This window comes from Klebsiella scottii (assembly GCF_036561945.1).
GTDB classification, from domain to species: domain Bacteria; phylum Pseudomonadota; class Gammaproteobacteria; order Enterobacterales; family Enterobacteriaceae; genus Klebsiella; species Klebsiella scottii.
This window is the reverse complement of sequence record NZ_JARXNI010000020.1, coordinates 3,082,553-3,310,867: the sequence shown is the minus strand read 5'-3', so window position 1 is coordinate 3,310,867 and position 228,315 is coordinate 3,082,553. Positions and strand designations below refer to the sequence as shown.

Genomic DNA, 228,315 nt, shown 5'->3' with positions numbered 1-228,315 from the left:
ATGTTTATGGCGACGGACCCGGTGTCCGCGTCGTTTACCGATAAAGGGAAATGGGGCTACGGCCTGCTGATCGGCGTGATGTGCGTGCTGATTCGGGTGGTCAACCCGGCCTATCCGGAAGGGATGATGCTGGCGATCCTTTTCGCCAACCTCTTTGCGCCGCTGTTCGATTACCTGGTGGTGCAGGCCAATATTAAGCGGAGGAAGTCGCGTGGCTGAGAATAAAGGTAACGATAGCATCGGCAAAACGCTGCTGGTGGTGCTGGTGCTTTGCCTGGTCTGCTCCATTATCGTCGCCGGGTCCGCCGTGGGTCTGAAGTCACGGCAGCAGGAGCAGCGCGAGCTGGATAAACAGCGCAATATCCTCGCCGTGTCCGGGCTGGTGACGCCGAAGATGAGCGCCGAGGAGGTGGAGAGCGTTTTTGCCGCCCGTATCTCCCCGCGGCTGGTGGATTTAGCCAGCGGCGAGCTGCTGGATAAAGACCCGGGCAAATTCAATCAGGCGCAGGCGCTGAAAGATCCTGCGCAAAGCATCTCACTGGACGTCAGCCAGGACCCTGCGGGCATCAAGCATCGGAGCAATATTGTCGAAATTTACCTGGTGCGCGATGAGCAGCAGCAGATTCAGGAAGTGATCCTGCCGATTTACGGCAACGGTCTGTGGTCGATGATGTACGCCTTCGTGGCGCTGGGTACCGATGGTCGTACGATAAAGGGCCTGACGTATTACGATCATGGCGAAACGCCGGGGCTGGGCGGCGAGGTGGAAAACCCCAACTGGCGTCAGCAGTTTATCGGCAAGCAGGTGCTTGACGATAGCGGCCATCCGGCGCTGAAGGTGGTGAAAGGCGGGGCGCACCCGGGGGATATCCACGCCGTTGACGGCCTGTCCGGGGCGACGCTGACCGCGAATGGCGTGCAGCATAGCTTTGATTTCTGGATGGGCGAGCTGGGCTTCGGCCCGTTTCTGAAAAGAGTGCGTGACGGAGAGCTGAATAATGGCTGAAGCAGGCGATACGAAAGAGATGAAGCGCGTGCTGGTGGGGCCGCTGCTGGCCAATAACCCCATTACGCTGCAGGTGCTGGGGGTCTGTTCGGCGCTGGCGGTGACCACCAAACTGGAAACCGCGCTGGTGATGACCATCGCGGTAACGCTGGTGACGGCCTTCTCCAGCATGTTTATCTCGATGATCCGCCACCATATTCCCAACAGCGTGCGCATTATCGTGCAGATGACGATCGTCGCCTCGCTGGTGATTGTGGTGGACCAGCTGCTGCGCGCCTTTGCCTATGAGACCTCCCGGCAGCTGTCGGTATTTGTCGGGCTGATCATCACCAACTGCATCGTGATGGGGCGAGCGGAAGCGTACGCCATGAAGTCGCCGCCGCTGGCCAGCTTTATGGACGGTATCGGCAACGGACTGGGCTATGGCGCCATTCTGATCGTGGTCGGCTTCCTGCGCGAGCTTATCGGCAGCGGCAAGCTGTTCGGCGTCACCGTGCTGGAGACGGTGCAGAACGGCGGCTGGTATCAGCCGAACGGCCTGTTCCTGCTGGCGCCGAGCGCCTTCTTTATTATCGGTTTGCTGATTTGGGCGCTGCGCAGCTGGAAGCCGGAACAGCAGGAAAAGGAGTAAACGATGACGGCTCACTATATCAGCCTGTTTGTCCGCGCCGTATTCGTAGAGAACATGGCGCTGGCCTTCTTCCTCGGGATGTGTACCTTCCTGGCGGTGTCGAAAAAGGTTTCCACCGCCTTTGGTCTCGGCCTGACGGTCACCATCGTGCTTGGGCTGGCGGTACCGATCAATAACCTGATCTATAACCTGGTTCTGCGTGACGGGGCGCTGGCGGAGGGCGTCGATTTAAGTTTTCTCAACTTTATTACCTTTATCGGCGTGATCGCCGCGCTGGTGCAGATCCTTGAGATGATCCTCGATAAGTATTTCCCGGCGTTATACCACGCGCTGGGGATCTTCCTGCCGCTGATTGCCGTGCACTGTGCGATTTTTGGCGGCGTCTCCTTCATGGTGCAGCGTGACTACAACTTCCCGGAATCCATTGTTTATGGCTTCGGTTCCGGTATCGGCTGGACGCTGGCGATTGTCGCCCTGGCGGGCATTCGGGAAAGAATGAAATATGCCAACGTGCCCGCCGGCCTGCGCGGGTTAGGGATCACCTTTATTACCACGGGTCTGATGGCGCTGGGCTTTATGTCATTCTCCGGTGTGCAGCTATAAGGGCGGAAAGTATGGAAATTATTCTTGGCGTCGTTATGTTTACGCTGATCGTGCTGGTGCTGTCAGGATTGATTCTGGCGGCGCGTTCGAAGCTGGTCAACGCCGGTGATGTGGTTATTGAAATCAATAACGAAGCGGATAAACAGATCCGCACATCGGCGGGCGATAAGCTGCTGAATACGCTGTCCAGCAACGGAATCTTTGTCTCCTCCGCCTGCGGCGGCGGCGGTTCCTGCGGCCAGTGTCGGGTGACGGTGAAAGAGGGCGGCGGCGATATCCTGCCGACCGAGCTTTCCCATATCACCAAACGTGAGGCGAAAGAGGGCTGCCGGCTGGCCTGTCAGGTCGCGGTGAAGCAAAACATGAAGATCGAGCTGCCGGAAGAGATCTTCGGGGTCAAAAAATGGCAATGCGAAGTAATCTCCAATGATAACAAAGCGACGTTTATCAAAGAGCTGAAGCTGCGCGTGCCGGACGGCGAAGTTGTGCCGTTCCGCGCCGGGGGATATATCCAGATCGAGTGTCCGTCGCACAAGGTGGCGTATGCTGACTTCGACGTGCCGGACGAGTACCGCGCCGACTGGGATAAGTTTAACCTGTTCCGCTACGTCTCCGAGGTAAAAGAGCCGACCCTGCGCGCATACTCGATGGCTAACTACCCGGACGAGAAGGGCATTATCATGCTCAACGTGCGTATTGCCACGCCGCCGCCGAAGGTGCCGGACGCTCCGCCGGGCATTATGTCTTCCTATATCTGGTCGCTGAAAGCCGGTGATGAGGTGACGATTTCCGGGCCGTTCGGCGAATTTTTTGCCAAAGATACCGATGCAGAAATGGTCTTTATCGGCGGCGGGGCCGGCATGGCGCCGATGCGTTCGCATATTTTCGACCAGCTCAAGCGGCTGCACAGCGGGCGTAAAATCAGCTTCTGGTATGGCGCGCGCTCACTGCGCGAAATGTTCTACGACGATGAATTTGAACAGCTGGCGCGGGAAAATCCTAACTTTACCTTCCATGTGGCGCTGTCCGATCCGCTGCCGGAAGATAGCTGGAATGGTCACACCGGCTTCATCCACAACGTGCTATATGAGAACTACCTGCGCGATCATCCGGCACCGGAGGAGTGCGAGTTTTATATGTGCGGGCCGCCGGTGATGAATGCGGCAGTCATTAAGATGCTGAAAGATCTCGGCGTTGAGGATGAAAACATCATGCTGGATGACTTTGGAGGTTGATCGATGTGGACCCTGTTTCTCGCGACCTTTGTGATTTTCGCCCTGGTTATTCTGGGGATGTCGGTGGGTTATCTGGTGAAGCGCAAAAGCCTGCAGGGGAGCTGCGGCGGGATCGCCTCGCTGGGTCTGGAAAAGGTCTGCGACTGTCCGGAACCGTGCGATGCGCGGAAAAAACGCCTGGCGCGCGCAGCGCAGCGGCAGCAGGACCGGATCCTGTAATCACTTCTGACTAGCCTGATAAACGCCCCGGCCGCACTCAGCGACGCCGGGGTTCAGCGACGGCGCATTTTGGCTCCCCTTTCTTCTCATTGAACAGAATTATGCTGTATACTTGTCCAGTGGTCAGTGAGGGCTAGCTATGCGCAAAATCATCCATGTTGATATGGACTGCTTCTTTGCCGCGGTCGAAATGCGCGATAACCCGGCGTTGCGGGATATTCCCATCGCGATCGGCGGCAGCCGGGTACAGCGGGGCGTCATCAGTACCGCCAACTATCCGGCGCGTAAGTTTGGCGTGCGCAGCGCAATGCCAACGGCGATGGCGCTTAAGCTTTGCCCGCATCTGACGCTGCTTCCGGGTCGCTTTGACGCCTATAAAGAGGCGTCGGCCCATATCCGGGAAATTTTCTCGCGCTACACCTCGCTGATCGAACCTCTCTCGCTCGATGAGGCGTTTCTTGACGTCAGCGACAGCGTCCACTGCCAGGGCTCGGCGACGCTGATGGCGGAGGAGATCCGCCAGACCATTCAGCGTGAGCTGCAGCTGACCGCCTCCGCCGGCATCGCTCCGGTGAAATTTCTCGCCAAAATCGCCTCCGATCTGAATAAACCCAACGGCCAGTTTGTGATTGCGCCGCATCAGGTCGCAGAATTCGTCAGAACCCTGCCGCTGGCGAAAATACCCGGCGTGGGGAAAGTCTCCGCGGCAAAGCTGGAAAATATGGGGCTGCGCACCTGCGAAGATGTGCAGAAAAGCGATCTGGCGATGCTGCTCAAGCGCTTTGGCAAATTTGGCCGGATCCTGTGGGAGAGAAGCCAGGGCATCGACGAGCGGGAAATCAACAATACGCGGCAGCGTAAATCGGTTGGCGTCGAGCGTACGCTGGTGGAGGATATTCACCAGTGGGGCGACTGTGAGGCGATTATTGAAAGCCTCTACCAGGAGCTGGAGCGGCGGCTGATCAAGGTTAAACCGGATCTGCTGATTGCCCGCCAGGGAGTAAAGCTCAAGTTTAATGATTTTCAGCTGACCACGCAGGAGCACGTCTGGCCGCGCCTGAATAAAGATGATTTGCTCGCCACGGCCTACAAAGCCTGGCATGAGCGGCGCGGCGGCCGCGGGGTGCGGCTGGTGGGGCTGCACGTTACGTTACTCGACCCTCAGCTGGAGCGGCAGCTGGTTCTGGGATTATAGCTATGCTGCAGATAAGACATTACCAGGATGACGATTTTTCCGCGCTGTGCGCCATCTTCATGCGCGCGATTCAGGAGAGCGCCAGCGGCGACTATTCGGCGCCGCAAATTGCCGCCTGGGCGCAGGTCGATGAGGCCCGCTGGCGGCAAAAAATGCGCGACTCCCGGGTGCTGGTGGCGGCGATCGAGCGGCAGCCGGTCGGCTTTATTAGCGCCATCGGCAGCTATATCGATCTCCTGTTTGTCGCTCCCGAACGCTCCCGTCAGGGGATTGCCGGCGCGTTGCTCGCTGAGCTGTTCAGGCAAATTCCGCAAGGGACGCTGACGGTTGCGGCCAGCATCACGGCGAAACCGTGCTTTGCGCGTCATGGCTTCAGGGTGGTGGAAGAACAGCTGGTGGAAGTCCGCGGCGAGAGGTTTATCAATTATCGCATGGAGAAGGTGAGGGAGCCCGAATAGGGCGCAACGCGCCTTACCCGAGCTCTTTTCGCGGCGGAACTTACTTCGCCGGAATCGCTTTCAGCAGTTCAGTCAGCAGCGTCCAGTACTGGCCAACGCTTTCGATATGAACCTGCTCATCCGGGGAGTGCGGCCCGGTAATGGTCGGCCCAATGGAAACCATATCCATATCCGGGTACGGCTTTTTGAACAGGCCGCATTCCAGACCGGCGTGAATAATCTGGATATTCGGCGTTTTATTAAACAGACGCTGGTAGGTTTCGCGGACCAGATGCATCACCGGTGAGTTTGCATCCGGCTGCCAGCCCGGGTAAGCGCCCTTGGCTTCGGTTTTAGCTCCCGCCAGTTTGCCTAACGAATCCAGCATGCTGACGACGTAATCTTTGCCGCTGTCGATCAGGGAACGGATCAGGCAGTGGATTTCGACGTTATCATCGGTCATGGTCACCACGCCGACGTTGAGGGAGGTTTCGACCACGCCCTTCGCTACGTCGGAGTTACGGATCACGCCGTTTGGCATGGCGTTCAGCAGACGAACAAAGCCGTCGCGAGACTGCGCCGTCAGCGCGGGTTTATCCGTCGCAGCGGACTCCAGCAGCAGGACCAGATTCTTCTCTTTGGCCGCCAGCTCGTTTTGGAGAATTTCCTGATAGGTATTCACCAGCGCCGCCAGGGCATCGCTCTTATCGGCGGCTACCGCAACGGTGGCGAAGGCTTCACGCGGAATGGCGTTGCGCAGGGTGCCGCCGTTGAAATCAACCAGGCGCAGATCCAGCTCAGCGACGTGACCGGCGAGGAAGCGGGCCAGCAGCTTGTTGGCATTCCCCAGACCGACGTGGATTTCACCGCCGGAGTGGCCGCCTTTCAGCCCTTTTAGCGTCAGCTTAAAGCTGTGGAAACCGGCCGGGATCGCTTCGCGCGCCAGCGGCAGGTTGGAGGTGAAGTCGATCCCCCCGGCGCAACCCATGTAGATTTCGCCTTCTTCTTCCGAGTCGGTGTTAATCAGGATATCTGCCTGCAGCCAGTTGGCCTGCAGGCCAAACGCGCCGTCCATGCCGGCTTCTTCGGTCATGGTCAGCAGCACTTCCAGCCGACCGTGTTCGACGGAGTCATCAGCCAGCACCGCCAGAGCGGAAGCCATACCGATACCGTTATCCGCGCCCAGGGTGGTACCGCGGGCCTTGACCCACTCGCCGTCGATGTACGGCTGAATCGGATCTTTAGTAAAGTCGTGAACGGTATCGTTGTTTTTCTGCGGCACCATATCGAGGTGCGCCTGCAGCACGACCGGTTTACGGTTTTCCATCCCGGCGGTAGCGGCTTTACGAATCAGAATGTTGCCAACCTGGTCGCGTTCTGCGTGTAAGCCTTTTTCTTTTGCCCAGCCCATGATGTGTTCAGCGAGTTGTTCTTCGTGATAGGAAGGGTGGGGAATGGAGCAGATTTTGGCAAAAATATCCCACAGCGGCTGCGGGGATAATTGAGACAGTTCAGACACGATGAGTCTCCTTACGATCGCCTGCAAAATTCTTTTGCAGGTCGAGGGTTAGCAATAGAATACACGTCAAGCGAGGGCTTGCGCGGTGGGGTTGAGAATACCACTTTCCACGCTAACGGGTAGTGGAAACAACGCAAAAAGCGTCGCCAGGGCCGCTTAATACTGGTTTTTAGCGCTTCAGATCTCTATAATCTCGCGCAACCATTTTCCCCCTCGAACATCATTTAAGCCGTATAACACAGGCTGGGACACTTCACATGAGCGAAAAATACGTCGTCACCTGGGACATGTTGCAGATTCACGCCCGCAAACTGGCAAGTCGCCTGATGCCTTCTGAACAATGGAAAGGCATTATTGCCGTTAGCCGCGGTGGTCTGGTACCGGGCGCGCTGCTGGCGCGTGAGCTGGGTATTCGTCATGTTGATACCGTTTGCATTTCCAGCTATGACCACGATAACCAGCGTGAGCTGACCGTCCTTAAGCGTGCTGAAGGTGATGGTGAAGGGTTCATCGTGATTGATGACCTGGTTGATACCGGCGGCACCGCGGTCGCCATCCGCGAAATGTATCCAAAAGCACACTTCGTCACTATTTTCGCTAAACCAGCCGGTCGTCCGCTGGTTGATGACTACGTGGTTGATATTCCGCAGGAAACCTGGATTGAACAGCCGTGGGATATGGGCGTGGTCTTCGTACCGCCTATCTCAGGCCGTTAATTTTCAAGGCGAGTGCTATTTACCACGCCCGGTTTTGCCGGGCGTGGTTTTTTTTGCCTGTTAGCAGGTTACAATAGCCTTAGTGGCGACACGATGGAGACTGCACATGTCACAGGCTAACCTTAGCGAAACGCTGTTTAAACCTCGATTCAAACATCCAGAAACGTCTACGCTGGTGCGTCGGTTCGCGTCCGGCTCGCAGCAGCCGATCCACTCTGCGCTCGATGGGAGCAACGTCGATCGCTGGTATCGCCTGATCAATCGCCTGATGTGGATCCGGCGCGGCGTGACGCCGCAGGAGATCCTTGACGTGCAGGCGCGCATCGTCATGAGCGATGCGGAACGCACCAATCCGGAGCTGTACGACACCGTCGTGGGGTATCGCGGCGGCAACTGGATTTTCGAATGGTCTAAACAGGCCATGATTTGGCAGCAAATGGCGGGTCAGGAAACGGACCTCGAACTCAGCGGCCGCCACTGGCTGCACGCGTCCAACCTCTACAGCATTGCCGCCTATCCGCATATTAAAGGCGATGAGCTTGCCGATCAGGCACAGGCGCTGGCCAACCGGGCCTATGAAGAGGCCGCGCAGCGTCTGCCCGGCGGGCTACGTGAGATCGAGTTCCCGGTTCCCGGCGGCGCGCCGGTCAGTGGTTTTTTACATCTGCCAAAAGGGGAAGGCCCGTTCCCGGTGGTCATGATGTGCGGCGGCCTGGACTCGCTGCAGACCGATTACTACAGCCTGTATGAAGACTATTTTGCCCCGCAGGGGATTGCGATGCTGACCCTCGATCTGCCTTCCATCGGCTTTTCATCGAAATGGAAGCTAACCCAGGACTCCAGCCTGCTGCACCAGCACGCGCTGCGGCATCTGCAGCACGTCCCGTGGGTCGATCATACCCGGGTTGCGGCGTTCGGCTTCCGCTTTGGTGCCAATATTGCCGTCCGGCTCGGCTATCTGGAGTCGCAGCGCCTGAAGGCCGTTGCCTGTCTGGGGCCGGTGGTGCACAACCTGCTGGTTGACCCTTTGCACCAGGGGCGAGTGCCTGAAATGTATCTTGATGTCCTGGCGTCGCGTCTGGGAATGCACGATGCCTCTGACGAAGCATTGCGCATTGAGCTGAACCGCTACTCGTTAAAAACGCAGGGACTTCTGGGCCGCCGCTGTCCGACGCCGATGTTCTCAGGCTACTGGAAAAACGATCCTTTCAGTCCGGAAGAGGAGTCGCGTTTAATTACCTCGTCATCTGCCGATGGCAAGCTGCTTGAGATCCCAACGAAGCCGATTTATCGCAATTTTGATCACGCATTGCGACAGATTAGCCGGTGGATCAACCAGAGATTTAGTTAATTTATTGCTAAATTTTATTGATTTGGTAAAACAGTTGCATCACTAAAGGAGATCGCAATGACGTTACCGAGTGGACACCTGAAGAGTAAGCTGATTAAGAAATTCACGGCTCTTGGCCCCTATATCCGCGAAGAGCAGTGTGAAGACAACCGCTTCTTTTTCGATTGCCTGGCAGTTTGCGTCAACGTTAAACCGGCGCCGGAAAAACGAGAGTTTTGGGGATGGTGGATGGAGATGGAAGCACAGGCATCGCGCTTTACTTACAGCTATCATTTTGGTTTGTTCGATAAAGAAGGGGTATGGCAGTCGGTGGTCATTGACGATCCTGAAGTTAGCGAACGGCTTGAAAAAACGCTACGTGATTTCCACAACAGGGCCAACGCGCTGCTGGCGACGTTCAGCCTGAAGCTTGAACCGGCTGATGACTTTAGCGAGCCCGTCAGGCTGAGAGCCTGACGCCTCGTCCGTAGTCCGCACCGAGCGAAAATGTCCATGCCCTACGGCATGGATTTTTTTGCGTAGAAAATCTTTTACTAATTGTAAATTCTGCTGGCCCGTTTCATCACCCTGTTTTAATAACCCGGATTAAAGTGGATAGATATTTTTTGCGGCTGGAAAATAGCCGCCTACGAATTCGTTTATTAAACGGCGGTCAATATTCTGGTCCGGCTGCGGGTTTATTTTAGGATGCGTATCGGCCGTTTTTTTAACCTGTAGCGACATCCTGGGCGGGCAACCAGCTCCTGCCAGGTGAATGCGCAGGCGGCTTCTTTACTCATTATTCCCGATGCGATGTGACCCGTTAAGGGTAGCTTTACCAAAAAAATAAATAGATATCCTGCTGTTATGAAAGAGTAAAATTCTTTTAAGCTTGCCCGCAGAGGCGTGATTGTCTCGCCAGCGCTGATGCTCATCTCGCCATAAATACCCGCTGAACTTTATTCCCACGTAAGCGAAATACTTCTTTCTTATTATTTTCTGTTAGCGCCGTACCCCTTGATAGGAATCAGCACGACGGGGCGCCTGTGTTAATAAAGCACCATTGAAAATATAACTGATACGATCTGATGACTGATACTACCCGTGGATTAAAAGAGTACCAGGGCGCCGCCGGAGGGTGGGGAGCCGTTAAAGCCTGTACTGCGCACGTACTGGGACAAAAAACGCCGGTACGCGACACTATCGCGTTGTTTAAAATGAATCAGGCTAAAGGGTTTGATTGCCCCGGCTGCGCGTGGCCCGATCCGGACCATCGCTCTGCGATGGAGCTATGTGAAAACGGCGTCAAGGCCGTTTCATGGGAAACCACCGCGAAAAAAACCTCGCCGGAATTCTTCGCTCGCCACACGCTAAGCCAGCTTTGGCGGCAAAGTGACTTTGAGCTGGAGAACCACGGCCGGCTCACTCATCCGATGAAATACGATATTATCAGCGATACCTATCAGCCCATCGCGTGGGAGCAGGCGTTTGCCGAAATTGGCGACATCATGCGCGGGTTCTCCCCCGATGAGATGGAGTTTTACACCTCCGGGCGCACCTCAAATGAAGCGGCGTTTCTCTATCAGCTGTATGCGCGCGAATACGGCAGCAACAACTTCCCCGACTGTTCGAATATGTGCCACAGCCCGACCGGCACCGGGCTGGGATCTTCTATCGGCATCGGCAAGGGCACCGTTGAGCTAAGCGATTTTGCCGCCGCGGACCTGGTGATTTGCGTCGGGCATAACCCGGGCACCAACCACCCGCGGATGCTGACGACCCTGCGCGAAGTTGCCAGGCGTGGAGCGAAGATCATCTCGGTGAATCCACTACGCGAGCGCGGCCTGGAGCGGTTTAGCTTTCCCCAATCGCCGACGGATATGCTTATGGGCGGGCACACGGATCTCTCCAGCGATTACTTCCAGATCCGCGTTGGGGGCGATGCGTGGTTTTTCCGCGGCGCCATGAAAACGCTGCTGGAGATGGATGCGCAGCGTCGGGTCCAGCAGCAGGAGCCGGTCATTGATAGCGAATTTATCGCCTCGCAAACGTCGGGATATCAGGCGTTGGTTGACGACCTGAACGGCCTCGACTGGGCGGACATTGAGCGTGGGGCGGGGGTAGAGCGCAGCGCTATCGAATATTTCGCCGATATTTATAGCCGCCACCGGCGGGTTATCGTGAGCTATGGCCTGGGAATTACCCAGCATCGTAACGGCACGCAGAACGTCCAGCAGCTGATTAATCTGCTGCTGATGCGCGGGAACATGGGGCGTGAAGGCGCCGGTATTTGTCCGCTACGCGGCCATTCTAACGTCCAGGGCGACAGGACGGTGGGGATAAACGAAGCGCCGGACGAAGCGTTTAACCTGCGGCTGGAAAACTATTTCGGCATTACGGTCCCGCGGGCGCACGGACGATCCTCCATCGACAGCATTAAGGCTATCGAAAACCGGGTTTCCCGCGGGCTTATCTGCATGGGCGGCAACCTCGCCGTGGCGATGCCCGACCCGCTGCGGACATTCCCGGCGATGCGTCGGCTGGATCTCCAGGTCCACGTTGCGACCAAACTCAACCGTTCCCACCTGCTGGCGGGTAAAAACACCTATCTGTTCCCGACCTTAGGACGCAGCGAGCGCGATGTGCAACGCGCGGGCGTGCAGTCCGTTACCGTAGAGGACTCGATGAGCATGGTGCACGCTTCAACCGGCTCGCTGAAGCCGGCCTCGCCGTGGCTGCTGTCCGAACCCGCCATTGTGGCGGGGCTGGCGCGCGCCACGTTACCGCGCAGCCCGGTCGCCTGGGAGAAGCTGGTGGCGGACTATCGACTGATTCGCGAGGCGATTGAAGCCGTGATACCGGAGTTCCATCAATTCAACGAACGCATCGCTGCCCCCGGCGGGTTCCGTCTCGATAACCCGGCCTCGCGCGGCGAATACCGTACGGCGTCGGGCAAGGCGACCTTCCACGTCTGCGATACCGAGGCGCTTGATAGCGCGGCTATGCCGTCAGATTGCCTGGTGCTCACCACGATTCGCAGCCACGACCAGTACAATACGACGATTTACGGTATGGACGACCGCTACCGCGGCGTTACCGGACGCCGCGACGTCATTTTCCTGAGCCGTCAGGAAGCGCAAAAGCGCCAGCTGGCGCAGGGCGATGTGGTCAATATTGTGGCGTTGGATGATGAGGGCAATGCCTGCGAAGAGAAGGTGATGCGCAACCAGACGGTTTATATTGTGCCGATGGCCGCATCGTCTATTGCCGCCTATCTGCCGGAGGCCAACATTTTACTGTCGCTGGACTCGGTTGATAAACAGAGCCTGACGCCGGCCTATAAGAGCGCCCCGGTGCGGATCTACAGGTCCTGACCGCGCCGGAGATAGCGGGGGATAGCGCGCTGCCGTCTTCGCGACTTAGCAGAGTAAAAGCAAGGGCACCGTGTCGGATCGCCCGCTTTCAAAACGGCGACGAGCCGATCTTTTCAGGAGGCTTTCTGCTGCAGTTTTCCCGCCATCGCCCGCTGAATCACCGGAATTGGCGTCAGCAGATGCTGGCGCATCAGTTCACCGGCAAGCGGGGCGTCACGCGCCAGAATAGCCTCGGTTAGCCTCCGATGCTGGCGCCGTTTATCTTCCAGCATGGCAACCGACAGCACCGTCGTGCGCAGCCAGATAAACCGGTAGCGCGCGGCGAGGTCGAAAAGACGTTCGCGCATTTGCAGCAGATATTGTGAACCGCAGCCGGCAACAATGGCGGAATGGAACGCCTGATGGCGCCTGTCCCACTCATCCAGCAGCTTCTCGCTGGCGTCGCTGGACTCCAGCTTATTGAGCAGATGCGCCCGGGCGAGCAGCTCCGCTTCCCACTCGTCGTCGCCGCGCTCAATGGCGAGACGCACCAGCATCGCCTCCATATTGGCCCGGGCGTCGAAGATATCGAGCAGCTCCTGCTCTGACATCGAGGCAACCCGATAGCCTTTTTGATTAATCACGGTAACCAGGCGCTCGGCAACCAGCCGGGAGAGCGCTTCGCGCAGCGGCCCGACGCCAAGCGCATAGCGCGAGGTCAACAGGCTCATACGCAGCTTTTCATCCGGCTGATAGCGGCCGCGAATGATGTCGTTTTTAAGCCAGCGGTATCCGTCTATGGCCGTCGGCTGGGAGGTGGCGGTCATGGGCTTACTCCTGAACGGCTATCCCGGCCTTCCCGCGCCGGGATACGCGTATTAAGGGGGTATTTACGGCATCGCCGCCGGCGCGGCCCTACAGACCAATGCACATATATTTGATTTCTAAGTAATCATCTATTCCATACTTCGACCCTTCGCGGCCGAGCCCGGAGGCTTTGACGCCGCCAAAAGGCGCCACTTCATTGGAGATAAGGCCGGTGTTGATCCCGACGATACCGTACTCCAGCGCCTCGCCGACGCGGAAGACGCGGCTCATGTCGCGGGCATAGAAATAGGCCGCCAGGCCGAATTCGGTATCGTTGGCCTGACGGATAACGTCCTCCTCATCTTTAAAGCGGAACAGCGGGGCCAGCGGGCCAAAGGTCTCCTCTTTGGCAACCTTCGCGCTGTCGGGAACGTCCAGCAGGATCGTCGGCTGGAAGAAGTTACCGCCAAGCTCGTGCACCTTGCCGCCGGTCACGATCCGCGCACCTTTGGCGACGGCATCGGCAATATGCTCCTGCACTTTGGCGACCGCCTTGTCATCAATCAGCGGCCCGGTGGTGACGCCGCTTTGCAGGCCATCGCCGAGCTGCAGCTTTTCCACCGCCTGCTGTAGCTTCGCGGCAAAGCGTTCGTAAACGCCCTCCTGCACGTACAGGCGATTGGCGCAAACGCAGGTCTGCCCGGCGTTACGGAACTTGGAGGCCAAGGCGCCCTCAACCGCTTTATCGAGATCGGCATCGTCAAATACGATAAACGGCGCGTTGCCGCCCAGCTCGAGGGAGACTTTCTTAATATCTTGCGCACACTGCGCCATCAGCTGGCGGCCGATTTCCGTCGAGCCGGTAAACGACAGCTTGCGTACCAGCGGGTTGCTGGTCAGCGCATTGCCTACCGCTCCGGCGGAGCCGGTCACCACGCTGAATACGCCGTCAGGAATGCCGGCCCGCTGGGCCAGCTCGGCCAGCGCCAGGGCGGAGAAGGGGGTCTGGCTGGCGGGTTTGAGCACCATGGTACAGCCTGCGGCCAGCGCCGGGCCGGCCTTACGGGTGATCATGGCGGCAGGGAAGTTCCACGGCGTGATGGCCGCGGTGACGCCAATTGGCTGCTTGATAACGGTCAGGCGCTTATCCGCCTGATGGCCGGGAATGGTATCGCCGTAGACTCGCTTACCCTCTTCAGCAAACCATTCGATAAACGAGGCGGCGTAGCTGATTTCGCCCCTGGCTTCCGCCAGCGGTTTCCCCTGCTCCAGCGTCATCAGGCGGGCGAGGTCGTCCTGGTTCGCCATGATCAGATCGAACCAGCGGCGCAGGATCGTGGCCCGCTCTTTAGCCGTTAAGGCCCTCCAGGCAGTGAGCGCCCGGTTGGCGGCATCAATGGCCTCGTGGGTCTCATCGGCGCCCATTTTCGGCACGCTGCCCAGCCGCTGGTCGTTAGCTGGGTTGGTGACCGTAATCACCTCGCCGCTGAGGGCATCGCGCCACTGGCCGTCGATAAATGCCTGCTGGCGGAACAAAGTTGGGTCGTTGAGTTGCATGATGGTTTCCTGTTTCAAAACGTTTAACGAGTGTATGCGGCAAGCAGAGAGTCCGCGCTACGGGCGGCGCGCAGGCTGCGGCCGGGATTATGCTGGCTGGCCAGCAGCGTCTGTACTTTGCCGACGATATGCGCCCCGATGGGGATAGCCGATGTGGCCGCCGGGGAGGGCGCATTGCAGGTATGAATGGAGCGCGCCGTGGTGACGAACAGAAAATCGTCGATCAGCCTGCCGTGCGGAGAAACCGCCTGTGCACGAACGCCCGCAGGCCACGGCTGGAGATCCTGCAGAACGAGGCTCGGGCAGTACTTTTGCACCAGCCGCAGGTAGCCGTCTTTGCACAGGGAGTTTTTCATTTCGCGTAATCCCGAGCGCAGGTTGCCCTGCAGCACGCGACGAATACCGGGCGAGCCGAGGATTTCCAGCGTATCGGAGAGTGAAAAATCGCGTTTGCGATAGCCTTCACGCTTCAAGGCGAGTACCGCATTCGGGCCCACGGTCACGCTGCCGTCGATCATGCGCGTGAGGTGGACCCCGAGGAACGGCATGGCCGGGTCGGGGATCGGATAGATCAGATGTTTCACTATCTGGTTATGCCGAGGCGCCAGGCGGAAATACTCCCCACGAAACGGGCAGATAATAAAACCGGGATCGACGCCGAGCATTTTGACCACCCTGTCGGCCATCAGCCCGCTGCAGCTCACTAATGTGGCGGCTTCAAACACCTGTCCCTGTTTAGTGTAGACGACCACGCCGGCGGCGTGCTCTTTCAGGGCGCTAACCTCGGCGGCGTAGACGATTTCGCCGCCGCCGGCGACGAAGGTTTTCGCCATCGCCTCGGTGACCTCGCGATAGCTGACAATTCCGCTGGAGGGGACAAAGATGCCGCCGATGCCGGTAATATTCGGCTCCCGCTCCCCCAGCGCCTCCGCGCTGAGCCATTCGCGATCCAGCCCGTTGGCCGCGGTGCGATCCCACAGCGCCCGCATCCGCGACATCTCCAGCGGCGAGGTGGCGACCAGCATTTTTCCGCAGCGGTCATAGCGGATACCGTGCCGATCGCAAAAAGCTTTGGTCGCCCGATTTCCGGCAAGGCAGAACTGCGCTTTGAGGCTCCCGGGAGTGTAGTAGACCCCGGCATGAATCACGCCGCTATTGTGGCCGCTCTGATGACAGGCCGGGCCGGACTCTTTTTCCAGCAGCGCAATTCTGGCGTCCGGGTAGACCTCCAGCAGCTGCATGGCGGTCGACATGCCGATAATGCCGCCGCCAATAATCACAAAATCATACATCCGCTCGGTTCCTTCCCCTGATAGCGCTTATTGATGGGGCCGCTCGTGGCGGGCGGCATCGCTGATATAGCCGCGTTGACGCATCAGCTCCCGGCGCAGATCCGGATGCGCGATAAAGCGGTCGCGGCCGTGCAGCCAGAACAGATTGTTAATTAACAGCAGTTTGCCGACCGGCGCAGAGATCGTCGAGGGTCTTCGCGATTTTAAAGCGCAGGAAGGATTTATACTCCAGCGCCTGTACCGGCCACTGCGCGGTCTGCTGCATAAACCGTTGGGCGATCTGCGCGGAAAAGGTGAGACCCTGCAGCCGCGGCGACCGGGAGGAGGGGGCGATGGTGAACCCGCTGTCGCCGCGGGCGCTCTCATCGGCATTGGGTTTTACGGCAGTGAAAGTATTCATCAGAATCGATCCTCGCGGTGGGCTCAGGCACAGCGATGTTGATTTCGTCGCCATAAATTAAAAATATCGACATTTTTATAAAGTGCGCAATAATTGCGCTGATTGTTTATTTTTTTGTGATCTGAGGCGATAAAACAGAGCCGCTTGTTGTATATGGCTATCGGGCGTAAAGGGGAGGATTGTCGGGGAATGACTGACAAAAATAGGGGTTGGTCTTTGAATATAAATTCAGTTATTGTGAATTTATAATTATTTTTGGTGGAAAGGAAAGCGTCATGGAATGCCCGGTTGAGAAGCAGTTTAAGGCCTACAACGCCCACGATATTGATGAATTTATTGCCTGCTTTTCCGAAGATTTCAAAGCGTATCGCATGCCTGCGGAAACCCCCTCCCTGATCGGCATTCCGGCGTTAAGAGAGTTTTACGTCAACCAGCGTTTTAATATCGCAGAACTGCGCGCGGAGCTTATTTTCCGTACCGTTCTCGGGAATAAGGTTTTCGACCATGAGCTGATTTACGGGCTCTCCGCAGAGCCGATTGAGAGCATGGCGGTTTTTGAGGTTGAGAATCAGCTTATTAAGACCGCATGGTTTTTCTTTGCCGCCTGAGGCCCATCGCCAGCGCGGCGGGGGCTAACGCTCTGCCGCTTCCTCCCTCTCTGCGCTAAACAGTGACTAAACAGCGACGCCCCGGTTTTTATTGTGTAACGCCCGCCCGCAAATTAGCGATGTCCGCCACAAAATTCACATCTCATCCGCCATGAGCCCGTTAAGTACCTTGCTTTTAGATAAGGCGCCGGATAGTTTCTGTAACGTTACACTAAAACGTTACAGTAGAAGCGTGAAGCTACTTTTTTGTTTAACTCCCCCGCCGATTCAGCAAGGCCTGAGAGGGTGACATCTATCTCAACGGGACGTGAAAGGATAACGATGATGAAAATGAAACCGTTTTGTTCAGTAAGTCGTATTTTTGCTTTTGCATGTTTGGGCGCGGCCCTGTTAGCCGGCAGCACCGTGACCTCTTTGGCCCACGCGGCGCTTAACTTTCGAGTCTACTCTTCGCTGCCGGGGGACGACTCCTCCGCCCACTACATTTGGTACAGCCGTTTTCAGGAAAACCTCAACAACAACCCGAAGCTGAAGGGACAGATCAAGCTCAACTATTTCGCCAACGGCATGCTGGGTAAAGAGGCCGACGCCACCCAGCAGGTACGTATTGGCGCAATTAATATGATGATCTCCGGGACATCTATCTGGGCAACGCTGGTGCCTGAAATTGGCGTTCTGGATCTCGGCTATTTATTTAAAGATTACGCTCAGGTCGGTAAAACCCTCGACGGAAAAGCGGGTGAAAAGCTGGCGGCTTTAATGCTGGATAAGGCTAACGTGATGGTGCTGGGCTACGGCTATAACCTCGGCGCGCGTAATATTTATACCAAGAAGGTTATTGAAAAACCTGAAGATTTAAAGAATCTGAAAATTCGCGTTTTACCGGTGCCTAACTTCATCGCCACCCTCAACCATATGGGGGCGGTGGCCATTCCTATGCCGGGCGGGGAGGTCTATTCGAGCCTGCAGATGGGGGTGATTGACGGCGTAGAGCATGACGCCCCGACGATCTACTCGAGTAAATATTATGAAATCGTCAAAAATGGCACCCTGACCCGCCATAGCTACAACCCGCTGATGATCGCCATGAATAAGAAAAGCTTCGAGCAAATCCCGGCGGAGCTGCGCGGCGAAGTGCTGGCTGCGGCAAAGGAGGCGACCGATTACGAACGCCAGCAGGCCGCTAAAAAAGAGCAGGAGGCCATTAAGAACCTGCAGGCGAAAGGCGTGACGTTCCGCGAAACCGATCGCCACTATTTCTATCAGCAGGTGCAGCCAGTTTGGCAGGCGTTCCTTGACCAGTATCCGGATATGAAACCTATCGTTGACGAGATCGCCGCCGCGGCGTCGGACAACCAGTAGCTGTGGGAACCGCCGGCTTGGCCGCCCTCGCGGGTGAACGGCGGTGATATCCATGACCTTACACAGAGAGTTCAAGATGGCTGATATCTCGATTAAAGCAAAGGATGGGTGCGTCGCGCTGGCGCTACTCGGCAGGTTGAGTCGATTTTTGACGACCCTGACCTCCTGGGCCGGGGCATTGGTGCTGTTTATCAACGTGCTGGTGGTTTTCGCATCCGTTATCTGGCGCTATGCGCTGCATTCCCCCATTCACTGGGCGGAAGAGGTGGCGCGCGCGCTGATGATTGCGCTGGTCTTTTTTGGCGTTGCGACATCGACGGCAAGAGGGGGACATATTGGCGTCGATTTGTTCCTGCGCTTTCTTCCGCCGCACGTCCGGCCGTACGTGGTGCACGCCAGCCGCTGGGTCCTGTTTCTGGTTTCCGTCGGGCTGGTGATTTCCAGCTATGACCTGGTCCAGGCCGCGCGGGTGCAGACTACCGAAACCGGTTTACCGCAGATTATCTACGTTATTCCGGTGCTGATTGGGTCGGTGGTGATGATGGTCGCCGCCCTGGAGCTTGCCTTACGCGAACGCGCCAGGGTCGTGCTGCTCAGCGGCGTCGGGATCCTCGCTCTTGCCGCGCTTGGCTACGTGAAGCTTTCGCTGATGGCCGATCCGGCCAGCGCGGCGGCGGGGCTGATGCTTATCTGCTTCGTCCTCGGTATTCTCGCCGGCGTGCCGATTGCCTTCACCCTCGGCATGTCGGCGATGGTGTTCTTTATCTGCGATCCGTCGCTGCCGTTTGTCTTCTTCTCTCAGCAGGTTGCGGCCGGGGTCGATCACTTCGTCCTGCTGGCGATCCCCTTCTTTTTGCTCGCCGGAGCGGCAATGGAGATCAACGGCATGTCCACGCGCCTCGTTGAGCTCATCGTGCGGGGAATGGGGCGCTTTCGCGGGGGGTTAAACATGACCACCGTCCTGTCGATGGCTTTCTTCTCGGGCATCTCAGGCTCCAAGCTGGCGGACGTCGCCGCGGTTGGCGGCGTGCTGATGCCGGCGGTACGGCGGGCGAAGCAGGATGGAGAGGAAGCGGCTGGCGTTTTCGCCGCCTCGGCGGTAATGGCCGAAACCATCCCACCGTGCGTAAACCTGATCGTGATGGGCTTCGTGGCCAATATCTCGATCGGGGCGCTGTTTATTGCCGGCCTGGTGCCTGCGGCCTGTCTGCTGGTGCTGCTGATGATTGCCGCCAACCGCTTTGGCGGCAAAATTAACGTCAGCGAGGCCTACCCCGTTCTGCGCCCGCGCACCCAGCTTTATCTGGGCGCCGCCGTCGGTCTGGTGATGATCTTTATGATCGGCCGTGGCGTGATGATGGGGATCGCCACGTCGACCGAGATCTCCGCCTTTGCGGTGATCTACGCCATCGTGGTCGGGCGGCTGGCTTTTCGCGAGCTGACGTTTAAAGCCACGGTGAAGATGTTTATTGATATCGCTGCGATGTCCGGAGTGCTGCTGTTTATCGTCGCCTGCGCCACCAGCCTCTCCTATGCGCTGACCATTCAGATGATCCCGCAGCAAATCGCCGGGCTGCTGGTCGGTATTGGCGTTGAGCAGGGGGCCTGGCTATTCCTGCTGCTCACCATCGTGATTTTGATTATATTCGGCGCAGTGCTGGAAGGCGCGCCGGCCCTTATTATCTTTGCCCCGATTCTGGTTCCGATTGCCGTTCAGCTTGGATTTAATCCATTACATTTCGGCATCATCATGATTCTGGCAATGGGCTTTGGGTTATTTTCACCTCCCATTGGGCTGGGCTTATATACCACCTGCGCCATTTGCGGCGTGGAGATGAAGCACGTTATCCGGCCAATGGCGAAATATCTGGCGGTGGTCCTGGTCGGCATTATTATCGTGGCGATGGTGCCACCGTTAACCACCTGGCTGCCGGGCCTGGCGGGTTACTAAGCGTTGCGTTAATCGTAGTACAAGGCGGTGGCATGATGGCTATGCCGCCGGAATCACTGCCCAGAAGCTGAAATTTACTGTGCCAGGGGGTAGGGACGTCCACGTTCCGAAATTGGCCCTGGCGATAAATATTATTCTCTGGTGGCGTTGAGTCTGAATAACAGGAGTCTGAAATGGGATCGTTAACGGGAAAAAAAGTATTTATTACCGGTGCTGAACAAGGTATTGGAAAAGAGACCGCAAGAAAATTAATTGAGGCGGGATGCGATATTTATATTCACTATTTCAGCGGCGAAGACGGGCCCAAAGAGCTGATGGCTATTGCCGAACAAAAAGGACGCAAAGCGGCCTGCGGCCATGCCGATTTAACGGATGAAGCGGAAGCGGCCCGCTGCGTGGCGGCGGCGGCAGAGTTTTTAGGCGGTATCGATATTTTGATCAATAACGTCGGCGGCATCATCGGCCGTAAGTGGCTCGGCGAGATCGACGCCCGCTTCTGGCGGACCGTGATTGACGTCAATATGACCACCATGCTCAACGTGACCCAGCAGGCGCTGCCGTGGCTGAAATCCGCCCCGGACGGCGCCAGCATCGTGAATCTGGCCTCGCTGGCCGGGCGCTCCGGCGGCCACTCGGGGTCGCTGGTTTACTCCACCACAAAAGGCGCCGTGCTGACGTGGACGCGATCGCTTGCCGCGGAGCTCGGGGAGTTTGGCATTCGGGTCAATGCGGTCGCCCCAGGCCTGATTCTGGGAACGCGTTTCCATAATCAGCACACCACCCAGGCTTCTGCCGATCGCACGATCCAGGAAATCCCTCTGGGACGAGCGGGCACCCCGGAAGATGTCTCCAGAACCATTTGTTTCCTTGCCTCTGAGTACGATGGCTTTATTTCAGGGGCGACAATTGATATTAACGGCGGTATTTACCGGGCGTAACGGAGAGCCGGGCGGTTAACGCCGCCCGTATTTAAGAGAGCATATTGATGATTAAGTCCGATATTATCCATCCTGATTTACTCCAGGCGCTGGCGCTGTGCGGGCATAAGGCCAATATTCTTATTGCCGATGCTAATTATTCTATTTTGACCAACACCGCAGCGCAGGCGCGGATTGTGTACCTGAACTTTTCTCCCGGCTTAATTGGCAGCGTGACGATCCTGCAAAAAATTCTTGGCTATCTTAATGTTGAAAAAGCAACGCTGATGACCAGCCCGCCTGAGTTTGATAATACTATTGCGCGTGAATATCGTCGCATTCTGACAGAAGCGACTGAGCTTGAATATATTGAGCGAAACGCCTTTTACGCCCAGGCAAAATCGTCGGATACGCTGTTAGCCATCGCTTCTGGCGAAACCCGACGTTTTGCCAATATTCTGCTTACCGTCGGGCCGACGCTGGTATGAAAAAAGAGAAGCGCCTTGGGGGCTTATCTTTTTATTGCAACGGAACGCGCCAGCCTCAGGAAGCGGGCGCCTCGCGTACCGATTGCCGGCAGACCAGCGCGGGAGGGAACAGAAACTCTGCCGGCGAAAGCGACGGGTTTTCTATCCGCTCAATTAACCGCTCGACCATCACTTCGGCCATCTCTGCCAGCGGCGGCATGATGGAGGTCAGCCCGGGATAAACCAGCCCGGAGAGCGGGATATTATCAATGCCAATAATCGAGATCTCCCCCGGGACGCTGATCCCGGCCTCGTGCAGGCCGGCCATCAGCCCAATGCCCAGGGCATCGTTAATGGCGACAACTCCGTCAGGACGCTGCGACTGCTGGCAGATCTTTTTCGCCAGCGAGCGACCCAGCTCGGTCATTTCCGTGTCGCCGTAGGCCGCCATCGTTTTCTCTTCGACAATCATTCCGTCGTAAAAAAGACCGTGGCGGCGCACCGCGCTAAGAAAACCTTCAATTTTGTGCGCCCGGCTGGAGGTCATGCCGGCGACGGTGGTGAAGATCAGGCGCCGACATCCGCGGGCAATAAGATGCTCCGCGGCCATACGGCCTGCTTCGATGTTATCCATCGAGACGCTGTCGAGGGCCAGGCCGCCGGATTCAACGCCGGTGGGCATGCGGCTGTCGTAGTTCACCATCATCATGCCCTGCGCGGCGGCCTGGGCAAAATGCGGTTTTTCAATGTCGCAGGCGGCAACGATAATCCCGCGCACGCCGTGGGCAAACATATCGGCAATAAAGGCTTCTTCTTCTTCAATCTGCCGATAGGTGTTGCCGATCAGCACCCGATAAAAGCGCTTTTTCGCGGCCAGATCCACTTCGCGGACCAGCGAGGCAAAGCTGGGGTTAACGATCGAGGGCACCAGCAGCCCAATCATTTTTGCCTGTCCCGTTTTTAGCTGCTGGGCGACCCGATTCGGCAGGTAATTCAGCGCCTGCATGCTGTGCTGGATACGCGCCAGGGTTTCAACGCGCATCTGATCGGTGCGCCCGTTAAGCACGTTGGATACGGTACTCACCGAAACGCCGGCGTGTTTTGCGACATCACGAATATTTGCCATACATCTCCTTTGCAGCAATTTGTGAATGGCAGAGTCTTCGTCGCATTCAGCATCGCTTTTTTGATGGGATTCATAAACTACAACGGTTTAGTGTAACGTTACAGTTAGCGCTGTCAATGGCCTAATGCGGCTGGCAAACCGGCGCTTTAGCCGGCTTTTTTGCTGCGCGAATCCCGCCGGGACGGGCGGGCGCTCTGCGTCGACAAAGGGTTATTTAGCGATACCGAGCTGTAGCTGACCGGGCGTGTGGCCAAACCGCTCGCGAAATACCTCGATAAAGGCGCTGACGTTGGCGTAACCGCTGCGCGCGGCGACCTCGGCGATCGGCTCCCCTGCCAGCACCCACTGGAGCGAAGTGACCACCTTAGCCTGCTGTCGCCACTGGCAAAAGCTCAGGCCGGTTTGTTCGCGGAACAGGCGGCTGAGAGAGCGAACGCTGATCCCCCAGCGCTGGGCCAGCTGCGCCTGGGTCTGCAGGTTATCCGGATGGGCCAGTAGCTGGTCGGCAACGTTACGCGCGCGGCGATCGGTCGGCAAAAGCAGCTGGAGCGGAAGTTCGGCCGCGTGGGCGATTTCAGCCGCCAGCAGCGACAGCAGGCTGGACGAGTAATCAGTGGGAAAGCCCGGCCGGGGGCCGGCGCACAGGCGCTCCAGCAGGGCCTGAACAAAGCTATCGCTACCATAGATCCCGGGCGTTTGCGGGAGTCTCGCGCAGGTCGATAAATGAAGATAGAGGCTTGTCCCGCTGAGCTTGCCCGGCACCTGGGCCCTGTGGCGCAGGCCGGCGGGAAACCATCCCACCGAGCCCGGCGTGACCGTCCACTGCGCCTGGCCGGTCTCAACCACCATGATGCCGGCTTTAAGCCAGTAGATCTGACCGCTGTTATGTTCATGCCACTCTGTGACATGGCCGCGCTGATAATCAAAGGTTTCGATGCGCATCATCATGGCTGATTGGCCGTATATAATGTCCAGATACGGCTATCGTACCACGACCGCGAACCTCTAACCTTAATTCAACCTGTCGCCGCGCTTCGCATAGATTAATTAAGGAATAAGATGAACAAACAAAGTCAGATCGTTATGGACGCCCTGCGGGAAATCATTCCGAACCCGCTGCACGAGGAGGACAAAATTGCCCTCTATTTCTCTCCTGACTATCAGCAGCAGGTGGATGGAAAGAGCCTCGACTATCGAGGATTCGTCGGGCATATGGCCTTACTTAAGGCGCTGACTACAGGCATGACCCTTTCGGTTTTGGCCATAGCCGGCGATGAGAATACGGTGTTCACTCATCACCATGTCAAAGTGGATAAAAAGAGCGGCCAGCAGAGCGAAATTGCCGTGATGGCGCGCTTTACCCTGGCGTCCGGGCGCATCGTGCGCTGCGATGAACTTACTCGCCTTCTCGTTGGGGAGCCGGAGGATCGCGATTTAGGCAGCCGCGGGTAGATCGTCATCAGCGCTCAGGAAGTCTGTACCGCAAGTAAAGATCGCTCTTATCCATTCCTGGCCCCACGGCAGGCAGAATAGCGATCTTTTACCGATAACAGAGATCACACTTTTCCGGCTCGTTAAATCACCAGGGTTTAACAGCCTCTCAAAGCTATTTCCGATGGCTTAAAAAAGTACTCATGAACGGTACTATCCTGAACAGCGCAAAATTGAAGCGGGAAAACGGGTTGCCGATCGTTGCGATTAACCTTTTTCCTTTACGGTCTTTAACATCGACAGATCCTTTGAGGTCTGCACATCGCCATCGTCCAGAGGTATAGTGGCCTCCTGTTTCAGCTTATAAATGTTACCTCTGGCTAATGAACCTCAATCGCTTTTGTTACATTCTTCTCGGCTTAGCGGCTCTGGGCTGCTTATTTCTTCCCCATGCTTTGGCTATGTGGTTCTTACTGGTTAACGCGCTGACGCTGGCGATTTATGGCGTCGATAAAATGGCGGCCCGCAAAGCCTGGCGCAGAGTCCCCGAGTTGACGTTGCTCGTTTTTGGGCTGGTGGGGGGATGGCCTGGGGCGATTATGGGCCAGCAGCTCTTTCGGCATAAGACGCAAAAGCAGCCCTTCAGGCGCTATTTCTTTATCAGCGTGATGTTGAATGTCGTGGTAACGGCGGCGGTATATCGCTACTTGCTTTACTGAGGCCCGCGAAGTATTCATGAATACCGCTCATAGTGGCTATCCTCCTGCCCGCGATTATCTGCGGGCACAAACCGGTTAACATGCGTCTATCTCATTATCTCCAGATGGATCACCATGCTTAATCCACAGGCACGAACGCAGTCAGCGACGGCTAAAAAAACCACTCTTGCATTTGTACTTATTCTCAGCGCATTAATGGCTGTCACCTCCCTATCAACCGATATCTATCTCCCCGCAATGCCGGTCATGGCGCAAGATTTACAGGGCGATGCAGCGCTGACCATCACCGGTTTTCTTATTGGTTTTTGCATTGCTCAGCTGATTTGGGGGCCGATTAGCGATCGCTTCGGGCGGCGTCTGCCGCTGTTCATCGGTATGGCGTTGTTTGTTATCGGTTCTGTGGGCTGTGCGTTATCAGCGGATATCGTGCAAATCGTCTTCTGGCGCGTTTTTCAGGCTTTAGGCGCCTGCACCGGCCCGATGCTGGCGCGGGCGATGATCCGCGACCTCTTTAGCCGCACCCGGGCAGCGCAGATGCTTTCGACCCTGATGATCATCATGGCCATCGCGCCGATTGCCGGCCCCCTGATTGGCGGGCAAATGATTAAAGTGACGTCGTGGCACGCCATTTTCTGGCTTCTGGCGGTTATCGGAACATTGATGCTGGTTTCGTTATTCTGGCTACCGGAAACATTAGCTGAAAACAGACGTTCGCAGGCGTCGGTATCCAGCGCCTTTCGTAACTATTACGCATTACTGACTAATGGCAAGTACATGCGTTGTACGCTGTGCCTGACGTTCTACTACGTCGCCGCCTATGCCTTTATCACCGGCTCCCCGTTCGTATACATCACGTACTTCGGCGTTGACCCGCAGCATTACGGGTGGCTATTTGCCGTGAACATTGTCGGACTGATGGCGGTGAGCCTGGTCAACCGCCGCCTGGTTCACCGCTATCCGCTGGAAGCGTTACTTAAGATTGCCGTATTCGTCGCTACCCTTGCCGCAATAGTCCTGGCGGTCGCAAGCGGGCTGGGAGTCGGGGGGATTAGCGCGATCGCAGGAGCCGTATTCGTCTTCTTCTCCATGAACGGCATCATTGCTGCAACGTCTACGGCGTGCGCGCTGGACGCCGTACCGAGCGTTGCCGGTTCCGCATCGGCGCTGATGGGGGCGCTGCAGTACGGTAGCGGCATCATCTCTTCGCTGCTGCTGGCGCTGTTCAGCGACGGCACGCCGTGGACCATGGGCTGGATTATTGCGGCGTTTACGGCCGCCAGCGCCTTAATGGCGCTGACCATTCAGATAAAAAAATAACCTTCACCTGACGTCTCCCGTTCGGGTTTATGAATGTCATTCATAGCGCCTATTTAATGGGCGTAATTATCTTTCCCCGTGACTTCGCTAATCTGGGGGTCGTCAGGCGAATAAATATGAGTAACGGCCGGCCCGTCAGGCCGGCCGGGATAGTGACGGCGGCGAATTAAATATTCTTATCGAAGAAGACGTCCAGCTTCCGCACAGCCTGGTCAACGTATTTGGGAACCCAATACGTTTCGATATGGGTCGCGCCGTCGATCAGGAAGAGCTCTTTGTCCTTCGTGCCGGTGGCTTTAGCGAATGTATCTTCGGTCATATACAGCGTATCCGCTTTTGTACCGGCAATCATTAGCAGTGGTTTATTGATGAGATTGATATGGTCCGTCACGTCAAAGTTCATCAAGTCCAGCAGGCTGCTGGTGGTGTATTTAAACGTTGAGTTCGGGTGGGCGTGGGTTTTCCAATAGTACTCGTAGCCCTGCCGATATAAGGCAAAAGGTAATTTAGCGATCTGCTCATCGGTCAGATTTGCATCGCCGGAGTAAAGAATTTCGCCTCCGGCGGCTTCCTGAGCGCGCGCGTCAGAAGCCTGCTGAAGCCGCTGCTGGATAGTATCCCGCTGCGAATCCTGTAACCCATTGCGGCGTACAAGCCCTGAGTTAAACATGCTGATTGTAGCAATCGATTTGAATCGCTTATCCGTTTCTGCTGCAACAAGTGAATACCCGCCGCCTCCGCAGATGCCAAGCAGACCGAGGCGGGAAGTATCCACCCCCGGGTACTGGCTGATGTAGTCAGCCATCCCGTGAACATCCTCAATGCGGTTAGCGGGTTTATCCACGCTGCGAGGCATCCCCCCGCTGCCTCCCTGCCAGGCGGCATCGGCGGTAATCGTAATGTAGCCGTGCTCTGCCAGACGCTGAGCGTACAGCCCGGCAACCTGCTCTTTTACGCCGCCGTTAGGGTGGGCAACCACAACCGCAGGGTACTTTTTCGCGGGATCGTAGTTGGCCGGCGTATAGACGTTCGCGGCAATCTGGATGCCGTGCAGATCGTATTTCACCGGGTGGATGTTGACCTTGCCTTTGACGTTTTCGGTGATGGCGCCGTCATAGACGAGAGTAAACGGATTCTTTTTGTAATCAGCCGCATGGGCCGAGGTGATTCCGGCCATTGCCGTAAACAGCATGGCGCTTAACAGCGTGAATTTCATGGTATCTCCCAACGAGTAACGGCCTGTCCATGCAGGTCCGCAAGATCAAAATTGCGGATTCAGAGTAGGGAGCGAGGACTGTCAGCATCGTGACAGGCCAATAACATTTTTGTCAGGAAGCCGCGGTTTGGCAGGCGCCAGTTTCTGACAGGGCTGTCAGGCAACCGTCAGCTTTATGTTGGCAATCAGGCGGCACAATGACCGCAGATTACACGAGGCTGATGTTCAATTAGCGCAGAAAAGGAGCGAACCATGAAAAGCCAAAACAATCCGGCGCTGCCCGGGCGACGTAAGCTTTTAGCGGCCGGAGCCGGCATCGCCGCGGCGTCACTGCTTCCCCACGCCCTGGCAGCAGGGAAATCCTCTTCGTCGGATTCATCCGGACAAGGCAGCCAGCGCTCCGCTACGCCGGGCAGACGCAGGCTCGGGGAGCTGGAAGTCTCCGCCGTGGGGTTGGGCGTTCAGAACATGAGCCGTAAATACGACACCTCTACCCCGTGGCGTCCCGAGATGGTGAATATTATTCGCCGGGCATTTGATGAGGGCGTGACGTTTTTTGACGCAGCCGAAGCCTACGGTCCCTTCGAAGTGGAGAAGATCCTCGGGGAAGGGGTAGCTCCTTTCAGGGATAAAATCGTTATCGCCACGAAGTTTGGCTGGAACATCGATCAGCAGACCGGCAAGCGCCTGCCGGGCCTCAACAGCCGGCCGGAGCATATCAGAGCGGTTGTCGAAAATATGCTCAAACGCCTGCGGACCGATCGCATCGACTTGCTGTATCAGCACCGGGTCGATCCTCAGGTTCCGATCGAAGATGTCGCCGGCGTGATTAAGGATTTAATGGATCAGGGAAAGGTCCTGCACTGGGGACTGTCGGAAATGGGCATCAATACGTTAAGGCGGGCCCATGCGGCCGTACCCGTCACCGCCGTACAAAGCGAATATTCGATGCTCTGGCGGGGACCGGAAAAGCACGTGCTTCCGGTATGCGAAGAGCTGGGAATTGGGTTTGTGCCGTGGAGCCCGTTAGGCGTGCAGTTTTTAACCGGCTGGATTGATGAGAATACCCGGTTTGCCGCCGGTGATTTCCGCGCGACGGAAACGCGCTTCTCGCCCGATAACCTCGCGCACAACTTACAGCTGGTTGAGTTACTGAAAGCCTGGGCGATAAGAAAAAATGCCGCGCCAGGTCAGATAGCGCTGGCATGGCTGCTGGCTCGCAAACCCTGGATTGTCCCGATCCCCGGCACCACAAACCAAGACCATATGCGGCAAAACACGGCTGCCGCAGAAGTCTCGCTGACGCCCGCCGAGATGGCCGAGCTCAGCCGTTCGCTGGATGCGATCGCTATCCAGGGCCAACGGCTGCCGGATGCCGTGCAGGTTTATTCCGATGTTGAAGCGCCGTTGAAAGGTTAAGAGGAAGTCTCGTTATGCGTCTGCTGTTAGTCGAAGATGAAGAAAAAACGTCAACCTATCTCAGCCGTGCGCTGGGTGAGTCCGGATTTACGGTGGATGTTTCTGCCGATGGCGCTGAAGGGCTTCACTACGCGCTGGAATTCGACTACGACGCGATAATCCTCGACGTGATGCTGCCGGGAATGGATGGCTACCGGGTGCTTGAGGGCGTGCGGGCCAGTAAACAAACCCCCGTGCTGATGCTATCCGCGCGGGGATCGGTTGACGAGCGCGTCAAAGGGCTTCGCCTCGGCGCTGATGACTACCTCCCCAAACCGTTCTCACTCATTGAGCTGGTGGCGCGTATTCAGGCGCTGGTGCGGCGCCGGTCAACGGATGGAGTTGATATCACCCAGCTGCAAATTCACGATCTGCATCTCGACCTGCTGGCTCGCCGGGTGTTTCGCGCCGGTTCGCGGCTGGAGCTGACCGCCAAAGAGTTCTCTCTGCTGAGCCTTCTCGCCCGTCATCAGGGAGAAATCCTGTCGAAGATGATGATTGCTGAGCAGGTATGGGACATGAACTTTGACAGCGACGCCAACGTGGTTGAGGTCGCCATTAAACGCCTGCGGGCCAAAGTGGATGCCCCGTTCGCCGTTAAATTACTTCATACCGTACGCGGTATGGGATACGTCCTCGAAGTCAGGCCTGAATAAATGAAGAGGATAAGCATGGCCAGACGCTCCATCTCAGTCCATCTGGCGCTGATGTTCGCGCTATCCGCACTGCTGATCGTCTCGGTTATCGGCATTCTGCTGCGAAGCTCGTTGCACGACTCGCTGCAAAAGCAGATGCACAACGAGCTGTTATTCCGTGAGTCATTAATGAGCCCGTGGATCGCCGCGCGTACCTCGGCCGACGGCTGGTCAACGCTGGCCAATAAATTCACCGTGCTGGCCAATTCAGAAGGCGAGCGCGTTCGCTACTGGATAGTGAGCAATAATCCACGATTCAGCGTGGGGGGAACGCCGCCGGTTGGGGTTGAGTGGTCCGCGTTGCGGGAGGGCTTTAATAAAGCGCCCGGCGCATCGGAAGGCGCATGCTCGCTGTTCCTGTTAGTAAAAACTATCCCCGCAAACGGCGAAAGACCTGCGCTACGCTACGTGGTTGCCATCGACTCCACGCCGTACATGGGCACTCTCGATGCGTTCACCCATACGCTGCTGGTTATTGCCGCATTGGGGGTATTTATCGTCGCTTTGCTGGGCTATATGGTCTCAAGGATTGGTATGCGGCCGGTGGGGGCGCTCGGTAAACAGGCGCAGCATCTCGCGCCGGGGGATTACGGCCAGCGCCTGGATACCAACGCATTGCCCGGAGAGCTACGGCAGCTAGCCTCATCCTTTAACGGAGTGCTGGAGCGTCAGGAGGTCGCCTGGCGACAGCTTGAAAGTTTTAACGCCGACGTTGCCCATGAACTCCGTACGCCGCTGACCAATCTGATTGGCCAGACGCAACTGGGGCTCTCACGTCGACGTTCGCATGATGAGCTGGAAGAGTTGCTGGGGTCAAATCTCGAAGAGCTTGAGCGAATGACGTCGATCGTTAACGACATGCTGTTTCTGTCCCATGCGCACGCGGGCGAACATGCCTCCCAGCTTGCGCCGGTCTCCCTGCGTGAGGAGACGCTAAAAACAGCGGAGTATGTCGAACCCTCCTTTGCTGAGAAACAGCTTTCCCTTGACGTTGAAGGCGATGTCACCGCGCATATTGACCGGCGGTTGTTCCACCGTTCACTGGCCAATTTGCTGGAAAACAGCGCAAGGCATTCGCCCGCTAAAAGTACGGTTACCGTCAGGTTGAGCGCAAAGAATAATCAAGCCTGCGTTGAGGTTTCGAACCCAGGCGATCCCATTGCGGCGGCGCATTTGCGTCGGCTTTTTGAACGTTTTTATCGCGTCGACTCATCTCGTGCGCGGAGTGATACGCATCATGGGCTGGGGTTATCGATCGTCCGTGCCGTGGCGATTATGCATCGGGGGGACGTCTTTGCGCGCAGCGAAGGGGGGATCAACACGTTTGGACTGACTTTGGCAATGCAGCCGGATAAAAAAACCGGCAGCGCCTTCGCCGGGGCGGGGGAGGCAAAAAGGCTGGCGGGCCAGGCTGACGCAATTGTCAGGCGTTCGTCAGCCTGACGACATCGCCCCCTCGTTAGAATCATCGCAGGCCATCCCCTTCCAACGATAAGGACGCTTTGTATGACTCAACGTTTACGCTACCTCGGGCTACTGCTGCCGCTCATTGCTTTTACATCCTCGGCCGCGGAGCAAAATGCCGCCGTCCATATTGCCGCCGCCGGTAGCCAGAACGCGGTATCCGGGCCGGCGGAAAATTTTAGCGGCCGCGTCCGGGTTGATCCGCTCTTCAGGCCGGATAGCGACATCAACGTTTCCGCAGCTTATGTCACGTTTGAGCCCGGAGCGCGATCCGCCTGGCATACGCACCCTGCGGGTCAGAGGCTCATTGTGACCTACGGCGTAGGGCTTACGCAGCAGGAAGGCCAGCCGGTACAGGTCATTCGCCCTGGCGATGTCGTCTCTTGCCCGCCGGGCGTCAGGCACTGGCATGGCGCAGCGCCGGGCAGCGCCATGACGCATCTGGCGATAACCGGGATTGTGGATGGCAAAAGCGTGAACTGGATGGAGAAAGTGACGGATGAACAATACCACGCCCGTTAAGGCATTAACGGCAGCGGCACTGCTGACCTGGGGTTTTAGCCTCACGGCAAATGCCGCGCCGGTGACAAAAGGAGCCACAGAAATGAATCAAGAACAAACCGTTTCAGACTCGTTGTCTGCCCGACAGCAGGCTATCCCTTTGATTGCGGCATCAATGGCCAGCAGTCAGATGGATAAGCTTAATGCTGCGCTTAATCAGGGTCTGGACGCCGGACTCACGATAAACGAAGCCAAAGAGATTCTCGTCCAGCTCTATGCCTATACGGGTTTCCCCCGCAGCCTGAATGCGCTTAATGAGCTGATGAAAGTGGTTGAAGCGCGCAAGCAGCGCGGCATCGCAGACGTTGAGGGTAAAGAACCGGGCAAACCGGTTCCCGTCGGGGAGGAACTTCTCCACACCGGCACCGCAAATCAGACCAAAATCTCCGGGGCTCCGGTTCAGGGGCCGCTTTTTGATTTTGCGCCGGTCATTAATCAGTTCCTGCAAACGCACCTGTTCGGTGACATTTTTGCCCGCGATAATCTCGACTGGCAAAGCCGCGAGCTGGCAACGGTGGGCGCATTAGCGGCTACGCCCGGGGTTGAAGCGCAGCTGTTATCGCATACGCGGGCAAGCATGCGGGTCGGCCTGACGGCAGGACAGCTGCGCCAGCTGGCGCAGGTACTGCGCGAGCATGGTGAAAACGATGCCGCCATGCGGGCCGAACGCGCGCTGCAGCAGGCGCTGACGAGCAGTTAGAGGAACCGGTATGGAACACGATCCCACCCGCAGAGCGTTAATTACGGCGCTGGCCGGGCTTACGCTGGCTAGCGTCACGCTGGCGCCGGCGGCGTCCGCAGCCGCCAACGTTCGGGGCAGCAGCCGTATTCTGGTGGCGTACTTTTCACGTAGCGGGAATACGCGGGTGATTGCCGGCGTCATTCATCGCAGCCTGAAAGCCGATCTGTTTGCAATCGAACCGGCTGCGCCTTATCCGGAGGACTATTTCCAGACCGTTGAACAGGCAAAAAACGAGCGTGCCCGGGGAACAAAGCCGGCATTAAAAAATAGCGTCGCGGATATCGGGCGCTATGAGACTGTTTATTTAGGCTTCCCCATCTGGGGAACCAGCGTGCCTCCCGTGGTGCAAACCTTTCTGAGTACCCACAACCTTGCGGGTAAATTACTCATCCCCTTCATTACCCACGGCGGCTACGGCAAAGGTGACAGCGAGGATATCCTCGCTGTCCTTGCTCCGGCCGCTCGTCGGGAAAAACCGCTGGTCATTGAATGCGATCAGGAACGCAGAACCACGGAGACGGTAGCCGGTTGGCTAGAGGCGATACGCGGCTGATTTATTGATGCGGGAATGACGTTGCGGACACGCTGACCATCTGCACGACGCACCTTCCTTATATAGGGGGAAAGGAAATACCCACTTCCCGTTATCAGACCTCAATAAGATGCAGGTTGCTGATTTGGTGGGTAATTTATTGAAAGAAAAATAGCTGCCATAGTACGAGATAATATTGAGCCTCCATTATTGAGGGCTCAGAACATCGGCTTTATAAAGGCTAATGTGGCCTCATCGTGGCGAAGGGATGTTGAACGTGACTGTCTGCTTTGAGCTGTGAGTTCAACGGGTCGATGCTATCTTTAACACTTTGTTAGCGTTGATAAGGGATCGACTGGTATGGATAAGAAATTGTCTGGTGGGTGTTTATGTGGGTTTATCAGATTCACAGCGGTGAACCCTTCTTCCTCTCATTCCTGCTCCTGCGATATATGCCAGAAGCATTCTGGCTGCCAGACCGCAGTATGGCTTGAATTCCACTCGGATGATGTTGAATGGACTGGCGAAGGGGGAGTGCCTTCCCTGTTCCGCTCATCCACGGCTTCATCCAGGGCATTTTGCGCCCGGTGTGGCACCTCTGTCGGCGCTATCGATGACGCTCCGGTGATTGCTTTGCTTAGCGGTATTTTTGACCACAACGAGCGCGCCTTGTTTTCGCCACAATTTCACTCATTTCAAGATATGAAACCTGAATGGTGGAGAAAAATCATGCCTGATACCGCTGTCTAAATAATGAAGCAGTGCCATGTTCAAAGTGACTGCAACGCGATGTCGCTTCAATTATAAGGTTAGTGTTAGTTTTGGCCCTTAGCTGTGTGCAATGAGCGAGGAACGGAATTTGTGACCTTATGAATTAGATTGAACCTGAATCAACATCTTTATTTTCTCTCACCTTGTATCGCTGGGTATTTATTGGCTGCTGTTGTAATCCAGTCACGGAACCGGCGACTTATCTTCTGCAATATAGCGGACTCTTCGTACACCAGGTAGTACGCAATCGGCGAATCAACCGGCATTTTCAGCGGGTTAATCAGCAAGCCACTTGCAAGTTCTTCCTGAACAAGAGCACTGCGAACAAGCGCAATACCTTTACCTGCGATTGCGGCCTCAATCACGCCGTTGGAATCGACGAAAACAGGACCAGTGTCAGTATTCACATTGGCAATACTCAGTGCACGAAACCAGACGGACCAGTCCAGCCGGTGTTCATCATGCAACAGCGTGTACTCTGCAATATCGATCGGTGATGAGAGTTCGTGTTCCGGTGCAATTAATCGGGGGCTACAGATCGGGAGAAGTTTATCGTTCACCAGGCACTCAGACTCCATTCCAGGGTAGCTACCAGCGCCGTGCCGGATAGCGAAATCAATCCCTTCAGACAGTAAATCAACCTGTCTGTTGGTTGTACTGATTTGTACTTCCACACCCGGGTTGGCTTTTTCAAATGCAGGCAGCCGTGGCAGCAGCCATTGAATGGCAAAACCACTTGTGCAACTAATCGTTACTTTGTTTGCCTTTCCATCATTCGTTAAGCGTTGTGTTGCTTCTGCTATCTGGCTGAAAGCGGGCCGTATCGCCCTCAGATAGATGCGCCCCTCAGTTGTCAGTTCGAGACGACGAGGACTGCGTATGAACAATCGAGTGTTCGTCACGTTTTCCAGTTTTGCAATCTGCTGGCTGACAGCGCTGGACGTTACGCATAATTCTTCAGCAGCGGCCTTCATACTCATAAGTCTGGCCGCAGACTCAAAACACATAAGCGCATGTAAAGGTGGGATTTTCATCAGATATTGTGCTTTATAAGTTAGAAAATCTTAAGTATAAACAAAAATCTTGTTTGTCGACATGTCTGGCATGATTCACAGTTTCGTTGTTACTTCCCCTTCAAAGAAAAAGGAACTGTTATGCGTGTTGCTGACTATCTCCGGTTACTCCTGCTTGCCGCTATTTGGGGGGCGAGCTTTCTCTTTATGCGTATAGCTGTGCCGCAATTCGGTGCCATTAACACCGCTTTTTTGCGGGTGTTTTTTGGCTTTGCAGGCCTCGCGGTTATTTTGTTTATGCTTAAATCCTCTTTTGATTTTAAAGGTAAATTCAAGTCCTCAGTGATACTTGGCGTGATTAACTCCGGGTTGCCCTTTCTGATGTATTGCCTTGCGGCCAAATGGCTACCTGCCGGGTATTCAGCCATTTTGAATGCAACAACGCCTTTGATGGGGGCACTCGTTGGATTTTCATGTTTTGCGGAAAAACTGACACTCCGAAAATGGGCTGGCATGCTCCTGGGACTTGTCGGCATCATTGTGATCACCACAATTGGTGAAGCATCGTCTGCGGATAAGCAAATTGCCGGTGTTATTGCCTGTCTCATCGCTACCGGTTGTTATGGGGTCGCCAGTTTTCTGACACGAAGCTGGATTTCCAACAAAGGCGGACTCGATCCTAAAATTGTCGCCTTCGGTAGCCAGATGGGGGCATCTATTTTTCTGATGCCTTTTTTTCTCTGGAGCACCAGCATTGGCCCTACTGTTGACTGGCTACAGCAAGAGGCATGGGTAAGCGTAATTGCAGTGGGAGTGATCTGTACTGCGTTTGCTTACATATTGTATTTCCGTCTGATTGCCGATGTCGGGCCGTTACGTTCATTAACAGTGACATTCTTAATTCCTCCGTTTGGCATGCTGTGGGGATATATTGTGCTGGGCGAAATCGTTAACAATGGCTTCATTATAGGGGCGGCAATTATAGGTGTTGCTGTCTGGATGGTTGTGAGCCCGGAAAAAAAACTAATTAGTGGTGAAGTATAATGAATAAAAACAACGGGCTTTCATAACCAGGAAGCCCAGAGGAGTTTAATTAAAAGCTAATTAACGCAGAAACTTATATTTATCAGTGATTCTTTTTTACTTGATTATAAAAATAAACGTCCGCTCCTGGCACAAAACGGACAGGTCCTAAGCGTACGACTTCTGTTATGGACGAGAAGCGGAGCGCAACCCTTTCCTTGCCCAACAAATCCCATTTATGCAATTGAGTGCCATTCTCATCTATTATTATCCGCAAATCACAGGATCCATGGCTGCCGCAACAAGGGAGGTCGTCAGTGCTACTGGCTATCAGGTACGTCTTTGCTTCATGTCCACTTCGTATTACCGCGCTTATCGCCGTTGTATTGCTTCAGGGGCTGATACCGGCCCTCAACGTCTTTATGACCGGCCAGATAATCAATACGCTGCATGCAGCGCAAACCACCGACGGCGAGCTGATGCTGAACGTCGCAGTTTGGTGTGTCTCACTCCTTGGCATGCAGCTTATGCAGCCCCTGGTCAATCTTGTTCAGGGGGATGTCACGGAGATTTCGACCAATCACTTCAGCGCGAAGATCATGCGCCGCATGAACGACTCCTTTTCCCTGAGCCTGTTTGATAACAAGGCGCGTTACGAGCAGCTGGAATATTTGAAAAAAGAAGCAGCCTATCGTCCGCTTAATTTCATCATCTGTATCATTTACGTCATCCGGGCAACCATCATGGCCGGCAGTTTGCTGTTGGTTCTGCTCAACTATTCAGGAGCAGGAGCGGCCATTTGCGCGCTCTCCGCCATACCGATGATCGTTATTAATATGCGTATTCAGCAGAGATATGTGCGGGACTTATTCCTCACCTCTAAAGATGCGATTGCGATGCGCTACGTATATGGCGTCAGCATGGACAAGAGTTTTTTGCAGGAGATCCGGCTGTACGGCCTTGGAAAATATCTGCTGAATAAATTTAGCGTATCTGCCCGCAATACCTACTCACGCATGCACAAACAGCGCATCCGCGCGCTCATCGCGCCCGTGCCAGCGATGGTGCTGAGCCTGGGGATGCTGTTCGCCGGAGTAACGCTGTTTTTAAGCAACTTACGCACCAGCGATATTGCCGTGGGCGCGCTGGTGATGGTGTTCCAGTCTATTGTGATGATGAAATCGCACCTCGACGAGATAGCCAACTATGGTTCTAATCTCGTCAGCATGAGCAGTTTTTTCACTCACTATCATTCGTTTATGACGGATAAGATCGAACCGGTGAAAAACGGCCATCTTACCTTGCCCGCCGAAACGCCTTTTGCGCTCAGCATTCAAAATCTCCGGTTTCAGTATGAGGGGCGTAATCATCCCGCCCTGAATGGGGTTAACCTTGAAATCGCCCCCGGCGAAAAGGTCGCTATTCTCGGCGATAACGGCAGCGGAAAAACAACGCTGGTAAAAATGATTCTGCGCATGTACACCTTCAGTGAAGGGGCGGTGTCGGTGTCAGGCGTACCGCTCGACAGGCTGGATATTGAAAGCTATCGGAATCAGATCGCCACCGTGTTTCAGGATTACGGAAAATACGAGTTCACGGTGGGCGAAAACATTGCCCTGAATAATTACGACGCTGAAGCCCCGTCACCCGCGGTGGATGAATTGCTAAAACAGGTAGGGTTCCCGTATGACCAGCACACCCGACTGGGCAAGCAGTTCGGCGGCGATGAGCTCTCCACGGGACAGTGGCAACGGCTGGCGATTGCGCGAGCGCTATACCGAAAGGCCAGTTTATTTATTTTTGATGAGTTCTCTTCGTCGCTCGATCCCGAAACCGAGCATCGGCTATTTAATGACATTCTCGCCCTTAACACGACGGTCCTCGCCGTGACGCACAGGCTCGGTAACATCAAAGAGTTCGACCGGATTATCGTGATGTCTGCGGGAAAGGTCATCGAAAATGGAGACTTCGCTACGCTGATGGGCCGCCGGGGGAAATTTTACGACATGTGGCGTGCGCAGTTTAAATCGGTGATGGCTCAGGCGGTTTAATACTACGAGAATAGTACGCGGGTATTTTGCGCGTTACTCCTTAGATGTCGCTCCGCCAAAGTTAATATTATTGCACCCAGGCGTATGGCGGACCCCGGTCTGCTATAAGCGAACGTAGGCTTTAAAAGAGTATTGGACACTTTGAAAATGAATCGCTTTTTTGCCGGGACACTTATCCCAGGGCAACGGTTATTTTTCGGAAAAAAGGTCAGTTATGGATCAGGAAATTCCCAATCGAGTCGATTAAACCGGGAGCTAAGGGGAGTGCCGGTTCCGCGTATGAAGTGATATTTGCCTTGAGATCGTCCGAAGTCACCTCTTTCATAACGTGGTTCATATTGGGCAGTATAACCAGGGACGCTTGAGGATTTGCGGCTTTAAGCTGTCTTGCATCCGTTTCTCCCACCTGGAGATCGCGTTGCCCTTGTAGCACTAGCACGGGTTTGGTAATGGTCGAAATGAGCTGACTCGGATTATATGAAAACACATTGATCAAAAATCCCTGAACCGCAGGATTAAAGAGATTTTGCAGTGCTGGATGTATATTCGTTGTATCGACCCGCCGCCGATGCTCCAGAGCATCAATTATCGGCAATGCCTCCTTTAATAACAGCGCGTTTGCCGGATTAGCTTTAAGTTGTCCCCTCAACACCTCGCCCATCGGCCTCCCGGGCGTTGCGATAAGAACCACTCCGCACACATCCTGTTCCTGAGCCGAGGCTAGTGCGACAACACCTCCTTCGCTGTGTCCCAGAACCCAAATACAGGGAGTTTGCATTTCACGTCTAAGCACTTTTACCCAGGATCGAACGTCGTCAACATAGTCAGCAATCGTCACCGCATTGGCATCCTCTACGGCCATTGCGCTAGCGAACATTCCACGTTTGTCGATACGAAGCGTTGCAAAGCCTTTTGCAGCCAGGCCTTCAGCAAGAAGTCGATATGATGATGCACTCACTCCAGGCGGGTTGTTTCCATCCCGATCGGTAGGCCCGGAGCCAGGGACGATAAGAACAACTGCGGTTGGTGTTGAATTTGGGGTGAGTAACGTGCCTTTCAAAGGACCTTTTGGCCCGGGAGCCTCGAGGAAAGTTTCGGAAAAGGTCACAGGCACCGACGCCAGACTCACAAACGGGCATGCGCTCAAAAGGGCAATGGAGGCTGTAATATTCACCGATTATGTTCCTGTAAAACTAAGCGTAGCTGTCAATTTATATTATAAATATGACCTGCTCTCCATTGATTAATTCATCAGTGATGTTAGTCAGGTCCGCTTCTGACGCAAAACAGCCCGTCAGACGCCAACAGCATTGATGAACACATCTAATAAACCCTAGCTAATTACCCCATCTAATAGAATAAATTGCTTTGCGTTATGCTTTTTCCGGACAACAGCTGAAGGATAACGTCATGCAAACTGTAAAACTGAACAACGGTATTGAAATGCCCCTGCTGGGCTTTGGTGTGTTTCAGATGTCTGATGCCGCCGAATGCGAGAGAGCCGTTATCGATGCCATCGATACGGGATATCGTCTGATCGATACCGCCGCCTCCTACCAGAATGAAAGCCAGGTCGGGAATGCGCTGCAGCAGACGGGTATCGCACGTAACGAACTCTTTGTGACCACCAAACTGTGGCTACAGGATACCAGCTACGAAGGGGCGAAGGCGCAGTTCGAACGTTCATTGAACCGACTGCAGCTGGACTATGTTGACCTGTACCTGATTCACCAGCCCTACGGCGACGTCCACGGTGCCTGGCGCGCGATGGAAGAACTGCAGCAGGCTGGCAAAATTCGCGCGATTGGCGTCAGCAACTTCCATCCTGACAGACTTGCCGATCTTATCGCTTTCAACAGCGTCGTCCCTGCGGTGAACCAGATTGAAGTTAACCCCTTTAACCAGCAATTGCACGCTGTGCCGTGGATGCAGAGCCGTGGCATTCAGCCGGAAGCCTGGGCTCCGTTTGCAGAAGGCAAAAATGGTCTGTTTCAGCACCCCGTGTTAACGGCGATCGGTAAGAAGTACGGCAAGAGCGTCGGTCAGGTTGTTCTGCGCTGGATCTTCCAGCGAGGCACCGTTTCGCTGGCGAAATCGGTGCGAAAAGAACGCATGGAAGAGAACATCAACGTTCTCGATTTTGAACTCAGTTCTGCAGACATGCTGCAGATTGCCGCCCTTGATACCGCAACCAGCGCATTCTTCTCGCATCGCGATCCGGCAATGGTTGAGTGGCTGACCGGCCGCAAACTTGACGTTTAAGCCACGACAACAGAGGTACTTATTAAATGCAAAAACGTTATCTGGGTAAGTCCGGACTGGAAGTATCGGCCCTCGGACTCGGTTGCATGGGGCTTAGCCACGGCTACGGCCCGGCGACAGATACCCGTCAGGCTATCGAACTCATTCGTGCTGCGGTTGAACGCGGCGTCACCTTCTTCGATACCGCCGAAGTGTATGGCCCGTATCTAAATGAAGAGGTTGTCGGCGAAGCCTTAAAACCGTTTCGCGATCGCGTGGTCATCGCCACCAAATTTGGCTTTACCTTCGGGGATGACAACAGGCAGCAGATTTTAAACAGCCGGCCGGAGCATATCCGCGAAGCCGTTGAAGGATCATTACGCCGCCTCAAAACCGAGGTTATCGATCTGCTGTATCAGCATCGCGTCGATCCGGATGTTCCCATTGAAGATGTTGCGGGAACGGTAAAAGATCTGATTGCAGAAGGAAAGGTCAAACACTTCGGCCTCTCCGAAGCGGGGGCGCAGACCATCCGACGTGCGCATAGCGTACAACCGGTCACTGCCCTGCAAAGCGAATATTCCATGTGGTGGCGCGAGCCTGAACGGGAGATCCTGCCGCTGCTGGAGGAACTGGGCATCGGGTTCGTGCCGTTCAGTCCGCTAGGTAAAGGATTCCTCACCGGATCGATCAAGGCCGGGACCTCGTTTGGTAAGGACGATTATCGCAGTACGGTACCGCGTTTTGCCGCGCATGCGATTGAAGCCAATGAAAAGCTGGTCGCTTTACTGGGTGAACTGGCAGGCGAAAAAGGTGTGACGTCTGCGCAAATTGCGCTGGCATGGCTGCTGGCACAAAAACCGTGGATTGCCCCCATCCCCGGTACGACCAAACTGCACCGTCTGGAGGAAAACCTGAGCGCCGCCGAGATTATCCTTTCTCAGGATGATTTACGCCAGGTCACCCAGGCGCTTGAGACGATAAAAATCGTCGGCGAGCGTTACTCGCCTGAGCATCAGGCCCGCGTAGGCCGCTAAGACCCTGGCTGGTTCGCCGCGAGCTGCGGACCAGCTATTCCGCGTAGCGAAGGGCATCGATCATTAACGCAAAGGCGGGCGGGTGCTGCTTGCGGCTAGGGTAATAAAGATAGTATCCGGGGAAAGAAGGGCACCACTCCTGCAGAATCTGGATGAGCTCCCCTGACCGGATATAACCCTGGACCATATCTTCCGGAATGCAGGCGATGCCAAAACCCGATAGAACGGCATCTATTCTTTCCGCCAGCAGGTTAAACGTCACTTGTCCTTCAACTCTGACGCGTAGCGGTTTCCCGTCCTTCTCGAACTCCCAGTGATAAAGGCCGCCGGCGGTGGGCAAACGCATATTAATACAGCGATGGTTTTGTAGCTGGTGCGGCGTTTCAGGCGCGGGGTTAGCGGCGAAATATGCCGGAGCACCGACCACCGCCATACGCATATCCGCGCCTATCTTGACGGCGATCATGTCCTTATCCACGCTTTCGCCCAGGCGGATCCCGGCGTCAAAACGCCCCTCAACAATATCGACAAAACCATTATCAACGACCAGTTCGACATTGATTTCCGGATATTCCCTGAGAAAGGGTTTTAGCTTCGGCCATACGAGACTTCGCGCGGCGTGCTCCCCGGCAGATAAACGGATATTACCCGAGGCAGTGCCGTTCAGTTGAACAAGCGACTCCAGCTCCTGCTCAAGATCGGCAATACGAGGTTCAAGGCAGGCAATAATTCTCTCACCAGCTTCCGTGGGGGCAACGCTGCGGGTGGTTCGGGTCAAAAGACGGATGTTTAATCGTTCTTCCAACGCTTTCATCGCGTGGCTGAGCGCTGACTGGGAAACGCCGAGCTTACCCGCAGCTTTGGTAAAGCTTCGCTCTCTTGCCACCACAAGGAAGATTTGGAGTTCGTTGAAGTTTTCTTTGAGCATTGGCGATTCCCTTATTGAGGCATTCCCCCCCAAAAGCACTCATGAAGGGCGTTCATAGACACAATCATTTTAGCCCTGTTACTGACAATAATGATAATTGATATTCTCTTTGTATTAAAAAATATATCTGAATTATCAAAAGGTTTACTATGAAAATACTCGTTGCCGGCGCGACAGGAAGCATAGGGCTTCACGTCATGAACAGCGTAATTGAAATGGGCCATCAGCCCGTGGCCCTTGTCAGAAACCGGCGCAAAGTGAAATTGCTTCCTCGCGGAACCGATGTTTTTTACGGGGACGTTTCGCTGCCTGAAACGCTGGCTGATGTGGCGAAAGATATTGATGCCGTTATTTTTACGCTCGGTTCGGATGGGCAGGGGCGTATCGGTGCCAGAGCGATCGATTATGGCGGCGTGCGTAATATCCTGAGAATGTTCATAGAGAGGCCTGTCCGCATTGCCTTAATGACAACGATTGGCGTCACTGAGCGGCTCAGCACCTGGAATCAACGCACCGAGGTTCATGACTGGAAGAGGCGCGCCGAGCGTCTGGTCAGGGCAAGCGGTCATCCCTACACCATCGTCAGACCGGGCTGGTTTGATTACAACAACGATGATGAGCAGAGGATCGTTATGCTCCAGGGCGATCGACGCCATGCCGGAACGCCGGAGGATGGCGTGATCTCCAGAGAACAAATCGCCCGGGTGCTGGTTAATGCCCTGACCTGCGATGCGGCAAAAAATAAAACCCTTGAGCTGGTGGCTGAGCAAGGGGAAGAGCAGCAGGATCTCATGCCGCTGTTTGCTGACCTGCAGGCTGATAATCCCCAAAGAAATGAGGGCATTTTAGATCTGGACAATATGCCTCTCAATGAAGAACCACAATGCGTTATTAACGAGCTAAATCTGTTTTCAAAACACGCTAAATCAATTTAATTACTCTGACAATTTTGTCATATCACGGTCAGTCTTATGACAGCTAAGATCTGTATATTTATTTTGGCGGCCAGAGGGGACTTCTCATAGCGGAAGCTCTGGAATATACATTTTTTGACAGAGGTACACAGCATGAAAACGCTACTTATTACTACATTGTTCATGGGCTTCCTTTCAGTGAATGCCGCATCTGCGGCACAGGAAATTAACCATGCCGATGGCAAGGAGAGAATTGGCGTAGTCTCGGCCAGCAACGCCTATACGCTTGATGATTTATCGAATGAGCTTTCTCGCAAGGCTGATGAGCAAGGGGCAACCTCGTTCAAGATTCTGTCAACAACAGGAAATAATCGACTGCACGGCGTAGCAGAAATCTACAAATAAATCATAAGTATCCTGAGAGGGATGGTGTCATAAACCTTTCATAATGAGCGTCAATTTATGTTCAGAACAGAAGACATCATCGATGAGATAACTCAATGGATTGATTCAAATTTACATCAACCGCTGAGGATCGAGGATGTTGCCGCCAGGGCTGGCTACTCTAAATGGCATCTTCAGCGGATATTCTTTCAGGTTAAACGCATTAGCCTTGGTAAATATATTCGCGATCGGCGACTGTCCCTCGCGGCAAAAGATCTTGTCGAAACCGACGAATCGATAATGGAAATTGCTTTTAAGTATGGATTTGATTCTCAGCAGACCTTTACAAGAGTATTTTCAAATAATTATAGGTTACCACCGCTCAGGTATCGAAAATTTAATGGAGTAATTGATTAATTTATTATCTCATGCACTATATTCTACCTCGCTCTGTGTTAATTAAGCCGTTACGCAAGCATAATAACCAATGCGTTGGTTTTAGATAAAGTCACCCAGTGTTTATTGGGAAATATCTATTTGAGCCTGTTACGTCCTTTTGCATATCCGGAAGGGGATTCAGTGCGTTCACTGACCTGCGATAAAGACAGATGCCCGCGCTGTTATATGCGTAGATGATCTTGGTTGACGAACTCAGCGCGGATTGCCGCGTCCTGACGGTAGCGATGATGGCTCCTGGCCCTAAACTTCCTACCGGCATTAGCCTTCTTTATGAGCGGAGTTAAGGCGCTGGCCGGGGCTTCCCTCCATGCCATCTTCTGGCGCGGAGCGGTAAAACAACATCCAGCCGCCGACAGGGGCTGGATGCCAGTAGCATACAATCGTAGCCGATTAGTTATCGCACTTACCCGGTACCGCTAACTTAACTTCCGGTTTGGAAACGACGCGCATACCTTCGCTTTCAGGAACCTGTTCCAGCCCGGCGCCGCCGACGAAAACGCCCATTTTAATGTACTGGCGGACAAAGTAGTTCTTGCCTGGGGTGACATTGAGCGTCAGGTTATTTGGCGAGAACTCAGATTCTGTCCCCAGCGTATGCGGCTGGCTGGCCGATATTTGCTGATAGAAAAAGACTCTGTCGGCGGTTTCGCCGAGACAGCGGCCATCAAGATAAACGTCTTTTTTTAACGCTTTTCCGACAAAGCTGTCCCTGTACACGTAGAGACCAGCCTTACCATTTTCCGGAGCAGGGAATGATTTAGCCGTCGTATTTTCAGCATTGCTGGCTAAAGGGACCGAGGCACAGCCGCCAAGAAGGGCTGAAGAAAGAATGACAGCGGCAAAGATTAGTTTATTCATTGAATTCTCAGAGGGTTAAAAAAAGTGGGGTAAGAGTAATCCTATTTTTTGAATGTGTCACCCCTGAAACATGGTGTAACAAAGTGTGAGAATAAGATGAAAATTCGGATCGAAAAGTGATAGATATCGGGGGAATGATCGGGGACGCAATGAGGAGTGACCGCGGTTTATCGCAGCGCAGGGCGATAAAACTGACGTCTTCGTTTTTAATAGTGATTCAGCTAAGGTAGGAACCTAAGGGTTCAACGCGGGGCTAAAAGAAGGTAACGATGCTGATTTACGATGTATTTGGCCGACATATAGGGGTTAAGCGTGAAGGTGAGCGCTGGCTGATATTTCGTGCTGACCTGACGGAGCGAAAATTTTCCCGATTGCATGAAGTCATTATCCCCGACGATCTTACAGAAACCGAGATTCCGGGCTGGCTGGGTGATATTTTTCACGAGGCAGCAACGGAAAAGCATCCCGACGTGAGGCGGATTGAATAATAAAGGCGGGGTCAGTCCAGTAACCGACGTTCGCTGTTCGCTCAAAGCGGTCTATCAGCTTCGTTTTATTTAAAAACAGCTTTACCGTATGATATTTTCCGTTTTCCAGGCGATCCCCTACTTCAGACGATAACCTAGATAGCAAGAGGTTCGTCCGTTGCCAGTTTTGACCCTCATATTTTCTTATCCCACCACCTGAAGTTCCTATGAAATATCGCCCACCAGCTCTGCTATAACTGCATCACCGCTGATTGCGCAATCGGGTACATCATTTCCTATTTCTGCGGAACCCGAAACTTATGGATATTGCCAGCATTGAAAAATTGATCGCCCTGGTTGAAGCCTCCGATATTGGCGAACTGGAAATTGCCGAAGGGGCAAGCTCCGTGCGTATCAGCCGCGCCATCTCCAGCCCCACGGCGGTTGGGCCGTCCGCCGTATCCGTGGCCGTCGTTCAGCCGCAGCCGGATATTCCGATTCAGGCCACGGAGGCGCAGGTTATCGCGCCTGGCCCAGCGACGGAACACATCACGGTGTCCCCGATGGTGGGAACCTTTTATCTCTCACCGGGACCCGGTTCGGCGCCATTCGTGGCTGTGGGTCAGCAGGTTAACATTGGCGATACCCTGTGCATCGTCGAAGCGATGAAGATGATGAATCAGATCTCGGCAGAGAACAGCGGGATCGTTAAAACGATTCTGGCTACTGATGGTCAACCGGTTGAGTTCGACCAGCCGCTGATAGTGATTGAATAGGGGATCTCATGCTGGACAAAATCGTGATTGCCAATCGCGGCGAAATCGCGCTGCGTATTCTGCGCGCCTGTCGGGAGCTTAACATTCGCTCGGTTGCCGTCCACTCTACCGCCGACCGTGAGTTAAAACACGTGCTGCTGGCCGATGAAAGCGTCTGTATTGGTCCGCCGTCATCCGCCAAAAGCTATCTCAATATTCCGGCGGTAATTTCGGCTGCTGAAGTGACGGGTGCGGCGGCCATTCATCCCGGTTATGGTTTTCTGGCAGAAAATGCAGATTTTGCCGAACAGGTGGAGCGCTCAGGGTTCGTGTTTATCGGCCCGAAAGCGGAAACCATCCGTCTGATGGGAGACAAGGTCTCTGCTATTCAGGCGATGAAGCAAGCCGGGGTGCCGTGCGTGCCGGGATCCGACGGCCCGCTGGACGATAACCAGGAGAAGAATCGCCGGCTGGCAGCAGGGATCGGTTACCCGATCATCGTCAAAGCCTCCGGCGGCGGTGGTGGGCGCGGGATGCGGGTTGTCCGTGAAGAGAAAGAGCTGGCGCAGGCCATCGACATGACGCGCGCCGAGGCAAAAGCGGCGTTCAACAATGGTATGGTCTACATGGAAAAGTATCTGGAGAACCCGCGCCATATTGAAATCCAGATTCTGGCCGATGGACAAGGGCAGGCGATTTATCTTGCCGAGCGCGATTGCTCAATGCAGCGTCGTCACCAGAAGGTGGTGGAGGAGGCCCCTGCGCCGGGGATCACCGAGGAGATCCGCCAGGCTATCGGCGAGCGCTGTGCCAAAGCCTGTCTGGACATCGGCTATCGCGGCGCCGGTACCTTTGAATTTCTCTATGAGCAGGGTGAGTTTTATTTTATCGAAATGAATACCCGCATTCAGGTGGAGCATCCGGTGACGGAAATGATCACCGGCATTGACCTGATTAAAGAGCAGTTGAGGATTGCCGCCGGATTGCCGCTCTCCATCAGCCAGCAGCAGGTGAGCGTACGCGGTCATGCGATTGAATGCCGTATTAACGCCGAAGACCCGCACACCTTCATGCCTAGCCCCGGCAAAATTACCCGTTTTCATGCGCCAGGTGGCTTCGGCGTACGCTGGGAATCTCATATCTACGCAGGCTACTGCGTCCCGCCGTACTACGACTCGATGATTGGCAAACTGATCGTCATCGGCGATAGCCGGAATGACGCCATTGCGCGGATGGAACATGCCCTGAGCGAACTGGCGATCGACGGCATCAAAACCAACGTTGAACTACAGCGGCGGATCATGGCGGATGACCATTTTCGCGCCGGCGGCAGCAACATCCATTATCTGGAAAAGAAACTGGAGCTCAGTCGCTGAACTTCGCCGCAAAGCCGCCTCCGGGCGGCTTTCTTCATCTATCGCTATCACTACTGGAAAACCGGAGGTAAGTTGTGTCTGCACTCTCTTATGTGACGGGTGAGAGCCATTGCGCCTGGGCTATCTATCTCTCCCAGGTGGAACGTGTTCTGCCGCTGCCCGGCGATCTCAATCGCTGGGCGGATACCCTGCGCCACCCGGAAAGGGCGCTGATTGTCGATGTTCCTCTGGAAATGGATGACGGGACGATTCGCCATTTTGAAGGCTATCGCGTTCAGCATAATCTCTCCCGCGGACCTGGCAAGGGGGGCGTGCGCTATCACCCCGACGTCAGCCTGCAGGAGGTGATGGCGCTGGCGGCGTGGATGACCGTGAAATGCGCGGCGCTCAATCTGCCGTTCGGCGGGGCGAAAGGCGGTGTGCGCGTCAACCCGACGACGCTATCCGACAGAGAGCTGGAGCGTTTGACCCGCCGCTACACTTGTGAAATCAGCAGGGTGATCGGCCCACGGCAGGATATTCCGGCGCCGGATGTCGGCACTAACGCCCAGGTCATGACCTGGATGATGGATACCTGGTCACGCAACGCCGGAACAGCCGCGGCCGGCGTGGTGACGGGGAAACCGATCCACCTCGGCGGATCGCTGGGGCGGGTGCAGGCTACCGGGCGCGGAGTGTTTATCACCGGCTGTTACATCGCGGAAAAAATGGGACTCTCCGTGGCGCAAAGCCGGGTTGCGGTGCAGGGGTTTGGCAATGTGGGTAGCGTCAGCGCCGGGTTGTTTCATGCCGCCGGCGCGCGGGTGGTGGCTGTACAGGATCATCGTGCGACGCTGTATCAGCATAACGGGCTCGATATCCCGGCGCTGCAGGCGTGGCAGCAGGCTCACGGCACGATAGCCGGTTTCCCCGGCGCCGATAGCGTGGCGGACGAGGCTTTCTGGCGTCTCGAGTACGAGATATTGATTCCGGCAGCGTTGGAGGGGCAGATTAGCGCGGAACTCGCCGTCGGGCTGCGCTGTCGCCTTATTCTGGAGGGAGCCAACGGTCCGACGCTGCCGGAGGCCGACGATGTGCTGGCTGAGCGGGGGATCATGCTGGTTCCAGACGTTATTGCCAACGCCGGCGGGGTGACGGTCAGCTATTTCGAGTGGGTGCAGGATTTCTCCAGCCTTTTCTGGAGCGAAGAGGAGATCGACGCGAGGCTGGATACCATTATGCGCCACGCTATCGAAAGCGTCTGGCTGAAAGCGCAGGCGCTGGCAATTCCCCTGCGTACCGCCGCCTGGGCCTTGGCCTGCGAACGGATCCTACAGGCAAGTAAAGACCGCGGGCTGTATTCCTGAGGCGGGGCGATGAAAAGCCCTGCGCTACCGGCGCGGGGCCACAGGTAGAGTCAGAAAGCGTCAGGAAGAGGCGCGCGCGATATGCGCCCGCCGCTGCCGCTGGTCGCACCACAGGGTGAATATCCCCGCCAGCGCTACGATCCCCGCGCCGATCAGCGTTGATGAACCGGGCAGGCTGTTTAAGAACAGATAACCGATTACCATCGACCAGACCAGCGTGGTGTAGTCAAACGGCGCCAGTAGCGAAGCGTCGGTAAATCGCAGGCTCAGCGTGACCAGAATCTGTGCCATGCCGCCGAAGAAGCCGCAGCCCACCAGCAACAGCAGCTGACCCGGCGTGGGCCGTGCCCAGCCGAACAGGCTGGTTGCCAGACCAATCAGGGTGGTCATCAGCGAGAAGTAAAAGACGATGGCGCCAGGTTTTTCAATGCCGTTGAGAAAACGGATCTGAATGTTGGAGGTGGCGGTGCAAAGAGCGGCCAGCAGGGCGAACGCGACGCCGAGAGCCATCCCGGACTGCAGGTGGCCGCCGGCGAACAGAGAACCGCTGGCGGTTAAACTGGCGGAGAGCATAAACAGGATGCCGGAAAAACCGACAATAACCCCCAGCCAGCGGGAAAAACGTACCCGCTCTTTCAGCAGCAGGGCCGCCATGATGACGGTGAAGAGCGGGGCAGCGTAGCTCAGGGCGGTGGCGTCGGCGAGAGAAATCGATACCAGCGCCAGATAGTTGAAGTACATCCCACCGGTACCGGAAAAGCCGCGAATCAGATGGCCGAAAATATTTTTGGTCTTGATACTGGCCAGCACGTTGCCCTGAGCTTTTAACCAGATGAGCAGGGGAAACATGGCGATAAAGGAGCGAAAGAAAATCACCTCGCCGGTGGGAATCGCCCCCTGCAATCCTTTGACGCAGGCCAGCATTAACGTAGCGCACAGCGCGGAGAGTATTTTTAGATAAATCCCAAGTCGGGCATTCATGTGACTACCTTTGGTTAACGGTCGCGGAGGGACGCGGCGTGGGTGTCGCGCATGGCGTTACAGTAGAGGGCGCGAGGGGCAGGCAGATAAGATAATTTTGTTCTGTCAGGATAATTTTTGCTTATCTCTGCGCGCCGGTGCCGTCATATAAATCACCTATCTCCCGACAGCGTTTCCCTCTTACCCATCACGTAAACAATGTCGATATAGTCGCGATAAGTGGTTAGCTATACCGGCGAAACGGGGAACCTCTTACCGGGTGTCGGTACTCTTTTATCCAGACCGAGGAAAACAATAATGAAACTGAAGCGAAATGCGGGTTTAGCGCTGGTTCTGACACTGGTAGCGGTGTCCGGCGCCGCGCGCGCCGACATGCTGGCGGATATTCATGCACGCGGTGAGCTGAAGTGCGCGGTCTATTCCGATGTGCCGCCGTTTTCGGCCCCGGATCCAAAAACCCGCCAGCTGGTCGGGATGGACGTTGAACTCTGTCATTCGCTGGCGAAACAGATGGGGGTCAAGGCGCAGCTGGTTCCTACCTCCGTGGAAGCGCGTATTGCCATCATCGCCACGGGGCGAGCCGACGTGCTGATCGCCAACCTTGCCTATACCAAAACGCGTGGCCGCCAGATTCAGTTCAGTGACCCTTACTACGTCGCGAAAGAGATGCTGCTGGTAAAAGAGGCGAATGCCGATAAAACCCTCGCCGATTTTAAAGGCAAGCGTATCAGCGCCACCAAGGGCACCACCTCTGAACAATCCATCGTGCTGAAGGGGGGCAAACCGGTTACCTTCCAGGATGCCGCGTCGGCCTTCCTTGCCCTTGAACAGAATAAAGTGCTGGGTTTCGTCACCAACACCATGACTGGTATCAAAATGATCGGCCAGGCAAAAAAGGACGGCATTAATCTGGCGATGATTAAAGAGCCGATGGCGCTTGAGCCAATCGGCGTAGGGATGAAGCAGGGTGAACCGCAACTGCTGGCCAGCGTCAATGAAAGCCTGAAGGTTATGGATGACGACGGGACGATCGACAAGATCTGGAATACCTGGATTGGACCGAACACCGAATACAAAATGGTCCGCGAAGAACGGGTACAACCGTTATCCAGCCTCACGTTCGAACCGCTGGAATAAGTATGACGCCGACATCGAAAACGTTGTTACCCGAGCGCCGCGTTGAAATTCATGCCAGCGCCCCGGCACGGATCTCCATGATGGGCAGCCGGGCCTGGCTTATCGAAGCGCCTGGCGCCTTTGACCTTCCGGCGCAGCGCCGTATCTGGTCTATGGCGCAGAACCTGCAGCGGTGGCCGGAGGTGGAATCCTTGATCCCCGGTGTGACCAATTTACTGGTACTGCTACGCGATACGCCGGAGGAGCCGACGGCGGTGGAGCGCTGGTTGCGCGAGTGCTGGCTGTCCGCGCAGGTGCTCAACGTCGAAGGGCGACAGATTGATATCCCGGTGTGCTACGGCGGGGAACACGCCACCGATCTGGAGGCGGTATGTCGGCATACCGGTTTTTCCGCCCGGGAAGTTATTCGTCGGCATTCGCAGGGGGTCTATACCGTAGTCGCGCTTGGCAGCGCTCCGGGGTTCGGCTATCTGCATGGTCTGGATCCGCGCCTGGCGACGCCGCGTAAAAAGGTGCCTTCGCTGAATATGCTTAAGGGGACGGTCACCATCGGCGGGCCGCAGGCAGGCGTCTCGGTGCTGACCGGGCCGAACGGCTGGAACGCTATCGGCTACGCGGAAATTGAGGTATTCAATCCCCATGCTGCCATTCCTGCGCTGATGGCGCCAGGCGATATCATCCGTTTTCTGCCTGAGAGAGTCGAACTGTGATTGAGATTGAACAAAGCGCCTCGCTAAATACGATCCAGGATTTAGGCCGCCCGGCGTGGCGCCACCTCGGCGTCTCGGTGAGCGGCGTGATGGACCCGCTGGCGCTACGCGCCGGCAACACCCTGCTGGGGAATGAGGAAAACGCGGCGGCCATCGAAGTGCAAATGTTTCCCTTCCGCGTGCGTTTCCTGGCGGACACCTGGATCGCGCTCACCGGCGCCGATTGCCGTGCAAGGCTCGACGGCGAAGAACTACCGGCCTGGTGGGGCTGCACGGTACGTAAAGGACAGGTGCTGGAGTTGCGTTTTCCCCGTCGCGGCGCACGCGGCTACTTATGCGTGGCCGGGGGCATTGATGTCCCTCAGGTTCTGGGCTCGCGCAGTACCGCCCTGCGCGGCGGTTTCGGCGGACTCGAGGGGCGGCAACTACAGCGCGGCGACGTGCTGTCCTGTGGCCCTTGGCAGGGAGCACCACTTCCGGATTCCGGGATTGGCATTGAGCCGCCGGAAGTGGCCTTAAGCGCCTTTTTCCCGCGCAACGCACAGGGCGATGTACAGATCCGTGCTATCCCCGCCGGCGAGTATCCGCTGTTTGCCGCTGATGCACCGCGTTTCTGGAACCAGGCGTGGAAAATTTCGCAGCACAGCAACCGAACCGGCTATCGCCTGGCGGGGGAGCCTATCCTGCCAGCCGAAACGGTTGAAATGCGCTCCTATGGCCTGATACCGGGCATCGTACAGGTTCCGCCGGCCGGCGAACCGATTATCCAGCTAAGCGATGCCAACACCGCGGGAGGTTATCCCAAAATTGCCTGCGTGATTGAAGAGGACCTCTGGCGTCTGGGCCAGCTCCAGGCGGGTCAGTCAATTCAACTGGTACAGACCGATACGTCTACCGCCATCGCAGTGCGGCAGGAAATTGAACGTTGGCTGCAGCGTTTGCGCGTCAGCATAGCGCCGCTGATCAGGGTCGTTGGTTTATAAGGAACTCAGCATGAAAATTGATGTGAACTCTGATATGGGAGAAGGTTTTGGCGTCTATCAGCTATGTGATGATTCAGCGCTAATGGATAAGGTCTCTTCCGCCAACATCGCCTGCGGTTTTCACGCGGGGGATCCGGCGATCATGACGCGGATGGTACGCCTGGCGAAGGTACGCGGCGTGGGGATTGGGGCCCACCCCGGTTTGCCGGACCGCCAGGGCTTCGGGCGCAAAGAGATGGCGTTCTCTGCCGATGAGATCTGCCAGCAGGTGGTATATCAGCTTGGCGCGCTCTCTGCCATTGCCCGCGCCGAGGGTACCCGGGTAGTTCACCTGAGTTTTCACGCGGCAATGGGCAATATGATTAACCGTGACGATGCGCTGGCGCTGCAGGTGATGCAGGCTGTCGCCCGGATCGATTCGCAACTGATTATCTTCTGCCAGCCGGATACTATAATTGAACGGGCGGCGCAGGCTGCCGGATTGCCGACGCTGACGCTGTTTCTCGCTGACCGGGCCTACGACGATCGCGGACAACTTGTCCCGCGCGGTATTGCCGGTTCGCTAATCAAAGAGGAAGCGGCGGTGCGCGCCAGAGTACGTCAGTTTCTCCAGCAGGGAACGGTGACCACTTTTAGCGGCAATACGCTGTCGATACGTGCGCGTTCGATCCTGGTCCATAGCGATACCCCGGGCTCGCTGGCGCTGGCGACGCTGGTTCGTAGTGAGATTGAAGCCTGCGGCGCGACGGTAGCATCCGCCGCGGAGGTGCTGGCGCAGTAAAGCCTTTCCCCGTGACGAGGGGTGCAAATCGCGCCCCTGACCACTACCTGCTCTCCCTTCACGCTATGCGCTCTCGGACCCACAGTCAGTCAAAACCCATTTGCCATCCCGCCAGGTATGAATCTATCCCTGCGCGCCCTCAGGCGCGATAAAAAATGCCTGCCGGTCAGACGCCAGGCAGGCATTTCACTCTGCTTAGCGCGCACAGTCTGCGCGCTACAGCTTAACGGCAACCCGCGCAGAAGGCCGCGAGGCGATCGCAACCGGTTTGCAATCGTTCCATACTGGTGGCGTAAGAAAGGCGGAAGTAGGGGCTCATGCCGTAGGCCGCCCCCTGTACCGTCACCACGTGTTGCTCTTCGATAAGCGCCATAACAAAATCGGCGTCGCTGGCGATAAAACGCCCGCTGGCGCTGGTTTTTCCGATAAACGCCTCAATGTTGACGAACAGATAGAAGGCCCCCTGCGGCTTATGGCATCGCAGACCGGGAATACCGGCAAGACGCTCAAGCACGTAATCGCGGCGCTGGCGATAGATTTCCGCCCGTTCTGCCAGCAGATCCTGCGGGCCATCAAGTGCGGCGACGGACCCCGCCTGTGCCAGGGTCGCCACGCCGCCGCTGTTTTGCGTATTGACGTTGCTCATCGCCTTAATCAGCGTCAATGGGCCACCGCAAAAACCCAGCCGCCAGCCGGTCATTGAATAGGCTTTCGAGACGCCGTTCACTGTCAATACGCGATCATACAGCCGGGGCTCCACCTGTGCCAGGGTCCAGAATTTCACCCCGTCGTACAACAGATGCTCATAAATGTCGTCGGTCATGATCCAGATCTGCGGATGACGCAGCAGCGTCTCACCTAGTGCCAGGAGTTCGGCATGGGTGGCGACCGATCCGGTCGGATTGCTGGGATAATTCAGCAGCAGCCATTTGGTCTTCGGCGTGATCGCTGCTTCGACGTCCTGCGACAGTGGTTTAAAGCCGTACTCTTCATGACAGGGTACTGGCACCGGTGTGCCGCCAGCGAATTTAACGATGTCGGCGTAGCTAATCCAGGATGGCATGGGGATGAGTACCTCATCGCCGGGGTTAATTGTCGCCATCATGGCGTTGAAGATAATCTGTCGGGCGCCGCCGGCGGTCAGGATCTGGCTGATATCGTAGCGTAGCTCATTGTCGCGCAGGAACTTGCGCTGGATGGCCGCACGCAACGCTGGCGTGCCGTCCGTCGGCGGGTAGCGGGTATCCCCGGCGCACGCTGCGGCATAGGCGGCATCGATCACGTGAGGCGGTGTGGGAAAGTCCGGTTCGCCGGTAGACAGACCAACGACGTCGATTCCCTGCGCGGTGAGATCGCGCGCTTTTTGCGTCATGGCGACGGAGGCGGAGACGGTAACATTTTTGAGACGATCGGCGATATCAGGCATGAGGCTGCGGTTCCTGGTTATAAGGTCAGCAAACCCGCACGCGGCGCAGAACGATCCGCCGCGTGCGGCGAGCGGGGGTCAATACACATCAACCAGCATAGAGGGGGGCAAAGGCGGCGAGCTAATAGCGCTTTGTTGTGGGGACATAACGCAATGCGATGACTGACGGGAATCGCCCGCTGACGACCGGCCGGCGAACGGGGCCGCGCGTATGCCCCGATGCCCCCCCACGGTGCAAACGCGGGAGTGCTGAAGAGCGGATTGCCCGAAATGGTGGCGCGATCGGCGGCCTGCGGGGCTTTTAGGTTCTGGCACCGATCTTGCTTGTCATCAGAGATGCGTATTGATGTAGGACAGCTACTATGAATCTTCGCCGCCTGAAATATTTCATCAAAATTGTCGACGTCGGGAGCCTGACGCAGGCCGCTGACATTTTGCATATCGCCCAGCCGGCGCTCAGCCAGCAGCTGGCGACGCTGGAAGGCGAGGTCGATCAGCAGCTATTGATTCGTACCAAGCGCGGGGTTACGCCGACCGATGCCGGGAAAATTCTCTATACCCACGCCCAGGCGATTCTACGCCAGTGCGCGCAGGCGCAGAGCGCCATCGATGGCGCGGGCCGGGCCCTGAGCGGCCAGGTTTCCGTCGGCCTGGCACCCGGCACAGCCGCCCAGCTGCTGGCGATCCCGCTGCTGACCGAAGTGCAGCGCCAGCATCCCGGGATCGTGCTCTATTTCAATGAAAACTATGGCACGACCCTCAGCGAATTAATCATGAGCGGGCGAATGGATATGGCGGTGATTTATGGCGACCGCGATATTCACGGTTTGCGTTTTCTGCCGCTGATGAAAGAGGAGCTTTTTTTCGTCTGCCCGCACACGCTGGGGGAGCCCCGGCGCGAAATCTCCCTGGCGGAGGTCGCCCGCTACGATCTGTTTCTACCGCGCATTTATAACATTATGCGTAAAGCCGCGGACGACGCCTTTACACTGGCCGGACTGAGCTACCGGGTGAAGTGCGAGATTGAATCGCTGACCACGCTTAACGCCGCGCTGGCGGCGGATCTCGGCGGCACCATCATGCCGGAGTCCGCGGCGCGCACCATGCTCCAGCCCGCCAATGCCTGGATGGCGAGAATTGTCGAACCCAATGTACTCACCTCGCTCTCGTTCTGTATGTCCGACCATCTGCCGCTTTCGCAGCCCGCGGAAGCGGTGAAGGGGATTTTGCTCTCCCTGATGGCGCAGCGGACTGAGGACAACCGGCCGCTAACCCTGGTGGGATAATAAGTCCCCCTTATTGCCTCAAAGCGAAACCCTCTTATCAACCCGTCCGATACCCGCGCTAGAGTCACTACTCTGGCGCGCGGCACTGCCGTGCTCTGACCCTTGCGCGATGGAATCATGATGGAAAAAGAACTGATAGCTTTTGAGGACGTGCGCCAGCTGGCGCAGAAGATGCATAACGCCGGACTACGGGAGCTTGAATGGCGCGGCGCGGACTGGTCGGTTCGCCTGCGCTACCCCGGTGGCAAAACGATGGCCGAACCGCCGCCTCTGCCGCCGCCGGCGGCCGAAACCCGTCAGCTATCGGTGTGTTCCCCGATACCGGGACGCCTGCTGCTGAGCCACCCCAGCCATGGGGAGGCGTTCGTCAGCGAGGGGCAGCGCGTTGCGCCGAACGATATCCTCGCGCTGGTGCAGGTCGGGCCGCTCTATTTGCCGGTGCGCAGCCCGGTGGCCGGGACGCTCAAAAACCTTGTGGCACAGGCGGGGAGCCGGCTGGAGTACGGCAGCGAGATCGCGCTGCTGCTGCCCACGGATGCCGCTTCCGCGAAGTTATAAGGACCCCTTATCGGGCCAAACTATTTATGTCTTATCCCCGTTGGACATAACTGCATACAGTCAGAAAAACAACGTCAAAGGCAGATCGGTCTGCCGCAACAGGAGAAGCTCATATGCCATTTTCAGATTATAAAGTGGCCCTGGTGACCGGCGCTTCCGCTGGGATGGGGGAAGCGATTGTCGAACGCCTTTGTCAGGAAGGAATTGAGGTCCATGCGGTCGCGCGTCGCCATGAACAGCTTGCCGCCCTGGCGGACAGAACTGGCTGCATTCCCCACGCCGTCGACGTCGGCGATCTATCGGCGCTGACCGCACTGTGCCAGGATCTGCAGGTCGATATTCTGGTGAACAACGCCGGCGTTTCTCATCCGGGATCGATTCTCGATGCCGAGGCCGACTGGGTCAACACCCAGGTGGATGTCAACCTGCGTGCCGTGCTGCACCTGTGTCGTCTGTTGGTACCGGGAATGGTGGCGCGCGACTGCGGCCACGTCATTAATATTACCTCCATCGCTGCGATTTATAACTTCAATGGCAATTCCATCTACCACGCCACCAAAGCAGGAGTGCACGCGCTGTCGCGTCAGCTGCGCGTCGATTGCTACGGCAAGCGGGTGCGAATTACCGAAATTTGCCCGGGGCGGGTGGCGACGGAGATATTCGGTAACGTATCCGGCGATCATGAAGAGGCCCGCCGTCGCTTTATCGATGGTTTCGAGCTGCCGGAAGCAAAAGATATCGCCGACTGCGTGGCCTTTGCCCTCGCCGCGCCGGTGGCGGTCAATATCGGCAATATTGAGATCACCCCGACGCTGCAGGTACCTGGTGGGTTATCCACGATGCGTCCCGGCGACCGTGAATCCTGAATGACGGTAAACGAGGAGGATATATGGCACTCGACTTCAGTAACGTGATGACTGGCCACTACGGTCAGATGATTATTGATGGCACCGTCGTCACTCTGGAACTGGCGTTGGGTGCATGGCTGCTGGCCATGTTTATTGCGCTGGTGCTGGTGATGATCCGCCTGAGCAACAAGCGCTTCGCGCAGCTTTTGGTCGCGGCGTACGTATCCTACCACCGCAACGTACCAACGCTTATTCAACTGATGATGTGGTATTTCGCGATCCCGACGCTGCTGCCTGAGTCGTTGCAGATGTGGGTTAACGAGATGAATGCGGAGTTTCTGTTTTCGCTTGTCGCGCTGGGATTGTGCCAGGCGGCCTACTTTTCAGAAGACATCCGCAGCGGTCTGCGTGCCATCCCCGAAGGACAGAATGAAGCAGCGAGGGCGCTAGGAATGGGATATTTGCGCGCCATGTGGCTGGTGATTCTGCCACAAGGGATCCGTAATGCGTTGCCATCGGTGATTAACCACACCGTGCTGCTGTTTAAAAATACCAGCCTTGCAATGGTCATTGGCGTTACCGAGTTGACTTACGTAACGCGCGATATTGAAAACCAGACCTTCCGTACCTTCGAAGCTTATATGGTGGCGACGGTAGGCTACCTGGCCTTCTCTTTGTTGCTGATGGGGATGGGAGCGCTGCTGGCCCGTCGCTTTCAGCGCGCGTATGCGAGGTAATATGTATGTTTGATTTTTTCACGATTCTGCGTGATAACGGCCTGTTGTTGCTGATGGGGCAGTATCCTGATGGTCCGCTGGGCGGTGTCCTGTGTACCTTGCTGGTGTCGCTGCTGGCAGTGCTGTTCGCCTTCCCGGTCGGCGTGCTGTTGTGCCTCGCTCGCCTCTCTCCGTGGCGCTGGCTGAGCTGGCCGGTCACCTGCTGGATCTATCTGCTGCGCGGTATCCCTCTGATGATGGTGGTGTTCTGGACCTATTTCTGCGTGCCGCTGCTGATTGGCCACAACATTAGTGGCTTCAGCACGATGCTGTGTACGCTGGTTATCTACGAGAGCACTTATATCGCTGAAATTGTGCGCGGCGGGATCCAGGCGCTGCCTTCAGGGCAATATGAAGCCTCCCGCGCGCTGGGAATGGGGCATGTGCGGGCTCTGCGCCTGGTGATTCTACCGCAGGCGTTGTACAACGCGCTGCCAAGTTTGGTCAGCCAACTGGTGTCGATTATCAAAGATAGCACCCTCGGCTACGTTATTAACGTTCCGGAGCTGACCTATGCGGCCAACCAGGTCAGTAATCAGCTGCTGACAAAACCGTTCCAGGTCTTTGCCATCGTAGCGCTGAGCTACTACATCATTAATTTTAGCCTGACGTGGCTGGCCAATCGCCTGGAGCTGCGTATTGCCAGCAGGAGGCAACGAGCACAGTCCGCTATGGGAAAGCCGGTCACGCCGCTGGTTCTCGACCCGTCACCATCACAAACTCAATAAGGAGCAACCATGCGACCGATGATTCTGTTCAATCAGGTGAATAAATGGTACGGGGAATATCAGGCCCTGACCGACGTCAGCGCCGAAATAAAAAGCGGTGAAGTGGTGGTGGTGTGCGGTCCTTCCGGATCCGGCAAATCGACGCTAATCCGGACGGTCAACCGTCTTGAGCCTATCGAACAGGGACAGATCTTGTTTGACGGCATTGATATTCATGGCTCGAGCACCAGGCTGAACCAGCTGCGTACGCGAATCGGCTTTGTCTTCCAGAGTTTCAATCTGTTTCCGCACGTTTCGGTGCTGGAGAATATCATGATGTCGCCGGTGAAAGTTCTCGGCGAGAAGCGTTCGGAAGCCCGACGTCATGCCGGGGAGCTGCTGGAAAGGGTGGGAATGTCGCACAAGGCCGACGTTTACCCGGCACAGCTTTCCGGCGGCCAGCAGCAGCGGGTGGCTATCGCCCGGGCGCTGGCGATGAAGCCGCCGGTCATGCTGTTTGACGAACCGACATCTGCACTCGATCCGGAAATGGTCGGTGAGGTGCTGAGCGTGATGCGCGGGCTGGCGCAGGAAGGAATGACCATGATGTGCGTTACTCATGAAATGAACTTTGCTCGTGACGTCGCCGATACGATCTGGTTTATGGATCAGGGACAAATACTGGAAAAGGCTGCTCCGGATAAATTCTTCACCGCGCCGCAACATCCGCGCGCGAGACGTTTCCTCAATGATTTACTGCTCCATTAGGAGTGAATTCACTGATCATGGAACTGGTAGGCACTTTTCAGCCTTGTACGCCTGATGAATTTCATCGGGCGTTTTGCATTGTAGTAGCAGTTGTATTGTACATTTCTACTCTACCGGCTTTCTTGCCTGTACCAGAGACCATCGGCAGTTATCCATTTTCGAAGTGCCGCAGCTCCAGATTCTCGACGGTCGTTCCGTTAGATGCTGCTTGCGAGCAGCATCTAACGGAACATACGGTTTTTAACAATCGACTGAATGACATTACTCCGGCTGAGTTCTTAATCTGACATAGTCATTAGAATCCTGATGTCCCCATGACCCGATGGTTTGAGCCTTTATGCAAGAAAAAGTGACATTACTAAATGGGTTGAAAGTGACATCAGAATATTGCAGGTACATTAGCTGTCAAAGCTAAGTTAATAGGTACGGGGGGCAAAGTTCAAATGTCCGCTCTGTGCCAGGAGCGGACATCGCTGAAATAGTGTTATGTTAATCGGCAGCGGTTCGTGATGTGTGTAGCTCGCGCAACGAGGGAATTGGCTGATACCGAATAATAATGGAGAAGATGAATGACAATTGATTTGATTGCAATTTCTGCAATTGGTGTAGCTATCTTGATCGGCGCAATGAGCCCGGGAGTTAGCTTTCTCCTCGTTGCCCGCACTGCCATGTCCAGTTCACGGCGGGCGGCATTATTTGTTGCAGCGGGTATGGGTTTTGGTGCACTTGTCTTTGCTGCCATAGCGTTAGCGGGTCTTCACACACTTCTGACGTTGGTCCCGTCACTTTACACAGCTCTTAAAACTGCCGGTGGTTGTTATCTCCTATGGCTGGCGTTAAAAATGTGTCGTCGTCCTTCAAACCGGTTTAGTGATCATACCGTATTAGAGAACGTCAGCACCTCAAAAGCTTTTCTTACTGGGGTATTCACGCAAATCAGCAATCCTCATACCGCTCTGGTGTTTGCCAGTATCTTTTCCGCAACGCTTAGCAAAGATATTCAGCCTATTATGTATATCATTCTGCCTATAATGGCATTCGTTATTGATTTGATTTGGTATGCAGTCGTGGCATGCCTGTTATCAACTGAAGGTCCACGTCATGCTTACATTAAATACCGTAAATTCTTAGACAGAATAAGCGGAGCAGTTATGGCCTTTCTTGGAATTCGACTGCTGTTAAAGTAAGTCAACGAATACAATTCAGTCCATGGATATACCGCCCTGATATCCGCTCTTCGCTCATGAAGGACGACCATACTCAAATCTCCCATATTGCAGGAGATTTGATCATGAACACGTCACCGTGGAACAAAGGCCGTATCGTCGGCCAAAAAAGACCACTTCAGATATCTCATATCTGGGGATCTGAATCAGGCTTGAACTAGAAGGTAAGACACGCGATTTTGTTCTGTTCAACATGGTTCTGGATAGTAAACTTCGGGCCTGTGATTTGGTGAAGCAGAAGGTTTCTGATGTAGTCTACGGACACTCAGTTTCGGGCAGAGCGACAGTACTGCAGCAAAAAACCGGGAGCAGGTCAGGGTAGCTAATTCTTGGTCAGGGCTACACCTTTGCTGAATCAGTCACCGCAACAATAACCTGATGGATAAGACAATGCTGGATGGGTGGCAGAGGAATCAATATACAGGTATCTAAGCGCGTTTTAATGTAACAGAGCCTAACTATAATTGTTCGATGTTTGGCTTAACGATTTTATTATTTCAGAAGAGAGATTTGATATTAACTCATCGCTGTGTTTGGATAATAACGAAAAACGGGGGAGTTCGAAAATAAGACGCCCTCTTGTTGGCTCGAAATAGTCGGGGACATTTGGTCCTGTCTCTACGCAACACTGGGCGAATCCCCATAAGATATCGAGTATTTCAACCATAAGTAACTCATCGGCACTATCAAGAATTTCTAATATAAAAGGAAGGGCAAGATATCCCGCTGGCGCCATAGAAACATGCTGATGACATAGTCCGCACCAAAGTTTATGACTGGCGGTCTTTGCTACTTCATGATCAGCTGATGATAATTGTAATAATAGTTCAGGAACATCGTTTGCGGGTCCATATGCTGTATAGGATGAATTCCAGTTTACTGCATAAACTCTATCCTTCAGTGATGCATTACTCATCAATGATTTCCTTTATATTAATTAGTATAGTTAATTGGTTTCCCGCATTAAATATAATTTAGCCAACACTAGTTCTGCTTACAATAAATAGTCTTAAGTGTATCACTGCAATTATAACCATTTAGTCGCAAAAACCTTCACTTTATCTGCATTTATTGATGAAGTGAAGTTTATGGCGTGGATACACTCAATATCGTCTGCTCTTTGCTCTCAGCGGACCAACAGCACTCACATCCGCTTCGTACCCGGAGCGGATGTGAGCAGGTATAATTCAACAAGGGTCAGGCCAATATTGAATGCGGTATTAAGTCAGCGAACTCTCAATAACGAAAAAGTTCGCTGCACGCTCGTTTGAATGGATGTCCGAAGGGAACAAGGATATCTACAAATCAAAGACAGGCTTCGGAAACTGCGTAGCTATCCTCGAACATGCGAAAACGGGTAATAAGACCATCTTCAATGTACATATCTAGTACAAACTCGGTTTCAATCAGCTTATCCGTTTTTTTAACGCGTGATGCTTACAATCGCACTGCTTAAAAAATCGCTCACCGTCTTCATGCATAGATCGCGCTCTTCAACGTGCGGCATATGGCTTGAGTCTTCAAAAATGACCCACCGCGCGCCGAGGATATGGTCCATAAAGGGCTGTACCACTTCCGGCGTGGCTTCATCGTAGCGCCCGGAAATCAGCAGCACCGGAATCTGAATTTGCGCGAGGCGGTCGATAATCGTCCACTCTTTCATGCTGCCGATGACGTGGAATTCGGTGGGGCCATTCATAGCGTGATAGACCGTTGGATCGGCATCCATAGCATCAAAGGTGCGCCGGACTTCCGGCGGCCAGGGATCAAGCCGACAGACGTGACGTTGATAAAATACCGCGCTTGCCGCCTTATATTCTGCGCTGTCCAGCGTACCCGCCGCCTCATGTGCCAGCAGCGTCTTCTGGACATCGGCAGGGAGCTGCGCCCGGAGTTCTGCTGCGCCCTGCAGCCACAGCGCCATTGAGGCCGGAGAGTTGGCGATAATCAGCGCTTTTAAGCCCTTTGGCTGGGTCACAGCATGTTCTGCGCCTAGCATGCCGCCCCACGATTGACCCAGTAGGGCGTAATTATCGGCAATGTCGAGATAGCGCAGCAGGTTATCCAGTTCGTTGAGGAACAGTGCCGGTTGCCAGAAGTTGGCAGGCTGCTGCGGTAGATGAGTTGAGCGGCCGTTGCCTAGCTGATCGTAGTGGATCACCGCTCGCCCGCTGAGGGCGATATCACGGAACGCATCGACATAATCGTGCGTACATCCCGGCCCGCCGTGGGCAATAACCAGCGGCGCCAGGCCACTATGGATGTCGCCACAAATACGAAACCAGGTTTGGTATTCCCGAAACGGGGCGTAGCCTTCGCTAATGGTGTACATGAATGATCTTTACCCTGCTAAGTGGACCGGCTTTCAGGGTAAAGGGTCGCAACCAACGCTGAACACTAGCAAAAATGCTAGTTCTTAGCTGTCGAGCAGACGGTAATGCAGAGCGCGTACTACCGCCTGTACGCGATTGCTGGCGCCCAGTTTTCTGGCTGCGGTATTCAGGTGCAACGTCACCGTCGCCACCGAGCGGTGCAGTTTACGGGCGATCTCTTTGGCGGTGAGCCCTTCAGCAGACCACGCCAGACATTCGCGTTCACGATTGCTTAGCTTCACGTGGAGACAGGTCAGCATGGTGCTATCGAATAGCGGAAAGGCTGACTCCTGGAACTGGTGGGCAATGAGCATCAGCTGCGCCAGGGTCGCGCTGATTTCCCGTTCCTGACGCTGGCCGGTATGGATGCCGGTGAGAGTAACGAATCCGCCGTTGGGGAGATGCAGGGGAACCGTTGCTCCACAGGGCATATTGTGTTCACGCATATAGTCGGTGACTGCGGTAGCGTGATCGTCGAGCCTGCCGCGCAGCATGCTTCTGTCCGGCCGTTGATAGGACCAGACGAAGGGCGCGCAGCTCTCCAGCGCACAGTGTTGTACCGGATCAACCTGGTAATATCCTCGCTCGCACCATAGCTGGCGCATATCCTCCGGTACATTGCACGTTTTCAGCAGCGATGGCGTAATCAGCTCCCCCTCCAGCGAACGCGGGACCGGCGTGTAGTCGTAAATAACCGCGTCAAATCCCAGCGTCCGGGTGTGCTGGAAAAGCCCACTGAATGCGTCATCCAGGCTGGTTGCCCGGGTGCTGCCGGGGCGTTCAAACTCCAGTCGCATATAACCCCCTTTACGTTAAACGAGACCTGCGACGGGCACGATTTGTGCAAAACCGTCAATAGCTCGCTCTGAGGCATGCAATTCCGGTGCCGTTCCGGCGCAGCGCAAAACTAGTATTTTTGCTAACTGTTCAGCTTCCGACGTTGTCGTTAGCGTTAAGGCTACGACACACCAGCAGCATCGACGACGAGGAACACACCATGTGGAGCGAAGTAGCGCCCGATCAGTGCCATAACATTGCTGTGGATGGTTATAACGTCGTGGCTTATCAATTTGGTGACGGCGATGAGACCGTCCTCTGCCTCAACGGCGGACCTGGGCTGCCCAGCGACTATTTGCGTGAGGCTCACTCCTGCCTGAAACAGCACGGCTACCGGGTGATTGCCTTTGATCAACTGGGAACCGGGAAATCCGACCGACCGGATGACGCCAGCCTGTGGACCATGGCGCGCTACGTACGTGAAGTGGAAACCGTCCGCCAGGCGCTGGGGCTCGGTAAGGTGCATCTGCTTGGTCATTCGTGGGGCGGATGGCTGGCGATTGAAGTGGCATTGCACCATCCTGGCGCAATTTGCTCGTTGATTCTGGAAAACACCGTCGCCGATATGCCGCATCTGGTGCAGGAACTGAACCGCCTGCGCGGTGCGCTGGGACCCGAAACCGTCGCCATGATGCAGCGCTATGAAGCGCTGGACTGGCTGGATCACCCGGCCTATCAGGCGGCGATTACCCTGCTTAATTATCGCCACGTCTGCCGCCTTGATGTGTGGCCCGAACCTGTTAAGCGATCGCTTGAGGACTGGAATACGGGGCCGTATATCACAATGCAGGGGCCGAACGAATTCCTCTATACCGGTAATTTAAAAGCGTGGAACCGCAGCGCGGAACTGGCTTCGATCCGCGTGCCGTGCCTGATAGTCACCGGGCAGCATGATGAACTTACACCCGCCTGCGCCCTGAAAATGAAGCAGAGACTGGCGAATGCCGAAATAGCAGTTTTTGCCAATAGCAGCCATATGCCGTTTTACGAAGAGCCACAGGCTTACTACCTGGTTCTGCTCGATTTTCTGGCGCGTCAGCGCGATACGGGAGGATGTTGATGCATCGTTACCGCTTTCTGCTTTTTCGCCCGCTACAACTGCTGCCGGTTCTGCTCGGCATCAGCTTGATCACCTTCATGATGGTGCGGGCGATCCCCGGCGATCCGGCGCGCATTCTGCTGGGGGTCCGCAGCACTCCGGCTGCGCTGGCCCGCATCCGCGCGCAGTTTGGTCTCGATGAGCCGCTATGGGTGCAGTACGGCTATTTTCTACGCAACCTGCTGCAAGGAGAACTGGGGAAGTCGATTGTGTATCGCGTGGATACTCTGAAGCTGATTGGTTCGCGTCTTGAACCAACGCTGTGGCTGGTACTGGGCAGCGTCCTGTTGGCCATTGCCTTGACGGTGCCACTAGCGGCGATTGCCGCACGTCAGCGTGGACGTCTCGCCGATCGGCTGATTCGTCTTTTTACCACCGCCGGGCTGGGATTTCCAGCGTTCTGGCTCGGTATCATGCTGATTCTGCTGTTCAGCATCGTGCTCGGCTGGTTCCCGGTTTCCGGCTACGGCAGCGATTTTTTAGACCAGTTACGCCATATGGTTCTGCCGTGTCTGACCGTGGCGCTGGCGCTTTCAGCGGTATTAATTCGTAACCTGCGCGCCAGCCTGCTGATGGAGATGAATAGTGACTATGTCGTGGCGGCACGGGCACGCGGGCAGCGGGAAAGACGCATTTTCTGGCGACATGTGCTGCCCAATTCGCTGGTGCCAACCATCAATCTGCTGGCGGTGAATATCGGCTGGTTAATCGGCAGTACTGTAGTTATCGAAAGCGTGTTTGCCATCCCTGGCCTCGGGCAACTGCTGGTAAAGGCGATTTTTAGCCGCGACTACATGGTGGTTCAGGGCGTGGTCATGGTCTTTGCCCTTGCCACCGTGGCGGTCAGCCTGCTGGCGGACATTCTGACCGTGGCTCTCGACCCGAGGATAAAACTATGAAGGTGACGGCAACGTTTTCCCGTCTGCGTCAGCGGATTATCCCGCGCCAGCAGGCGCTATATGCCGGGCTGGCCATTGTTGGATTGTGGCTGTTGGTGGCCTGCCTGGCACCGTGGATAGCGCCGTTTGATCCGATTGCTCAGGACGTGTCCTCCAGCCTGCTGTCGCCGGGCGGAGCGCACCCGTTCGGTACTGACAACTTTGGTCGCGATGTCTTTTCCCGGGTGCTATGGGGCGCGCGGGTCGATCTGCAAATTTGCATTCTGGGAGTCCTGTTCCCCTTTATGCTCGGTACCACGCTGGGTGCGCTCTCCGGCTATCTTGGCGGCGTCGTGGATGCGCTGGTGATGCGGGTGATTGATATTGTGCTGGCTTTTCCGTTTCTGGTACTGATGCTGGCGATTATTGCCATCCTCGGGCCGGGGCTGAGCAGCTTTTATATTGCGATGGCGATAGTGGGCTGGGTCTCCTACGCCCGGCTGGTGCGCGCTCAGGTACTGACGCTGAAACAGCGAGATTTTATTCTGGCTGCCCGCAGCCTGGGCTATGGACACCTGCGCATTTTGTTCCGCCATCTGCTGCCGAATGCGCTAACCGGCGCGATCGTTTTTTCGATGTCCGACTGCGTACTGGTGCTGCTAAACGGGGCCTCGGTGAGCTATCTCGGGCTCGGCGTGCAGCCTCCAACCGCTGAATGGGGCGTGATGGTTGCCGAAGGGCAGAGCTTTATCACCACCGCGTGGTGGATAACGACCTTTCCGGGGATCGCCATCGTGCTGTTGGCAATGGGATTCAGCCTGCTGGCCGATGGGCTGGGGGATAAGTTAGGGGAGCGCGTATGAGTTTGTTGAAGGTTAATCACCTGACGGTCACGCGTGGTGAAGATATCGCGCTGGTAGATAACGTCTCATTAAGTCTCGAAGCCGGTGAGATGCTCGGGCTGGTCGGCGAGAGCGGGTCGGGAAAAACCGTAACCTGCCGGGCGCTGATGCGCCTGTTGCCGGGGGCCGGGCTGCGGATTACTGGCGGAGAAGTTCTGCTGGGAGGCCGCGATATTTTGTCCCTGAGCGAAGGGCAAATGTCGGCGGTGCGCGGACGGGAAATCGGCATGATTTTCCAGAACCCCTCCAGCCACTTGAATCCGGTGATGACTATAGGGGAACAGATTGCAGAAAGCCGCCGCCTCCATTTTGGCGCTAACCGTCGTCAGGCGCGGGAGGATGCGCTGGCGCTGCTGCGACAAGTGGGGGTCCCGGACCCGCAGAATCGGCTCAATAACTATCCGCATGAATTCTCCGGCGGCATGCGTCAGCGGGCGATGATTGCCGTCGCCCTCGCACCGGAGCCCACGCTGTTGATTGCCGATGAACCGACGACCGCGCTGGACGTGACCGTGCAGATGCAGATTTTGCGCCTGCTGAGCGACCTGCGCGCTGAGCTGGGGCTGGCGGTCATTATGATCACTCACGATCTCGGCGTGGTGGCGCAAACCTGTGACCGGATTGCGGTGATGTACGGCGGCCGACTGTGCGAGGTGGGCGGCAAGCGAGAAGTGCTGGCCGGGCCGTTGCACCCATACACTCGCGGACTTATTGATTGCCAGCCGGTCAGCGAAGGCGGGCAGGGGAGGTTGACGACCATCGACGGCCAGCCGCCGGTTGCCGACCACTTTCCATCGGGCTGCCGTTTTCATCCGCGCTGTCGACGCGCCGATGAGGTCTGCCTGCACCAGCCGTTGCTACGCTACGGGCAGGATAGCCACAGCCACGCGGCAGCCTGCCATCACATATTGCCGACGCTTATCCGGCGGGAGGGATAATGGCTCACCCTAACTGGCCGCTGCTTGAGGCCGATAACCTTTCCGTCACCTTTCCGGTTTCCGGCGGGCTTTGGCAAGCGAAAAAAGTGGTGCAAGCGGTTAACCAGGTCACGGTACAAATTTATCCCGGCGAGACGCTGGGCCTGGTCGGCGAGTCCGGCAGCGGTAAAAGCACCCTTGGACGGGCGCTGTTGCAGCTCGAACGGGTTGCTGCCGGAGAGGTGCGGTTCGAAGGTCAGCGTATTACGCATGGCTTAACCAGTGATATCGCCCGTCTGCGCCAGCAAAGCGCGATGATTTTCCAGGATCCTTTTGCGTCATTAAATCCGCGACAGACCGTGGGAGAAAGTATTGCGGAGGTACTGCGCGTTCATCAGAAGGTACCGCGCGCGCAAGTTGCTCAGCGGGTAGCGGAACTGCTCACCTTGGTTGGCCTGCGTACGCAGCAGGCCGGCGCGAAACCGTCTCAGCTTAGCGGTGGTCAGTGTCAGCGCGCCGGTATTGCCAGAGCGCTGGCCATCGAGCCGCGGCTGATTGTGGCGGATGAGTGTGTCGCGGCGTTGGACGTCTCTATTCAGGGGCAGATCGTGAATTTATTGATGGATCTGCGGGAGAAGATGGGGCTGGCGATTCTGTTTATTGCTCACGACCTGGCGATTGTGCGTCGGCTCTGCGATCGCGTCGCGGTGATGTATCTCGGGCGGATCGTGGAGGAGGGGCCTACGGAAGCGGTCTTTACCCGACCACTGCATCCCTATACTGCCGCGCTGGTATCCGCGATCCCGGAAATTGACCCGGATAAACCGCTGCCAAAAAATTTGCTGGGGGGCGAGCCGCCCAGCCCCGTCGCTGTTCCACCAGGTTGTGCATTTCATCCGCGCTGCCCTTATGCGCAGGTGCAGTGCCGCACCGGCGAACCACCACCAACCCGGCAGATTGCCGACCACGCTTATGCCTGCGTATTGAACCACGAAGGCAATGAGACCGTTTTTCCTTTGACAGGGGGATCTATTGATGAAGCACAGGCATGTTAAATTACTGGCGGCGAGCGTTTTTCTGACGCTCAGCGTGGTGAGCGAAATAGCGCAGGCGGCAGGTGTATTGACCATTGGCCGTCGCGAGGACAGCACCACTTTTGACCCGATAAAATCGGCGCAAAATGCCGACAACTGGGTTTTTTCCAACGTCTTCGATCCGCTGGTACGGGTGGATAAAACCGGGACTAAGCTGGAGCCTGGCGTGGCAGAGAGCTGGACGATTTCCCCGGACGGCAAGGTCTACACCTTTAAAATTCGCGATACCAAATTCTCTGACGGCACACCGCTGACCGCCAACGATGCGGCGTTTAGCCTGTTGCGTATCCGCGATGATCAAGGTTCGCTGTGGCGCGATTCCTACAGCATTATCGCTAAAGCTGAGGCCACGGACCCGCGCACCCTGGTGGTCACGCTGAAATCGCCCTCAGCGCCATTCTTATCGCAGCTGGCACTGCCGAACGCCTCGGTGGTTTCACAGCAGGCTATGAAGGCGGAAGGTGAAGAGGCCTTTGCCGAAAAACCGGTAGGTTCCGGCGCGTTCAGCGTTAAAGAGTGGCTGCGTGGCGAAAAAATCGTGTTGGTTAAGAACCCGAACTTCTGGCAGGCGAAGAACGTCAGCCTGGATGGCGTGGAGTGGTTAACCATTCCGGATGATAATACCCGAATGCTGAAAGTGCAGGCCGGTGAGCTTGACGCCGCGCTGACCGTGCCTTTCTCGCGCATTGCATCGTTACAAAAAGATGCCAATCTGAAGGTTGAACTGGATCCTTCCACTCGGGAAGACCATCTGCTGATCAATCATTCTCATGGCGCGCTGGGCAAGGTGGAAGTGCGTCAGGCGCTGGACTTTGCGATTGATAAAGACGCTATCGTGAAGACTGTGACCTTTGGGTATGGTCAGGTGGCGAACTCCTACATTCCCGCCGGGGCGCTTTACCACTACGCGGACAATCTTCGCAGGCCATACGATCCGCAAAAGGCTAAAGAGATGCTGAAAGCGGCGGGGGCGGTCGATCTGAAGCTGAACTATGTGGTTAACGCCGGGGATGAAGTGGATGAGCAAATCGCAATTTTGCTCCAGCAGCAGCTGGCGAAAGTCGGGGTGACGGTGAATTTACAAAAAGTCGATCCGAGCCAGAGCTGGGATATGCTGGTAGCCGGGGATTACGATATTTCGGTGATGTACTGGACGAACGATATTCTTGACCCTGACCAGAAAACCACCTTTGTGCTTGGTCATGATGCCAATATGAACTATATGACCCGCTATCATAACGAGCAGGTTAAAGCGCTCGTGGCCGCGGCGCGCGTCGAAATGGACAGTGAAAAGCGCGAGCAGATGTATATCGACCTGCAAAAAATGGCCAAAGCCGACGTAAACTGGGTTGATCTGTATTACAGCCCGTATCGCAACGTCAGCCGCAAGAATATCGACGGTTTTTACCAAAATCCGCTGGGGCGCTTCTTCCTGGAAGATACCGTCAAAAACTAATGCCTCTTTGCGCCGGTTGGTCTCGGCCACCGGCGCTTTTTTTGATCTTTTCGGACAACACGCTTCCTCGGGAAACCCTCGACGTGCTTACTCCTACCACGTACAGCAGCTCCTCACGCATTATCAGTAGGCATGGCCTTAGCAGGATGGGGGACAGAACCTATCACACAGCAGCCGGCTGCACCGGGCTTCGGCGGACTGGCTTCTGCGTCCTGTTTTACGCTTGCGGGGCACCTTCTGTACTGCAAAAAAATACTCTCTCCGCAACTAAATACGAGCGGGTCCCATTTATTGACAGCCTTTAAGGGCGAGTATAAGGGGAATATAACTGTGTATATACAGTTAATGAGTGAGGATTATCATAGTGAATCCGCTAAAAGGACACAAAGTGAGAACTTGATTTAACTCCCGCTTACGCTTGTAATCCGAGGGTGGGTTATGCCAGCAACTTTACAATTGTTCGCTCAGAGCAGCCTCTTAGAGACTTGCGTACGGGCAAGTTCGTGCAGCAGACATTGCAACGCGGAGTATTTGTTGAAAATTTGTGTTTATGGATCGCTATGGACATCAGCTTGCCTCGAGTAAGAGGATGGGGATACCGGACAGATATGCCGAAAATATACCCCAACCCCATAGGCTGTTGGGGGTAATCATAATGCCTGGCCGACCTACCTGCGAATAACATAGCGGACTAAAGACATTGTTTCTCAGTGGTTATTTTCGTTACTGAGCCTGTTTGAGCTTTATCCCCGGTAGTACCATACATAGACACCCGATAAACGGCACCAATCGCATCTATATCCGGGCGCAGGCTCGCCGGACACTCTACTGCGGCTTCCGTCCAGTTGCTCCCGGCCTGCACGCGTAGTTCGCGAAATGACAGCTGGTTTTCGACGGCTGCTGCAGCCAGCTGACGGCTGATTTGCAGGGCTGTTTCGATCCCCCGCGGGGTGACAAGATCTACCGGGCTGACGCACGCCTCACGGACCTGGTGAAACAGCCACTGCAGCTCGTCTGGCGTCATCGCCTGAGGGCTAAACACCCCGTCTCCGTTGATTCTCCGGTAGATTTGTTACAACGACTGGTCCGGGTCAGTGGACAGCTGCAGAAACTCATCCTGAGGCAGGCTGCTCTGCAGGCTGTGCTCGACCAGACGCTACGTCAGAGCATTGACCGAGATTTTTTCGCTGCCGGCGCGGTTTTTCAGCAGCTCAATTAATTTTCTGGAAAACCGGAGTGTTAACCGACCGATCATCCGTCTGCCCTCGTCGTCATTTGGTTTCAGACCAAATGTTATCGACGATGTCCCTTCTAACGCCCACGCTTGCGCCAGCGTGGGTACGTCGTGGAGGTTTTATCAACCCGCTTTCACGGCAATCACGTCGATCTCAACTTGCCATTCCGGACGAGCCAAATGTGAAATCATCAGTCCGGTAGAGACCGGGAACACGCCTTTCAACCAGCGGCCCATGATGTTGTATACCGTTTCACGGTGGCGAACATCGGTCAGATAAACGGTAATTTTGCAGATCTCTTGCAGGTTGCTGCCGCTCTCTTCCAGCAGCATGTTGATGTTGTACATTGCCTGCTCGGTTTGCGCCGCAATATCACCAATGCCCACTGATTCACGGGTGTCTAAGTTTTGCCCAATTTGCCCGCGTAGAAAGACCATATTTCCGGCGACAACGGCCTGACACAGATCGTTATCCAGATTTTGTTCCGGATAGGTCTCTTTGGTATTAAACGGACGAATACGCGTGTGTACCATTTTTTTGCTCCAGGGTGTATTAGCGGCCCTCAGGCCAGGAATTGACGAAGTTCTGCCGTTTGCGGCTGAGTAAACAGTGTGTCCGGGCTACCCACTTCGTGGACGCGCCCTTGATGCATAAACACTACCCGGTCGCTGACTTTGCGCGCGAAATTCATTTCGTGCGTGACCATGATGATGGTCATACCTTCCTGCGCCAGCGACTCAATCACCTGCAGCACTTCGCCGACCAGCTCCGGATCCAGCGCGGAGGTTATTTCATCGCACAGCAAGATTTCCGGATTCATCGCCAGCGAGCGGGCAATCGCGACGCGCTGCTGTTGACCGCCGGAGAGGCTATCCGGCCAGGCATCAAATTTATCGGCCAGGCCGACGCGTTCCAGTAACCGTCTGGCTGTGCGCTCGGCTTCACCTTTGGCCATCTTTTTCACCAGCGTCGGGGCCAGCATCACGTTCTTACCCACGGTAAGGTGAGGAAAAAGATTAAAGCTCTGAAAAATCATGCCGACGTTTTGCCGCAGTTCGCGCAGAGCGGCGCCGTTGTCCTGCTGCACCGGCTGCCCGTCCACCCGCAGCTCTCCCGCCTGATAGGCATCCAGGCCATTAATGCAGCGTAATAAGGTGCTTTTCCCCGAGCCGCTTTTGCCGATAATGCACACCACTTCCTGGCGTTTTATCTGCAAATCAATGCCTTTCAGCACCTCGTTTTCGCCAAAACGCTTACGCAGCGCGCGTATATCCACCAGGGAAAAATCGGCTGTCTGGGTCATCAGTTGGTTCTCCGTGACAAACGTTGTTCAAGATGCCGGCTCCATATGGAGAGCGGAAAGCACAGAAAGAAGTAGAACAGGGCCACGCTGCCGTAAATCAGGAAGGGTGAAAACGTGGCGTTCGAGATGATCTGCCCGGCGCGCGTCAGTTCGACAAAACCAATCACCGACGCCAGCGCCGTGTTTTTAATGGCCTGCACTAAAAAGCCGACGGTAGGGGCGATGGCCACACGCAGGGCCTGGGGCAGAATGATGTAGCGCAACTGCTCGCGAAAGTTGAGCGCCAGGCTCTGGGCTGCCTCCCACTGCTGGCGCGGAATGGCTTCCACGCTGCCGCGCCAGATTTCGCTTAAATAGGCGCTGGCGTATAGCGTCAGGCAGAAACTGGCGGTAAATAACGGTGAAGTATTAATACCGGCGATCGCCAGGCCGAAATAGACCAGAAAGAGTTGCAGCAGCAGCGGCGTTCCCTGAAAAAGCTGCACATAGCCGCGGACGAAATAGCCGGCGATACGTGAACCAGAGAGGCGCAGTACCAGCAGTAACCCACCGACGACGCCCCCGCCAATAAAAGCGATAGCGGACAATCCAACCGTCCAGCGCAGCGCCAGCAGCAAGTTGCGATAGATATCCCATAAGGAAAAGTCGCTCATCATGGATCCTCAAGGTCGACGGAAAATAAAGCGCGGGCCTATCCAGTTCAGAATCTGGCGCACGGCGATTGCTAATACCAGATAGGCAGCGGCGGCGATAATGTAGGCTTCGAAATTACGGAAGGTGCGGCTGGCAATCAGGTTGGCGCTGAACGACAGCTCCTCGGTTGAGATCTGGCTGCATACCGCCGAACCCAGCATGATGATAATGACCTGACTGACCAACGCGGGCCAGACTCTACCAAGAGCCGGAGGCAGCACCACGCGGGTAAAAATTTGCCAGCGGTTTAACGCAAGGCTCTGCGCCGCTTCGATTTGGCTGCGCGGCGTGTTCTCAATACCAGCACGGGCGATCTCACTGGCGTACGCGCCAAGGTTGAGGATCAGCGACAGCACGCTGGCCGTCAGCGCCGACATCTGTACGCCCACCGCCGGCAGGCCGAAAAAGATAAAAAACAGCTGGATGATATAGGGCGTATTGCGAACCAGCTCGACATAGCTGGCAATGAGCCACCGCAGCGGGCGTGGGCCGTTGGCGCGGCCCCAGCCGCAGGCAATCCCCAGGGCAATGCCCAGTAACGTGGCCACCAGCGTCATCATGAGGGTGATAGCGATGCCGTTAAGCAACATCGGCCACTGGCTCAATACCGGCGAAAAATCAAAGCTCATGGTCTGGTTTCTCCAGTAGTTGTGACAGCCGCGCCACGGAGGGCAGGGCGATAACCTGGCGCAGTTGGGCCAGAAGGTGACGACTCGTGGCTGCGGGTAGAGCACGCCGGGCGCATGACAGGAATTTGTCATCCAGCGCTTCATCGCTCAAAGGATGGGCGGCATTGCCCAACGCGCGATCGACACGACAGCTGAGCTGCCGCCCCGATTTCAGATTCAGGGTGACGCAGGCACCTTCCGGGGCGGTTTGCAAACTCTGCGGGTGTTGCCACTGCGGGCTGCTTGCGATCGTGACTTTCGCCATCAGGGCATGTAACCCCGCCGGTTCCAGCGACGCCTGCGTCAACTGATTCAGGGTTAACTCGCCATAAAATAGCGTGGCGGCGATGGCATAGGGCAGGCTGAATTGCGCCTGTTGCGGAGTCAGCGGATCGGCGTAAATCAGGTTGGCGATCACGATCTGCGGCACATCGCACTGGATCTGCTTGATTCCATCCACCGCAAGCGTATGCCGTTGCATCAGGGTGACAACCGCATCGACAGCCGCGTGAGCAGACAGGCATACCGGGATGCGTTTAACGTCCAGCCCCGGCCGCAGCAAACGCCAGCCGGGAGCGGTTAACCGCTCCGGCTGCCATTGGGCATCGTTCATCAGCATCGGCAATCCGTAATGATGCTCCAGCGTATTGAGCGGACCAGTGATTCCCGCTTGCGCCATCAGCGCCGCCTGAATGCCTCGTTCGGCGGCCAGTCCGGCCATCACGGCTTTCGCATCGCTGCCAAAGGCGCTTTTACTGCCGCCAGCGGCGGCGAGAGCTAACGCAATAGCATGGGCAACCTGATGAGGAGCCAGGCGTAGCAGGTGAGCGGCGGCAACGGCGGCGCCGACCACACCCAGAACCCCGGTTGTCCACCATCCGCGTTGATACAGCTGCTGGCCCAGCGCTTCGCCGAGCCGGTATTGGCATTCGCTGCCCGAGACAATGGCCGTCAGCAGACTGGCGCCGTCGCGGTCATACTGCTGAGCCACTGCCAGTGCGGCCGGGATGATGACTGCGGAGCCATGGACGAATCCGGCGTAGCAGTTGTCATCAAAATCCAGCGCGTGGGCGGCACAACCGTTGATCCGCGCGGCGTCCAGCGGGCTGACGCGCAGCGTGCCGCCCAGCATGCTGGCCTTACCCTCGCTCATTACCGTCCGTTTCAGACGCTGCACTATCGGCATCGTACTGCCAGCCAACGCCACGCCCAGCGTGTCGATCAGCGCGCGACAGGCGACCCGCCGCACGTCGCCTGGGATCGACGACAGCGTTATGGCCGCCGCCTGCCGGGCCAAAATATGGGTTGCATAATGGTTCATGTTATTCCCCACCAGAGAAAAGACTCCCCGCCCGCAGGGAGCCATAATGCTCAGGATTCAGGCAGATCGCCTGCTGGCGCACCCAGCCACTTCTGCGAAATCTGATTGATGGTGCCGTCGGCTTTCGCGGCACGCAGGATTTCGTTCACTTTGGCAACCAGCGCAGGGTTACCTTTTGGCAGGCCGACGTAGCACGGGGCGTTAGCCAGAATCACTTTTAACTGAATATCCAGACCGGGGTTTTTCTGCTTCAGCGCGCCGGCGACGGTGGTACCGATTGCCACTAATTGCGTTTGGCCGGACATGAACGAGGCGATAGTGCTGTTGTTATCTTCAAAGCGTTTGACGTTAGCTTTCGGTGCCAGGGTCGTTAACTCTTCATCCTGCATCGAGCCGCGGGTTACCGAGACCGTTTTGCCCGCCAGCTCGTCGGCGTTGCTGGCTTTCACCCCGGCCTTGCCAAACACCGCATCAAAGAAAGGCGCATAGGCGATGCTGTAGTCGATCACTTTGGCGCGCTCCGCGGTTTTACCCAGCGAGGAGATGGTCATATCCGCTTTACCGCTTTGCAGATAGGGGACGCGATTTGGGCCTGTGACCGGCACCAGCTGCAGCTTCACGCCCAGTTTATCGGCGATCAGTTTGGCGGTGTCGATATCAATGCCCTGCGGCTGCATATCACTCCCCACAAAGCCATAGGGGGCGTAATCCTGAGGGACCGCAATACGCACCACCTTTTGCTGCATAATGGTATCCAGCAAATCGGTGGCGCTGGCGGAGAGGCTGGAGAATGTGCAAGCGAGTCCCAGAATTGCTGCAAATGCAAACTGTTTTTTCATCTCATTATTTCCCGTTCAGGTTATTGTTACGTAAATGCGCGGTCATGAGGCGGATTAACTATTTTTATTGAAATAACCCGCGCGCACCGCAGTGCCAATTAAATTGACAAAGAACCGACAGGCGGTAATGGCGGTAATTTGGTTAATATCTTTCTTCGGCGTGATTTCAACCAGATCCATGCCCACGACTTTGCCTTTTGCCACCAGACCGTGAATTAATTTACGCATTTGGTGATAGGTTACCCCGCCTAATGCCGGGCCGTTGACCGCAGGCATAATCGTTGGGTCAATACCATCGGCGTCACAGGTAATATAATAATGACCGCCATCAGGAATACGTGCTAACAGGCTGTCGATACCCTCATCATGCAGCTGATGGGCAGGAATCAATTTCGCACCATATTCCAGCGCTGCGTCCACCTCTTCCTGGCGGGCCGAACCGTTTGCGCGCAGGCCAATTTGCCAGATTTCGCCGATATGCTTCATTTCCGAGGCCCGGCGAATGGGGCTGGAGTAACCATCGGTCACGCCGTTGACATCCTGACGCCAGTCCAGATGAGCATCGACATGGATCAGGGTGATGGTTTCATTCAGTTCATCCAGCGCGCGCAGCACCGGAATCGGAATGCCGTGGTCGCCACCAATCACCAGCGGCATGCCTCCCAGTTGCAGAATTTTACGTACCACCGCTTCGGCCGCTTCGTAATGTTGACCAAGGGCACGCGCATCGCCTGCGATATCGCCGCAATCGATCATGCGAATATCCTGATTATCCATCAGCGGGCCGCCAATATCGAAATCGTAACGCTCAATGCTGCGCACCGCGCGATCGGTCGCCTGGCGCACTGCCGTTGGTCCATTGGTTTGATCGTTGGTGACCTCATCAATGGAATAAGGCGAGCCATAAGGAATCCCTAATACGGCGATATCTACGCGATCCAACGTATTTAAATCACGGACTACTTCGGAATAAAGCAGGCTCTTATGACCATGTTTCGGTGCGGTGGTCATTTCGGATTTATATCTCATTTTATCCTCTGGTCTGTCGTGAATAACTAGTTAAGACTCCACCACTCTCCGGTGGCCCATAATTGCTCTTCGGTTCTTTTCACTGCCGAGTGAATATCGGTCCGGGCGTTGGCGGCAAATAATGCCACCAGTAATTCACTAACTAATAAGGCTGGCGTAATGGTGTCGAAAAACGACGCCGTTTTCTTTTGTACCAATATTGATTCCGCGGCCAATCTTGCGACAGGAGAACTGGCATTATCGGTAATTGCGACAACACGGATTTTCCGTTGGGCTAAATAGCGGGCCAGCGTGACGGCCCGTCGGGAATAGGGGGCCAGACTGACCACCAGCAGCACATCTTTGGCATTAATCTCCCCCATCAGCGTCATCATGCCGCTTTCGCCTGCGCCATCAATCAGGCGCACATTATTGGCGAACCAGGCGCTGACATGTTGAAAATGGAAGACGACAGGAAACGATGAGCGAAGTCCCAGACAGTAAATGGTCCGCGCTTCTGCCAGCAGCCTGCTGGCGCGGATCATCGACTCAAGGTTCTCCTGACGGCAAAGTGTTTCGATATGGGCCTGCGTGGTCGCGGCCAGGTCGCGCAGCAGAGAGGCTTCTCCCTGCTTATTCATCGCAACCATCCCCGGCACTCGTGATTCATAGATGCTGCTTTTGGCACGTACGGTGGCGATAAACACTTCACGCAACGCATCGTAGCCGCCGAGTCCGAGGCGTTTTGCCAAACGGGTCATCGTGGAAGGCGGAACGCCGGCAAGACGTGACTGTTCACGCATCGACATCACCGCCACTTCCTGGGCGTGGTCTAACACAAAGCTGGCCGCCTGTCGTTCCTGACGGGGGAGCTGTTCGTACATTGCTTTTAGTCTGGAGATAACTTCAGCCTGTTCCATATGTTATTCCCTTTCGGTTTGACACAATCACAATTGCAACGTATGTGCCAAAGATGATTTTCATTGATTGGAATGAATCAAAATTAAACCCGCGGAAATACACCCTGGTGGCATAGGGAGGGAACGTTGATCCCAGGAATGATTAGTCTGATTCAAAACGGCGTGAAAAAAGTGGCGGCGTTATTTTTTAAGGTCGTTAACGACGTGCTGCTGTACGTTTTTTGCGCACCAGAGTAGGGCGTCGACTGTTTGCTGATGGAGCAAAAAAAGTGTTTATGGGGCAGGGCAGCGCTAATGAGGGCATAATTTAGGGCAATTAAAGCGGGTTCGCGTGAGCTCCCATCAGAAGAATCCGGTCACACTTAATGGTTAGGAATCTCAACCGCATCACGGTTTTTGGGGAGCCATTTCTGCCGATAACCATTCGGCAAGTTGCTTTATGGTTTGGTGGTGGTTACCTTCGGGATTGCTGACGAAATAATGTGCTGCACCGGATAAGGCTGTGTTGAAAGGGGCAACAAGCAACCCGTCTCTCAGTGCATGTTGTGCCATCAACTCACTGACAATAGCCACCCCCTGTCCTGCAATCGCAGCCTGAATTACATGAGCCTCGTCGGTGAACCGTGGCCCGGCGTTAATATCCAGCGCCGCTGGGCCAAATTCATTGCGCCAGCGCTGCCAGTCTGGCACAGGTTGTGGTATCCGGCGACCATCGGTATGAAGCAGCGTGACTTGTAGCATATCCTCTGGCGTCTTCAAGGTGAGCTGTGGGCTGGCGACCAGCACGAAACGATCCCGGTATAGCAGGCGTGGTGCCAACTGCTCATCCGGTTCAGTACCGTAGCGCAGGGCCATGTCAATCTTCCTGCTGCGCAAATCCACAATGCAGTCATCGGCATGTAGTCGTAGTTCTATTGTGGGGAACTCGCGCATCAGCGCCGGTAGTCTCGGTACCAACCAATGAGTGATCATCGCGGTGGTGGCTGTTAGCGTCAGAACTCTTGGACGTTGTACCTCAACAATTTCTTCCACCGCATTTTCTAGCAACCGGAAGGCCTGAATGGAGGCCCGTTGCAGAATCTTCCCGCTAGCGGTGAGTTCCACCTTGCGTGGTGTTCGTTCAAATACACTAACCTCCAGCAGACTTTCCAGCAGTCGGATTTGGTGGCTGATGGCCGTTGGCGAAACGCCAATTTCTTCAGCGGCCAGTTTGAAGCTTTTTAGTCTTGCTACTGCATCAAATACTTGTAGTGAACGTAAAGGCGGAAGTCTTTTTTTCATGATGAGTTTTTTACATCTTTAGCTGAGAATTATGATTTTGATTAACTATATAACATCAAGATATCTTCTTACTTGCAGCATAGAAGATGAAAATTATTCATTGAGTTAATCAGGAGATGACCATGTCTAAAACAGCGGTAAAACAGCTTCGTTTAGTAATCACTACAGAAGATTTTGATAATGCGCTTTCCTTCTATCGCGATAGACTTGGATTGACGCAAATTAGTGCTGTCCCACCTGATGAAGGTAGGGTGGCAATACTTGAGGCGGGTAAAGCTACGTTAGAGTTGGTAGAACCAGCGACAGCTGCTTACATCGATAATATTGAAGTCGGTGAGCGAGTTTCCGGCTGGGTACGGGTAGCGTTTGAGGTGGTAGACATTGCCACAGCAACCGCAACTTTGGTGGAGGGAGGCGCGCGTATGCTCTCAAAACCAAGGGTGACGCCCTTTAATTCTTTGAATAATCGTCTGGAAGCGCCAGCAGGATTACAGTTAACACTGTTTCAACCACTGTGAAAACAAGCCTGCCGGATGGCTGGGAACTATTTGTATTAGCTATTTATTAGCATCCGGAATGTCCGCTTTGTGCTGCGAGTACAACCGATGGATGCAACACACTTATTGAACCGTTCTACGGGTGATTCATAATCTGGCGTTTTTCTCGGCCTTTCGTTGAGCTGTCCGGCAACACTGTTAAGCCTTTGCTGGCTGTGAACCGATAAGTCAGTTCCTGTTGGAAATATTGTCTGAGCAATATGTTCGTATTTTCATTTGAGCCACGTTGCCGGGGAGATTGAGGATCACAGAAATAAACCTGAATGTCTGTCGCTACAGTAAATCGGGTGTGGCTGGTCATTTCAGCCCCCCGATCCCATGTTAATGTTTTTATAAAGCTCAACAGGTAATTCCCGGGCTTGTCTGATGAGCGCAGATATAACCGTTATGGTCTTTGTTGTCCCTGATTTTGGCCAGCATAACAAAGCGGGAATGGCGTTCTACCAGGGTGACGATATACGTAAAGAACGTGATGTTATTTCGTCGGCAATAGTCAAGGGTCCCCGCCTCTTCAGAGGCGCGATAGAGCAGGCTAGAGTGATTCTGTACTGCACTGAGGGCATGACCGGAGGCGTTAAGGATCTCATTGGCGCATTTTATTTGCGCCAGATTGAGCCTCAGCCTGATCGGACAATAATTTTCATAACAACCCTTCGAAATCCAAACTCTCCTGTGAGAAAGACGAGAGAGGGCGTTCCTGCGGTAAAAACTCGATTTTAACCTTAACAATTCTTAACATGTTTAACGGCTTTTTTAAGAAACAGCCTGTTATTAATATATTGATATCAATATGAAAATATTTTTTTAAGGCTGAAGATATAAAAAGCGTATGCATGCCAAAAGACACTTCATATCGAAGCTAAAGTGTTTTTAAACATCTCATCGCGGGGGGCTTCTATCCTGAACAGTGTATGGCAGTTTTGATGCCCTGGTTCAGCGATAAGAACAGTGAGCTTAAGTGCGTTGGCCGCGGGGAAAAAAGTAACCCTGGTGTAACCCCAAAGAGGTTTTTCAGGACAGTGCTTTCTGTAACTTATTGATTTTTATGGTGCCGATAATAGGAGTCGAACCTACGACCTTCGCATTACGAATGCGCTGCTCTACCAACTGAGCTATATCGGCCCTGAAGAGGACGCGTTCACCAGAGTGAATCACGGGGTAAAAGGTTAAAACTAAGTGGGTGATGCGTCAATGGCCTTATGAATCAACCGGCTACTTTTGCATCACCCGTCTGGCTTTAAGCACGAATAGTATCGTCGCCGAAACCAATCCACTTATAGGTCGTCAACGCTTCAAGCCCCATCGGGCCGCGCGCGTGCAGCTTCTGGGTGCTGACCGCCACCTCCGCGCCGAGACCAAACTGGCCGCCGTCGGTGAAGCGGGTGGAGGCATTCACGTACACCGCAGAAGAGTCCACCTCGTTGATAAAACGATTCGCGTGGCTCAGGGTGCGGGTGAGGATGGCATCAGAGTGCTGGGTACCGTGCTGGCGGATATGCGCAATGGCGTCGTCGAGGTCGGCAACGACTTTGACATTCAGATCCAGCGACAGAAACTCGTCGTCGTACTGCTCGGCCTTCACCGGCTCTACGCTCGCCGGGCCGTTCTGCAACACCGGCAGCGACCGCGCGTCAGCGTGCAGCGTCACGCCGCTTTCCGCCATCTGCTTGCTCAGCGCAGGCAGGAAGCGCCCGGCGATGTTCTCGTGCACCAACAGAGTCTCGACGGTGTTACAGGTGCTCGGACGCTGGGTCTTGGCGTTGACGAGGATCTTCAGCGCCGGTTCAATCTCGGCGGACTCATCAACAAAGATATGGCACACGCCAATACCGCCGGTGATGACCGGGATAGTTGACTGCTCCCGACACAGCTTATGCAGGCCCGCGCCGCCGCGAGGGATCAGCATATCGATATACTTATCCATCTTCAGCATCTCGCCGACCAGCGCCCGATCGGGACTCTCAATCGCCTGTACCGCAGCGGCCGGCAGCCCGCACTCTTCCAGCGCCTGCTGGATCACCTTCACCGTCGCGGCGTTGGTGCGCCAGGTTTCTTTCCCGCCGCGCAGGATGGCCGCGTTGCCGGTTTTCAGGCACAGGGAGGCGACGTCTACGGTGACGTTTGGTCGCGCTTCGTAGATCACGCCGATAACGCCCAGCGGGACGCGACGGCGTTCAATACGCAGGCCGCTGTCGAGCAGCCCCCCGTCAATGACCTGTCCAACCGGATCGGCCAGACTGCACACCTGGCGAACGTCGTTGGCTATCCCGTCGAGGCGCGCCGGAGTGAGCGCCAGGCGATCGAGCATGGCTTCGCTCAGGCCGTTGGCGCGAGCTTCTGCCAGATCCTCGGCGTTAGCCCGCAGAATAGTCTCGGTCCCGGCCTGCAGATAGTCGGCAATCTTCTCCAGCACCTGGTTCTTTTCGCGGCTGGAAAGCAGCGCGAGTTTGTAAGAGGCCGCTTTGGCAGCTATGCCCATTTGTTCCAGCATTTTCAGCTCCTTAACGGATTATCATATCGTCACGATGGACGGCGACCGGGCCATACTCATAGCCGAGGATCGCATCAATCTGCTGCGAGTGCTGGCCGGCAATCAGGCGCAGCGCATCGCTGTTGTAACGGCTAACGCCGTGAGCAATATCGCGGCCGTCGCTATTGCGGATGCGGATAACTTCGCCGCGCGAGAAGTTGCCGGTAACGACTTTGATGCCTTTCGGCAGCAGCGAGCTTCCTCGTTCCAGAATCGCCTGCACCGCACCGGCATCGACGGTGAGTTCTCCCGCCGGCGGGGCGCCGAAAATCCAGCGCTTGCGGTTCTCCAGCGGGGATTCCTGCGCGTGAAAACGCGTACCGACCGAGAGGCCCTGCATCACATCGCCAATTACGCCAGGCCTGCTGCCTGCGGCAATGATGGTGTCGATACCCGCACGGCAGGCGACGTCGGCGGCCTGCAGCTTGGTGCCCATCCCGCCGGTACCGAGGCCGGAAACGCTGTCGCCGGCAATCGCGCGCAGGGCGTCATCAATACCGTGCACGTCCGTAATGAGCTCGGCCTGCGGATTATTACGCGGGTCAGCGGTGAACAGGCCCTGCTGATCGGTCAGCAGCAGCAGCTTATCGGCGCCGGCAAGAATAGCGGCCAGCGCCGAAAGATTGTCGTTATCGCCGACTTTAATCTCGGCGGTTGCCACGGCGTCATTTTCATTAATGACCGGCACGATGTTGTTATCCAGCAGGGCGCGCAGGGTATCGCGGGCGTTAAGGAAACGCTCCCGGTCTTCCATATCCGCGCGGGTCAGCAGCATCTGGCCAACATGGATACCGTAAATGGAAAACAGCTGTTCCCACAGCTGGATCAGACGACTCTGTCCTACCGCCGCCAGCAGCTGTTTCGACGCAATAGTCGCGGGAAGTTCCGGGTAGCCGAGGTGCTCACGACCGGCGGCGATGGCCCCGGAGGTCACAATAACAATGCGGTGGCCCATGGCGTGCAGCTGCGCGCACTGGCGCACTAATTCGACGATATGGGCGCGGTTCAGGCGGCGGGATCCGCCCGTTAAAACACTGGTGCCCAGTTTTACCACCAGCGTCTGGCTATCACTCATGATTCTCTGCCGTTCAAAAGGAATATCGATATCGAGGTGATGTTGTAACAGGACTCAGGCCGCTTGCCAACCGCGGCGTTTTTAGCGCGCCGTTTTATTGCGCGGGATCGGGCATTCTGGAGAGGGAAGATGACAATTTTATGATGGAAACATTTAAATACCCTTTTTTATAAAAAGTTCCACATTGTCATAAATTTTTAATACTGGAGCGTTAAAAAACCTCCTGTTTTCACGGGGCCTTCGCCCGGAATTGATTAGCGCGTATAAATAAATCACCAGGACTGAATAATGAAAAAGAGCTCACTGGCATTAATGATGATGGGTCTTATTGCTGCTTCGGCTACCCAGGCAGCCGAAGTTTTTAACAAAAACGGCAATAAGCTGGACGTGTACGGCAAAGTCAGAGCGATGCACTATTTAAGCGATGATGACAGCAAGGACGGCGACCAGACCTACGTTCGTTTCGGCATCAAAGGCGAAACCCAGATTAACGATCAGCTGACCGGCTATGGTCGCTGGGAGTCCGAATTCTCCGGCAACAAAACCGAAAGCGACTCTTCCCAGAAGACTCGTCTGGCGTTCGCTGGCGTAAAACTGAAGGACTTCGGCTCCTTCGACTACGGCCGTAACCTCGGCGCGCTGTACGATGTTGAAGCCTGGACCGATATGTTCCCGGAATTCGGCGGCGATTCTTCCGCTCAGACCGATAACTTCATGACCAAACGCTCCAGCGGCCTGGCAACCTACCGCAATACCGACTTCTTCGGCGTGGTTGATGGTCTGGATTTGACCCTCCAGTATCAGGGTAAAAACGAAGGCCGCGAAGCCAAGAAACAGAACGGCGACGGCTTCGGTACATCTTTAAGCTATGACTTCGGCGGCAGCGATTTCGCCATCAGCGCAGCCTACACCAGCTCTGACCGTACTGACGCCCAGAACCAGCTGGCTCGCGGCGTGGGTAAAAAAGCGGAAGCCTGGGCTACCGGCCTGAAATATGACGCCAACAATATCTACCTGGCGACCATGTATTCTGAAACCCGCAAAATGACCCCGATCAGCGGCGGTTTTGCGACTAAAGCGCAGAACTTTGAAGCGGTGGCACAGTACCAGTTCGACTTCGGCCTGCGTCCGTCCCTGGGCTACGTGCTGTCAAAAGGTAAGGATATCGAAGGCGTGGGTAGCGAAGACCTGGTCAACTATATCGACGTCGGCCTGACCTACTACTTCAACAAAAACATGAACGCCTTCGTTGATTATAAAATCAACCAGCTGAAGAGCGATAATAAACTGGGTCTTAGCGACGACGACATCGTTGCCGTGGGCATGACCTACCAGTTCTGATTATCCTGACGTATACAGTAAAAAAGCCGTTGCGGTTTACGCAGCGGCTTTTTCTTATGGTGAATTAGCGGTTTTTAGCCAGGTGCCGGCGATCGTCGTTCATCGTTATCTGGGCGTTATACTCTTTCGGCAGACGACGCGCCTGATAGAAAGCCGATTTCCAGTACGGATTGTCCAGCGAGGAGCGCATTACGCCCTGGCTGGCCGAGGCGTGGAGAAAATCATGGTTGGTGTCATAGAAGCCGACGTGCATGCCGCCGTTAATGCGAAAGAACACCAGGTCTCCTGGGCGCAGCTGCTGCGGCCTGACCCGCTCGCCCATCCGCAGCAGTTCTTTGGTCGTGACCCTGTCCATCGGCAGGTTGAAGCGGTCCTTCAGCGTGCGCCAGACGAAGCCGGAACAATCAACCCCGCTTTCATCGGTGCCGCCCCACTCATAGGGCGTACCGTGCCAGGTATGCATCTGATCGTGCAGCGCGGCGAGCACCGGGATCAGGTCATCTGAACCGCCGTCGATAGGCGCATATTCATGCTGGGCTGCGGTTTTCGGGTGCTTAGCCGGGGATGAACATCCTGCCAAAATCAAAAAAGGAACAAATAATAAGGCGTGCGCAAGCTTAGGCTTCATATCATTATTTTCATAGTGAGCTATAGAACGGAATTATTTATAGCGTATTCACCATACTGCCAGAATGGGATAGGGTGATATTTACGAAACCTTACGTTAGCTGCGCGCATAACTGGTCGCGCCGGCGGCGCAGAGAATATTGGTGTTAACATTTTTAATCTCATTTATTAATAAATAATTTCACTATTAAACAATATTTCACGGGAAACTATGCGGCGCGCCTATTCCGGCTGATGGCAAGGTGAAAGATCCTCATCATTTCGGCATTGCGCCGCCGGGCCGCCCTCCAGTACTTTTATGGCATAAAAGAGAGAACAGGGCGGGTCTATGCATCTGGATTTTCGCCAACTGCGCAACTTTGTGGCGTTGGTTGAGTACGGTACTTTTAATCGTGCGGCGGAGGCGGTGTGCCTGTCGCAATCTGCCTTCAGCCGCAGCATCCAGGCGCTCGAACAGAGCGTCGGCCATCCTTTATTTGACCGTCAGAGCAGGCTACCGACGCTCACGCTGCACGGGCAAAAGCTGCTGCCGTACGCCCGGCGGTTTCAGGAACTGAACGTTGAGCTCAGCAGCCAGCTGCGGGAGGCGGATGATGCGCAAAACGGCGAGGTCGCGTTTGGCTGCGGCCCGGCGCCCTCCGCGCGCCTGATCCCGGCAGCCGTGGGCGAGTTTCACCGTCTGCTGCCGCAGGCGCGGGTGCGCTTTCAGATCGATAACTGGTTTGCCCTGCATCATGCGCTCACCACTCAGCAGTATCCTTTTGTGGTGGCCGACAGCTGGCAGGCCGAACTGGACCCGCAGCTGCGGGTCCAGCCGCTCAGCCCGCAGCGCTGCTTCTTCGTCTGCCACGCCGACCATCCGCTGGCAAAGCGAGGGCCGGTCTCTATCCAGGAGATGCTGCGCTATCCTTTTGCCGCGCCGTATTTGCCGCCCGGAGTGCGCAAAGTGCTGGCGACCCTCAGCCAGCAGCAGGACTTTACCCCGGCGATTCAGTGCGACCATATCTACGCGCTGCTCTCCACCCTGGCGCATACCGATGCGATAAGCTTCGCCAGCGAAGACGGCTTTGCGCTTTGCCAGCACAGCCACCGGCTGGTCAAGCTGGAGCTAAGCGACCTGCCGGACGAGTGGCGGCTGATGCAGACCCGGTTTGCGATTATCTCCCCGGTTCACGCCGCGCAGCCGCCGCTGGTGGCAAAGCTGATAGAGGTTATCCTGCTCGCCGACCGCCAGCATCAGCTTCAGCTCCTGGCCCGGCAGGAGATAGGCTAACCGCCGTTTGCCGGCTGGCCTTTGCCATCGTACTGCGGCCAGCGGTTTTCCAGGCCCTGCGTTTTTAGCGCCTGTTCGACAAACCGACCGTCCACCCACTGACCGACGTCAAAAGCGCTGCGGATCAGGCGGCCGGATTGGGCCTGCCCGACGCTGCTGCTGAAGCTGTCGGTGAGGAACGGGTCGATGCGCGGGGAGGTGGTGAAGTTAAGATCCTGCGGCTGCAGCTCCTCCAGGAACAGCGCCTGCGGGATCTGGCTCTGCTGCGCCATCTCTGCCGACCAGGCGTCCCGGTTGGCCGGGTCGCTGATTTCAGCGGCGTTCTTCACCAGCACGTCGATAATCTGCTGGGTGGCCTGCGGCCAGGCCGCAATAAAGGTTTGCGTCCCGAGGAAGCCGGCTTGAGTGGTGTTCTGACGGCCGGAATCGCCGCTTTTCACCACCACGTCTATCTTATCTCCGCGCAGCGCCAGCAGCGAGACGCCGCCCCAGACCGCATCGACGCGACCGGCCGCCAGCGCGGCTTTGCCGGCGTTCCAGTCGAGATTAATCACCTGCATGCTGCGTTCGTTAAGACCGACGGTTTGTAAGGCGCGATCGAAGGCCAGCTGATCCGCCGTACCGCGATAGACGGCCACCCGTTTCCCCTTCAGGTCCGCGAGCTTTTTAATTCCCGAGGCGGTGGTTGCCGCGAGGTAAGATTCGGAGCCGCGGCTGCCCAGCAGCAGGCGCGTCGGGAGCCCGTTGGCTTTGCCGATAATCGCCGCCAGGTCGCCGAGGTAGACAAAATCAAGCTGCCGGTTGGCCAGCGCCTCATTCACCGCCGGGCCCGCGCCTTTGAAAAACTGCCACTGCACCTCCACGCCCTGCGGCTTAAACACCTCTTCCAGCTGATGGCGGATAAACGCCATGCCGACGGGCCCTTCGATAAACGGCTTACTGCCCGCGCTTTGATCCGGCACGCCGATGCGGATCGTGCGCAGCTCCTCGCCCTGAGCGCCGGCCAGCAGGCCAACGGTGGCGACCAGCGCCAGCAGGGTGCGGCTAAAAAATGCTTTCATCATAAGTTATTGCTCCTCTGAGTTTTTTTCTCACCCTAAAGAGCCGAAGGGCCGGGTGTTAAATGCTTTTATGCGCAGAGCAAAGCTGAAAAAAAGCTAAGCCAGGGGCCGCGTGCCCGGCAGGCTGAAATGCATTCGCTGCATCGGGATTATTCGTCTAACGCAATGGCGGCAGGGCGCAAGGAACGTTTTTATAGCGCTATAACTTCAGCAAAAGTGGACCGATATGTCGCAGATGATCTTAAAAACAGGCGCACCGGGCAGGCCGCAGTTCAGGCTAAACGGTTGGCCGTGGCTGCTGCCCGCGCTGCTGCTGCTGCTGTGGTACGTCGCCGCCCGCGAACGCTGGATGGCGGAGCAAATCCTGCCCGCGCCGTCGGTCGTTGCCGATACCGCGCTGTCGCTGCTGAGCGGCGATCTGCTGGCGCAGTGGGGATTCAGCCTCCAGCATCTGGCGCTGGGCCTGCTGCTGGGAGCCTTGGCCGGAACGCTGCTCGGGGCGCTATTCGGCCTGGTTCCGTCTGCCGCCCAGCGGATCGAGCCGCTGTTTTACGCCCTGGCGCAAATTCCGACGCTGGGCTGGATCCCGCTGTTTATGGTGATATTCGGCATTGATAACGGCCTCAAGCTGGCGGTTATCGTCAAAACCACCGTGGTGCCGATGACCATCAATACCCAGCAGGCGGTCAGCGGCGTACCGCTGACGCTGAGCGAAGCGGCAAGGGTCATGAACTTCTCCCGCTGGCAGCGGCTGCGCTGGCTGGTGATCCCGGCGAGCCTGCCGGGCTGGTTTACCGGTCTGCGGCTGGCCCTTTCGCAGGCCTGGGTATCGCTGATCGTCGTTGAGCTGCTGGCCTCTTCCGAAGGGATTGGCTACCTGATGGTCTGGGGGCGCCAGCTGTTTCAGCTGGATATCGTCTTCGTCACCATCGCGGCGGTGGGCCTCAGCGGCATGGCGATGGAGTGGGCGGCCAACCGGGCCTGCTCCCGGCTGGTGTTCTGGCCGCAGCCGGCCACCGGGCGCCTGGCCTGGAAACCGCAGGCCAGCTGGCGGGCGTTACAGCTGCCGCTGGTGCTGCTGGCAATGTGGCAGCTGGCCAGCAGCTGGGGCTGGATCGATAGCGTACTTTTCTCGTCGCCGCTGGCGGTGGCCGAGCGCTTTATTCAGGGAGCGGCAAGCGGCGAGCTGGCTGCGGCGATGCTCGCAAGCCTGGGACGGGCGTTTGCCGGCGGCGCGCTGGGTATCGCCGGCGGGCTGCTCTGCGGACTGCTGCTGGCGCTGCGCCCGCGCGCCGGAGCGATCTTTACCCCGACGCTTAACGTCCTGCGCCATATCGCCCTGTTTGCCTGGCTACCGCTGCTGACCGCATGGGTCGGCAACGATAACGGCGGCAAAATCGTGTTCATCGCCCTGGCCTCCTTTTTCCCGATGTTCTTCAGCACCCTACAGGCCGTTCTTCAGCGCAGCCCGCAGCTGGATGAGGTTGCCAGGGTGCTGCGCCTGAGCGGCCTGACGCGCCTGCGCAGGCTGATCCTCCCCGGCGCCGCCGCGGGTATTTTTGCCGGCCTGCGCCTGGCGCTGATTTACGCCTGGCTTGGCAATATCGGCGCGGAGTATTTCATGTCCTCCGGCGTGGGTATCGGCAGCCTGATGATCAATGCCCAGCAACTGCTGGATATGCCGACCATTCTCTGCGGCATGGTGCTGATCGGCATCACCGGCGCTGCGCTGGATAAAGCCGGACGTTTACTGGAAATTCGCGCCACCCGCTGGCGCCAACAGGAGTCGCTATGACCACTTCACCCCTGGTCTCTTTTGACCGCGTCCGTAAATCCTGGCAGCAGGTGACGGCGCTACAGAACTTCAGCCTGGATATCGCCGCCGGCGAGCTGGTGGCGCTGGTAGGCAGCAGCGGCTGCGGTAAATCAACGCTGCTGCGGATGCTGGTCGGCCTGGAATCCGCGACCCAGGGCGAGATTCGTATCCACGGCGAGCCGGTGACCGGCGTCGGCAAAGAGCGCGGCATCGTGTTTCAGGAGCCGCGCCTGTTTCCGTGGCTTAACGTTATCGACAACGTGATGCTCGGCCTGGCGGATGAGCCGCTGAGCCGGACGGAGAAACGCCAGCGGGCGCTGGAAATGCTGGAGCGCGTCCAGCTCACCGAGTTTGCCAGCGCGCTGCCCGCCCAGCTCTCCGGCGGTATGGCGCAGCGGGTGGCGATCGCCCGCGGCCTCGTCGGCCGCCCGCAAATTCTGATGCTGGATGAACCTTTCGGCGCGCTGGATGCCCTGACGCGCCATACCCTGCAGCAGGAGCTGCTGCAGATCCACCAAAGCGCGGGAACTACCACGCTGCTGGTGACGCACGATGTGGAAGAGGCGGTCGCGCTGGCCGACCGGGTGGTGGTGCTGTCGCCGCGCCCGGGACGGATACGCGAAGTGGTGAGCCTTGAGCTCCCCCATCCGCGCCGGCGCGAAGAGGCCTCTTTTACCGCCGCCTGCCGCCAGATCCGCAATCTGATTACTTCTCTGCCTGATACCGTTATTTAAGGAGCAACACCATGGGACATCCTTCCATTTACCCGACCGGCGCCACCGTTTACGATCCCGCGCGTGCCTGGAGCGGCTACACCCTTTTCCAGGCCACCGAGCGCGGCGCGGTGCTGGTGGATATGAACGGTCAGGTGGTACGCGAATGGCCTGAACTGCACGGATTTCCCAATAAAATCCTGCCCGGCGGCGCGATACTCGGCCACAGCGGCGAGCGCGATCCGCGCTACGGCATGCAGGATATGCTCGACCTGATCCAGGTGGACTGGGAGGGTAACGTGACCTGGAAGTTCGATCGCTACGAACGGGTCAGCGATCCCGGCAATGAAACGCGCTGGATGGCGCGCGCGCATCACGATTACCAGCGCGCCGGCAACCCGGTAGGCTACTACGCGCCGGGGCTGGAGCCGCAGGTGGAGGGGGGAAATACGCTGATCCTCGCTCACACTAATCTGGTTAATGCCGACATCTCCGACAAGCTGCTGCTGGATGACACGATTATTGAAGTCGACTGGCAGGGCAACGTGGTCTGGGAGTGGCGCTGCAGCGACCATTTTCACGAGCTTGGCTTCGACGATGCGGCGCGCACCGCGCTGTACAACAACCCCAATATGCGCGCCAGCGGCGGTGGAATGGGCGACTGGATGCATATCAACTCGATGTCGGCGCTGGGGCCGAATAAATGGTATGACGCCGGGGATCGGCGCTTCCATCCCGACAATATTATCTGGGACGCTCGCGAATCCAACATTATCGCCATCATTGATAAGCAGAGCGGTCGCATCGTCTGGCAGCTTGGCCCGGATTACAGTAAGCCGGAGCTCAAGCACATCGGCTGGATTATCGGCCAGCATCACGCCCATATGATCCCCCACGGGCTGCCGGGCGCGGGCAATATTCTCATCTTCGATAACGGCGGCTGGGCCGGATACGGCGCGCCAAACCCGGCGTCGGCGGATGGGGTGAAAAACGCCTGGCGCGATTACTCGCGGATCCTTGAGATCAACCCGCTGACCCTTGATATCGAGTGGCGCTACTCGCCTTATGAAGCGGATCTTCCGCAGCCAACCGACTCGTACCGCTTCTACAGCCCGTATATCAGCAATATGCAGCGTCTGGAAAACGGCAATACCTTGATTAACGAAGGCTCGAACGGGCGCGTTTTTGAAGTGACCCGCGACCATGAGATCGTCTGGGAATATATTTCACCGTTCTGGGGCAAGACGCTGAATAACAATATGGTCTACCGTGCCTACCGCATCCCCTACGCCTGGATACCGCAGCTGGCGCAGCCGCAGGAGACGCCGATCGCGGCGGTGGACGTGCGGACGCTACGCCAGCCCGGCGCGGCGGCCGCGGGCCCGGCGCAGAGCGTGGTGCGGGTCGCGGGAGTGCAGCCGTACAGCAAAAGCGCCGATGCGCTGTGCGTGGCGACCGACAACGATACCCTGCGCCGCAGTCCGAAGCTGTTCCGCGTGGCGGAAAGCGCCTTCACTCCCCTGACCGCGGCGGAGGAGCTGGAAAGCGAGCGGCCAATACTGCTGTTTGTCGGCGCTGAGCGCTGCGTACATTGCCGTAAACTCTGGCAGCTGCTGGCGCAGGAAAAGGTTGCGCAACGGATCGCGACGCTGGACCGGCGCTATCTCGATGCCGATCGGCACCAGGATCTGGCGACGACCCTCGGGGTTCGCGGTCTGCCGACGCTGCTGCTGATCGAACGGGGGCAGCCGACGGCGCGGGCGCCTGCGCAACTGTCGGTTGAAAATCTGCTGGCCTGGCTGAGCAGCGCGCCGGAGTCGTGATCCGTCGTTGAGGGCTGGCTTTATGCCGGCCCGGGTTGATGGGCGGATATTTCGTTTGCTACCTTGAGGCGGTGGCGTGACGGCGGACAGGCTGGGCGGATCATTCTGCTGTCATCTTTCTTAAGCATGCTCTGGCGAGCCTGTTTACTGATTAGGGAAAATTAACGATGTCCAAAACTCTCACGATCTTCGATCTGGATAACACCTTGATTAAGGGTGACAGCAGTACGGTATGGAGCCGTTTTCTGGTGAGGGAAGGATGGACCGGCGACCCGGACTATCTGGCGCGAGAAGCGATGCTGATGGAGGATTACGATCGCGGTGAGATGAATATCGCCGATTACGTGGCGCTGATCCAGGCGCCGCTGATTGGCGTACCGCAGGCGGAAGTCGACGGCCTGGTCGCCCGCTGCGTGCGCGAGGAGATCCTGCCCCGCGTCTACCCGCAGGCGTGGGAGGTTATCCGCACGCTACGGGCGCGCGGCGAACAGATGCTGGTGATCTCGGCGTCGGTCAGCCTGCTGGTGCAGGCCGTGTCCGATGAGCTGGGCATCGACCAGGCGTTAGGCATTGACGTAGAGATGGCTGATGGCGGCTATACCGGCGTGATTGCCGGGACGCCGAGCTATCAGCACGGGAAGGTGATTCGGCTGGCTGAGTGGCGGCAGGCCTACCCGCAATTCGGCGGAGAGGTGACGTTTTATACCGATTCAATTAACGATCTGCCGCTGTGCCTGCACGCCGACCGCGTGCGGCTGGTCAACCCTTGCCCGCAGCTGACGGCGGCGAATGAGGAGCACCGGTGGCCGGTGCTTCACTGGCAGCTTTGATCTCCCCGGGCAGGCGCATCGCGCCGCCTCGGGGATGTTCGTGATATCAGGATTTAAACAGCGGCACTACGCTGCCGCCGATATAGCGCCGACGGAGCCAGGCGGAGAGCATATCCATCGCCATCACCACCACCACCAGCAGGAGGGTGATAAACATCACCACGTCCCAGTTCCACAGGCGCATATTTTCCGCGTAAATCAGGCCGATCCCGCCGGCGCCGACGAAGCCCAGCACCGCTGCGGAGCGGGTGTTGGACTCGATTTGATACAGGCTCAGGGCCAGAAACGTCGGGAAGGATTGGGTGAAAATGCCGAAGCGGTGTTTCTGCAGGCCGTTGGCGCCGACGGCGGTCAATCCCCGCCCCGGTGACCGATCTACCGCCTCGTGGCCTTCGGCATACAGGCGGCCGAGCAGGCCGGTATCCTGCATGATAATCGCCAGCACCCCGGCCAGCGGCCCGAGGCCGACGGCGCGCACGAAAATCAGCCCCCAGATAGCCATATCGATCCCGCGCAGGACGTCAAACAGCCGACGCATCAGCAGGGCGATAATCCCCGGAATAAAGCCGCGCATAATATTGCGCGCCGCGAGGAAAGAGAGCAGCAGGGCGATGACCGTGGCGGTGATCGTCCCGACGAAGACAATCGCCAGGGTAATCGCGATCTGCGTGAAATAGTAGCGGAACGGCCAGTTAAAAAAGTCGTGCCACACGAACATGCGCAGCAGATAGCGGCTGATTTGCTGCAGCCCGGTGGTGAGCTGCTCCCCGCTGATGCCAAACTGCATAAAGAACCAGACGTAATAGAGCACGCTCAGCAGCGCCAGCAGGCCGACGTAGCGTAAATAGCGTCCCTGGGCCTGATATAGCGCCCTATGCTGGCGGCGGCTGGCGGCGATATCCGGTTGGTTTTGCCACTGACTCATTTTTTACCCTCGAGAACCCACTGTCGCAGGCGGCCGGACAGCATATCCAGCAGCGAGACCACGATGATGATCAGCAGCAGCGTGATGCTGACCTGATCGTAACGATCGAGCTTAATGTTGGTCATCAGCTCCTGGCCGATCCCCCCGGCGCCAACCAGCCCAAGAATGGTTGAGGAGCGGAAGTTGATCTCCAGGCGCATAAAGCCGTAGGAGAGAAAAATCGGTTTTACCTGCGGCCACAGGGAGAAGCGAACCCGCTGCAGCGGCGAGGCGCCGCAGGCCATCAGCCCGCGAACCGGCTTGTCCTGAGCGCTTTCCACCGCTTCATAAAACAGCTTGGTCAGGCTGCCGATGGTGTGCAGCATCAGCGCCAGAAAGCCGGGGATCGCGCCAATGCCGAAGGCCATCACGAAAATGACCGCCCACGCCAGCTCCGGCATGGTACGCAAAAAGGCGACTAAAACGCGGATGGCGAAACGCAGCGGCGGCGGTGACCAGGCGTTGTTGGCGGCGAGAAAGGCCAGCAGGGTGGCGATGACTACGGCGACCAGGGTAGAGGCCAGCGCCAGCTGCAGGGTTTCCCAAATCAGCGGCAGCTGGATCGGCAGGCGGTAGCCCCAGTAGGCGAACGACCCTTTGGTATGCGAATCGGCGAACAGATCGCTGACGTGAAGCGTCGGCAGCGTCTCAAACATGTAATCGAGAAAGTTTGGCAGGGAGTGCCAGATGGTGAAGAGATTAAATTCAGCCGCGCTGCCCGCGGCGAAGTAAAGAACCAGTAAGAGCAGCGACCAGCTAAAGGTGTCGCGCTTCTGCCGCGCGCGTACCTGCTGGTAATAGCGTTCAAATTCGGTATTCGAAATATTCATACGTCAACGGGTCTTCAGCATACCGCCGCCTCGCGCTTGATAAGCCGGGAGGCGGCGTGGAGGCGGGATTAACGGGCGCTAACCAGCTCGCGCTTCATATCGATAATCTGCTGGAAATCGGCAACGCTACCCGGGCCGATATGCTGGGTGCCGCCCATCGCTTTGATAAAGCAGGCGTGGTTATCGGTATCCAGCTTTTTGATCGCGGTGATGACCTTGGCTTTAAAATCAGCCGGCAGCGCGTTGCTCACCAGGATCGGGCCGTTGGGGATCAGCGGCGATTGCCAGATGATGCGGATCTGCTTCATCAGATCCGGATGATCCATACGAATCAGGCGGTTGAACGCGCCCACGCTGTAGCCGCTGTTGTAGTCGCCAACCATAGAGGTCCAGGTCACCGCGCCGGCAAACTGGCCGTTCAGCACGCCCAGAATGTCCTGCTCGTGGCCGCCGGAGAAGGTCACGCTGGAGAAGAAGTTGTTATATTTATTATCCGTGGTGCCGCCAAATTTCTGCTTAAAGGTTTGGTTCGGAATCAGGAAGCCGGAGGTTGAATCCGGGTCGGCGAAGCCAAAGGCTTTGCCTTTCAGATCGTCTAAAGATTTATACGGGCTGTCGGCTTTAACGATAACCACCGAGTGGTAGCCGCGGGACTGATCTTTATCATCCACGGCGATGCCGACAATATCGACCGCTTTCGGGTTATTAATATAAACCGAGGCGTAAGAGGAGGGCGACATGCTTAATACCACGTCAACCTTACCGCCCAGCAGGCCCTGAATGACGCCGGAGTAATCGGAAGAGTTACGTAATTTCGTATCGACGTTCAGCTCTTTATCGAGAAAGTCTTTCACACACTGGTTATCACCAATTTGCTGGGTGGCGTTCTGGCCGCCGAGGATCCCCAGATTTAACTCTTTCGGCTGCCCGGCAGCGCTTGCCTGCCATGCCATCATAATGCCCGCGATCGCTGCGGATAAACGAACTGCGCCAGTGATATATTGTTTCATTATTTTGCCCGTGTGAGTGGAAATTAATGCAATTGGCTAATTTCATCCCCGTACAGCCGATGCAGAATATCCTGATTCAGCTGAGAGGGATGGTCGTCAAAAATAATGTTGCCCCGCGCCACGCCGATAACCCGCGTGCAGTATTCTTTAACCAGCTCGACCGAGTGCAGGTTGACCATCACGCTGATGCCCTGCTCGCTAATTTCGCGCAGCACGTTCATGATGCGCTGCGTATTTTTCGGGTCGAGAGAGGCGACCGGCTCATCGGCCAGCAAAATACCGGGGTTCTGCATCAGCGCGCGACAGATAGCCACGCGCTGCATCTGCCCGCCGGAGAGATTTTCCGCCCGCTGCAGCGCATGCGGCAGCATGTTCATCCATTCGAGCAGGGAGATGGCGCGCGCCCGGTCGGCATCGGGGAAGACTTTGAACAGCGACTTCAGCGTCGAGGTCTGGCTCAGGCGGCCGAGCAGCACGTTAGTCAGCACATCAAGGCGCGGCACCAGGCAGAAGTCCTGGAAAATCATCCCGCATTCGCTACGCCAGGCGTTCAGCGCCCGGCCCTTAAGTTTGGCGACATCGTGCGGCGTGCCGACTTCCGGATAGCTGAGGATCTCGCCGCTGGTGGCGCTGTGGGTGCCGTTAAGCACGTGCAGCAGGGTTGATTTGCCCGCGCCGGAGCGGCCGATGACGCCCACCAGCTCGCCGGCGTGGAGATCGAAGCTGATGCCGTCCAGCACGGTTTGCTGCGCGCTGTAGGACTTGCTCAGGCCACGCACGCTTAAGACTTTCCGCTGCCGGTCGGTATCTGGCTGACTAAATTGTGGATAATCGGTATCGGTTACCGCAGCGAGAGAACTATTCATAACAGCGTCCAGGTTCGTCATTAAACTGGGCACTATTAATGGCGTTTTATATGATCGTTATATGACGGTAAGGCGAACAAATAGTGAACGGTGGCGATTTATCGCCGCAGAATTGGCGAAAATAGTGCCCTCCGATGACGAAGGGCAGGGAAGCAACGGGCCGGGAGCGGCCGCGATTTTTATGCCGACTTCAGCCGCTTCCGCCAGCGAAAACGGCGGCTTGCCAGCAGGCTCAGACCGCAGCACAGCAGATAGTAGACCGCGCCGGTGAAGACAAAAATTGCCAGCGGGTAGATCTGGACGCGGTTGTTCACCTGGCCGGCGACGGTGGTGAGCTCCGGGACGTTGACGATAAACGCCAGCGACGTATCCTTCAGCAGGCCGATAAAAATCCCCACCAGCGAAGGCTGAACGTTGCGCAGCGCCTGCGGCAGCAGAATCAGGCGCAGCGCCTGTCCGGCGGAAAAGCCCTGCGTCCGCGCCGCCTCATACTGGCCGTTGGGAAGCGACTGCAGGCCGGCCAGCACCGAGTGCATCACCGAGGCGGCGGTAAACCACGCCAGCGCCAGCGTCACCGTAACGGCGCCCGGCAGATCGCTGCCGGTCATCATAGGCAGCAGATACCATAGCCAAAAAATAACGAAAATCAGCGGAATACCGCGAATGATTTCGGCCCACAAAAACAGCAGCCGACGGACGGTTCCGCCATAGCGCCAGGCGACGGCGGCCAGTAGAACGCCGCCGGGTAGCGCCAGCGCCGCTGCGCCAACGGCCATCATCAGCGTCAGGGCCACGCCGCCGGGAATACCTTCCGCCAGGCGTCCCCACAGCAGGTAGTCGAGATTATCGGCGATAACCGCCAGATTAGCGTTCATGCTGGGCTCTCCTGTGCGGGTTCTTACCCGGGCCGAGGCGCGTCAGCAGCAGCCCCAGCGCCACGCCGAGCGCCAGATACAGCGCCGTACCGACGGCGAAGGCTTCCAGCGCATGGGCGTTATAGCTCTCAATTTGCCGCACCTGATAGGTCAGTTCGGCAAAGCCAATGCCGCTCGCCAGCGAGGAGAGCTTCATCAGGTTCAGATACTGGCCGACAATCGGCTGCCAGGCGTTAGCCAGCCCCTGCGGCAGCAGAATATGGCGCAGCTCTCCCCACGGGGTAAATCCCTGCGAGACGGCCGCTTCCCGCTGGCCGCTACCGACCGCGCGCAGCCCGGAGGCGATCTCTTCGATCAGGAACGCCGAGGTAAATACCCCCAGCCCCCACATCGAGCAGATAAACTCCGGCGTCAGCCACCAGACGTTACCCGGCAGAATCGACCAGGAATGGTCGGCGTTGATAAAATCACGGGCGCCGAGGGGTAGCAGGTTCCAGGCGGCAAAGTACCAGAACAGCAGCTGCACCAGCAGCGGGGTGTTGCGAAACAGCGAAACCCAGCAGGCCACCAGCCAGCGCCCCGGCCTGCCGCCGCCGAGGCGAAGCGCCAGCAGCAGAATAGCCAGCACGGTCGCCAGCGCCATCCCGGCAACGCTGACCCACAGGGTGGTGAGAAAACCGGAGACTATCCACTGCAGCGGCTGCCCGCTGAGTACGCCGTGCCAGTCGAGAATCGGCGTCACTCGAGGCCCTCCTGGTGCAGCGGATTAAGCACCTTTTGCAGAAAACGGCGGGTGCGGGCGTGCTGCGGCCGGGCGAAAAATTCCGCCGGCGGCGCAACTTCGAGGATATCGCCGCCGTCGATAAACACCACCCGGTCGGCAATCTCGCGGGCAAACTGCATCTCGTGGGTGACCACCACCATGGTGATGCCGCTGTGCGCCAGCGTTTTCATCACCTGCAGCACTTCGCCGATCATCTCCGGATCGAGCGCCGAGGTCGGCTCGTCAAACAGAATAATTTGTGGTGAAGAGGCGAGGGCGCGGGCGATGGCTACGCGCTGCTGCTGGCCGCCGGAGAGCTGGGCCGGCATCTGGCGGGCCTTATCCTCCAGACCCACCTGCTGCAGCAGCTCCAGCGCCCGCTGGCGGGCCGCGCTTTTCGTCCAGCCGTGCACGCGCTCCAGCGCCAGGGTGATATTTTCCTGCGCCGTCAGATGGGCGTAGAGATTAAACTGCTGAAACACGAACCCGACGCGGCTGCGCAGCTGGCGCAGCGCGCCGGCGGTGAGCCGACGCGTTGGCCTGCCGTCGATCAGGATCTCGCCGTCGCTCAGGGTTTCGAGCTGGTTGATCAGGCGGATCAGCGTTGATTTCCCCGAACCGGAAGGACCCAGGATCGCCACCACTTCCCCGGGATTTATCTGCAGATCGACGCCGTTTAGCACCCGATGGTCGCCGTAGCTTTTTGCCGCTTTGCGCAGTTCGATACTGGCGTTCTGCAGATGTGAAAAATCCGCGGACGAGGCCGCGGAGCGTGAAAATAAACCCGATAACATATTATTTAGCTTCTATGGTAAACGCGCGCGGCTGTGGGGTTTTGGTCGCCGGGCCGAACCAGACGTCGTAAATTTTCGCAGCCTGGCCGGATTTTTCCAGGTTCACCAGCTCGTCGTTCACCGCTTTCAGCAGCGCCGGTTCGCCTTTCTTCACGCCGACGCCGATCTCTTCTTTGCTCAGCAGGTCGGGGATGATTTTAAAGTTGGCCTTATCCGGCGCTTCCGCCAGCAGGCCGGCGAGAATGGTGCTGTCCTGGGTAATCGCCTGCACGTTGCCGTTACGCAGCGCGGTCAGCGCGAGCGGAATATCGTCATAGGAGAGCACGCGCGACTGCGGGAAGCGCTGGTGCAGCGCCTGTTCGCCGGTGGTGCCTTTTACCGCCCCGATGCGCGCTTTGCTGTAATCGTCGAGCTTATCCGCCGATTTAGCCGGCACGAGGAACTGCTGGCCGGTGACAAAATACGGCGTTGAGAAATCAATAACCTGCGCGCGTTCCGGAGTGATGGTGATATCGGCAACAATCAGATCGGCCTTACCGGATTGCAGCAGCGGAATACGGTTGGCCGGGTTGGTGGCGACCAGCTCCAGCTTCACGCCGAGCGATTTAGCCAGCGCCTGGGCGAAATCAACGTCATAGCCGACGATCTGGTGCGTTTTGGGGTCAACCGAGCCAAACGGCGGGTTGGCGTCGAAGGTGGCGACTTTCACCACGCCGGCGGCTTTGATATCTGCCAGCTGGTCGGCCTGAGCCTGCGCGGCAAGCACCAGAATGCCCAGCGCCAGTGCAATTTTTGTTTTTGTCTTGCGCATTATTATATCCCCTGAGTCCCTGTATATGTTTTGTGGTTATTACGCTCCCACAAATTGGCCGCTGACGGCAAAGAAGAAAAAGTTCTTATCTATAGCGAAAAAGAACTTAGCAAGCTCATGGGTATTGGGCGGGGGCAGCGCCTGCGCGGCGAGTCTGGAGAAGACGCGTAATATGCATCTTCCGGGATTGAAAAGACGGAATTGATATTTCCCGACCGTCGCAAGCTGTGGTTGAAATAGACGCAGGAAAAATGCTTTCCGACGGAGGAAAAAATGAAAGTCGCATTATGGCAACGAGTGACGCGCTGGCTGGCTTCGTTATCTAACGCTGAAGCCGGACAGCAGGATACCCAGCGAATGATGGAGGCAATATTACCGGTCGCCAGCCTGTATGGCATTGATATGGGGAATGTCGAAACACGGTGGTTTCGCCATGATAAAACATACTGAGCGGCGCTGGATGCGCGAAGCCTACTGGAACGAGGTGTGCTTTGTGTAGCACAAGGCTGCTTGAGGTTGCGGCGATCGGAGTCATCTGCCGCAGCCCCGAGCAGCTTTAGTCTGCCCCAATGACCCGGGGTTTCACCCTGCCATGCAGGGCCGGATTATCGCTTTCATCCTTCAGACGTACGCCGGTCAGCCGGCGCAGAAAAGCCTGCTCCAGCAGCCACGCCAGCTTAAAGGCGGCGGCATCATAGCTCAGCCCTTCCGGGCGAATATTCGAAATACAGTTGCGCTCTGACTCCAGCCGCTGACGATGCGGTTGCCAGGTCAGATAAACTCCCAGGCTGTCCGGGGAAGAGAGCCCCGGCCGTTCGCCAATCAGTATCGCCACCGCGCGAGCCTGCAGCGTTTCGCCAATATCATCCCCCAGCGCTACCCGAGACTGATGAGCCAGCACCACCGGCGCGAGGCTAAGCCCCAGCGTTTGCAGATAGGGCAGCAGGGCGCGGATCAGCGGCAGGGCCTGGCGCTGCACCGCGTAAGAGGAGAGTCCGTCGCCAATCACCAGCAGCAGGTCGGCGGGGCGTGCGCCGCTGGCGGCGAGATCCGCGCGACTCTCATCGTTCAGCCGTCGCCCCAGATCGGGGCGGTTAAGATAGATATGACGATCGGCGGCGGCGCTATGCACCGTCAGCGACGAGAGGCCCAGCTGCGCCAGCGGGGATACCAGCCCTTCGCTGTCAAAGGGCTGGTGGATGGCGTCGCGCGCCCGGGCGTGAGCGAGGCCAAAATTCAGCACCTCGCGGGTTGGCAGGCTGGCGCCGCTGCGGCCCAGCGCAATGCGCGCATCGGTAAATTCACGTAGCGGGTTCCAGGCGTCGGGGCGATTCATACCGGTTCTCCTTACGCCATCACGGAAAGCAGAGGATGGCGGGCGTCGGTCAGGCGCAGCGCGCCGTCCGGGTTGGTTATCTGCATTTTCGTCAGCCAGGCGGCGAACTCCGGCGCGTGCCTGAGGCCCAGCAGGCGGCGGGCGTACAGGGCATCGTGGAACGAGGTGCTTTGGTAGTTGAGCATGATATCGTCCGCGCCGGGAACGCCGATTAAAAAGGTCAGCCCGGCGGCGCACAGCAGGGTCAGCAGGGTATCCATATCATCCTGATCCGCCTCGGCGTGGTTGGTATAGCAAACGTCGCAGCCGATTGGCAGTCCCATGATCTTGCCGCAGAAATGATCTTCGAGACCGGCGCGAATAATCTGCTTCCCGTCATAGAGATATTCCGGGCCGATAAAGCCCACCACGGTATTGACCAGCAGCGGATCGAAATGGCGGGCGACGGCGTAGGCGCGGGCTTCGCAGGTTTGCTGATCGACGCCGTGGTGGGCGTTAGCCGAAAGACAGCTCCCCTGGCCGGTTTCAAAATACATGACGTTGCTGCCGAGGGTGCCGCGGTTGAGGCTCAGCGCGGCCTCCCTGGCTTCCTGCAGCAGCGCCAGATTGATACCGAAGCCGCCGTTGGCCGCTTCGGTACCCGCCACCGACTGGAACACCAGGTCCACCGGCGCGCCGCGCTCAATCAGCTGCAGGGTGTTGGTGACGTGGGTCAGAATGCAGGACTGGGTGGGGATCGCAAAGCGCTGAATAATATCGTCGAGCATATGGTTGAGCTGCGCCAGCACCGGCAGGCTGTCGCTGGCCGGGTTGATGCCAATGACCGCATCGCCCGCGCCGTACAGCAGGCCGTCGAGCATGCTGGCGGCAATGCCTTTCAGATCGTCAGTCGGATGGTTGGGCTGCAGACGCACGCTAAGATGCCCCGGCAGGCCAATCGTATTGCGAAAGCGGGTGGTTACCTGGCATTTGCTGGCGGCGAGGATCAGGTCCTGGTTACGCATCAGCTTGCTGACTGCGGCCGCCATCTCCGGGGTTATCGCCCGCGCCACCTGCTGCAGGGTGGCGGTATCGGTGGCGTCGTCAAGCAGCCAGTCGCGAAAGTCGCCCACCGTCAGGTGGCTAATCGCCGTAAAGCGGCGGCTATCGTGCGTGTCGATAATCAGCCGGGTGACTTCGTCCTGCTCATAGGGGATCGGGGGGTTATCGAGGATCTCCTTTAGCGGCACCTCCGCCAGCGCCATTTTCGCCGCCATCCGCTCTTCGGCGCTATCGGCGATAATGCCGGCGAGGGCATCGCCGGATCGTGCCGGAGAGGCCTTCGCCATTAACGTCTTCAGACTATCAAAGCGCCAGACCTGGCCTGATAGCGTTGTTTTATACATGCCGCCTCCTCAGGAGACTATACGAAGCTGCGGGTCCACCGGCGCGCGCTCGCGGGCCGCCGCGGTTTTACGAAACCACAGGTAGCCGCCGAGCATCATAGCCGCAAAAATCAGCGCCAGCAGCGTGTTGTACCAGACCATGGCCACCAGGCAGAGCACCGCCATCGCCAGAGCGAAGGCCGGCGCCCACGGATAGAGCGGCGCGCGGAACGGGCGAATCAGTTTCGGCTCGCTGCGGCGCAGTTTGAACAGCGCCGCCATCGAGGTGATATACATAACAATAGCGCCAAATACCGACATTGTGACGATGCAGGCGGTTAGCGGCATTCCGCTGATGGTGATCAGCGAGTCGGAGAAAATAGCGGCAATCCCCACCACGCCCCCGGCGAGGATCGCCAGATGCGGCGTGCGGGTGCGGCGGTTGAGCGCCGCCAGGCCGGCAGGCAGATAGCCGGCCCGGGCCAGCGAATAGATCTGCCGGGAATAGCCCATGATAATGCCGTGGAACGAGGCCACCAGGCCGAACAGCCCCAGCCATACCAGCATATGCAGCCAGCCGCTGCTGCTGCCAACCACGATTTTCATCGCCTGCGGCAGCGGGTCGTTGATGTTGGCGAGCGCCCGCCAGTCGCCGACGCCGCCGGCAAACACCATAACGCCGATCGCCAGCACGGTAAGGGTCAGGATCCCGCCGCCCAGCGCGCGGGGGATGGTACGCTGCGGATCTTTAGCTTCTTCGGCGGCCATCGACGCGCCTTCAATAGCCAGAAAGAACCAGATAGCAAAAGGAATGGCCGCGAACATTCCCGGCAGCGCCAGCCCGCTGAAGCTCTCAGCCCCGGCCCAGCCGTTAGCGGTAAAGTGGCTCCATGAGAAGCCCGGAGCGACCACGCCCATAAACACCAGCAGTTCGAAAATCGCCAGCAGGGTGACAATCAGCTCAAAGGTGGCGGCAATACCGACGCCGAGAATGTTCAGCGTCATAAAGATAACGTAGGCGCCGCAGGCCACCCATTTCGGGTCCAGCGCCGGAAACTGTACGTTGAGGTAGGCGCCAATCGCCATAGCAATCGCCGGCGGGGCGAAGACGAACTCAATCAGCGTCGCGAAGCCGGCAATAAAGCCGCCGGTGGGGCCAAAAGCGCGATAGGCGTAGGCGAACGGGCCGCCGGCGTGTGGGATCGCGGTCGTCAGCTCGGTGAAACTAAAAATAAAGGCGCAGTACATGGCGGCAACCGCCAGCGCCACGATCAGAAATCCCAGCGTCCCGGCCTGAGACCAGCCGTAGCTCCAGCCAAAATACTCCCCGGAAATAACCAGCCCGACGGCGATCCCCCACAGGCGGAAACTGCCGAGCGTTCTTTTTAGCGTTGTGGTTTGCTCTGTCATTTTTGCTACCTCGCCAGATAAAGTTACCCGGCTCGCCACGCTATTTTATTTGCCAGTTTAGGCCTGGGCAGTGCTCAACAAAATACGCGAGTATTTTGAACGCCCTGTAGGGCGGCCCGCAGGGCGAGCGCAGCGAATAAATCCTCACGTACTACGTGTACGCTCCGGTTTTTGCGCGCTGTCCATGCCCAAACTGCCTGCAACAATGACGCCTGGTGAACCTGGTATTTCAGATATGTGGAGGGTTGCAAAGAGAGTGCCAGGTCAGAGCCCTGATAAACGCGGCGGGTTAGCCGCGGGACGATCCAAAAAAGGGCAGACTGCCTGCGCGAAGATATGCGCCGTGGTGCAGCTGCCCGGAAATGCGGCACTAATCGAGAACGACGGCGCCTGCGTCTTTTTGAATCACCGGGCCTTCTTTCACCTTCAGGCTGAGCCCTTTCGTCTCCAGCTCGGCGTGGCGAATTCGCAGGCCGCGGGTGGCGTCGATGTTGACGTTGCTAAAGTGGAACCCGCTGAGCGGCGCTTCCGGGGTGCCGATAATATAGGCCGCCGCTTTGCTATCGCCGGTGGAGGTTAAATTCTCCACGGTGATATTGCTGAAGTGCGGGGTCCGATATTTGTCGAACGGCTGTTGCGGGTCGCTGTCCGGCGGATAGATCTGCTCGCCGAGGGTAAACCCTCCGGCCTGTAGCTGTTTGTCGACCTCGGCCTGCACGATAGGCGCGGCCTGGTAGTAAGCGGAGAAGACCAGCGGCACCTCGACGTTATGCATTTTGGTGTTGCGGTAAACGATATTTTTCACCTCGCCGCCTTTGCCGCGCGGGCTCTTAATGCGAATGCCGTACATCGAGCCTTCGAAGGTGTTGTTTTCCACCAGCACGTTATTGACGCCGCCGGCGCTTTCGCTGCCGATAGAGATACCGCGCCCCTGCTTCAGCGTATTGTTGGCGATGTAAATATTCTCGACCACCCCTTCGGGGAAGCGCGGATCGGCTTTCTCCGCTTTGATGGCGATATGATCGTCATTGCAGTCGATATAGTTGTTGGTGATGCGGATGTTCTGGCTGTCGATAGGATCGATGGCGTCGGTATTCGGCGCATGCCACGGGGATAAAATTCGCGTGCCGTTAATGTCGATATCATGCGCGTAGCGGGTGACGATGTGGAAGCTGGGAGAATGGGTGAGGGTCACGCCGTCGATCAGCACGTTGTTCGAGCGGGTGATGTAGATCAGCCGTGGCCGGTCGGTGCCGCCTTTCTTGCCGCTGGCGCGAATGTTTTCTCGCCAGCGCTCCCACCATACCGCCCCCTGGCCGTCAATGGTCCCTTCACCAACGATAGCGACGTTTTGCGCATCGGCGATGCTGATAAACGGCAGCCAGCCGTTTTCCGCTGCGGCATATTTCGTTTTTTCATCTCCGCGCCAGGCTGCGATTTCGCTTGCGGCGATCAGCGTCGCGTCTTTCTCCAGCTTGAGCCGAATATTGCTCTTCAAAAACAGCGGGTTGGTCAGATAGTTTCCTCTCGGGACCAGCACCGTACCGCCCCCTGCGGCGGCGCAGTCGTCAATCGCTTTTTGAATGGCGTCGGTATTCAGCGCAATCTGCAGCCGCTGGCCTTCTGCGCCGTAGCGGGTGATGTCGCAGACTTTATCCGCGAACGTCACCTTGCTGGCGGCGAGAGCCGCCTGAAAGGGGATAGCGCCGGCGATAGCGGCGGCAGCCAACAGAGGAAAGGTGCGGGTCGTCATCTGATTATCCTTTTTAGGTGTTGTGTTTTGTAAAAATAGCAACATTGTTTTATTTTTGTGTTTATGCCGATCACGTTTTGCCTTTTGTCGTTTAAATGCCCAGATTCAGCGCTCGTTTTTCGGGCAAACGCCCGTAAAACGGCGTGAAAACCGGCGCTAGTTTTGCAATTTCATCTTCGGCGCGGTATAACTGCACCTCTTTGGATGTTTAGATGTCCATACGTTTAGAAGGTAATATGCAAAGTACACCGCAGCAGGGTGAGCCGCTGAAGCGCACCATGAAAACCCGCCACCTGATCATGCTCTCGCTGGGCGGCGTGATTGGCACCGGCCTGTTCTTTAATACCGGCTATATCATCTCTACCACCGGGGCGGCGGGAACGCTGCTGGCCTATCTGATTGGCGCGCTGGTGGTCTGGCTGGTGATGCAGTGCCTCGGCGAGCTGTCGGTGGCGATGCCGGAGACCGGCGCGTTTCACGTCTACGCCGCCCGCTATCTCGGCCCGGCAACGGGGTACACGGTAGCCTGGCTCTACTGGCTGACGTGGACGGTGGCGCTCGGTTCGAGCTTTACCGCCGCCGGTTTCTGTATGCAGTACTGGTTTCCGCAGGTGCCGGTGTGGGTATGGTGCGTGGTGTTCTGCGCGGTGATTTTTATCCTCAACGTCATCTCTACCCGCTTCTTTGCCGAAGGCGAGTTCTGGTTCTCGCTGGTCAAAGTCATCACCATCATCGCCTTTATTATTCTCGGCGGGGCGGCGATATTCGGCATTATCCCGATGCAGGACGGCTCGCCGGCGCCGGGGCTGCGTAACCTGACCTCTGAAGGCTGGTTCCCGCACGGCGGCCTGCCGATCCTGATGACTATGGTGGCGGTGAACTTCGCCTTCTCCGGTACCGAGCTGATCGGCATCGCGGCGGGTGAAACGCAAAACCCGCATAAGGTCATCCCGATCGCCATTCGAACCACCATCGCCCGGCTGATTATCTTTTTTATCGGCACCGTGTTTGTGCTGGCGGCGCTGATCCCGATGCAGCAGGCGGGGGTGGAGAAAAGCCCGTTTGTGCTGGTCTTTGAAAAGGTTGGTATTCCCTACGCGGCGGATATCTTTAACTTCGTGATCCTGACGGCGATTCTGTCGGCGGCCAACTCCGGCCTCTACGCCTCCGGGCGGATGCTGTGGTCGTTGGCGAACGAACGGACCCTGCCGGCGTGCTTTGCCAAAGTGACCAGGAACGGCGTGCCGCTGACCGCGCTGTCGGTGAGCATGCTCGGCGGCGTGCTGGCGCTGTTTTCCAGCGTTATTGCGCCAGATACGGTATTTGTCGCGCTGTCGGCGATCTCCGGCTTTGCGGTGGTAGCGGTGTGGCTAAGCATCTGCGCCTCGCACTTTATGTTCCGTCGTCGCCATCTCCAGCAGGGGAAAGCCCTGAGCGAGCTGCACTATCGCGCCCCGTGGTATCCGCTGGTGCCGGTGCTGGGGTTCATTTTATGCCTGGTGGCCTGCGTGGGCCTGGCGTTTGACCCCAGTCAGCGAATTGCGCTGTGGTGCGGAATTCCCTTCGTGGCACTGTGCTATGGTGTCTGGTATCTGACTCACGCACGACAACTTAACAGGGAGCAACAGCATGTCGCAGATTAACCCGTTAACCTCTATCCTTGCCCGCGAGCCCTTTGTGCTGCTCGACGGCGCGATGGCGACGGAGCTGGAAGCGCGCGGCTGTAACCTGGCCGATAGCCTGTGGTCAGCGCGGGTACTGCTGGAAAATCCGCAGCTGATTCGCGACGTGCACCTGGACTATTTCCGCGCCGGAGCGCAGGTCGCGATCACCGCCAGCTATCAGGCAACCCCGGCGGGCTTCGCCGCCTGCGGGCTGGACGAGGCGCAGTCGAAAGCGCTGATTGGGAAAAGCGTTGAGCTGGCGCGTAAAGCGCGGGAGGCGTACCTTGCGGAAAACCCGCAGGCCGGCACGCTGCTGGTCGCCGGTTCGGTGGGGCCGTACGGCGCGTATCTTGCCGATGGTTCGGAATATCGCGGCGATTATCAGCGCAGCGCGGAGGATTTTCAGGCCTTCCATCGCCCGCGCGTTGAAGCGCTTCTCGATGCCGGAGCCGATCTGCTGGCCTGCGAAACCCTGCCGTCATTTGCCGAAATTAAGGCGCTGGCGGCGCTGCTGACGGCGTACCCGCGCGCTCGCGCCTGGTTCTCATTTACCCTGCGCGACGCTGAGCATCTCAGCGACGGCACGCCGCTGAGCGAAGTGGTGGCGGCGCTTGCGCACTATCCGCAGGTGGTGGCGCTGGGCATTAACTGTATTGCCCTGGAGAACACCACCGCCGCGTTACGGCACCTGCACGGTTTGACCGCGCTGCCGCTGGTGGTCTATCCCAACTCCGGGGAGCACTACGACGCGGTGAGCAAAACCTGGCACCATCACGGCGAGTCCTGCGTCGCCCTGAGCGAGTATCTGCCGCAGTGGCTGGCGGCGGGGGCAAAACTGATTGGCGGCTGCTGTCGCACCACGCCGAAAGATATTGCCGCGCTGGCGGCCAAACGCTGACCGGTCTCCCGGCCGCGGCGCAGCGCGTCGCCGGCCGGGGATCTCCCCGCTCGCGCTATGCTTACCGGGCCAGCGCTTCTGCTACTCAATCCCCATTTTTAACTATCGTTTGCCAGTTTTTTTCTAATGACGATTGGCTATTAGCCAGAATTTTTAATTACTTCATCAAACGCATCAGGCCGGAAATACTGCACCCATAACAACGAAGGGGAGCAGACACTATGGCACACGCATCGCGCATTACACTTTTCGCCGCCCTGGCTTTCGCCGCTTTTCAGGCGCAGGCGGTCAACGTCACCGTGGCGTATCAAACCTCTGCCGAGCCGGCGAAAGTCGCTCAGGCTGACAATACCTTTGCCAAAGAGAGCGGTGCGACCGTTGACTGGCGCAAGTTCGACAGCGGGGCGAGCATCGTACGCGCGCTGGCTTCCGGCGATGTCCAGATCGGCAACCTCGGCTCCAGCCCGCTGGCGGTAGCCGCCAGTCAGCAGGTGCCGATTGAAGTCTTCCTGCTGGCCTCAAAGCTCGGTAACTCCGAAGCGCTGGTGGTGAAAAAGAGCATTACTAAACCCGAAGATTTGATTGGTAAGCGCATCGCGGTGCCGTTTATCTCCACCACCCACTACAGCCTGCTGTCGGCGCTGAAGCACTGGGGCATTAAGCCGGGCCAGGTACAGATTATCAACCTGCAGCCGCCGGCGATTATTGCTGCCTGGCAGCGCGGGGATATCGACGGCGCCTACGTCTGGGCCCCTGCGGTCAACGCGCTGGAAAAAGAGGGCAAGGTGCTGACCGATTCGTCTCAGGTCGGCGAGTGGGGTGCGCCGACGCTGGACGTCTGGGTGGTGCGTAAAGACTTTGCCGAGAAGCATCCTGAGATTGTGAAAGCCTTTGCGAAGAGCGCTATCGACGCCCAGCAGCCCTACATCGCTAACCCGGATGCATGGCTGAAGCAGCCGGAAAATATCAGCAAGCTGTCGCGCTTAAGCGGCGTGCCGGATGCGGACGTCCCGGGGCTGGTGAAGGGCAATACCTACCTGACCGCGGCGCAGCAGGCGCAGGAGCTGAACGGGCCGGTGAACAAAGCGATTATCGATACGGCTAAGTTCCTCAAAGAGCAGGGCAAAGTACCCGATGCCGGCGCCGATTACAGCCAGTACGTTACCGATCGTTTTGTGAAATAAGGAGGTCACGATGCTGCAAATCTCGCATCTCTTTGCCGACTACGGCGGCAAACCGGCGCTGGCGGATATCAACCTGACGCTGGACAGCGGTGAACTGCTGGTGGTCCTTGGACCGTCGGGCTGCGGTAAAACCACGCTGCTGAACCTGATTGCCGGATTCGTGCCTTATCAGCACGGCAGCATCGTCCTTGAAGGGCAGCGCGTAACGGGACCGGGCGCCGAACGCGGCGTGGTCTTTCAGCATGAAGGATTGCTGCCGTGGCGTAACGTGCAGGATAACGTGGCGCTGGGGCTGCAGCTGGCGGGCGTGGACAAAGCGCTCCGCCGGGAAACGGCGGCGCAGATGCTGAAGAAGGTGGGTCTCGAAGGGGCGGAAAAACGCTTTATCTGGCAGCTTTCCGGCGGCCAGCGCCAGCGGGTGGGGATTGCCAGAGCGCTGGCGGCCAACCCGCAGCTGCTGCTCCTTGATGAGCCGTTCGGCGCGCTGGACGCCTTTACCCGTGAACAGATGCAAACCCTGCTGCTCGGCCTGTGGCACGAGACCGGCAAGCAGGTACTGCTTATCACCCATGATATTGAAGAGGCCGTGTTTATGGCCACCGAGCTGGTGCTGCTGTCGCCCGGCCCGGGGCAGGTGCTGGAGCGACTGCCGCTCGACTTTGGCCGCCGCTTCGTTGCCGGTGAGTCCTGCCGCAGCATTAAATCCGATCCGCGGTTTATCGAGCAGCGTGAATACGTGCTGAGCCGGGTATTTGAACAACGGGAGGCCTTCTCATGAGCGTGGTCATCAATGATAAACCGCGTCGGCGGCCGCTGAAGTGGCGCTGGCCTGTTTCCCGTCAGCTGACGCTGAGCGTGGCGACGCTGGCGGTGCTGCTGGCTATCTGGTGGGCCGTTGCGGCGTTACAGCTGATTAGCCCGCTGTTTCTGCCGCCGCCGGGCCAGGTGCTGCGCAAGCTGATAACCATTGCCGGCCCGCAGGGCTTTATGGATGCCACCCTCTGGCAGCATCTGGCGGCGAGCCTGACGCGGATCGTGATAGCGCTGCTGGCGGCGGTGCTGCTCGGCGTTCCGGTGGGGATCGCGATGGGGCTCAGCCCAACGGTGCGCGGCATTCTCGATCCTTTAATTGAGCTGTACCGCCCGGTGCCGCCGCTGGCCTATCTCCCGCTGATGGTTATCTGGTTCGGCATCGGCGAGACGTCGAAGATCTTATTGATCTATCTGGCGATCTTCGCCCCGGTGGCGATGTCGGCGCTGGCGGGGGTGAAAAGCGCCCAGCAGGTGCGCATTCGCGCCGCGCAGTCATTAGGCGCCAGCCGCGCGCAGGTGCTGTGGCTGGTTATTTTACCCGGCGCTTTACCGGAGATCCTCACCGGCCTGCGCATTGGTCTTGGCGTGGGTTGGTCAACGCTGGTGGCCGCGGAGCTGATTGCCGCCACCCGCGGGTTAGGCTTTATGGTGCAATCCGCCGGCGAATTTCTGGCAACCGACGTGGTGCTGGCCGGGATTGCGGTGATTGCGATTATTGCGTTTCTGTTGGAACTGGGGCTGCGCGCGCTGCAGCGCCGCCTGACGCCCTGGCATGGAGAAGTACAATGAGTGAACGTCTGAGCATTACCCCGCTGGGGCCCTATATTGGCGCGCAGATAGCCGGCGTGGACCTCGCGCGTCCTCTGAGCGATAACCAGTTTGAGCAGCTGTATCATGCGGTGCTGCGCCATCAGGTGGTGTTCCTGCGCGAGCAGAATATTACCCCGCAGCAGCAGCGTGATTTTGCGCTACGCTTTGGCGATCTGCATATTCATCCGGTCTATCCCCACGCGCCCGGCGTCGACGAAATTATCGTGCTCGACACCCATGATGATAATCCGCCGGATAACGACAACTGGCATACCGATGTCACTTTCATCGAGACGCCGCCTGCCGGCGCGATTCTGGCGGCAAAAGAGCTGCCGTCCACCGGCGGCGACACCCTGTGGGCCAGCGGCGTCGCGTCGTACGAAGCGCTTTCCGCACCTTTTCGTCAACTATTGAGTGGTCTGCGGGCGGAGCATGATTTCCGTAAATCGTTCCCGGAGTATAAATACCGCAACAGCGAAGAGGAGCACCGGCGCTGGCTGGAGGCGGTGGCGAAGAACCCGCCGCTGCTGCATCCGGTGGTGCGCACTCATCCGGTGACCGGCAGGCAGGCGCTGTTCGTTAACGAAGGGTTTACCACGCGCATCGTTGACGTGACGGAGAAAGAGAGCGAGGCGCTGCTGAACTTCCTGTTTAGCCATATAACGAAACCGGAGTTTCAGGTGCGCTGGCGCTGGCAGCCGAACGATGTGGCGATTTGGGATAACCGCGTCACCCAGCATTACGCCAACGCCGATTATCTGCCGCAGCGGCGCATTATGCATCGGGCGACGATCCTCGGCGATAAGCCGTACTATCGCGCCGGTTAAAACCTGCGGCAGCGCGCCGCAGGCCGGGCTGATTACAGATGCGCGCCGATATAGCGCTGATAGCGGTTGGCTTTTAAAAACGTCAAATCCACCAGCACCAGCCCGTCCACGCAGTTGTTAAAATCAGGGTCGCTGCCGAAGTCGATAAACTGCACGCCGCCCGGTTCACACACCTCGGAATATTGCTTATACAGCGGCGGAATGGCGCAGCCGAGATTACCGAGCAGCGACTTCAGGCGGGTGAGATCTTCGGCATAATCCTCGCCGCTAAACTGCGCCAGCACGTCGGGCAGCGAAGCGGGATAGGGACGGCGCGACTCCGCCAGCGGGTGGGTCGCCGGGAACCACAGACGATAGAAGGCCACCAGCAGATCGCGGGCCGCTGGCGGCAGGCCGCCGGAAATCGACACCGGGCCGAACAGATAGCGGTAGTGCGGGTAGCGTGCGAGGTACGCGCCGATCCCCGACCACAGATAATCCAGCCCGCGTCGTCCCCAGTAGCGCGGCTGGATAAAGCTGCGCCCCAGCTCAATACCGTGGCGGAGAATATCCTCCATCCGCTGGTCGTAATGGAACAGGCTATAGCTGTAAATGCCCTCCAGCCCGCGCTTTTCCAGCTGCATTGCGGTAGGCATAAAGCGATAGGCGCCGACGATTTCCAGATCCTCTTCATCCCACAGAATCAGGTGCAGATAATCATCGTCGTAGCCGTCGACGTCGCGACGTTTGCCGCTACCTTCGCCCACCGCGCGGAAAGCGATCTCCCGCAGGCGGCCGAGCTCGCGCAGCAGCGGGGCGTCGTCCTGACCGTTGCGCTGCCACAGGTAGATGGTTTTGCCGTCGGCGGTGTGCCCCAGACACTCCGCGCGGTGTAGCTCGCGTTTTATCAGCGCCCGATCTTCAGGGCGGGCGATGGCGCTTTCCGTTTTGAATATGCCCGCCTGACCTTTGCCCATCAGTTCGACGTGGCGATAGCATCGATCCGCCAGCTCCCGAGGAGACATCTGCGGGCTATACCAGCTGGACCAGGCAATCTGCTGGCCAATGCCGATCGGCAGGCTGCTGTTGCGGCGACGAAACATTTGCTGCATGAGCAGCAGTAGCGGCAGGTTTTCTGAGAGCAGGGTGCTGGCGTAGAACAGGGCGCTGTTGTGCGCGCGGATCCACACCGGCAGCAGCGGGGCGCGATATTTGGTCGCCAGCTTGATAAAGCCGGGGTGCCATTTCTTATCGCGGATCCCCCGGCGCGTCGGGCGCGAGACCTCACCTGCCGGGAAAAAGATCAGCACGCCGCCGTTTTGTAGCTGCCGATCCATTTGCTGCAGCGCGGCTTTAGCGGTGCGGCCGTTGATATTATCGACCGGAATGAACAGTGAGCTGAGCGGCTCAAGGTGGGTCAACAGGCGGTTGGTCACGACTTTAACATCGCGACGAACGCGGGAGACGGCATAAAGTAGCGCAAGGCCGTCCAGGGTACCGGTAGGATGATTGGCAACGATCACCAGCGGGCCGTGTTCAGGAATTTGTTCCAAATCGTGCGTCGGAATAGCGCAGCGAATATTAAGGTGTTCCAGCACCTGTTCGACCGTATCGAGCCCCTTCAGATGGCGATGGCGGGCGGCAAATTGTTGAAACTCTTCCTCATGGAGCAGTTTTTTTAGCAGCTTCTTTTGCCAGGCGGCGGGCCTGGCCTGAGGCCACAGGTCGTCGAGTACATGATCGAGACTAAACATAGCGCTTCCTCCTCCGTCCTGCCGAGACAGTAGAAGGCGGAAGTGTCGCTTATATTGCAGTTGGGTGAAGATTCGGTATTGGCAGACCCGAAAGCGCGACGCAGGTCAGGAAAATTCCCGGCCTGCGGCCTGCGGCGTGGAGCGGGTAGCGGGGTTAACGCAGGATTTTCTTTTCGGCCAGGTCAAGGGCGAAATAGCTGAAGATCAGATCTGCGCCGGCGCGCTTAATGGCGCCAAGACTTTCCAGAACCACTTTTTCTTCATCGATGGCGCCCGCCTGGGCGGCAAATTTGATCATCGCGTACTCGCCGCTGACCTGGTAGGCGCCGAGCGGCAGATTGCTGCGCTCGCGGATATCGCGCAGGATATCAAGATAGGCGCCGGCCGGTTTCACCATCAGGCAATCAGCGCCCTGGGCTTCATCCAGCAGGGACTCGCGAATCGCTTCCCGGCGGTTCATCGGGCTCATCTGGTAGGTTTTACGATCGCCCTTCAGCGCGGTACCCGCCGCTTCACGGAACGGGCCGTAGAACGATGAGGCAAACTTAGTGGAGTAAGACATAATGGCCGTGCGGGTAAATCCAGCGGCGTCCAGCGCCTGGCGAATAGCCTGCACCTGACCGTCCATCGCAGCGGATGGCGCAATAAAATCAGCGCCGGCCGCTGCCGCAACAACCGCCTGCTTACCGAGGTTCACCAGGGTCGCATCGTTGTCTACGCCGTGCTCGCAGAGTACGCCGCAGTGGCCGTGGGAGGTGTATTCGCAGAAGCAGGTATCGGACATCACGATCATCTCCGGTACCGCCTCCTTACAGATACGCGACATCCGCGCGACCAGGCCGTTTTCGTTCCAGGCATCGCTGCCGTTGGCATCGGTGTGATGGGAAATACCGAAGGTCATAACCGAGCGGATGCCGGCGTTGGCGATACGCTCGATTTCACGCGCCAGGTGCTTCTCCGGGATGCGCATCACGCCGGGCATGGCTTCGATGGCTTTGTAATCGTCGATTTCTTCTTCAACAAAGATCGGCAACACCAGGTCATTCAAACTCAGTGTTGTCTCTTCAAACATGGCTCGTAGCGAAGCGGACTGACGCAAGCGGCGCGGGCGAGTGATTAAATCTGTCATGGTTTGCCTGATTTTGTGAAATGAAAGACCGCAGTATACCTGAACCTGAGGGCCGACGTTTTACGAAAGTGGCTTAAAATCCCCCTCGCCGGAAGGCGCTGACAATAATAATGAGCACCGAAATTTAATACGCATGACGAATGTTTATATTCGCAGGTGATGTTTTTGTTTTGTTGATTATTTTAAATGTCGAGGCGGCTTGTTGATTTTATGAGGAATTAAGACGCTGAGCTGTTTATTCACTGATGTTCTGTTTGTGGGTTAATATATTTGTTTGTTATATGTTTGATTTTGCATTTCTAATCCTCTGAAAATAGTGATTTTAATTATCCCTCACCAGAAAGAATCCCGATGAAGATATTGTCCGGTTTCGGACTTTGGCTAAAGAATAATTGAACCTTTAACTGGTGACGCCGCATAATCGTTCCGCGAAGCATAATAATGTTCTTCTCAGTATTGATAATTGATGGATCAACTATATTACGTCCCTGAGGAGGGATGACAAATGCACCCTTGGAAAAAGAAATTTGTAGTTTCACAATTAGCATTAGCCTGCACTTTGGCAATCACCTCTCAGGCAAGTGCTTTTAATGATATATCTGGAACCAACTACACGACATTTAAACATTATAATGACGCCAGCTATGCTGACGGCGTTTACTATAATGGTTATGTAGGCTGGAATAACTATGCGGCGGATAGTGTTTATAACGGTGACATTTATCCGGTAATCAATAAATCTGTCGTGAATGGCGTGATCTCTACTTACTATCTGGATGATGGTCTTGCTACCAACGCGAACAGCAATAGCCTTACCATTAAAAACAGCACCATCCACGGGATGATCACCTCTGAGTGCATGACCACCGACTGCGCGGGTCGTGACGCTACCGGCTATGTTTATGACCGCCTGGCGCTGACCGTTGATAACTCAACCATTGATGATAACTATGAGCACTATACCTACAACGGCACGCACGCCGATGGTTCCGTAGATACGCATGTTGTTGACGTTTACGATCTGGGGACGGCCATTACGCTGGATCAGGAGGTTGATCTGGTCGTCAAAAATAACTCCCATGTTGCCGGCATAACCCTGACTCAGGGTTACGAGTGGGGAGATATTGACGACAATACCGTCAGTACCGGCGTCAACAGCAGCGAAGTGTTTCACAACGCGATCAATGTAACGGATTCTACCGTGACGTCTGGCTCATGGTCGGATGAAGGTACCTCTGGCTGGTTCGGCAACAACAATAACGCCAGCGATTACGGCGGTACTGACTTTAATGCGAGTGGTCATGCCGGTTTTAATGCTGATGACGTCGCGATCTCGGCGATCGCCAATCCGCATGCGGATAACGCAATGCAGACGACGGTTAACCTCACTAACTCTACCTTAATGGGGGACATCTTATTTTCCAGTAACTTTGACCACAATTTCTTCCCGAGCGGTGCGGACAGCTACCGGGATACCAACTCTGCCGTAGACACTAACGGCTGGGACGGCACCGACCGTATGGATGTCACGCTGAATAACGGCAGCAAGTGGGTGGGGGCAGCGATGTCCACACATCAGGTTGATTCTGATGGCGATGGCGTTTACGACAGCTTTGCCGAAGGCACCGAAGCAACCGCAACGCTGCTTGATGTCGCAGCGAACAGCCTCTGGCCGTGGTCGACCTATGGTCTCAGCAACAGCGACACGGCCTATAATGAAAACGGTCACGTTGTCGGCAATGAAGTCTATCAGAGCGGTCTGTTCAATGTGACGCTAAACAGCGGTTCACGGTGGGATACCACCAAAACGTCGCTAATTGATACTTTGAGCATCAACGGCGGTTCTGTCGTGAACGTAGCGGATTCCACCCTGGTTTCCGACACCATCTCCCTGACCGGTGGTTCTGCCCTGAAGATCGATGAAGATGGCCATGTGGCGACCCACGCGCTGACAGTCGACAACAGTACCGTAATGATTGCCGACGATGTCTCTGCTGGCTGGGGCGTGGATGATGCCGCGCTGTATGCCAACATCGTCAACGTTACCCACGATGGTATTCTCGATGTGGGCAACAGCACGGCGTACGCGATGCAGGCCGATACGCTGAATCTGACCAGCTCGACGGATGCCGGCGGGAAAGTACACGCTGGCGTGTTTAATGTTCACAGCAATCGCTTCGTGCTGAATGCCGATTTAACCAACGATCGTACTAACGATACCGCTAAGCCTAACTACGGCTACGGCACCATCGCCATGAACTCCGATGGTCATCTGACCATTAACGGCAATGGTGACTCCGACACCTCTTTCGACCAGTCCGAAGTGGATAACGCGGGCGACAACGTTGCGGCAGCCACCGGCAACTTCAAGGTTCGCATTGATAATGCGGCGGGTACGGGCTCCGTTGCCGATTACAAAGGCAAAGAGCTGATCTATGTTAACGACAAGAGCAGCACCGCCACCTTCTCTGCGGCAAACAAAGCCGATCTGGGTGCCTACACCTGGCAGGCTAAGCAGGAAGGTAACCTGGTTGTGATGCAGCAGAGGGCGCTGACCGATTACGCGAACATGGCGCTCAGCATCCCGTCCGCTAACAGCAATATCTGGAATCTGCAGCAGGATACCGTGGCGACTCGTCTGACCCACTCCCGGCATGGTCTGGCGGATAACGGCGGCGCATGGGGCAGCTATTTAGGCGCTAGCTTCAGCGGAGACAATGACACCATCAGCTACGATCAGAACGTGAACGGCGCCATGCTGGGTCTGGATACCAAAATTGATGGCAACCATGCTCAGTGGATCGTCGGTGCCGCCGCGGGCTTCGTGAAAGGCGACCTGAGCGATCGCAGCGGTCAGGTGGATCAGGACAGCCAGACCGCCTATATCTACTCGTCCGCTCGCTTTGCAAACAACGTTTTCGTTGACGGTTCTCTGAACTACTCTCACTTCAGCAACCAGCTGTCTGCCAATATGAGCAACGGCCAGTTCGTGGACGGCAGCACTTCCTCCGATGCCTGGGGCTTCGGTCTGAAACTGGGTTACGACCGGAAGCTGGGTAATGCAGGGTATGTAACTCCTTACGGCAGCGTATCAGGCCTGTTCCAGTCCGGGGACGACTACCGCCTGAGCAACGGCATGAAAGTGGGCGGCCAGTCTTACGACAGCATGCGCTATGAGCTGGGCGTTGATGCGGGCTACACCTTTACCTACGGTAGCGATCAGGCCCTGACGCCTTACTTCAAGCTGGCCTATGTTTATGACGATGCCGACAACAACGCTAAGGTAAACGGTGACTCTATCGATAACGGCACCGAAGGTTCTGCGGTACGCGTTGGGCTGGGTACTCAGTTCAGCTTTACCCGCAACTTCAGCGCCTACTCCGATGTGAGTTACCTCGGTGGCGGGGATGTGGATCAGGACTGGGCTGCTAACGTCGGCGTTAAATACACCTGGTAAGATTGTTTGCAGTGATAAAACATTAAAGGTTATTTAATCTAAGAGTATGCCCGTCAAGGATTTGACGGGCATTATTGTCAGGAATGCATAAATGTTATCACTGAGTAAACCGCTTAATGAATTTGATCAGCTGGATCAATGCTTGTCAAAATACGGCACTCACTTCGAATTTTGTAGTAAAAAGCAGATGGTATTTTCGAATGATATACATTGTGACAAAACGGTAGTTATTTTAGCCGGCGTGATCTCTCTGCGCAGAGGTGAAAATATTCTGGTTGGTATCGCTCAGGCCCCCTTTATTATCGGGCTGGCCGATGGGGTCATGAAAAATGAGGTTAAATATAAAATCATGACTGAGGGGGAGTGTACTGGATATCATCTGCCTTCCTCGCAGGCGATTAAAATAATCGACCAGAATAATTTGTGGCGCGACGCATTCTGCTGGCTGGTATGGCATAATCGTATTATGGAGCTACGCGACCTGCAGCTAATTGGTAATAATTCCTATGAGCAAATTCGCGCAACGCTGCTGTCGATGATTGACTGGGACGAGCAATTACGTTTTCGTATTGGCGTTATGAATTATATCCATCAAAAAACGCGTATTTCGCGCTCCGTGGTGGCCGAAGTGCTTGCTGCTCTCCGTAAGGGCGGCTATATCGAAATGGATAAAGGCAAACTGGTTAGCATCAACCATTTGCCTTCAGAATATTAATCAGGATTCGGGAACAGCCAGCGGCTTTTCCCCGCTCAATTCGCTGACCAGGTCATTGATGCCATTACTCATATTGCTAAAGCGCGTCAGCGAAGAGCGGGTGACCACCACAAAGGCGCCCACGTTAGCCTGCGGGTTCATCGCCATATAGGTAATAAATCCGCCACCGCCGCCGGTCTTCTGAATAATGCCCGGATGGCCGTTCTTCGGCTTCATATAAACCCAGCCAAGGCCCAGCGCATCGGCTTTCCCCGGCACGTCCATACCGATAACGCGGGTCAGCTGGCTGCGCTGATAGATCAGCGTCTGCATGCGGTCAGCCTGCTGGCCGCGGGTGTAAAAATCAGAAGAGAGGAACTGCTGCATCCAGCGCATCATATCTCCCGGCGTGGAGTAAACGCCGCCGCTGCCGATCGCCGCCAGGGTGTTGTTGCACGGGCTGGCCCCTTTCTCGGCGACCATCAGGCGGCCGCATTGATCCGGCGATGGCGTAAAGGTGGTGTCTTTCATGCCCAGCGGGCGGGTAATTTGCTCTTCAAACAGCTGCGGATAAGGCTTGCCAGCGGCGTTCGAAAGGGCGTCCGCCAGCAGATCGAAAGCGAGGTTGGAGTAGGCGGCCTGGGAGCCGGGCGCGGCTTTCAACGACGTTGTCGACAGCCATTCCCAGCGCTGCTGGCGGGTCGGCCAGACGAAGACCGCGCGGTGCGCCGCGCCGCCGGGCTGTTCACGCGGCAGGGCGCTGGTATGCGTCGCCAGGTTAACCAGCGTGATTGGCGTGCCCTGATAGCTCGGCACCCGAGCGCCCGGCGGAGCGTATTTGCTCAGCGGATCGTTAAGCTTAACCACTCCCTGATCGAGCATTTTCACCAGCATTTCGCTGGTCATCAGTTTACTCAATGAGGCGATGCGGATGACGGAATCCAGCTGAGGATGTTCATTATTGCCCGGGCGCGTCTCGCCAAAGCTGCGAAAAACGCGCTGGTTGCCGTCGATGACGACCAGCGCCATGCCGGTAGCGCCGCTGCCGTAGTAGATATGGTTGGCGTAACGGTCGACAATATCGGAGGCAAATTCCGGATCGACGCTCGGTTGAGCAGCCTGGACCGATGTCCACGACGCCGCGCACAGCGCAGCAAAAATGAGCAGACTACGTTTCAACGGGGGTATCCATATGATGAAAAGAGATATAGAGCGTATTTATACTACGAAGCGAGGCAGAGCAAGGCGGGAATAACGTCAATATTGTGCGGAAAAACGTAACGGTGCGTAAAAAGGACTTTTTTGCGTATCAGCATATCCGCTTTCCCCGGCGGGCGGGTATGATTAGCGTTTGATTAATCGGGAGATGAGAGAGAGATGGCGACTCAGCGGGTGGTAATGGTAGTCGATATGCAAAATGGCGTCTTTGCGACGCCGCGGGTTGAGCGAGCGCGCTGCGTCGCGCACATTAACCGCCTGACACGCGCCGCGGATCGCGTTATTTTCATTCAACACGCGGAAGACGGCGGGCTGGAAGAGGGCAGCGACGGTTTCGCCCTGCTGGCGGAACTGGAGCAGCCGGCGGGATCGCTGCATGTCACCAAAACCGCCTGCGATGCGTTCTATCAAACCCGCCTTGCACAGCTATTGAGCGACCTGAACATCGAAGAGTTCGTCATTTGCGGCTGCGCAACCGATTATTGCGTCGATACCACCATCAAAAACGGCGCCAGCCGCGGCTATGCCATTACCGTTGCCGAAGATGCGCACACCACCGCCAACCGCGCCGCGGCGCAGGCGAAAACGCTGATCGCCCACTATAACGAGGTCTGGCGCACGCTGACCGTCCCCGGCAATCCTGTACGCGTGAAACCCATAGAAACAATTCTTAGCGATTGGCAGACGAACTAAGCTGCTGATATCCGGTCTCATCATCCGGTTGCCTTTCTTTGCTGCTGCCGATCTGCAGCGAGCATTGTCGTGGTACACAGCATAATCAGAACGATAAGAAGTTAGCAGGAGAGCATGATGTTTAAATCTTTTTTCCCCAAACCGGGGCCGTTTTTTATCTCTGCCTTTATCTGGTCACTGCTGGCGGTGATCTTTTGGCAGGCGGGCGGCGGCGACTGGCTGCTGCGCTTAACCGGAGCCTCGCAAAACGTGGCCATCAGCGCCGCGCGTTTCTGGTCGCTGAACTATCTGCTGTTCTACGTTTACTATATGTTCTGCGTCGGCGTGTTTGCTCTGTTTTGGTTTATCTACAGTCCGCATCGCTGGCAGTACTGGTCGATCCTCGGCACCGCGCTGATTATCTTCGTCACCTGGTTTATGGTCGAAGTCGGGGTGGCGATTAACGCCTGGTACGCGCCGTTCTACGATCTGATTCAGTCCGCGCTGGCCACGCCGCATAAGGTCAGCATCAACCAGTTTTATCAGGAGATCGGCGTATTCCTCGGCATCGCGCTCATTGCGGTCATTATCGGCGTGATGAACAACTTTTTCGTCAGCCACTACGTCTTCCGCTGGCGCACCGCGATGAACGAACACTACATGGCGCACTGGCACCACTTACGCCATATCGAAGGTGCGGCCCAGCGTGTGCAGGAAGATACCATGCGCTTTGCCTCTACCCTTGAGGATATGGGCGTTAGCTTTATCAACGCGGTGATGACGCTGATTGCCTTCCTGCCGGTGCTGGTGACCCTGTCCGAGCACGTGCCGGACCTGCCGATTGTCGGCCACCTGCCGTATGGCCTGGTGATTGCGGCGATCGTCTGGTCGCTGATGGGAACCGGTATGCTGGCGGTGGTGGGGATTAAGCTGCCGGGCCTCGAGTTTAAAAACCAGCGCGTTGAGGCGGCCTATCGTAAAGAGCTGGTGTACGGCGAAGACGACGCCGCTCGCGCGACGCCGCCGACCGTACGCGAGCTGTTTGGCGCCGTACGCCGTAACTATTTCCGCCTTTATTTCCACTATATGTACTTCAACATCGCGCGCATTCTCTATCTGCAGGTTGATAACGTTTTCGGTTTGTTCCTGCTGTTTCCGTCGATCGTTGCCGGTACCATTACGCTGGGCCTGATGACGCAGATAACCAACGTATTTGGCCAGGTGCGCGGTTCGTTCCAGTACCTGATCAGCTCCTGGACTACGCTGGTGGAACTGATGTCCATCTACAAACGTCTGCGCAGCTTTGAACGTGAACTCGATGGCAAAGAGCTGAGTGAAGTGACGCAAACGCTCGGTTAATTATCTCAAGGAAGGATTATGGCAGCAGCAGCCTCTACCCGTATCGTTTCGTTCTCCCTGACGCTCCTGGCGGGGATGGTTCTCAGCGCCTGTACCAGCAATCAGGGGCTGGCGCTAAAAAAAGACGAAAAGCCCGTGGACGTTGCCGCCGTGGTACGGCAAAAAATGCCGGCCAGCGTGAAGAACCGTGACCAATGGGCGCAGGCGATCGCTAAAGCCTTCGAAAGCCAGAAGCTGGCGCCGACGGAAGAAAACGTCTGTTCGGTGCTGGCGGTGGCCCAGCAGGAATCCAACTATCAGTCAGACCCGGTCGTGCCGGGGCTGAATAAAATCGCCTGGCAGGAGATAGACCGCCGGGCGGAGAAAATGCACATTCCGCTGTTCGTCGTGCATACCGCGCTAAAAATTCCCTCGCCTGATGGTAAAAGCTACAGCGAACGCCTGGATAGCGTGAAAACGGAGAAGCAGCTAAGCGCCGTATTTGACGATTTTATCGACATGGTGCCGATGGGCCAGACCCTGTTTGGCTCCCTCAATCCGGTGCATACCGGCGGGCCGATGCAGGTAAGCATCGCCTTCGCCCAGCAGCATACCGATGGCTATCCGTGGAAAATGGAGGGCACCGTGCGCAAGGAGGTCTTCAGCCTGCGCGGCGGCCTGTGGTTTGGCACCCGGCATTTGCTGAACTATCCGGCGAACTATAGCGTGCCGCTGTATCGCTTTGCTGATTTCAACGCCGGCTGGTACGCCAGCCGCAATGCCGCATTTCAGCATGCGGTCAGCAAAGTTAGCGGCGTGAAGCTGGCGCTGGACGGGGATTTGATTCGCTACGACAGCGATGAGGCGGGAAGCACGGAACTGGCGGTGCGGCGCGTAGCCGGACAGCTGGCGATGAGCGATGACGATATTCACCGTCAGCTGAAAAAAGGCGACAGCCTGGCGTTTGAAAAAACCGACCTCTATCAGCAGATTTTCCGCCTTGCCGATCGGAAAGCAGGCAAGGCCGTGCCGCGAGAAATACTCCCTGGTATTCAGCTCGAAAGCCCTAAAATTACGCGAAACCTGACGACAGCCTGGTTCGCTAAGCGGGTTGATGACAGGCGCGCCAGCTGCATGGCGCGTCGTTAGCGATTATTGCGCCAGCGCAGGATCAGCCCGAGCAGAGCGACCAGCAGGCAGCCAGACAGAAAGGGGACCAGGCCAAATACTGTCCCTACCGCCAGGCTTATTTCTATACGCGGATGGTGGGTGTTCTGGACCTGTATTAAGTGTTCAAAAACGCCGGGCGCGTGCACCAGCATGCTCAGCATTTGCGCCCCGGCCCAGAAGCAGAACAGCACAAACAGTCCGTAGGCGATATTGCTGCTGGTCAGCGGGCTCCTTCTTTTTTTGCCAAAGAGCGCTTTTGAAAAGGCAAACTCTGCCATATAACCTCCGTACTCCACTTCTCAGCCGCTTTTTACACCGGCTACACGGCGATTATTCTGGCAGCGGAGGGCGCTATCCAGTATCAGATTGCTGGTAATTTTCGGCCAGGAATACTCCTGAACTTGCCACTTTGCGAGCGTGCTAAAAATTTGTGAAATGGAGAGCCATCTCCCACTGTTAAATAATTCTCAACGTCGCTACAGACCGCGGATTGCGCCTGTGCGAAGATGATTTTTTTGCCGTTGGAGTTGTCATGAAGCTCACTGAGAAAATTCGCCGTGACTGGCACTATTACGCTATTGCGCTGGGGTTAATTTTTATTCTGAATGGCGTTGTGGGGCTGCTGGGGTTTGAAACTCAGGGCTGGCAATCCTATGCCGTCGGGCTGGTGACCTGGGTCATTAGTTTCTGGCTGGCGGGGTTTATTATTCGCCGTCGTCCGGCAGAGGAAGCTTAGGGCGCTGCGGGTTATCCAGCCGACCGGGCCGTAAACCTGTCGCCCCGGCAAGCGCAGCGCCGCCGGGGCAATCTCATCAGTTCATCGAAGTTTTCAGCGCCCGATCGGCGGCGTGACGCTCCAGCGCCAGCTCAATCAGGCGGGTGATCAGGCTGGTATAATCCAGCCCGCTGGCTTGCCACAGTTTGGGATACATGCTGATATTGGTAAATCCTGGCAGCGTGTTGATTTCATTGATAACAACTTCATTATCTGCCGTCAGAAATACGTCGACGCGCGCCATGCCGCTACAGCCGAGCGTCTGATAGGCACGAACGGCAATATCCCGAATTTTATCGTTAACTTCACCGTCGATGGCCGCCGGAACGACGACTTTCGCTCCCTGGTCGTCAATGTATTTGGTGTCGTAGGCGTAGAATTCGCTGTTGAGGACGATTTCGCCGCAGGTGCTGGCCTGAGGAGCGTCGTTACCCAATACCGCGCACTCGATCTCCCGGCCTTTAATCCCTTGTTCAACCACCACTTTATGGTCAAATTCAAAAGCCAGCGCGACCGCCTGCTGATACTGTTCTTCGTTGTTCACCTTGCTGACGCCCACCGACGAACCCTGATTGGCCGGTTTGACAAACAGCGGCAGGCCGAGCGTGCTTTGCACTTCAGCGAAGCTAAAACGCTGGCGGTTGGCGCGGGTCAGGGTAATAAACGGCGCGATAGACAGGCCGGCGTCACGCAGCAGGCGTTTGGTGACGTCTTTATCCATGCAGGCGGCGGAGCCGAGCACGTCCGAGCCGACGAAGGGCAGGTTAGCCATCCGCAGCATACCCTGCAGCGAGCCGTCTTCTCCCAAAGTGCCGTGCACTATCGGGAAAATGACGTCGATGGCGGCCAGCGGTTGGCCGCTGTCGGCATTAATCAGCTGCCCGGATTCGCGACCGGGAATCTGTGCCAGCGTGACATCAGAGGGGCGCAGCGCAATACGGGCAGGATCCTGCGGGTTCAACAGATAGTTACCGGCATCGTTAATATGCCAGATACCCTGCTTATCAATCCCCAGCAGAACGACGTCAAAGCGCGATTTATCAATTGCTTCCACGATGTTCTTCGCCGACTGCAGCGACACTTCATGTTCTGCCGACTTGCCGCCAAAAACGATCCCAACCCTCATCTTAGCCATTTCAACTTCCATCCTGATTACATCAAAGCACATAACATAGCATGCGCAATGACGGCGTGGCTGCCAGAATCTCTGCGGCAGATCGCAGGGGGTTAAAAGCTGTTCAACCGCCGCTGCGGATCGGCAGGCGAGGGCGGAAACCGATGCCCGCCGGTGCCGGAGCCTCAGCACAACGCGCTGAGGCTCCGGCGATTAGCTCTGATAATATTTTATAAATCGGGATATGGAGCGATAAAATACTAAACTGATCGCTAGCGCATCTCTGGTAATACGCCCGCTGAGGGAAATTGCTAAGCTAGATAATAATTCACAAAAAACTAATGAATACGCGTAGTTATGGAATCCTGGAAGGTTAATCTTATCTCCGTCTGGTTCGGGTGCTTTTTCACCGGCCTGGCAATCAGCCAAATTCTCCCGTTTTTGCCGCTCTATGTTTCCCAGCTCGGCGTCACCTCTCACGAGGCGCTGTCGATGTGGTCGGGCCTGACCTTTAGCGTCACCTTCCTGGTATCGGCCATCGTTTCGCCGATGTGGGGCAGCCTCGCGGATCGCAAAGGGCGCAAGCTGATGCTGCTGCGCGCCTCCCTGGGGATGGCGATTGCCATCCTGCTCCAGGTCTTTGCGACTAACGTCTGGCAGCTGTTTATCCTGCGTGCGGTGATGGGGCTGACTTCCGGATATATTCCCAATGCGATGGCGCTGGTGGCCTCCCAGGTACCGCGAGAGCGCAGCGGCTGGGCGCTCAGTACCCTGTCGACGGCGCAAATTAGCGGCGTAATCGGCGGACCGCTGCTGGGGGGCTTCCTTGCCGATCACGTTGGGCTGCGAATGGTATTTATCATTACCGCCATTTTGCTGACGGTGAGCTTCCTGGTGACGCTGTTCCTGATTAAAGAGGGCGTGCGCCCGCAGGTCAACAAAGCGGATCGCTTAAGCGGCAGAGAGGTATTTGCTTCGCTGCCGTATCCTGGCCTGGTTATTAGCCTGTTCTTCACGACCCTGGTGATCCAGCTGTGCAACGGTTCAATCGGCCCGATTCTGGCGCTGTTTATCAAATCGATGGCCCCGGAGAGTAATAATATTGCCTTCCTCGCCGGAATGATTGCCGCCGTGCCGGGCGTTTCGGCGCTGATCTCGGCCCCGCGTTTAGGCAAGCTTGGCGATCGGATCGGAACCTCGCGGATCCTGCTGGCGACGCTGTGCTGCGCGGTGGTGATGTTCTTCGCGATGTCGTTCGTGACCACGCCGCTGCAGCTGGGCGTGCTGCGCTTCATGCTTGGCTTTGCCGACGGCGCGATGCTGCCCGCGGTGCAAACCCTGCTGCTCAAATACTGCAGCGATAGCGTTACCGGACGCATCTTCGGCTACAACCAGTCGTTTATGTATCTGGGGAACGTGGTCGGGCCGCTGATTGGCGCCTCGGTATCGGCAATGGCCGGCTTCCGCTGGGTGTTTATCGCCACGGCGATTATCGTCCTTATTAACCTTTGGCAGCTGGCCGTTATGCTGCGGCGCAGCCGCCAAACGACGGCTTAATCACACTCCTCCCTTCTGCCGGTATTTACGTCACAGCGTAAATGCCGGTTACCGATATCTCTCGGTTATAAATGTATCTCCGATCACAAAATGATCATTTTCACCTCTTTGCCCCTTCTATTTGTAGCTGTTACGCGTATACAGTTACGCGTAACAGCTATCTGGAAAGAGGTTTTATGAGAAATTTATTCGATTTGTCAGGGAAACGAGCGCTCATCACCGGTTCTGCTCAGGGGATTGGCAATCTGCTGGCCGGCGGCCTTGCAGAGTACGGCGCGGAGATCATTATCAACGATCGGACTCAGCAGCGTGCGGACCAGGCCGCGCAGGCGCTGGTTGCCCGAGGCTATCGCGCAGTGGGATGCGCATTTGATGTGACTAAGGCGGCGGAGATTGAGCGTGGGATTACCCGTATTGAGCAGGAAATTGGTGCGATAGATATTTTAATTAATAACGCCGGGATCCAGCGTCGATATCCTTTTACTGAATTCCCCGAAGAGGAGTGGGATCGGGTTATTGACGTTAACCAGAAAGGCGTATTCCTCGTCTCGCAGCAGGTTGCTAAATATATGATGACGCGTCGTGCGGGTAAAATAATAAATATTTGCTCGATGCAAAGTGAATTAGGTCGAAAAACCATTACCCCTTATGCCGCATCGAAAGGGGCGGTTAAAATGCTAACCCGCGGAATGTGCGTGGAACTGGCGGAATATAATATTCAGGTTAATGGCATTGCACCCGGCTATTTTGCTACCGAGATGACGGCTGCGCTGGTGGACGACGAGGGGTTTTCCGCGTGGCTGTATCAGCGTACGCCGGCGGCCCGCTGGGGAAAACCGGAAGAGCTGATTGGCGCTGCGGTGTATCTGGCCTCTCCGGCGGCAAACTTCGTTAACGGTCATGTGTTGTTTGTCGACGGCGGGATGCTAGCCGCAGTCTAATTCTCGCTATATTTCAGGCTGCATCGCTATTGTTTTTAGGCGCAGTTAATAAAATTAAGCTGAAGTAATAATTAAACCCGTTTGATTACGATCATAATCTGAGGATTGCTTATGCAAATGCTCGCGAAGTTACCAGCGCGTCGCTGGTGGTATTTAATGCCCATCATTTTTATTACCTATAGTCTGGCATATCTTGACCGCGCGAATTACGGATTTGCCGCCGCGGCGGGAATTGAAAATGATTTAGGTATAACCAAAGGGACTGCGTCGCTGATTGGTGCGCTCTTTTTTCTCGGCTATTTCTTTTTCCAGGTTCCCGGTGCGATATATGCCGTAAAGCGCAGCGTGCGCAAAATGATTTTTTGCAGCCTTATATTATGGGGCGTCTGCGCGGCGGCGACCGGATTTGTCAGTAATATTCCGATGTTGATGGCTATTCGCTTTACCCTCGGCGTGGTCGAGGCGGCGGTGATGCCAGCGATGCTGATTTATATCAGCAACTGGTTTACCAAAACCGAGCGTTCGCGTGCCAATACCTTCCTGATCCTCGGTAATCCGGTGACCGTGCTGTGGATGTCTATCGTTTCCGGCTACCTGATTCAGTCCTGGGGCTGGCGGGAGATGTTTATTATCGAAGGCATTCCGGCGGTCCTGTGGGCGGTATGCTGGTGGATACTGGTTCGCGATAAACCCTCAGAGGTCTCCTGGCTGAATGAGCAGGAAAAACAGACTCTGCAGCAGGCGATGGATAGCGAACAGAGTAATATCAAGCCGGTACGTAATTATGGCGAAGCGCTGCGGTCGCGCAACGTCATTATGCTGTGCGCCGTGCATGCGCTGTGGAGCATCGGCGTGTACGGTTTTATGATGTGGATGCCGTCGATTCTGAAAAATGCCGCACAGATGGATATTGTGGCGGTAGGCTGGCTGGCGGCCGTGCCGTATCTGGCTGCCATTATATTAATGCTGACGGTCTCCTGGCTGTCGGACAAGTTCCAGAATCGTAAGCTGTTCATTTGGCCATTGTTACTGATCGCCGCTATTGCCTTCTTCGGTTCATGGATGGTGGGCAACCAGGCGTTCTGGTTCTCTTATGCGCTGCTGGTGATTGCCGCCGCCTGCATGTACGCGCCGTACGGTCCTTTCTTTGCGCTGATTCCTGAGCTGCTGCCGCGTAACGTCTCCGGCGTTTCTATGGGGCTGATTAACAGCTTCGGGGCGCTTGGTGCTTTCCTCGGCGCGTGGCTGGTTGGCTATTTGAATGGCGTTACGGGCGGTCCCGGCGTTTCTTACACCTTTATGGCTATCGCGCTGCTGGCCTCGGTGGTGCTGATGTATAACGTGCGTGCCAATAATGAACCCTCTTCATCACTGGTAACGGCAAAAAAGGTTGCGGGTTAACATAAACCGTAGCTGCTGTGGTAAGGTTCTCTGCGAGCACATAAGTCGTTTGTCGTAGAGAACCTGATGAAAAACAGCCGGATGACATTACAGGATATCGCCAACCTGGCGGGGCTTAATAAAATGACGGTGAGCCGCTATTTGCGCGACCCAGGCCAGGTGTCGCAGCGCAGCCGCGAGCTTATTTCTAAAGTCATGGAAGAGAATAACTACATCCCTAACCGGGCACCGGAAATCCTGCTCAACGCGCGCAGTAAAACAATCGGCGTGCTGATCCCCTCCTTTCGCAATCAGATTTTCGCCGATGTGCTGGCCGGTATTGAGTCGGTGACTTCCGCGCATCAGTACCAGACCCTGATCGCTAACTACGAATATGACCCGCAGCGCGAAGAGCGCGAAGTGCTCAACCTGCTTTCATATAATATCGATGGCCTGATCCTGACCGGCAAGCAGCATAGCGATCGCATGATCCAATACGTACGCGCGAGCGGTATTCCGGTTGCGGAACTGATGGACTTCGGTGGCCCGCAGCTTGATATTCAGGTGGGATTCGATAACGAAAAGGCGGCATGGGACATGACCAACGCTTTTCTCGAAAGCGGCAAACGGTCAATCGCCTTTTTTGGCTCAATGGACGATCCCCGCGATCTGAGCCGTTTTCGCGGTACCGAACTGGCGCTGCAGGCTCATGGCCTGAAGGCGTATCATATGGCTCCGCGTACTATTTCTTCGGTCGCCCTTGGGCGGCAGATGTTCCTGAAAATGCAGCAGTCGTGCCCGGGTATCGACGCGATTTTTTGTACCAATGACGATCTGGCGGTTGGCGTATTGCTTGAATGCCAGTCGCAGGGTAAAGCGGTGCCGCAGGAGATGGCTATTGCTGGTTTTCACGGGCTGGAAATTGGCCGCGCGAGTTTGCAGAAAATAGCCAGCGTCATTACCCCACGTTATGACATCGGTAAAACGGCCAGCGAAATACTGCTCGCCAGACTTGCCGGTAAAGATGCGCCGGACAGCGTGAATTTGGGCTATCAGATATATTATGGCGATACGTTATAGTTATATATGCGCCATGCTTAAAATTGCCGATGCCTTGACCCTGCGGCGCCCGGCTCGTCCATGAGTCCCGACCCGTTACATAGCTATGCTCCAGGTGCCGCCAGGTTTACCGCCTTTCGGCATTATTGCCGGGCCCGCTGAATAGCAATATTCTTTTTAACTCTTATCTATTAAATTTAGTTATGAAGATTATTACGCCGGTATTCGCGGTATTCCTCATGCCAAATAAGTAATGAGCAAAACGTTTCGCTTAATATTGATGGCGGTAAGTAATCATTTTAAAAAAATAATTCTGGTATCCGACGGCTAATGTATGACATAAATAGCAACTCAACTGACCTCGCCTAAGGATAAAGCGTTGTGAAGAATCTCATTGCCGAGCTACTGGTAAATCTGGCACAAAAGGAAGAGGAAACAAAGGAGCTGACGGTGCAGGTTGAGGCGCTGGAAGTGGTGGTGACGGCGCTGCTAAGGCATATGGCGCAGGACGCGCAGCAGGCGTTAATTCACGACATTGAACAGGCTATAGAGCAGGCCAGCCCGGGCCCGCTGGTCGATGAGCGCGATACCCAGCGGTTGCAGCAATATATAAAAAAGCTGTTGCGGCATCCTCGTAGCTAGCGCCAGTGACAAGGTATGGATGCTGTCATTTTACTGTCACATCGCTTTTATAAAGTCTCCCACGTTTTGTTTTTTAAGTATTTTTACATGGAGACGACAAAAGTGAAATTAAGCGCCCTCTTTATTGCCCTGCTGCCTCTGCTGGCTTCCCCGGTTATTCATGCTGATACCCCGTCCGCCCCGGCTCTGGATAATCGCGCCGCCCAGGGAGATATCACAACTCCCGGCGGCGCTCGTCGTTTAAGCGGCGACCAAACTGCCGCTTTGCAGGCCTCATTAATCAACAAACCTGCGAAAAATATTATTTTGCTGATTGGTGACGGAATGGGGGATTCAGAAATTACCGCCGCCCGCAATTACGCCGAAGGCGCAGGCGGCTTCTTCAAAGGTATTGATGCGCTGCCGTTGACCGGCCAGTACACCCATTATTCTCTGGATAAGAAAACCGGCAAGCCGGATTATGTGACCGATTCCGCCGCGTCCGCGACGGCCTGGACCACCGGCGTAAAAAGCTATAACGGCGCGCTGGGCGTCGATATCCACGAAAAAGATCACCAGACCATCCTTGAGCTGGCGAAAGCCGCCGGCTTTGCTACCGGCAACGTCTCTACCGCCGAACTGCAGGACGCCACCCCAGCCGCGCTGGTGGCGCACGTGACTTCACGTAAATGCTACGGCCCCAGCGTCACCAGCGAAAAATGTCCGGCCAACGCGCTGGAAAAAGGCGGCAAGGGTTCGATTACCGAGCAGCTGCTGAACGCCCGCGCCGACGTAACGCTAGGCGGCGGGGCTAAAACGTTCGCCGAAACCGCCACCGCCGGTGAATGGCAGGGCAAAACGCTGCATGACCAGGCGGTCGCTCGCGGCTACCAGATTGTCACCGACGCCACTTCGCTGGCCGCGGTCGGCGAAGCCAACCAGGGCAAACCGCTGCTGGGGCTGTTTTCTGACGGTAATATGCCGGTACGCTGGGAAGGGCCTAAAGCCTCCCTGCACGGCAATATCGACAAGCCGGCGGTGACCTGCACGCCGAACGCGAAGCGTGACGCCTCGGTGCCGACGCTGGCGCAGATGACGGATAAAGCCATCAGCCTGCTGAGCAGCAATGAGAAGGGCTTCTTCCTGCAGGTTGAAGGGGCCTCCATCGACAAACAGGATCACGCGGCGAACCCGTGCGGCCAGATTGGCGAAACCGTCGATCTTGACGAAGCGGTGCAAAAAGCGCTGGAGTTCGCCAAAAAAGATGGCAACACCCTGGTGGTGGTGACCGCCGATCACGCGCATTCCAGCCAGATTATCCCCGCTGATTCGAAAGCGCCGGGCCTGACTCAGGCGCTGACCACGAAAGACGGTTCGGTGATGGTGATGAGCTACGGTAACTCCGAGGGAGAGTCGATGGAGCATACCGGTACGCAGCTGCGTATCGCCGCCTACGGCCCGCATGCCGCGAACGTAGTGGGCTTAACCGATCAAACCGATCTGTTCTACACCATGAAAGCTGCCCTGGGTCTGAATTAAGCCCGTGCCGGCGGCGAATTTCTGCCGCCGGCTGGTTTTTTTCCCGTCAGCGACCAGACTTACAGAGATTGACTCACAGAAGGATGGTGCGATGAAAATAACATTACTGGTAGCCCTGTTGTTTGGTTTGGTCTTTGCCACAGCGGTAAGTGCCGCGGAAAAAACGCCGACTCCCCAGCAGCAAAAAATGACGGTCTGTAACAAAGATGCGTCGGCAAAATCGCTGAAAGGGGATGAGCGCAAAGCGTTTATGAGCAGCTGTCTGAAGAAAGATGCGCCGGCTCAGGAGAGTAAAGGGTTAACGCCTCAGCAGCAAAAAATGGGCGAATGTAACGGCCAGGCGACCCAGCAGTCGCTGAAAGGGGACGACCGTAAGAAATTTATGAGCGCCTGCCTGAAAAAACAGGGGTAGTGGAAACGGGTGAGGCCAGGCCTCACCCGCGATTATTCCTGGCTTCAGGAGCGGCTGAGCTTCTCTGATTTTTCCATGCATTTCACCATCGCTTCGATCACCGCTGAACGGAAACCTTTCTCTTCCAGCACCCGAACCGCCTCGATAGTGGTTCCGCCCGGCGAGCACACCATATCCTTCAGCGCACCAGGATGCTCTCCGCTTTCCAGCACCATTTTAGCCGAGCCCATCACCGCCTGGGCGGCAAACTTATAGGCCTGGGCCCGCGGCATTCCGCCGAGGACGGCGGCATCAGCCATCGCTTCAATAAACATAAATACGTAGGCCGGCGCAGAGCCGCTGACGCCGACCACCGGATGGATCATCGGCTCCGCGATAATCTCAGCCTGACCAAAGCAGCGGAAAATAGTCAGAATTTCAGCGGTTTCTTCGCTGGTGACCAGCGCGTTAGGCGTGACCGAGGTCATCCCCGCGTTGACCAGAGACGGCGTGTTCGGCATGGCGCGGACGATTTTGCGATCGTGTCCCAGCGCGCGCGCGAGCTGATCGAGGGTGACGCCCGCAGCGATGGAGACCACCAGAGAATCTTTGTTCAGGCTGGAGGCGACGTCGCTCAGCACTTTAACCATAATCCCCGGCTTCACCGCGCCGAACACGATATCCGCGACCTGCGCAACGTCCTGGGCGCTCTCCGCCGCATTGATCCCGTACTGGTCGCGTAGGGCCGCCACTTTTTCCGGCGACGGGGTGTAGACCCAAATTTGTCCCGGCTGTACCTGCCCGCTGGCGATCAGGCCGCCGAGAATGGCCTTACCCATATTACCGCAGCCGATAAAGCCAATTTTCTTCTCCATCACCCTTCTCCTGTGCTTATTTTGTCGTGAGCTATCTAGCTTATCACTCCGGAGCTTTCCCGGGGGACAAAAGCAGGTGACAATAATAGCTCCCTTTTCCGTCAACAGGAGCTGGAATGCATATTTGGGTTGATGCGGACGCGTGTCCAAACGTGATTAAAGAAATTTTGTTTCGTGCCGCCGAGCGCACGCAAACGCCGATGACGCTGGTGGCAAACCAGGCGCTGCGGGTACCGCCGTCGCGCGTTATTCGTACCCTACGCGTACCGCAGGGCTTTGATGTGGCCGATAATGAAATCGTTCGCCTGTGTGAGCCGGGCGATCTGGTGATTACCGCCGATATTCCGCTGGCCGCCGAAGTGCTGACCAAAGGCGGCGCGGCGCTCAATCCGCGCGGCGAGCGCTACAGCGAGGCCACCATTCGCGAGCGCCTGACGATGCGTGATTTTATGGAGACGATGCGGGCCAGCGGCGTGCAAACCGGCGGCCCGGATACCTTATCGCAGCGCGACCGTCAGCAGTTTGCCGCCGCGCTGGAGAAGTGGCTTTCAGAGACTAAGGATAGGTAGCTTAAACCCAGCTATCGTCATCGCTGCCGATGTCGTCATCGCCGAAACCGGCGTCGAAGTCGGAGCTGTAGGTGCTGTTATCCGCAAGGAACTGATTGTCGTCCTGGCGGAAGAGATCGTCCGACGCGCTGCTATCCGCCGTCTGCGTGAGGTCAGCCTGCGGCTTCTCTTCAATGATATTGACGATCTCCTGCGGATGCGATCCGCTGAACATATTGGTCAGCATGTTGCCGAGCACCACGCCTCCCGCTACGCCTGCGGCGGTCTGGAGCGCTCCGGCCATAAAGCCGCCGCCGCGAGCCGCCTGAGGAGCGTAGTTCTGCGGCTGCATTTGCGGGGCATACTGCGGCTGCGCGCTGGCCTGCGGCCGACCGTACTGCTCCGCGCCCGGAATAGGGTCGGAACCACGCGACTGCGACTGGCCGCCGCCGAACAGGCCGGAGAGAAATCCGCCGCTGCTCGGTTTTGCCGCCTGCAGCTGCGTCACCTGGCTCTCCAGCGACTGGATACGATCGTTGAGCTGCTTAATCGCAGCTTCCTGAATGAGGATCGTTTGCGCCATGTAGTAGGGGGCGGCCGGCTGCTCCTTGATGTGCTGCGCAATCCGCTCCTCGGCGCTGGCATCGCGCGATGCGCTCTGCGTCCCGGCCTCTTTTAGTCGGGAAAACAGCCCATCAATAAGGCGTTGTTCTTCAGATTGCATGATACATTCCTCTGTCACACTGATAAATTACGGTCAGAGTGCGTCTGAACTGACCATGTTGTAAATATGTTGCAGCGTAAAGCTTTGCATAAATGTGTTACCGTTTACGCCAGCCAGCGGCTAAAAAATAATCCCTAAGTAGCGGTAAATCTGGCACAACATTTAATGCAATGATAAGTTTACATGCCAAATCCCTTTGCTCTCTATGATGAAAGGGAATATCTGATTATTTGTAACGTTTATTTTACGATTATCGTGACGCCGCTTTGCAGGTATCATTGCTTACTTTTCGTATTCATTTTCCCGCAAAATGCGGAACCAGAGGGTCTTCGGTAATGACACAGCCAATCTATCTCATCGGTCCGCGCGGCTGCGGTAAAACGACGATCGGCCACGCGCTGGCACGGGCGCGTAATTACCAGTTTACCGATACCGATCATGCCCTGCAGGCGCATGAGCAGCGTACGGTCGCGACGATTGTCGAGCAGGAGGGCTGGGATCGCTTCCGCGAGCTGGAGTCGCAGGCGCTAAAAGCGGTCACCCAGCCGGGAACGGTTATTGCTACCGGTGGTGGCATTGTGCTGATCGAAGAGAACCGTCAGTTTATGCGCGAAAACGGCGTGGTGATCTATCTCCAGGCCTCGGTATCAGCGCTGATTGACCGCCTTGAAGCGTATCCGAAAACCGAACAGCGCCCGACCCTGACCGGCAAACCGATCCGCGATGAAGTTGGCGAAGTGCTGGCACAAAGGGAGGCGCTGTACCGGGCTACCGCGCACCATATCATTGATGCGACCGCCGCGCCGGATGAGGTGGTTGGGCAGATTGTGGCGACGCTGCAGAGCGCCTGTACGGTCGCTAATTAATCCTTCAGGCTGGCGGATAACGGAGCGAGTTAGGACTTTACCTACGGTAAACAGAGCGCGGGTATCTATACTTTATAGCTCGTACGCTAAAAGAGGGAAGAGCTATGCCAGACCGACCGCCATATCCGCGAGAAGCGCGCGTCGTTGCCGTTGAGAAAGGTCAGAAGGGCCAGACTGAGACCTGGTACCAGCTGCGCGCCGATTATCCCACCCCCGATTCACTGATTAGCGAACATCCTGTCGAGAGCGAAGCGCTGGACGCCAAACGGCGCTATGAGGACCCTGATAAATCGTAACCCTCCTTCTGCGCTGCTGCCTGTCAGTGAAACCTCTGGCAGGTTTTTTTGACTCCGCTCACTACGTCGCTCTCCGCTGATTAGCGGATCTGCGCGGCGACCTGCTGGCTCAGTCAGGGGGTAAAACAGGATGTCCGTCACATTTTTAATTCATCACGCGTACTAATGAATACCTAAGGTGCGGATTTTTCAGGAGAGCTCCTGACTCATCCGGAATCTTTACACTCTACTGGAGCGCTAAGCTGCTACGCTTCTGGACGGTTGATTTTTAGCCACCAGGGGGGCGGATATTATGCGGTAAGCCTGTGCTGAAGGTGTGGAAGTGAAAAGGTAGATGATATGAGTACAACGATGGCCATTTTAACCGTTGGCGTGGTGCCGGTGGCGGAAGTCCTGCCGCTTTTAACCGAACATATCAGGGAAGAGCAGATCACGCATATTAGCCTGTTAGGTAAAATGACGCGCGAAGAGGTTATGGAGGATTATGCCGTTGACCCCGACGACGAGCGCCTGCTTACCTTACTGAATGACAACCGCATGGCCGAGGTCTCGCGGTGGAAGATTGAACGTGATTTAAAGCACCTTATCGCGGTGCTCGACCGGCAAGAATATGACGTCATCCTGCTGTTGAGCTCCGACATGCTCAGCGGCTTTACGGCGCACAACGCTATCCTGCTGGAGCCACAGCGAATTATTCCGCCGCTGGTGGCGTCGATTGTCGACGGTCATCAGGTGGGAGTCATCGTTCCCGTCGCGGACGCTCTGCCATTGCAGCAGCAAAAATGGCTCTCGCTGAACAGCGCGCCGTACTACGCGCTGGCGAATCCGGTTAGCGGCGGCGATAGCGATTTGCTCGATGCCGGAAGGGCGCTGCTGGAGCAGGGGGCCGACGTGCTGGTGCTGGACTGCCTCGGCTACCATCAGCACCATCGGGACGTGCTGCAAAAAGCGCTGGACGTGCCGGTTCTGCTCTCCAATGTGCTGGTTTCGCGGCTGGCGGCAGAACTTTTGGTTTAAGCCGTTTTGCGGCTGCCCGCGCTCCGGCGCACCCTGACCGGTAGGCAAACGCGGTCGGCGCGGCCATCCCGCGTCACAGGATGGGCATTACGCGTTAATTTTACGTGACAGAAACGAGGAGCGCCCCCTATATTGAGGTTTCAACAAAAGATCATAAGGGCTTGTTTATGCTTCAAAGTAATGAATACTTCGATGGAAAAGTGAAATCGATTGGTTTCACCAGTAGCAGTACGGGCCGCGCGAGCGTGGGCGTGATGGCGGAAGGTGAATATACCTTTGGAACCGCACAGCCGGAAGAGATGACCGTGGTCAGCGGTGCGCTGAACGTTCTGCTGCCTGGGGAAACCGAGTGGAAAGTGTATGCCGCCGGTGAAGTATTCAACGTTCCGGGCAGCAGCGAGTTCCATCTGCAGGTTGCTGAGCCAACGTCCTATCTGTGCCGCTATCTGTAATTCAGATTCTGCCATCCTGCCGCAGCGCGGCAGGATGAAGATCCGCGTAATCGATTGATTCTGCGGATGTCATTCAGCTGATTAGCGCTGGGCTTCTCCGCCCAGGCCTTCCACCAGATTCTGAATCAGCGCGGCCAGTTCGCCGGTCATCAGAATAAAGTCGGCATCAAAGCGCTGGGCAAAATCTTCCCGATCGATATCTTCGTTCTGATCGCGCAGTTCGTCACAGAACTTCAGGCGCTTGATTGATCCATCGTCGCACATCAGGAACTGAATACGCTGCTGCCAGTCGAGCGCCAGCTTGGTGACGACTTTCCCGGCTTCAATGTGCACGGCGATTTCGTCGCTGACCAGATCCTGCTTCTTCGCGCGGATCACGCCGCCGTCTTCCAGCATGGCCTTCAGCTCGGCCTCATCCAGCAGCTGGAAGCCTTGCGCCACGGTGCCGGAGCGCACCCATTCGGTGAGCGTCAGCTCGATCGGGTTTTCCAGCGCCAGCGGAACAACCGGCAGCGATCCTAAGGTTTTGCGCAGCAGGGCCAGCGTATCTTCCGCTTTTTTGGCGCTGGCGCAGTCCACCATGATCAGGCCGTTGACGGTGTCGATCCACATCATGGTCTGGCTGAAGCGGCTGAAAGCGCGCGGCAGCAGCGAGTGCAGCACTTCGTCTTTCAGCGAATCTTTTTCGGTTTTCTTCAGCTTACGGCCCTGTTCGGCTTCCAGCTTGAAGATCTTCGCTTCCAGCGCCTGTTTGATCACCGGCGACGGCAGGATCTTTTCTTCTTTACGCGCGCAGATAACGATCTGGCCGTTTGTCGTGTGCGTCAGCGCATCGCTGTGCGATCCCATCGGCGATACCCAACCGGTTTTCGCCATATCCTGGCTACCACAAGGAGTAAACGTCAGCTCGGCCAGCTGTTTTTCCATCTCCTCGGCACGCAGGGAAATGTCGCGGCTGAGACGGTAAACCATTAAATTTTTGAACCACAGCATGATAATTTCCACGGCTTTGTCGTTAAATCCAGCGGGCATGATAGCGAATTGTCGCTATGCTTGCATTGTTAATCGGGGAGAGGAGCTTACAGTGCGTATTGGTATTGATTTAGGCGGCACGAAAACGGAAGTCATTGCCCTGAGCGATAAGGGAGAGCAGCTATTTCGCCACCGTTTGCCGACTCCGCGGGATGATTACCGGCAAACGATAGAGAATATTGCCACCCTGGTCGATATGGCAGAGCAGGCGACCGGAGAGCGCGGCAGCGTTGGAATGGGGATCCCCGGTTCGATTTCGCCGTATACCGGCGTGGTAAAAAATGCCAATTCCACCTGGCTCAACGGCCAGCCGTTTGATAAAGACCTGAGCCAGAGGCTGAATCGCGAAGTGCGGCTGGCGAATGATGCCAACTGTCTGGCGGTTTCGGAAGCGGTGGACGGCGCCGCGGCGGGCGCTCAGACCGTATTTGCGGTCATTATCGGCACCGGCTGCGGCGCCGGAGTGGCGTTTAACGGTCGTTCGCACATTGGCGGCAACGGCGCCGCCGGCGAGTGGGGGCATAACCCGCTGCCGTGGATGGACGAGGATGAGCTGCGCTATCGCGCGGAGGTTCCGTGCTACTGCGCAAAGCAGGGATGTATCGAAACCTTTATCTCCGGCACCGGCTTTGCCACCGACTATCGGCGACTGGGCGGTCAGCCGTTAAAAGGCAGTGAGATCGTGCAGCGCGTTAGCGAGCAGGACCCGCTGGCGGAACTGGCGCTGAGCCGCTATGAGATGCGGCTGGCGAAGTCGTTGGCTCATGTGGTGAATATCCTCGACCCGGACGTGATCGTGCTCGGCGGCGGAATGAGCAACGTCGAGCGCCTGTACCAGACGGTGCCCGCGCTGGTGAAACCGTGGGTGTTTGGCGGCGAGTGCGAAACGCCGATCCGCAAAGCGCTGCACGGTGATTCCAGCGGCGTGCGCGGCGCGGCCTGGCTGTGGCCGCTGTAGACGGCTGAGGAGAGGCTCGTCGTCCCGGTCTCCCGGCGGCGCCGCGCTGCCGGGAAGCCGCGCGGACCTTTACTCCACCGCGTAGGCCTTATCGAGACGGCTGTATCCCAGCCCGTTGATTTTCTTCACCTTGATCTGCACAGGGATGCGCTCTTTCATCGCTTCGACGTGGCTAATCACGCCGATCGCCTTACCGCTGGCGTTGAGGGCATCCAGCGCATCCAGCGCGGTATCCAGCGTTTCGCTATCGAGCGTGCCGAACCCTTCGTCAAGGAACAGCGAATCAATGCGCGTTTTATGACTCACCAGATCGGATAGCGCCAGCGCCAGCGCAAGGCTGACGAGGAAGCTTTCGCCGCCGGAGAGGGTGCGGGTATCGCGCACCGCATCCGCCTGCCAGGTATCGACCACCTCCAGCTCCAGCGCTTCGCTGGCTTTTCGCTGCAGCTGATAGCGGCCGTGCAGGCGGTTGAGCTGATGGTTCGCCAGCCAGACAAGGTTATCCAGCGTCAGCCCCTGGGCAAATTTACGGAATTTATCGCCTTCTTTGGAGCCAATTAGCGAATTGAGCCACGCCCAGTCCTCCAGCTGCCGCGCGGCGAGCGCGATCTCCTGCTGCAGCGCCTGCTGGCGCTGCTGATTCTCGGCATTCTGCTTCAGCTGCTGGCGGATCTCCCCCTGACGGGCGCTATTTTCCCGCAGCAGCAGGGCCAGCTGCCGTAAGCGGGCCTCAATCTCTTCTACCGGCTGGGTGATGTCGGCATCCGCCGGCGGCTGCTGCCGATGCTGCGCCAGCGCTTCGCGGGCCCGCAGGGCGAGCGCGCTATTTTGCTGGAGCGTATTTTCCAGCGTTTGCCTGAACTGCTCCAGGCGCTGACGGGTCTCCTCATCGAGCAGGGCGTCGAGAAACGCCTGCTGGTCGGCAAACGGGCTGGCGGCGAGGGCGGCGGCGAACTGGCCCTGCGTTTCTGTCAGCAGCCGCAGCTGCTGGCTCTCCTGCTGGCCAAGAGTGCGCCACTGGCTCTGCAGCGCCAGGCAGTCGTCGTGCACCTGGCGCCAGCCCTCAAGCGGCGCGGGCGCTACCGCCTCTTCCGTCTCCGGCAGCGTCTCCAGCAGGGGGATCAGCTGCTGCAGGCGCTCCTGCAGGGTGACGGATTCGTCGTGTTTGGCCTGCCAGCTGCGGGTTTCCTCCTCGCGCTGGGCCAGCCAGACCGCCGCCTGTTCAGCCTCCGGTGCGCTGAGGGCAAACGCCGCGAGCTCGCCGTTCAGGGCGCTATGACGCTGCGCCAGCTCCTGCCGCAGCTGCTGTAGCTGCAGCTCGCACTCCTGCTGCTGGGTCTGCCAGGCGAGCCGCTGCTGATGCTGATACAGCTGCTGCTCCAGCTCCTGCTGGGCCTCCAGCCAGCCGGAAATATCATCCTCTGGCTGCAGGTCAATGCGCAGTTCGCCGGTGACGGCCTGCCACTGAGAGGTAAGCGCTTGCTCCTGCTGGAGCAGCGATTCTCGCTCCTCTTTTTGTTTAAGTTGTTGTTTCAACAGCGCATCCAGCTCGCCGCGCAGCTGGGCGCCTTCTTCCGCCAGCTGTTTAACCTCGCGCTCCAGGGCTTCGCGGCGGGCCTGATTAACGCCGGGCGTCAGCGCCCGATATTCGGCGACTGCCGGGTGTTCGCAGGAGCCGCAGAGCGGGCAAGGCGCGCCGGGCTGCAGGCGCGCGCGCTCCTCTTCCAGTCCGGCAATCCGCGCTTCCAGCTCGCAAATGGCTTTTACATCGCTGAACTGCTGGTTTTTATCTTTATAAGCCTGGCGGCGCTGGGTCAGCGTCGTTTCCAGCTTCTCCCGCTCCTCGCGGCCGGCCTGCTCTGTCGCCTGCAGCTGGCTGAGGCGCTGGCGCAGGGGCAGCAGACGGCTGTGCAGGGCTGCCAGCTGCTGACGCTGCGGGCGGGCGGCGGCGTGGCGGGCAAGGTCGTCGCGCAGCCGATCGGCATCCAGCGCCAGCGTCGCCGGCGGCAGTTCGCCGAGCCGACGGCGGGTTTCCGCCAGCCGCTGCTCCAGCCCGGCCTGCTGCTGCGCGTCGCGCGCCTGCTGCTGGAACGCCGCCCGCCAGCCCGCCAGGGCATTGCCCCACTGACGATAGCGGTCGTTGGCCTGCAGCCATTCGGCGAGCGACTGGTGGGTCTGCTGCAGCTGGCTCGTTTGCTGTCGCGCCGCGAGACGAATACCTGCCCGCAGACGCAGTCGTTCGTGTAAGCGAGTATTTACTTCTTCCACCTGGCGGCGGGTCTGCGCCAGCGCGGCGGCCTGCTCCTGCTGTCGGGTCCACAGCGGACGCAGCTGGTCGGCAGGCTGGGCCTGCTCCAGCGCCGCAAGCTGCGGCCGGGCCTGCTCCAGCGCCTGCTGCGCCTCGCGTAACCGTGCCTGGGTCTGTATCTCATCGCGGCTTAGCTCCTGCTGGCGCAGCAGCCATTGCCGCGTATTTTGCTCGCGGGCCTGCTCGGCGAGCCGCTGCTGCTCTTCAGCAGTAAGTACTTGCAAACTTTGCTGCAGCGCCTGCTGCTGCTCATCGCTTAACAGCACAACGCCGGAGGCCTGGGCCTGCAGTTTTTCCAGCTCGCTGCGGGCGAGCTTGTGCTTTTCAAACACCTGGGCGGAGATCTGACCGTAAATTTCGGTGCCGGTGAGCTCTTCCAGCAGCTCCGCGCGCTCTTTGGGTTTGGCGTTAAGAAAGGCGGCGAACTGGCCCTGGGAGAGGAGCATCGAGCGGGTAAAGCGGCCGTAATCGAGGCCGGTGAGCGCGGCGGTCATCTCCAGCTTGTCTTTGACTTTGTCGGCAAGGATTTGCCCATCGTCGCAGCGGGCCAGCTCGACACGGGGCGCCTGCAGGTTGCCGTCGGGCTGGTTGCGCGCGCGGTTCTGGCTCCAGAAGGCGCGGTAGGCGGTGCCTTTTACCTCAAATTCAACTTCTGCCAGGCATTCGGCGGTATTGCGGGTCATCAGATCGTTTTGCGATTGCGACACGCTGCTCAGGCGCGGCGTTTCGTGGTACAGCGCGAGGCAGATAGCGTCCAGCAGCGTCGTTTTCCCGGCGCCCGTCGGCCCGACGATCGCAAACAGCCCGTTGCTGGCGAACGGTTCGGCGGTGAAGTCGATTTTCCACTCGCCTTTCAATGAGTTAAGGTTTTTCAGGCGCAGACTCAGAATTTTCACAGGTGCTCCTCACCGTTCAGGCTGTGCAGCGTTTCGTTAAACAGCTGTTCGAGGCGCTGCTGCTGCTGCTCTTCGAGACTCTCCAGCGCCAGGCGACGGGCAAAAACGTCCTCAACCCGCAGTTCGCTGAGGGTTTCCCGCCGCTCTCCGGCCAGGATGCGCTCGCGCTGGGCGCGGCTGCGGCGCACCAGCAGCACTTCGACCGGCAGCTCTTCGCAGCGGGTCTGAATCTGGCGCTGAATATCGTGCAGGTATTCGTCGCTGGTGATTTCAATATCCAGCCAGGTGGCGGGCAGCTCCGCGCTATCCTGCCACTGGTCAAGCTGTTCGCTTATGCTGGCAAAATCGCCTTTTAGCACCGCCAGCGGCTGGACTATCGGCACCGTCAGCGGGCTAACGTCCGTCAGGCGGCCGTCGGTAAAGGTCACCAGATTGACGCTTTTATTTTTCCCGGTCTCATCAAAGCTCAGGGAGATTGGCGAACCGCTGTAGCGTATATGCTCGCAGCCGCCGACGATCTGCGCCCGGTGGATATGACCCAGCGCGATATAGTCTGCAGGAGGGAAATGGCTGGCCGGGAAGGCATCGAGGGTGCCGATATAGATCTCGCGCACCGCATCGCTTTTGCTGGCGCCGACGGTGGTCAGGTGGCCGCTGGCGATAATCGGCAGCGTTTGGTCGCCGCGCAGGGCGCAGGCCTGCTGGTACTGCTGCTGATAATAGTCGCTGATGGCGGTGAGCAGCAGCTGCTGCTTTTCACCGCTGGAGTGCCCGGCCTGGCTGGTGACCAGCTCGCGCGGGCGCAGGAAGGGGACCGGGCAGAATATTGCGCCCGGCGCGCCGTCGCGCAGCGGCAGAACGAAGGGAGCGTGGCCGGCGTTAGCCACGACCGTGGTTTTTAAAAAGGCCAGGATGTCGCGCGATTCATTCAGCGTGGCGACCGAATCATGGTTGCCCGCCAGCACCACCAGCCGACAGCCGGTTTGCTGAAGCTGAACCACGAAGTGGTTATACAGCTCGCGGGCGTAGCTCGGCGGCGAGCCGGTATCAAAGATATCGCCGGCGACAATAATGGCATCGACCTCGTGCTCCTGCGCGCTGGCCAGCAGCCAGTCGAGAAAGGCCGCATGCTCAGCGGCGCGGCTTTTGCTGTAAAAGTTTTGCCCGAGATGCCAGTCAGAGGTGTGAATGATGCGCATAAATATTCCGTAGCCTAAGAGCGTTGCCGCCATTATACCATCGACGGAAGGGGAGTTAAGTGCGTGTCACAATTCAAAATCCTCGATCGTCATACGGCCATTTTTTTTCATAAATCTGTCACAAAACTGACGCATAATGGCGCCGCACTCTATACTGATGGCTAAAAAATACAGGGTAAATAATGGCGAGAAGAATTCTGGTCGTTGAAGATGAAGCTCCAATCCGCGAAATGGTCTGCTTTGTTCTGGAGCAAAACGGCTTTCAGCCCGTCGAGGCGGAAGATTATGACAGCGCGGTGAACCAACTCAATGAACCCTGGCCTGATCTGATTCTCCTTGACTGGATGCTGCCAGGCGGATCGGGTCTGCAGTTTATCAAACTGCTCAAGCGTGAGGCGATGACCCGCGATATTCCGGTGGTCATGCTAACCGCTCGCGGCGAAGAGGAAGATCGCGTTCGTGGCCTGGAGACCGGCGCCGATGATTACATCACCAAGCCTTTCTCGCCGAAAGAGCTGGTGGCGCGAATCAAAGCCGTGATGCGGCGAATCTCACCGATGGCGGTGGAAGAGGTGATTGAAATGCAGGGGCTGAGCCTCGATCCTTCCTCCCATCGCGTGATGACCGGTGAAAACCCGCTGGACATGGGGCCGACCGAGTTTAAGTTATTACACTTCTTTATGACCCACCCGGAACGCGTATACAGCCGCGAGCAGCTGCTGAATCACGTCTGGGGGACCAACGTGTATGTAGAAGACCGAACGGTAGACGTGCATATTCGCCGTCTGCGTAAAGCGCTGGAACAGAGTGGCCATGACCGGATGGTACAAACGGTTCGCGGCACGGGATATCGTTTCTCCGCCCGTTTCTGAATGTCGACAGGAGTGTGAACCGTGCTGGAACGGCTGTCATGGAAAAGGCTGGCGCTTGAGCTTTTCTTATGTTGTATCCCGGCCCTGATTCTCGGGGCGGTATTTGGTCATTTGCCGTGGTTTTTACTGGCGGCGGTGACCGGACTTCTTATCTGGCATTTCTGGAATTTATTACGCCTCTCATGGTGGCTGTGGGTGGACCGCAGCATGACGCCACCGCCGGGAAGCGGCAGCTGGGAACCGCTGCTGTACGGCCTCCACCAGATGCAGATGCGTAATAAAAAACGCCGACGCGAGCTGGGCAGCCTGATCAAACGCTTTCGCAGCGGGGCGGAATCGCTGCCCGATGCGGTGGTGCTGACCACGGAGGAGGGGGCGATCTTCTGGTGTAACGGCCTTGCACAGCAGATCCTCAATCTGCGCTGGCCGGACGACAGCGGACAAAACATCCTTAACCTCCTGCGCTACCCTGAATTTGCCAACTACCTAAAAAACAAGGATTTCAGTAAACCGCTCAATCTGATCCTTAATAACTCCCGTCATCTGGAAATTCGCGTGATGCCCTACAGCGACAAGCAGATGCTGATGGTGGCGCGCGACGTGACGCAGATGCACCAGCTTGAAGGGGCGCGGCGCAACTTTTTTGCTAACGTCAGCCACGAGCTGCGCACGCCGCTAACGGTGCTGCAGGGGTATCTGGAGATGATGCAGGAGCAGGTGCTGGAAGGGGTGACGCGGGAAAAAGCCCTGCATACCATGCGCGAGCAAACCCAGCGTATGGAGGGGTTAGTTAAACAGCTGCTGACGCTATCGCGCATTGAGGCGGCCCCGGTTCTGGCGATGAACGACAAAATCGACGTACCGATGATGCTGCGGGTTGTCGAGCGGGAGGCGCAAACTCTCAGCCAGAAAAAGCATACGCTGCACTTTGTGGTCGATGAGTCGCTGCAGGTTCTCGGTAATGATGAGCAGCTGCGCAGCGCGATCTCGAATCTGGTGTATAACGCGATCAACCATACTCCGGAGGGCACGGAGATTACCGTCAGCTGGCAGAAAGCGCCGCACGGCGCGCTGTTTAGCGTTGAGGATAACGGCCCGGGGATTGCGCCCGAGCACATTCCGCGGCTCACCGAGCGCTTCTATCGCGTGGATAAAGCGCGCTCGCGGCAAACCGGAGGCAGCGGTCTGGGGCTGGCGATCGTAAAACATGCGGTTAATCATCACGACAGCCGGCTGGATATTGAGAGCACGCCCGGCAAGGGAACGCGGTTTAGCTTCCTGCTGCCGGAACGTTTGATTGCCAAAAAAAGCGACTAACCGCCGCTCTGTCAACATAACTTGTCAATGACCAGCTTAGGCTGGTCATTTTCGTTTGCAGTCAATTTTCAGCTGCGTAATTAACGAACGCCCGCTGCTTTTTTGTTCGCATGATTAGCCATATGTTTTCCTTCATTATGGTTAATAACGCCAGGTATTAATGCAGACTTAGCATAATCATCTGCTTTTACGATCCCGCCTTGCTTTAAAACGTTATAAGCGTTTAAATTGCGCCCCATGCAGTCGTAGACAGACTGTTTTTGCGTGGTAATTCAAAAAACAATTCTTTCCCACGCCGCTTCGGGAGCATATCTCGCTGAGTTTCCGGCAATAGCCGCTGTATCATCCCTAAGGGAAGGCACGGTATTTTTCCGTTTAACACCACCACATCCACAGGCAGTATGAATTTATGACCCATCAGTTAAAATCTCGCGACATCATAGCGTTGGGCTTTATGACCTTCGCGCTGTTCGTCGGTGCAGGCAACATCATCTTCCCCCCAATGGTTGGTTTACAGGCTGGTGAACACGTCTGGACCGCCGCTATAGGCTTTCTGATCACCGCCGTGGGTTTACCGGTGCTGACGGTCGTGGCGCTGGCGAAAGTCGGCGGCGGCGTTGAAAGCCTGAGCACCCCGATTGGTAAAGTGGCGGGGATCCTGCTGGCCGTGGTCTGCTATCTGGCGGTGGGGCCGCTGTTCGCGACTCCGCGTACCGCGACGGTCTCCTTTGAGGTGGGTATTGCCCCGCTGACCGGCGATGGCGCGATGCCGCTGATGATTTACAGCGTCATCTATTTTGCCCTGGTGATCCTCGTTTCGTTATATCCCGGCAAGCTGCTGGATACCGTCGGGAACTTCCTCGCGCCGCTGAAAATCATTGCGCTGATTATTCTCTCCGTCGCGGCGATTATTTGGCCCGCCGGCCCGATCAGCAACGCGCTGGAAGCCTACCGCACCGCGCCGTTCTCAAACGGCTTCGTCAACGGCTATCTGACTATGGATACCCTCGGCGCGATGGTCTTCGGGATCGTGATTGTTAACGCCGCGCGCTCTCGCGGCGTCAGCGAAGCGCGCCTGCTGACCCGCTATACCGTGTGGGCTGGCCTGATGGCGGGCGTCGGCCTGACGTTACTGTATCTGGCGTTGTTCCGCCTCGGCTCCGACAGCGCGACGCTGGTCGATCAGTCGGCTAACGGCGCGGCCATTCTGCACTCGTATGTCCAGCACACCTTTGGCGGCGCGGGGAGCTTTATGCTGGCGGCGCTGATTTTCATTGCCTGCCTGGTTACCGCGGTTGGCCTGACCTGCGCCTGCGCGGAGTTTTTCGCCCAGTACCTGCCGCTCTCCTACCGCTCGCTGGTGTTTATTCTCGGCATCTTCTCGATGGCGGTCTCCAACCTGGGGCTGAGCCACCTGATTCAGATTTCGATCCCGGTGCTGACGGCTATCTATCCGCCGTGTATCGCACTGGTGGTATTAAGCTTTACCCGCAACTGGTGGCATAATTCGTCCCGCGTTATTGCGCCGGCCATGTTTATCAGCCTGATGTTTGGTATTATTGACGGCATTAAAACGTCGGCGTTTGCCGATATGCTGCCAGCGTGGACCGCGCGTCTGCCTTTGGCAGAGCAGGGGCTGGCCTGGCTGATGCCGACCGCCGTGATGGTGGTTCTGGCGGTGGTCTGGGATCGCGCCGTAGGGCGTCAGGTGACATCCAGCGCGCACTAGCCGGCGTTTAAAATCAGTGTTAAACCACGGGACTTCAGGTCCCGTGGTTTTTTGTTTTTCAGGTAATCCTCTTTTGATCTTCGTCCGGCGAAGGCTAAAGGAGAAAAACGGCATGGAATACGATGGAAAGTAGTAACAAACTTAAGCGCGGGCTAAGTACCCGGCATATCCGCTTTATGGCGCTGGGTTCGGCAATTGGCACCGGTCTGTTCTATGGTTCGGCGGATGCGATTAAGATGGCCGGCCCGAGCGTGCTGCTGGCCTATATTATCGGCGGCGTGGCGGCGTACATTATTATGCGCGCGCTGGGCGAGATGTCGGTGCATAACCCCGCCGCCAGCTCATTTTCACGCTATGCGCAGGACTACCTCGGCCCGCTGGCGGGCTATATCACCGGCTGGACCTACTGCTTTGAAATCCTGATTGTTGCCATCGCCGACGTGACGGCCTTCGGCATCTATATGGGCGTCTGGTTCCCGACGGTCCCGCACTGGATCTGGGTGCTTAGCGTGGTGCTGATTATCTGCGCCGTCAACCTGATGAGCGTGAAGGTGTTTGGCGAGCTGGAGTTCTGGTTCTCCTTCTTTAAAGTCGCCACCATTATCATCATGATTCTGGCCGGTTTCGGCATCATTATCTGGGGGATCGGCAACGGCGGTCAGCCGACCGGCATCCATAATCTGTGGAGTAACGGCGGCTTCTTCAGCAACGGCTGGCTGGGGATGGTGATGTCGCTCCAGATGGTGATGTTCGCCTACGGCGGAATTGAAATCATCGGTATTACCGCCGGTGAAGCGGAAGACCCGGAGAAATCCATCCCGCGCGCCATTAACTCGGTCCCGATGCGTATTCTGGTGTTCTACGTGGGCACGCTGTTCGTGATTATGTCCATTTATCCATGGAACCAGGTCGGGACTAACGGTAGCCCGTTCGTCTTAACCTTCCAGCATATGGGCATCGCTTTTGCCGCCAGCATCCTCAACTTCGTGGTGCTGACCGCCTCGCTTTCGGCCATTAACAGCGACGTATTCGGCGTCGGGCGCATGCTGCACGGCATGGCGGAGCAGGGCAGTGCGCCTAAAATGTTCGCCAAAACGTCGCGCCGCGGCGTGCCGTGGGTGACGGTGATGGTGATGACCATCGCGCTGCTGTTTGCGGTCTACCTGAACTACATCATGCCGGAAAACGTCTTCCTGGTGATCGCCTCCCTGGCGACCTTTGCGACGGTGTGGGTGTGGATTATGATCCTGCTGTCGCAGATTGCCTTCCGCCGTCGTCTGCCGCCGGAAGAGGCCAAAACGCTGAAGTTTAAAGTGCCGGGCGGCGTGGCGACCACGGCGGTGGGCCTGGCGTTCCTCGTCTTTATCATTGCGCTGATTGGCTACCATCCGGATACGCGTATTTCCCTGTACGTCGGCTTTGCGTGGATAGCGCTGCTGCTGGTTGGCTGGAAGCTGAAAACCCGCCGTGACCGTCAGCTGGCGCAGGCGCGCTAAGCGGGCCGCTCTCCCGCCGGCTATGTTCGCGCTAGCCGGCGGGATATTTTCGCTTGAGCGCTATCCTCCTCCGCTCTCCTCCCCCAATAATTCTGCCGATGATGAGTCATACGCATACGCGCTGTGGCAAGGTGTGCCCATTCTGTAAAGAGAGGAATAACGATGTTGAAGGCATGGCACCTGCCTGTTGCCCCGTTTATCAAGGAGCAGCAGGGACGACTCTTTATCACCCTGTGGGTCAGCGGCGATGAGTTGCCGCAGCGCGTTACGCTGCGCGCGGAAGAAGACAACGAAGAGCTTTCGCTGCCGATGCACCGTCTGCGCCAGGAGCCGCGGCCGGGCGTCGTCGCGTGGCGCGGAGAGATTAATCTTGCCAGCGGCCAGCCGCGTCGGCGCTATAGCTTCAAGCTGCTGTGGGCCGACCGGCAGCGCTGGTTTACCCCGCAGGGCTTTAACCGCTTCCCGCCGGCGCGGCTGGAGCAGTTTGCGGTCGATCTGCCGGACAGCGGCCCGCAGTGGGTTGCCGATCAGATCTTTTATCAAATCTTTCCTGACCGCTTTGCGCGCAGCGAACCGCGCGCAGCCGATCAGGACCGGCCCTACTATCACCACGCTGCCGAACAGGATATTGTTCAGAAACAGTGGGATGAACCGTTAACCGGCGAGGCGGGCGGCTCAACCTTCTACGGCGGCGATCTGGACGGTATCAGCGAGAAGCTGCCGTATCTCAAGCAGCTCGGCGTCACGGCGCTGTACCTGAATCCGGTGTTTGTCGCGCCGAGCGTGCATAAATACGATACCGAAGATTATCGTCGCGTTGATCCGCAGTTCGGCGGTGATGCCGCGCTGCTGCGCCTGCGGCACAATACGCAGCGGGAAGGGATGCGCCTGATCCTCGACGGCGTTTTCAACCACACCGGAGATTCACACGTCTGGTTTGACCGCCACCAGCGCGGCAGCGGCGGCGCCTGCCACAGCGCGGATTCACCGTGGCGCGACTGGTTCACCTTTTCCCCCGAGGGCGAAGCGCACAGCTGGCTGGGCTACGCCAGCCTGCCGAAGCTGGATTATCAATCCACCAGCCTGATCAATGAAATCTACGCCGGTGAAGACAGCATCGTGCGCCACTGGCTGAAAGCGCCGTGGAACATGGACGGCTGGCGTCTGGACGTGGTGCATATGCTGGGGGAAGGCGGCGGGGCGCGTAATAACCTGCGCCATATCGCCGGTATAACCCAGGCGGCGAAGGAGACGCAGCCGGAATCCTTTGTTTTTGGAGAACATTTTGGCGACGCGCGCCAGTGGCTGCAGGCCGATGCCGAAGATGCGGCGATGAACTATCGCGGGTTTACCTTCCCGCTGTGGGGCTTTCTGGCGAATACCGATATCTCTTACGATCCGCAGAAGATAGATGCGCAAACCTGCGTGGCGTGGATGGATAACTACCGCGCCGGGCTGTCGCACCAGCAGCAGCTGCGGATGTTTAACCAGCTTGATAGCCACGATACGGCGCGCTTTAAGTCGCTGCTGGGTAAGGACGTCGCGCGTCTGCCGCTGGCGGTGGTCTGGCTGTTCTGCTGGCCGGGGGTGCCGTGCATTTACTACGGTGACGAAGTGGGCGTTGATGGCAATAACGATCCTTTCTGCCGCAAGCCCTTCCCGTGGGACCCGGCTTTGCAGGATGCGACGCTGCTGGGGCTATATAAACGCATGGCGAAGCTGCGTAAGGCGAACCAGGCGCTGCGCTACGGCGGGTGTCAGGTGATTTATGCCGAAGAAAACGTGGTGGTGTTTGCCCGGGTTTATAAAAATCAGCGCGTGCTGGTGGCTATCAACCGCGGTGAAGCCTGTGAGGTGGTGGTTGAGGATTCACCGCTGCTGGACGTGGGCGAATGGCAGCTCAAAGAGGGCTGCGGCGCGCTGCACGACGGCGTGCTGACGCTTCCGGCCATCGCCGCCAGCGTGTGGTTCAGCCGTCAGGGATAAAGCTGGTGTAGAAACGGTTCTTCGAGAATGGCTTCCCGCCACCAGCGCTGGGCCAGGCCGTCGTTATCCGTGCGCCAGGCCATGTAGGCGATATCCTTTTCGCGAAAAGAGATCACGGTTTTCTCCACCAGCTCGCCGCTCGCCAGCCAAGGCTGGGCGACGTGGCGGGGGAGAAAACCGCAGCCGAGTCCGGCCCGCAGCAGCGCCACTTTACTGGCAAAATCATCGACGCGAATTTGTGACTGCTCGGTCAGGAGGTTGCTGTTGAGCGGGTGACAGTAGCGGGCGCTATCGCTAATCACCACCGCGCGATGCAGGCTGAGCTGCTTGTTGGTCAGCGGCTGTACCGTTTCCGCCAGCGGGTGGCCGGGGGCGACAACAAATACGTTATCCAGCGTTCCGAGCATTTTCCACGACCATTCGGCGGAGGTTGGCGGTTCGTTAATCGCGCCAAGAATGATATCCGCCCCGTTGCGGGTCAGCTCTTCCCAGGCGCCCGCCAGCGTGTGGTGGGTAAAATTGAGGCGGGTTTGCGGATTTTGCGCGTAAAACGCGTCGATAAGCGGGAGTAAACGATCGAAAGGGAAGGAGGCATCCAGGGCGATGGCGAGATCCCGCTCCCAGCCGGCATTCAGCTGAACCGCCTGCTTTTCCAGATCCTTTGCCGCATTGAGCAGCAGCCGGCCCTTTTCCAGCACCATTGTACCGGTATCGGTAAACTTCGCCCGATGTCCGCTGCGATCCAGCAGGGTGATGCCGAGATCGCTTTCCAGCTTTTGGATCATGTAGCTCAGGGCGGCGGGCGTTTTATAGAGCGATTCCGCGGCGGTGGCGAAAGAGCCGTGGGTCTCCAGGGCATCGAGGATCAGCAGTACATCAAGATTCAGGCGCATCGGCGGCTTACCGGTCATAAATAATCCCTCTGTTTTACCGAAGCCGGATGCTCAATACCAGTGAATAATTTAGAACTCTTACCCGCAAATTTTTGATAAACATCATTATCACCCTATTCACTAATAGCGGGTTTTTTATTTATTGCCTTTTATTTTTAAAATAAGTCATAAAAATTTCTTTAATAACTCGTTAGAAATTACTGACTATACTCACCATGCTTTATCCGTCACGATCCAGACCCACAACAGCGTTTATCGTCTCTTTTTAACTCATTGATTAAGAAGGTATGTTATGTCTATTCGGGAACTGATCGATCCAACTAACTCAACTCTTATCTTTATTGACCACCAGCCCCAGATGTCTTTTGGTGTCGCCAATATTGATCGCCAGACGCTTAAAAATAATACCGTTGCGCTAGCTAAAGCGGGCAAGATTTTTAATGTTCCGGTGATTTATACCTCCGTGGAAACAAAAAGCTTTAGCGGCTATATCTGGCCGGAATTGCTGGCCGTGCATCCGCAGGTTAAACCGATAGAACGTACCTCAATGAACTCATGGGAAGATGCGGGTTTTGTTAAGGCGGTACAGGCCGCCGGGCGTAAGAAACTGATTATCTCCGCGCTGTGGACCGAAGTCTGCCTGACTTTCCCGGCGCTGATGGCGCTGGAAGAGGGATATGAGGTGTACGTTGTGACCGACGCTTCCGGCGGAACCTCCGTCGATGCGCATGAACGCTCGATTGACCGGATGGTGCAGGCCGGTGCGGTGCCGGTGACCTGGCAGCAGGTGCTGCTTGAGTACCAGCGCGACTGGTCGCGCAAAGAGACCTACGATGCGGTCATGGATCTGGTTCGCGAACATAGCGGCGCGTACGGCATGGGGGTGGATTACGCGTACACCATGGTGCACGGCGCGCCGGAGCGCCAGGCCTAAATACACTTCATCCTTCAAGCTGCTTCTTTGTTGGCTGCACTCAGAAACCCCAGTCACATAGTTACCTATGCTCCTGGGGATTTCTTCCCTTGCCGCCTCGATGCAGCATGAATGATTTTGTGTATTGTCATTTATGGCTGATGGCGGGGAAATCCCGCCACTCACCTGCAGCAAGGAACTCCCAATGGCGCAACAGAAATCGGTAACGCTGGTCATCAGTCATATGCTCGATCCTGAACACGGTAAGCGCTATGAAGAGTGGCTCGGAAAAATTATGCCCGTGGCGGCGGAGTTTCCCGGGCACCTTGGCGCTAACGTCATCCGCCCGGGCGCCGGGCAGAATCTATGGAGCGTGATTATTCGCTTCGACACCATTGAGCATCTCTATGCCTGGACGCAGTCAGAAACGCGCCGCGAGCTGGTTGCTGAAATCGCGCCCCTGCTCAATGAAGGCGATCGTACGGAAGTCCGTACCGAACCGGCGTTCTGGTTTACCCCTCCGGCGGTCAACGTGCGCCAGCCGCTGCGCTGGAAGCAGTTCCTGATGACCTTGCTGGTTATCTTCCCCAGCACCAACCTGGTGCCCTGGCTGACCGGCATGCTGCTGCCCTCAATGCGGGGAAGCCTGCTGCTGCATTTGATAAATGATGCCTGCGTGGTCGCGCTGGTGGTCTGGTTCTGGATGCCCATCGTGACCCGCCTGTTTGCTGGCTGGTTAAAGAAAAACTGAGTCAGCCTCCTTAAGGAGAGCGTTATGTCACAAACTGCCACACTGATCCTGACTCATGGTCGGATCCACACCCTCGATCGCAGCAACCCGCTGGCCGACGCGGTAGCGATCGCCGACGGTAAGATCCTCGCGGCCGGTAGCCACGATCGGATCATGAGTTTTGCCGCCGAAGGCACGCAGATCGTCGATCTGCAGGGCCATACGGCGATCCCCGGCCTGAATGATTCCCACCTGCACCTGATCCGCGGGGGGCTGAACTACAACCTTGAGCTGCGCTGGGAAGGCGTTCCGTCGCTGGCGGACGCGCTGCGGATGCTTAAAGATCAGGCCGATCGCACGCCTGCGCCGCAGTGGGTGCGGGTGGTCGGCGGCTGGAGCGAATTCCAGTTTGCCGAGCGGCGTATGCCGACGCTGGAAGAGCTAAACCAGGCGGCGCCGGATACGCCGGTATTCGTGCTGCATCTCTACGATCGCGCGCTGCTTAACCGCGCGGCGCTGAAGGCCGTCGGCTATAGCAAAGAGACGCCGGATCCGGCGGGCGGCGAAATTGTTCGGGATGGCAACGGCAACCCGACCGGGATGCTGATAGCGAAACCTAATGCCATGATCCTCTACGCGACGCTGGCGAAGGGGCCGAAGCTGCCGCTGGAGCTGCAGGTGAACTCGACGCGCCAGTTTATGCGCGAACTGAATCGTCTCGGGTTGACCAGCGCGATTGACGCCGGCGGCGGCTTCCAGAACTACCCGGAAGATTATGAAATTATTGAGCAGCTGCACGCTAACCGGCAGATGACCGTGCGCATTGCCTATAACCTGTTTACCCAGCGTCCGAAGCAGGAGCTGGATGATTTCGAACGCTGGACCGATATGCTGAAGCCGGGGCAGGGGACCGACTTTTTCCGCGCCAACGGCGCCGGCGAGATGCTGGTTTTTTCGGCGGCGGATTTTGAGGATTTCCTGCAGCCGCGTCCGGATCTGCCGGCCGGAATGGAGGATGAACTGGAGCGGGTGGTCCACCACCTGGTTGAACACCGCTGGCCGTTCCGCCTGCACGCCACCTATGACGAATCGATCGGCCGGATGCTGGACGTCTTTGAAAAGGTGAACCGCGAAATCCCGTTTAACGGTCTGCACTGGTTCTTTGACCATGCGGAAACCATCACCGAGCGCAATATTGAGCGGGTGAAGGCACTGGGCGGCGGGATTGCGGTGCAGCACCGGATGGCCTTCCAGGGCGAATATTTTGTCGACCGCTACGGTATCGATGCGGTGAAACACACGCCGCCGGTGGCGAAAATGCTGGAAATGGAGGTGCCGGTTGGTCTCGGCACCGACGCCACCCGCGTGGCGAGCTACAACCCGTGGACCGCGCTCTACTGGCTGGTTTCCGGGCGTACCGTCGGCGGTATGACGATGTACGACGAGAACAACCGCCTGCCGCGCGACGTGGCGCTGGAGCTGTGGACGGCGGGCAGCGCCTGGTTCTCCAGCGAGCAGGGTAAAAAAGGACGTATTGAGCAGGATCAGCTTGCCGATCTGGTGGTGCTGTCGAAGGACTATTTCAGCGTGCCGGAAGAGGAGATTAAAGGCATCGAATCGGTACTGACGGTGGTTGATGGCAAAGTGGTTTATGCCGCCGGGCGCTTCTCGCCGCTGGCGCCGCCGCCCATTCCGGTGCTCCCGGAGTGGTCTCCGGTGGTTAAGGTTCCCGGCCACTACCGTTCGGCGCCGCCCGCTGCGGCAAAAATCGGGGCCATCGCGCAGATGCACCAGTGCTGCGGCAGCTGCGGCGTCCACTGGCACCAGCATGATATCGCGCGCAGGTCGGCGATTCCGGTTGCCGATGAGCAGGCGTTCTGGGGCGTGCTAGGCTGTTCCTGCTTCGCGTTTTAACGTTTAAGCGCAGCCCTTACCCGCGAGTAAGGGCTCGCTGTTTTCTGAAATGTCGCTCACTTTCGCTACAGGGCAGCACAAATGCAATAATTTGTGTCAATCTACTCGCTTCTGAATCAGTGAAGGTGAAAACATGGATGAGCTGCTGATCCTTGGCTGTATTGCTCTGTTCTTCGCGCTGGTGGTGGTTCCCGTTCTGGCCATTGTCGCATTTAATCGCAGTTCGGCGGTCCGCTCCGAGCTGGAAACCTTGCGTCGTCGGGTCGCGGAGCTTGAGCTGCGCGGTGGCGCAGAAACGCCCGTGGCGCCAGCCGTTGCGCGTCCCACGATGCCTGCGGTTTCTCATGCTCCAGCGGAGCCGGTAAGGGGGACGGTACCTCAACCCGTCAATCCGCAGCGTCCGCCGCCAAAAGCGCAGACGGCAGAGAAGAGCGTCTCGTTACCGAAAAGCGCGCGGCCTTCCGCATTGGGGGGGATGGTTTCGTCGCTGGTACGCTGGTTTATGCAGGGTAACCCGCTGGCGAAACTCGGGATCCTGCTGCTGTTTTTCGGCCTCTCTTTCCTGCTGCGCTATACCGTTGAACACTCACTTTTCCCGCTGGAGCTGCGCCTGGTGGCTGCGGCGCTGTTTGCGATCGTTCTGCTGGCGGTGGGCTGGCGGCTACGGCATAAGCAGCCGGTCTATGCGTTAATACTGCAGGGCGGGGCGACGGGGGCGCTCTATCTCACCGTGTTTGGCGCGTTCCGCTTGTGGCAAATGCTGCCGATGACCCTGGCGTTTGCTCTGCTGGTGGTGATTTGTGCGGCCAGCGTTGGGCTGGCTATCCTGCAAAAAGCGCTCAGCCTGGCGATGCTGGCGAGCCTCGGCGGCTATCTGGCGCCGCTGCTGCTCTCAACCGGCGGCGGCAGCCACGTGGCGCTGTTTTCGTTCTACCTTTTGCTGTCGGTGGGCATTCTCACCATCAGCATCTGGCAACAGTGGCGCGAGCTGAATCTGCTCGGCCTGCTGTTTACCTTTGGCGTCGGGGGATTCTGGGGGCTGGACGGCTATCGCCCGGAGTATTACCTCAGCTGCCAGCTGTTCCTGATTGCCAATATCCTCATTTTTGGCGTGCTGAGCGTGGCGCTGTCGCTGCGGGCGCAGGGCAAAGGCCAGCAGATTATTGACGGCGTGCTGCTGTTTGCGCCGCCGCTAATCGGCTTTGGCATGCAGTACGCCATGACCCAACATATGGCGTACGGCCCGGCGCTCAGCGCGCTGGGCTACGGGGGAGCCTATCTGGCGCTCGCCTGGCTTGCGCTTCGTCGCTATCCCGCTTTCGGCAGGCCGCTGGTGCTGGCCGCCCTGGCGCTGGGGGGCGCGTTTACCACTCTCGCCATTCCGCTGGCGCTTTCAGCGCGCTGGACGGCGATGGCCTGGTCGCTGGAAGGGCTCGGCATCCTCTGGCTGGGCGTGCAGCAGCGGCAGCAGCGGATGAGCTACAGCGGCACCGGGCTGCTGGTTCTGGCGGTGTGCAGCGCGCTGTGGGCGCTGGTCAATGGCACAACGGCGCTCTCTTTGCTGCCGATCTTCACGGTGCTCAGCCTCAACTGGCTGGCCGCGGCCTGGCTGTGGCGCGGCATTAAACGGCAGGTAAGCTGGGCGCTGCTGGCGGGCGGACTGCTGTTGTGGATAGCCGCGCTCGTTGCCGTATCGCAGCTGGGGCTGAAGAAAGATTCGCTGGTTGTCTTTGGCGTACTGGCGCTGCTGGCGGCGTCGGCGTGGGGCTGGCGCATGGTCGCCGCGCGTCTGCAGTGGCGAGAGCTGGATATCAGCAAATGGCTGCTCTGGCCAATGATGCTGGTGGTGCTGATTTATCAAATATCTCAGCAGCAAATCGCGGCGGCCGGCTGGCCAAATCTGGCCTGGTGCCTTGCGCTACCCGCAGCGGTAGCTCTGCTCTGGCGTGACGGAAATTCATTGCCGCCGCGCGTATCCATGCTGGTTCATCTGTCGTTGTTCTGGATGATTTTGCTGGCGCTGGCGTGCGAACTGTTTTGGTTTACGCAGGATCTGCCCTGGGGAATGGCGGCCTGGGCCAGCGGTTTGCCGATGGCGGCCGGCGGTTTGCTTATCTTCCTCGTTGCCGAGGCCACCCGTCGCCAAATCTGGCCGTTCCGGGTCTGGCCTGCGCTTTACAGCTCTCTGGCGACGATCCCGGTGGCGGCGACTCTGGCGTATCTGCTGGCGCTGACCAATTTCCAGGACGGCGTGGTCTATCGTCAGACCTATCTGCCGCTGATGAATCCGCTGGAAGAGGGGGCCGCCTTTGCGCTGCTGGGGCTGGTGATTTTTTATCGCGTTTCGCTGCGCTATTTCCCCGAGACGCTGTCGCGGTGCCGCTCCTGGCCGGTGATTGCCCTGGCGGCGCTTAGCTTCTGGTGGCTGAACGGCGCGCTGCTGCGTGCGCTAGCCTGGTACGGCGAGGTGGCCTGGAACCTGGAGTCGCTATGGCATTCACGACTGATTCAGACCTGCTTTGCCCTGTTCTGGATGCTGGCAGCGCTGGTGGCGATGCTGAACGCGACCCGACGCCTTTCTCGCCGCGAATGGCTCTGCGGGGCGGCGCTGTTAGGGATTGTCATTGTCAAACTGATGCTGGTGGATAGCGCGCGCGGCGGCGGGCTGGCGCGCGCGGTCGCCTTTATTGGCGTCGCTATTCTGGTATTAATCATCGGCTATTTCTCACCGTTACCGCCGAAAGCTGGAGCAGAAAAATGAAATGGATAAAAGCGGTGTTATGCAGCGTCCTGCTGGGTGCGACAGGAGCGGCACTGAGCAGCGAGAGCGAGCGGGAAGCGCCTGTGGACTACGCGACGGGGATCATGCTGGAAACTCCGGGCACATCGCCCTGGTATCGCATTAAGCTTCCTCAGGCTGTCTACCAGAGTACGGCCTGGCCAGATTTACGCGATGTGCGGGTATTCAATCATCAGGGCGATACGGTACCGTTTGCCCTCGAAGCGCAGAAAGCTCAGCCCGCGATGCCACAGACCATGACGCTTCGACTTTTCCCTCTGGATGTTTCGCCGGTTACGCCAAAGGATGAGGGGCGCCGCGGCGTAAAATCGTGGGTCTTACGTTCAACGACGGGCGTTGAGATCCAGCTGGAAAGCGACGATATCAACGCCGTCGGGCAGAGCTATTTGCTGACCTTGCCGGAAACCAGCACCGACGCCTTCTCGCTGGCCCAGCTGCGCCTGAACTGGCACATTCCTGAGGGGAGCTGGCAGGGGAAAGCCTCCGTTTACGCCAGCCGTGATTTAACCTCCTGGAGCACGGTACAGGAAAATGCTCCGCTGATGGACCTGAAGCGTGATAACGATCGGCTGAAGCTGGACGCTATTAGCGCCAGGCTGACGCTCTCCGCGCAGGGTAATCGCTATCTGCTGGTGATTCTGGACTCGCAAAGCCCGGCGCTGGCGCTGGAGAGCGTCAGCGCGGTCGCCGGGAGCGCTGAGCCGGAGCCTGAACGCATCGTGCTTGACGCGCGTGCGGACAAGCTCTCGGATCGGCAAGCCGTCTGGCGCTGGAGCCAGCCGCAGCCGCTGAGCTCGCTGAGGATCGATCTGCCAGGCGAAGGGGTGTTGCCGGTAGAACTGGCGTGGCGCAGCGGCGACAAGGAGCCGTGGCGGCCGCTGACGCAAACCGTGCTTTACCATCTCGACGGGAAACGCTCGGAAGATATTCACCTTGCCGGGCAGCTGGTTGAAGCGGTTCGCATGACCACAATTAACGCCAGGCTGCCTGAGACGCTGCCAGCCCTGAGCGGCGCGCGCGATAGCTATCAGCTGGTGTTTAACACCCAGGGAAAAGGCCCCTATATGCTGGCCTGGGGAAACCGGGCGGCGGCAAGGGCCGATATCGGGCTGGATATGCTGATCCCGGCGTCGCTGCGTAAAACTCAGCAGGTGAATTACCTGCCGTGGGCCATTATTACGCAGGAGAGCGTCACCCTGGGCGGAGAGGCGCGGCTGAGCGCAACTTCGGCTGCCGATCGGCAAGGCTACTGGAAAATAGTGCTGGTATGGGGGGCGCTGATCCTCGGCGTGGCCGTTCTGCTCATGATGGCATGGCGGATCTGGCGCGAGGTGAAAAAGGGCGGCGCGGCGTGAAGCAACAAAAAAGGCTCGCGGGTGCGAGCCTTTTTATGAACGGCAGCCGATTACAGGCTGGAAACGTTCTCGGTCAGGTATTTAGCCACGCCTTCCGGAGAAGCGGCCATCCCTTCTTTACCTTTTTCCCACTGTGCCGGGCACACTTCGCCGTGCTCTTCGTGGAACTGCAGCGCGTCAACCATACGCAGCATTTCGTCGATGTTACGTCCCAGCGGCAGGTCGTTCACAACCTGGTGGCGAACAACGCCGTTAGTGTCGATCAGGAAGGAGCCGCGCAGCGCAACGCCTTCGTCCGGATGTTCGATACCGTAGGCTTTCTGGATTTCACGCTTGATGTCAGCAACCATCGCGTATTTAACCGGACCGATGCCGCCCTGGTCTACCGGGGTGTTACGCCATGCGTTGTGGACGAATTCGGAGTCGAAGGAAACGCCAACAACTTCTACGCCACGCTTCTGGAATTCTTCATAACGTTTGTCAAAAGCAATCAGCTCAGACGGGCAAACGAAGGTGAAGTCCATCGGCCAGAAGAACAGTACGGTTGCTTTACCGTTGGTGTGCTGTTTGAAGTTGAATTTCTCAACGATTTCGCCGTTACCTAAAACTGCTGCCGCGGTAAAATCCGGAGCCTGACGAGTTACCAGAACCATATGATTCTCCTGTTAATACTAAGGTTAATTGAAACGCAACGCGGGCAAGTATAGGGGCAGGGACTGACGAACTCAACGTGAGGCTGACAATCGATGAGATAGGTTTTGCCTATCAATTTATGCCGAGATGTGACCTTCAGAATAGTCTTTTTGTCAGCAAACGCAACCACTAGAGTTCGCGATTTTTAGCCTGCGCCATCATGCGCGGGTAAAAAAGCCAGAACTGCTGCTCCAGTTTGTCATAGTGGGTATCAAGGTCCTGCCACGAGTCGCGCAGGGCGTCGAGGCGCGGGCGACGGCTGGCCATTCCGTTGAGGACGCGCTGGATAAACTCCATATCCTCATAGCGCTCGAGCCAGCGCTCGGACCACATGTATGCATTGAGATTGACGAAGCGCGGCGGCGAATCCGGCAAAATGGTTGCCACCTGGGCGCGGGCATAGCGGACGAACTCGCTGAGCGGCATATCGGGGGAGATGCGGTCCCAGTGGTGCGAGAGGAAGTGATCCCACATGACGTCGAGCGTAATCGGCGCCACGCGCCGGGTCTGCGGACGAAACCACTCCCGGGCGGCCTTAACTTCCGCCAGATTATCGGTCATGACGTCGATTCGCCGATGCATAAAGATGCCGTCCACGATCTCGCTCGGATAGTCCGACTGCGGATTACCGCGGACGAAATCCGCCAGCAGGTTGCCCGGCAGCGAGCTGTCGGCAAGGTGGGCTAAGTGCAGGTGTGCGAGAAAATTCATAATACTCGTTATACTTCAAGTTGCATGTGCGTTGGCTTCCTTACTCGGCCCATCCGTGGGTCTCGCCCTTCCAGGGCCGCTGCAAGCAGCGTTCAAATCTGCTCCCGGCAGATTTGTCGTTCTTCCCGGTCACCTGGTTGACTAAGTGATCGGGATGTCCCTCACCGGAGGCCTGCCTTCGGCAGGTCAAATTCGTTCCTGACGAATTTGTCTCTCAGTTGCCGCGTTACCCGGCCTACGGCCTCGCCCCTACGGGGCCAGCGCAAGCGCTGTTCAAGGCACAAGCGCCTTGTCCTGCGACCCGAATTATTTAGAGTATTATAACTGTGCTGCGGGGTAAAGGTTGCAGGGAGAACGCCCCCGCACTAGACTACCCGCCTCTTTATTTAGTCTGAGTCACCGTCATGCGCGTTACCGATTTTTCCTTTGAACTTCCTGAATCCCTGATTGCCCACTACCCGCAGCCCGAGCGCAGTAGCTGCCGCTTGCTGTCGTTAGACGGGCCGACGGGCGCGCTGACGCACGGCACTTTCACCGATCTGCTCGATAAGCTCAATCCCGGCGATCTGCTGGTCTTTAACAATACCCGGGTGATCCCGGCGCGTCTGTTCGGGCGTAAAGCCAGCGGCGGTAAGATTGAAGTGCTGGTCGAGCGCATGCTTGATGACAAACGTATTCTGGCGCACATCCGCGCCTCAAAAGCGCCGAAGCCGGGCGCCGAGCTGCTGCTGGGCGATGATGAAAGCATCCAGGCCACGATGGTGGCGCGCCACGACGCGCTGTTTGAAGTGGAGTTTAACGACCCACGTCCGGTGCTGGATATTCTCAACAGCATCGGCCATATGCCGCTACCGCCCTATATCGACCGCCCGGATGAAGACGCCGACCGCGAGCTGTATCAGACCGTTTATAGCGCCAGGCCGGGCGCGGTAGCCGCGCCGACCGCGGGCCTGCACTTTGACGAGCCGCTGCTGGAGAAGCTGCGCGAGAAGGGCATTGAAATGGCGTTCGTGACGCTGCACGTTGGCGCGGGGACGTTCCAGCCGGTGCGCGTGGACAGCATTGAAGATCACATCATGCACGCCGAATACGCCGAAGTCCCGCAGGATGTGGTTGATGCGGTGCTGGCCGCCAAAGCGCGCGGCAGCCGCGTTATCGCCGTGGGAACGACCTCGGTACGTTCGCTGGAGAGCGCGGCCCAGGCGGCAAAAAACGATCTGATCGAACCCTTCTTCGGCGACACGAAGATTTTTATCTATCCGGGATATCAGTACAAAGCGGTAGATGCGCTGGTCACTAATTTCCATCTGCCTGAATCCACTCTGATTATGCTGGTTTCGGCGTTTGCCGGCTATCAGCACACCATGAACGCCTATAAGGCTGCGGTAGAACAAAAATATCGCTTTTTTAGCTACGGGGACGCGATGTTTATCACGTACAATCCGCGGGCTATTTTTGAGCGTCCGTAAAAAGGCTATCTCACTTGCCATTTTGACGCCGGGCAGTGCTCGCCATCCTCACGTACTGCGTGTACGCTCCGGTGGCTGCGCGCTGGCCGACCGCAAACTGGCTGCGGCGATAACGCCTCCAGGTATTTTTAGCTATGGAACCATTCCGTAGCGAGTTGTTTAACGTCAGACTGTTTTTCTGACGCAGGAGTGATAATGAAATTTGAACTGGATACCACCGACGGTCGCGCCCGCCGCGGTCGCCTGGTGTTTGAGCGCGGCGTGGTTGAAACGCCTGCATTTATGCCCGTCGGGACCTACGGTACCGTTAAAGGGATGACGCCGGAAGAAGTTGAAGCCACCGGCGCGCAGATCATTCTGGGCAACACGTTCCACCTGTGGCTGCGTCCTGGTCAGGAGATCATGAAGCTGCACGGCGACCTGCACGACTTTATGCAGTGGAAAGGGCCGATTCTCACCGATTCCGGCGGCTTTCAGGTCTTCAGCCTCGGCGATATCCGCAAGATAACCGAGCAGGGCGTGCATTTCCGCAACCCGATCAACGGCGATCCTATCTTCCTCGATCCGGAAAAATCGATGGAGATTCAGTTCGATCTCGGTTCCGATATCGTGATGATCTTCGACGAATGTACGCCGTATCCGGCGGAGTGGGATTACGCCAAACGCTCGATGGAAATGTCTCTGCGCTGGGCGCAGCGCAGCCGCGACCGCTTTGACGGCCTGGGCAACAAAAACGCGCTCTTCGGTATCATTCAGGGCAGCGTTTACGAAGATTTACGTGATATCTCCGTTAAAGGTCTGGTAGATATCGGCTTTGATGGCTACGCTGTCGGCGGTTTGGCTGTCGGCGAGCCGAAGGAAGACATGCACCGTATCCTCGAGCACGTCTGCCCGCAGATCCCGGCCGACAAGCCGCGATATCTGATGGGCGTTGGCAAGCCGGAAGATCTGGTTGAAGGGGTACGTCGCGGTATCGATATGTTCGACTGCGTTATGCCTACGCGTAACGCGCGTAACGGTCACCTTTTCGTCACCGATGGCGTCGTAAAAATCCGTAATGCGAAACATAAAAGCGATACGGCGACGCTGGATGCCGAGTGTGATTGCTATACATGTCGCAATTATTCACGCGCTTACTTGCATCATCTCGATCGTTGCAACGAAATATTGGGCGCGCGCCTCAACACCATTCATAACCTGCGTTACTATCAGCGCTTAATGGCTGGTTTACGCAAGGCTATTGAAGAGGGTAAATTAGAGAGCTTCGTGGCCGATTTTTACCAACGTCAGGGACGAACCGTTCCTCCTTTGAACGTTGATTAATTTTAATAATGAGGGAATTTCAATGAGCTTTTTCATTTCTGATGCGGCAGCAGCAACCGGTGGCGCAGCGCAGAGCAGCCCGATGTCTCTGATCCTGATGCTGGTGGTGTTTGGTCTGATTTTTTACTTCATGATCCTGCGCCCACAGCAGAAACGCACCAAAGAGCATAAAAATCTGATGAGCTCCATCGCCAAAGGTGATGAAGTGCTGACGAATGGTGGCCTGGTTGGTCGCGTCACTAAAGTTGCCGAAAGCGGATACATTGCTATCGCACTGAACGACACCACTGAAGTGGTTATCAAACGTGACTTCGTAGCCGCCGTTCTGCCGAAAGGCACCATGAAGGCGCTGTAATCCACTTTTCCCTAAGGGAACTGCCGTGTTAAACCGTTATCCTTTGTGGAAGTACATCATGCTGGTCGTCGTCATTATCGTCGGCCTGATGTATGCGCTCCCCAACCTGTATGGTGAGGATCCGGCCGTTCAAATCACTGGCGCGCGCGGTGTCGCCGCCAGTGAGCAAACGCTGATCCAGGTCCAGAAAACGTTACAAGAAGAAAAAATTACCGCTAAGTCTGTGGCACTGGAAGAGGGCGCAATTCTTGCGCGCTTCGACACCACCGATGTCCAGCTCCGCGCACGCGAAGTGCTGGTGGACGTGTTGGGTGATAAATACGTCGTGGCGCTGAACCTTGCTCCGGCAACCCCGCGCTGGTTAGCGGCTATCCATGCCGAGCCGATGAAGCTGGGTCTTGACCTGCGCGGCGGCGTCCACTTCCTGATGGAAGTGGATATGGACACTGCGCTGGGCAAGCTGCAGGAACAAAATATCGATAGCCTGCGCAGCGAGCTGCGTGATAAAGGCATTCCTTACTCCACCGTGCGTAAAGAAGACAATTTTGGTCTGAGCATCGCTTTCCGTGACGGTACCGCGCGCGATCAGGCTATCTCTTATCTTAGCCCGCGTCACCGCGACCTGGTTATCTCTACTCAGGGCAGCACCGGCCTGAAGGCGGTGATGACCGATGAGCGCCTGAAAGAAGCCCGCGAATACGCCGTGCAGCAGAACATCAACATTCTGCGTAACCGTGTAAACCAGCTGGGCGTTGCCGAGCCGCTGGTACAGCGTCAGGGCGCCGACCGTATCGTGGTTGAACTGCCGGGTATTCAGGACACCGCGCGCGCGAAAGAAATTCTTGGCGCCACCGCTACCCTGGAATTCCGTCTGGTCAACAGCAACGTTGACAGCGCCGCAGCCGCTTCCGGCCGCGTCCCTGGCGACTCGGAAGTGAAAGATACGCGTGAAGGTCGGCCGGTTGTGCTGTACAAGCGCGTGATTCTGACCGGTGACCATATCACCGACTCCACTTCCAGCATGGACGAATTCAACCAGCCGCAGGTTAACATCTCGCTGGACAGCGCGGGTGGTAACATCATGTCTAACTTCACCAAGGACAACATCGGTAAACCGATGGCGACCCTGTTTGTGGAGTACAAAGACAGCGGTAAGAAAGATGCCAACGGTCGTGCCATTCTGGCGAAAGAGGAAGAGGTGATTAACATCGCCAATATTCAGTCTCGCCTGGGTAACAGCTTCCGTATTACCGGTATCAGCAACCCGAACGAAGCGCGTCAGCTCTCTCTGCTGCTGCGTGCGGGTGCGCTGATCGCGCCGATTCAGATCGTTGAAGAACGTACTATCGGCCCGACCTTGGGTATGCAGAACATCAAGCAGGGCCTGGAAGCGTGTCTGGCCGGTCTGGTGGTGTCTATCCTGTTCATGATTTTCTTCTATAAGAAATTCGGTCTGATCGCGACCTCCGCGCTGGTGGCTAACCTGGTGCTGATCGTCGGTATCATGTCCCTGCTGCCTGGGGCGACGCTGAGTATGCCGGGGATTGCGGGTATCGTGTTAACCCTTGCGGTGGCGGTCGATGCTAACGTACTGATCAACGAACGTATTAAAGAAGAGTTGAGCAACGGGCGTTCCGTTCAGCAGGCGATTGATGAAGGTTACCGGGGCGCATTCAGCTCGATCTTCGATGCGAACATTACGACGTTGATCAAAGTTATCATCCTGTACGCGGTCGGTACCGGTGCAATTAAAGGGTTTGCTATTACCACCGGTATCGGTGTGGCAACCTCGATGTTTACCGCTATCGTCGGCACCCGTGCCATCGTGAACCTGCTGTACGGCGGCAAGCGCGTTAAAAAGCTGTCTATCTGAGGAGTGCGTTGTGGCACAGGAATATACTGTTGAACAATTGAACCACGGCCGTAAAGTCTATGACTTTATGCGCTGGGACTACTGGGCTTTCGGCATTTCCGGTTTTCTGCTGATTGCCGCCATCGTGGTGATGGGCGTGCGCGGGTTTAACTGGGGTCTGGATTTCACCGGCGGTACGGTGATTGAAATTACCCTCGAAAAACCAGCCGAACTGGACCAGATGCGCGAAGCGCTGCAGAAGGCGGGCTTTGAAGAGCCGCAGCTGCAGAACTTCGGCAGCAGCCGCGACATCATGGTGCGTATGCCGCCGGTGCATGATACCAACGTCAGCCAGGAGCTGGGCAGCAAGGTCGTTAGCGTGATTAACGAATCGACCAGCCAGGACGCGACGGTTAAACGAATCGAGTTCGTGGGGCCGAGCGTCGGGGCTGACCTTGCACAAAGCGGCGCAATGGCGCTGCTGGCAGCGCTGATCTGTATCCTGGTGTACGTCGGTTTCCGTTTCGAGTGGCGTCTTGCCGCCGGGGTGGTTATCGCGCTGGCGCACGATGTGGTCATTACGATGGGCATCCTCTCGCTGTTCCATATCGAGATTGATCTGACCATCGTCGCCTCGCTGATGTCGGTTATCGGCTACTCGCTGAACGACAGCATCGTGGTATCCGACCGTATTCGTGAAAACTTCCGTAAGATCCGCCGCGGTACGCCGTACGAGATCTTCAACGTGTCGTTGACCCAGACGCTGCATCGTACGTTGATCACTTCCGGGACCACGTTGGTGGTGATCCTGATGCTGTACCTCTTTGGTGGTCCGGTTCTCGAAGGCTTCTCGCTGACGATGCTGATCGGTGTCTCCATCGGTACGGCCTCTTCTATCTACGTTGCGTCCGCGCTGGCGCTGAAGCTGGGCATGAAGCGCGAGCATATGCTGCAGCAGAAAGTCGAGAAGGAAGGGGCGGATCAGCCGTCAATTCTGCCGTAAGGCAGTCCCGTTCTGATAACGCAATCCCGGTCGCAAGGCCGGGATTTTTTTATTACAGCTTCGCCAATTTTGGTTACTCTCCATTATCCGCATTTTATGACATGGAGTAACGCCAATGGCCGTCGTAACCCTCTCCGCAGTCCCCCAACCGACCCTCTGGCACGACGTGCCCAGCGTGACGCTCAGCGATGAAACCTTACGCCTGCGCAAAGCAAAGGTGCTGACGCAGATGCGCCAGTGCGGGTTTGATTCGCTGATTGTGTATGCCGACAAAGAGCACGGCGGCAACTTTGAATATCTCACCGGGTTTATTCCGCGTTTTGAAGAGGCGCTGCTGGTGCTGCACGGCGATGGCGAAGCGGTGCTGGTGCTGGGCAATGAAAACCTCAAGCTGGCGGCCAGCGCTCGCCTGGCGAATCGGGCGCTCCATGCGCCGTGGTTCTCGCTGCCGAATCAGCCGATGACCGGCGATAAAACGCTGCCGCAGCTGCTGCAGGAGGCCGCAGTGGGGGCCGGGAAAAGCATCGGTCTTGCGGGCTGGAAGCTGTTTACCGGCAGCGCTGACGACACGGCGCAGATGTTCGATATCCCGGCCTTTATCGTCGATGCGATTCGCCTTGCCGCCGGGCCGCAGACGACATTACGCAACGCTACGGGGATATTTATCGCCCCGGACGGCGGAGCACGAACGGTCAACTGCGCCAATGAGCTGGCGCACTACGAATATGGCGCTAACCTGGCGTCGACGGCGATCCTCACGGCGTTGAATGCCATCGAGCCGGGAAAAACGGAAAAACAGATCGGCGCGCTGCTGGCGGCGGAAGGCCAGCCCAACAACGTGGTGATGATTGCCGCCACCGGCGATCGCTTCACTTACGCTAATCTTTATCCCGGCGATAAAGTCATTCAGCTCGGGGATCAATTCTCGCTAACCACCAGCTTTAAAGGGGGGCTGAGCAGCCGTGCGGCGTACGTGGTGCGCGACGACGCCGAGCTGGCGCCGGAGGTGGCGGATTATCTGCAGGTGGTGGCGAAACCCTATTTTTGCGCGGTGGTCAGCTGGCTGGAGAATCTGCATATCGGCATGCGCGGCGGCGACATGTACGATCTTATCGAGCGGGTCCTGCCGAAGGCGGAGTACCGTTGGCATCTTAATCCGGGGCATCTGGTGGCCGATGAAGAGTGGCTCTGTTCGCCCATCGGGCCGAACTCCGACGCCTGCTTGCAGAGCGGTATGATCCTGCAAATCGACATTATTCCTTCGCGAGCGGGCTACGCCGGCGCCAGCATTGAAGACACCGTGGCGCTGGCGGACGAGTCTCTGCGCCACGAGCTGGCGCAGGCGTATCCGGATCTCTGGCAGCGTATCGTCACCCGACGCCGCTATATTCGGGAACGGCTGGGGATTGCGCTACCGGAGGCGGTGCTGCCGTTTTCGAACACCGTGGGCTATCTCCGCCCCTGGCTGCTTGATAAGCAGCGGGCCCTGGTTTGCACGGCGGGTTAACCGCCGGCGGCAAACCGCGTGGCGGCAGGGACGCCGATCGCTACTGACAGTACGCTGTCAGTAGCCCTGCCATACACTCCTCCTGAACCCAAACAATGGACAGGAGGATGTATGAACAACGTAATTAACTGGTTTGAAATTCCGGTCGCCGACATGGATCGTGCCGTGGCGTTTTACGAGCCGGTGCTGCAGGTGACGCTGCGTCGGGAAAATATGGATTGTGCCGAAATGGCCGTTTTCCCGTATCAGGAGCCGGCTCCCGGCGGCGCGCTGGCAAAGTTTGACGGGGTTAAACCTGCCGATCAGGGATGTATTATCTATCTGCATACTGACAATCTGGCCGCCACGCTCGACCGCGTGAATTCCGCTGGCGGGAGCTGCGTCTTTGGCCCGCTTGAGCTGTCGAACGATATTGGCACCATCTCGCTGTTTATTGATAGCGAAGGTAACCGGATTGGCCTGCATCAACCTAAACACCTGTCCCATTAATGCTGTTGACGCCTGCGGGACAGGCCCTAAACCATGAGATAAGCTAAAAATGAGCCGACGCGCCGACCGCCTTTTCCAAATCGTTCAGATCCTGCGGGGAAGAAGATTAACCACCGCCGGACTGCTGGCGGAGCGGCTCGGCGTATCGGAGCGCACCATCTACCGGGATATCCGCGACCTGTCGCTCTCCGGCGTGCCGGTGGAGGGCGAGGCCGGAAGCGGATATCGCCTGCTGGCAGGCTACAGCTTACCGCCTCTGATGCTGACGACCCAGGAGTCGGAAGCGCTGGTGGCCGCGATTCGGCTGCTGCAAACCTGGGGAGGCGAATCGCTATCCCAGGCGCTGGAGTCGGCTCGGGAAAAGGTGCTCGCGATTTTACCTGAAGAGAGTCGGCGTAAGGCCGAGCAATCGCGGCTGTTTGCGCCGGATTTTGGCGCCCAGGGCCACAGCAAGGCGCAGTTTGATCTGGTGCATCGGGCGGTTTCCGGCCAGCGGGTGCTGGCGCTGCACTACCGCGATGAAGCGGGAAAGGCGTCGCAGCGCGAAGTGCTGCCGCTGGGGCTCTTTTTCTGGGGCGAACGCTGGCTGCTGGTGAGCTGGTGCGAGCTCCGCGACGATTACCGCTGCTTTCGTCTCGATCGCTGCCTGGACGTGGCTGCCACCGGGCGCCTTTTCAGCGAGCGGGCCGACCGTTCATTGAGTGATTTTCTGCGTAAGGTGAGGTGCGAGGAGCGTGAGCCATAATGCGGGTCAATCGATATCCCCGGCGCAGAGGCCGGGGACCATCAGGCAGGATTAGAAGTTGTAACCCACCACGAAGTAACCACCCCAGCCGGTAGAGCGAACGTTGAAGTCGCCGTCACCGAAGTTCAGATTCGCGTCATTCGCCCACTGACCGCCGTTATGGAAGTAACGAGCCACTACCGAGTAGTGCCAGTGCGCATAGTTCAGCGCCAGGATGTGGCTGGAAGCGATGGAGTTGCTGGTGCGCGCGTGTTTGCCGTTCTGGTCGTAGAAGCTGTCATCGCCCAGATCGGAGCCCCAGTCAAAGTTGGTGAAGCCGATGTAGCTCAGCGAGCCGCCCCACAGGTCGGTCAGCGGAACAAAGTATTTCACCTTGAAGCGGTAGCCATCCCACTCGTTTTCGTTGGATGCGCCGTAGTTCTGCCACTGATATTTTGCATAGACGTTCAGGGACAGGCTCATCGGCAGACCGGTATCGATGTCGGTACCCAGACCCATATACCAGGTGCTCTGACGACCGGACGCGTTGCGGCCCATATCGTAGATGTAGTTGTTGGCGAAATACCACTCTTTGAACGGACCGAAGCTCAGGTCGGTATTGGTCAGCTTGTCGATAGAGAAACGCGGCTCAATTTCCATAAACAGTGGGGAACCGTGGTTCCAGATACCCTTGGCCGTGGTGTTACCGCCGAAGAATACCGGTGCATCCATGTAACCGTAGAAATCAAACCAGTCTTTCTTGGCAAACGCTTCGTATTCGAGATAGGTATCGTTGCGGATTTGTGGCCCAAAACGGGTGTGGTAGCTACCCACCACGTTTACACTCTGGTGCCACCAATCAGACAGGTACTGCGGTTTGTCGTTTTCTGCCGCGCCGGCAGTGAAAGATGCGGAGAGCGCCACGACGGCGCTTGCTGCCAGTAATGTTTTTTTCATATGGATGCCACTGTTTAAATTAAGCCAAAAGGCGTGAAGAAAGTTGCCGAAGCGTTTCTAAATATTTCGTATTTCTGTGGCGTCTATTATAGAAATCATTGCTCACAAAAATACGTGTTGTTTCACAGATCGAAAACATACGTAATCGATTGCGTTCACGATTCTATGCATTTCTTGACAGAATGCCACTGAAATTCATCACGGAGGTCAATTTTTACTGAACTGTTGTGAAAAGTTGTAAATGGATTTTCCGCGAGGGAAGCCGGGTGTCACAAACACCCGGCGGGGGAGTTTACTGCGCGTCTGCGGGCTGAATATCGTGGATGCGTACGAAGCCTAACTGTTCCGGAGTGATGCCGCTGAGGCGCAGCGGAATATCGACGTCGCTCGGCGCCAGGATGCTGGCTGGTGCGCTAATCAGCTGGTCGTGAACGTTGATCTCCCGGTAGCTCTCGGTAGTGCCGCTGATCTGCCCGTTGGCGACGGTTGCGCTAAACGCCGGCAGCGGATCGTTTGATTCGCCCTGGATACGCAGCGTCAGGCGGGTGCCGTCGCCGTCGGGGGCAATATCACGCAGCGACATCCGCAGGGTGCCTATCTGGCTGTTCAGCCGCGCGGGAGTTTTCGCCCCGGGCAGCAGATAAACGCCGCTGCTGGACTTCGCATTCAGGGCGTTTTGCTGGGTAATTTTCACCGTTTGCTGATTGAGCTGGGTCATCTCCTTGCTCAACGCGCTCACGCTCTGATTCATCTGGCGGACTTCGCTTTGCTGGGCGCAGGCGCTGAGCGTAAAAAGGCTACCCACAATCGCCAGCTTCAAATAACGTCTTGTCATGGTCGGGATTCCGTTAACAGAGGGATGATTAATGGTAGATCGTTTGCATAAGCGCACTATAGATCCTTTGTCTCAAAAGCTCTTTCTTTGTAGTCGGGTCACTTCGCGGTAAACTACCTGTCAGTTTAACTTGATGCCAGGACGCGCTATGCATTGCCCTTTCTGTTTCGCCGTAGATACTAAAGTGATCGACTCTCGCCTGGTGGGGGAGGGCTCTTCTGTGCGTCGTCGTCGGCAGTGCCTGGTCTGCAATGAACGCTTTACCACCTTCGAAGTGGCCGAGCTGGTGATGCCGCGAGTGGTAAAAAGCAATGACGTTCGTGAACCCTTCAACGAAGATAAGCTGCGCAGCGGGATGCTCAAAGCGTTAGAAAAGCGCCCGGTCAGCGCCGACGATGTAGAAATGGCGCTCAACCACATCAAAACGCATCTGCGCGGCACCGGTGAACGCGAAGTCCCCAGCAAAATGATCGGTAACCTGGTGATGGAACAGCTGAAGAAGCTCGATAAAGTCGCCTACATCCGCTTTGCTTCCGTCTATCGCAGTTTTGAAGACATCAAAGAATTCGGCGAAGAGATCGCCCGCTTACAGGATTAAGCCATGCATGACGAAATATACATGGCACGCGCGCTCAGGCTCGCCGCGCGCGGTCGCTTCACGACCCACCCAAACCCGAACGTCGGCTGCGTCATTGTTAAAGACGGCGAAATTGTTGGCGAAGGTTTCCACTACCGCGCCGGCGAGCCGCATGCCGAAGTGCACGCGCTGCGCATGGCCGGCGAAAGGGCCAAAGGCGCCACCGCCTACGTCACGCTGGAGCCCTGCAGCCATCACGGACGCACGCCGCCGTGCTGCGATGCGCTGATTGCCGCAGGCGTTGTGCGGGTGGTGGCCGCGATGCAGGACCCCAATCCGCAGGTGGCCGGGCGCGGTCTGTATCGCCTGCAGCAGGAGGGCATCGACGTCAGCCACGGCCTGATGATGGGCGAGGCCGAAGCGTTAAATAAAGGCTTCCTGAAGCGGATGCGCACCGGCTTCCCCTATATTCAGCTAAAAATGGGCGCCTCGCTCGACGGCCGTACGGCAATGGCCAGCGGCGAAAGTCAGTGGATCACTTCGCCGCAGGCGCGACGCGACGTACAGCGCCTGCGCGCGCAAAGCCATGCGATCCTCACCAGCAGCGCCACCGTCCTCGCGGATGACCCGGCGCTTACCGTGCGCTGGGACGAGCTCACTCCTGATATTCAGGCGCGCTATCCGCAGGAGAATCTGCGCCAGCCGCTGCGCATTGTCATCGATAGCCAAAACCGCGTTACGCCGCAGCACCGCATCGTACAGCAGGCGGGAGAAACGCTGTTTGCCCGCACCCGTCAGGACTCTCGCGAGTGGCCTGAGAACGTGCGTACTCTGCAGATCCCGGAGCATAAAGGCCATCTCGATCTGGTGGTGCTGATGATGCAGTTGGGCAAGCAGCAGGTTAACAGCATCTGGGTGGAGGCCGGTCCTGCTCTGGCCGGCGCGCTGCTGCAGGCGGGGCTGGTGGACGAGCTTATCGTCTACATTGCGCCTAAACTGTTAGGAAGCGATGCGCGCGGGCTCTGCGCGCTGCCGGGGCTTGAGAAACTGGCCGACGCGCCCCATTTCAAATTCAATGAGATACGTCATGTAGGCCCGGACGTTTGCCTGCACTTAGTGAGCGCATAATCTCCCTGCCCGACGGGGAAGCCGCGCCGATACGCCTGGTTATTCAGAATGCGACGAGACGGTAAGCGAGAAGCGAAGCCTGAAGAGCGGCCGGGTCAGCCGCAGCTAACGCCAGGGCAGTTTGCAGGATGAAGTGTATAAAATATTATGGTAGAATCCGCCCCCCTTGCGGGGCCAAATGAACCCGAAGGAAGAGTATGAACATTATTGAAGCTAACGTTGCTACCCCGGACGCTCGCGTCGCCATCACCATTGCGCGTTTCAACAACTTTATCAATGACAGCCTGCTGGAAGGTGCGATTGACGCCCTGAAGCGCATCGGTCAGGTAAAAGATGAAAATATTACCGTTGTTTGGGTTCCAGGCGCGTATGAGCTGCCGCTGGCGGCTGGCGCACTGGCAAAAACCGGTAAATATGACGCGATAATTGCGCTGGGTACGGTGATCCGTGGGGGTACTGCGCACTTTGAATATGTGGCTGGCGGAGCAAGCAATGGCCTGGCGCACGTCGCTCAGGAAAGCGAAATTCCGGTAGCCTTTGGTGTTCTGACCACCGAAAGCATTGAGCAAGCCATCGAACGCGCTGGCACCAAAGCCGGTAACAAAGGCGCAGAAGCTGCGCTGACCGCGCTGGAAATGATTAACGTATTGAGAGCCATCAAGGCCTGAATTTTTTTGTAAGGGGAATTCCGTGAAACCTGCTGCTCGTCGCCGCGCCCGTGAGTGTGCTGTCCAGGCGCTTTACTCCTGGCAGTTATCGAAAAACGACATCTCTGATGTTGAATACCAGTTCCTGGCGGAACAGGACGTTAAAGATGTCGACGTTCCGTATTTTCGCGAACTGCTGTCCGGAGTGGCGACTAACAGCGCATACCTCGACGGCCTGATGAAGCCGTACCTGTCCCGTCTGCTTGAAGAGCTGGGCCAGGTGGAAAAAGCGGTACTGCGTATCGCCCTGTTCGAGCTGTCAAAGCGTGACGACGTGCCGTACAAAGTCGCCATCAACGAAGCTATCGAGCTGGCGAAAACCTTCGGCGCCGAAGATAGCCATAAGTTTGTTAACGGCGTGCTGGACAAGGCAGCCCCGGCAATTCGTCCCAACAAAAAGTAAACTCCAGGCCGGGTCTCGCGGGATGTCATCCACGCAAGGTCCGGCCTTATTCTTTTCTTTTGCTGAGGCATAACGTATGGCATGCGGCGAATTTTCCCTGATTGCCCGTTATTTTGATCGCGTAAAAAGCATGCGTCTCGATGTGGAAACCGGCATTGGCGACGACTGCGCACTCCTGAATATTCCCGAGAAAAAAACGCTGGCAATCAGCACCGACACCCTGGTGGCGGGCAACCATTTCTTACCTGATATCGATCCTGCCGATCTGGCCTATAAAGCGCTGGCCGTCAATCTGAGCGACCTTGCGGCGATGGGCGCGGAACCGGCGTGGCTAACGCTGGCGCTGACGCTGCCGGAGGTGGACGAAGCGTGGCTGGAGTCCTTCAGCGATAGCCTGTTTATGCTGCTCAACTATTACGATATGCAGCTGATTGGCGGTGATACCACCCGCGGTCCGCTGTCGATGACGCTGGGAATCCACGGCTTTGTGCCGCCGGGACGCGCCCTGAAGCGCTCCGGGGCGAAGCCCGGCGACTGGATTTACGTTACCGGTACGCCCGGCGACAGCGCCGCCGGGCTGGCGATACTGCAGGAGCGGCTGGCGGTAGATGACGCCGCTGACGCCGACTATCTGCTGGCGCGCCATCTGCGCCCGATGCCGCGCGTGCTGCAGGGGCAGGCGCTGCGCGATCTGGCGAGCTCGGCTATCGATCTTTCCGACGGCCTGGTCTCCGATCTGGGCCATATCCTTAAAGCCAGCGGCTGCGGGGCGCGCATCGACCTTGACGCGATGCCGCTATCCGAGGCGATGCGGCGTCAGGTTGCGCCGGAGACGGCCCTGCGCTGGGCGCTTGCCGGCGGCGAAGATTATGAGCTGTGCTTTACCGTACCGGAGCTCAATCGCGGCGCGCTCGACGTGGCTATCGGCCAGCTCGGGGCGCGATTTACCTGCATCGGGCAGGTTTGCGCCGAGGCTGACGGCCTGCAGTTTCTGCAGGGGAGCAAGCCGGTGAAGCTTGATTTAAAGGGGTACGATCATTTTGGCGCGCAGTAAAGATATCGCAAAAAGTCGGCTGAACCTGCTTAACCCCTGGCATCTGCTGGCGACCGGCTTCGGCAGCGGGTTAAGCCCCATCGTCCCCGGGACTATGGGGTCGCTGGCGTCGATTCCGTTTTGGTACCTGATGACGTTTCTGCCCTGGCAGCTCTATTCGCTGGTGGTGATGATGAGCATCTGTATTGGGGTTTATATCTGCCACCGCACGGCCAAAGATATGGGCACCCACGATCACGGCAGCATCGTCTGGGATGAGTTTGTCGGAATGTGGATAACCCTGATGGCGCTGCCGACTCTCGACTGGCAGTGGGTTGCCGCCGGATTCGTCATTTTCCGCATTTTCGATATGTGGAAGCCGTGGCCGATTCGCTGGTTCGACCGTAATATTCACGGCGGAATGGGGATCATGGTCGATGATATCGTCGCCGGCGTGATTTCGGCGGGCGTGCTGTACGTCATAGGCCATCACTGGCCGATTGGCCTTATCTGACGCAGAGCCCCGGTAGCGCTTTGCTTGCCGGGGCTCTGGGTTAACGCAGCCGGCGGGCTATTTGAATCCGACAACCGGATGCGGCCTGTACGGTGCTTCCAGCTTTTCCACCTGCTCCGGCGTCAGGGTTAAATCAACCGCATTCAGCAGCTCATCCAGCTGATCCTGACGCGAGGCACCGATAATCGGCGCGGCCACGCCGGGTTTGCTCAGCAGCCACGCCAGCGCCACCTGCGCCCGCCCGACGCCCAGCTCCTCTGCAACTTCGGCGAGATTCGCCGCGATCAGCTCATCGTTGCTATCGGTGGCGCTGTACAGCGACTGGCCAAACTCGTCGGAAACCAGCCGTGCGGTGGTTTCCCCCCACGGGCGGGTCAGCCGGCCGCGCGCCAGCGGACTCCAGGGAATAACCGATACCCCTGCGCGGTTGCACAGCGGCAGCATCTCGTTTTCTTCTTCGCGGTAAATCAGGTTGTAATGATCCTGCATGGTGACGAAGCGCGCCCAGCCGTTACGCTCCTGCAGCTCCAGCGCCTGGGCAAACTGGCGGGCATGCATCGACGAGGCGCCGATATAGCGCGCTTTACCCGCCTTAACCACCTCGTTCAACGCCTCGAGGGTCTCCTCAATGGGCGTGGCGTAATCCCAGCGGTGGATTTGCAGCAGGTCAACATACTCCATGCCCAGGCGCCGCAGGCTGTCGTCGATAGAGCGGAGAATTTGCGCGCGGGAGAGGCCTTCCGGCAGGTCCCCCACCTGGTGGTAAACCTTGGTGGCGACCACGACTTCGTCGCGGCGGGCAAAGTCGCGCAGGGCGCGGCCTACGATCTCTTCGCTGCTGCCCTCGGAGTAGCTGTTGGCGGTATCAAAAAAGTTGATGCCGCCTTCCAGAGCGCGCTGGATCAGCGGGCGGCTGCTCTCTTCCGGTAGCGTCCAGGCGTGTTTGCCCCGATCCGGCTCGCCGAAGGTCATGCAGCCGAGGCAAAGTCGGGAAACCCGGAGGTCGGTCGCTTCTGGGGTGATGTATTGCATAGCTGCGCTCCTGCTCTTTGCTTAATGGAATTCCTTTAAGCATAGCAGGAGCGTTATCGAGGGAGGGATCAGGCCAGCCAGGCGATGATTTTGGCTTCAATACCTGCGGCATCGAGACCGAGGTCAACGTGAACTTCTTCCTGGGTTCCCTGGGGGATAAAGAAGTCCGGCAGACCGATATTCAGCACCGGCACCGCGCGACGATGCGCCATCAGCAGCTCATTAACGCCGCTGCCCGCGCCGCCCATGATCGCATTCTCTTCCAGCGTGACCAGCGCCTCGTGCCCGGCGGCCAGCTGCAAAATCAGCGCGTTATCAAGCGGTTTCACAAAGCGCATATCCACCAGCGTGGCGTTGAGCTTTTCCGCCACCTGAGCGGCTTCCGGCAGCATGGTACCGAAGTTAAGGATCGCAATTTTCTCGCCTTCGCGCTTAACGACGCCCTTGCCGATCGGCAGCAAAGCCAGCGGCTCCAGCGTTGCCCCGGTACCCGTTCCGCGCGGATAGCGCACCGCGCTAGGGCCGTCGCCGTAGTGATAGCCGGTATACAGCATCTGGCGGCATTCGTTCTCGTCGCTCGGCGTCATGATGACCATCTCCGGAATACAGCGCAGGAAGGAGAGGTCGAAGGCGCCCTGGTGCGTCTGACCGTCGGCGCCGACGATGCCGGCACGGTCGATGGCAAACAGCACCGGCAGCTTCTGGATAGCGACATCGTGGATCACCTGATCGTAGGCGCGCTGCAGGAAGGTGGAGTAAATGGCCACCACCGGCTTGTAGTCGCCGATCGCCAGGCCGGCGGCGAACGTCACCGCGTGCTGTTCCGCAATCGCCACATCGAAATACTGGTCAGGGTATTTTCTGGAAAACTCGACCATCCCCGAGCCTTCGCGCATCGCCGGGGTCACGGCCATCAGCTTGCTATCTTTCGCCGCGGTTTCGCACAGCCAGTCGCCGAAAATTTTCGAATAAGAGGGCAGGCCGCCGCTGCTTTTTGGCAGCACTCCGCTGGTATGGTCAAACTTAGGCACCGCGTGGAAAGTGATCGGGTCCTTTTCCGCCGGCTCATAGCCGCGACCTTTTTTGGTCATAATATGCAGGAACTGCGGTCCTTTCAGATCGCGCATGTTCTTCAGCGTATTGACCAGCCCGAGCACATCGTGGCCATCCACCGGGCCGATGTAGTTAAAGCCCAGCTCTTCAAACAGGGTCCCGGGAACCACCATGCCTTTGATATGTTCTTCGGTGCGTTTGAGCAGCTCTTTAATCGGCGGTACGCCTGAGAAGACCTTCTTGCCGCCTTCGCGCAGGGTAGAGTACAGCTTGCCGGAAAGCAGCTGCGCGAGATGATTATTCAGCGCGCCGACGTTCTCAGAAATCGACATTTCGTTGTCGTTCAGCACGACCAGCAGATCGGGTTTGATATCGCCCGCGTGGTTCATGGCCTCAAACGCCATCCCGGCGGTGATCGCCCCGTCGCCAATGACGCAGACCGCGCGCCGCTGCTTGTCTTCTTTCGCTGCGGCAATGGCGACCCCAATGCCCGCAGAAATGGAGGTCGATGAGTGTCCGACGCTCAGCACGTCATATTCGCTTTCGCCGCGCCACGGGAACGGGTGCAGCCCGCCTTTCTGCCGAATCGTGCCGATTTTGTCACGACGGCCGGTCAGAATTTTATGCGGGTAGGCCTGGTGGCCGACGTCCCAAATCAGGCGATCAAAAGGGGTGTTATAGACGTAGTGAAGCGCCACGGTCAGTTCGACCGTGCCGAGGCCGGAGGCAAAATGCCCGCTGGAACGGCTGACGCTGTCCAGCAGGTAGCGCCGCAGTTCGTCGCACAGCTTCGGCAGGCTATCTTTCGGCAACAAACGCAGCTCCTGGGTGGAATCTACCAGCGCCAGGGTCGGGTATTTGGCAATATCAAAACTCATCAGAGACTCATTTATTGTTTATTTATCGCGCTGAATTATGTAATTCGCGAGCGCTTCCAGTGCCGTTGTATCCAGAGATTGCGCGGCCAGCTCATTTAGCGACTGACGGGCGTCTTCAATCAGGCCATGCGCTTTGTTCCGGGCTTGCTCAAGTCCCAGAAGCGCGGGGTAGGTACTTTTGCCCAACTGCTGATCGGCTCCCTGACGTTTGCCAAGGGTCGCAGTATCCCCTACCACGTCAAGAATGTCATCCTGGACCTGGAAGGCGAGGCCGATATTTTCCGCATAGCGATCGAGCGCCGGCAGCGCCGCACGGCCGCGTTCTCCGGCGCTCAGGGCGCCCATGCGCACCGCCGCGCGAATCAGCGCCCCGGTCTTATGGCGATGAATGCGCTTGAGCGCTTCGAGGTCAACCTGATGGCCTTCGGCTTCGAGATCCAGCGCCTGGCCGCCGCACATTCCGGCAACGCCGCTGGCCTGCGCCAGCTCGGAGACCATAGCCAGCCGGTCCCGATCCGGTACTTCCGGCATCGTCGCATCACTTAGTATAGAAAACGCCAGCGTTTGCAGGGCGTCTCCGGCAAGAATTGCGTTCGCTTCGCCAAATTTAATATGGCAGGTAGGCAGGCCGCGACGCAGATCGTCGTTGTCCATCGCCGGCAGATCGTCGTGCATCAGCGAATAGGCGTGGATGCATTCAACGGCCGCGGCCGGCGCGTCCAGGGTCGCGCGGCTGACGCCAAACATGTCGCCGGTGGCGTATACCAGGAAGGGGCGCAGGCGTTTGCCGCCTAATAATGCGCCGTACTGCATGGCCTCAACCAGCGGAGTGTTCTGAAACGGCAGCGGCGCAAGAAAACGGCGCAGCGCGTCGTTGGCCTGCGCAACGCAGGCCTGTAGCTGTTGTGGGAAATCCATCTATTCAGCGTCCGGCGTAAAAGGCGTCAGCGGCGTATCTTCGCTCTCTGCCAGCAGAATTTGTACGCGCTGCTCGGCCTGCTGCAGCCTGGCCTGTCCCTGACGCGCCAGCTGCACGCCGCGCTCAAACTCGCCGAGCGCTTCTTCTAACGGCAGAGCGCCGCTTTCCAGACGATTGACGATCTGCTCCAGCTCGCCCAGGGCGGTTTCAAAGCTGGCCGGGGCCTCATTTTTCTTTGGCATAGTGAATATAGACTCTTGTTATGTCGCGACAGCAGTATGGTAACGAAGTCACGTGGTTAAGCAAATATGCGCCTTATCCGGCAAGCGGCCCTGGCCTAAGCCCGATGCGCTCCCGGCGAACGTATCGCCCGGCGGCGGATGATTTAGCGTAAAACACGCAATGCCAGGTGAAAAGCTTCCATTAGTGGTATACTTCGCGCCCTGGATGCAGGCACCGCGGTGCACTGCAGTACATCTTTTGCTTAAAGCCCTGTCGGGCTTGCCAACGAACTATTGTCGCCATGAAGTTTATCATTAAATTGTTCCCGGAAATCACCATCAAAAGCCAATCTGTGCGATTGCGCTTCATTAAAATCTTAACCGGGAACATTCGTAACGTTCTCAAAAACTATGATGAGACGCTCGCCGTCGTTCGTCATTGGGATCATATCGAAGTTCGCGCGAAAGACGAAAATCAGCGTCCGGCTATTCGCGATGCGCTGACCCGAATTCCCGGTATTCACCATATCCTGGAAGTCGAAGACGTTCCCTTCACTTCGCTGCACGATATTTTTGAGCAAACGCTGCCGCTGTGGCGTGAGACGCTGGAAGGCAAAACCTTCTGCGTGCGCGTAAAGCGTCGCGGTAAGCATGAGTTTACCTCTATCGAAGTGGAACGCTACGTCGGCGGCGGTCTGAACCAGCATATCGAAACGGCCCGAGTTAAGCTGACCAACCCGGATATCACCGTCAATCTGGAGATCGAAAACGATCGCCTGCTGCTGGTGAAAGGGCGCTATGAAGGCATCGGCGGTTTCCCCATCGGCACCCAGGAAGACGTGCTGTCGCTGATCTCCGGAGGCTTCGATTCCGGCGTTTCCAGCTACATGCTGATGCGTCGCGGCTGCCGCGTGCACTACTGCTTCTTTAACCTCGGCGGCGCGGCGCACGAAATCGGCGTCCGTCAGGTCGCGCACTACCTGTGGAACCGCTTTGGCAGCTCCCACCGCGTGCGTTTTGTGGCGATTAACTTCGAGCCGGTGGTCGGTGAGATCCTCGAAAAAGTTGACGATGGTCAGATGGGCGTCGTGCTTAAGCGCATGATGGTTCGCGCCGCCTCCCAGGTGGCTGAACGCTACGGCGTGCAGGCGCTGGTGACCGGCGAAGCGCTGGGCCAGGTATCCAGCCAGACGCTGACCAACCTGCGGCTGATCGATAACGTCTCCGATACGCTGATCCTGCGTCCGCTGATCTCTCACGATAAAGAGCACATCATTAACCTGGCGCGCGAAATCGGCACCGAAGACTTTGCCCGCACCATGCCGGAATACTGCGGCGTGATCTCGAAGAGCCCGACCGTGAAGGCGGTGAAGGCGAAGATCGAAGCGGAAGAGCAGAACTTCGATTTCAGCATCCTGGATAAGGTGGTGGCGGAAGCCAATAACGTCGATATTCGCGATATCGCCCAGCAGACTCAGCAGGAAGTGGTTGAAGTTGAAACCGTCAGCGGTTTTGGCCCCAACGACGTGATTCTGGATATTCGCTCGGTTGACGAGCAGGATGACAGACCGCTGAAGGTGGAAGGCGTCGACGTGGTTTCGCTGCCGTTCTACAAGCTGAGCACCCAGTTCGGCAACCTAGACCAGAGCAAAACCTGGCTGCTGTGGTGCGAGCGTGGCGTAATGAGCCGCCTGCAGGCGCTGTATCTGCGCGAGCAGGGCTTTGAGAACGTGAAGGTCTATCGCCCGTAACCTGCGGATAGCGACGGTCACCCCGTGAGGCGCCACCCGGCGCGATCGGGGGAAGTCCCGGATAGCGGCAGCCATGCCTTATCCGGGCGACCGATCCTGCCCGTATCGGATCAGGCTTCGTAGTAGTTATATATTCCCGCCGCCATCACCAGCTGTGAAGCGACCTCATGCGCTTTTTCACGACTGACCAGCAGATCGATCATCTTGAGCGCAAAATCAATCGCCGTTCCCGGCCCCTGGCTGGTGAGCAGGTTAACCCGCGGGTCCCAGACCACGCGCTTATCCTGCCACTGCCCGGCGGGGATCTGCTCCTTCAGCGCCGGAAAGCCGGTCATGTTGCCGATCGGGAAAAGATTGTGCGGGACCAGCACCGTGGCGGCAGCGGCGCAGATGGCGGCGACGATCCGCCCGGAGAGATGAAACTGCCTGACCGTTTCCACCAGTAGCGGGCTATCGCGGAAGCATTCCGCGCCTTTGATGCCGCCGGGAAGAACGATAATGTCATAATCGCCGTCGGCAACTTCCACCAGCGGCGCATCGGCCAGCAGCTTAACGCCGCGCGAGCAGACAATGGTCAGGCTGCCGTCGCCGGCGACGCTGGCGGTAGTGACCTGCACCCCGCCGCGTACTAGTAAATCGATAGCGGTGACCGCTTCCGTCTCTTCGCTACCAGGGGCGAGGCAAATCAGTGCCGACGCGCTCATATTCATTCTCCTTACGCTTTACCTGTTCAAACATGCGGGCGTTTTCCGGTACGGCAAGGCCGTGGGCGCGGGCGCGCTTGAGCAGAAAACCGGTGATATAGTCGATTTCCGTATGACGCTGAGCGCGGATATCCTGCAGCATCGAAGAGATATTTTCTGCCGTACTTTCAATTATCTGATGGACATAAAATAGCAGGTTTTCCGGCGATGTATGTATTCCTTCGCGCTCCATCACGGCGGCGACTTCCCGGCAGATAGTCTCCACTTCCATCGCCGCGTCGCGTAAATCGCCGTTTTTGCAGTTGCGTAGCGCCGTCAGCGGATTAATCACGCAGTTGACCGCCAGCTTGCTCCAGAGCGCCGGCTGGATATTATTGTGCCAGGCCACGTCCGGCAGGACGTTTTGCAGCGTATCGGCAAGCGTGCTGTAGTCCTGCGGATACGCCCTCGCCGGGCCAATATGGGTGGTGCCGTTAGCCACGTGGACGATCACGTTGCCGTCGCGCCGCGCGGCCTGAGTGGTTGAAGCCAGCAGCAGGGGCTGCCTGACGCCTTTAAGCTCGTCGACGGTACCCATTCCGTTATGGATAAGCAGTATCGGTGATGAGGCCGGCAGGCGTTCGGCGAGGTTCTTTACCGCCGTAGAGACCTGCCAGGCCTTCAGGGTGACCAGCAGCAGATCGCTGCTGGCGAGAAAATCGGGATCGTTAGCGGTTAACGACTCATTAAAAATGCTGCCGTCAGTCTCGATCAGATTGACGCTGCAGAAAGGTTGTGGGACGCGTAACCACCCCTGGACATCATGTCCATGTTTACACAGCGCGGTCAGCCATAGCTGTCCAAGCGCACCGCATCCGAGTACGGTTACCTTCATTAATCCTCCTCACCTGCGACAATCCCAGGCACTCATAGCTAAAGTATATACTCGTTGTCCTTCCGGCTGCAGCCAATGCCGCTGCGGCTGGAGAAACCTGGAGCATAGCGCCGTCAGCTATGCTTGCGGGATAACCAGTTGAGTTATGCCGTGTTGCAGGTATTATGCAACGCAAAAGAAACGAAAGGAGAGGAAAAGATGCCATCTTTCGATATTGTCTCTGAAGTCGATCTTCAGGAAGTTCGAAACGCCGTAGAGAATGCGACCCGTGAAGTTGAATCGCGTTTTGATTTTCGCAACGTGGAAGCCAGTTTTGAGCTGAACGAAAAAAATGAGACCATCAAGGTTCTCAGCGAGTCTGATTTCCAGATTAACCAGCTGCTGGATATTCTCCGCGCTAAGCTGCTGAAGCGCGGCATTGAGGGCAGCTCTCTCGAGGTGCCGGAAGAGTTCGTGCACAGCGGTAAAACCTGGTTTGTCGATGCCAAACTGAAGCAGGGCATTGAGAGCACGATGCAGAAAAAAATCGTTAAGCTCATCAAGGACAGCAAGCTGAAGGTGCAGGCGCAGATTCAGGGCGAAGAGATCCGCGTGACCGGCAAGGCGCGTGACGATCTGCAGGCGGTGATGGCGCTGGTGCGCGGCGGCGATTTAGGCCAGCCGTTCCAGTTCAAGAACTTCCGCGACTAATAAAAAAGCGGGTTATCCCCGCTTTTTTTTAACTCCCTTTTATCGCCTGCTCAACCTCGAAGCGATTGGTCAGCTTGCTGTCGATTTTGACGTAGACCGAACGCTCTTCGGCCACCACCAGCGCCTGTTTTACCCCGTCGAGGGTCAGCAGACGCGTCTGCAGGGTATCATCCACGGCCACATCGCCCGGGATTTCAATTCTCAGACTGCTGACGTACGGCGGTTCGCTCATCGTTCCGGCAACCAGCAGCCACAGCATCGCCAGCAGCGCGCCGAGCAGGAACACGGTCTGCGAATCGAAGAAGCCGTCAACCCAGCCGCCGAGCGCGCCGCCAATCGCCACGCCGAGAAACTGGCTGGTTGAGTAGATGCCCATCGCGGTGCCTTTGTATCCGGCCGGCGACTCCTTGCTAATCAACGACGGCAGCAGCGCTTCCAGCAGGTTAAAGGCAAGGAAGAACAGCTGAACCCCCGCGACCAGCTCCCAGAAGTATCCGCCCGCGCCCCACAGGACGATTTCGGCCACCAGCAGCAGCGCGACGCAGAACAGAAAGACGTGCTTCATCTTGCGCTTCACTTCGGCATAGATGATAAACGGCACGACCGAGACAAAAGAGATAAGCATGGTCACCAGATAAATCTTCCAGTGCTCAGCGGCGGGGAAACCTGCGGCCTCCAGCTGGCCGGGAAGGGCGACGAACGTCGACATCAGCATGATGTGCAGGCACATAATGCCGAAATTGAGCTTCAGCAGCTTTGGCTCGGCGAGGACTTTGCTAAAGCAGTCTTTTACCATGCCTGATTCGCGGTTCAGGACGTGATTATGGCTGTTGGGCACCACCCACAGGGTGAGCAGAATGCCGATTGACGCGAGTCCGGCGATCATCCAGAACAGGGCGTGAAGGCCCAGCTGGTGGGTGACTATCGGCCCCAGCACCATGGCGATAGCAAAGGTCACGCCGAAGCTGACGCCAATAAAGGCCATCGCTTTCGTGCGGTTCTGTTCGCGGGTTAAATCGGAAAGGAGCGCCATGACCGCGGCGGCAATCGCCCCGGAGCCCTGCAGCGCCCGGCCGAGAATAATGCCCCAGATGGAGTCGCTGAGCGCGGCGATAATGCTGCCGATAACGAAGATCAGCAGGCCGCCAACGATCAGCGGTTTACGCCCGATACGGTCGGAAAGCAGGCCAAAGGGGATCTGAAACAGGGCCTGGGCCAGCCCATAGATCCCAATTGCGAGGCCGATAAGCGCCTCGCTGGCGCCCTGTAAAGCCATACCATAGGTGGTCAGAACCGGCAGAACCATAAACATGCCGAGCATACGCAGCGAGAATACGGTCCCCAAACCCCAGGTCGCGCGCAGCTCGCCTGGCGTCATTTTATTATCGTTCATTACCACCTCAATCGAAAAACTGCGCCTAGTGTAGTGGGGGGAGCCGAAAGCGTAAATAAATGTTTGTTTAACAGATATTACGGGTGTGTAGCGTGGTGAGGTAAGTGCGGTAGAAATAAAGAAACCGGTGGAGGAGGCCCCACCGGGATGCAGCATTTATTGTAAATTAAAGTCAACCCACTGGCCGCCGGCGTCGGCGGATTTGACGCATTGTTCAACCCAGTAGACGCCGTGTAATCCTGCTTCCACATTTGGGTACCAGAAGTCTGCCAGCAGCTGAGCGTCGCCGCGATCCGTCGCATCAATGGCGATAGCGAAGCGGCGGTAGAGGTTTGCCCAGGCTTCGAACAGCCCCTCCGGATGGCCGCCGCCGATGCGATCGTCCGCCAGCGCCTCGCGGCTGAGATAGGGCATTCCGCGTTCGAGGAGCCGTGCCGGTTCGCCCTGTACCTCATAGCTGAGCTGATTGGGACGCTCATCCCACCATTCGATGCTGGCCTTTTCCCCGACCACGCGCACCTTTTGCGAGTGCATTGCGCCGCTGTTGATCGCGCTGGTCCACATCGAACCGACGGCACCGTTGTCGTACTCCATCAGCACGAAGGCGTTATCTTCCAGCGGCGCCCGGGACTTAACGAAGCTCTGGCGGGAGCACATCAGGCGCTTAATGTTGAGCTGCGGCACCATGGTTTCGGCGATAAACAGCGGGTGCGTTGCGAGGTCGCCCAGCACGTAGCTTGGGCCTGCGTACTCCGGCGTCACCCGCCAGCGGGTGGACTCTGCCTGCAGTTCGACCGCCTCGTTATGAAAGCCGTGGGCGAACTGCATGGTGATCACCCGAATCTGGCCGAGCAGCCCTTCGGCGATCATCTGCCGCGCCTGCTGAACCATCTGATACCCGGCGTAGCCGTAGGTGACGCCTACGATCTTGTTGTGCCGGCGGCTCAGCGTCAGCAGTTCGTTGGCTTCGGCGGCGGTGAAGCACAGCGGCTTTTCGCAGATAACGTGCAGCCCGGCTTCCAGCGCGGCTTTAGCGATCGCGAAGTGGGTATTGTTTGGCGTGGTGACCGACACCGCCTCGACGCCATCGGGACGCCGCGCCTCCTCGCGAAACAGGGTTTGATAATCGGCGTAGCAGCGCTCTGGCGCGATGCCGAGCTGCTGGCCAAACTGGCGTCCGCGTTCGGCATCGATATCGAGTGCGCCCGCCAGCAGGGTAAAGACGTTGTCGCGCAGCGCCGCAGAGCGGTGGCTGTAGCCAATCTGGCTGGTGCCGCCGCCGCCGATCATCCCCCAGCGCAGGGAACGGGACAGGGGTTTCATGCCGTTTAACATGGAGCTCTCCTTTCAAAAAACACGGGTGTCAGGGGGAACGTTGGGTGATTCCTGCCGCTTGTGCCGTCGACGGGGCATATTTCGGCATCCACATTATGGAATCGTTTATTTCATTTTATTATTGTTTTGGAATTTATTTTTCGTTTGTGCGAGGGCGATCGAAAAATGGCCGTAGCGAGGAGGAAATGAAGGCGCGGCGCAGCTTTCTGCTGCGCCGCCTGCTTCTCAGATCGTACGTGAGGTGGGGCGAGGGGGTGCCGCAATATTCCTGGAGGCAGCCTCTCCGGCGGTAATAGCGGCAGGAGGTATATTATTCACGACGCGCTCCTGGCTGCGGCGGATGAAGCGGTATCGTTCGCGTGGGGGCCATCGGCAAACAGCTCTTTTGCAATAAGCCCTGCTACGGTCAGAGCCGCCGGAATACCGAGGATCAAAAAGACACTTTCAAAGCTGAGGTTTAGCGCCATCATTTCGGCGCCGGCAAAGGCGCTGATAATAGCCCCGACGCGGCCGATGCCGTGCATCCAGCTGGAGCCGGTGGCTCGCGCCTGGGTCGGATAAAAGCGCGCAGAGAGCGCGTTCATCCCGGTATTGCCGCCGTTCAGACAGGCTCCGCTAATAAAGGCCAGCAGGCATAGAAGGGTAAAGCTGGCCGCGGCGTAGCCCATTGCCATCGTGAAAATCCCGCCAATGGCAAAAATGACCGCCAGCGCACGGTGCGGGTTAATGCGGTCCATCAGCCAGCCGGCAAACAGCGAGCCCAGGGTTCCGCCGGCCTGATATATGGCGGTCATGATTGCCGCCTGGCTTACCGTCATGCCGACCTCTTTAACCAGCGTCGGCAGCCAGCTGCCCAGCAGATAGACCAGAAAGAGCCCCATAAAATAGACCAGCCACAGCATCAGCGAGCCGAAGCGATACCGGCGGGAGAGCACGATGCGCATTGCGCTGCCGCTGACGGGCTGCGCTGGCAGGGTAAACTCCGCGTCATCGGCGATTTGTCCGGGATAAAGCCGCCGTAAAATCGTGCGGACCCGCGCCGCCGGAGCGCCCTTAATCACCAGAAAACGCACTGATTCCGGTAGCTTCCAGATAAGCAGCGGCGCAAACAAAATAGGCAGCACGCCACCTAAGGCCATTAAGGAGTGCCAGCCAAACCGCGGGATCAACCACGAGGCGGAAAATCCTCCCGCCGCCGCGCCGAAGGTGAAGCCGCAAAAGATAATCGTAATAATGAAAGATCGCCGTCGCTCCGGCGCATATTCTGAGACCAGGGTCCCCATGTTCGGCATCGCGGCCCCCAGTCCGAGTCCGGTCATAAAGCGAAAGAAGATCATCTGATCGATATTTTGTGAAAATGCGGTGGCGATGGTCCAGAAGCCAAAAAAGAAGACGCTGTTAACGATGATTTTTTTCCGTCCCAGCCAGTCGGCAAGCGGGCCGGAAAAAATCGCTCCCAGCGCGAGGCCAATCAGCGCGGCGCTAATGACAAAGCCGAGCTCATGGTTGGTGACCCCCCATTCCTGTTTCAAGGTGGGGGCGATAAAACCCATAATCGCGATATCAAAACCGTCCAGCGCAATCACGCAGAAACCTAAGAAAACCACCAGCTTCTGATAGCGGCTCAAGGGGTTATGGTTAATTAACTCTCTGACATCCAGGCGTTGAGTCTGTGTCATAGTGCCTCCCTCAGGCGGATGGCTGCAGATAGGTCTGCGCGGCCTTGAACAGCAGCTGCGCGCGCTCAAGCGCGGGCAGGGCGCCCCGGTCGCCGCTTAACGGCACCTCGAGAGAGACGGCGAGAGTCGCCGGAAGGGCGGCCATCAGGCCAGGTAGATCGAGCCCGCCCTCGCCGGGAATGTTACGCGCGGCGCGGGCCTGATGGATAAGCTCCTGCTCATCGCTCGGGATAGCTGACGGAGCGTCACACAGCTGCATATAGTTCAGGTAATGGTGCGGGAGGCGGGAGAGCGCTTCAAGCGATTCACCCCCTCGCCAGAAATGGATGGCGTCGATCAGAATACCAACATCCGATCTGCCGCTGGCGTCAATCAAGCTGCGGGCAGCGGCAATAGTGCGCAGGCAGGTCCACGGCATGGGTTCGAGATTCATCGTTAAACCATACTCTTGACCCGCCTGCGCCAGCGCCGCGAGGTTATCCGCGCTACGGTTGAGATGGCTATCGTTGCCGGCGACCAGCACCTGTTTCGCCCCCAGCCGCTCGGCGGTTTGCATAAACAGACGCAGTCGCGCATCCAGCGCAAAGTCTGGCGTCAGGCGAACAATTTCAACATCGGAGACGCGAATGCCGGTATCGCGCAGCGCCGCTAAGGTTTCGCGAACGGTGGCGGTATCGCCGAGCATGTCGTAGTTTGGGTCGGATGGCGTGGCGGGAAGTAGCCGCAGTCCGACGTGGGTAAAGCCGGTTTGGGCGGCAATCCGCACCTGTTCCGGCGGCGAAACATCCAGCAGGGTCAGTGCGGCGAGTGATAGGGTACGCATGTTCATAAGGACTCCGGTACAGTGGCAGGTGGTTGTTGTTATGTGTACTACCGTCCCTGGCGAGGTGTGATTTACTGCATTGTTTTATTTATGTTTTCCGTCAGATTTTTACCAACAAGATAACCAAAGGTCATCGCCGGACCGAGCGTAATACCGCCGCTGGGATAGTATCCCCGCATCACGCTCGACATATCGTTACCGATGGCATAGAGGCCGGCGATGGGCTGCTGCTGCGCATCCAGCACGCGGGCCTGTTCATCGGTTTTCAAGCCGCTAAACGATCCGAGCGAACCCGGCAGAATGCGTACCGCATAGAAAGGGGGTTGGCTCAGCGCGCCTAAGGTCGGGTGGTGAGGATTGGCGGCGTCGCCCTGGGCCTGGTTATAGGCCGAGGCTCCGCGCTGGAACTCATCGTCCCTGCCGCGGGCGGCGAAGGTATTAAAGCGGCTGATGGTCTCCTTCAACCGGACGCTATCAATAGCGCATTTTTCCGCCAGCGCCTCCAGCGTCTCGCCGGACTGCAGATAGCCGGTGCGAAGCCATGCCCTGGTCGAGAAAGGGGCCGGACGAGCATGGCCCAGACCATAGCGGCGCAGCGCCCGGCTGTCGGCAAGCAGCCACGCCTGCGGAGTTTCTCCGGGCGGCGTGGCCTCCAGCAGCGCGGCAATAAAGTCGTGATAGGAGTCGGCTTCGTTGGTGAAGCGCCTGCCGTTGGGCAGCACGGCGACAAACCCGGGCTTAGCGCGTTCCACCAGGTGCGGGAACGGCAGCTGCAGGCCGCTGGCGAGGGTGACGCGGGAAACCGGGGCCCAGGCCATCGCGTGTCTGAGAGAGTCGTCAAACTGACCGCCGACCGACTCTCCCAGGCGGATCCCGTCCCCCGCGTTGCCCGGCGGGGCGGCAGAGAAGTGGCCGTAGCCGTTTGCGGCGTGGGCGACATGCTGAGCCAGGCGCTGCTTATCGTGGGGGAAGCCGCCGCAGGCGAGAATAACCGCATTTGCGCTGACCTGAACTGGACCCTCATCGCCGCGTAATACCGCGCCGGTCACGCCGGCTGATGACGTTAAGAGACGTTCTACCGGCGCATTCAGCCGGAAGTTGACGCCGGCATCCAGCGCCGCGCGCAGCAGGCGCGCCATCAGCGCGTTGCCGTTGACCAGATGCCGTCCGCGACCGTGGCGTAAGCGCTGCCAGCCGTGGCGCAGCAGGCGCCGCGCGGCATACAGCGCGGAGCGCGGAGAGCGAGTGGCGTTAAAGAAATGCGTTATGTCGGCGCCGCCAGCAATCCCCATTCCCGCAAGGCTGATTGTCTCCAGCGGCGGCCTCAGTCGATGCAGCCAGTCGCCGAGCAGGCGGCCATCGAACGGCCGGGCGGTGACGGAACGTCCGCCCTGCGCGTAGCCTGGCGAGTTGTGAAAATCAGGCATTCGGCTGCCGGAAATAAACTGCACCGCCGTGTTATGGCGAAAGAAATCAATCATTTCCGGGCCGTAGCGAAGAAAAGTGAGCAGGCGGGCATCGGCGGATTGCCCCGCCATCTCGTGTTGAAGATAGGTGAGCGGCACGCTGGCGTCCTCTTCAATGCCTTCCTCGCGGGCCAGCGGATTGCGGGGGATCCACAGCCAGCCGCCGGACCAGGCGCTGGTGCCGCCAATCACCGACTCCTTTTCCGCCACCAGCACGCTGGCGCCGTTGAGGGCGGCGGTGACGGCGGCTGAGAGACCCGCCGCTCCGGAACCGACAATCAGCACATCTACTTTCACATGCCCGCTCATCTATGGCTCCTTATTGCAGCGGTGAAAAATCGGTAGGGCGCAGCAGAACGGACTCCAGGCGCTCGACGGCCGCCAGTTCGCGGTTTTTACGAGAGAAGGTGAGCCAGCGTTCGTCCTGCGCCATGCGCGCGCGGCGCACCAGACGATCGTCAAGGCTTTCATAAGCCCAGATATGCACGACCTGATTAACGACGCCAATCTCGGTAAAGAAAAAGCCAATCAGCTTGCCGAGGTGCTCGGTTTGCACGGCGTAGGCATCGCTTTTGTAGAGCGCCAGCCAGTCGGCCATTTTTAATGGGCTGATGGTGTAGGTACGTTTTTCGTAGATCATGAAACTCTCCTGATTAAAGTGCGGGTTGTTGCGCCAGGTGCGTGGCGCAGAGATAGCCGAAGGTGAGCGCCGGGCCGAGAGTGATTCCGGGACCGGGATAGGTCCCGGCCATCAGTGAATCCATATCATTGCCCACGGCATACAGCCCTCTAATGGGCTGACCTTGTTGATTAATGACCTGAGCATCGGCGGTGGTGACCAGCCCGCGTGAGGTGCCCAAATCACCGGTGTAGAGCGTGATGGCGTAAAAGGGGGCCGCGGCGAGCGGGGCGTTACAGGCGTTAGGCTGGTGGCCGGGATCGCCCATTACACGGTTATAGCTGTTGCCTCCTTTGGTAAATTCCGTATCGCTGCCGTTGGCGGCATCGCGGTTGTAGCGGCTAACGGTAGCGGTCAGGGTTTGTCCATCGATCCCCAGCGCTTGCGCGAGCTGAGCGAGAGAATCCGCTTTGTGCAGATAGCCGGCCTTTATCAGCGCGTCGTTATTAACCGGAGCCGGGCGCGCCAGCCCCAGGCCGTAGCGCTTCATGGCCAGCGCATCGCAAATCAGATAGCAGGGCGCATTTTCCTCCTGGCTTTGCATGGCGCTGGCGAAATGGTGGTAGGAGTTAGATTCATTCACGAAACGCACGGCGCGCTGGTTAACGGCAATGACGCCGGGCTTGGCGCGATCGGTGACGAGGTGCGGGAAACGCTCTTCGCTGCCATCCGCATGGCGTAAGACGGAGACCGGCGCCCAGAAAAAGTTTGACGGTAAATCGGCTCCTTGCCTGGCGTTAAGCGTCGCCGTCAGGCGAAAAGCCGCGCCGTCATTGGCGTCGGGTGACATGGTGTAGTGTTCGCGCGTTTTCGGCCGGTACCGCGCCGCCAGCTGGCCAGCGGCAAATCCCCCGGCGGCCAGCACCACGCCCTGGCGCGCATGCAGCACGCTTCTCTGGCCGGCATGCTCAATCTCGACGCCGGTGACTTCACCGTTGCTTGCGATTAGCGACGTAACGTTTACGTTCAGCTGCAGGCTCATGCCCTTGCGAAAGGCGAGGGCGGCCATCCGCGCAATTAAGGCATTACCCATCGCCAGCCGGGTTCCGCGAGGATATTTCAGGCGATCGCGGCCATAGCGCAGCAGTAGCTTTGTGCAGTGGGTAAATGAGCGGAGCGAGCGGCGCATATCGAGAAAATGCTGAATATCGACGCGGTTGACCATCATGCCGCCGAATAGCAGCATCCCCGGCGGAGGCGATCGCAGTTCGCGAAATCGTGAGCCAAGCCTGCGGCCGTCATATTCGACGACTTCAAGCGCGCGGCCAACGTCAACGGCGCCGGGTTCATCCGGGTAATAGTCGGGAGATAGCGGGCGCAGGCTGTATTTCACCGCGCCCTCTTTTTCCAGAAAGGCCAGCGCTTCACGGCCTGAACTGACGAAGGCATCCACCATCTCCGGGCGGTAGTGCCGTTCGCCGATAATCGTCTTCAGGTAGGTTTTTATCGCGTGTTCCGGGCCGCTTTTTCCCTGCCTGCGGGCCTGGTCGGTATCGTTGATCCATACGGCTCCGCCTGAAATGGCCGAGGTGCCGCCAAACTGAGCGGCTTTCTCCAGCATCAGTACCGAGAGCCCTTTACAGCACGCCGTCACCGCTGCGGCAAAACCGGCGGCGCCGCTGCCGATAACAATAACGTCCCAGCTTTTCATGCGATGGCCCCTTCTTCATGAGCGATGGCGCCAATGAACTGCCCCATCAGCTTCATCTGCGCTAACGCCATTTCAGGCCCGGTTTGCACCACGCAGCCCCGGGCTTGAGCGAAGGTCAGCAGGGGAGTCATCACCGGCGCGGTGACGACATCGGCGACATAAGTGGCGGCTTCCAGAGTATCCAGCAGGGTCTGCGGCAGCGGCAGCGCGTCAAAGCCGCTCATTCCGGCGGGGGAGCCGTTGACCAGCAAATCAATACCGTCCAGGGTGTCCGGCAGCGTGGCGAGGTGCAGCTCAGGAAAGCGAGTGGCCAGGCGGTTGTGCAGCAGCTGCAGAGTGGCCGAATTTTGGTCGTGGAGAGTCAGGTGGGTGATGCCCGCTTCGCATAAACCCCACGCGATGGCGCTCCCTACGCCGCCGCAGCCTGACAGCAGCGCTTTTTTTCCGCTGGCCTGAAAACCCCGCGTTTTTGCGGCAAGAAGAAAGCCGACGCCGTCCAGCATATCGCCCTGCAAGCGGCCGTCCGGCAGCTTACGCACCACGTTTACCGCGTTGAGGTGGCGCGCTCGCGGAGTGAGTTCATCGACCAGGGCGGCGACGCGCTGTTTGTGCGGAACGGTAACCAGCACGCCGCTCATATTCTGCCATCCACGTAACGCGTTCAGGTAATCAGCCACCGCCTCTGGCACGATATCAACCGGGATCATCACGCTGTCCTGGCTTTGCTCTGCAAAGTGACGGTTGAAATTCTCCGGTGATTTAACCTGGGTAATAGGGTGGCCGATGACGGCAACAACCTGAGTGGATCCACTGACCATTTCAAACCTCACTTGTTAAATGAATGTTGTGAAAGTATTTCAGTGGACGCTGGGAGCGGCAACGCAGAATTCGGACGTGTTGGTTGTTAATCGCACCATCACTGCGATAATCGCACTAAACTGATAGTCTTGTTGCAAAAGTGTGAACAACTATGCAAAACCAAATACATCCACGCGATTTGATCGTCGGGCTGCAAAAAGGGCTGGCGCTGATCCAGCTTTTTTCACGAGAGTATCCCCGTCTCTCCGTACCGCAGGCGGCAAAAATGAGCGGGCTGACGCAAAGCGCGGCGCGGCGATTCTTTCTCACGCTGCTGCATGAGCGCTACCTGCAGACCGACGGGCGCTACTACTGGCTTACGCCAAAAGCGCTGCGTCTGGGGCAGGCCTATGTTGATTCGGCCCAGTTCCCGCGGATGGTGCGGCCGATTGTCGAGTACATTGCCAGCCGCACGGAGGAGCACGCCTCGGTTGGGGTGATTGATGATGACGAGCTGGTTTATATCGCCCGCAGCAAACACACGCCGTTTAACTCCACCTCGGTTCGGCTGGGGGAGAGGGTACCGATTCACTGCACCGCCGGCGGACGTTTGTGGCTGGCATCGTTGCCGGAGGCAGAGTGCGAAACGGTCCTGCAGCGCATCAGGCGCGAACAGCGCACCCCTTATACGGTGACCGATATTGCGCCGCTGATGGAAAAGATCGCCCAAATCCGTCGCCAGGGATATGCCGCGATCGAGCAGGAGTTTGAAATTGGGATGTTAGTGCTGGCGGTGCCGCTGGCCGACAGGGAAGGGGTGTACTGGGGAGCGCTGAGCTTAACCAGCCATCTGTCGCGGACTTCGCTTGATGCCTTATGCCGCGATCATCTAGATTTACTCTACAGCGCGCAGGCGATGCTGATTAGCTAAGCGAGACAAATAAAAAACCCCGCCGGAGCGGGGTTTGTCAGAGAGCGACAATCTTATCCGACGTAGGCCAGCAGATTGTGCGAATTCGGCACCATAAAGTCGACGGACATCATCACCGACAGCGCGGTAATGGCGACGATGGAAAAGACGAACAGCTTACGCGCCCAGACTTTATCATCGGCCACTTTGTAACCGCGCAGCGCCATTCCTAGCCACCAGACGCTCACCGCGGCCGCCACGACCAGGTATTTGTACCCGGCATAGCCGCCCAGGGAGAGCATCAGCGTCGCGACGGCGAAAGCAATGATGTATACGGTGATATGGTTCTTGGCAACCGAGATACCTTTCACTACCGGCAGAACCGGAATGTTTGCCGCCTGATAATCCTTGAAGCGGAAAATCGCGATGGCATAGGAGTGAGGCATCTGCCACAGGCTAAAGATAGCCAGCAGAATGGCGGCACCGCTATCAAAATCGCCGGTAACCGCACAGTAGCCAATCACCGGCGGCGCAGCGCCGGAGAGAGAACCAATCAGCGTGCCGTAGACGGAGTGGCGTTTCATATACAGGCTGTAGACGCCGACATAAACCACGAACCCCATCACCCCCAGCCAGCAGGCCAGGGGATTAGCGCCAAACCACAGGAGCATGAAGCCAGCAATACCCAGCAAGGTGGCGTATACCAGCGAAGCTCCTGGCGAGATCAGCCCTTTGACCAGCACCCGGTTTTTCGTCCGTTCCATCTTACGATCGATATCACGGTCGATGTAGTTGTTGAATACACAACCCGAGGCGACCACCAGGGACACGCCAAGGAGCGTCCAGGCGAACAGCGGATAGTCGATGTGGCCTTTAGAGGCCAGCAGGAAACCGCCGATCACCGAGATCAGGTTGCCGAAAATGATGCCAGGTTTCGTTACTTGCAGGTATTGCTTAAACATACTCGCCGCTCTTAGTGCATCATCATGTTGTAGTTCAGGTTCCACATAATCCAGATGGAGCCGATAACAACGATAGCAATGATGATTACGGTGAAGATAAACGCGGTCAGGTTCCAACCTTCGTCAGATTTGCTGTTCATGTGCAGGAAGTACACCAGGTGTACCACGATCTGCACAACAGCAGTGACCAGGATAGTTCCCAGAATAGCCGCATGCGATGCGGAGCCACTCATAACCATAGCAAACGGAATGACCGTCAGAATGATCGACAGGATAAAACCTGTCATGTAGCTCTTAACGCTGCCGTGAGAAGCGCCGTTATGATCGGTAGAATGACTCATTACATTGCCCCCATCAGATAAACAACAGAGAACACGCAGATCCACACCACGTCCAGGAAGTGCCAGAACAGGCTCAGGCACATGATACGGGTACGGTTAGTTGGGGTCAGGCCGCGACGCGAAACCTGGAACATCAGCACCGCCATCCAGATAAGACCGGAAGTGACGTGCAGACCGTGCGTGCCTACCAGCGCGAAGAACGCTGACAGGAAGCCGCTGCGATCCGGACCCATACCTTCAACAATCAGATGATGGAATTCATAGAGCTCCATCGCGATGAACCCTGCCCCGAAGAGGAAGGTCAGCGCCAGCCAGGAAACGACCTGGCTCTTGTTGTTTTTGTACATGGCGATAGCCGCCATGCCGTAGGTGATGGAGCTGAACAGCAGCAGAGCAGTTTCAACCAGAACGAACGGCAGTTCGAAAATATCTTTACCGGTCGGGCCGCCCGCAGTGCCGTTCACCAGAACGGCATAAGTGGCGAACAGGCTAGCGAAGATAATGCAGTCGCTCATCAGGTAGATCCAGAAGCCGAATACCTTCATCGGCCCTGTATCGTGATGCCCGTGGTCGTGTCCGTGGGCGTTATGCGCAAGAGTATCAGTTGCCATTTTTCAGCCCCGCTTTGTTAATTTCATCGAAATGCTGACCTTCCAGTTTTTCGACTTCTGCAACCGGCACGTAGTAATCCACGTCTTCGTCAAAGCTCTTAATAATCCAGGTTACAACGATGCCGACAAAGCCAACAATCGCCATCCACCAGATATGCCAGATCATCGCGAAACCAAACACCGTAGCAAAGGCAGCAATAACGATGCCGGCGCCGCTGTTTTTCGGCATATGAATCTCTTCATAGCCTGCAGGTTTCTTGTACGCTTCGCCTTTTTCTTTCATTTCCCAGAACGCATCGCGCTCGTGGACGTTCGGAACGATAGCAAAGTTATAGAACGGCGGAGGTGAAGAGGTTGCCCACTCCAGAGTACGGCCGCCCCACGGGTCACCGGTCAGGTCGCGGTTTTGCTCGCGATCGCGGATAGAGACGTAGAACTGAATCAGCTGGCAGAGGATACCGCAAGCGATCAGCGCCGCGCCGCAGGCTGCAACAACCAGCATCGGGTGGAACTGCGGATCGATTTGCTGGCTCAGACGACGGGTCATCCCCATGAAGCCCAGCACGTACAGCGGCATAAACGCCACGAAGAAGCCGATGATCCAGAACCAGAACGCGCGTACGCCCCAGGTTTCGTTCAGCGTGAAGCCGAAGGCTTTTGGCCACCAGTAGGTCAGACCTGCGAAGCAGCCGAAGACCACGCCACCGATAATAACGTTATGGAAGTGGGCAATCAGGAACAGGCTGTTGTGCAGAACGAAGTCCGCGCCCGGTACCGCCAGCAGTACACCGGTCATGCCGCCTACGGAGAAGGTGACGATGAAGCCGATGGTCCACAGCATGGCAGAGTTCAGGACGATGCGTCCCTGGTACATAGTGAACAGCCAGTTGAAGATCTTCACCCCGGTCGGGATGGCGATAATCATGGTTGTAATACCGAAGAAGGCGTTTACGTTCGCGCCAGCACCCATGGTGAAGAAGTGGTGCAGCCAAACGATGAACGACAGAACGGTAATACAAATGGTTGCCCATACCAGCGAGGTATAGCCGAACAGACGCTTACGCGAGAAGGTGGCCGCGATTTCGGAGAACACGCCGAATACCGGCAGAACCAGAATGTACACTTCCGGGTGACCCCAGGCCCAAATCAGGTTGATGTACATCATCATGTTGCCACCCATATCGTTGGTAAAGAAATGGGTGCCCAGGTAGCGGTCCAGGGTCAGCAGCGCGACGGTGACGGTCAGAATTGGGAATGAAGCAATAATCAGGATGTTGGCGCACAGAGATGCCCAGGAGAATACCGGCATCTTGAACATCGTCATGCCAGGGGCACGCATCTTGATAATAGTCACAAAGAAGTTAATACCGGTTAAGGTTGTCCCGATACCGGAGAGCTGGAGAGCCCAGATCCAGTAATCGACCCCAACGCCCGGACTGTATTCGATTCCCGATAGCGGCGGGTAGGCCAGCCAACCGGTCTGCGCGAACTCACCGACGCCCAGAGACAGGTTAACCAGAATTACGCCAACAACGGTGAACCAGAAGCTCAGGTTGTTAAGGAACGGGAATGCCACGTCGCGCGCGCCGAGCTGCAGCGGAACAACGAGGTTCATCAGACCGATAACAAACGGCATCGCTACGAAGAAGATCATGATAACGCCGTGGGCGGTAAAGATCTGATCGTAGTGGTGAGGAGGCAGGAAGCCCGCATCCCCGGCCGAGGCCAGCACCTGCTGGCTACGCATCATGACGGCGTCAGCAAAGCCACGCAGCAGCATAACGATTGCTACGATGACGTACATGATACCGAGTCGTTTGTGGTCAACCGAAGTCAGCCACTCTTTCCATAGGTAGGACCACTTACCGAAGTAAGTGATTGCCGCCAGAAGCGCCAGTCCCCCGATGATGATTGCAGCTACCGTAATCACGATAATAGGTTCGTGATAGGGCACTGCATCCAGTGTTAGTTTTCCGAACATCGTTTTCTTCCTCGGTCCCTTAGTGAGCGGTTTCCGCGTGGCTCATGTCCATGCCTTCCATTCCTTCGTGCGCCGCGTGCTCGCCTTCAGGTTGGGACATGTCCATGCTCTTGCCGTGAGACATGAATTTGCCGATAACGTCTTTAAACAAATCTGGCTTCACGTTAGAGAAGTATTCCACTTTGTTGTATTCGCTAGGCGCAGCCACTTTTTCGAAGGCAGCCATGGAGTCCATGGTGTTCGAAGACTGTTTTACTTTCGCTACCCACTGATCGAAGGATGCACGATCCGGCGTGGCGAGAGCTTTGAACTTCATTCCTGAGAAGCCCGGGCCGCTATAGCTGGCGGAGATACCGTCATAAGTGCCAGTTTCGTTCGCGATGAGGTGCAGCTGAGTCTGCATCCCGGCCATTGCGTAAATCTGGCTGCCTAAACGTGGGATAAAGAACGAGTTCATCACGGAGTTAGAGGTCACTTTGAAGTGTACCGGTACGTTCGCCGGGAAGGCGATTTCGTTGACGGTAGCAATACCCTGTTCCGGATAGATAAAGAACCATTTCCAGTCCATCGAAACAACTTCGATGACGATCGGGTTCTCTTCGTGAGCTAGCGGTTTGCTTGGCTCTAATGCGTGAGTGGTTTTCCAGGTCAGAACGGCCAGGAACAGAATGATCAGGATAGGAACCGTCCAGACCACAGCTTCAACTTTGTTGGAGTGTGACCAGTTCGGGCTATACTTCGCATCTTTATTGCTCGCGCGATACTTCCAGGCAAATCCTACTGCCATTAAGACGGCGGGAATAACGACAATCATCATCAGGCCAAAGGCCGTCAGTATCAAAGAACGTTGCTCCAGTCCAATCTGTCCTTTTGGGTCAAGGAGCGCAGAATCACAACCACTGAGTAATACAGTACCTGCGATTAATGACATCCATCCCAAACTTTTATTGTATTTCCTAAGTCTCATTGAACGACCTCAATTCCACGGAATCTGGTGGCGCTTAAAGTGTGCGGGCATTTTACGGGAAGGTTGCATTACTGTAAACATGATTGGAGCTGTGTCAGTTCCGTGTTAGTGGGTTCTGCTTGCTTTGTCACATATGTAACCGAGTGTGACGCTGTCGCTTGCAAAGCCTGATTTGCGCTGGATCTATAACGAAAGGGATAAGAATGAAGTTACTTATGGGGGAATGAGTATAAACGTCGAGAAAATAGAACAACTAATTAACAATTAATTATCAAATAAAAGACATCGCCGGCGAGGCGAAATAAACGGCCTTTGCTGAATCGTTTAAATTATTTAATGAATTGAATAAAAGTTGTCAATAATTTCCCAAAATGTAAAACGCACAAAACAACAAATGAAAAAAGGAAAATATAAAATCGTTAATAAGCCGTTATAATTACGTTTAGTGATTAAAACGGCTTATTCCCTCCGCCGGGGTATCCCGGACCAGCCGCGCCGCGCTCCGCAGGGCGCGGCTACCCTAAACCAGCTCCGTTTTGCGCAGCGCCAGATAGTCCAGAAGGCTGCCGAGCAAAATACCGCCAACGGCGGTCAGCGCCGCAATCTCCAGCAGGCCGGATAAGAAGGAGAACGAGGTGTAATCGAGGGCATTCAGCACCAGCAGCAGCAGCCATACCGCGAGCATGACGCAGCCGATAGCCAGCACGATCAGGGCCAGCGAATAGGCCTGCGGATAATGCGTTCGCGGCATAAACCTCTCCGTGCGCTGGGTATGTTCCAGCGTGCGCCTGCAGATAAGCAGCAGCACGATGCCGGGAACGGCCGCCACGACCGAGAAGAGATAAAACGTCGGCCAGCCGTGGGCTTCAACAAACCAGCCGGCAATCGGCCCGACGTACACGCGCCCGACGGCGGAGAGCGCCGACAGCAGCGCAAACTGGGTGGCGGAGAACGATTTATTGCACAGCGTCATTAACAGCGCGACAAACGCCGCGGTACCCATCCCGCCGCACAGATTTTCGAAAAATACCGCCGTGGCCATCGAGTAAATATGCTTATCGGTAATTGACAGCAGCCAGTAGCCGGCGTTGGAGACCCCCTGCAGCAGACCGAAAATAAGCAGAGCGCGGAACAGGGTCAGGCGCTGCATTAACACGCCGCCGTACAGGGCGCCGATGATAGTGGCAAACAGCCCCAGCGTTTTATTCACCATCCCGACCTCACCGGCGTCAAAACCGACGCCGCGGATCAAAAAGGTGGTCGTCAGGCTCATAGCAAAAGCATCGCCGAGCTTATAAAGGACGATTAACAGCAGGATCAGCCAGGCGTTGTTGCGGCCGAAGAAATCGCGGAGCGGTTCCGCGACGGCCTGCTCAAGGCTTTTCGGTACCGGGATCGCGTCGTCAGGCTCCGGCGCCAGCAGGGTGGCGATGATGCACGGGATCAGCAGCGCGGCCATCAGCCAGTACATGCCCTGCCAGCCCAGCCAGCGGTCGGCCAGCCATAGCGCCAGGCCGCCGGAAACCAGCATGCCCAGACGGTAGCCCAGCACGCTAACCGCGGCACCGGCTCCGCGCTCTTCGGCGGCCAGAATGTCGGTTTTCCACGCGTCGAAGACGATATCCTGCGAGGCGGAACAGAAGGCAATAACTACCGCCAGCGCCGCCATCCAGCGCAGCTGCGTCGAGGGTTCAAGGAAACCCATAGCCGCGATGGCGATAAGCAGCAGAAACTGGGTCGTCAGCAGCCAGCCGCGGCGTCTGCCGAGAAACGGCGGCGTGTAGCGGTCCATCACCGGCGACCAAAGGAACTTAAAGACGTAGGCCTGGCCGACGAGCGAAAAGAAACCGATGGTTTTCAGATCGATATTCTCGACGGTCATCCACGCCTGCAGCGTGCCGGAGGTGAGGGCGAGAGGCAAACCGGAAGCAAAGCCAAGGATCAGCAAAATAGCTGATTTAGGCTGCTGAAAAATACGTAAGTAGTGACTGGACATGGGCCTGTAGCACGGACCCGACCGCTGGCCGGGTCCGTGATTTTATTAACGCGCGTTTTGCTTGATGAAGTCGTGGATGCTGGTGTCCTGCGCCATGTCGGCGATAGTGTCGGTCAGAACGCTGTTAACAGCATTGGCAATATTCTGGTTGGAGGCCTGGAATGCACCTTCCACGGAATAGCTTGCGCGATAGTTTTTGGTCATCTTCGTGCCGTTCGCCGCGGTGGCGATGATGGCGATATCCGCTTTCGTGGCGATGTTGTAACGCACGTTGCCCTGGGAAACGTCGGCGTACAGTTTATTCACGATGATTTGCAGATCGACGGCGCCGTTCGGCCCAATCATATAGCCGCGCGCGGTCATCTGTTTCTCCAGCACTTCCTGCAGCAGGAAGCGGAGATCGCGGGAGGCAGTCAGCGTCACCTGCTGGTTATCGCGGGTCACTTTGGCCAGGGCCTGATCCGGACGCTGATCCGCGCCGTTGATGCTGACGGTCACGCCCATCAGGCTCGGGTCCTGCTGCGGCAGGGACATTTTCGGCGATACATCAATAGTGGTCGGCGGTGTGGCGCATCCTGCCAGCATAAACATTGCGACCAGCGGGAAAAGAATTTTCTTAAACATGTTCAGGGGTCTCAAGGCATGGTGTTGTGATGAGGAAATTGCCGTCATCATAACATCGCCAACGGCGAGGGGAAGTGGCAACGTATGTAAATTCATCGCGTTGTGCGTTTTCTGGCCTTCTTCCCATTTTTATGGCGATCCAGACGGACATTACGGCATACAGAGCCAGTAAACTTGATACTTTTGAATGAAAATATAAGAGAAATGCTAATTTTTTGTTGTTTTCCGGTAATGGAAACGGTAAAAGCGGCTAACATTTAAAAGGAATGGCGGCATCCCAGCGTTGTCGGAGGAGAAAATTCATGATGATACGTGAACAGATCGAAGCAAAACTTAGGGCAGCGTTCGACCCCGTGTATCTCGAAGTCGTGGATGAAAGTTATCGCCACAATGTTCCCGCGGGCTCCGAAAGTCATTTTAAAGTGGTGTTGGTGAGCGATCGTTTCACCGGCGAGCGTTTTCTCAGCCGTCACCGTATGATCTACGGTACGTTGACCGAGGAGCTGTCAGGCCCCGTGCACGCGCTGGCGCTGCATACCTATACGATTAAAGAGTGGGAAGGACTCCAGGACACCGTCTTTGCTTCCCCTGCCTGTCGTGGAGCCGGAAGCATCGCGTAGAAATCCCATTTGCAACCGCTGGAGCTTTTCCAGTATGTTGCGTGAAGATTTATCAGAAAACGGCCTACGGGCCGTTTTATTTTGCCTGGAAATTGTGCGCCATGGTCACTTTTACAGGTAAATTTGCGCGAGAAATGTGAAAAATGCCGCAGCAGTGGGCGACAACCGTTCTCGACTCACAAAAGTGATGCCGCTATAATGCCGCGTCTTATATGAATGTCTTCGGGATGATTCTGACGACAGGGAATGTGTTTCTGAAGTGAAGAGGGCATCCCGGTTCTGCGAAGCAACCTACACGCGCTTCCAGAGTTGACCGAGCACTGTGATTTTTTTGAGGTAACAAGATGCAAGTTTCAGTTGAAACCACTCAGGGCCTTGGGCGCCGTGTAACGATTACTATCGCTGCTGACAGCATCGAGAATGCTGTCAAAAGTGAGCTGGTCAACGTAGCGAAAAAAGTTCGCATTGACGGCTTCCGCAAGGGTAAAGTGCCGATGAATGTTGTCGCTCAGCGTTATGGCGCATCCGTTCGCCAGGACGTGCTGGGCGATCTGATGAGCCGTCACTTCGTTGACGCGATCATCAAAGAGAAAATCAATCCGGCTGGCGCACCGAACTATGTACCGGGCGAATACAAGCTGGGTGAAGACTTCACCTACGCGGTAGAATTCGAAGTTTACCCGGAAGTTGAACTGCAGGGTCTGGACGCGATCGAAGTTGAAAAACCGGTTGTTGAAGTGACCGAAGCTGATGTCGACACCATGCTGGACACCCTGCGTAAGCAGCAGGCGAACTGGAAAGACAAAGACGGCGCTGTTGATGCAGAAGACCGTGTAACCATCGACTTCAGCGGTTCTGTTGATGGCGAAGAGTTCGAAGGCGGCAAAGCCTCTGATTTCGTACTGGCGATGGGCCAGGGTCGTATGATCCCGGGCTTTGAAGACGGTATCAAAGGCCACAAAGCTGGCGAAGAGTTCACTATCGAAGTGACCTTCCCGGAAGAATACCATGCGGAAACTCTGAAAGGTAAAGCGGCTAAGTTCGTTATTAACCTGAAGAAAGTGGAAGAGCGTGAGCTGCCGGAACTGACTGCAGAATTCATCAAACGTTTCGGCGTTGAAGATGGTTCCGTAGAAGGTCTGCGCGCTGAAGTGCGTAAAAATATGGATCGCGAGCTGAAAGGCGCCGTGCGTAACCGCGTGAAGACTCAGGCTATCGAAGGCCTGGTGAAGGCTAACGAAATCGACGTTCCTGCAGCACTGATCGACAGCGAAATCGACGTTCTGCGTCGTCAGGCTGCTCAGCGCTTTGGCGGTAACGAAAACCAGGCTCTGGAACTGCCGCGTGAGCTGTTCGAAGAGCAGGCTAAACGCCGCGTTGTTGTTGGCCTGCTGCTGGGCGAAGTGATTCGTACCAACGAGCTGAAAGCTGACGAAGATCGCGTGAAAGGCCTGATCGAAGAGATGGCTTCTGCTTACGAAGATCCGAAAGAAGTTGTTGAGTTCTATAGCAAAAACAACGAACTGATGGATAACATGCGTAACGTCGCTCTGGAAGAGCAGGCTGTTGAAGCGGTACTGGCGAAAGCTAAAGTATCCGAGAAAGCGACCTCCTTCAGCGAACTGATGAACCAGCAGGCGTAATTGCGCCCGGCGGTTTAAGGTTCGAGCAAAACCCGTTGCCGAGAGGCTGCGGGTTTTTTTTTAGAACAATGATAGCGTTAGGGCGAGTGCGAAAAGCCGATTTCAGTGATAGCGTTACGACAAAAGATTGTTATGCTTGAATTATGGCGACGTCGCCCCCATTACCGGGGAACGTAACTGCACGCGTGAAATCATGCATAATGACGAAGCGTGTCTGTCCGCCATCGTTGAGGACGCAGGAATTCAGCTTAAGCAGCGGTAATTCACATGATGACGGGCAGAAGACTCTGGCTGATAATCCGTCCATAAGGTTACAATCAGTGCAGCAGGTTTATTCAAAATTAATCCAGGAGACGGAAATGTCATACAGTGGCGAACGAGATAACTTTGCACCCCATATGGCCCTGGTGCCGATGGTCATCGAACAGACCTCGCGCGGTGAACGTTCTTTTGATATCTATTCCCGTCTGCTCAAGGAGCGCGTCATTTTTCTGACCGGCCAGGTGGAAGACCACATGGCGAACCTGATCGTGGCGCAGATGCTTTTTCTGGAAGCAGAAAACCCGGAAAAAGACATTTACCTGTACATTAACTCTCCGGGCGGGGTGATTACCGCCGGGATGTCGATTTACGACACCATGCAGTTCATCAAGCCTGACGTGAGCACCATTTGTATGGGCCAGGCTGCGTCCATGGGCGCGTTCCTGCTGACCGCAGGGGCGAAAGGCAAGCGTTTCTGCCTGCCGAACTCCCGCGTGATGATCCACCAGCCGCTGGGCGGCTATCAGGGTCAGGCAACGGATATCGAAATTCACGCCCGTGAAATCCTGAAAGTGAAGGGGCGCATGAATGAACTGATGGCACACCATACGGGTCAATCCCTTGAGCAGATCGAGCGCGACACCGAGCGTGACCGCTTCCTTTCTGCAGCTGAAGCGGTGGAATACGGCCTGGTCGATTCCATTTTGACTCATCGTAATTGATGCCCCTGGCGCAAGGGGGCCGCTATACTTGTCTGAAGTAGGACGGCACAGCGCTTACCAGCGGCTTGCGCCTGAGAATGGCATTTGCGTCGTCGTGTGCGGCACAAAGAACTTAATAAGAGGTTTGGACTCATGACAGATAAACGCAAAGATGGATCGGGCAAATTGTTGTATTGCTCTTTTTGCGGCAAAAGCCAGCATGAAGTGCGTAAGCTGATTGCCGGGCCATCCGTGTATATCTGCGACGAATGCGTTGATTTATGTAACGACATCATTCGCGAAGAGATTAAAGAAGTCGCGCCGCATCGCGAGCGCAGTGCACTGCCGACTCCACACGAGATTCGCCACCATCTTGACGATTACGTTATCGGCCAGGAACCGGCGAAAAAAGTGCTGGCAGTAGCGGTATACAACCACTACAAGCGCCTGCGCAATGGCGATACCAGCAACGGCGTGGAGCTGGGTAAAAGCAACATTCTGCTGATTGGGCCAACGGGCTCCGGTAAGACCCTGCTGGCGGAAACGCTGGCTCGCCTGCTGGATGTACCGTTCACTATGGCTGACGCCACCACCCTGACCGAAGCCGGTTATGTGGGTGAGGACGTCGAAAACATCATCCAGAAACTGCTGCAGAAATGCGATTACGACGTGCAGAAAGCGCAGCGCGGCATCGTTTATATTGATGAAATCGACAAAATTTCCCGTAAATCGGATAACCCGTCGATTACCCGCGATGTTTCCGGTGAAGGCGTGCAGCAGGCGCTGCTGAAGCTTATCGAAGGCACCATTGCCGCCGTTCCGCCTCAGGGCGGGCGCAAGCACCCGCAGCAGGAGTTCTTGCAGGTTGATACCTCCAAGATCCTGTTTATCTGCGGCGGTGCGTTTGCCGGCCTGGATAAAGTGATTTCTCATCGCGTAGAGACCGGTTCTGGAATTGGTTTCGGCGCGACGGTTAAAGCTAAGTCCGACAAGGCCAGCGAAGGCGAGCTGCTGTCCCAGGTTGAGCCGGAAGATCTGATCAAGTTTGGTCTGATCCCTGAGTTTATCGGCCGTCTGCCGGTGGTCGCAACGCTGAATGAGCTGAGCGAAGACGCGCTGATTCAGATCCTGAAAGAGCCGAAAAACGCCCTGACCAAGCAGTATCAGGCGCTGTTCAATCTTGAAGGCGCTGAGCTGGAGTTCCGTGATGAAGCGCTGGACGCTATCGCCAAGAAAGCGATGGCGCGTAAAACCGGCGCCCGTGGCCTGCGTTCTATCGTAGAAGCGGCCCTGCTCGATACCATGTACGACCTTCCGTCGATGGAAGACGTCGAAAAAGTGGTGATCGACGCCTCGGTTATCGACGGGCAAAGCAAGCCGCTGCTGATTTACGGGAAACCGGAAGCGCAGCAGGCGTCTGGTGAATAATTAGCCAACTCGCTCAAGCAGTTAACCAAAAAGGGGGGATTTTATCTCCCCTTTTATTTTTCCTGCATTCCTGCCGTTGAATGTGTGGATTACATCCCCATATACTGGATTACATATTAACGGCGACGCGATCAAGAGTCGTGCCGCTGGCTACCTGGCGGACTTTAAACTAAGAGAGAGCTCTATGAATCCTGAGCGTTCTGAACGCATTGAAATCCCCGTATTGCCGTTGCGCGATGTGGTGGTTTATCCGCACATGGTCATACCCCTGTTTGTAGGGCGGGAAAAATCTATCCGTTGTCTTGAAGCGGCTATGGACCATGATAAAAAAATCATGCTGGTTGCGCAGAAAGAAGCTTCAACGGATGAGCCGGGTGTAAATGATCTTTTCACCGTCGGGACCGTGGCGTCAATTTTACAGATGCTGAAGCTGCCTGATGGCACGGTAAAAGTGCTGGTTGAAGGCCTGCAGCGGGCGCGTATTTCCGCGTTATCCGATGACGGCGAGCATTTTTCAGCGAAAGCGGAGTACCTTGAATCGCCTGCTATTGAAGAGCGCGAGCAGGAAGTCCTGGTTCGCACGGCTATCGGTCAGTTTGAAGGCTACATCAAGCTCAACAAAAAAATCCCACCAGAAGTGCTGACGTCGCTGAATAGCATCGACGATCCCGCGCGTCTGGCTGACACCATCGCGGCGCACATGCCGCTGAAGCTGGCGGACAAACAGTCCGTGCTGGAGATGTCCGACGTTAACGAACGTCTGGAGTATCTGATGGCGATGATGGAATCAGAAATCGATCTGCTGCAGGTTGAGAAACGCATTCGCAACCGCGTTAAAAAGCAGATGGAAAAGTCCCAGCGTGAGTACTATCTGAATGAGCAGATGAAGGCCATCCAGAAAGAGCTCGGCGAGATGGACGATGCCCCGGACGAAAACGAAGCGTTGAAGCGTAAAATCGACGCGGCGAAAATGCCGAAAGAGGCTAAAGAAAAAACCGAAGCGGAACTGCAAAAGCTGAAGATGATGTCGCCGATGTCGGCGGAAGCCACCGTCGTACGCGGCTACATCGACTGGATGGTGCAGGTGCCGTGGAACGCCCGCAGCAAGGTCAAAAAAGATCTGCGCCAGGCTCAGGAGATCCTCGATACCGACCACTACGGTCTGGAACGCGTGAAGGATCGTATTCTTGAGTACCTCGCAGTGCAGAGCCGCGTGAATAAGCTCAAAGGGCCGATCCTGTGCCTGGTTGGGCCGCCGGGGGTAGGTAAAACCTCTCTGGGTCAATCCATCGCCAAAGCCACCGGACGTAAATACGTGCGTATGGCGCTGGGCGGCGTGCGTGATGAAGCGGAAATTCGCGGTCACCGCCGGACCTACATCGGCTCAATGCCGGGTAAACTGATCCAGAAAATGGCGAAGGTGGGGGTTAAAAACCCGCTGTTCCTGCTTGATGAGATCGACAAAATGTCCTCCGACATGCGCGGCGATCCGGCATCGGCTCTGCTGGAAGTGTTGGATCCTGAACAGAACGTGGCCTTTAACGACCACTACCTGGAAGTGGACTACGATCTGAGCGACGTGATGTTTGTGGCGACCTCTAACTCCATGAATATCCCGGCGCCGCTGCTTGACCGTATGGAAGTGATTCGTCTCTCCGGCTATACCGAAGATGAAAAGCTGAACATCGCAAAACAGCATCTGCTGTCGAAGCAAATTGAGCGTAACGCGCTGAAGAAAGGCGAACTGACCGTTGAAGACAGCGCGATCGTCGGCATCATTCGCTATTACACCCGTGAAGCGGGCGTGCGTGGCCTGGAGCGTGAAATCTCCAAACTGTGCCGTAAGGCGGTTAAACAGCTGCTGCTGGATAAATCGCTCAAGCACATCACCATCAACGGCGATAACCTGCACGACTTCCTCGGCGTTCAGCGCTTTGACTACGGTCGTGCGGATAGCGAAAACCGCGTAGGTCAGGTGACCGGCCTGGCGTGGACGGAAGTGGGCGGCGATCTGCTGACCATCGAAACCGCCTGCGTTCCGGGTAAAGGCAAGCTCACCTACACCGGTTCGCTCGGCGAAGTGATGCAGGAGTCCATTCAGGCAGCGCTGACCGTGGTGCGTTCTCGTGCGGATAAACTGGGTATTAACTCAGATTTCTACGAAAAACGTGATATCCACGTCCACGTTCCGGAAGGGGCGACGCCGAAAGATGGCCCAAGCGCCGGTATTGCGATGTGTACCGCGCTGGTCTCCTGTCTGACGGGCAATCCGGTACGCGCAGATGTCGCCATGACCGGGGAAATTACCCTGCGTGGCCAGGTGCTGCCAATCGGTGGACTGAAGGAAAAACTGCTGGCGGCACACCGCGGCGGCATTAAGACTGTTCTGATTCCTGACGAAAACAAACGTGACCTTGAAGAAATTCCAGATAACGTTATCGCCGATTTAGATATCCATCCGGTGAAACGAATCGAAGAAGTTCTGACACTTGCGCTGCAGAACGAGCCGTTCGGCATGCAGGTTGCCACGGCGAAATAGTGATTTCGCGCAAATTGCGCTAAGAAAAGTAGGGCTGGTAAGTAAATTCGTGCTTGCCAGCCTTTTTTTGTGTAGCTAACTTAGATCGCTGGCAGGGGGTCATCTACAACTCTGTTGTAAGGGCATGACAGTCCTGATATAACTGCTGCGCGGTCGCGCCACGAAGGATTCTGGTGCGATATAAATTATAAAGAGAGGAAGAGAACAGTGAATAAATCTCAACTGATTGACAAAATTGCTGCGGGTGCGGACATTTCTAAAGCTGCAGCCGGACGTGCGTTAGATGCTTTAATTGCTTCTGTTACTGAATCTCTGCAGGCTGGGGATGACGTTGCGCTGGTAGGTTTTGGTACTTTTGCTGTTAAAGAGCGTGCTGCCCGTACCGGTCGCAACCCGCAAACAGGTAAAGAAATTACTATTGCCGCAGCTAAAGTTCCGGGTTTCCGTGCTGGTAAAGCGCTGAAAGACGCGGTCAACTGATCGGCTTCCCGTCAGGGAATTTGACGAAGTACAAGGGCGCATCGCGAGATGTGCCTTTTTTATTTGTCCAGAACGCGACTTTATCTGTGTTTGCGTACACTTGTGGGCTGACAATCACCCCATTTTCTTGTCAAAATAGGTCCTCACGCGCGGCGGCCATCACGTGCTATGCTGCGCGAGCTAAAGTCATCTACAGCGGAGCGTTGTTACACCATGATGGACAACCTACGCACGGCCGCCAACAGCGTCGTGCTCAAGATTATTTTCGGTATCATCATTGTCTCGTTCATTTTGACCGGGGTGAGTGGTTACCTGATTGGCGGCAGCAGCAACTATGCCGCGAAAGTTAATGACCAGGAGATTGGTCGCTCACAGTTTGAAAATGCCGTTGCCAGCGAACGTAATCGTATGCAGCAGCAGCTCGGCGACCAGTTCTCTGAACTGGCGGCCAACGAAAACTACATGAAAACCATGCGTCAGCAGGTGCTGAACCGCCTGATCGACGAATCGCTGCTTGACCAGTACGCGCGTGAACTCGGCCTGAGCGTCAGCGATGCCCAGGTGAAACAGGCCATCTTCCAGACCCAGGCCTTCCAGTCTAACGGTAAATTTGATAACGAACGTTTTGGCGGCATCGTTAGTCAGATGGGCATGACCACCGACCAGTACGCCCAGGCATTGCGCAACCAGCTGACGACTCAGCAGCTGATCAACGCCGTTGCCGGTACCGACTTCATGCTGTCGGGCGAATCCGATCAGCTGGCGGCGCTGGTTTCTCAGCAGCGCGTGGTGCGTGAAGCAACGATTGACGTCAACGCGCTGGCGGCGAAGCAGACGGTGACCGACGCGGAAGTCGAGGCCTACTATCAGCAGAACCAGGCGCGCTTTATGGCGCCGGAGCAGTTCCGCGTGAGCTACATCAAAATGGATGCAGCGAGCATGCAGGAGAACGCTTCTGACGCGGAAATTCAATCCTGGTACGACCAGCATCAGGATCAGTTCACTCAGCCGCAGCGTAACCGCTACAGCGTGATTCAGACGAAGACCGAAGCTGATGCGCAGGCCGTACTGGACGAACTGAAAAAAGGCGCCGATTTCGCGACGCTGGCGAAAGAAAAATCTACCGACATTATCTCTGCCCGCAACGGCGGCGATATGGGCTGGCTGGAAGATGCGGCAACGGTTCCCGAGCTGAAAGATGCCGGGCTGAAAGAAAAAGGTCAGCTCTCCGGCGTGATCAAATCTTCCGTGGGTTTCCTGGTCGTGCGCCTGGCTGACGTTCAGCCTGCGCAGGTTAAACCGCTGGCCGACGTTCGTGCGGATATCGCAGCGAAAGTTAAGCAGGAAAAAGCGCTTGATGCGTACTACGCGCTGCAGCAGAAGGTGAGCGATGCCGCCAGCAACGATAACGAATCTCTGGCCGGCGCAGCACAGGCAGCGGACGTTAAAGTTGTCGAAACGGGCTGGTTCGGACACGACAACCTGCCGGAAGAGCTGAACTTTAAGCCGGTCTCCGACGCTATCTTTAACGGTGGCCTGGTGGGCGAAAACGGCGCACCGGGAAGCAACTCCGATATCATCACCGTTGATGGCGACCGCGCCTTTGTGCTGCGCATCAGCGAGCATAAAGCGGAAGCCGTTAAACCGCTGGCGGAAGTCAAAGCGCAGGTTACCGATATCGTTAAGCACACCAAAGCTGAGCAGCAGGCTAAGCTCGATGCGGACAAACTGCTGGCTGCCCTGAAAGACGGCAAAGGCGATGACGCGATGAAGGCCGCGGGCTTAAGCTTTGGTGCGGCGCAGACGCTGGCGCGTACCGGTCAGGATCCGCTGAGCCAGGCCGCGTTCGCTCTGCCGCTGCCGCAGGAAGGTAAAGCAAGCTACGGCGTGGGCAGCGATGCGAACGGTAACGTGGTACTGCTGGCTCTGGATGCCGTTAAAGCAGGCGACATGCCGGCTGAGCAGAAACAAGCTATGGTGCAGGGTATTACGCAAAACAATGCCCAGATTGCTTTCGAAGCGCTGATGAGCAGCCTGCGTAAATCAGCGAAAATTAAGCTCGGCGATATTGTCGACCAGCAGCAGTAATTTCGCGAGCACTCGCAAAAGCAAGTAACGTAATGCAATCCCCAAAGGCCGCTTTCGCGGCCTTTTCCATTTCTGGCATTCGCCTTTTGTACTCCTTTTTTCCGCTCGCTATCGTGGCCTTGCTGTCTACAAAAAAGGAGAACACAGCATGAAACCAAGAGTTAAAGCGTTCGTTGTTGCCGCCGCATTACTTTGCGCTGCGGGAAGCCCGATAGCGCTGGGGGCGCCTGCCGACGGTAAGGCGTCGGTGGCGACAGGTAAGGAGAGCCTGCGGGCTAAAGCGCCCGACTCAGCCAAAATGGCGGAGTCGGGGTCGGGGAAGGTCAGCATCAATAGCGCCAGCGCGCAGGACCTGATGGAGGCGCTGAACGGCGTCGGTCTGAAGAAAGCGCAGGGGATTGTGAGCTATCGCGAAGAGTTCGGGCCGTTTAAAACTATCGACGATCTCAAACAGGTTCCCGGAATGGGGCATGCGCTGGTAGAGCGCAACCTGTCACATCTGACCTTGTAATTTTGCATCGGGGGGTTGCAGCAGCGTAAATCTTTGCCAGACTAAAGAGGTCACACAAGTGGTGTGACCTCTTACCTCATCAATGATAATAAGACGAAGGCACTTGCGCTATGCAGACACAAATCAAAGTTCGCGGTTATCACCTGGATGTTTACCAGCACGTTAATAATGCCCGCTATCTCGAATTCCTCGAGGAGGCGCGCTGGGATGGCCTGGAAAACAGCGCGGCGTTCCACTGGCTCACCGCGCGCAATATCGCGTTTGTGGTCGTGAACATTAATATTAACTATCGCCGTCCGGCGGTCCTCGGAGATGTGCTAACCGTCACCAGCCACCTGCAGCAGCTGAATGGCAAAAGCGGCACATTAAGCCAGACGGTAACCCTGAACCCCGAAGGGGAAGTGGTCGCCGATGCGATGATTACCTTTGTCTGTATCGATTTGAAAACTCAGAAGGCGCTGCCGCTGGACGGTGAGCTGCGCGAAAAGCTCGAGCAGATGGAGCTGTAGCGGCAAGGGCTGGCGCGCATATTTCCCGCCACGCGCTATCCCTAATATGGACCTGTAACCCCGCTAAGCGAAGCGCGAGCGGGGGAAGCGTCTGGCGATGCTTACTGCAACCCTGTTTTTTGCTTCATCAGCGCCATGACGCCGACCTTATCGTCCTGGTACTGATTCAGGCCATTGGCGCGCAGGTTACAGGAGGCACACTGCCCGCAGCCGTCACCCTTAATTCCGTTATAGCAGGTCAGGGTTTCGGTACGGATCAGCTCCAGCTGGCCCCAGTAGTCGGCCAGCGCCCAGGTCTCAGCCTTGTTGAGCCACATCAGCGGCGTTTCAAAGCGGATATCTTTTGCCATGCCTAGATTAACGGCGTGGTTGAGCGCTTTCACGAACTCGTCCCGACAGTCTGGATAGCCGGAGAAGTCGGTCTCGCAAACGCCGGTGATAATCGCTTCGGCTTTAACCTGATAAGCGTAGATCGCCGTCAGGGTTAAAAAGAGGATATTACGCCCGGGAACGAAGGTATTCGGAATCCCGCTGGCGTCCGGTTCGTAGTCCGGAACCGGAATGCTGTCGCGGGTCAGGCTGCTCACGGCAAGTTCGTTAAGCAGGGTCACGTCCAGCACTTTATGAGCGACGGCGCCCAGCTTTAGCGCCAGCTCGCGAGCGACGTCGATTTCTGCGCGGTGGCGCTGCCCATAGTCAAAAGTGACGCAGTGCACTTCGTCATACTGTTTCAGAGCCTGCACCAGACAGGTCGTTGAATCTTGTCCTCCGCTGAAGACAACTACGGCGCGTTTCATGGTCATTCCTGGCTATTAAAATGAAAGCGGTATGGTAGCGCTTGATGAGCGCGGCGACCAGCTTCATCACGGCGATGAAGCCGGCAGCCAGGCGCTGGCGAAATCGAACCAGCCGCGCGCGTTAAGGCGCAGGCCGTTAACCCCCGGCGGAGCGCTAATGCGATAATTATAATTGAACAGCGGCGTCATGATGGCATCGTCCATCAACCTGTTGAATACGTTACGCAAGGCATCGTTACGGCTGCGCTCATCCGGCTGCATCTGTACCGCATCAAGCGTTGCCTGCAAATGAGCATACTGCGCCCCGGTCAGCAGGTTTGGCCACATGCTGTCGCAGCGTAGCCACTGCTCCAGGGTATATTCCGGCGCTTCACCGATCAGGCGATCGCCCATGATCAAATCCGCCCGCGCCAGTTCCTGGCAGCCGTCCCAGTTTTTGGCATCGTGAAAAATAAGCGTCAGGTCACAGCCGAGTTCGCTCAGCCGCTGACGTAGCTGTTCGGCCATCGTATGCAGCTCAACCGGCAGATGGTAGAGCAGGGTAAGCCGTTCGGGCAGCGCGACCTGGCGGTTTTCAGGCTCCTGCGGAATTGACCATCCGGGCAGCACTTCGTTGCTGGGGGTAATCAGATCTTCGTCCAGCGGCAGCGTTTCCAGCAGCGAGGAGCGATGAATAAGCGCCACCAGCCGCTGGGCCTGGGCTTTACTCAGACGAGGGCTTTGGCGCAGCGTCAGGTAGCAAAAGCCCAGGCTAATACTGTTGCTGACCTGACGAAGATGAGCCAGCTCACCGGCATCGCCAATCGTTATCTGCACCGGATGACGGCAGCTGGTGCCTAAATCCTGCTCAAAAAGCTGCGGGGTGATCCAATATTCTACGGCCTGGATGAGCGGATGATTCAGATGATAGCGGGGATGATTCTCCAGCCGCACCAGCTCTGGACTCAGCAGCTTGAGGCGAAACGGGCCGCTGCCGATCGTCGGATCGTCGGGATGCGCGAGGACGCTGCAATAGCTGGCAAGGCGAAACGGCAGCCAGTAATCCGGGCGATGCAGCGTGATAGTCAGGCGCTGAGCGTGGGTAACATCAATCCGGCTGATGCTGGCGAAGAGCGTACGCAATGCCGGTATATTGAGCAGCATCAGCAGACGCTGCCGTAGCTGAGGGGTCTCTATCGGGTCGCCGTTGTGCCAGAACAGCGTCGAGCGGATGTAAAAATGCCAGCGTAATCCGTCTGCCGAGACTTGCCAGTGATGAGCCAGGTCCCCCATCGGGCAGGTACTTTGCGCATCAAAACGCAGTAAACCGGAAAATATCTGCCCGGCGAGGTGCTGCTCCGCCCGGCCGGGTAAAAAGCCGGGCCGCAGCGGTTCGAGCGGGCGATAGTAGGGGATACGCAGGGTCGGCGTATTGTTCTGCCACTGGCCGCCGAGGAACGGCGACAGCAGCGCTTTAAGATCGACCGGCGCCAGCTGGGCCAGCTCCAGCGCATTTTTCTGCTGTCCGCTATTTAGCGCCAGCTCCATCATCTCGTTACGCAGCATCTCTGGCGAGGTGTGAAAAAGAAGGGTGCCGCGCTTTCCACGCCCGGAGCTGGCCTGCCAGCTCAGCCAGCCGGCGTCCTGCGCCTGGCGCAACAGCGTGCGGATATGGCGTTCGCTGCAAAAACAGCGCTCCGCCAGCTCGCCAACGGTGACCTGCTGCGGGGCGCCGGAAGAGGGCAGCCAGAGGCGCTGGTACTGGTTCAGCCTGTTCAGTAATCTCATATACACTTCATCCTTCAACCTGCCTCTGCGTTGGCTGCGCTTGCTCACCCCAGTCACTTACTGGCGTAAGCTCCTGGGGATTCGCGCACTTGCCGCCTTGATGCAGGCCGAATGATTTTGTGTATATTCACCTCACCTGACAAGGCAATCTCTGTGTTGCTTGCAATTGCTCACCCCAGTCACTTACTGGCGTAAGCTCCTGGGGATTCGCGCACTTGCCGCCTTGATGCAGGCCGAATGATTTTGTGTATATTCACTTCACCTGACAAGGCTGTCTCTGCGCTGGTTGTGTTGGTCTTGTTGCTTGTGCTGCTTACGATTGCTCACCCCAGTCACTTACTGGCGTAAGCTCCTGGGATTCGCGCACTTGCCGCCTTGATGCAGGCCGAATGATTTTGTGTATATTCACTTCACCTGACAAGGCTGTCTCTGCGCTGGTTATGTTGCTTGTATTGCTTGCGGCGATTACCCGACCCATCCTTCGGCCTCGTCCATTTGGGGCCTGCGCAAGCGTGGTTTATAAACCCGGAACAATAAAAAATATCTATTCACTATTACTTCCGTATATCTCAGGCAATACTGGAACACAAGCAAAACCCACCTCACCTCCGGGAGCAAAACATGGCAAGACTCGCCGCATTTGATATGGACGGTACGCTGTTAATGCCGGACCATCGTCTGGGAGAACTCACGCTTGCGACCTTGAAGCGCCTGCGTGAACGCGACATTACCCTGACCTTTGCCACCGGTCGCCATGCTCTGGAAATGCGCCATGTGATCGGCGAGCTTGCGCTCGATGCGTTCCTTATCACCGGCAACGGCACACGAATTCACTCCCTGGAGGGAGAGGTGCTGCATCAATGCGATCTGGAGCCGGGCGTTGCTGAGCTCGTTCTGCACAGCGTCTGGGATACGACGGCCAGCATGCACGTATTCAATGACGGCGGTTGGTTTACCGGGCAGGCGATCCCCGAGCTGCTGCAGGCGTATATTTTTAGCGGCTTCCGCTACCACATCTGTGATTTAAAACGCATGCCGGCGCACGAGGTCACCAAAGTGTGCTTCTGCGGCGATCATCAGGATCTCCAGCGGCTGAAAGTTCAGCTTACTGAAACCTTGGGCGATCGCGCACATATGTGTTTCTCGGCCGTTGATTGCCTGGAAGTGCTGCCGAATGGCTGTAATAAAGGCGCGGCGCTGGCGGTACTTAGCCAGCATCTTGGCCTGACGCTGCAGGATTGCATGGCGTTTGGTGACGCGATGAACGATCGCGAGATGCTGGGCAGCGTCGGGCGCGGTGTGATAATGGGCAACGCAATGGCGCAGCTTAAGGCAGAGCTGCCGCATTTACCGGTTATTGGAGACTGCCGCAACCAGGCCGTGTCCCATTTTTTAACGCATTGGCTGGATAATCCCGATCTTCCTTATTCCCCCGAATAATCAGACCATTCCAGCAAGCCAGGCCTATGCTCGTGATGATGCATTAAGCCTGGCTTTTTTTATTGCGCTGCCGCTCTTGCCGCAATTTGCGCCTGCCACGGCGTGATGTCGCCGATATTGGCCGCCACCCACCGGGGATCGTAATAGCTTTCGAGGTAGCGTTCGCCGCTATCGCAGAGCAGGGTCACAATCGAGCCGGTCCGCCCTTCGGCGCGCATACGTACGGCAAGCTCCAGCACGCCCCACATATTGGTGCCGGTGGAAGCCCCAACCTTACGACCCAGCAGCCTTTCCAGCCACAGGGCGGTCGCGACGCTGGCGGCATCCGGCACGCGCAGCATTTCATCAACCACATCCGGGATAAATGACGGTTCGACGCGCGGACGGCCGATGCCTTCTATTTTGCTGCCGATCGGGCTGCGCAGGCTGGCATCGCGGGTCTGCCAGTAGTCGAGAAACACCGAGTTTTGCGGGTCAACCACCATCAGCCGGGTATCGTAGCCCTGGCTGCGGATATAGCGGCCGATAGTTGCCGAGGTCCCGCCGGTTCCCGCGCTCATCACGATATATGACGGCTGCGGATGCGGCTCATGGGTCATCTGGCGGAAGATGCTGTCGGCAATGTTATTGTTTCCTCGCCAGTCGGTCGCCCGCTCGGCAAAGGTAAACTGGTCCATATAGTGGCCGTTCAGTTCGCGAGCCAGGGTTTCGGACGCGGCGTAGATTTCGCAGGCGCTGGTCACGAAATGGCAGCGACCGCCGTAAAACTCGATCTGTTCGATTTTGCGCTTCGCCGTACAGGAGGGCATCACGGCAATGAACGGCAGGCCCAGCAGGCGGGCGAAGTAGGCCTCAGACACTGCGGTCGAGCCGGAAGACGATTCGATAATCGTCGTCCCTTCTTTAATCCAGCCATTGCACAGGCCATAAAGGAAGAGCGAGCGCGCCAGGCGATGCTTCAGGCTGCCGGTGGGATGGGTACTTTCATCCTTCAGGTAGATCTGGATCCCGGGGAATCCGGGCAGCGCCAGGCGAATAAGGTGCGTGTCGGCGGAGCGCTGATAGTCGGCGTTGATTTCGCTAATGGCGTGTTTTACCCAGGCGCTGTTCATCTTCATTTCCTGTTTGTCATTTTGTGCCCAGCTTAAAGGAAGTTGAAGGAAAAATTGTTGCTATTTAGCCTTTGAATTACAATGAAAGGAGTAAAATTTTCTCTATTGGTGACCTATGTTAGATAAAATTGACCGCAAGCTGCTTTCTTTGCTGCAGACAGACTGCACCCTTTCTTTGCAGGCGTTGGCTGATGCCGTTAATCTGACCACCACGCCCTGCTGGAAACGGCTGAAGCGGCTGGAAGATGAGGGTATCCTGCGCGAGCGGGTCGCGCTACTGGATGCAGAAAAACTCGGTCTTAGCCTGACGGCCTTTGTGCTGATAAAGACCCAGCACCACAGCAGCGACTGGTACTGCCGCTTCGTGAGCGAGGTGACGCAAATGGCGGAAGTTCTCGGCTTCTGGCGCATGGCGGGGGAGTATGATTACCTGCTGCGGGTCCAGGTCGCGGATATGAAACGCTACGATGATTTTTATAAACGACTGGTGAACAGCGTTCCGGGACTCTCTGATGTTACTTCGAGTTTCGCGATGGAACAGATAAAATACACCACGGCCTTACCGATTGATTAACGGCGTTTGCCGCGACGATTTATACACTCAGGATTTAACTGCTTGCGATTATTTGCTCAACTTAGCTGGTACTTTCGCCGGGAGTGGCGCCGTTATCTCGGCGCTATTGCTCTACTGGCCATTATCGCCGTTTTACAGCTGATTCCGCCTAAGGTGGTGGGGATTGTGGTTGATGGCGTCACCAAAGAACATTACACCGCTGAAAAGGTGTGGATGTGGGTTGGCGTGCTGGTACTGATCGCGATAATGGTTTACCTCCTGCGCTATGTCTGGCGCGTGCTGCTGTTTGGCGCCTCTTATCAGCTGGCCGTCGAGCTGCGGGAAGATTTTTATCGCCAGCTGAGCCGCCAGCATCCGGCCTTCTACCTGCGCCACCGCACCGGCGACCTGATCGCCCGCGCCACCAACGACGTTGACCGGGTGGTCTTCGCGGCGGGGGAGGGCGTGCTGACGCTGGTGGATTCACTGGTGATGGGCTGCGCGGTGCTGATCGTGATGTCGACGCAAATCAGCTGGCAGCTCACGCTGCTGGCGCTGCTGCCGATGCCGGTGATGGCGCTGGTGATTAAGCGCAACGGCGATGCCCTGCACGAGCGTTTCCGCGTGGCGCAGGCGGCGTTCTCAAGCCTCAACGACCGAACCCAGGAAAGCCTGACCAGTATCCGCATGATTAAAGCCTTTGGCCTGGAAGACCGGCAGTCGGCGCAGTTCGCGGCCGATGCGGAGGATACCGGTAAGAAAAATATGCGCGTGGCGCGCATCGATGCGCGCTTTGATCCGACGATCTATATCGCTATCGGGACCGCCAATCTGCTGGCGATCGGCGGCGGGAGCTGGATGGTGCTGCAGGGCAGCATGACCCTGGGTCAGCTCACCAGCTTTGTCATGTATCTGGGGCTGATGATTTGGCCCATGCTGGCGCTGGCGTGGATGTTTAATATCGTCGAGCGCGGCAGCGCGGCCTATAGCCGAATTCGCACGATGCTGGAAGAGGCGCCGGCGGTCAAAGACGGCAGCGAAACGGCGCCGGAAGGGCGCGGCATGCTTAACGTTGCCGTGCGCGAGTTTATCTATCCTCAGGCCAACAAACCCTCGCTGGAAAAGGTCAATTTTGTGCTGCAGCCGGGGCAAATGCTTGGTATCTGCGGGCCAACCGGCTCGGGGAAAAGCACTATTCTGGCGCTGATACAGCGCCACTTCGACGTCACCCAGGGGGATATTCGTTTTCATGATATTCCTTTAACCCGGCTACAGCTGGACAGCTGGCGCGGTCGGCTGGCGGTGGTCAATCAGACGCCGTTCCTGTTTTCCGACACCGTGGCAAACAACATCGCGCTCGGCAGGCCCGAGGCGACGGCTGAGCAAATTGAGCGGGTGGCGCGCCTCGCCAGCGTTCACGAGGATATTCTGCGTCTGCCCCAGGGCTATGAGACCGAGGTGGGCGAACGCGGCGTGATGCTGTCCGGTGGGCAGAAACAGCGCATCTCCATTGCTCGCGCGCTGCTGCTGGAGGCGGAGATCCTGATTCTCGACGATGCCCTGTCGGCGGTAGACGGCCGTACGGAGCACCAGATACTGTATAACCTGCGGCAGTGGGGAGAAGGCCGGACGGTGATCATCAGCGCCCATCGACTATCGGCATTGACGGAAGCCAGCGAAATTCTGGTCATGCAGCATGGTCATATTGCCCAGCGCGGCCGCCATGAGGTGCTGGCAGCGCAGCCGGGCTGGTATCGCGATATGTACCGCTATCAGCAGCTGGAGGCGGCGCTGGATGACGCCCCTCATGAACTTGAGGAGGCTGCCGATGCGTAGTTTTACCGAACTCTGGCCAACCTTAAAACGTCTGCTGGTCTACGGCTCGCCGTGGCGCAGGCCGCTGCTGATTGCGGTAGGAATGATGTGGGTTGCGGCGGCGGCTGAAGTTAGCGGCCCGCTGCTGATCAGCTATTTCATCGACAATATGGTGGCGAAGAATTCGCTGCCGCTGAAGCTGGTTAGCGGCCTCGCGGTGGCCTATATCGGCCTGCAGATCCTCGCGGCGACGCTGCACTACAACCAGTCGTTGCTGTTTAACCGCGCCGCCGTCGGCGTCGTTCAGCAGCTGCGTAGCGACGTGATGGACGCCGCGCTGCGCCAGCCGCTTAGTGAATTCGATACTCAGCCGGTCGGGCAGCTTATCTCCCGGGTGACTAACGACACCGAGGTGATCCGCGATCTCTACGTCACCGTGGTGGCGACGGTGCTGCGCAGCGCGGCGCTGATTGGCGCAATGCTGGTGGCGATGTTCAGCCTCGACTGGCGCATGGCGCTGGTGGCGCTGGCGATTTTCCCGGCGGTGCTGATCGTCATGATGATCTATCAGCGCTACAGCACGCCTATCGTCCGGCGGGTGCGCGCCTGGCTGGCGGACATCAACGACGGCTTTAATGAAGTCATTAACGGCATGGGCGTTATCCAGCAGTTCCGCCAGCAGGCGCGGTTCGGCGAGCGGATGCGCGAGGCCAGCTATGCCCACTATCTGGCGCGTATGCAAACGCTGCGTCTCGACGGCTTCCTGCTGCGCCCGCTGCTCAGCCTGTTCTCGACGCTGGTGCTGTGCGGGCTGCTGATGCTCTTTGGCTTCAGCGCCACGGGAACCATTGAGGTTGGGGTGCTGTATGCCTTTATCAGCTATCTCGGTCGGCTGAACGAGCCGCTGATTGAGCTGACGACTCAGCAGTCGATGCTGCAGCAGGCGGTGGTGGCCGGCGAGCGGGTCTTCGAGCTGATGGATCGGCCGCGCCAGGCGTGGGGGCAGGATGATGCGCCGCTGCGCAGCGGGACGGTATCGATCGAGGATCTCTCTTTCGCCTACCGCGGCGATCGGCTGGTGCTGCAGGATATCAACCTTGAAATTCCGTCCCGCAGCTTTGTGGCGCTGGTTGGCCACACCGGTAGCGGCAAAAGTACGCTCGCCAGCCTGATGATGGGCTACTACCCGCTGAGCAAAGGCGAGATCCGCATTGACGGTCGTCCGCTCTCTTCTTTAAGCCACAGCGCATTACGCCAGGGCGTCGCAATGGTGCAGCAGGATCCGGTCGTGCTGGCCGATACCTTCTACGCCAACGTCACTCTCGGTCGCGATATCAGCGAGGCGCAGGTCTGGGAAGCGCTGGAAGCCGTTCAGCTGGCCGAGCTGGCGCGCGGCATGAACGGCGGGCTCTATACCCTGCTGGGCGAGCAGGGCAACAACCTCTCGGTAGGTCAGAAGCAGCTTCTGGCGCTGGCCCGGGTGCTGGTTGATACTCCGCAGATACTGATCCTTGACGAGGCTACGGCGAATATCGACTCCGGCACCGAGCAGGCGATCCAGCAGGCGCTGGCAAAGGTCCGCCAGAACACCACGCTGATTGTGATTGCCCATCGCCTGTCGACGATAGTCGAAGCGGACACGATTCTGGTGCTCCATCGCGGCCAGGCCGTCGAGCGCGGCAACCATCAGCAGCTGCTGGCGGAAAAGGGACGCTACTGGCAGATGTATCAGCTGCAGCTGGCCGGCGAAGAGCTGGCGGCGAGCTCGCAGGAAGAGTCACTTATTGCCTGATGCACTATAAGCAGGCAGTGATTCTGCGGCGATATAGCATGGTGCAAAAATGCAACCTTTTGTGCACTGAAATGGTGCGTTTTTAGACGTCGCCGGGCGCTTTCCCCCTCGTTCCCGGGCCGTTTCTCTCTTTTCTTCATCAAAAGGGCCGCTTAGCGGTCCTTTTTCATTTCTGGCATAGCCTTTGCTTTATTCCCTGTGTGTTAGCTGCTGCCATTACGAATTCTGATCGGAGGGGACTTATGAAGCTGGTTACCGTGGTAATCAAACCGTTTAAACTGGAAGACGTTCGCGAAGCGTTATCTTCCATCGGCATTCAGGGCCTGACGGTCACTGAAGTGAAAGGGTTTGGCCGCCAGAAAGGCCATGCTGAGCTGTACCGTGGCGCCGAATATAGCGTTAACTTTTTGCCGAAGGTAAAAATTGACGTCGCGATCGCCGACGATCAGCTTGATGAGGTCATCGACGTCATCAGTAAAGCGGCATACACCGGGAAAATTGGCGATGGCAAAATTTTCGTCGCCGAGCTGCAGCGCGTTATTCGCATCCGCACCGGCGAAGCCGACGAAGCGGCACTGTAACGACCAGACCACACAGTGATGGGGATTGAGAAGATGAAAATAGCAACAACAATGAAAACAGGTCTGGGTGCGCTGGCGCTTCTCCCGGGATTAGCCATGGCCGCACCGGCGGTGGCAGATAAAGCCGACAACGCCTTTATGATGATCTGCACCGCGCTGGTGCTGTTTATGACTATTCCGGGCATCGCGCTGTTCTACGGCGGCCTGATTCGCGGCAAAAACGTGCTTTCGATGCTGACTCAGGTGATTGTCACCTTTGCGCTGGTGTGCGTTCTGTGGGTGCTCTACGGCTACTCGCTGGCGTTCGGCACCGGCGGCAGCTTCTTCGGCAGCTTCGACTGGATACTGTTGAAAAATATTGAGCTGAAAGCGCTGATGGGCTCCTTCTATCAGTACATTCACGTCGCCTTCCAGGGCTCCTTCGCCTGTATCACCGTCGGCCTTATCGTCGGCGCGCTGGCGGAGCGTATTCGCTTCTCCGCGGTGCTGATCTTTGTGGTGGTGTGGATGACGCTCTCCTATGTACCGATTGCCCATATGGTCTGGGGCGGCGGTCTGCTGGCGACGCACGGCGCGCTGGATTTTGCCGGCGGTACCGTTGTGCATATCAACGCCGCGGTTGCCGGGCTGGTGGGTGCCTACATGATGGGCAAACGCGTAGGCTTTGGCAAAGAGGCGTTCAAACCGCATAACCTGCCGATGGTCTTCACCGGCACCGCGATTCTGTATGTCGGCTGGTTTGGCTTCAACGCTGGCTCTGCCAGCGCGGCGAACGAAATTGCGGCCCTGGCGTTTGTGAATACCGTTGTGGCGACCGCCGCTGCGATTCTGGCCTGGACCTTCGGCGAATGGGTTACCCGCGGTAAGCCGTCCCTGCTGGGCGCATGCTCCGGGGCGATTGCCGGTCTGGTTGGTATTACGCCGGCATGTGGTTATATCGGCGTGGGCGGTTCACTGATTGTGGGTATTGCTGCCGGTCTGGCGGGTCTGTGGGGCGTAACGGTGCTGAAACGCTGGCTGCGCGTTGACGACCCGTGCGATGTGTTCGGCGTGCACGGCGTCTGCGGGATTGTGGGCTGTATCCTGACCGGTATCTTTGCCGCGACCTCTTTGGGCGGCGTCGGTTACGCAGAAGGCGTCACTATGGGGCATCAGCTGCTGGTACAGCTGGAAAGTATTGCCATCACCATCGTCTGGTCGGGCATCGTCGCCTACATTGGCTATAAAGTTGCCGATATGACCGTAGGTCTGCGCGTACCGGAAGAGCAGGAGCGCGAAGGCCTGGACGTCAACAGCCACGGCGAAAACGCCTACAATGCCTGAATCTTTGTGTTATCTCCAGTAGCAGCAAAGCCTCCCGCGGGAGGCTTTTTTTATGTCGTTACGTCCTACGCATTCCGGTTGCGCATTACGCCTTCCTGCACCGTCGACGCCACCAGGATGCCGTCCTGGGTGTAGAACTCGCCGCGCACAAATCCCCTGGCGCTGGAGGCTGAGGTGCTCTCAACGCTGTACAGCAGCCACTCATTAATGTTGAACGGGCGATGGAACCACATCGAGTGATCGATTGTGGCAACCTGCATGCCGGGCTCAAGGAAGCCCACGCCGTGCGGCTGCAGCGCGACCGGCAGGAAGTTAAAGTCCGAGGCGTAGCCCAGCAGATATTGATGGATGCGGATGTCTTCCGGGACGGCGCCGTTGGCGCGGATCCATACCTGGCGGGTCGGTTCTGCCGCATGGCCTTTTAGCGGGTTATGGAATTCAACCGGGCGGATCTCCAGCGGCTTATCGCAGAGGAACTTATCTTTGACCTGCGGCGGCAGCAGATGCGCCAGCTTACGGGCAATATCGGTCTCTGAAGGCAGAGAGTCCGGCGACGGGGCCACCGGCATCGTTTTTTGATGCTCGTAGCCCGGTTCCGGGGCCTGGAAAGAGGCGGTCATATAGAAAATCGGCTTGCCGTTTTGAATCGCGGCCACCCGGCGCGCGCTGAAGCTGTTGCCATCGCGCAGGACTTCGACGTCATAAATTATCGGCTTTTGGCTATCGCCAGGGCGCAGGAAGTAGCTATGGAACGAGTGGATCAGACGCTCGGCAGGCACGGTTTCTTTCGCCGCGTACAGCGCCTGGCCGACGACCTGGCCGCCAAAAACCTGACGTAGCCCCAGATCTTCGCTCTGCCCGCGGAACAGCCCTTCTTCAATTTTTTCCAGATTTAACAATGCCAGCAGATTGGTTAGTGCCTGACTCATATTTCCCCTCAATCGGTGATAACCGCTTCTCGCGGCGCGTATTGAGGCAAAGTATAACCTGGAATCGCAAGTGGTCCGATGGGTGTAATAATCTGAATAACGGTTCGTTTGCAGGAAGAGATCTGAGATCTGTGCCACACTTATGCACGATACAAATGTTCATGCCATCCAGTCGGTAGGACATGCTCATGTGTATATAGGGATGAGAAGGAGAACAACATGAAATTTGCCTATATGTTAAGTGCTTTAGCCGTTGCCTCCGCATTGACCGCCTGTGCCAATAATCACAGCAACAGTGCGAACAATAACGCGGCTGCCGCCGATCCTTACGGCATCGCGTCTCTGACGTCCTCGCAGCAACAGCCTAACGTTTCCGGGACTATCTCTATCCGGCAGAAAGTTGCCTTACCGCCGGATGCGGTACTGACCGTGACCTTGTCTGATGCTTCACTGGCCGACGCGCCGTCCCGCGTGCTGGCGCAGAAAGCCGTACGTACCGAAGGTAAGCAGCCGCCGTATAACTTTGTTCTGCCGTACAGCCAGGCGGACATTAAGCCTAACGCGCGCATCCTGCTAAGCTCGGCAATTACGGTAAATGGTCAGCTGATGTTTATCACCGATACCGTCCAGACGGTGATCAACGGCGGCGGGAATCGTGCCGATCTGCTGCTGGTACCGGTACAGCAAACGGCGGTGCCTGTCGCCAACGATGGCGCAGCGGATACCCCGGCCGTCGCGCAATAAGACCTCATATGCCCCTGTTCAGGGGCATTTTTTTAATAAATCCATCGATAGTGCTGCAGGTCTATATGCCCGCTGCCGGAGACCTGTACCCCCTCTGCCAGCAGCGCCTGGCGCTGACGCTGCAGGTCCGGCCCGGTCAGGGAAATATCGCCGTGCCGATTCACCACCCGATGCCACGGCAGAGCTGAGCCCTCCGGCAGACGCTTGAGCACGCCGCCGACCTGGCGGGCCGCGCGCGGCGAGCCTGCCAGCAGCGCGACGTCGCCGTAGGTGGCGACGTAGCCTTCCGGTATCGAAGCGATAATCTGCCATACCCGCTGAGGAAATGTGTCTTGAGGTTCCATGAGGCGTCCTGTTACCGGGAAAGGTTCAGGATAAGCGCTGGATAACAGGCTGTACAGCCCGCCGCTTAGGCGGGGTGCGCGAGGGTAAACTCCAGCGCCAGGCCAAGCGTCTGCATCCCGTGTATGTTGTCATGCGGGGTGATAGCCATCAGGCTTTCGAGAAATTTCAGCCGACGGGACCGGGCGTTGATAATCAGCTTTGCGCGCAGGGCGGGGAGCTTCTGCGAGGTGATGGGATAAACTATGCGCCCACAAACCGCGATGGGCAGTTTGCGTAACTCGACGCTCTGCAGCACGCCTACGGTGGAGTAGAGCACCGCCACCGGCGTTACTGCCAGCATCGTGCCGCTGCTGATGGTGACAAAATCCAGCACCAGCTCCGGGCGCAGGTAGTGCAAACCCTTGAAGGATACGGTCACGCCGTCAATCGCCGGCATCGCCAGAGTTGACGTCAAACGCGGTGATTCACTCATGGATTCCTCATACAGATAAGATGTTGATTAAAAAGAGGGCTTCGGTATCTGATAAAGTATGGATGAGCATGAAGCATCCTGCCGCGACGGCGCTCGCAATCCCTCGTATTGTCCCGGAAGGATTGTTTCGAAAATTAACAACCCGCGCGGCGGCGGCTTTTAGCCAGCTTATTGGTGGCTTTGCGCAATAAACCAGCATCCGAGCGACGTCAGCTTGCAATTCAGCGCCGCAGTGGGGATAATGCGCCGGCGCGTTGGTTAACAACGCTCTCAATGGGGGCTCTGTTGGTTCTCCCGCAACGCTACTCTGTTTACCAGGTCAGATCCGGAAGGAAGCAGCCAGAGCAGACGACGTGTGTGCCGGGATGTAGCTGGCAGGGCCCCCACCCATTTCAGGGTAAGTACTTGATAGCTATACGCTAAAGTACTGAAATCTCTCCCCCATAGCCTTAGTGGTACAAAAACTGTGTATCACCAGTAGGCTGCACGATGTCCCTTATGCTCTCCCGTCATGGGATCTGGTACTACCGGAAAGTTAACGTCTTACCTTGTGGTAAACGCCGCGAGTTTCGTCGTTCGTTAGGTACGCGTTCAAAGACTGAAGCGACAAAGCGATCTTTACGCTTTGCAGATCGTCCTTGGCTAAGTACTGAAACCGCCACGACTACAATCGATTTGATTCAATCCCCTCATTCAGACTTGTCGCTCAGCGAGCTAAAACTACATGCTGAGCAGTACGTTGAGTTTAAAAGCCGTGAAGTTTGTGAAAGGGAATTTTCTTCTATCAAACGCTGTATTGATAAGTACTTTAGCTTCACTGATCAGGTGTTTAAGCGTAGCAGGGCTGCTGAATTCATTAGCGGGCTCGATGTCGCGATTCCTACAAAGAACAAATATGTTAAGAAAATCAGTGGTTTTTTCCGATGGCTGAAACACCGTACTGACTATGATTTTCAAAATCCCTTTGAGGGATTGCTCCAAAAGGATCGCGAGCCAGTTTCCCAAAAGCGAGAGGCATATACCTCTGCTCAGATCAAATGTCTGGAGAATGGGATCAGTGCTTTACCTGACTGGAAGAGATGGATTATTTTGCTTGGTCGATTTACGGGGATGAGGGCTAATGAAATTTGTCAGCTATATCATGGTGATATATTAAAGGATGAGGG

General features: G+C 57.0%; 218 protein-coding genes, 1 tRNA gene, 1 other RNA gene and 4 pseudogenes (2 of these 224 only partly in view). 136 read left to right on the top strand and 88 right to left on the bottom strand.

Features of this window, described 5'->3' with window-relative positions; all coding sequences use genetic code 11:
- From QFI97_RS23265 to QFI97_RS23230, 8 genes are all read left to right on the top strand, one after another.
- Positions 1–219, top strand: the 3' end of a protein-coding gene (locus tag QFI97_RS23265) for an NADH:ubiquinone reductase (Na(+)-transporting) subunit B (RefSeq protein WP_346432114.1). 1,020 nt of this gene lie to the left of the window's left edge; only the last 219 of its 1,239 coding nucleotides appear in the window; the start codon falls outside the window, past its left edge; it ends in the stop codon at positions 217–219.
- Positions 212–1,006, top strand: a complete 795-nt coding sequence (locus QFI97_RS23260; protein ID WP_346432062.1) for a Na(+)-translocating NADH-quinone reductase subunit C — start codon at positions 212–214, stop codon at positions 1,004–1,006. Before QFI97_RS23265 ends, QFI97_RS23260 begins: the two co-directional genes overlap by 8 nt.
- Positions 999–1,637, top strand: coding sequence for an NADH:ubiquinone reductase (Na(+)-transporting) subunit D (locus QFI97_RS23255; protein ID WP_095105562.1), 639 nt, complete (start codon positions 999–1,001; stop codon positions 1,635–1,637). Before QFI97_RS23260 ends, QFI97_RS23255 begins: the two co-directional genes overlap by 8 nt.
- A gap of 3 nt (positions 1,638–1,640) precedes the next feature.
- Positions 1,641–2,240 carry an NADH:ubiquinone reductase (Na(+)-transporting) subunit E gene (gene nqrE, locus QFI97_RS23250; protein ID WP_095105563.1) on the top strand — a complete coding sequence of 200 codons (600 nt, stop codon included), beginning with the start codon at positions 1,641–1,643 and terminating at the stop codon, positions 2,238–2,240.
- A gap of 11 nt (positions 2,241–2,251) precedes the next feature.
- The gene (nqrF, locus tag QFI97_RS23245; RefSeq protein ID WP_095105565.1) at positions 2,252–3,475 is read left to right on the top strand and encodes an NADH:ubiquinone reductase (Na(+)-transporting) subunit F; all 1,224 of its coding nucleotides are present in this window, start codon (positions 2,252–2,254) and stop codon (positions 3,473–3,475) included.
- Between the two features lie 3 nt (positions 3,476–3,478).
- Entirely contained in the window at positions 3,479–3,694 is a 216-nt protein-coding gene (gene nqrM, locus QFI97_RS23240) for a (Na+)-NQR maturation NqrM (RefSeq protein ID WP_095105570.1), read from the top strand.
- Positions 3,695–3,833: 139 nt separating this feature from the next.
- A complete protein-coding gene (dinB, locus tag QFI97_RS23235; RefSeq protein ID WP_095105573.1) occupies positions 3,834–4,889 on the top strand; it encodes a DNA polymerase IV in 1,056 nt (351 codons plus the stop codon).
- Between the two features lie 5 nt (positions 4,890–4,894).
- Positions 4,895–5,347 (top strand): GNAT family N-acetyltransferase, encoded by a 453-nt coding sequence (locus tag QFI97_RS23230; RefSeq protein WP_346432113.1) that lies wholly within the window; start codon positions 4,895–4,897, stop codon positions 5,345–5,347.
- Between the two features lie 40 nt (positions 5,348–5,387).
- Here QFI97_RS23230 and pepD read toward each other — a convergent pair whose 3' ends face one another.
- The gene (pepD, locus tag QFI97_RS23225) at positions 5,388–6,845 is read right to left on the bottom strand and encodes a cytosol nonspecific dipeptidase (protein ID WP_346432061.1); all 1,458 of its coding nucleotides are present in this window, start codon (positions 6,843–6,845) and stop codon (positions 5,388–5,390) included.
- 257 nt (positions 6,846–7,102) lie between these two features.
- Between pepD and gpt the strand changes: the two genes are divergently transcribed.
- The 4 genes from gpt to QFI97_RS23205 all read left to right on the top strand — a co-directional run bounded on the left by gpt (position 7,103) and on the right by QFI97_RS23205 (position 12,265).
- Positions 7,103–7,561, top strand: a complete 459-nt coding sequence (gene gpt / locus QFI97_RS23220) for a xanthine phosphoribosyltransferase (protein ID WP_041144180.1) — start codon at positions 7,103–7,105, stop codon at positions 7,559–7,561.
- Positions 7,562–7,667: 106 nt separating this feature from the next.
- Entirely contained in the window at positions 7,668–8,912 is a 1,245-nt protein-coding gene (frsA, locus tag QFI97_RS23215; protein ID WP_346432060.1) for an esterase FrsA, read from the top strand.
- 57 nt (positions 8,913–8,969) lie between these two features.
- Positions 8,970–9,368 (top strand): sigma factor-binding protein Crl, encoded by a 399-nt coding sequence (crl, locus tag QFI97_RS23210; protein WP_095105578.1) that lies wholly within the window; start codon positions 8,970–8,972, stop codon positions 9,366–9,368.
- Between the two features lie 611 nt (positions 9,369–9,979).
- Positions 9,980–12,265, top strand: coding sequence for an FdhF/YdeP family oxidoreductase (locus QFI97_RS23205; protein WP_346432059.1), 2,286 nt, complete (start codon positions 9,980–9,982; stop codon positions 12,263–12,265).
- 113 nt (positions 12,266–12,378) lie between these two features.
- On the opposite strand, the gene csiR is transcribed toward QFI97_RS23205, so the two are convergent.
- The 5 genes and pseudogenes from csiR to QFI97_RS23185 all read right to left on the bottom strand — a co-directional run.
- Entirely contained in the window at positions 12,379–13,071 is a 693-nt protein-coding gene (csiR, locus tag QFI97_RS23200; RefSeq protein WP_346432058.1) for a DNA-binding transcriptional regulator CsiR, read from the bottom strand.
- Positions 13,072–13,159: 88 nt separating this feature from the next.
- Positions 13,160–14,608, bottom strand: a complete 1,449-nt coding sequence (gene gabD, locus QFI97_RS23195; protein ID WP_346432057.1) for an NADP-dependent succinate-semialdehyde dehydrogenase — start codon at positions 14,606–14,608, stop codon at positions 13,160–13,162.
- Positions 14,609–14,631: 23 nt separating this feature from the next.
- A complete protein-coding gene (gene lhgD / locus QFI97_RS23190) occupies positions 14,632–15,900 on the bottom strand; it encodes an L-2-hydroxyglutarate dehydrogenase (protein WP_346432056.1) in 1,269 nt (422 codons plus the stop codon).
- 27 nt (positions 15,901–15,927) lie between these two features.
- Positions 15,928–16,044, bottom strand: coding sequence for a carbon starvation induced protein CsiD (locus QFI97_RS23480; RefSeq protein WP_369125010.1), 117 nt, complete (start codon positions 16,042–16,044; stop codon positions 15,928–15,930).
- Between the two features lie 22 nt (positions 16,045–16,066).
- Positions 16,067–16,300, bottom strand: a pseudogene (locus tag QFI97_RS23185) (carbon starvation induced protein CsiD); the annotation flags it as partial.
- 275 nt (positions 16,301–16,575) lie between these two features.
- On the opposite strand from QFI97_RS23185, the gene QFI97_RS23180 reads away from it, so the two are divergent.
- The 5 genes from QFI97_RS23180 to QFI97_RS23160 all read left to right on the top strand — a co-directional run bounded on the left by QFI97_RS23180 (position 16,576) and on the right by QFI97_RS23160 (position 21,626).
- The gene (locus tag QFI97_RS23180) at positions 16,576–16,908 is read left to right on the top strand and encodes a nuclear transport factor 2 family protein (RefSeq protein WP_095105587.1); all 333 of its coding nucleotides are present in this window, start codon (positions 16,576–16,578) and stop codon (positions 16,906–16,908) included.
- 321 nt (positions 16,909–17,229) lie between these two features.
- A complete protein-coding gene (locus QFI97_RS23175; RefSeq protein WP_095105589.1) occupies positions 17,230–18,270 on the top strand; it encodes a TRAP transporter substrate-binding protein in 1,041 nt (346 codons plus the stop codon).
- Positions 18,271–18,346: 76 nt separating this feature from the next.
- Positions 18,347–20,221 carry a TRAP transporter large permease gene (locus QFI97_RS23170; protein ID WP_375216268.1) on the top strand — a complete coding sequence of 625 codons (1,875 nt, stop codon included), beginning with the start codon at positions 18,347–18,349 and terminating at the stop codon, positions 20,219–20,221.
- A 173-nt stretch (positions 20,222–20,394) separates the two neighbouring features.
- Positions 20,395–21,159: an SDR family NAD(P)-dependent oxidoreductase gene (locus tag QFI97_RS23165; RefSeq protein WP_346432055.1), complete on the top strand. Its 765-nt coding sequence runs from the start codon at positions 20,395–20,397 to the stop codon at positions 21,157–21,159.
- A gap of 47 nt (positions 21,160–21,206) precedes the next feature.
- Positions 21,207–21,626 carry an RbsD/FucU family protein gene (locus QFI97_RS23160; protein ID WP_095105595.1) on the top strand — a complete coding sequence of 140 codons (420 nt, stop codon included), beginning with the start codon at positions 21,207–21,209 and terminating at the stop codon, positions 21,624–21,626.
- A 55-nt stretch (positions 21,627–21,681) separates the two neighbouring features.
- Here the strand turns inward: QFI97_RS23160 and QFI97_RS23155 are convergent, their stop codons facing one another.
- Both QFI97_RS23155 and QFI97_RS23150 read right to left on the bottom strand, forming a co-directional pair.
- The gene (locus QFI97_RS23155; RefSeq protein WP_223261848.1) at positions 21,682–22,749 is read right to left on the bottom strand and encodes a LacI family DNA-binding transcriptional regulator; all 1,068 of its coding nucleotides are present in this window, start codon (positions 22,747–22,749) and stop codon (positions 21,682–21,684) included.
- 192 nt (positions 22,750–22,941) lie between these two features.
- Complete coding sequence (locus QFI97_RS23150) at positions 22,942–23,679, bottom strand: AraC family transcriptional regulator (RefSeq protein ID WP_346432054.1); 738 nt, start codon at positions 23,677–23,679, stop codon at positions 22,942–22,944.
- Between the two features lie 111 nt (positions 23,680–23,790).
- Here QFI97_RS23150 and QFI97_RS23145 point away from each other — a divergent pair, with 111 nt between their 5' ends.
- The 3 genes from QFI97_RS23145 (at position 23,791) to QFI97_RS23135 (ending at position 26,198) form a co-directional block, all read left to right on the top strand.
- The gene (locus QFI97_RS23145) at positions 23,791–24,183 is read left to right on the top strand and encodes a nuclear transport factor 2 family protein (RefSeq protein ID WP_346432053.1); all 393 of its coding nucleotides are present in this window, start codon (positions 23,791–23,793) and stop codon (positions 24,181–24,183) included.
- Between the two features lie 362 nt (positions 24,184–24,545).
- The gene (locus QFI97_RS23140; protein WP_095105435.1) at positions 24,546–24,881 is read left to right on the top strand and encodes a DUF1294 domain-containing protein; all 336 of its coding nucleotides are present in this window, start codon (positions 24,546–24,548) and stop codon (positions 24,879–24,881) included.
- A gap of 114 nt (positions 24,882–24,995) precedes the next feature.
- Complete coding sequence (locus tag QFI97_RS23135; protein ID WP_095105438.1) at positions 24,996–26,198, top strand: multidrug effflux MFS transporter; 1,203 nt, start codon at positions 24,996–24,998, stop codon at positions 26,196–26,198.
- A 166-nt stretch (positions 26,199–26,364) separates the two neighbouring features.
- Here the strand turns inward: QFI97_RS23135 and QFI97_RS23130 are convergent, their stop codons facing one another.
- Positions 26,365–27,414: an alpha/beta hydrolase gene (locus tag QFI97_RS23130; RefSeq protein ID WP_331833639.1), complete on the bottom strand. Its 1,050-nt coding sequence runs from the start codon at positions 27,412–27,414 to the stop codon at positions 26,365–26,367.
- 252 nt (positions 27,415–27,666) lie between these two features.
- Between QFI97_RS23130 and QFI97_RS23125 the strand changes: the two genes are divergently transcribed.
- From QFI97_RS23125 to QFI97_RS23095, 8 genes and pseudogenes are all read left to right on the top strand, one after another.
- The gene (locus QFI97_RS23125) at positions 27,667–28,833 is read left to right on the top strand and encodes an aldo/keto reductase (RefSeq protein ID WP_331833638.1); all 1,167 of its coding nucleotides are present in this window, start codon (positions 27,667–27,669) and stop codon (positions 28,831–28,833) included.
- A gap of 14 nt (positions 28,834–28,847) precedes the next feature.
- Positions 28,848–29,528 (top strand): heavy metal response regulator transcription factor, encoded by a 681-nt coding sequence (locus tag QFI97_RS23120; protein WP_095105447.1) that lies wholly within the window; start codon positions 28,848–28,850, stop codon positions 29,526–29,528.
- A 15-nt stretch (positions 29,529–29,543) separates the two neighbouring features.
- Positions 29,544–31,010 carry a heavy metal sensor histidine kinase gene (locus QFI97_RS23115; RefSeq protein ID WP_346432052.1) on the top strand — a complete coding sequence of 489 codons (1,467 nt, stop codon included), beginning with the start codon at positions 29,544–29,546 and terminating at the stop codon, positions 31,008–31,010.
- A gap of 63 nt (positions 31,011–31,073) precedes the next feature.
- Entirely contained in the window at positions 31,074–31,553 is a 480-nt protein-coding gene (locus QFI97_RS23110; RefSeq protein WP_331833636.1) for a (R)-mandelonitrile lyase, read from the top strand.
- Positions 31,531–32,292: a carboxymuconolactone decarboxylase family protein gene (locus QFI97_RS23105; RefSeq protein ID WP_346432051.1), complete on the top strand. Its 762-nt coding sequence runs from the start codon at positions 31,531–31,533 to the stop codon at positions 32,290–32,292. Before QFI97_RS23110 ends, QFI97_RS23105 begins: the two co-directional genes overlap by 23 nt.
- A gap of 10 nt (positions 32,293–32,302) precedes the next feature.
- Positions 32,303–32,887 carry a flavodoxin gene (locus tag QFI97_RS23100; RefSeq protein WP_331833634.1) on the top strand — a complete coding sequence of 195 codons (585 nt, stop codon included), beginning with the start codon at positions 32,303–32,305 and terminating at the stop codon, positions 32,885–32,887.
- A gap of 38 nt (positions 32,888–32,925) precedes the next feature.
- Positions 32,926–33,041 (top strand): annotated as a pseudogene (locus QFI97_RS23555) (alpha/beta hydrolase); the annotation flags it as partial.
- Between the two features lie 185 nt (positions 33,042–33,226).
- On the top strand, positions 33,227–33,616 hold the full coding sequence (locus tag QFI97_RS23095) for a GFA family protein (protein ID WP_331833633.1): 390 nt from the start codon (positions 33,227–33,229) through the stop codon (positions 33,614–33,616).
- Positions 33,617–33,765: 149 nt separating this feature from the next.
- Here QFI97_RS23095 and gcvA read toward each other — a convergent pair whose 3' ends face one another.
- Positions 33,766–34,671 (bottom strand): transcriptional regulator GcvA, encoded by a 906-nt coding sequence (gcvA, locus tag QFI97_RS23090; protein WP_346432050.1) that lies wholly within the window; start codon positions 34,669–34,671, stop codon positions 33,766–33,768.
- A 120-nt stretch (positions 34,672–34,791) separates the two neighbouring features.
- On the opposite strand from gcvA, the gene QFI97_RS23085 reads away from it, so the two are divergent.
- Both QFI97_RS23085 and QFI97_RS23080 read left to right on the top strand, forming a co-directional pair.
- A complete protein-coding gene (locus tag QFI97_RS23085) occupies positions 34,792–35,694 on the top strand; it encodes a DMT family transporter (protein ID WP_346432049.1) in 903 nt (300 codons plus the stop codon).
- A gap of 296 nt (positions 35,695–35,990) precedes the next feature.
- Positions 35,991–37,724, top strand: a complete 1,734-nt coding sequence (locus QFI97_RS23080) for an ABC transporter ATP-binding protein (protein ID WP_346432048.1) — start codon at positions 35,991–35,993, stop codon at positions 37,722–37,724.
- A gap of 208 nt (positions 37,725–37,932) precedes the next feature.
- On the opposite strand, the gene QFI97_RS23075 is transcribed toward QFI97_RS23080, so the two are convergent.
- On the bottom strand, positions 37,933–38,898 hold the full coding sequence (locus QFI97_RS23075; protein WP_095105461.1) for an alpha/beta hydrolase: 966 nt from the start codon (positions 38,896–38,898) through the stop codon (positions 37,933–37,935).
- 236 nt (positions 38,899–39,134) lie between these two features.
- On the opposite strand from QFI97_RS23075, the gene QFI97_RS23070 reads away from it, so the two are divergent.
- A complete protein-coding gene (locus QFI97_RS23070; protein WP_095105465.1) occupies positions 39,135–39,986 on the top strand; it encodes an aldo/keto reductase in 852 nt (283 codons plus the stop codon).
- A 26-nt stretch (positions 39,987–40,012) separates the two neighbouring features.
- Positions 40,013–41,002 (top strand): aldo/keto reductase, encoded by a 990-nt coding sequence (locus QFI97_RS23065; RefSeq protein WP_095105467.1) that lies wholly within the window; start codon positions 40,013–40,015, stop codon positions 41,000–41,002.
- A gap of 34 nt (positions 41,003–41,036) precedes the next feature.
- Here QFI97_RS23065 and QFI97_RS23060 read toward each other — a convergent pair whose 3' ends face one another.
- On the bottom strand, positions 41,037–41,930 hold the full coding sequence (locus QFI97_RS23060; RefSeq protein WP_095105469.1) for a LysR family transcriptional regulator: 894 nt from the start codon (positions 41,928–41,930) through the stop codon (positions 41,037–41,039).
- 149 nt (positions 41,931–42,079) lie between these two features.
- On the opposite strand from QFI97_RS23060, the gene QFI97_RS23055 reads away from it, so the two are divergent.
- The 3 genes from QFI97_RS23055 (at position 42,080) to QFI97_RS23045 (ending at position 43,645) form a co-directional block, all read left to right on the top strand.
- On the top strand, positions 42,080–42,865 hold the full coding sequence (locus tag QFI97_RS23055; RefSeq protein ID WP_095105471.1) for an SDR family oxidoreductase: 786 nt from the start codon (positions 42,080–42,082) through the stop codon (positions 42,863–42,865).
- Positions 42,866–42,997: 132 nt separating this feature from the next.
- A complete protein-coding gene (locus tag QFI97_RS23050) occupies positions 42,998–43,249 on the top strand; it encodes a YdgH/BhsA/McbA family protein (RefSeq protein WP_331833626.1) in 252 nt (83 codons plus the stop codon).
- A gap of 57 nt (positions 43,250–43,306) precedes the next feature.
- Positions 43,307–43,645: a helix-turn-helix domain-containing protein gene (locus tag QFI97_RS23045; RefSeq protein ID WP_095105476.1), complete on the top strand. Its 339-nt coding sequence runs from the start codon at positions 43,307–43,309 to the stop codon at positions 43,643–43,645.
- A gap of 432 nt (positions 43,646–44,077) precedes the next feature.
- Here QFI97_RS23045 and QFI97_RS23040 read toward each other — a convergent pair whose 3' ends face one another.
- The gene (locus QFI97_RS23040; protein ID WP_095105478.1) at positions 44,078–44,545 is read right to left on the bottom strand and encodes a DUF2846 domain-containing protein; all 468 of its coding nucleotides are present in this window, start codon (positions 44,543–44,545) and stop codon (positions 44,078–44,080) included.
- Between the two features lie 269 nt (positions 44,546–44,814).
- Between QFI97_RS23040 and QFI97_RS23035 the strand changes: the two genes are divergently transcribed.
- The 4 genes from QFI97_RS23035 (at position 44,815) to QFI97_RS23020 (ending at position 48,489) form a co-directional block, all read left to right on the top strand.
- Positions 44,815–45,033: a DUF7661 family protein gene (locus QFI97_RS23035; protein WP_095105479.1), complete on the top strand. Its 219-nt coding sequence runs from the start codon at positions 44,815–44,817 to the stop codon at positions 45,031–45,033.
- Between the two features lie 299 nt (positions 45,034–45,332).
- Positions 45,333–45,788, top strand: a complete 456-nt coding sequence (accB, locus tag QFI97_RS23030) for an acetyl-CoA carboxylase biotin carboxyl carrier protein (protein WP_095105480.1) — start codon at positions 45,333–45,335, stop codon at positions 45,786–45,788.
- Between the two features lie 8 nt (positions 45,789–45,796).
- Complete coding sequence (gene accC / locus QFI97_RS23025; protein ID WP_331833625.1) at positions 45,797–47,143, top strand: acetyl-CoA carboxylase biotin carboxylase subunit; 1,347 nt, start codon at positions 45,797–45,799, stop codon at positions 47,141–47,143.
- A gap of 74 nt (positions 47,144–47,217) precedes the next feature.
- Entirely contained in the window at positions 47,218–48,489 is a 1,272-nt protein-coding gene (locus QFI97_RS23020) for a Glu/Leu/Phe/Val family dehydrogenase (protein ID WP_095105483.1), read from the top strand.
- Positions 48,490–48,549: 60 nt separating this feature from the next.
- Here QFI97_RS23020 and QFI97_RS23015 read toward each other — a convergent pair whose 3' ends face one another.
- Positions 48,550–49,470 carry a DMT family transporter gene (locus QFI97_RS23015; RefSeq protein WP_331833624.1) on the bottom strand — a complete coding sequence of 307 codons (921 nt, stop codon included), beginning with the start codon at positions 49,468–49,470 and terminating at the stop codon, positions 48,550–48,552.
- Positions 49,471–49,767: 297 nt separating this feature from the next.
- Here QFI97_RS23015 and QFI97_RS23010 point away from each other — a divergent pair, with 297 nt between their 5' ends.
- From QFI97_RS23010 to QFI97_RS22995, 4 genes are read left to right on the top strand one after another with little or no spacing between them, the layout of a single operon-like run.
- Positions 49,768–50,607, top strand: a complete 840-nt coding sequence (locus QFI97_RS23010; protein WP_095105485.1) for an ABC transporter substrate-binding protein — start codon at positions 49,768–49,770, stop codon at positions 50,605–50,607.
- Positions 50,608–50,609: 2 nt separating this feature from the next.
- Positions 50,610–51,317 (top strand): 5-oxoprolinase subunit PxpB, encoded by a 708-nt coding sequence (gene pxpB, locus QFI97_RS23005; protein ID WP_346432047.1) that lies wholly within the window; start codon positions 50,610–50,612, stop codon positions 51,315–51,317.
- Positions 51,314–52,300, top strand: coding sequence for a 5-oxoprolinase subunit C family protein (locus QFI97_RS23000; protein WP_095105488.1), 987 nt, complete (start codon positions 51,314–51,316; stop codon positions 52,298–52,300). The genes pxpB and QFI97_RS23000 overlap by 4 nt, the downstream gene beginning before the upstream one ends.
- A gap of 10 nt (positions 52,301–52,310) precedes the next feature.
- Positions 52,311–53,081 carry a 5-oxoprolinase subunit PxpA gene (locus QFI97_RS22995; RefSeq protein ID WP_021312346.1) on the top strand — a complete coding sequence of 257 codons (771 nt, stop codon included), beginning with the start codon at positions 52,311–52,313 and terminating at the stop codon, positions 53,079–53,081.
- Positions 53,082–53,304: 223 nt separating this feature from the next.
- Here the strand turns inward: QFI97_RS22995 and QFI97_RS22990 are convergent, their stop codons facing one another.
- Positions 53,305–54,507 carry a pyridoxal phosphate-dependent aminotransferase gene (locus QFI97_RS22990; RefSeq protein ID WP_331833621.1) on the bottom strand — a complete coding sequence of 401 codons (1,203 nt, stop codon included), beginning with the start codon at positions 54,505–54,507 and terminating at the stop codon, positions 53,305–53,307.
- Between the two features lie 362 nt (positions 54,508–54,869).
- Between QFI97_RS22990 and nac the strand changes: the two genes are divergently transcribed.
- The 8 genes and pseudogenes from nac to QFI97_RS22950 form a co-directional block, all read left to right on the top strand.
- A complete protein-coding gene (gene nac / locus QFI97_RS22985; protein ID WP_346432046.1) occupies positions 54,870–55,793 on the top strand; it encodes a nitrogen assimilation transcriptional regulator NAC in 924 nt (307 codons plus the stop codon).
- 120 nt (positions 55,794–55,913) lie between these two features.
- Complete coding sequence (locus QFI97_RS22980) at positions 55,914–56,351, top strand: acetyl-CoA carboxylase biotin carboxyl carrier protein (RefSeq protein WP_095105494.1); 438 nt, start codon at positions 55,914–55,916, stop codon at positions 56,349–56,351.
- Between the two features lie 113 nt (positions 56,352–56,464).
- Positions 56,465–57,217, top strand: a complete 753-nt coding sequence (locus QFI97_RS22975; RefSeq protein ID WP_331833619.1) for an SDR family oxidoreductase — start codon at positions 56,465–56,467, stop codon at positions 57,215–57,217.
- 23 nt (positions 57,218–57,240) lie between these two features.
- Complete coding sequence (locus QFI97_RS22970; protein WP_004222853.1) at positions 57,241–57,936, top strand: amino acid ABC transporter permease; 696 nt, start codon at positions 57,241–57,243, stop codon at positions 57,934–57,936.
- A gap of 5 nt (positions 57,937–57,941) precedes the next feature.
- On the top strand, positions 57,942–58,703 hold the full coding sequence (locus tag QFI97_RS22965) for an amino acid ABC transporter permease (protein ID WP_032753693.1): 762 nt from the start codon (positions 57,942–57,944) through the stop codon (positions 58,701–58,703).
- 9 nt (positions 58,704–58,712) lie between these two features.
- Entirely contained in the window at positions 58,713–59,450 is a 738-nt protein-coding gene (locus tag QFI97_RS22960; RefSeq protein ID WP_095105500.1) for an amino acid ABC transporter ATP-binding protein, read from the top strand.
- Positions 59,451–60,019: 569 nt separating this feature from the next.
- Positions 60,020–60,637, top strand: a complete 618-nt coding sequence (locus QFI97_RS22955; protein ID WP_346432045.1) for a LysE family translocator — start codon at positions 60,020–60,022, stop codon at positions 60,635–60,637.
- A 104-nt stretch (positions 60,638–60,741) separates the two neighbouring features.
- Positions 60,742–60,986 (top strand): annotated as a pseudogene (locus tag QFI97_RS22950) (integrase); the annotation flags it as partial.
- Positions 60,987–61,130: 144 nt separating this feature from the next.
- Here QFI97_RS22950 and QFI97_RS22945 read toward each other — a convergent pair.
- From QFI97_RS22945 to QFI97_RS22935, 3 genes are all read right to left on the bottom strand, one after another.
- Positions 61,131–61,592: a hypothetical protein gene (locus QFI97_RS22945; RefSeq protein WP_346432044.1), complete on the bottom strand. Its 462-nt coding sequence runs from the start codon at positions 61,590–61,592 to the stop codon at positions 61,131–61,133.
- Positions 61,593–62,099: 507 nt separating this feature from the next.
- Entirely contained in the window at positions 62,100–63,008 is a 909-nt protein-coding gene (locus QFI97_RS22940; protein ID WP_346432043.1) for a proline iminopeptidase-family hydrolase, read from the bottom strand.
- Between the two features lie 84 nt (positions 63,009–63,092).
- Positions 63,093–63,845 (bottom strand): helix-turn-helix transcriptional regulator, encoded by a 753-nt coding sequence (locus QFI97_RS22935; RefSeq protein WP_045857278.1) that lies wholly within the window; start codon positions 63,843–63,845, stop codon positions 63,093–63,095.
- Between the two features lie 200 nt (positions 63,846–64,045).
- On the opposite strand from QFI97_RS22935, the gene QFI97_RS22930 reads away from it, so the two are divergent.
- Genes QFI97_RS22930 through QFI97_RS22905 form a run of 6 tightly spaced genes read left to right on the top strand, consistent with a single transcriptional unit; the run spans position 64,046 to position 70,231 of the window.
- Positions 64,046–64,945 carry a proline iminopeptidase-family hydrolase gene (locus tag QFI97_RS22930; protein ID WP_346432042.1) on the top strand — a complete coding sequence of 300 codons (900 nt, stop codon included), beginning with the start codon at positions 64,046–64,048 and terminating at the stop codon, positions 64,943–64,945.
- Positions 64,945–65,883, top strand: coding sequence for an ABC transporter permease (locus QFI97_RS22925; RefSeq protein WP_095105508.1), 939 nt, complete (start codon positions 64,945–64,947; stop codon positions 65,881–65,883). The genes QFI97_RS22930 and QFI97_RS22925 overlap by 1 nt, the downstream gene beginning before the upstream one ends.
- On the top strand, positions 65,880–66,725 hold the full coding sequence (locus QFI97_RS22920; protein ID WP_095105510.1) for an ABC transporter permease: 846 nt from the start codon (positions 65,880–65,882) through the stop codon (positions 66,723–66,725). The genes QFI97_RS22925 and QFI97_RS22920 overlap by 4 nt, the downstream gene beginning before the upstream one ends.
- Positions 66,722–67,702 carry an ABC transporter ATP-binding protein gene (locus QFI97_RS22915; protein ID WP_095105512.1) on the top strand — a complete coding sequence of 327 codons (981 nt, stop codon included), beginning with the start codon at positions 66,722–66,724 and terminating at the stop codon, positions 67,700–67,702. The genes QFI97_RS22920 and QFI97_RS22915 overlap by 4 nt, the downstream gene beginning before the upstream one ends.
- The gene (locus QFI97_RS22910; RefSeq protein WP_095105514.1) at positions 67,702–68,736 is read left to right on the top strand and encodes an ABC transporter ATP-binding protein; all 1,035 of its coding nucleotides are present in this window, start codon (positions 67,702–67,704) and stop codon (positions 68,734–68,736) included. Before QFI97_RS22915 ends, QFI97_RS22910 begins: the two co-directional genes overlap by 1 nt.
- Positions 68,717–70,231, top strand: coding sequence for an ABC transporter substrate-binding protein (locus QFI97_RS22905; RefSeq protein WP_095105517.1), 1,515 nt, complete (start codon positions 68,717–68,719; stop codon positions 70,229–70,231). Before QFI97_RS22910 ends, QFI97_RS22905 begins: the two co-directional genes overlap by 20 nt.
- Before the next feature lie 691 nt (positions 70,232–70,922).
- On the opposite strand, the gene QFI97_RS22900 is transcribed toward QFI97_RS22905, so the two are convergent.
- From QFI97_RS22900 to QFI97_RS22855, 10 genes are all read right to left on the bottom strand, one after another.
- Positions 70,923–71,273: a hypothetical protein gene (locus QFI97_RS22900; protein WP_346432041.1), complete on the bottom strand. Its 351-nt coding sequence runs from the start codon at positions 71,271–71,273 to the stop codon at positions 70,923–70,925.
- Positions 71,274–71,588: 315 nt separating this feature from the next.
- Positions 71,589–71,999: a RidA family protein gene (locus QFI97_RS22895; RefSeq protein WP_045854808.1), complete on the bottom strand. Its 411-nt coding sequence runs from the start codon at positions 71,997–71,999 to the stop codon at positions 71,589–71,591.
- Between the two features lie 29 nt (positions 72,000–72,028).
- A complete protein-coding gene (locus tag QFI97_RS22890) occupies positions 72,029–72,769 on the bottom strand; it encodes an amino acid ABC transporter ATP-binding protein (protein ID WP_331834102.1) in 741 nt (246 codons plus the stop codon).
- Positions 72,769–73,422, bottom strand: coding sequence for an amino acid ABC transporter permease (locus tag QFI97_RS22885; RefSeq protein ID WP_346432040.1), 654 nt, complete (start codon positions 73,420–73,422; stop codon positions 72,769–72,771). Before QFI97_RS22885 ends, QFI97_RS22890 begins: the two co-directional genes overlap by 1 nt.
- A gap of 9 nt (positions 73,423–73,431) precedes the next feature.
- Positions 73,432–74,091 (bottom strand): amino acid ABC transporter permease, encoded by a 660-nt coding sequence (locus QFI97_RS22880; RefSeq protein WP_346432039.1) that lies wholly within the window; start codon positions 74,089–74,091, stop codon positions 73,432–73,434.
- The gene (locus QFI97_RS22875) at positions 74,081–75,451 is read right to left on the bottom strand and encodes an MmgE/PrpD family protein (protein WP_346432038.1); all 1,371 of its coding nucleotides are present in this window, start codon (positions 75,449–75,451) and stop codon (positions 74,081–74,083) included. The genes QFI97_RS22880 and QFI97_RS22875 overlap by 11 nt, the downstream gene beginning before the upstream one ends.
- Positions 75,452–75,501: 50 nt before the next feature.
- Positions 75,502–76,290, bottom strand: a complete 789-nt coding sequence (locus tag QFI97_RS22870; RefSeq protein WP_346432037.1) for a transporter substrate-binding domain-containing protein — start codon at positions 76,288–76,290, stop codon at positions 75,502–75,504.
- A 54-nt stretch (positions 76,291–76,344) separates the two neighbouring features.
- A complete protein-coding gene (locus tag QFI97_RS22865) occupies positions 76,345–77,319 on the bottom strand; it encodes an agmatinase (RefSeq protein WP_346432036.1) in 975 nt (324 codons plus the stop codon).
- Positions 77,320–77,345: 26 nt separating this feature from the next.
- Entirely contained in the window at positions 77,346–78,218 is an 873-nt protein-coding gene (locus QFI97_RS22860; protein WP_331834105.1) for a MurR/RpiR family transcriptional regulator, read from the bottom strand.
- 387 nt (positions 78,219–78,605) lie between these two features.
- Complete coding sequence (locus QFI97_RS22855) at positions 78,606–79,499, bottom strand: LysR substrate-binding domain-containing protein (RefSeq protein ID WP_095105529.1); 894 nt, start codon at positions 79,497–79,499, stop codon at positions 78,606–78,608.
- 122 nt (positions 79,500–79,621) lie between these two features.
- Here QFI97_RS22855 and QFI97_RS22850 point away from each other — a divergent pair, with 122 nt between their 5' ends.
- The gene (locus QFI97_RS22850) at positions 79,622–80,017 is read left to right on the top strand and encodes a VOC family protein (protein ID WP_095105531.1); all 396 of its coding nucleotides are present in this window, start codon (positions 79,622–79,624) and stop codon (positions 80,015–80,017) included.
- Between the two features lie 35 nt (positions 80,018–80,052).
- Here the strand turns inward: QFI97_RS22850 and QFI97_RS22845 are convergent.
- From QFI97_RS22845 to proB, 4 genes and pseudogenes are all read right to left on the bottom strand, one after another.
- Positions 80,053–80,518: pseudogene (locus QFI97_RS22845) on the bottom strand (IS30 family transposase); the annotation flags it as partial.
- Between the two features lie 584 nt (positions 80,519–81,102).
- Positions 81,103–81,178 (bottom strand) — tRNA-Thr (locus tag QFI97_RS22840).
- A 115-nt stretch (positions 81,179–81,293) separates the two neighbouring features.
- Positions 81,294–82,547 carry a glutamate-5-semialdehyde dehydrogenase gene (gene proA / locus QFI97_RS22835; RefSeq protein ID WP_095094206.1) on the bottom strand — a complete coding sequence of 418 codons (1,254 nt, stop codon included), beginning with the start codon at positions 82,545–82,547 and terminating at the stop codon, positions 81,294–81,296.
- Between the two features lie 10 nt (positions 82,548–82,557).
- Complete coding sequence (gene proB / locus QFI97_RS22830; RefSeq protein ID WP_159235870.1) at positions 82,558–83,661, bottom strand: glutamate 5-kinase; 1,104 nt, start codon at positions 83,659–83,661, stop codon at positions 82,558–82,560.
- Between the two features lie 288 nt (positions 83,662–83,949).
- On the opposite strand from proB, the gene phoE reads away from it, so the two are divergent.
- Entirely contained in the window at positions 83,950–85,002 is a 1,053-nt protein-coding gene (gene phoE, locus QFI97_RS22825) for a phosphoporin PhoE (RefSeq protein ID WP_346432035.1), read from the top strand.
- Between the two features lie 64 nt (positions 85,003–85,066).
- On the opposite strand, the gene QFI97_RS22820 is transcribed toward phoE, so the two are convergent.
- Complete coding sequence (locus tag QFI97_RS22820; RefSeq protein WP_346432034.1) at positions 85,067–85,630, bottom strand: C40 family peptidase; 564 nt, start codon at positions 85,628–85,630, stop codon at positions 85,067–85,069.
- Positions 85,631–85,957: 327 nt separating this feature from the next.
- Between QFI97_RS22820 and QFI97_RS22815 the strand changes: the two genes are divergently transcribed.
- Positions 85,958–86,902, top strand: coding sequence for a LysR family transcriptional regulator (locus tag QFI97_RS22815; RefSeq protein WP_346432033.1), 945 nt, complete (start codon positions 85,958–85,960; stop codon positions 86,900–86,902).
- Here QFI97_RS22815 and QFI97_RS22810 read toward each other — a convergent pair.
- Positions 86,899–87,966, bottom strand: coding sequence for an ABC transporter substrate-binding protein (locus QFI97_RS22810; RefSeq protein ID WP_346432032.1), 1,068 nt, complete (start codon positions 87,964–87,966; stop codon positions 86,899–86,901). The two genes, QFI97_RS22815 and QFI97_RS22810, sit on opposite strands and share 4 nt — an antisense overlap.
- Positions 87,967–88,189: 223 nt before the next feature.
- On the opposite strand from QFI97_RS22810, the gene QFI97_RS22805 reads away from it, so the two are divergent.
- From QFI97_RS22805 to QFI97_RS22790, 4 genes are all read left to right on the top strand, one after another.
- Complete coding sequence (locus tag QFI97_RS22805; RefSeq protein WP_331850703.1) at positions 88,190–89,758, top strand: ABC transporter permease; 1,569 nt, start codon at positions 88,190–88,192, stop codon at positions 89,756–89,758.
- A complete protein-coding gene (locus tag QFI97_RS22800) occupies positions 89,755–90,513 on the top strand; it encodes an ABC transporter ATP-binding protein (protein WP_095094214.1) in 759 nt (252 codons plus the stop codon). The genes QFI97_RS22805 and QFI97_RS22800 overlap by 4 nt, the downstream gene beginning before the upstream one ends.
- A gap of 11 nt (positions 90,514–90,524) precedes the next feature.
- Complete coding sequence (locus tag QFI97_RS22795; protein WP_346432031.1) at positions 90,525–92,315, top strand: aryl-sulfate sulfotransferase; 1,791 nt, start codon at positions 90,525–90,527, stop codon at positions 92,313–92,315.
- A 167-nt stretch (positions 92,316–92,482) separates the two neighbouring features.
- Positions 92,483–93,145, top strand: coding sequence for an HAD family hydrolase (locus QFI97_RS22790; RefSeq protein ID WP_095094216.1), 663 nt, complete (start codon positions 92,483–92,485; stop codon positions 93,143–93,145).
- A gap of 46 nt (positions 93,146–93,191) precedes the next feature.
- Here QFI97_RS22790 and phnE (QFI97_RS22785) read toward each other — a convergent pair whose 3' ends face one another.
- The 8 genes from phnE (QFI97_RS22785) to QFI97_RS22750 all read right to left on the bottom strand — a co-directional run bounded on the left by phnE (QFI97_RS22785) (position 93,192) and on the right by QFI97_RS22750 (position 100,058).
- Positions 93,192–94,070: a phosphonate ABC transporter, permease protein PhnE gene (gene phnE, locus QFI97_RS22785; protein WP_095094218.1), complete on the bottom strand. Its 879-nt coding sequence runs from the start codon at positions 94,068–94,070 to the stop codon at positions 93,192–93,194.
- On the bottom strand, positions 94,067–94,939 hold the full coding sequence (phnE, locus tag QFI97_RS22780) for a phosphonate ABC transporter, permease protein PhnE (RefSeq protein WP_346432030.1): 873 nt from the start codon (positions 94,937–94,939) through the stop codon (positions 94,067–94,069). The genes phnE (QFI97_RS22785) and phnE (QFI97_RS22780) overlap by 4 nt, the downstream gene beginning before the upstream one ends.
- A gap of 68 nt (positions 94,940–95,007) precedes the next feature.
- Positions 95,008–95,949 carry a phosphonate ABC transporter substrate-binding protein gene (gene phnD, locus QFI97_RS22775; protein WP_095094222.1) on the bottom strand — a complete coding sequence of 314 codons (942 nt, stop codon included), beginning with the start codon at positions 95,947–95,949 and terminating at the stop codon, positions 95,008–95,010.
- A 23-nt stretch (positions 95,950–95,972) separates the two neighbouring features.
- Complete coding sequence (phnC, locus tag QFI97_RS22770) at positions 95,973–96,815, bottom strand: phosphonate ABC transporter ATP-binding protein (protein ID WP_133596310.1); 843 nt, start codon at positions 96,813–96,815, stop codon at positions 95,973–95,975.
- A gap of 179 nt (positions 96,816–96,994) precedes the next feature.
- Positions 96,995–97,690: an amino acid ABC transporter permease gene (locus tag QFI97_RS22765; RefSeq protein ID WP_346432029.1), complete on the bottom strand. Its 696-nt coding sequence runs from the start codon at positions 97,688–97,690 to the stop codon at positions 96,995–96,997.
- A complete protein-coding gene (locus QFI97_RS22760; RefSeq protein WP_095094225.1) occupies positions 97,680–98,432 on the bottom strand; it encodes an amino acid ABC transporter permease in 753 nt (250 codons plus the stop codon). The genes QFI97_RS22765 and QFI97_RS22760 overlap by 11 nt, the downstream gene beginning before the upstream one ends.
- On the bottom strand, positions 98,429–99,247 hold the full coding sequence (locus QFI97_RS22755) for an amino acid ABC transporter ATP-binding protein (RefSeq protein ID WP_095094227.1): 819 nt from the start codon (positions 99,245–99,247) through the stop codon (positions 98,429–98,431). The genes QFI97_RS22760 and QFI97_RS22755 overlap by 4 nt, the downstream gene beginning before the upstream one ends.
- Before the next feature lies 1 nt (position 99,248).
- Positions 99,249–100,058, bottom strand: coding sequence for an ABC transporter substrate-binding protein (locus QFI97_RS22750; protein WP_157349052.1), 810 nt, complete (start codon positions 100,056–100,058; stop codon positions 99,249–99,251).
- Positions 100,059–100,331: 273 nt separating this feature from the next.
- Between QFI97_RS22750 and QFI97_RS22745 the strand changes: the two genes are divergently transcribed.
- Positions 100,332–100,508, top strand: coding sequence for a hypothetical protein (locus tag QFI97_RS22745; RefSeq protein ID WP_331834112.1), 177 nt, complete (start codon positions 100,332–100,334; stop codon positions 100,506–100,508).
- A 106-nt stretch (positions 100,509–100,614) separates the two neighbouring features.
- On the opposite strand, the gene eutC is transcribed toward QFI97_RS22745, so the two are convergent.
- From eutC to QFI97_RS22725, 4 genes are all read right to left on the bottom strand, one after another.
- Complete coding sequence (gene eutC, locus QFI97_RS22740) at positions 100,615–101,394, bottom strand: ethanolamine ammonia-lyase subunit EutC (RefSeq protein WP_095094235.1); 780 nt, start codon at positions 101,392–101,394, stop codon at positions 100,615–100,617.
- Between the two features lie 11 nt (positions 101,395–101,405).
- Entirely contained in the window at positions 101,406–102,779 is a 1,374-nt protein-coding gene (locus QFI97_RS22735; protein WP_095094237.1) for an ethanolamine ammonia-lyase subunit EutB, read from the bottom strand.
- 9 nt (positions 102,780–102,788) lie between these two features.
- On the bottom strand, positions 102,789–104,168 hold the full coding sequence (eat, locus tag QFI97_RS22730) for an ethanolamine permease (protein ID WP_095094239.1): 1,380 nt from the start codon (positions 104,166–104,168) through the stop codon (positions 102,789–102,791).
- Positions 104,169–104,538: 370 nt separating this feature from the next.
- Positions 104,539–105,921 (bottom strand): glycoside hydrolase family 28 protein, encoded by a 1,383-nt coding sequence (locus QFI97_RS22725; RefSeq protein ID WP_095094241.1) that lies wholly within the window; start codon positions 105,919–105,921, stop codon positions 104,539–104,541.
- A 236-nt stretch (positions 105,922–106,157) separates the two neighbouring features.
- Here QFI97_RS22725 and mmuP point away from each other — a divergent pair, with 236 nt between their 5' ends.
- The 6 genes from mmuP (at position 106,158) to tauD (ending at position 112,117) form a co-directional block, all read left to right on the top strand.
- Positions 106,158–107,564, top strand: coding sequence for an S-methylmethionine permease (gene mmuP / locus QFI97_RS22720; protein WP_095094243.1), 1,407 nt, complete (start codon positions 106,158–106,160; stop codon positions 107,562–107,564).
- Positions 107,551–108,483 (top strand): homocysteine S-methyltransferase, encoded by a 933-nt coding sequence (gene mmuM / locus QFI97_RS22715; RefSeq protein ID WP_331850702.1) that lies wholly within the window; start codon positions 107,551–107,553, stop codon positions 108,481–108,483. The genes mmuP and mmuM overlap by 14 nt, the downstream gene beginning before the upstream one ends.
- 221 nt (positions 108,484–108,704) lie before the next feature.
- Complete coding sequence (tauA, locus tag QFI97_RS22710; RefSeq protein ID WP_041144238.1) at positions 108,705–109,667, top strand: taurine ABC transporter substrate-binding protein; 963 nt, start codon at positions 108,705–108,707, stop codon at positions 109,665–109,667.
- 10 nt (positions 109,668–109,677) lie between these two features.
- Positions 109,678–110,445, top strand: coding sequence for a taurine ABC transporter ATP-binding subunit (gene tauB, locus QFI97_RS22705; protein ID WP_095094247.1), 768 nt, complete (start codon positions 109,678–109,680; stop codon positions 110,443–110,445).
- Complete coding sequence (tauC, locus tag QFI97_RS22700; protein ID WP_095094249.1) at positions 110,442–111,269, top strand: taurine ABC transporter permease TauC; 828 nt, start codon at positions 110,442–110,444, stop codon at positions 111,267–111,269. The genes tauB and tauC overlap by 4 nt, the downstream gene beginning before the upstream one ends.
- The gene (gene tauD / locus QFI97_RS22695; RefSeq protein ID WP_095094251.1) at positions 111,266–112,117 is read left to right on the top strand and encodes a taurine dioxygenase; all 852 of its coding nucleotides are present in this window, start codon (positions 111,266–111,268) and stop codon (positions 112,115–112,117) included. Before tauC ends, tauD begins: the two co-directional genes overlap by 4 nt.
- A 32-nt stretch (positions 112,118–112,149) precedes the next feature.
- On the opposite strand, the gene olsF is transcribed toward tauD, so the two are convergent.
- Positions 112,150–113,850: a bifunctional ornithine lipid synthase OlsF gene (gene olsF / locus QFI97_RS22690; RefSeq protein WP_095094253.1), complete on the bottom strand. Its 1,701-nt coding sequence runs from the start codon at positions 113,848–113,850 to the stop codon at positions 112,150–112,152.
- Between the two features lie 154 nt (positions 113,851–114,004).
- Entirely contained in the window at positions 114,005–114,979 is a 975-nt protein-coding gene (gene hemB / locus QFI97_RS22685) for a porphobilinogen synthase (RefSeq protein WP_095094255.1), read from the bottom strand.
- Between the two features lie 505 nt (positions 114,980–115,484).
- Between hemB and ehaB the strand changes: the two genes are divergently transcribed.
- Both ehaB and iprA read left to right on the top strand, forming a co-directional pair.
- Positions 115,485–118,436: an autotransporter adhesin EhaB gene (gene ehaB / locus QFI97_RS22680; RefSeq protein WP_346432028.1), complete on the top strand. Its 2,952-nt coding sequence runs from the start codon at positions 115,485–115,487 to the stop codon at positions 118,434–118,436.
- A 91-nt stretch (positions 118,437–118,527) separates the two neighbouring features.
- On the top strand, positions 118,528–119,151 hold the full coding sequence (gene iprA / locus QFI97_RS22675; RefSeq protein ID WP_095094259.1) for a hydrogen peroxide resistance inhibitor IprA: 624 nt from the start codon (positions 118,528–118,530) through the stop codon (positions 119,149–119,151).
- Here the strand turns inward: iprA and ampH are convergent, their stop codons facing one another.
- On the bottom strand, positions 119,152–120,309 hold the full coding sequence (ampH, locus tag QFI97_RS22670) for a D-alanyl-D-alanine-carboxypeptidase/endopeptidase AmpH (protein WP_346432027.1): 1,158 nt from the start codon (positions 120,307–120,309) through the stop codon (positions 119,152–119,154).
- Between the two features lie 219 nt (positions 120,310–120,528).
- On the opposite strand from ampH, the gene QFI97_RS22665 reads away from it, so the two are divergent.
- The 3 genes from QFI97_RS22665 to QFI97_RS22655 all read left to right on the top strand — a co-directional run bounded on the left by QFI97_RS22665 (position 120,529) and on the right by QFI97_RS22655 (position 123,507).
- A complete protein-coding gene (locus QFI97_RS22665; RefSeq protein WP_499843353.1) occupies positions 120,529–121,041 on the top strand; it encodes a cysteine hydrolase family protein in 513 nt (170 codons plus the stop codon).
- A 117-nt stretch (positions 121,042–121,158) separates the two neighbouring features.
- Positions 121,159–122,379, top strand: coding sequence for a peptide antibiotic transporter SbmA (gene sbmA / locus QFI97_RS22660; RefSeq protein WP_095094265.1), 1,221 nt, complete (start codon positions 121,159–121,161; stop codon positions 122,377–122,379).
- Between the two features lie 18 nt (positions 122,380–122,397).
- Positions 122,398–123,507, top strand: coding sequence for a DUF1615 domain-containing protein (locus QFI97_RS22655; protein WP_346432025.1), 1,110 nt, complete (start codon positions 122,398–122,400; stop codon positions 123,505–123,507).
- Here QFI97_RS22655 and QFI97_RS22650 read toward each other — a convergent pair.
- A complete protein-coding gene (locus tag QFI97_RS22650; protein ID WP_095094269.1) occupies positions 123,504–123,806 on the bottom strand; it encodes a DUF2755 family protein in 303 nt (100 codons plus the stop codon). The two genes, QFI97_RS22655 and QFI97_RS22650, sit on opposite strands and share 4 nt — an antisense overlap.
- Positions 123,807–124,060: 254 nt before the next feature.
- Between QFI97_RS22650 and QFI97_RS22645 the strand changes: the two genes are divergently transcribed.
- Entirely contained in the window at positions 124,061–124,264 is a 204-nt protein-coding gene (locus tag QFI97_RS22645; RefSeq protein WP_095097897.1) for a DUF2754 family protein, read from the top strand.
- A gap of 76 nt (positions 124,265–124,340) precedes the next feature.
- Here the strand turns inward: QFI97_RS22645 and ddlA are convergent, their stop codons facing one another.
- Positions 124,341–125,438 carry a D-alanine--D-alanine ligase gene (gene ddlA / locus QFI97_RS22640; RefSeq protein WP_095094271.1) on the bottom strand — a complete coding sequence of 366 codons (1,098 nt, stop codon included), beginning with the start codon at positions 125,436–125,438 and terminating at the stop codon, positions 124,341–124,343.
- Positions 125,439–125,774: 336 nt separating this feature from the next.
- On the opposite strand from ddlA, the gene QFI97_RS22635 reads away from it, so the two are divergent.
- From QFI97_RS22635 to psiF, 7 genes are all read left to right on the top strand, one after another.
- The gene (locus QFI97_RS22635) at positions 125,775–126,974 is read left to right on the top strand and encodes a multidrug efflux MFS transporter (RefSeq protein ID WP_346432024.1); all 1,200 of its coding nucleotides are present in this window, start codon (positions 125,775–125,777) and stop codon (positions 126,972–126,974) included.
- Between the two features lie 176 nt (positions 126,975–127,150).
- Positions 127,151–127,915 carry a gluconate 5-dehydrogenase gene (gene idnO, locus QFI97_RS22630; protein WP_346432023.1) on the top strand — a complete coding sequence of 255 codons (765 nt, stop codon included), beginning with the start codon at positions 127,151–127,153 and terminating at the stop codon, positions 127,913–127,915.
- Between the two features lie 111 nt (positions 127,916–128,026).
- A complete protein-coding gene (locus tag QFI97_RS22625) occupies positions 128,027–129,316 on the top strand; it encodes an MFS transporter (protein WP_095094277.1) in 1,290 nt (429 codons plus the stop codon).
- Between the two features lie 66 nt (positions 129,317–129,382).
- On the top strand, positions 129,383–130,375 hold the full coding sequence (idnR, locus tag QFI97_RS22620) for a DNA-binding transcriptional regulator IdnR (RefSeq protein WP_331834121.1): 993 nt from the start codon (positions 129,383–129,385) through the stop codon (positions 130,373–130,375).
- A gap of 360 nt (positions 130,376–130,735) precedes the next feature.
- The gene (iraP, locus tag QFI97_RS22615; protein WP_095094280.1) at positions 130,736–130,996 is read left to right on the top strand and encodes an anti-adapter protein IraP; all 261 of its coding nucleotides are present in this window, start codon (positions 130,736–130,738) and stop codon (positions 130,994–130,996) included.
- An 87-nt stretch (positions 130,997–131,083) separates the two neighbouring features.
- Positions 131,084–132,514: an alkaline phosphatase gene (gene phoA, locus QFI97_RS22610; RefSeq protein ID WP_346432022.1), complete on the top strand. Its 1,431-nt coding sequence runs from the start codon at positions 131,084–131,086 to the stop codon at positions 132,512–132,514.
- Between the two features lie 91 nt (positions 132,515–132,605).
- A complete protein-coding gene (psiF, locus tag QFI97_RS22605; protein ID WP_095094281.1) occupies positions 132,606–132,926 on the top strand; it encodes a phosphate starvation-inducible protein PsiF in 321 nt (106 codons plus the stop codon).
- 44 nt (positions 132,927–132,970) lie between these two features.
- Here psiF and proC read toward each other — a convergent pair whose 3' ends face one another.
- Positions 132,971–133,780, bottom strand: coding sequence for a pyrroline-5-carboxylate reductase (proC, locus tag QFI97_RS22600; RefSeq protein ID WP_095094283.1), 810 nt, complete (start codon positions 133,778–133,780; stop codon positions 132,971–132,973).
- 116 nt (positions 133,781–133,896) lie between these two features.
- Between proC and QFI97_RS22595 the strand changes: the two genes are divergently transcribed.
- Positions 133,897–134,349 (top strand): YaiI/YqxD family protein, encoded by a 453-nt coding sequence (locus tag QFI97_RS22595; RefSeq protein ID WP_346432021.1) that lies wholly within the window; start codon positions 133,897–133,899, stop codon positions 134,347–134,349.
- A 1-nt stretch (position 134,350) separates the two neighbouring features.
- Here the strand turns inward: QFI97_RS22595 and QFI97_RS22590 are convergent, their stop codons facing one another.
- Positions 134,351–135,052 carry a DUF2076 domain-containing protein gene (locus QFI97_RS22590; protein WP_346432020.1) on the bottom strand — a complete coding sequence of 234 codons (702 nt, stop codon included), beginning with the start codon at positions 135,050–135,052 and terminating at the stop codon, positions 134,351–134,353.
- A 335-nt stretch (positions 135,053–135,387) separates the two neighbouring features.
- On the opposite strand from QFI97_RS22590, the gene aroL reads away from it, so the two are divergent.
- The 4 genes from aroL to ppnP all read left to right on the top strand — a co-directional run bounded on the left by aroL (position 135,388) and on the right by ppnP (position 137,683).
- Positions 135,388–135,918 (top strand): shikimate kinase AroL, encoded by a 531-nt coding sequence (gene aroL / locus QFI97_RS22585; protein ID WP_095094290.1) that lies wholly within the window; start codon positions 135,388–135,390, stop codon positions 135,916–135,918.
- 104 nt (positions 135,919–136,022) lie between these two features.
- Positions 136,023–136,214 carry a YaiA family protein gene (locus tag QFI97_RS22580; protein WP_095094292.1) on the top strand — a complete coding sequence of 64 codons (192 nt, stop codon included), beginning with the start codon at positions 136,023–136,025 and terminating at the stop codon, positions 136,212–136,214.
- A 339-nt stretch (positions 136,215–136,553) separates the two neighbouring features.
- Entirely contained in the window at positions 136,554–137,231 is a 678-nt protein-coding gene (locus tag QFI97_RS22575) for an AroM family protein (RefSeq protein ID WP_095094293.1), read from the top strand.
- Positions 137,232–137,398: 167 nt separating this feature from the next.
- The gene (gene ppnP, locus QFI97_RS22570) at positions 137,399–137,683 is read left to right on the top strand and encodes a pyrimidine/purine nucleoside phosphorylase (RefSeq protein WP_095094295.1); all 285 of its coding nucleotides are present in this window, start codon (positions 137,399–137,401) and stop codon (positions 137,681–137,683) included.
- A gap of 81 nt (positions 137,684–137,764) precedes the next feature.
- Here ppnP and rdgC read toward each other — a convergent pair whose 3' ends face one another.
- The gene (gene rdgC, locus QFI97_RS22565; RefSeq protein ID WP_095097903.1) at positions 137,765–138,676 is read right to left on the bottom strand and encodes a recombination-associated protein RdgC; all 912 of its coding nucleotides are present in this window, start codon (positions 138,674–138,676) and stop codon (positions 137,765–137,767) included.
- Between the two features lie 91 nt (positions 138,677–138,767).
- Between rdgC and mak the strand changes: the two genes are divergently transcribed.
- Positions 138,768–139,673, top strand: coding sequence for a fructokinase (mak, locus tag QFI97_RS22560; RefSeq protein ID WP_189339807.1), 906 nt, complete (start codon positions 138,768–138,770; stop codon positions 139,671–139,673).
- 69 nt (positions 139,674–139,742) lie between these two features.
- On the opposite strand, the gene sbcC is transcribed toward mak, so the two are convergent.
- On the bottom strand, positions 139,743–142,877 hold the full coding sequence (gene sbcC, locus QFI97_RS22555; protein WP_346432019.1) for an exonuclease subunit SbcC: 3,135 nt from the start codon (positions 142,875–142,877) through the stop codon (positions 139,743–139,745).
- Positions 142,874–144,076, bottom strand: coding sequence for an exonuclease subunit SbcD (gene sbcD / locus QFI97_RS22550; protein ID WP_346432018.1), 1,203 nt, complete (start codon positions 144,074–144,076; stop codon positions 142,874–142,876). Before sbcD ends, sbcC begins: the two co-directional genes overlap by 4 nt.
- Positions 144,077–144,258: 182 nt before the next feature.
- On the opposite strand from sbcD, the gene phoB reads away from it, so the two are divergent.
- From phoB to malZ, 5 genes are all read left to right on the top strand, one after another.
- Positions 144,259–144,948: a phosphate response regulator transcription factor PhoB gene (phoB, locus tag QFI97_RS22545; protein WP_095094302.1), complete on the top strand. Its 690-nt coding sequence runs from the start codon at positions 144,259–144,261 to the stop codon at positions 144,946–144,948.
- A 21-nt stretch (positions 144,949–144,969) separates the two neighbouring features.
- Entirely contained in the window at positions 144,970–146,265 is a 1,296-nt protein-coding gene (gene phoR / locus QFI97_RS22540; RefSeq protein WP_095094304.1) for a phosphate regulon sensor histidine kinase PhoR, read from the top strand.
- 409 nt (positions 146,266–146,674) lie between these two features.
- Positions 146,675–147,994, top strand: coding sequence for a branched-chain amino acid transporter carrier protein BrnQ (gene brnQ, locus QFI97_RS22535; RefSeq protein ID WP_095094306.1), 1,320 nt, complete (start codon positions 146,675–146,677; stop codon positions 147,992–147,994).
- A gap of 122 nt (positions 147,995–148,116) precedes the next feature.
- Entirely contained in the window at positions 148,117–149,490 is a 1,374-nt protein-coding gene (gene proY / locus QFI97_RS22530; protein WP_331834128.1) for a proline-specific permease ProY, read from the top strand.
- A 162-nt stretch (positions 149,491–149,652) separates the two neighbouring features.
- Positions 149,653–151,476: a maltodextrin glucosidase gene (malZ, locus tag QFI97_RS22525; RefSeq protein ID WP_331834129.1), complete on the top strand. Its 1,824-nt coding sequence runs from the start codon at positions 149,653–149,655 to the stop codon at positions 151,474–151,476.
- Here the strand turns inward: malZ and QFI97_RS22520 are convergent.
- Positions 151,467–152,369, bottom strand: a complete 903-nt coding sequence (locus tag QFI97_RS22520; protein WP_095097906.1) for a LysR substrate-binding domain-containing protein — start codon at positions 152,367–152,369, stop codon at positions 151,467–151,469. The two genes, malZ and QFI97_RS22520, sit on opposite strands and share 10 nt — an antisense overlap.
- A gap of 292 nt (positions 152,370–152,661) precedes the next feature.
- On the opposite strand from QFI97_RS22520, the gene QFI97_RS22515 reads away from it, so the two are divergent.
- The 5 genes from QFI97_RS22515 to QFI97_RS22495 all read left to right on the top strand — a co-directional run bounded on the left by QFI97_RS22515 (position 152,662) and on the right by QFI97_RS22495 (position 160,081).
- Entirely contained in the window at positions 152,662–153,303 is a 642-nt protein-coding gene (locus tag QFI97_RS22515; RefSeq protein ID WP_095094312.1) for a hydrolase, read from the top strand.
- A gap of 184 nt (positions 153,304–153,487) precedes the next feature.
- Entirely contained in the window at positions 153,488–154,033 is a 546-nt protein-coding gene (locus tag QFI97_RS22510) for an antibiotic biosynthesis monooxygenase (protein WP_331834130.1), read from the top strand.
- A gap of 24 nt (positions 154,034–154,057) precedes the next feature.
- Positions 154,058–155,926, top strand: coding sequence for an amidohydrolase (locus QFI97_RS22505; protein WP_346432017.1), 1,869 nt, complete (start codon positions 154,058–154,060; stop codon positions 155,924–155,926).
- A 133-nt stretch (positions 155,927–156,059) separates the two neighbouring features.
- Entirely contained in the window at positions 156,060–158,687 is a 2,628-nt protein-coding gene (locus tag QFI97_RS22500) for a DUF2339 domain-containing protein (RefSeq protein ID WP_346432016.1), read from the top strand.
- On the top strand, positions 158,684–160,081 hold the full coding sequence (locus tag QFI97_RS22495; RefSeq protein ID WP_331834133.1) for a DUF3999 domain-containing protein: 1,398 nt from the start codon (positions 158,684–158,686) through the stop codon (positions 160,079–160,081). The genes QFI97_RS22500 and QFI97_RS22495 overlap by 4 nt, the downstream gene beginning before the upstream one ends.
- Positions 160,082–160,131: 50 nt before the next feature.
- On the opposite strand, the gene QFI97_RS22490 is transcribed toward QFI97_RS22495, so the two are convergent.
- Together QFI97_RS22490 and acpH are read right to left on the bottom strand one after the other, a co-directional pair.
- Positions 160,132–160,734: a peroxiredoxin gene (locus QFI97_RS22490; RefSeq protein ID WP_331834134.1), complete on the bottom strand. Its 603-nt coding sequence runs from the start codon at positions 160,732–160,734 to the stop codon at positions 160,132–160,134.
- 169 nt (positions 160,735–160,903) lie between these two features.
- Positions 160,904–161,485: an ACP phosphodiesterase gene (gene acpH / locus QFI97_RS22485; RefSeq protein WP_095094327.1), complete on the bottom strand. Its 582-nt coding sequence runs from the start codon at positions 161,483–161,485 to the stop codon at positions 160,904–160,906.
- A gap of 404 nt (positions 161,486–161,889) precedes the next feature.
- Between acpH and queA the strand changes: the two genes are divergently transcribed.
- The 8 genes from queA to QFI97_RS22445 all read left to right on the top strand — a co-directional run bounded on the left by queA (position 161,890) and on the right by QFI97_RS22445 (position 170,228).
- A complete protein-coding gene (queA, locus tag QFI97_RS22480) occupies positions 161,890–162,954 on the top strand; it encodes a tRNA preQ1(34) S-adenosylmethionine ribosyltransferase-isomerase QueA (RefSeq protein ID WP_095094329.1) in 1,065 nt (354 codons plus the stop codon).
- A gap of 195 nt (positions 162,955–163,149) precedes the next feature.
- On the top strand, positions 163,150–164,277 hold the full coding sequence (tgt, locus tag QFI97_RS22475; protein ID WP_095094333.1) for a tRNA guanosine(34) transglycosylase Tgt: 1,128 nt from the start codon (positions 163,150–163,152) through the stop codon (positions 164,275–164,277).
- Positions 164,278–164,299: 22 nt separating this feature from the next.
- Positions 164,300–164,632 (top strand): preprotein translocase subunit YajC, encoded by a 333-nt coding sequence (yajC, locus tag QFI97_RS22470; RefSeq protein WP_095094335.1) that lies wholly within the window; start codon positions 164,300–164,302, stop codon positions 164,630–164,632.
- A 25-nt stretch (positions 164,633–164,657) separates the two neighbouring features.
- Positions 164,658–166,505 carry a protein translocase subunit SecD gene (gene secD, locus QFI97_RS22465; protein WP_095094337.1) on the top strand — a complete coding sequence of 616 codons (1,848 nt, stop codon included), beginning with the start codon at positions 164,658–164,660 and terminating at the stop codon, positions 166,503–166,505.
- Positions 166,506–166,515: 10 nt separating this feature from the next.
- Positions 166,516–167,487, top strand: coding sequence for a protein translocase subunit SecF (secF, locus tag QFI97_RS22460; protein ID WP_095094339.1), 972 nt, complete (start codon positions 166,516–166,518; stop codon positions 167,485–167,487).
- Positions 167,488–167,602: 115 nt separating this feature from the next.
- On the top strand, positions 167,603–168,994 hold the full coding sequence (locus tag QFI97_RS22455; RefSeq protein ID WP_346432015.1) for a M24 family metallopeptidase: 1,392 nt from the start codon (positions 167,603–167,605) through the stop codon (positions 168,992–168,994).
- Between the two features lie 111 nt (positions 168,995–169,105).
- Complete coding sequence (locus tag QFI97_RS22450) at positions 169,106–169,483, top strand: VOC family protein (protein WP_346432014.1); 378 nt, start codon at positions 169,106–169,108, stop codon at positions 169,481–169,483.
- A gap of 49 nt (positions 169,484–169,532) precedes the next feature.
- Positions 169,533–170,228, top strand: a complete 696-nt coding sequence (locus QFI97_RS22445) for a helix-turn-helix transcriptional regulator (RefSeq protein ID WP_095094345.1) — start codon at positions 169,533–169,535, stop codon at positions 170,226–170,228.
- Positions 170,229–170,279: 51 nt separating this feature from the next.
- Here the strand turns inward: QFI97_RS22445 and QFI97_RS22440 are convergent, their stop codons facing one another.
- Together QFI97_RS22440 and QFI97_RS22435 are read right to left on the bottom strand one after the other, a co-directional pair.
- Entirely contained in the window at positions 170,280–171,164 is an 885-nt protein-coding gene (locus tag QFI97_RS22440) for a nucleoside-specific channel-forming protein Tsx (RefSeq protein WP_095094347.1), read from the bottom strand.
- Between the two features lie 292 nt (positions 171,165–171,456).
- A complete protein-coding gene (locus tag QFI97_RS22435) occupies positions 171,457–171,999 on the bottom strand; it encodes a SadB/YajI family lipoprotein (RefSeq protein WP_346432013.1) in 543 nt (180 codons plus the stop codon).
- A 148-nt stretch (positions 172,000–172,147) separates the two neighbouring features.
- Here QFI97_RS22435 and nrdR point away from each other — a divergent pair, with 148 nt between their 5' ends.
- The 6 genes from nrdR (at position 172,148) to pgpA (ending at position 176,361) form a co-directional block, all read left to right on the top strand.
- Positions 172,148–172,597: a transcriptional regulator NrdR gene (gene nrdR, locus QFI97_RS22430; protein ID WP_004858609.1), complete on the top strand. Its 450-nt coding sequence runs from the start codon at positions 172,148–172,150 to the stop codon at positions 172,595–172,597.
- Positions 172,598–172,600: 3 nt separating this feature from the next.
- Positions 172,601–173,704 (top strand): bifunctional diaminohydroxyphosphoribosylaminopyrimidine deaminase/5-amino-6-(5-phosphoribosylamino)uracil reductase RibD, encoded by a 1,104-nt coding sequence (gene ribD, locus QFI97_RS22425; RefSeq protein WP_346432012.1) that lies wholly within the window; start codon positions 172,601–172,603, stop codon positions 173,702–173,704.
- A gap of 197 nt (positions 173,705–173,901) precedes the next feature.
- Positions 173,902–174,372, top strand: coding sequence for a 6,7-dimethyl-8-ribityllumazine synthase (gene ribH / locus QFI97_RS22420; RefSeq protein ID WP_095094353.1), 471 nt, complete (start codon positions 173,902–173,904; stop codon positions 174,370–174,372).
- A gap of 22 nt (positions 174,373–174,394) precedes the next feature.
- On the top strand, positions 174,395–174,814 hold the full coding sequence (gene nusB / locus QFI97_RS22415; protein ID WP_041144291.1) for a transcription antitermination factor NusB: 420 nt from the start codon (positions 174,395–174,397) through the stop codon (positions 174,812–174,814).
- Between the two features lie 76 nt (positions 174,815–174,890).
- Entirely contained in the window at positions 174,891–175,868 is a 978-nt protein-coding gene (gene thiL, locus QFI97_RS22410) for a thiamine-phosphate kinase (protein ID WP_331834139.1), read from the top strand.
- A complete protein-coding gene (gene pgpA / locus QFI97_RS22405; protein ID WP_189339831.1) occupies positions 175,849–176,361 on the top strand; it encodes a phosphatidylglycerophosphatase A in 513 nt (170 codons plus the stop codon). The genes thiL and pgpA overlap by 20 nt, the downstream gene beginning before the upstream one ends.
- Before the next feature lie 57 nt (positions 176,362–176,418).
- On the opposite strand, the gene QFI97_RS22400 is transcribed toward pgpA, so the two are convergent.
- From QFI97_RS22400 to xseB, 4 genes are all read right to left on the bottom strand, one after another.
- Positions 176,419–177,393: an aldo/keto reductase gene (locus tag QFI97_RS22400; RefSeq protein ID WP_095094359.1), complete on the bottom strand. Its 975-nt coding sequence runs from the start codon at positions 177,391–177,393 to the stop codon at positions 176,419–176,421.
- A 68-nt stretch (positions 177,394–177,461) separates the two neighbouring features.
- Positions 177,462–179,324, bottom strand: coding sequence for a 1-deoxy-D-xylulose-5-phosphate synthase (dxs, locus tag QFI97_RS22395; protein ID WP_095094361.1), 1,863 nt, complete (start codon positions 179,322–179,324; stop codon positions 177,462–177,464).
- Positions 179,325–179,342: 18 nt separating this feature from the next.
- On the bottom strand, positions 179,343–180,242 hold the full coding sequence (gene ispA / locus QFI97_RS22390; RefSeq protein WP_095094363.1) for a (2E,6E)-farnesyl diphosphate synthase: 900 nt from the start codon (positions 180,240–180,242) through the stop codon (positions 179,343–179,345).
- Complete coding sequence (gene xseB, locus QFI97_RS22385) at positions 180,243–180,485, bottom strand: exodeoxyribonuclease VII small subunit (RefSeq protein ID WP_346432011.1); 243 nt, start codon at positions 180,483–180,485, stop codon at positions 180,243–180,245.
- 281 nt (positions 180,486–180,766) lie between these two features.
- Here xseB and thiI point away from each other — a divergent pair, with 281 nt between their 5' ends.
- Complete coding sequence (gene thiI / locus QFI97_RS22380) at positions 180,767–182,215, top strand: tRNA uracil 4-sulfurtransferase ThiI (RefSeq protein ID WP_346432010.1); 1,449 nt, start codon at positions 180,767–180,769, stop codon at positions 182,213–182,215.
- Between the two features lie 110 nt (positions 182,216–182,325).
- Here thiI and yajL read toward each other — a convergent pair whose 3' ends face one another.
- Together yajL and panE are read right to left on the bottom strand one after the other, a co-directional pair.
- Positions 182,326–182,919, bottom strand: a complete 594-nt coding sequence (yajL, locus tag QFI97_RS22375) for a protein deglycase YajL (RefSeq protein WP_095094369.1) — start codon at positions 182,917–182,919, stop codon at positions 182,326–182,328.
- The gene (panE, locus tag QFI97_RS22370) at positions 182,882–183,793 is read right to left on the bottom strand and encodes a 2-dehydropantoate 2-reductase (RefSeq protein ID WP_095094371.1); all 912 of its coding nucleotides are present in this window, start codon (positions 183,791–183,793) and stop codon (positions 182,882–182,884) included. Before panE ends, yajL begins: the two co-directional genes overlap by 38 nt.
- A gap of 198 nt (positions 183,794–183,991) precedes the next feature.
- Between panE and QFI97_RS22365 the strand changes: the two genes are divergently transcribed.
- The gene (locus QFI97_RS22365; RefSeq protein ID WP_041144301.1) at positions 183,992–184,483 is read left to right on the top strand and encodes a YajQ family cyclic di-GMP-binding protein; all 492 of its coding nucleotides are present in this window, start codon (positions 183,992–183,994) and stop codon (positions 184,481–184,483) included.
- 28 nt (positions 184,484–184,511) lie between these two features.
- On the opposite strand, the gene QFI97_RS22360 is transcribed toward QFI97_RS22365, so the two are convergent.
- From QFI97_RS22360 to QFI97_RS22325, 8 genes are all read right to left on the bottom strand, one after another.
- Positions 184,512–185,876, bottom strand: a complete 1,365-nt coding sequence (locus QFI97_RS22360) for an MFS transporter (RefSeq protein ID WP_095094373.1) — start codon at positions 185,874–185,876, stop codon at positions 184,512–184,514.
- 156 nt (positions 185,877–186,032) lie between these two features.
- Positions 186,033–187,211, bottom strand: a complete 1,179-nt coding sequence (locus QFI97_RS22355; RefSeq protein ID WP_346432009.1) for a Gfo/Idh/MocA family protein — start codon at positions 187,209–187,211, stop codon at positions 186,033–186,035.
- Positions 187,212–187,525: 314 nt separating this feature from the next.
- Positions 187,526–188,890, bottom strand: a complete 1,365-nt coding sequence (locus QFI97_RS22350) for an MFS transporter (RefSeq protein ID WP_346432008.1) — start codon at positions 188,888–188,890, stop codon at positions 187,526–187,528.
- Between the two features lie 10 nt (positions 188,891–188,900).
- Positions 188,901–189,719 carry a sugar phosphate isomerase/epimerase family protein gene (locus QFI97_RS22345; protein WP_095094381.1) on the bottom strand — a complete coding sequence of 273 codons (819 nt, stop codon included), beginning with the start codon at positions 189,717–189,719 and terminating at the stop codon, positions 188,901–188,903.
- A 65-nt stretch (positions 189,720–189,784) separates the two neighbouring features.
- Entirely contained in the window at positions 189,785–191,488 is a 1,704-nt protein-coding gene (locus QFI97_RS22340) for an FAD-dependent oxidoreductase (protein ID WP_346432007.1), read from the bottom strand.
- 10 nt (positions 191,489–191,498) lie between these two features.
- Positions 191,499–191,819: an NIPSNAP family protein gene (locus QFI97_RS22335; protein WP_128878934.1), complete on the bottom strand. Its 321-nt coding sequence runs from the start codon at positions 191,817–191,819 to the stop codon at positions 191,499–191,501.
- A gap of 13 nt (positions 191,820–191,832) precedes the next feature.
- A complete protein-coding gene (locus QFI97_RS22330; RefSeq protein ID WP_346432006.1) occupies positions 191,833–193,509 on the bottom strand; it encodes an FAD-dependent oxidoreductase in 1,677 nt (558 codons plus the stop codon).
- Complete coding sequence (locus QFI97_RS22325) at positions 193,506–194,327, bottom strand: shikimate dehydrogenase family protein (RefSeq protein ID WP_346432005.1); 822 nt, start codon at positions 194,325–194,327, stop codon at positions 193,506–193,508. The genes QFI97_RS22330 and QFI97_RS22325 overlap by 4 nt, the downstream gene beginning before the upstream one ends.
- A 152-nt stretch (positions 194,328–194,479) precedes the next feature.
- Between QFI97_RS22325 and QFI97_RS22320 the strand changes: the two genes are divergently transcribed.
- Positions 194,480–195,238, top strand: a complete 759-nt coding sequence (locus tag QFI97_RS22320) for an IclR family transcriptional regulator domain-containing protein (RefSeq protein WP_095094390.1) — start codon at positions 194,480–194,482, stop codon at positions 195,236–195,238.
- Between the two features lie 53 nt (positions 195,239–195,291).
- On the opposite strand, the gene cyoE is transcribed toward QFI97_RS22320, so the two are convergent.
- The 7 genes from cyoE to QFI97_RS22285 form a co-directional block, all read right to left on the bottom strand.
- The gene (gene cyoE, locus QFI97_RS22315) at positions 195,292–196,179 is read right to left on the bottom strand and encodes a heme o synthase (protein WP_095094392.1); all 888 of its coding nucleotides are present in this window, start codon (positions 196,177–196,179) and stop codon (positions 195,292–195,294) included.
- Positions 196,180–196,190: 11 nt separating this feature from the next.
- A complete protein-coding gene (locus QFI97_RS22310) occupies positions 196,191–196,520 on the bottom strand; it encodes a cytochrome o ubiquinol oxidase subunit IV (RefSeq protein WP_041144311.1) in 330 nt (109 codons plus the stop codon).
- On the bottom strand, positions 196,520–197,131 hold the full coding sequence (locus QFI97_RS22305) for a cytochrome o ubiquinol oxidase subunit III (protein ID WP_095094394.1): 612 nt from the start codon (positions 197,129–197,131) through the stop codon (positions 196,520–196,522). Before QFI97_RS22305 ends, QFI97_RS22310 begins: the two co-directional genes overlap by 1 nt.
- A complete protein-coding gene (gene cyoB / locus QFI97_RS22300) occupies positions 197,121–199,112 on the bottom strand; it encodes a cytochrome o ubiquinol oxidase subunit I (protein ID WP_095094397.1) in 1,992 nt (663 codons plus the stop codon). Before cyoB ends, QFI97_RS22305 begins: the two co-directional genes overlap by 11 nt.
- 19 nt (positions 199,113–199,131) lie before the next feature.
- A complete protein-coding gene (cyoA, locus tag QFI97_RS22295; RefSeq protein WP_041144314.1) occupies positions 199,132–200,079 on the bottom strand; it encodes a cytochrome o ubiquinol oxidase subunit II in 948 nt (315 codons plus the stop codon).
- 520 nt (positions 200,080–200,599) lie between these two features.
- Complete coding sequence (gene ampG / locus QFI97_RS22290) at positions 200,600–202,075, bottom strand: muropeptide MFS transporter AmpG (protein ID WP_346432004.1); 1,476 nt, start codon at positions 202,073–202,075, stop codon at positions 200,600–200,602.
- Between the two features lie 45 nt (positions 202,076–202,120).
- Positions 202,121–202,699: a lipoprotein gene (locus QFI97_RS22285; RefSeq protein ID WP_004858708.1), complete on the bottom strand. Its 579-nt coding sequence runs from the start codon at positions 202,697–202,699 to the stop codon at positions 202,121–202,123.
- Between the two features lie 302 nt (positions 202,700–203,001).
- Here QFI97_RS22285 and bolA point away from each other — a divergent pair, with 302 nt between their 5' ends.
- From bolA to QFI97_RS22240, 9 genes are all read left to right on the top strand, one after another.
- Positions 203,002–203,319: a transcriptional regulator BolA gene (bolA, locus tag QFI97_RS22280; protein ID WP_041144317.1), complete on the top strand. Its 318-nt coding sequence runs from the start codon at positions 203,002–203,004 to the stop codon at positions 203,317–203,319.
- 344 nt (positions 203,320–203,663) lie between these two features.
- Positions 203,664–204,962: a trigger factor gene (gene tig, locus QFI97_RS22275; protein ID WP_095094401.1), complete on the top strand. Its 1,299-nt coding sequence runs from the start codon at positions 203,664–203,666 to the stop codon at positions 204,960–204,962.
- A gap of 359 nt (positions 204,963–205,321) precedes the next feature.
- A complete protein-coding gene (gene clpP, locus QFI97_RS22270) occupies positions 205,322–205,945 on the top strand; it encodes an ATP-dependent Clp endopeptidase proteolytic subunit ClpP (protein WP_002891804.1) in 624 nt (207 codons plus the stop codon).
- Between the two features lie 132 nt (positions 205,946–206,077).
- Positions 206,078–207,352, top strand: a complete 1,275-nt coding sequence (gene clpX / locus QFI97_RS22265) for an ATP-dependent protease ATP-binding subunit ClpX (RefSeq protein ID WP_041144319.1) — start codon at positions 206,078–206,080, stop codon at positions 207,350–207,352.
- A 184-nt stretch (positions 207,353–207,536) separates the two neighbouring features.
- Entirely contained in the window at positions 207,537–209,891 is a 2,355-nt protein-coding gene (gene lon, locus QFI97_RS22260) for an endopeptidase La (protein ID WP_095094403.1), read from the top strand.
- A 207-nt stretch (positions 209,892–210,098) separates the two neighbouring features.
- Complete coding sequence (hupB, locus tag QFI97_RS22255) at positions 210,099–210,371, top strand: nucleoid-associated protein HU-beta (protein ID WP_002444653.1); 273 nt, start codon at positions 210,099–210,101, stop codon at positions 210,369–210,371.
- A 213-nt stretch (positions 210,372–210,584) separates the two neighbouring features.
- A complete protein-coding gene (gene ppiD / locus QFI97_RS22250) occupies positions 210,585–212,459 on the top strand; it encodes a peptidylprolyl isomerase (RefSeq protein ID WP_331834152.1) in 1,875 nt (624 codons plus the stop codon).
- Positions 212,460–212,607: 148 nt separating this feature from the next.
- Complete coding sequence (locus tag QFI97_RS22245) at positions 212,608–212,970, top strand: helix-hairpin-helix domain-containing protein (RefSeq protein WP_346432003.1); 363 nt, start codon at positions 212,608–212,610, stop codon at positions 212,968–212,970.
- 110 nt (positions 212,971–213,080) lie between these two features.
- Positions 213,081–213,479, top strand: coding sequence for a YbgC/FadM family acyl-CoA thioesterase (locus QFI97_RS22240; RefSeq protein ID WP_095094412.1), 399 nt, complete (start codon positions 213,081–213,083; stop codon positions 213,477–213,479).
- 101 nt (positions 213,480–213,580) lie between these two features.
- Here the strand turns inward: QFI97_RS22240 and queC are convergent, their stop codons facing one another.
- Together queC and QFI97_RS22230 are read right to left on the bottom strand one after the other, a co-directional pair.
- Positions 213,581–214,276, bottom strand: a complete 696-nt coding sequence (queC, locus tag QFI97_RS22235) for a 7-cyano-7-deazaguanine synthase QueC (RefSeq protein ID WP_095094414.1) — start codon at positions 214,274–214,276, stop codon at positions 213,581–213,583.
- A 66-nt stretch (positions 214,277–214,342) separates the two neighbouring features.
- Entirely contained in the window at positions 214,343–216,043 is a 1,701-nt protein-coding gene (locus QFI97_RS22230; protein WP_346432002.1) for an SgrR family transcriptional regulator, read from the bottom strand.
- A gap of 621 nt (positions 216,044–216,664) precedes the next feature.
- Between QFI97_RS22230 and cof the strand changes: the two genes are divergently transcribed.
- A complete protein-coding gene (gene cof / locus QFI97_RS22225; protein ID WP_346432001.1) occupies positions 216,665–217,483 on the top strand; it encodes an HMP-PP phosphatase in 819 nt (272 codons plus the stop codon).
- 59 nt (positions 217,484–217,542) lie between these two features.
- On the opposite strand, the gene QFI97_RS22220 is transcribed toward cof, so the two are convergent.
- Positions 217,543–218,595, bottom strand: coding sequence for a PLP-dependent cysteine synthase family protein (locus QFI97_RS22220; protein ID WP_346432000.1), 1,053 nt, complete (start codon positions 218,593–218,595; stop codon positions 217,543–217,545).
- Between the two features lie 115 nt (positions 218,596–218,710).
- Here QFI97_RS22220 and QFI97_RS22215 point away from each other — a divergent pair, with 115 nt between their 5' ends.
- The 5 genes from QFI97_RS22215 to amtB all read left to right on the top strand — a co-directional run bounded on the left by QFI97_RS22215 (position 218,711) and on the right by amtB (position 224,659).
- The gene (locus tag QFI97_RS22215) at positions 218,711–219,169 is read left to right on the top strand and encodes an Lrp/AsnC family transcriptional regulator (RefSeq protein WP_041144328.1); all 459 of its coding nucleotides are present in this window, start codon (positions 218,711–218,713) and stop codon (positions 219,167–219,169) included.
- A 42-nt stretch (positions 219,170–219,211) separates the two neighbouring features.
- A complete protein-coding gene (locus QFI97_RS22210) occupies positions 219,212–220,984 on the top strand; it encodes a SmdA family multidrug ABC transporter permease/ATP-binding protein (protein ID WP_095094423.1) in 1,773 nt (590 codons plus the stop codon).
- Positions 220,977–222,755, top strand: a complete 1,779-nt coding sequence (locus tag QFI97_RS22205) for a SmdB family multidrug efflux ABC transporter permease/ATP-binding protein (protein ID WP_095094425.1) — start codon at positions 220,977–220,979, stop codon at positions 222,753–222,755. The genes QFI97_RS22210 and QFI97_RS22205 overlap by 8 nt, the downstream gene beginning before the upstream one ends.
- A 242-nt stretch (positions 222,756–222,997) precedes the next feature.
- A complete protein-coding gene (glnK, locus tag QFI97_RS22200; protein WP_002891893.1) occupies positions 222,998–223,336 on the top strand; it encodes a P-II family nitrogen regulator in 339 nt (112 codons plus the stop codon).
- Between the two features lie 33 nt (positions 223,337–223,369).
- Positions 223,370–224,659, top strand: coding sequence for an ammonium transporter AmtB (gene amtB, locus QFI97_RS22195; RefSeq protein WP_189339808.1), 1,290 nt, complete (start codon positions 223,370–223,372; stop codon positions 224,657–224,659).
- Positions 224,660–224,724: 65 nt separating this feature from the next.
- Here the strand turns inward: amtB and tesB are convergent, their stop codons facing one another.
- Entirely contained in the window at positions 224,725–225,588 is an 864-nt protein-coding gene (tesB, locus tag QFI97_RS22190) for an acyl-CoA thioesterase II (protein WP_095094429.1), read from the bottom strand.
- A gap of 219 nt (positions 225,589–225,807) precedes the next feature.
- Between tesB and QFI97_RS22185 the strand changes: the two genes are divergently transcribed.
- Positions 225,808–226,332: a YbaY family lipoprotein gene (locus tag QFI97_RS22185; RefSeq protein ID WP_331834156.1), complete on the top strand. Its 525-nt coding sequence runs from the start codon at positions 225,808–225,810 to the stop codon at positions 226,330–226,332.
- A gap of 32 nt (positions 226,333–226,364) precedes the next feature.
- Here QFI97_RS22185 and QFI97_RS22180 read toward each other — a convergent pair whose 3' ends face one another.
- Positions 226,365–226,676, bottom strand: coding sequence for an MGMT family protein (locus QFI97_RS22180; RefSeq protein WP_095094433.1), 312 nt, complete (start codon positions 226,674–226,676; stop codon positions 226,365–226,367).
- 65 nt (positions 226,677–226,741) lie between these two features.
- Positions 226,742–227,149, bottom strand: a complete 408-nt coding sequence (locus QFI97_RS22175) for a dTDP-glucose pyrophosphorylase (RefSeq protein WP_095094435.1) — start codon at positions 227,147–227,149, stop codon at positions 226,742–226,744.
- A 68-nt stretch (positions 227,150–227,217) separates the two neighbouring features.
- On the opposite strand from QFI97_RS22175, the gene QFI97_RS22170 reads away from it, so the two are divergent.
- The 3 genes from QFI97_RS22170 to QFI97_RS22160 all read left to right on the top strand — a co-directional run.
- A complete protein-coding gene (locus tag QFI97_RS22170; protein WP_346431999.1) occupies positions 227,218–227,340 on the top strand; it encodes a hypothetical protein in 123 nt (40 codons plus the stop codon).
- 92 nt (positions 227,341–227,432) lie between these two features.
- Positions 227,433–227,529, top strand: an RNA gene (gene ffs / locus QFI97_RS22165) — signal recognition particle sRNA small type.
- A gap of 118 nt (positions 227,530–227,647) precedes the next feature.
- Positions 227,648–228,315 carry the 5' portion of a tyrosine-type recombinase/integrase gene (locus QFI97_RS22160; RefSeq protein WP_346431998.1) on the top strand. 394 nt of this gene lie beyond the right edge of the window, so 668 of the gene's 1,062 nt are visible here — the first part of the coding sequence; it begins with the start codon at positions 227,648–227,650; its stop codon lies off the right edge, out of view.

Excerpts from the sequence above, each read along its gene's own strand:
- QFI97_RS23255 (WP_095105562.1), top strand. The coding sequence starts at position 999 with ATGGCTGAAGCAGGCGATACGAAAGAGATGAAGCGCGTGCTGGTGGGG.
- nqrE (WP_095105563.1), top strand. The coding sequence starts at position 1,641 with ATGACGGCTCACTATATCAGCCTGTTTGTCCGCGCCGTATTCGTAGAG.
- nqrF (WP_095105565.1), top strand. The coding sequence starts at position 2,252 with ATGGAAATTATTCTTGGCGTCGTTATGTTTACGCTGATCGTGCTGGTG.
- nqrM (WP_095105570.1), top strand. The coding sequence starts at position 3,479 with ATGTGGACCCTGTTTCTCGCGACCTTTGTGATTTTCGCCCTGGTTATT.
- dinB (WP_095105573.1), top strand. The coding sequence starts at position 3,834 with ATGCGCAAAATCATCCATGTTGATATGGACTGCTTCTTTGCCGCGGTC.
- gpt (WP_041144180.1), top strand. The coding sequence starts at position 7,103 with ATGAGCGAAAAATACGTCGTCACCTGGGACATGTTGCAGATTCACGCC.
- frsA (WP_346432060.1), top strand. The coding sequence starts at position 7,668 with ATGTCACAGGCTAACCTTAGCGAAACGCTGTTTAAACCTCGATTCAAA.
- crl (WP_095105578.1), top strand. The coding sequence starts at position 8,970 with ATGACGTTACCGAGTGGACACCTGAAGAGTAAGCTGATTAAGAAATTC.
- QFI97_RS23205 (WP_346432059.1), top strand. The coding sequence starts at position 9,980 with ATGACTGATACTACCCGTGGATTAAAAGAGTACCAGGGCGCCGCCGGA.
- csiR (WP_346432058.1), bottom strand. The coding sequence starts at position 13,071 with ATGACCGCCACCTCCCAGCCGACGGCCATAGACGGATACCGCTGGCTT.
- gabD (WP_346432057.1), bottom strand. The coding sequence starts at position 14,608 with ATGCAACTCAACGACCCAACTTTGTTCCGCCAGCAGGCATTTATCGAC.
- lhgD (WP_346432056.1), bottom strand. The coding sequence starts at position 15,900 with ATGTATGATTTTGTGATTATTGGCGGCGGCATTATCGGCATGTCGACC.
- QFI97_RS23180 (WP_095105587.1), top strand. The coding sequence starts at position 16,576 with ATGGAATGCCCGGTTGAGAAGCAGTTTAAGGCCTACAACGCCCACGAT.
- QFI97_RS23175 (WP_095105589.1), top strand. The coding sequence starts at position 17,230 with ATGATGAAAATGAAACCGTTTTGTTCAGTAAGTCGTATTTTTGCTTTT.
- QFI97_RS23170 (WP_375216268.1), top strand. The coding sequence starts at position 18,347 with ATGGCTGATATCTCGATTAAAGCAAAGGATGGGTGCGTCGCGCTGGCG.
- QFI97_RS23165 (WP_346432055.1), top strand. The coding sequence starts at position 20,395 with ATGGGATCGTTAACGGGAAAAAAAGTATTTATTACCGGTGCTGAACAA.
- QFI97_RS23160 (WP_095105595.1), top strand. The coding sequence starts at position 21,207 with ATGATTAAGTCCGATATTATCCATCCTGATTTACTCCAGGCGCTGGCG.
- QFI97_RS23150 (WP_346432054.1), bottom strand. The coding sequence starts at position 23,679 with ATGATGATGCGCATCGAAACCTTTGATTATCAGCGCGGCCATGTCACA.
- QFI97_RS23145 (WP_346432053.1), top strand. The coding sequence starts at position 23,791 with ATGAACAAACAAAGTCAGATCGTTATGGACGCCCTGCGGGAAATCATT.
- QFI97_RS23140 (WP_095105435.1), top strand. The coding sequence starts at position 24,546 with ATGAACCTCAATCGCTTTTGTTACATTCTTCTCGGCTTAGCGGCTCTG.
- QFI97_RS23135 (WP_095105438.1), top strand. The coding sequence starts at position 24,996 with ATGCTTAATCCACAGGCACGAACGCAGTCAGCGACGGCTAAAAAAACC.
- QFI97_RS23130 (WP_331833639.1), bottom strand. The coding sequence starts at position 27,414 with ATGAAATTCACGCTGTTAAGCGCCATGCTGTTTACGGCAATGGCCGGA.
- QFI97_RS23125 (WP_331833638.1), top strand. The coding sequence starts at position 27,667 with ATGAAAAGCCAAAACAATCCGGCGCTGCCCGGGCGACGTAAGCTTTTA.
- QFI97_RS23120 (WP_095105447.1), top strand. The coding sequence starts at position 28,848 with ATGCGTCTGCTGTTAGTCGAAGATGAAGAAAAAACGTCAACCTATCTC.
- QFI97_RS23115 (WP_346432052.1), top strand. The coding sequence starts at position 29,544 with ATGGCCAGACGCTCCATCTCAGTCCATCTGGCGCTGATGTTCGCGCTA.
- QFI97_RS23110 (WP_331833636.1), top strand. The coding sequence starts at position 31,074 with ATGACTCAACGTTTACGCTACCTCGGGCTACTGCTGCCGCTCATTGCT.
- QFI97_RS23105 (WP_346432051.1), top strand. The coding sequence starts at position 31,531 with ATGAACAATACCACGCCCGTTAAGGCATTAACGGCAGCGGCACTGCTG.
- QFI97_RS23100 (WP_331833634.1), top strand. The coding sequence starts at position 32,303 with ATGGAACACGATCCCACCCGCAGAGCGTTAATTACGGCGCTGGCCGGG.
- QFI97_RS23095 (WP_331833633.1), top strand. The coding sequence starts at position 33,227 with ATGGATAAGAAATTGTCTGGTGGGTGTTTATGTGGGTTTATCAGATTC.
- gcvA (WP_346432050.1), bottom strand. The coding sequence starts at position 34,671 with ATGAAAATCCCACCTTTACATGCGCTTATGTGTTTTGAGTCTGCGGCC.
- QFI97_RS23085 (WP_346432049.1), top strand. The coding sequence starts at position 34,792 with ATGCGTGTTGCTGACTATCTCCGGTTACTCCTGCTTGCCGCTATTTGG.
- QFI97_RS23070 (WP_095105465.1), top strand. The coding sequence starts at position 39,135 with ATGCAAACTGTAAAACTGAACAACGGTATTGAAATGCCCCTGCTGGGC.
- QFI97_RS23065 (WP_095105467.1), top strand. The coding sequence starts at position 40,013 with ATGCAAAAACGTTATCTGGGTAAGTCCGGACTGGAAGTATCGGCCCTC.
- QFI97_RS23060 (WP_095105469.1), bottom strand. The coding sequence starts at position 41,930 with ATGCTCAAAGAAAACTTCAACGAACTCCAAATCTTCCTTGTGGTGGCA.
- QFI97_RS23055 (WP_095105471.1), top strand. The coding sequence starts at position 42,080 with ATGAAAATACTCGTTGCCGGCGCGACAGGAAGCATAGGGCTTCACGTC.
- QFI97_RS23050 (WP_331833626.1), top strand. The coding sequence starts at position 42,998 with ATGAAAACGCTACTTATTACTACATTGTTCATGGGCTTCCTTTCAGTG.
- QFI97_RS23045 (WP_095105476.1), top strand. The coding sequence starts at position 43,307 with ATGTTCAGAACAGAAGACATCATCGATGAGATAACTCAATGGATTGAT.
- QFI97_RS23040 (WP_095105478.1), bottom strand. The coding sequence starts at position 44,545 with ATGAATAAACTAATCTTTGCCGCTGTCATTCTTTCTTCAGCCCTTCTT.
- QFI97_RS23035 (WP_095105479.1), top strand. The coding sequence starts at position 44,815 with ATGCTGATTTACGATGTATTTGGCCGACATATAGGGGTTAAGCGTGAA.
- accB (WP_095105480.1), top strand. The coding sequence starts at position 45,333 with ATGGATATTGCCAGCATTGAAAAATTGATCGCCCTGGTTGAAGCCTCC.
- accC (WP_331833625.1), top strand. The coding sequence starts at position 45,797 with ATGCTGGACAAAATCGTGATTGCCAATCGCGGCGAAATCGCGCTGCGT.
- QFI97_RS23015 (WP_331833624.1), bottom strand. The coding sequence starts at position 49,470 with ATGAATGCCCGACTTGGGATTTATCTAAAAATACTCTCCGCGCTGTGC.
- QFI97_RS23010 (WP_095105485.1), top strand. The coding sequence starts at position 49,768 with ATGAAACTGAAGCGAAATGCGGGTTTAGCGCTGGTTCTGACACTGGTA.
- pxpB (WP_346432047.1), top strand. The coding sequence starts at position 50,610 with ATGACGCCGACATCGAAAACGTTGTTACCCGAGCGCCGCGTTGAAATT.
- QFI97_RS22995 (WP_021312346.1), top strand. The coding sequence starts at position 52,311 with ATGAAAATTGATGTGAACTCTGATATGGGAGAAGGTTTTGGCGTCTAT.
- QFI97_RS22990 (WP_331833621.1), bottom strand. The coding sequence starts at position 54,507 with ATGCCTGATATCGCCGATCGTCTCAAAAATGTTACCGTCTCCGCCTCC.
- nac (WP_346432046.1), top strand. The coding sequence starts at position 54,870 with ATGAATCTTCGCCGCCTGAAATATTTCATCAAAATTGTCGACGTCGGG.
- QFI97_RS22980 (WP_095105494.1), top strand. The coding sequence starts at position 55,914 with ATGGAAAAAGAACTGATAGCTTTTGAGGACGTGCGCCAGCTGGCGCAG.
- QFI97_RS22975 (WP_331833619.1), top strand. The coding sequence starts at position 56,465 with ATGCCATTTTCAGATTATAAAGTGGCCCTGGTGACCGGCGCTTCCGCT.
- QFI97_RS22970 (WP_004222853.1), top strand. The coding sequence starts at position 57,241 with ATGGCACTCGACTTCAGTAACGTGATGACTGGCCACTACGGTCAGATG.
- QFI97_RS22965 (WP_032753693.1), top strand. The coding sequence starts at position 57,942 with ATGTTTGATTTTTTCACGATTCTGCGTGATAACGGCCTGTTGTTGCTG.
- QFI97_RS22960 (WP_095105500.1), top strand. The coding sequence starts at position 58,713 with ATGCGACCGATGATTCTGTTCAATCAGGTGAATAAATGGTACGGGGAA.
- QFI97_RS22955 (WP_346432045.1), top strand. The coding sequence starts at position 60,020 with ATGACAATTGATTTGATTGCAATTTCTGCAATTGGTGTAGCTATCTTG.
- QFI97_RS22945 (WP_346432044.1), bottom strand. The coding sequence starts at position 61,592 with ATGAGTAATGCATCACTGAAGGATAGAGTTTATGCAGTAAACTGGAAT.
- QFI97_RS22940 (WP_346432043.1), bottom strand. The coding sequence starts at position 63,008 with ATGTACACCATTAGCGAAGGCTACGCCCCGTTTCGGGAATACCAAACC.
- QFI97_RS22935 (WP_045857278.1), bottom strand. The coding sequence starts at position 63,845 with ATGCGACTGGAGTTTGAACGCCCCGGCAGCACCCGGGCAACCAGCCTG.
- QFI97_RS22930 (WP_346432042.1), top strand. The coding sequence starts at position 64,046 with ATGTGGAGCGAAGTAGCGCCCGATCAGTGCCATAACATTGCTGTGGAT.
- QFI97_RS22925 (WP_095105508.1), top strand. The coding sequence starts at position 64,945 with ATGCATCGTTACCGCTTTCTGCTTTTTCGCCCGCTACAACTGCTGCCG.
- QFI97_RS22920 (WP_095105510.1), top strand. The coding sequence starts at position 65,880 with ATGAAGGTGACGGCAACGTTTTCCCGTCTGCGTCAGCGGATTATCCCG.
- QFI97_RS22915 (WP_095105512.1), top strand. The coding sequence starts at position 66,722 with ATGAGTTTGTTGAAGGTTAATCACCTGACGGTCACGCGTGGTGAAGAT.
- QFI97_RS22910 (WP_095105514.1), top strand. The coding sequence starts at position 67,702 with ATGGCTCACCCTAACTGGCCGCTGCTTGAGGCCGATAACCTTTCCGTC.
- QFI97_RS22905 (WP_095105517.1), top strand. The coding sequence starts at position 68,717 with ATGAAGCACAGGCATGTTAAATTACTGGCGGCGAGCGTTTTTCTGACG.
- QFI97_RS22895 (WP_045854808.1), bottom strand. The coding sequence starts at position 71,999 with ATGGTACACACGCGTATTCGTCCGTTTAATACCAAAGAGACCTATCCG.
- QFI97_RS22890 (WP_331834102.1), bottom strand. The coding sequence starts at position 72,769 with ATGACCCAGACAGCCGATTTTTCCCTGGTGGATATACGCGCGCTGCGT.
- QFI97_RS22885 (WP_346432040.1), bottom strand. The coding sequence starts at position 73,422 with ATGAGCGACTTTTCCTTATGGGATATCTATCGCAACTTGCTGCTGGCG.
- QFI97_RS22880 (WP_346432039.1), bottom strand. The coding sequence starts at position 74,091 with ATGAGCTTTGATTTTTCGCCGGTATTGAGCCAGTGGCCGATGTTGCTT.
- QFI97_RS22875 (WP_346432038.1), bottom strand. The coding sequence starts at position 75,451 with ATGAACCATTATGCAACCCATATTTTGGCCCGGCAGGCGGCGGCCATA.
- QFI97_RS22870 (WP_346432037.1), bottom strand. The coding sequence starts at position 76,290 with ATGAAAAAACAGTTTGCATTTGCAGCAATTCTGGGACTCGCTTGCACA.
- QFI97_RS22865 (WP_346432036.1), bottom strand. The coding sequence starts at position 77,319 with ATGAGATATAAATCCGAAATGACCACCGCACCGAAACATGGTCATAAG.
- QFI97_RS22860 (WP_331834105.1), bottom strand. The coding sequence starts at position 78,218 with ATGGAACAGGCTGAAGTTATCTCCAGACTAAAAGCAATGTACGAACAG.
- QFI97_RS22855 (WP_095105529.1), bottom strand. The coding sequence starts at position 79,499 with ATGAAAAAAAGACTTCCGCCTTTACGTTCACTACAAGTATTTGATGCA.
- QFI97_RS22850 (WP_095105531.1), top strand. The coding sequence starts at position 79,622 with ATGTCTAAAACAGCGGTAAAACAGCTTCGTTTAGTAATCACTACAGAA.
- proA (WP_095094206.1), bottom strand. The coding sequence starts at position 82,547 with ATGCTGGAACAAATGGGCATAGCTGCCAAAGCGGCCTCTTACAAACTC.
- proB (WP_159235870.1), bottom strand. The coding sequence starts at position 83,661 with ATGAGTGATAGCCAGACGCTGGTGGTAAAACTGGGCACCAGTGTTTTA.
- phoE (WP_346432035.1), top strand. The coding sequence starts at position 83,950 with ATGAAAAAGAGCTCACTGGCATTAATGATGATGGGTCTTATTGCTGCT.
- QFI97_RS22820 (WP_346432034.1), bottom strand. The coding sequence starts at position 85,630 with ATGAAGCCTAAGCTTGCGCACGCCTTATTATTTGTTCCTTTTTTGATT.
- QFI97_RS22815 (WP_346432033.1), top strand. The coding sequence starts at position 85,958 with ATGCATCTGGATTTTCGCCAACTGCGCAACTTTGTGGCGTTGGTTGAG.
- QFI97_RS22810 (WP_346432032.1), bottom strand. The coding sequence starts at position 87,966 with ATGATGAAAGCATTTTTTAGCCGCACCCTGCTGGCGCTGGTCGCCACC.
- QFI97_RS22805 (WP_331850703.1), top strand. The coding sequence starts at position 88,190 with ATGTCGCAGATGATCTTAAAAACAGGCGCACCGGGCAGGCCGCAGTTC.
- QFI97_RS22800 (WP_095094214.1), top strand. The coding sequence starts at position 89,755 with ATGACCACTTCACCCCTGGTCTCTTTTGACCGCGTCCGTAAATCCTGG.
- QFI97_RS22795 (WP_346432031.1), top strand. The coding sequence starts at position 90,525 with ATGGGACATCCTTCCATTTACCCGACCGGCGCCACCGTTTACGATCCC.
- QFI97_RS22790 (WP_095094216.1), top strand. The coding sequence starts at position 92,483 with ATGTCCAAAACTCTCACGATCTTCGATCTGGATAACACCTTGATTAAG.
- phnE (WP_095094218.1), bottom strand. The coding sequence starts at position 94,070 with ATGAGTCAGTGGCAAAACCAACCGGATATCGCCGCCAGCCGCCGCCAG.
- phnE (WP_346432030.1), bottom strand. The coding sequence starts at position 94,939 with ATGAATATTTCGAATACCGAATTTGAACGCTATTACCAGCAGGTACGC.
- phnD (WP_095094222.1), bottom strand. The coding sequence starts at position 95,949 with ATGAAACAATATATCACTGGCGCAGTTCGTTTATCCGCAGCGATCGCG.
- phnC (WP_133596310.1), bottom strand. The coding sequence starts at position 96,815 with ATGAATAGTTCTCTCGCTGCGGTAACCGATACCGATTATCCACAATTT.
- QFI97_RS22765 (WP_346432029.1), bottom strand. The coding sequence starts at position 97,690 with ATGAACGCTAATCTGGCGGTTATCGCCGATAATCTCGACTACCTGCTG.
- QFI97_RS22755 (WP_095094227.1), bottom strand. The coding sequence starts at position 99,247 with ATGTTATCGGGTTTATTTTCACGCTCCGCGGCCTCGTCCGCGGATTTT.
- QFI97_RS22750 (WP_157349052.1), bottom strand. The coding sequence starts at position 100,058 with ATGCGCAAGACAAAAACAAAAATTGCACTGGCGCTGGGCATTCTGGTG.
- QFI97_RS22745 (WP_331834112.1), top strand. The coding sequence starts at position 100,332 with ATGAAAGTCGCATTATGGCAACGAGTGACGCGCTGGCTGGCTTCGTTA.
- eutC (WP_095094235.1), bottom strand. The coding sequence starts at position 101,394 with ATGAATCGCCCCGACGCCTGGAACCCGCTACGTGAATTTACCGATGCG.
- QFI97_RS22735 (WP_095094237.1), bottom strand. The coding sequence starts at position 102,779 with ATGTATAAAACAACGCTATCAGGCCAGGTCTGGCGCTTTGATAGTCTG.
- eat (WP_095094239.1), bottom strand. The coding sequence starts at position 104,168 with ATGACAGAGCAAACCACAACGCTAAAAAGAACGCTCGGCAGTTTCCGC.
- QFI97_RS22725 (WP_095094241.1), bottom strand. The coding sequence starts at position 105,921 with ATGACGACCCGCACCTTTCCTCTGTTGGCTGCCGCCGCTATCGCCGGC.
- mmuP (WP_095094243.1), top strand. The coding sequence starts at position 106,158 with ATGCAAAGTACACCGCAGCAGGGTGAGCCGCTGAAGCGCACCATGAAA.
- mmuM (WP_331850702.1), top strand. The coding sequence starts at position 107,551 with ATGTCGCAGATTAACCCGTTAACCTCTATCCTTGCCCGCGAGCCCTTT.
- tauA (WP_041144238.1), top strand. The coding sequence starts at position 108,705 with ATGGCACACGCATCGCGCATTACACTTTTCGCCGCCCTGGCTTTCGCC.
- tauB (WP_095094247.1), top strand. The coding sequence starts at position 109,678 with ATGCTGCAAATCTCGCATCTCTTTGCCGACTACGGCGGCAAACCGGCG.
- tauC (WP_095094249.1), top strand. The coding sequence starts at position 110,442 with ATGAGCGTGGTCATCAATGATAAACCGCGTCGGCGGCCGCTGAAGTGG.
- tauD (WP_095094251.1), top strand. The coding sequence starts at position 111,266 with ATGAGTGAACGTCTGAGCATTACCCCGCTGGGGCCCTATATTGGCGCG.
- olsF (WP_095094253.1), bottom strand. The coding sequence starts at position 113,850 with ATGTTTAGTCTCGATCATGTACTCGACGACCTGTGGCCTCAGGCCAGG.
- hemB (WP_095094255.1), bottom strand. The coding sequence starts at position 114,979 with ATGACAGATTTAATCACTCGCCCGCGCCGCTTGCGTCAGTCCGCTTCG.
- ehaB (WP_346432028.1), top strand. The coding sequence starts at position 115,485 with ATGCACCCTTGGAAAAAGAAATTTGTAGTTTCACAATTAGCATTAGCC.
- iprA (WP_095094259.1), top strand. The coding sequence starts at position 118,528 with ATGTTATCACTGAGTAAACCGCTTAATGAATTTGATCAGCTGGATCAA.
- QFI97_RS22665 (WP_499843353.1), top strand. The coding sequence starts at position 120,529 with ATGGTAGTCGATATGCAAAATGGCGTCTTTGCGACGCCGCGGGTTGAG.
- sbmA (WP_095094265.1), top strand. The coding sequence starts at position 121,159 with ATGTTTAAATCTTTTTTCCCCAAACCGGGGCCGTTTTTTATCTCTGCC.
- QFI97_RS22655 (WP_346432025.1), top strand. The coding sequence starts at position 122,398 with ATGGCAGCAGCAGCCTCTACCCGTATCGTTTCGTTCTCCCTGACGCTC.
- QFI97_RS22650 (WP_095094269.1), bottom strand. The coding sequence starts at position 123,806 with ATGGCAGAGTTTGCCTTTTCAAAAGCGCTCTTTGGCAAAAAAAGAAGG.
- QFI97_RS22645 (WP_095097897.1), top strand. The coding sequence starts at position 124,061 with ATGAAGCTCACTGAGAAAATTCGCCGTGACTGGCACTATTACGCTATT.
- ddlA (WP_095094271.1), bottom strand. The coding sequence starts at position 125,438 with ATGGCTAAGATGAGGGTTGGGATCGTTTTTGGCGGCAAGTCGGCAGAA.
- QFI97_RS22635 (WP_346432024.1), top strand. The coding sequence starts at position 125,775 with ATGGAATCCTGGAAGGTTAATCTTATCTCCGTCTGGTTCGGGTGCTTT.
- idnO (WP_346432023.1), top strand. The coding sequence starts at position 127,151 with ATGAGAAATTTATTCGATTTGTCAGGGAAACGAGCGCTCATCACCGGT.
- QFI97_RS22625 (WP_095094277.1), top strand. The coding sequence starts at position 128,027 with ATGCAAATGCTCGCGAAGTTACCAGCGCGTCGCTGGTGGTATTTAATG.
- idnR (WP_331834121.1), top strand. The coding sequence starts at position 129,383 with ATGAAAAACAGCCGGATGACATTACAGGATATCGCCAACCTGGCGGGG.
- phoA (WP_346432022.1), top strand. The coding sequence starts at position 131,084 with ATGGAGACGACAAAAGTGAAATTAAGCGCCCTCTTTATTGCCCTGCTG.
- psiF (WP_095094281.1), top strand. The coding sequence starts at position 132,606 with ATGAAAATAACATTACTGGTAGCCCTGTTGTTTGGTTTGGTCTTTGCC.
- proC (WP_095094283.1), bottom strand. The coding sequence starts at position 133,780 with ATGGAGAAGAAAATTGGCTTTATCGGCTGCGGTAATATGGGTAAGGCC.
- QFI97_RS22595 (WP_346432021.1), top strand. The coding sequence starts at position 133,897 with ATGCATATTTGGGTTGATGCGGACGCGTGTCCAAACGTGATTAAAGAA.
- QFI97_RS22590 (WP_346432020.1), bottom strand. The coding sequence starts at position 135,052 with ATGCAATCTGAAGAACAACGCCTTATTGATGGGCTGTTTTCCCGACTA.
- aroL (WP_095094290.1), top strand. The coding sequence starts at position 135,388 with ATGACACAGCCAATCTATCTCATCGGTCCGCGCGGCTGCGGTAAAACG.
- QFI97_RS22580 (WP_095094292.1), top strand. The coding sequence starts at position 136,023 with ATGCCAGACCGACCGCCATATCCGCGAGAAGCGCGCGTCGTTGCCGTT.
- QFI97_RS22575 (WP_095094293.1), top strand. The coding sequence starts at position 136,554 with ATGAGTACAACGATGGCCATTTTAACCGTTGGCGTGGTGCCGGTGGCG.
- ppnP (WP_095094295.1), top strand. The coding sequence starts at position 137,399 with ATGCTTCAAAGTAATGAATACTTCGATGGAAAAGTGAAATCGATTGGT.
- rdgC (WP_095097903.1), bottom strand. The coding sequence starts at position 138,676 with ATGCTGTGGTTCAAAAATTTAATGGTTTACCGTCTCAGCCGCGACATT.
- sbcD (WP_346432018.1), bottom strand. The coding sequence starts at position 144,076 with ATGCGCATCATTCACACCTCTGACTGGCATCTCGGGCAAAACTTTTAC.
- phoB (WP_095094302.1), top strand. The coding sequence starts at position 144,259 with ATGGCGAGAAGAATTCTGGTCGTTGAAGATGAAGCTCCAATCCGCGAA.
- brnQ (WP_095094306.1), top strand. The coding sequence starts at position 146,675 with ATGACCCATCAGTTAAAATCTCGCGACATCATAGCGTTGGGCTTTATG.
- proY (WP_331834128.1), top strand. The coding sequence starts at position 148,117 with ATGGAAAGTAGTAACAAACTTAAGCGCGGGCTAAGTACCCGGCATATC.
- malZ (WP_331834129.1), top strand. The coding sequence starts at position 149,653 with ATGTTGAAGGCATGGCACCTGCCTGTTGCCCCGTTTATCAAGGAGCAG.
- QFI97_RS22520 (WP_095097906.1), bottom strand. The coding sequence starts at position 152,369 with ATGCGCCTGAATCTTGATGTACTGCTGATCCTCGATGCCCTGGAGACC.
- QFI97_RS22515 (WP_095094312.1), top strand. The coding sequence starts at position 152,662 with ATGTCTATTCGGGAACTGATCGATCCAACTAACTCAACTCTTATCTTT.
- QFI97_RS22510 (WP_331834130.1), top strand. The coding sequence starts at position 153,488 with ATGGCGCAACAGAAATCGGTAACGCTGGTCATCAGTCATATGCTCGAT.
- QFI97_RS22505 (WP_346432017.1), top strand. The coding sequence starts at position 154,058 with ATGTCACAAACTGCCACACTGATCCTGACTCATGGTCGGATCCACACC.
- QFI97_RS22500 (WP_346432016.1), top strand. The coding sequence starts at position 156,060 with ATGGATGAGCTGCTGATCCTTGGCTGTATTGCTCTGTTCTTCGCGCTG.
- QFI97_RS22495 (WP_331834133.1), top strand. The coding sequence starts at position 158,684 with ATGAAATGGATAAAAGCGGTGTTATGCAGCGTCCTGCTGGGTGCGACA.
- QFI97_RS22490 (WP_331834134.1), bottom strand. The coding sequence starts at position 160,734 with ATGGTTCTGGTAACTCGTCAGGCTCCGGATTTTACCGCGGCAGCAGTT.
- acpH (WP_095094327.1), bottom strand. The coding sequence starts at position 161,485 with ATGAATTTTCTCGCACACCTGCACTTAGCCCACCTTGCCGACAGCTCG.
- queA (WP_095094329.1), top strand. The coding sequence starts at position 161,890 with ATGCGCGTTACCGATTTTTCCTTTGAACTTCCTGAATCCCTGATTGCC.
- tgt (WP_095094333.1), top strand. The coding sequence starts at position 163,150 with ATGAAATTTGAACTGGATACCACCGACGGTCGCGCCCGCCGCGGTCGC.
- yajC (WP_095094335.1), top strand. The coding sequence starts at position 164,300 with ATGAGCTTTTTCATTTCTGATGCGGCAGCAGCAACCGGTGGCGCAGCG.
- QFI97_RS22455 (WP_346432015.1), top strand. The coding sequence starts at position 167,603 with ATGGCCGTCGTAACCCTCTCCGCAGTCCCCCAACCGACCCTCTGGCAC.
- QFI97_RS22450 (WP_346432014.1), top strand. The coding sequence starts at position 169,106 with ATGAACAACGTAATTAACTGGTTTGAAATTCCGGTCGCCGACATGGAT.
- QFI97_RS22445 (WP_095094345.1), top strand. The coding sequence starts at position 169,533 with ATGAGCCGACGCGCCGACCGCCTTTTCCAAATCGTTCAGATCCTGCGG.
- QFI97_RS22440 (WP_095094347.1), bottom strand. The coding sequence starts at position 171,164 with ATGAAAAAAACATTACTGGCAGCAAGCGCCGTCGTGGCGCTCTCCGCA.
- QFI97_RS22435 (WP_346432013.1), bottom strand. The coding sequence starts at position 171,999 with ATGACAAGACGTTATTTGAAGCTGGCGATTGTGGGTAGCCTTTTTACG.
- nrdR (WP_004858609.1), top strand. The coding sequence starts at position 172,148 with ATGCATTGCCCTTTCTGTTTCGCCGTAGATACTAAAGTGATCGACTCT.
- ribD (WP_346432012.1), top strand. The coding sequence starts at position 172,601 with ATGCATGACGAAATATACATGGCACGCGCGCTCAGGCTCGCCGCGCGC.
- ribH (WP_095094353.1), top strand. The coding sequence starts at position 173,902 with ATGAACATTATTGAAGCTAACGTTGCTACCCCGGACGCTCGCGTCGCC.
- thiL (WP_331834139.1), top strand. The coding sequence starts at position 174,891 with ATGGCATGCGGCGAATTTTCCCTGATTGCCCGTTATTTTGATCGCGTA.
- QFI97_RS22400 (WP_095094359.1), bottom strand. The coding sequence starts at position 177,393 with ATGCAATACATCACCCCAGAAGCGACCGACCTCCGGGTTTCCCGACTT.
- dxs (WP_095094361.1), bottom strand. The coding sequence starts at position 179,324 with ATGAGTTTTGATATTGCCAAATACCCGACCCTGGCGCTGGTAGATTCC.
- ispA (WP_095094363.1), bottom strand. The coding sequence starts at position 180,242 with ATGGATTTCCCACAACAGCTACAGGCCTGCGTTGCGCAGGCCAACGAC.
- xseB (WP_346432011.1), bottom strand. The coding sequence starts at position 180,485 with ATGCCAAAGAAAAATGAGGCCCCGGCCAGCTTTGAAACCGCCCTGGGC.
- thiI (WP_346432010.1), top strand. The coding sequence starts at position 180,767 with ATGAAGTTTATCATTAAATTGTTCCCGGAAATCACCATCAAAAGCCAA.
- yajL (WP_095094369.1), bottom strand. The coding sequence starts at position 182,919 with ATGAGCGCGTCGGCACTGATTTGCCTCGCCCCTGGTAGCGAAGAGACG.
- panE (WP_095094371.1), bottom strand. The coding sequence starts at position 183,793 with ATGAAGGTAACCGTACTCGGATGCGGTGCGCTTGGACAGCTATGGCTG.
- QFI97_RS22365 (WP_041144301.1), top strand. The coding sequence starts at position 183,992 with ATGCCATCTTTCGATATTGTCTCTGAAGTCGATCTTCAGGAAGTTCGA.
- QFI97_RS22360 (WP_095094373.1), bottom strand. The coding sequence starts at position 185,876 with ATGAACGATAATAAAATGACGCCAGGCGAGCTGCGCGCGACCTGGGGT.
- QFI97_RS22355 (WP_346432009.1), bottom strand. The coding sequence starts at position 187,211 with ATGTTAAACGGCATGAAACCCCTGTCCCGTTCCCTGCGCTGGGGGATG.
- QFI97_RS22350 (WP_346432008.1), bottom strand. The coding sequence starts at position 188,890 with ATGACACAGACTCAACGCCTGGATGTCAGAGAGTTAATTAACCATAAC.
- QFI97_RS22345 (WP_095094381.1), bottom strand. The coding sequence starts at position 189,719 with ATGAACATGCGTACCCTATCACTCGCCGCACTGACCCTGCTGGATGTT.
- QFI97_RS22340 (WP_346432007.1), bottom strand. The coding sequence starts at position 191,488 with ATGAGCGGGCATGTGAAAGTAGATGTGCTGATTGTCGGTTCCGGAGCG.
- QFI97_RS22335 (WP_128878934.1), bottom strand. The coding sequence starts at position 191,819 with ATGATCTACGAAAAACGTACCTACACCATCAGCCCATTAAAAATGGCC.
- QFI97_RS22330 (WP_346432006.1), bottom strand. The coding sequence starts at position 193,509 with ATGAAAAGCTGGGACGTTATTGTTATCGGCAGCGGCGCCGCCGGTTTT.
- QFI97_RS22325 (WP_346432005.1), bottom strand. The coding sequence starts at position 194,327 with ATGGTCAGTGGATCCACTCAGGTTGTTGCCGTCATCGGCCACCCTATT.
- QFI97_RS22320 (WP_095094390.1), top strand. The coding sequence starts at position 194,480 with ATGCAAAACCAAATACATCCACGCGATTTGATCGTCGGGCTGCAAAAA.
- cyoE (WP_095094392.1), bottom strand. The coding sequence starts at position 196,179 with ATGTTTAAGCAATACCTGCAAGTAACGAAACCTGGCATCATTTTCGGC.
- QFI97_RS22310 (WP_041144311.1), bottom strand. The coding sequence starts at position 196,520 with ATGAGTCATTCTACCGATCATAACGGCGCTTCTCACGGCAGCGTTAAG.
- QFI97_RS22305 (WP_095094394.1), bottom strand. The coding sequence starts at position 197,131 with ATGGCAACTGATACTCTTGCGCATAACGCCCACGGACACGACCACGGG.
- cyoB (WP_095094397.1), bottom strand. The coding sequence starts at position 199,112 with ATGTTCGGAAAACTAACACTGGATGCAGTGCCCTATCACGAACCTATT.
- cyoA (WP_041144314.1), bottom strand. The coding sequence starts at position 200,079 with ATGAGACTTAGGAAATACAATAAAAGTTTGGGATGGATGTCATTAATC.
- ampG (WP_346432004.1), bottom strand. The coding sequence starts at position 202,075 with ATGTCCAGTCACTACTTACGTATTTTTCAGCAGCCTAAATCAGCTATT.
- QFI97_RS22285 (WP_004858708.1), bottom strand. The coding sequence starts at position 202,699 with ATGTTTAAGAAAATTCTTTTCCCGCTGGTCGCAATGTTTATGCTGGCA.
- bolA (WP_041144317.1), top strand. The coding sequence starts at position 203,002 with ATGATGATACGTGAACAGATCGAAGCAAAACTTAGGGCAGCGTTCGAC.
- tig (WP_095094401.1), top strand. The coding sequence starts at position 203,664 with ATGCAAGTTTCAGTTGAAACCACTCAGGGCCTTGGGCGCCGTGTAACG.
- clpP (WP_002891804.1), top strand. The coding sequence starts at position 205,322 with ATGTCATACAGTGGCGAACGAGATAACTTTGCACCCCATATGGCCCTG.
- clpX (WP_041144319.1), top strand. The coding sequence starts at position 206,078 with ATGACAGATAAACGCAAAGATGGATCGGGCAAATTGTTGTATTGCTCT.
- lon (WP_095094403.1), top strand. The coding sequence starts at position 207,537 with ATGAATCCTGAGCGTTCTGAACGCATTGAAATCCCCGTATTGCCGTTG.
- ppiD (WP_331834152.1), top strand. The coding sequence starts at position 210,585 with ATGATGGACAACCTACGCACGGCCGCCAACAGCGTCGTGCTCAAGATT.
- QFI97_RS22245 (WP_346432003.1), top strand. The coding sequence starts at position 212,608 with ATGAAACCAAGAGTTAAAGCGTTCGTTGTTGCCGCCGCATTACTTTGC.
- QFI97_RS22240 (WP_095094412.1), top strand. The coding sequence starts at position 213,081 with ATGCAGACACAAATCAAAGTTCGCGGTTATCACCTGGATGTTTACCAG.
- queC (WP_095094414.1), bottom strand. The coding sequence starts at position 214,276 with ATGAAACGCGCCGTAGTTGTCTTCAGCGGAGGACAAGATTCAACGACC.
- QFI97_RS22230 (WP_346432002.1), bottom strand. The coding sequence starts at position 216,043 with ATGAGATTACTGAACAGGCTGAACCAGTACCAGCGCCTCTGGCTGCCC.
- cof (WP_346432001.1), top strand. The coding sequence starts at position 216,665 with ATGGCAAGACTCGCCGCATTTGATATGGACGGTACGCTGTTAATGCCG.
- QFI97_RS22220 (WP_346432000.1), bottom strand. The coding sequence starts at position 218,595 with ATGAACAGCGCCTGGGTAAAACACGCCATTAGCGAAATCAACGCCGAC.
- QFI97_RS22215 (WP_041144328.1), top strand. The coding sequence starts at position 218,711 with ATGTTAGATAAAATTGACCGCAAGCTGCTTTCTTTGCTGCAGACAGAC.
- QFI97_RS22205 (WP_095094425.1), top strand. The coding sequence starts at position 220,977 with ATGCGTAGTTTTACCGAACTCTGGCCAACCTTAAAACGTCTGCTGGTC.
- glnK (WP_002891893.1), top strand. The coding sequence starts at position 222,998 with ATGAAGCTGGTTACCGTGGTAATCAAACCGTTTAAACTGGAAGACGTT.
- amtB (WP_189339808.1), top strand. The coding sequence starts at position 223,370 with ATGAAAATAGCAACAACAATGAAAACAGGTCTGGGTGCGCTGGCGCTT.
- tesB (WP_095094429.1), bottom strand. The coding sequence starts at position 225,588 with ATGAGTCAGGCACTAACCAATCTGCTGGCATTGTTAAATCTGGAAAAA.
- QFI97_RS22185 (WP_331834156.1), top strand. The coding sequence starts at position 225,808 with ATGAAATTTGCCTATATGTTAAGTGCTTTAGCCGTTGCCTCCGCATTG.
- QFI97_RS22180 (WP_095094433.1), bottom strand. The coding sequence starts at position 226,676 with ATGGAACCTCAAGACACATTTCCTCAGCGGGTATGGCAGATTATCGCT.
- QFI97_RS22175 (WP_095094435.1), bottom strand. The coding sequence starts at position 227,149 with ATGAGTGAATCACCGCGTTTGACGTCAACTCTGGCGATGCCGGCGATT.
- QFI97_RS22170 (WP_346431999.1), top strand. The coding sequence starts at position 227,218 with ATGAAGCATCCTGCCGCGACGGCGCTCGCAATCCCTCGTATTGTCCCG.